The 218863-nt window shown below is 44.3% G+C and carries 208 protein-coding genes, 1 tRNA gene, 1 other RNA gene, 1 pseudogene, 1 riboswitch and 1 other annotated feature; of the genes and pseudogenes, 131 read left to right on the top strand and 80 right to left on the bottom strand.

The features are described 5' to 3' along the window. Positions 1-149 precede the first annotated feature (149 nt). Positions 150-234: transfer RNA gene (locus tag AB6E85_RS03155), tRNA-Tyr, on the bottom strand. A gap of 389 nt (positions 235-623) precedes the next feature. On the opposite strand from AB6E85_RS03155, the gene AB6E85_RS03150 reads away from it, so the two are divergent. After that, positions 624-1700: an efflux RND transporter periplasmic adaptor subunit gene (locus AB6E85_RS03150; protein WP_050644646.1), complete on the top strand. Its 1077-nt coding sequence runs from the start codon at positions 624-626 to the stop codon at positions 1698-1700. After that, complete coding sequence (gene vexH, locus AB6E85_RS03145; RefSeq protein ID WP_372077057.1) at positions 1700-4813, top strand: vibriobactin export RND transporter permease subunit VexH; 3114 nt, start codon at positions 1700-1702, stop codon at positions 4811-4813. The genes AB6E85_RS03150 and vexH overlap by 1 nt, the downstream gene beginning before the upstream one ends. Before the next feature lie 208 nt (positions 4814-5021). Here vexH and AB6E85_RS03140 read toward each other — a convergent pair whose 3' ends face one another. Beyond that, the gene (locus tag AB6E85_RS03140; protein WP_017094028.1) at positions 5022-5345 is read right to left on the bottom strand and encodes a DUF1244 domain-containing protein; all 324 of its coding nucleotides are present in this window, start codon (positions 5343-5345) and stop codon (positions 5022-5024) included. A 233-nt stretch (positions 5346-5578) separates the two neighbouring features. Here AB6E85_RS03140 and AB6E85_RS03135 point away from each other — a divergent pair, with 233 nt between their 5' ends. The 8 genes from AB6E85_RS03135 (at position 5579) to AB6E85_RS03100 (ending at position 11045) form a co-directional block, all read left to right on the top strand. Continuing rightward, positions 5579-6073 carry a hypothetical protein gene (locus AB6E85_RS03135; protein WP_372141412.1) on the top strand — a complete coding sequence of 165 codons (495 nt, stop codon included), beginning with the start codon at positions 5579-5581 and terminating at the stop codon, positions 6071-6073. A gap of 446 nt (positions 6074-6519) precedes the next feature. Further along, entirely contained in the window at positions 6520-7185 is a 666-nt protein-coding gene (locus tag AB6E85_RS03130) for a nucleoside-diphosphate sugar epimerase (protein ID WP_372141410.1), read from the top strand. Positions 7186-7246: 61 nt separating this feature from the next. After that, positions 7247-7753 carry a chalcone isomerase family protein gene (locus tag AB6E85_RS03125; protein WP_372141409.1) on the top strand — a complete coding sequence of 169 codons (507 nt, stop codon included), beginning with the start codon at positions 7247-7249 and terminating at the stop codon, positions 7751-7753. A gap of 79 nt (positions 7754-7832) precedes the next feature. Then, the gene (locus AB6E85_RS03120) at positions 7833-8330 is read left to right on the top strand and encodes a hypothetical protein (RefSeq protein ID WP_372141407.1); all 498 of its coding nucleotides are present in this window, start codon (positions 7833-7835) and stop codon (positions 8328-8330) included. A gap of 54 nt (positions 8331-8384) precedes the next feature. Further along, positions 8385-9251 (top strand): DUF302 domain-containing protein, encoded by an 867-nt coding sequence (locus AB6E85_RS03115; RefSeq protein ID WP_372141406.1) that lies wholly within the window; start codon positions 8385-8387, stop codon positions 9249-9251. A 368-nt stretch (positions 9252-9619) separates the two neighbouring features. Further along, positions 9620-10123, top strand: a complete 504-nt coding sequence (locus tag AB6E85_RS03110) for a hypothetical protein (RefSeq protein WP_372141404.1) — start codon at positions 9620-9622, stop codon at positions 10121-10123. Between the two features lie 16 nt (positions 10124-10139). After that, a complete protein-coding gene (locus AB6E85_RS03105; RefSeq protein WP_050644638.1) occupies positions 10140-10688 on the top strand; it encodes a DUF3332 family protein in 549 nt (182 codons plus the stop codon). Positions 10689-10772: 84 nt separating this feature from the next. Continuing rightward, positions 10773-11045: a hypothetical protein gene (locus tag AB6E85_RS03100; RefSeq protein WP_048616802.1), complete on the top strand. Its 273-nt coding sequence runs from the start codon at positions 10773-10775 to the stop codon at positions 11043-11045. Positions 11046-11143: 98 nt separating this feature from the next. On the opposite strand, the gene AB6E85_RS03095 is transcribed toward AB6E85_RS03100, so the two are convergent. Continuing rightward, positions 11144-12211, bottom strand: coding sequence for a PLP-dependent cysteine synthase family protein (locus tag AB6E85_RS03095; protein ID WP_019820402.1), 1068 nt, complete (start codon positions 12209-12211; stop codon positions 11144-11146). A 129-nt stretch (positions 12212-12340) separates the two neighbouring features. On the opposite strand from AB6E85_RS03095, the gene AB6E85_RS03090 reads away from it, so the two are divergent. Together AB6E85_RS03090 and AB6E85_RS03085 are read left to right on the top strand one after the other, a co-directional pair. Next, a complete protein-coding gene (locus AB6E85_RS03090) occupies positions 12341-12814 on the top strand; it encodes an Lrp/AsnC family transcriptional regulator (protein WP_017062025.1) in 474 nt (157 codons plus the stop codon). Positions 12815-12903: 89 nt separating this feature from the next. Beyond that, positions 12904-13569: a hypothetical protein gene (locus AB6E85_RS03085; protein WP_372141402.1), complete on the top strand. Its 666-nt coding sequence runs from the start codon at positions 12904-12906 to the stop codon at positions 13567-13569. Positions 13570-13701: 132 nt separating this feature from the next. On the opposite strand, the gene tesB is transcribed toward AB6E85_RS03085, so the two are convergent. Next, positions 13702-14562: an acyl-CoA thioesterase II gene (gene tesB / locus AB6E85_RS03080; RefSeq protein WP_372141400.1), complete on the bottom strand. Its 861-nt coding sequence runs from the start codon at positions 14560-14562 to the stop codon at positions 13702-13704. 168 nt (positions 14563-14730) lie between these two features. Between tesB and AB6E85_RS03075 the strand changes: the two genes are divergently transcribed. Continuing rightward, positions 14731-15171 carry a YbaY family lipoprotein gene (locus AB6E85_RS03075; RefSeq protein WP_048609270.1) on the top strand — a complete coding sequence of 147 codons (441 nt, stop codon included), beginning with the start codon at positions 14731-14733 and terminating at the stop codon, positions 15169-15171. Positions 15172-15246: 75 nt separating this feature from the next. Here the strand turns inward: AB6E85_RS03075 and AB6E85_RS03070 are convergent, their stop codons facing one another. Continuing rightward, entirely contained in the window at positions 15247-15549 is a 303-nt protein-coding gene (locus AB6E85_RS03070; protein ID WP_050622134.1) for an MGMT family protein, read from the bottom strand. Between the two features lie 214 nt (positions 15550-15763). Here AB6E85_RS03070 and AB6E85_RS03065 point away from each other — a divergent pair, with 214 nt between their 5' ends. Together AB6E85_RS03065 and ffs are read left to right on the top strand one after the other, a co-directional pair. Then, complete coding sequence (locus AB6E85_RS03065; RefSeq protein ID WP_017098799.1) at positions 15764-16507, top strand: hypothetical protein; 744 nt, start codon at positions 15764-15766, stop codon at positions 16505-16507. Between the two features lie 196 nt (positions 16508-16703). Then, positions 16704-16800, top strand: an RNA gene (gene ffs, locus AB6E85_RS03060) — signal recognition particle sRNA small type. Between the two features lie 103 nt (positions 16801-16903). Here the strand turns inward: ffs and AB6E85_RS03055 are convergent. Then, positions 16904-17665, bottom strand: a complete 762-nt coding sequence (locus AB6E85_RS03055) for a transporter substrate-binding domain-containing protein (protein WP_372141398.1) — start codon at positions 17663-17665, stop codon at positions 16904-16906. Positions 17666-17952: 287 nt separating this feature from the next. Between AB6E85_RS03055 and AB6E85_RS03050 the strand changes: the two genes are divergently transcribed. The 5 genes and pseudogenes from AB6E85_RS03050 to AB6E85_RS03030 all read left to right on the top strand — a co-directional run. After that, on the top strand, positions 17953-19002 hold the full coding sequence (locus tag AB6E85_RS03050; RefSeq protein ID WP_372077123.1) for an HlyD family secretion protein: 1050 nt from the start codon (positions 17953-17955) through the stop codon (positions 19000-19002). Between the two features lie 72 nt (positions 19003-19074). Then, complete coding sequence (locus AB6E85_RS03045) at positions 19075-20088, top strand: DUF2955 domain-containing protein (RefSeq protein WP_372141397.1); 1014 nt, start codon at positions 19075-19077, stop codon at positions 20086-20088. Further along, entirely contained in the window at positions 20051-20518 is a 468-nt protein-coding gene (locus AB6E85_RS03040; protein WP_017062227.1) for a MarR family winged helix-turn-helix transcriptional regulator, read from the top strand. Before AB6E85_RS03045 ends, AB6E85_RS03040 begins: the two co-directional genes overlap by 38 nt. Before the next feature lie 52 nt (positions 20519-20570). Beyond that, on the top strand, positions 20571-20864 hold the full coding sequence (locus AB6E85_RS03035; RefSeq protein ID WP_372141395.1) for a hypothetical protein: 294 nt from the start codon (positions 20571-20573) through the stop codon (positions 20862-20864). A gap of 33 nt (positions 20865-20897) precedes the next feature. Further along, positions 20898-21110: pseudogene (locus AB6E85_RS03030) on the top strand (lipocalin family protein); the annotation flags it as partial. Between the two features lie 64 nt (positions 21111-21174). On the opposite strand, the gene AB6E85_RS03025 reads toward AB6E85_RS03030, so the two are convergent. Then, the gene (locus AB6E85_RS03025; RefSeq protein WP_372104578.1) at positions 21175-21513 is read right to left on the bottom strand and encodes a hypothetical protein; all 339 of its coding nucleotides are present in this window, start codon (positions 21511-21513) and stop codon (positions 21175-21177) included. A gap of 236 nt (positions 21514-21749) precedes the next feature. On the opposite strand from AB6E85_RS03025, the gene AB6E85_RS03020 reads away from it, so the two are divergent. From AB6E85_RS03020 to AB6E85_RS03000, 5 genes are all read left to right on the top strand, one after another. Then, positions 21750-22583 (top strand): AraC family transcriptional regulator, encoded by an 834-nt coding sequence (locus tag AB6E85_RS03020; protein WP_372141393.1) that lies wholly within the window; start codon positions 21750-21752, stop codon positions 22581-22583. A gap of 104 nt (positions 22584-22687) precedes the next feature. Beyond that, positions 22688-23416, top strand: a complete 729-nt coding sequence (locus AB6E85_RS03015) for an AzlC family ABC transporter permease (protein WP_050650323.1) — start codon at positions 22688-22690, stop codon at positions 23414-23416. 2 nt (positions 23417-23418) lie between these two features. Beyond that, positions 23419-23748 (top strand): AzlD domain-containing protein, encoded by a 330-nt coding sequence (locus AB6E85_RS03010; RefSeq protein WP_029235401.1) that lies wholly within the window; start codon positions 23419-23421, stop codon positions 23746-23748. A 62-nt stretch (positions 23749-23810) separates the two neighbouring features. Next, positions 23811-24116 (top strand): NIPSNAP family protein, encoded by a 306-nt coding sequence (locus AB6E85_RS03005; protein ID WP_017070270.1) that lies wholly within the window; start codon positions 23811-23813, stop codon positions 24114-24116. Between the two features lie 81 nt (positions 24117-24197). Beyond that, a complete protein-coding gene (locus tag AB6E85_RS03000; protein ID WP_372141391.1) occupies positions 24198-24971 on the top strand; it encodes a viroplasmin family protein in 774 nt (257 codons plus the stop codon). 185 nt (positions 24972-25156) lie between these two features. On the opposite strand, the gene AB6E85_RS02995 is transcribed toward AB6E85_RS03000, so the two are convergent. After that, positions 25157-26305 carry a glycosyltransferase family 4 protein gene (locus tag AB6E85_RS02995; protein WP_372141388.1) on the bottom strand — a complete coding sequence of 383 codons (1149 nt, stop codon included), beginning with the start codon at positions 26303-26305 and terminating at the stop codon, positions 25157-25159. 316 nt (positions 26306-26621) lie between these two features. Between AB6E85_RS02995 and AB6E85_RS02990 the strand changes: the two genes are divergently transcribed. The 6 genes from AB6E85_RS02990 (at position 26622) to AB6E85_RS02965 (ending at position 31480) form a co-directional block, all read left to right on the top strand. After that, positions 26622-27548 carry a glycosyltransferase family 2 protein gene (locus tag AB6E85_RS02990; protein ID WP_372141387.1) on the top strand — a complete coding sequence of 309 codons (927 nt, stop codon included), beginning with the start codon at positions 26622-26624 and terminating at the stop codon, positions 27546-27548. A gap of 16 nt (positions 27549-27564) precedes the next feature. Then, positions 27565-29001 (top strand): lipopolysaccharide biosynthesis protein, encoded by a 1437-nt coding sequence (locus AB6E85_RS02985; protein ID WP_372141386.1) that lies wholly within the window; start codon positions 27565-27567, stop codon positions 28999-29001. 135 nt (positions 29002-29136) lie between these two features. Beyond that, positions 29137-29469 (top strand): hypothetical protein, encoded by a 333-nt coding sequence (locus AB6E85_RS02980; RefSeq protein ID WP_372141384.1) that lies wholly within the window; start codon positions 29137-29139, stop codon positions 29467-29469. A 108-nt stretch (positions 29470-29577) separates the two neighbouring features. Then, a complete protein-coding gene (locus AB6E85_RS02975; protein ID WP_280590936.1) occupies positions 29578-30192 on the top strand; it encodes a LysE family translocator in 615 nt (204 codons plus the stop codon). 37 nt (positions 30193-30229) lie between these two features. Continuing rightward, entirely contained in the window at positions 30230-31006 is a 777-nt protein-coding gene (locus tag AB6E85_RS02970) for a phosphotransferase family protein (protein WP_372141383.1), read from the top strand. Positions 31007-31045: 39 nt separating this feature from the next. Next, positions 31046-31480 carry a GNAT family N-acetyltransferase gene (locus AB6E85_RS02965; RefSeq protein WP_372141382.1) on the top strand — a complete coding sequence of 145 codons (435 nt, stop codon included), beginning with the start codon at positions 31046-31048 and terminating at the stop codon, positions 31478-31480. 42 nt (positions 31481-31522) lie between these two features. On the opposite strand, the gene AB6E85_RS02960 is transcribed toward AB6E85_RS02965, so the two are convergent. The 4 genes from AB6E85_RS02960 to AB6E85_RS02945 form a co-directional block, all read right to left on the bottom strand. Next, on the bottom strand, positions 31523-31990 hold the full coding sequence (locus AB6E85_RS02960) for a DUF3429 domain-containing protein (protein ID WP_372141381.1): 468 nt from the start codon (positions 31988-31990) through the stop codon (positions 31523-31525). Continuing rightward, on the bottom strand, positions 31987-32532 hold the full coding sequence (locus tag AB6E85_RS02955; RefSeq protein WP_372141380.1) for a glutathione peroxidase: 546 nt from the start codon (positions 32530-32532) through the stop codon (positions 31987-31989). Before AB6E85_RS02955 ends, AB6E85_RS02960 begins: the two co-directional genes overlap by 4 nt. 104 nt (positions 32533-32636) lie before the next feature. Further along, positions 32637-33956 (bottom strand): ABC1 kinase family protein, encoded by a 1320-nt coding sequence (locus AB6E85_RS02950; RefSeq protein WP_372141378.1) that lies wholly within the window; start codon positions 33954-33956, stop codon positions 32637-32639. A gap of 221 nt (positions 33957-34177) precedes the next feature. Then, a complete protein-coding gene (locus AB6E85_RS02945) occupies positions 34178-34564 on the bottom strand; it encodes a thiol-disulfide oxidoreductase DCC family protein (RefSeq protein ID WP_048609289.1) in 387 nt (128 codons plus the stop codon). A gap of 386 nt (positions 34565-34950) precedes the next feature. Here AB6E85_RS02945 and AB6E85_RS02940 point away from each other — a divergent pair, with 386 nt between their 5' ends. Further along, positions 34951-36741: a hypothetical protein gene (locus AB6E85_RS02940; protein WP_372141377.1), complete on the top strand. Its 1791-nt coding sequence runs from the start codon at positions 34951-34953 to the stop codon at positions 36739-36741. Positions 36742-36839: 98 nt separating this feature from the next. On the opposite strand, the gene AB6E85_RS02935 is transcribed toward AB6E85_RS02940, so the two are convergent. Further along, positions 36840-38183 (bottom strand): sigma-54 interaction domain-containing protein, encoded by a 1344-nt coding sequence (locus tag AB6E85_RS02935; protein ID WP_372141375.1) that lies wholly within the window; start codon positions 38181-38183, stop codon positions 36840-36842. A gap of 286 nt (positions 38184-38469) precedes the next feature. On the opposite strand from AB6E85_RS02935, the gene AB6E85_RS02930 reads away from it, so the two are divergent. The 4 genes from AB6E85_RS02930 (at position 38470) to AB6E85_RS02915 (ending at position 42423) form a co-directional block, all read left to right on the top strand. Further along, entirely contained in the window at positions 38470-39027 is a 558-nt protein-coding gene (locus AB6E85_RS02930) for a DUF1439 domain-containing protein (protein WP_060982921.1), read from the top strand. Positions 39028-39253: 226 nt separating this feature from the next. Beyond that, entirely contained in the window at positions 39254-40816 is a 1563-nt protein-coding gene (locus AB6E85_RS02925) for a glutamate synthase-related protein (protein ID WP_372141374.1), read from the top strand. A gap of 274 nt (positions 40817-41090) precedes the next feature. After that, entirely contained in the window at positions 41091-41882 is a 792-nt protein-coding gene (locus AB6E85_RS02920) for an arylamine N-acetyltransferase (protein ID WP_372141372.1), read from the top strand. A 19-nt stretch (positions 41883-41901) separates the two neighbouring features. After that, entirely contained in the window at positions 41902-42423 is a 522-nt protein-coding gene (locus AB6E85_RS02915) for an NADPH-dependent FMN reductase (RefSeq protein WP_017071824.1), read from the top strand. A 102-nt stretch (positions 42424-42525) separates the two neighbouring features. Here AB6E85_RS02915 and AB6E85_RS02910 read toward each other — a convergent pair whose 3' ends face one another. Then, entirely contained in the window at positions 42526-43338 is an 813-nt protein-coding gene (locus tag AB6E85_RS02910) for an enoyl-CoA hydratase/isomerase family protein (protein ID WP_372141370.1), read from the bottom strand. 130 nt (positions 43339-43468) lie between these two features. Between AB6E85_RS02910 and AB6E85_RS02905 the strand changes: the two genes are divergently transcribed. Together AB6E85_RS02905 and soxR are read left to right on the top strand one after the other, a co-directional pair. After that, positions 43469-44428: a LysR family transcriptional regulator gene (locus AB6E85_RS02905; protein WP_372141368.1), complete on the top strand. Its 960-nt coding sequence runs from the start codon at positions 43469-43471 to the stop codon at positions 44426-44428. Positions 44429-44580: 152 nt separating this feature from the next. Then, positions 44581-45021 carry a redox-sensitive transcriptional activator SoxR gene (gene soxR / locus AB6E85_RS02900; RefSeq protein ID WP_048609296.1) on the top strand — a complete coding sequence of 147 codons (441 nt, stop codon included), beginning with the start codon at positions 44581-44583 and terminating at the stop codon, positions 45019-45021. A 17-nt stretch (positions 45022-45038) separates the two neighbouring features. Here the strand turns inward: soxR and AB6E85_RS02895 are convergent, their stop codons facing one another. Next, positions 45039-45803: a carbohydrate deacetylase gene (locus tag AB6E85_RS02895; protein ID WP_372141543.1), complete on the bottom strand. Its 765-nt coding sequence runs from the start codon at positions 45801-45803 to the stop codon at positions 45039-45041. A gap of 131 nt (positions 45804-45934) precedes the next feature. Next, positions 45935-47263: a 6-phospho-beta-glucosidase gene (locus AB6E85_RS02890; protein ID WP_372141366.1), complete on the bottom strand. Its 1329-nt coding sequence runs from the start codon at positions 47261-47263 to the stop codon at positions 45935-45937. A gap of 104 nt (positions 47264-47367) precedes the next feature. Here AB6E85_RS02890 and AB6E85_RS02885 point away from each other — a divergent pair, with 104 nt between their 5' ends. The 3 genes from AB6E85_RS02885 to AB6E85_RS02875 all read left to right on the top strand — a co-directional run bounded on the left by AB6E85_RS02885 (position 47368) and on the right by AB6E85_RS02875 (position 49281). Continuing rightward, positions 47368-48252: a LysR substrate-binding domain-containing protein gene (locus AB6E85_RS02885; protein WP_372141365.1), complete on the top strand. Its 885-nt coding sequence runs from the start codon at positions 47368-47370 to the stop codon at positions 48250-48252. A gap of 76 nt (positions 48253-48328) precedes the next feature. Beyond that, positions 48329-48709: a VOC family protein gene (locus AB6E85_RS02880; RefSeq protein WP_004736381.1), complete on the top strand. Its 381-nt coding sequence runs from the start codon at positions 48329-48331 to the stop codon at positions 48707-48709. A 170-nt stretch (positions 48710-48879) separates the two neighbouring features. Continuing rightward, the gene (locus tag AB6E85_RS02875; RefSeq protein WP_048616730.1) at positions 48880-49281 is read left to right on the top strand and encodes a globin; all 402 of its coding nucleotides are present in this window, start codon (positions 48880-48882) and stop codon (positions 49279-49281) included. A 62-nt stretch (positions 49282-49343) separates the two neighbouring features. Here the strand turns inward: AB6E85_RS02875 and AB6E85_RS02870 are convergent, their stop codons facing one another. Next, entirely contained in the window at positions 49344-49904 is a 561-nt protein-coding gene (locus AB6E85_RS02870) for a hypothetical protein (RefSeq protein ID WP_372141364.1), read from the bottom strand. Positions 49905-50268: 364 nt separating this feature from the next. After that, positions 50269-51039, bottom strand: coding sequence for a DUF481 domain-containing protein (locus AB6E85_RS02865; protein WP_059021066.1), 771 nt, complete (start codon positions 51037-51039; stop codon positions 50269-50271). A 139-nt stretch (positions 51040-51178) separates the two neighbouring features. Here AB6E85_RS02865 and AB6E85_RS02860 point away from each other — a divergent pair, with 139 nt between their 5' ends. After that, positions 51179-51568, top strand: a complete 390-nt coding sequence (locus tag AB6E85_RS02860; protein ID WP_059021064.1) for a DUF4345 domain-containing protein — start codon at positions 51179-51181, stop codon at positions 51566-51568. 9 nt (positions 51569-51577) lie between these two features. Then, positions 51578-53080 carry an arylsulfatase gene (locus AB6E85_RS02855; protein WP_372141363.1) on the top strand — a complete coding sequence of 501 codons (1503 nt, stop codon included), beginning with the start codon at positions 51578-51580 and terminating at the stop codon, positions 53078-53080. Between the two features lie 67 nt (positions 53081-53147). Here AB6E85_RS02855 and AB6E85_RS02850 read toward each other — a convergent pair whose 3' ends face one another. The 4 genes from AB6E85_RS02850 to AB6E85_RS02835 form a co-directional block, all read right to left on the bottom strand. After that, positions 53148-54173: a LacI family DNA-binding transcriptional regulator gene (locus AB6E85_RS02850; protein ID WP_048609306.1), complete on the bottom strand. Its 1026-nt coding sequence runs from the start codon at positions 54171-54173 to the stop codon at positions 53148-53150. A 250-nt stretch (positions 54174-54423) separates the two neighbouring features. Further along, entirely contained in the window at positions 54424-55500 is a 1077-nt protein-coding gene (locus tag AB6E85_RS02845) for a porin (RefSeq protein WP_050646350.1), read from the bottom strand. Between the two features lie 248 nt (positions 55501-55748). Continuing rightward, a complete protein-coding gene (locus AB6E85_RS02840; protein ID WP_017065254.1) occupies positions 55749-56765 on the bottom strand; it encodes a nuclear transport factor 2 family protein in 1017 nt (338 codons plus the stop codon). Positions 56766-56890: 125 nt separating this feature from the next. Continuing rightward, positions 56891-58195, bottom strand: coding sequence for an MFS transporter (locus AB6E85_RS02835; protein WP_048614680.1), 1305 nt, complete (start codon positions 58193-58195; stop codon positions 56891-56893). A gap of 348 nt (positions 58196-58543) precedes the next feature. On the opposite strand from AB6E85_RS02835, the gene AB6E85_RS02830 reads away from it, so the two are divergent. Further along, on the top strand, positions 58544-60085 hold the full coding sequence (locus AB6E85_RS02830; RefSeq protein WP_193840723.1) for a sodium:solute symporter family transporter: 1542 nt from the start codon (positions 58544-58546) through the stop codon (positions 60083-60085). A 26-nt stretch (positions 60086-60111) separates the two neighbouring features. Further along, positions 60112-61482: an L-serine ammonia-lyase gene (locus tag AB6E85_RS02825; protein ID WP_372141361.1), complete on the top strand. Its 1371-nt coding sequence runs from the start codon at positions 60112-60114 to the stop codon at positions 61480-61482. Positions 61483-61581: 99 nt separating this feature from the next. On the opposite strand, the gene AB6E85_RS02820 is transcribed toward AB6E85_RS02825, so the two are convergent. Then, positions 61582-62067: an Lrp/AsnC family transcriptional regulator gene (locus AB6E85_RS02820; protein ID WP_372141360.1), complete on the bottom strand. Its 486-nt coding sequence runs from the start codon at positions 62065-62067 to the stop codon at positions 61582-61584. 122 nt (positions 62068-62189) lie between these two features. On the opposite strand from AB6E85_RS02820, the gene AB6E85_RS02815 reads away from it, so the two are divergent. Continuing rightward, complete coding sequence (locus tag AB6E85_RS02815) at positions 62190-62789, top strand: LysE family translocator (RefSeq protein ID WP_016798109.1); 600 nt, start codon at positions 62190-62192, stop codon at positions 62787-62789. A gap of 144 nt (positions 62790-62933) precedes the next feature. Here AB6E85_RS02815 and ahpF read toward each other — a convergent pair whose 3' ends face one another. Beyond that, positions 62934-64526: an alkyl hydroperoxide reductase subunit F gene (gene ahpF / locus AB6E85_RS02810; RefSeq protein WP_372141359.1), complete on the bottom strand. Its 1593-nt coding sequence runs from the start codon at positions 64524-64526 to the stop codon at positions 62934-62936. 198 nt (positions 64527-64724) lie between these two features. After that, positions 64725-65282 (bottom strand): alkyl hydroperoxide reductase subunit C, encoded by a 558-nt coding sequence (ahpC, locus tag AB6E85_RS02805; RefSeq protein WP_016798107.1) that lies wholly within the window; start codon positions 65280-65282, stop codon positions 64725-64727. 477 nt (positions 65283-65759) lie between these two features. On the opposite strand from ahpC, the gene AB6E85_RS02800 reads away from it, so the two are divergent. Then, positions 65760-66251 carry a VOC family protein gene (locus AB6E85_RS02800; RefSeq protein ID WP_016798106.1) on the top strand — a complete coding sequence of 164 codons (492 nt, stop codon included), beginning with the start codon at positions 65760-65762 and terminating at the stop codon, positions 66249-66251. Between the two features lie 142 nt (positions 66252-66393). Here the strand turns inward: AB6E85_RS02800 and AB6E85_RS02795 are convergent, their stop codons facing one another. Together AB6E85_RS02795 and AB6E85_RS02790 are read right to left on the bottom strand one after the other, a co-directional pair. Further along, a complete protein-coding gene (locus AB6E85_RS02795) occupies positions 66394-67068 on the bottom strand; it encodes a fibrobacter succinogenes major paralogous domain-containing protein (protein WP_372141358.1) in 675 nt (224 codons plus the stop codon). A 171-nt stretch (positions 67069-67239) separates the two neighbouring features. Continuing rightward, entirely contained in the window at positions 67240-68130 is an 891-nt protein-coding gene (locus tag AB6E85_RS02790) for an AraC family transcriptional regulator N-terminal domain-containing protein (protein WP_372141357.1), read from the bottom strand. A gap of 231 nt (positions 68131-68361) precedes the next feature. Between AB6E85_RS02790 and AB6E85_RS02785 the strand changes: the two genes are divergently transcribed. The 5 genes from AB6E85_RS02785 (at position 68362) to AB6E85_RS02765 (ending at position 73857) form a co-directional block, all read left to right on the top strand. Beyond that, positions 68362-69231, top strand: a complete 870-nt coding sequence (locus tag AB6E85_RS02785) for a patatin-like phospholipase family protein (protein WP_372141356.1) — start codon at positions 68362-68364, stop codon at positions 69229-69231. Positions 69232-69529: 298 nt separating this feature from the next. Beyond that, positions 69530-70906 (top strand): uracil-xanthine permease family protein, encoded by a 1377-nt coding sequence (locus AB6E85_RS02780; RefSeq protein WP_372141355.1) that lies wholly within the window; start codon positions 69530-69532, stop codon positions 70904-70906. Positions 70907-71151: 245 nt separating this feature from the next. Continuing rightward, positions 71152-71643, top strand: a complete 492-nt coding sequence (locus AB6E85_RS02775; protein ID WP_048609315.1) for a VOC family protein — start codon at positions 71152-71154, stop codon at positions 71641-71643. 332 nt (positions 71644-71975) lie between these two features. Continuing rightward, positions 71976-72401: a septal ring lytic transglycosylase RlpA family protein gene (locus AB6E85_RS02770; protein WP_157367145.1), complete on the top strand. Its 426-nt coding sequence runs from the start codon at positions 71976-71978 to the stop codon at positions 72399-72401. Between the two features lie 442 nt (positions 72402-72843). After that, positions 72844-73857, top strand: a complete 1014-nt coding sequence (locus AB6E85_RS02765) for a manganese-dependent inorganic pyrophosphatase (RefSeq protein ID WP_050652328.1) — start codon at positions 72844-72846, stop codon at positions 73855-73857. Positions 73858-73974: 117 nt separating this feature from the next. Here the strand turns inward: AB6E85_RS02765 and AB6E85_RS02760 are convergent, their stop codons facing one another. Together AB6E85_RS02760 and AB6E85_RS02755 are read right to left on the bottom strand one after the other, a co-directional pair. After that, positions 73975-74841 (bottom strand): hypothetical protein, encoded by an 867-nt coding sequence (locus AB6E85_RS02760; protein WP_372141353.1) that lies wholly within the window; start codon positions 74839-74841, stop codon positions 73975-73977. Between the two features lie 643 nt (positions 74842-75484). Next, positions 75485-76381, bottom strand: a complete 897-nt coding sequence (locus AB6E85_RS02755) for a LysR family transcriptional regulator (protein WP_372141542.1) — start codon at positions 76379-76381, stop codon at positions 75485-75487. 99 nt (positions 76382-76480) lie between these two features. On the opposite strand from AB6E85_RS02755, the gene AB6E85_RS02750 reads away from it, so the two are divergent. Then, positions 76481-77365 (top strand): SMP-30/gluconolactonase/LRE family protein, encoded by an 885-nt coding sequence (locus AB6E85_RS02750; RefSeq protein WP_059021035.1) that lies wholly within the window; start codon positions 76481-76483, stop codon positions 77363-77365. A 230-nt stretch (positions 77366-77595) separates the two neighbouring features. On the opposite strand, the gene AB6E85_RS02745 is transcribed toward AB6E85_RS02750, so the two are convergent. After that, on the bottom strand, positions 77596-78840 hold the full coding sequence (locus tag AB6E85_RS02745; RefSeq protein WP_372141352.1) for a dipeptidase: 1245 nt from the start codon (positions 78838-78840) through the stop codon (positions 77596-77598). A 144-nt stretch (positions 78841-78984) separates the two neighbouring features. Between AB6E85_RS02745 and AB6E85_RS02740 the strand changes: the two genes are divergently transcribed. Next, positions 78985-80007 carry a helix-turn-helix domain-containing protein gene (locus AB6E85_RS02740; RefSeq protein WP_372141351.1) on the top strand — a complete coding sequence of 341 codons (1023 nt, stop codon included), beginning with the start codon at positions 78985-78987 and terminating at the stop codon, positions 80005-80007. Between the two features lie 212 nt (positions 80008-80219). Here the strand turns inward: AB6E85_RS02740 and AB6E85_RS02735 are convergent, their stop codons facing one another. From AB6E85_RS02735 to AB6E85_RS02715, 5 genes are all read right to left on the bottom strand, one after another. Then, positions 80220-81113, bottom strand: coding sequence for a DMT family transporter (locus AB6E85_RS02735; RefSeq protein WP_372141350.1), 894 nt, complete (start codon positions 81111-81113; stop codon positions 80220-80222). Positions 81114-81249: 136 nt separating this feature from the next. Continuing rightward, positions 81250-82269: a helix-turn-helix domain-containing protein gene (locus AB6E85_RS02730; protein ID WP_372141348.1), complete on the bottom strand. Its 1020-nt coding sequence runs from the start codon at positions 82267-82269 to the stop codon at positions 81250-81252. 104 nt (positions 82270-82373) lie between these two features. Next, positions 82374-83372 carry a DUF2860 family protein gene (locus AB6E85_RS02725; RefSeq protein ID WP_372141347.1) on the bottom strand — a complete coding sequence of 333 codons (999 nt, stop codon included), beginning with the start codon at positions 83370-83372 and terminating at the stop codon, positions 82374-82376. A gap of 43 nt (positions 83373-83415) precedes the next feature. After that, positions 83416-84987 carry an amidase gene (locus AB6E85_RS02720; RefSeq protein ID WP_372141346.1) on the bottom strand — a complete coding sequence of 524 codons (1572 nt, stop codon included), beginning with the start codon at positions 84985-84987 and terminating at the stop codon, positions 83416-83418. Positions 84988-85173: 186 nt separating this feature from the next. Then, positions 85174-86418 (bottom strand): lipase family alpha/beta hydrolase, encoded by a 1245-nt coding sequence (locus AB6E85_RS02715; protein WP_372141344.1) that lies wholly within the window; start codon positions 86416-86418, stop codon positions 85174-85176. A gap of 834 nt (positions 86419-87252) precedes the next feature. Between AB6E85_RS02715 and AB6E85_RS02710 the strand changes: the two genes are divergently transcribed. From AB6E85_RS02710 to AB6E85_RS02700, 3 genes are read left to right on the top strand one after another with little or no spacing between them, the layout of a single operon-like run. Next, a complete protein-coding gene (locus AB6E85_RS02710) occupies positions 87253-89349 on the top strand; it encodes a protein-disulfide reductase DsbD family protein (RefSeq protein WP_372141342.1) in 2097 nt (698 codons plus the stop codon). Continuing rightward, the gene (locus tag AB6E85_RS02705) at positions 89346-89873 is read left to right on the top strand and encodes a protein disulfide oxidoreductase (RefSeq protein WP_052879829.1); all 528 of its coding nucleotides are present in this window, start codon (positions 89346-89348) and stop codon (positions 89871-89873) included. The genes AB6E85_RS02710 and AB6E85_RS02705 overlap by 4 nt, the downstream gene beginning before the upstream one ends. Before the next feature lie 10 nt (positions 89874-89883). Continuing rightward, positions 89884-90609, top strand: a complete 726-nt coding sequence (locus AB6E85_RS02700) for a DsbA family protein (RefSeq protein ID WP_048614638.1) — start codon at positions 89884-89886, stop codon at positions 90607-90609. A gap of 658 nt (positions 90610-91267) precedes the next feature. Here the strand turns inward: AB6E85_RS02700 and AB6E85_RS02695 are convergent. Further along, entirely contained in the window at positions 91268-92530 is a 1263-nt protein-coding gene (locus tag AB6E85_RS02695) for an amidohydrolase family protein (RefSeq protein ID WP_372141340.1), read from the bottom strand. A gap of 267 nt (positions 92531-92797) precedes the next feature. Between AB6E85_RS02695 and AB6E85_RS02690 the strand changes: the two genes are divergently transcribed. After that, positions 92798-93286 (top strand): hypothetical protein, encoded by a 489-nt coding sequence (locus AB6E85_RS02690; protein ID WP_172380128.1) that lies wholly within the window; start codon positions 92798-92800, stop codon positions 93284-93286. 99 nt (positions 93287-93385) lie between these two features. Here AB6E85_RS02690 and AB6E85_RS02685 read toward each other — a convergent pair whose 3' ends face one another. Both AB6E85_RS02685 and AB6E85_RS02680 read right to left on the bottom strand, forming a co-directional pair. After that, on the bottom strand, positions 93386-95134 hold the full coding sequence (locus AB6E85_RS02685; RefSeq protein ID WP_372141338.1) for an amidohydrolase: 1749 nt from the start codon (positions 95132-95134) through the stop codon (positions 93386-93388). A gap of 125 nt (positions 95135-95259) precedes the next feature. Continuing rightward, complete coding sequence (locus AB6E85_RS02680; RefSeq protein ID WP_017086128.1) at positions 95260-95436, bottom strand: hypothetical protein; 177 nt, start codon at positions 95434-95436, stop codon at positions 95260-95262. A 154-nt stretch (positions 95437-95590) separates the two neighbouring features. Here AB6E85_RS02680 and AB6E85_RS02675 point away from each other — a divergent pair, with 154 nt between their 5' ends. The 3 genes from AB6E85_RS02675 to AB6E85_RS02665 all read left to right on the top strand — a co-directional run bounded on the left by AB6E85_RS02675 (position 95591) and on the right by AB6E85_RS02665 (position 97756). Then, positions 95591-96451: an AraC family transcriptional regulator gene (locus tag AB6E85_RS02675; protein WP_050646903.1), complete on the top strand. Its 861-nt coding sequence runs from the start codon at positions 95591-95593 to the stop codon at positions 96449-96451. 150 nt (positions 96452-96601) lie between these two features. Beyond that, entirely contained in the window at positions 96602-97120 is a 519-nt protein-coding gene (locus tag AB6E85_RS02670; RefSeq protein WP_050622051.1) for a lipocalin family protein, read from the top strand. Positions 97121-97228: 108 nt separating this feature from the next. Next, complete coding sequence (locus tag AB6E85_RS02665; RefSeq protein ID WP_050622050.1) at positions 97229-97756, top strand: cytochrome b; 528 nt, start codon at positions 97229-97231, stop codon at positions 97754-97756. A gap of 88 nt (positions 97757-97844) precedes the next feature. Here the strand turns inward: AB6E85_RS02665 and AB6E85_RS02660 are convergent, their stop codons facing one another. Then, the gene (locus AB6E85_RS02660; protein ID WP_050622049.1) at positions 97845-98219 is read right to left on the bottom strand and encodes a hypothetical protein; all 375 of its coding nucleotides are present in this window, start codon (positions 98217-98219) and stop codon (positions 97845-97847) included. 97 nt (positions 98220-98316) lie between these two features. Continuing rightward, positions 98317-98622 (bottom strand): monooxygenase, encoded by a 306-nt coding sequence (locus AB6E85_RS02655; protein ID WP_048609337.1) that lies wholly within the window; start codon positions 98620-98622, stop codon positions 98317-98319. A 175-nt stretch (positions 98623-98797) separates the two neighbouring features. Between AB6E85_RS02655 and AB6E85_RS02650 the strand changes: the two genes are divergently transcribed. Then, positions 98798-99709, top strand: coding sequence for a LysR family transcriptional regulator (locus tag AB6E85_RS02650; protein WP_372141336.1), 912 nt, complete (start codon positions 98798-98800; stop codon positions 99707-99709). A gap of 17 nt (positions 99710-99726) precedes the next feature. Here the strand turns inward: AB6E85_RS02650 and AB6E85_RS02645 are convergent, their stop codons facing one another. Further along, positions 99727-100341 (bottom strand): TetR/AcrR family transcriptional regulator, encoded by a 615-nt coding sequence (locus AB6E85_RS02645; protein WP_372141334.1) that lies wholly within the window; start codon positions 100339-100341, stop codon positions 99727-99729. Positions 100342-100541: 200 nt separating this feature from the next. Here AB6E85_RS02645 and AB6E85_RS02640 point away from each other — a divergent pair, with 200 nt between their 5' ends. The 7 genes from AB6E85_RS02640 to cyoE all read left to right on the top strand — a co-directional run bounded on the left by AB6E85_RS02640 (position 100542) and on the right by cyoE (position 110301). Next, a complete protein-coding gene (locus AB6E85_RS02640; protein WP_372141333.1) occupies positions 100542-101657 on the top strand; it encodes an efflux RND transporter periplasmic adaptor subunit in 1116 nt (371 codons plus the stop codon). 8 nt (positions 101658-101665) lie between these two features. Then, entirely contained in the window at positions 101666-104764 is a 3099-nt protein-coding gene (locus AB6E85_RS02635; protein ID WP_372141331.1) for an efflux RND transporter permease subunit, read from the top strand. Positions 104765-105518: 754 nt separating this feature from the next. After that, positions 105519-106415 (top strand): ubiquinol oxidase subunit II, encoded by an 897-nt coding sequence (gene cyoA / locus AB6E85_RS02630; RefSeq protein ID WP_081090247.1) that lies wholly within the window; start codon positions 105519-105521, stop codon positions 106413-106415. 5 nt (positions 106416-106420) lie between these two features. Beyond that, positions 106421-108502 (top strand): cytochrome o ubiquinol oxidase subunit I, encoded by a 2082-nt coding sequence (gene cyoB, locus AB6E85_RS02625; RefSeq protein WP_372141329.1) that lies wholly within the window; start codon positions 106421-106423, stop codon positions 108500-108502. After that, positions 108492-109109 (top strand): cytochrome o ubiquinol oxidase subunit III, encoded by a 618-nt coding sequence (gene cyoC / locus AB6E85_RS02620; protein WP_016786087.1) that lies wholly within the window; start codon positions 108492-108494, stop codon positions 109107-109109. Before cyoB ends, cyoC begins: the two co-directional genes overlap by 11 nt. Beyond that, positions 109109-109420 (top strand): cytochrome o ubiquinol oxidase subunit IV, encoded by a 312-nt coding sequence (cyoD, locus tag AB6E85_RS02615; protein WP_016786088.1) that lies wholly within the window; start codon positions 109109-109111, stop codon positions 109418-109420. The genes cyoC and cyoD overlap by 1 nt, the downstream gene beginning before the upstream one ends. 8 nt (positions 109421-109428) lie before the next feature. Continuing rightward, positions 109429-110301: a heme o synthase gene (cyoE, locus tag AB6E85_RS02610; protein WP_372141328.1), complete on the top strand. Its 873-nt coding sequence runs from the start codon at positions 109429-109431 to the stop codon at positions 110299-110301. A 96-nt stretch (positions 110302-110397) separates the two neighbouring features. Here cyoE and AB6E85_RS02605 read toward each other — a convergent pair whose 3' ends face one another. The 5 genes from AB6E85_RS02605 to AB6E85_RS02585 all read right to left on the bottom strand — a co-directional run bounded on the left by AB6E85_RS02605 (position 110398) and on the right by AB6E85_RS02585 (position 117234). Further along, positions 110398-110886 carry a hypothetical protein gene (locus tag AB6E85_RS02605; protein ID WP_372141326.1) on the bottom strand — a complete coding sequence of 163 codons (489 nt, stop codon included), beginning with the start codon at positions 110884-110886 and terminating at the stop codon, positions 110398-110400. Positions 110887-111090: 204 nt separating this feature from the next. Next, positions 111091-113067 carry an alkyl sulfatase dimerization domain-containing protein gene (locus AB6E85_RS02600; RefSeq protein ID WP_372141325.1) on the bottom strand — a complete coding sequence of 659 codons (1977 nt, stop codon included), beginning with the start codon at positions 113065-113067 and terminating at the stop codon, positions 111091-111093. Positions 113068-113396: 329 nt separating this feature from the next. Continuing rightward, on the bottom strand, positions 113397-114386 hold the full coding sequence (locus AB6E85_RS02595) for an efflux RND transporter periplasmic adaptor subunit (protein WP_048614593.1): 990 nt from the start codon (positions 114384-114386) through the stop codon (positions 113397-113399). Continuing rightward, positions 114386-114997 carry a magnesium transporter gene (locus AB6E85_RS02590; RefSeq protein ID WP_372141323.1) on the bottom strand — a complete coding sequence of 204 codons (612 nt, stop codon included), beginning with the start codon at positions 114995-114997 and terminating at the stop codon, positions 114386-114388. The genes AB6E85_RS02595 and AB6E85_RS02590 overlap by 1 nt, the downstream gene beginning before the upstream one ends. Before the next feature lie 1001 nt (positions 114998-115998). Then, a complete protein-coding gene (locus AB6E85_RS02585; protein ID WP_372141322.1) occupies positions 115999-117234 on the bottom strand; it encodes an OmpP1/FadL family transporter in 1236 nt (411 codons plus the stop codon). Positions 117235-117368: 134 nt separating this feature from the next. On the opposite strand from AB6E85_RS02585, the gene AB6E85_RS02580 reads away from it, so the two are divergent. The 4 genes from AB6E85_RS02580 to AB6E85_RS02565 all read left to right on the top strand — a co-directional run bounded on the left by AB6E85_RS02580 (position 117369) and on the right by AB6E85_RS02565 (position 121008). Continuing rightward, positions 117369-118304 (top strand): LysR family transcriptional regulator, encoded by a 936-nt coding sequence (locus AB6E85_RS02580; protein ID WP_372141321.1) that lies wholly within the window; start codon positions 117369-117371, stop codon positions 118302-118304. Positions 118305-118541: 237 nt separating this feature from the next. Continuing rightward, positions 118542-118919 carry a lactoylglutathione lyase gene (gene gloA, locus AB6E85_RS02575; protein WP_004736293.1) on the top strand — a complete coding sequence of 126 codons (378 nt, stop codon included), beginning with the start codon at positions 118542-118544 and terminating at the stop codon, positions 118917-118919. Between the two features lie 14 nt (positions 118920-118933). Continuing rightward, a complete protein-coding gene (locus tag AB6E85_RS02570; protein ID WP_372141319.1) occupies positions 118934-120031 on the top strand; it encodes an alkene reductase in 1098 nt (365 codons plus the stop codon). 110 nt (positions 120032-120141) lie between these two features. Next, a complete protein-coding gene (locus AB6E85_RS02565; RefSeq protein ID WP_372141317.1) occupies positions 120142-121008 on the top strand; it encodes a DMT family transporter in 867 nt (288 codons plus the stop codon). Between the two features lie 135 nt (positions 121009-121143). Here AB6E85_RS02565 and AB6E85_RS02560 read toward each other — a convergent pair whose 3' ends face one another. Further along, positions 121144-121572, bottom strand: a complete 429-nt coding sequence (locus AB6E85_RS02560) for a MarR family winged helix-turn-helix transcriptional regulator (RefSeq protein ID WP_050622032.1) — start codon at positions 121570-121572, stop codon at positions 121144-121146. A gap of 16 nt (positions 121573-121588) precedes the next feature. Continuing rightward, positions 121589-122233, bottom strand: a complete 645-nt coding sequence (locus AB6E85_RS02555) for a cytochrome b/b6 domain-containing protein (RefSeq protein ID WP_372141316.1) — start codon at positions 122231-122233, stop codon at positions 121589-121591. Positions 122234-122441: 208 nt separating this feature from the next. On the opposite strand from AB6E85_RS02555, the gene AB6E85_RS02550 reads away from it, so the two are divergent. After that, on the top strand, positions 122442-122879 hold the full coding sequence (locus AB6E85_RS02550; RefSeq protein WP_372141314.1) for a cytochrome c: 438 nt from the start codon (positions 122442-122444) through the stop codon (positions 122877-122879). A 130-nt stretch (positions 122880-123009) separates the two neighbouring features. Here the strand turns inward: AB6E85_RS02550 and AB6E85_RS02545 are convergent, their stop codons facing one another. From AB6E85_RS02545 to AB6E85_RS02530, 4 genes are all read right to left on the bottom strand, one after another. Then, positions 123010-123504, bottom strand: a complete 495-nt coding sequence (locus AB6E85_RS02545; RefSeq protein WP_086712231.1) for a peptidylprolyl isomerase — start codon at positions 123502-123504, stop codon at positions 123010-123012. A 227-nt stretch (positions 123505-123731) separates the two neighbouring features. Beyond that, positions 123732-124331: a thiol:disulfide interchange protein DsbA/DsbL gene (locus AB6E85_RS02540; protein WP_372141313.1), complete on the bottom strand. Its 600-nt coding sequence runs from the start codon at positions 124329-124331 to the stop codon at positions 123732-123734. A gap of 87 nt (positions 124332-124418) precedes the next feature. After that, entirely contained in the window at positions 124419-124751 is a 333-nt protein-coding gene (locus AB6E85_RS02535) for a hypothetical protein (RefSeq protein WP_372141311.1), read from the bottom strand. 152 nt (positions 124752-124903) lie between these two features. Further along, the gene (locus tag AB6E85_RS02530) at positions 124904-125512 is read right to left on the bottom strand and encodes a TetR/AcrR family transcriptional regulator (protein ID WP_372141309.1); all 609 of its coding nucleotides are present in this window, start codon (positions 125510-125512) and stop codon (positions 124904-124906) included. 167 nt (positions 125513-125679) lie between these two features. Between AB6E85_RS02530 and AB6E85_RS02525 the strand changes: the two genes are divergently transcribed. Continuing rightward, entirely contained in the window at positions 125680-126666 is a 987-nt protein-coding gene (locus AB6E85_RS02525; protein ID WP_372141307.1) for a glycosyl transferase family protein, read from the top strand. Between the two features lie 98 nt (positions 126667-126764). On the opposite strand, the gene AB6E85_RS02520 is transcribed toward AB6E85_RS02525, so the two are convergent. Then, the gene (locus AB6E85_RS02520) at positions 126765-127061 is read right to left on the bottom strand and encodes a hypothetical protein (protein ID WP_050622140.1); all 297 of its coding nucleotides are present in this window, start codon (positions 127059-127061) and stop codon (positions 126765-126767) included. A 178-nt stretch (positions 127062-127239) separates the two neighbouring features. Then, positions 127240-127473 (bottom strand): hypothetical protein, encoded by a 234-nt coding sequence (locus AB6E85_RS02515; protein WP_017060212.1) that lies wholly within the window; start codon positions 127471-127473, stop codon positions 127240-127242. Positions 127474-127776: 303 nt separating this feature from the next. On the opposite strand from AB6E85_RS02515, the gene AB6E85_RS02510 reads away from it, so the two are divergent. The 4 genes from AB6E85_RS02510 to udp all read left to right on the top strand — a co-directional run bounded on the left by AB6E85_RS02510 (position 127777) and on the right by udp (position 133411). Then, complete coding sequence (locus tag AB6E85_RS02510) at positions 127777-128193, top strand: CBS domain-containing protein (protein ID WP_017060213.1); 417 nt, start codon at positions 127777-127779, stop codon at positions 128191-128193. A gap of 203 nt (positions 128194-128396) precedes the next feature. Continuing rightward, on the top strand, positions 128397-129860 hold the full coding sequence (locus AB6E85_RS02505) for an MATE family efflux transporter (RefSeq protein WP_372141306.1): 1464 nt from the start codon (positions 128397-128399) through the stop codon (positions 129858-129860). 152 nt (positions 129861-130012) lie between these two features. Beyond that, a complete protein-coding gene (locus tag AB6E85_RS02500; protein WP_372141304.1) occupies positions 130013-132370 on the top strand; it encodes a zinc/cadmium/mercury/lead-transporting ATPase in 2358 nt (785 codons plus the stop codon). A gap of 282 nt (positions 132371-132652) precedes the next feature. Further along, entirely contained in the window at positions 132653-133411 is a 759-nt protein-coding gene (gene udp, locus AB6E85_RS02495; protein WP_017632176.1) for a uridine phosphorylase, read from the top strand. A gap of 225 nt (positions 133412-133636) precedes the next feature. On the opposite strand, the gene AB6E85_RS02490 is transcribed toward udp, so the two are convergent. Together AB6E85_RS02490 and AB6E85_RS02485 are read right to left on the bottom strand one after the other, a co-directional pair. Next, complete coding sequence (locus tag AB6E85_RS02490) at positions 133637-134803, bottom strand: DUF1887 family protein (RefSeq protein ID WP_017065293.1); 1167 nt, start codon at positions 134801-134803, stop codon at positions 133637-133639. Between the two features lie 197 nt (positions 134804-135000). Then, complete coding sequence (locus AB6E85_RS02485; RefSeq protein ID WP_372141302.1) at positions 135001-136992, bottom strand: methyl-accepting chemotaxis protein; 1992 nt, start codon at positions 136990-136992, stop codon at positions 135001-135003. 277 nt (positions 136993-137269) lie between these two features. Between AB6E85_RS02485 and hinT the strand changes: the two genes are divergently transcribed. The 7 genes from hinT to AB6E85_RS02450 all read left to right on the top strand — a co-directional run bounded on the left by hinT (position 137270) and on the right by AB6E85_RS02450 (position 143826). After that, the gene (hinT, locus tag AB6E85_RS02480; RefSeq protein WP_017065295.1) at positions 137270-137620 is read left to right on the top strand and encodes a purine nucleoside phosphoramidase; all 351 of its coding nucleotides are present in this window, start codon (positions 137270-137272) and stop codon (positions 137618-137620) included. A 277-nt stretch (positions 137621-137897) separates the two neighbouring features. Further along, positions 137898-139289 (top strand): COG3014 family protein, encoded by a 1392-nt coding sequence (locus AB6E85_RS02475; protein ID WP_372141300.1) that lies wholly within the window; start codon positions 137898-137900, stop codon positions 139287-139289. Further along, positions 139289-139672, top strand: coding sequence for a YcfL family protein (locus AB6E85_RS02470; protein WP_017060222.1), 384 nt, complete (start codon positions 139289-139291; stop codon positions 139670-139672). The genes AB6E85_RS02475 and AB6E85_RS02470 overlap by 1 nt, the downstream gene beginning before the upstream one ends. An 86-nt stretch (positions 139673-139758) precedes the next feature. Next, entirely contained in the window at positions 139759-140349 is a 591-nt protein-coding gene (gene lpoB, locus AB6E85_RS02465) for a penicillin-binding protein activator LpoB (protein WP_017060223.1), read from the top strand. 172 nt (positions 140350-140521) lie between these two features. Continuing rightward, positions 140522-141376 (top strand): phosphotransferase, encoded by an 855-nt coding sequence (locus tag AB6E85_RS02460; protein WP_372141299.1) that lies wholly within the window; start codon positions 140522-140524, stop codon positions 141374-141376. A gap of 108 nt (positions 141377-141484) precedes the next feature. After that, a complete protein-coding gene (gene ycfP, locus AB6E85_RS02455; protein ID WP_372133357.1) occupies positions 141485-142024 on the top strand; it encodes an alpha/beta hydrolase YcfP in 540 nt (179 codons plus the stop codon). A gap of 512 nt (positions 142025-142536) precedes the next feature. After that, positions 142537-143826: an NAD(P)/FAD-dependent oxidoreductase gene (locus tag AB6E85_RS02450; RefSeq protein WP_009847154.1), complete on the top strand. Its 1290-nt coding sequence runs from the start codon at positions 142537-142539 to the stop codon at positions 143824-143826. Positions 143827-143936: 110 nt separating this feature from the next. Here AB6E85_RS02450 and AB6E85_RS02445 read toward each other — a convergent pair whose 3' ends face one another. The 4 genes from AB6E85_RS02445 to AB6E85_RS02430 all read right to left on the bottom strand — a co-directional run bounded on the left by AB6E85_RS02445 (position 143937) and on the right by AB6E85_RS02430 (position 149488). Continuing rightward, positions 143937-144482: a GNAT family N-acetyltransferase gene (locus AB6E85_RS02445; RefSeq protein WP_372141296.1), complete on the bottom strand. Its 546-nt coding sequence runs from the start codon at positions 144480-144482 to the stop codon at positions 143937-143939. Positions 144483-144619: 137 nt separating this feature from the next. Then, positions 144620-145387 carry a peptidoglycan binding protein CsiV gene (locus AB6E85_RS02440; protein ID WP_017065298.1) on the bottom strand — a complete coding sequence of 256 codons (768 nt, stop codon included), beginning with the start codon at positions 145385-145387 and terminating at the stop codon, positions 144620-144622. 63 nt (positions 145388-145450) lie between these two features. Next, the gene (gene mfd / locus AB6E85_RS02435; protein WP_372141295.1) at positions 145451-148912 is read right to left on the bottom strand and encodes a transcription-repair coupling factor; all 3462 of its coding nucleotides are present in this window, start codon (positions 148910-148912) and stop codon (positions 145451-145453) included. A 6-nt stretch (positions 148913-148918) separates the two neighbouring features. Further along, positions 148919-149488: a hypothetical protein gene (locus tag AB6E85_RS02430; RefSeq protein ID WP_048616608.1), complete on the bottom strand. Its 570-nt coding sequence runs from the start codon at positions 149486-149488 to the stop codon at positions 148919-148921. Between the two features lie 227 nt (positions 149489-149715). Here AB6E85_RS02430 and lolC point away from each other — a divergent pair, with 227 nt between their 5' ends. The 3 genes from lolC to lolE are packed head-to-tail and all read left to right on the top strand — an operon-like array spanning position 149716 to position 152854. Further along, positions 149716-150924, top strand: a complete 1209-nt coding sequence (lolC, locus tag AB6E85_RS02425; protein WP_102429154.1) for a lipoprotein-releasing ABC transporter permease subunit LolC — start codon at positions 149716-149718, stop codon at positions 150922-150924. Next, a complete protein-coding gene (gene lolD, locus AB6E85_RS02420; protein ID WP_048614550.1) occupies positions 150917-151609 on the top strand; it encodes a lipoprotein-releasing ABC transporter ATP-binding protein LolD in 693 nt (230 codons plus the stop codon). Before lolC ends, lolD begins: the two co-directional genes overlap by 8 nt. Beyond that, positions 151610-152854 carry a lipoprotein-releasing ABC transporter permease subunit LolE gene (lolE, locus tag AB6E85_RS02415; protein WP_017072111.1) on the top strand — a complete coding sequence of 415 codons (1245 nt, stop codon included), beginning with the start codon at positions 151610-151612 and terminating at the stop codon, positions 152852-152854. Positions 152855-153060: 206 nt separating this feature from the next. Here the strand turns inward: lolE and AB6E85_RS02410 are convergent, their stop codons facing one another. Then, entirely contained in the window at positions 153061-153573 is a 513-nt protein-coding gene (locus tag AB6E85_RS02410) for a DUF2062 domain-containing protein (RefSeq protein WP_017060232.1), read from the bottom strand. A gap of 17 nt (positions 153574-153590) precedes the next feature. Between AB6E85_RS02410 and AB6E85_RS02405 the strand changes: the two genes are divergently transcribed. The 11 genes from AB6E85_RS02405 (at position 153591) to pyrF (ending at position 165189) form a co-directional block, all read left to right on the top strand. Continuing rightward, positions 153591-155915, top strand: a complete 2325-nt coding sequence (locus tag AB6E85_RS02405) for a DNA internalization-related competence protein ComEC/Rec2 (protein ID WP_372141293.1) — start codon at positions 153591-153593, stop codon at positions 155913-155915. A gap of 31 nt (positions 155916-155946) precedes the next feature. Then, the gene (gene msbA, locus AB6E85_RS02400) at positions 155947-157695 is read left to right on the top strand and encodes a lipid A ABC transporter ATP-binding protein/permease MsbA (protein WP_065584348.1); all 1749 of its coding nucleotides are present in this window, start codon (positions 155947-155949) and stop codon (positions 157693-157695) included. A gap of 14 nt (positions 157696-157709) precedes the next feature. Continuing rightward, the gene (lpxK, locus tag AB6E85_RS02395) at positions 157710-158717 is read left to right on the top strand and encodes a tetraacyldisaccharide 4'-kinase (RefSeq protein WP_372141291.1); all 1008 of its coding nucleotides are present in this window, start codon (positions 157710-157712) and stop codon (positions 158715-158717) included. Then, complete coding sequence (locus tag AB6E85_RS02390) at positions 158698-158877, top strand: Trm112 family protein (protein ID WP_004736429.1); 180 nt, start codon at positions 158698-158700, stop codon at positions 158875-158877. Before lpxK ends, AB6E85_RS02390 begins: the two co-directional genes overlap by 20 nt. After that, on the top strand, positions 158877-159623 hold the full coding sequence (gene kdsB, locus AB6E85_RS02385; RefSeq protein WP_086970374.1) for a 3-deoxy-manno-octulosonate cytidylyltransferase: 747 nt from the start codon (positions 158877-158879) through the stop codon (positions 159621-159623). Before AB6E85_RS02390 ends, kdsB begins: the two co-directional genes overlap by 1 nt. A 292-nt stretch (positions 159624-159915) precedes the next feature. Continuing rightward, complete coding sequence (gene cmk / locus AB6E85_RS02380) at positions 159916-160596, top strand: (d)CMP kinase (protein ID WP_017060237.1); 681 nt, start codon at positions 159916-159918, stop codon at positions 160594-160596. Positions 160597-160702: 106 nt separating this feature from the next. Further along, entirely contained in the window at positions 160703-162373 is a 1671-nt protein-coding gene (rpsA, locus tag AB6E85_RS02375; RefSeq protein ID WP_010439921.1) for a 30S ribosomal protein S1, read from the top strand. Between the two features lie 121 nt (positions 162374-162494). Next, positions 162495-162779: an integration host factor subunit beta gene (ihfB, locus tag AB6E85_RS02370; RefSeq protein ID WP_017060238.1), complete on the top strand. Its 285-nt coding sequence runs from the start codon at positions 162495-162497 to the stop codon at positions 162777-162779. Between the two features lie 129 nt (positions 162780-162908). Further along, entirely contained in the window at positions 162909-163181 is a 273-nt protein-coding gene (locus AB6E85_RS02365) for a LapA family protein (protein WP_017066774.1), read from the top strand. Positions 163182-163193: 12 nt separating this feature from the next. Continuing rightward, entirely contained in the window at positions 163194-164369 is a 1176-nt protein-coding gene (gene lapB / locus AB6E85_RS02360) for a lipopolysaccharide assembly protein LapB (protein WP_372141288.1), read from the top strand. Between the two features lie 124 nt (positions 164370-164493). Beyond that, the gene (pyrF, locus tag AB6E85_RS02355; RefSeq protein ID WP_017078954.1) at positions 164494-165189 is read left to right on the top strand and encodes an orotidine-5'-phosphate decarboxylase; all 696 of its coding nucleotides are present in this window, start codon (positions 164494-164496) and stop codon (positions 165187-165189) included. A gap of 104 nt (positions 165190-165293) precedes the next feature. On the opposite strand, the gene miaE is transcribed toward pyrF, so the two are convergent. Together miaE and AB6E85_RS02345 are read right to left on the bottom strand one after the other, a co-directional pair. Further along, positions 165294-166049, bottom strand: a complete 756-nt coding sequence (miaE, locus tag AB6E85_RS02350; protein ID WP_008224293.1) for a tRNA isopentenyl-2-thiomethyl-A-37 hydroxylase MiaE — start codon at positions 166047-166049, stop codon at positions 165294-165296. Between the two features lie 143 nt (positions 166050-166192). Next, positions 166193-166957 carry a DNA repair protein gene (locus AB6E85_RS02345; RefSeq protein ID WP_372141286.1) on the bottom strand — a complete coding sequence of 255 codons (765 nt, stop codon included), beginning with the start codon at positions 166955-166957 and terminating at the stop codon, positions 166193-166195. A gap of 322 nt (positions 166958-167279) precedes the next feature. On the opposite strand from AB6E85_RS02345, the gene cysB reads away from it, so the two are divergent. After that, positions 167280-168254 carry an HTH-type transcriptional regulator CysB gene (gene cysB, locus AB6E85_RS02340; protein WP_017060244.1) on the top strand — a complete coding sequence of 325 codons (975 nt, stop codon included), beginning with the start codon at positions 167280-167282 and terminating at the stop codon, positions 168252-168254. A 140-nt stretch (positions 168255-168394) separates the two neighbouring features. Further along, complete coding sequence (locus AB6E85_RS02335) at positions 168395-169597, top strand: methyltransferase (protein ID WP_372141285.1); 1203 nt, start codon at positions 168395-168397, stop codon at positions 169595-169597. 154 nt (positions 169598-169751) lie between these two features. Here the strand turns inward: AB6E85_RS02335 and ald are convergent, their stop codons facing one another. Further along, positions 169752-170876 carry an alanine dehydrogenase gene (gene ald, locus AB6E85_RS02330; RefSeq protein WP_372141284.1) on the bottom strand — a complete coding sequence of 375 codons (1125 nt, stop codon included), beginning with the start codon at positions 170874-170876 and terminating at the stop codon, positions 169752-169754. Positions 170877-171032: 156 nt separating this feature from the next. Here ald and lrp point away from each other — a divergent pair, with 156 nt between their 5' ends. The 5 genes from lrp (at position 171033) to serS (ending at position 178403) form a co-directional block, all read left to right on the top strand. Continuing rightward, positions 171033-171527, top strand: a complete 495-nt coding sequence (gene lrp / locus AB6E85_RS02325) for a leucine-responsive transcriptional regulator Lrp (RefSeq protein ID WP_004734558.1) — start codon at positions 171033-171035, stop codon at positions 171525-171527. 163 nt (positions 171528-171690) lie between these two features. Next, complete coding sequence (locus AB6E85_RS02320; protein ID WP_372141282.1) at positions 171691-174861, top strand: DNA translocase FtsK 4TM domain-containing protein; 3171 nt, start codon at positions 171691-171693, stop codon at positions 174859-174861. 75 nt (positions 174862-174936) lie between these two features. Further along, the gene (gene lolA / locus AB6E85_RS02315; RefSeq protein WP_017060248.1) at positions 174937-175533 is read left to right on the top strand and encodes an outer membrane lipoprotein chaperone LolA; all 597 of its coding nucleotides are present in this window, start codon (positions 174937-174939) and stop codon (positions 175531-175533) included. Positions 175534-175603: 70 nt separating this feature from the next. After that, the gene (locus AB6E85_RS02310; protein ID WP_372141281.1) at positions 175604-176953 is read left to right on the top strand and encodes a replication-associated recombination protein A; all 1350 of its coding nucleotides are present in this window, start codon (positions 175604-175606) and stop codon (positions 176951-176953) included. A 142-nt stretch (positions 176954-177095) separates the two neighbouring features. Then, positions 177096-178403: a serine--tRNA ligase gene (gene serS, locus AB6E85_RS02305; RefSeq protein ID WP_010439959.1), complete on the top strand. Its 1308-nt coding sequence runs from the start codon at positions 177096-177098 to the stop codon at positions 178401-178403. A gap of 125 nt (positions 178404-178528) precedes the next feature. On the opposite strand, the gene AB6E85_RS02300 is transcribed toward serS, so the two are convergent. Beyond that, the gene (locus AB6E85_RS02300) at positions 178529-180175 is read right to left on the bottom strand and encodes a response regulator (RefSeq protein WP_372141279.1); all 1647 of its coding nucleotides are present in this window, start codon (positions 180173-180175) and stop codon (positions 178529-178531) included. Positions 180176-180634: 459 nt separating this feature from the next. Further along, a complete protein-coding gene (gene bioA / locus AB6E85_RS02295) occupies positions 180635-181918 on the bottom strand; it encodes an adenosylmethionine--8-amino-7-oxononanoate transaminase (protein ID WP_372141277.1) in 1284 nt (427 codons plus the stop codon). Between the two features lie 159 nt (positions 181919-182077). Here bioA and bioB point away from each other — a divergent pair, with 159 nt between their 5' ends. Genes bioB through bioD form a run of 4 tightly spaced genes read left to right on the top strand, consistent with a single transcriptional unit; the run spans position 182078 to position 185812 of the window. Next, a complete protein-coding gene (gene bioB, locus AB6E85_RS02290) occupies positions 182078-183130 on the top strand; it encodes a biotin synthase BioB (RefSeq protein WP_016792500.1) in 1053 nt (350 codons plus the stop codon). Continuing rightward, positions 183117-184328, top strand: a complete 1212-nt coding sequence (bioF, locus tag AB6E85_RS02285) for an 8-amino-7-oxononanoate synthase (protein WP_372141275.1) — start codon at positions 183117-183119, stop codon at positions 184326-184328. Before bioB ends, bioF begins: the two co-directional genes overlap by 14 nt. Further along, entirely contained in the window at positions 184329-185132 is an 804-nt protein-coding gene (bioC, locus tag AB6E85_RS02280; protein ID WP_248368307.1) for a malonyl-ACP O-methyltransferase BioC, read from the top strand. After that, the gene (gene bioD, locus AB6E85_RS02275; protein ID WP_048617718.1) at positions 185129-185812 is read left to right on the top strand and encodes a dethiobiotin synthase; all 684 of its coding nucleotides are present in this window, start codon (positions 185129-185131) and stop codon (positions 185810-185812) included. The genes bioC and bioD overlap by 4 nt, the downstream gene beginning before the upstream one ends. Positions 185813-185926: 114 nt before the next feature. Here bioD and AB6E85_RS02270 read toward each other — a convergent pair whose 3' ends face one another. Beyond that, complete coding sequence (locus tag AB6E85_RS02270; RefSeq protein ID WP_017078977.1) at positions 185927-186094, bottom strand: hypothetical protein; 168 nt, start codon at positions 186092-186094, stop codon at positions 185927-185929. A 276-nt stretch (positions 186095-186370) separates the two neighbouring features. On the opposite strand from AB6E85_RS02270, the gene htpX reads away from it, so the two are divergent. After that, entirely contained in the window at positions 186371-187234 is an 864-nt protein-coding gene (gene htpX / locus AB6E85_RS02265) for a protease HtpX (RefSeq protein ID WP_048617716.1), read from the top strand. A 266-nt stretch (positions 187235-187500) separates the two neighbouring features. On the opposite strand, the gene purB is transcribed toward htpX, so the two are convergent. From purB to mnmA, 3 genes are all read right to left on the bottom strand, one after another. Further along, the gene (purB, locus tag AB6E85_RS02260; protein WP_019822492.1) at positions 187501-188871 is read right to left on the bottom strand and encodes an adenylosuccinate lyase; all 1371 of its coding nucleotides are present in this window, start codon (positions 188869-188871) and stop codon (positions 187501-187503) included. Positions 188872-189014: 143 nt separating this feature from the next. Next, positions 189015-189632, bottom strand: a complete 618-nt coding sequence (gene hflD, locus AB6E85_RS02255) for a high frequency lysogenization protein HflD (protein WP_019822494.1) — start codon at positions 189630-189632, stop codon at positions 189015-189017. Positions 189633-189675: 43 nt separating this feature from the next. Next, positions 189676-190812, bottom strand: coding sequence for a tRNA 2-thiouridine(34) synthase MnmA (gene mnmA / locus AB6E85_RS02250; protein WP_048609389.1), 1137 nt, complete (start codon positions 190810-190812; stop codon positions 189676-189678). 204 nt (positions 190813-191016) lie between these two features. Here mnmA and AB6E85_RS02245 point away from each other — a divergent pair, with 204 nt between their 5' ends. Together AB6E85_RS02245 and AB6E85_RS02240 are read left to right on the top strand one after the other, a co-directional pair. Continuing rightward, positions 191017-191286: a hypothetical protein gene (locus tag AB6E85_RS02245; protein ID WP_010439986.1), complete on the top strand. Its 270-nt coding sequence runs from the start codon at positions 191017-191019 to the stop codon at positions 191284-191286. A 102-nt stretch (positions 191287-191388) separates the two neighbouring features. Further along, on the top strand, positions 191389-192693 hold the full coding sequence (locus tag AB6E85_RS02240) for an inosine/guanosine kinase (RefSeq protein WP_017060261.1): 1305 nt from the start codon (positions 191389-191391) through the stop codon (positions 192691-192693). A 188-nt stretch (positions 192694-192881) separates the two neighbouring features. Here the strand turns inward: AB6E85_RS02240 and AB6E85_RS02235 are convergent, their stop codons facing one another. Next, positions 192882-193292, bottom strand: a complete 411-nt coding sequence (locus AB6E85_RS02235; RefSeq protein ID WP_017060262.1) for an H-NS family nucleoid-associated regulatory protein — start codon at positions 193290-193292, stop codon at positions 192882-192884. Between the two features lie 364 nt (positions 193293-193656). After that, positions 193657-193834, top strand: a riboswitch (Lysine riboswitch). Between the two features lie 112 nt (positions 193835-193946). Between AB6E85_RS02235 and AB6E85_RS02230 the strand changes: the two genes are divergently transcribed. The 9 genes from AB6E85_RS02230 (at position 193947) to hisIE (ending at position 203193) form a co-directional block, all read left to right on the top strand. After that, the gene (locus tag AB6E85_RS02230; RefSeq protein WP_048609390.1) at positions 193947-195539 is read left to right on the top strand and encodes a Na+/H+ antiporter NhaC family protein; all 1593 of its coding nucleotides are present in this window, start codon (positions 193947-193949) and stop codon (positions 195537-195539) included. A gap of 190 nt (positions 195540-195729) precedes the next feature. After that, positions 195730-195865, top strand: a sequence feature (His leader region). Positions 195866-195918: 53 nt separating this feature from the next. Next, positions 195919-196815, top strand: a complete 897-nt coding sequence (gene hisG, locus AB6E85_RS02225) for an ATP phosphoribosyltransferase (RefSeq protein WP_029223418.1) — start codon at positions 195919-195921, stop codon at positions 196813-196815. Next, entirely contained in the window at positions 196815-198116 is a 1302-nt protein-coding gene (hisD, locus tag AB6E85_RS02220) for a histidinol dehydrogenase (RefSeq protein WP_048617710.1), read from the top strand. Before hisG ends, hisD begins: the two co-directional genes overlap by 1 nt. Positions 198117-198125: 9 nt before the next feature. Continuing rightward, a complete protein-coding gene (gene hisC / locus AB6E85_RS02215) occupies positions 198126-199166 on the top strand; it encodes a histidinol-phosphate transaminase (RefSeq protein ID WP_372141271.1) in 1041 nt (346 codons plus the stop codon). A gap of 131 nt (positions 199167-199297) precedes the next feature. Then, positions 199298-200386: a bifunctional histidinol-phosphatase/imidazoleglycerol-phosphate dehydratase HisB gene (gene hisB / locus AB6E85_RS02210; RefSeq protein WP_048609394.1), complete on the top strand. Its 1089-nt coding sequence runs from the start codon at positions 199298-199300 to the stop codon at positions 200384-200386. Between the two features lie 9 nt (positions 200387-200395). Beyond that, a complete protein-coding gene (gene hisH, locus AB6E85_RS02205; protein WP_048609395.1) occupies positions 200396-201010 on the top strand; it encodes an imidazole glycerol phosphate synthase subunit HisH in 615 nt (204 codons plus the stop codon). A gap of 43 nt (positions 201011-201053) precedes the next feature. Beyond that, a complete protein-coding gene (hisA, locus tag AB6E85_RS02200) occupies positions 201054-201791 on the top strand; it encodes a 1-(5-phosphoribosyl)-5-[(5-phosphoribosylamino)methylideneamino]imidazole-4-carboxamide isomerase (protein ID WP_012604374.1) in 738 nt (245 codons plus the stop codon). Next, positions 201773-202546 carry an imidazole glycerol phosphate synthase subunit HisF gene (gene hisF / locus AB6E85_RS02195; RefSeq protein WP_017060270.1) on the top strand — a complete coding sequence of 258 codons (774 nt, stop codon included), beginning with the start codon at positions 201773-201775 and terminating at the stop codon, positions 202544-202546. The genes hisA and hisF overlap by 19 nt, the downstream gene beginning before the upstream one ends. Beyond that, positions 202543-203193 carry a bifunctional phosphoribosyl-AMP cyclohydrolase/phosphoribosyl-ATP diphosphatase HisIE gene (gene hisIE / locus AB6E85_RS02190; RefSeq protein ID WP_372141268.1) on the top strand — a complete coding sequence of 217 codons (651 nt, stop codon included), beginning with the start codon at positions 202543-202545 and terminating at the stop codon, positions 203191-203193. The genes hisF and hisIE overlap by 4 nt, the downstream gene beginning before the upstream one ends. Before the next feature lie 204 nt (positions 203194-203397). Here the strand turns inward: hisIE and AB6E85_RS02185 are convergent, their stop codons facing one another. From AB6E85_RS02185 to AB6E85_RS02170, 4 genes are all read right to left on the bottom strand, one after another. Continuing rightward, the gene (locus tag AB6E85_RS02185) at positions 203398-203910 is read right to left on the bottom strand and encodes a YchJ family protein (RefSeq protein WP_372141266.1); all 513 of its coding nucleotides are present in this window, start codon (positions 203908-203910) and stop codon (positions 203398-203400) included. 127 nt (positions 203911-204037) lie between these two features. Beyond that, positions 204038-205255 (bottom strand): EAL and HDOD domain-containing protein, encoded by a 1218-nt coding sequence (locus AB6E85_RS02180; protein ID WP_372141264.1) that lies wholly within the window; start codon positions 205253-205255, stop codon positions 204038-204040. A gap of 111 nt (positions 205256-205366) precedes the next feature. After that, entirely contained in the window at positions 205367-206113 is a 747-nt protein-coding gene (gene lpxH, locus AB6E85_RS02175; RefSeq protein WP_122082428.1) for a UDP-2,3-diacylglucosamine diphosphatase, read from the bottom strand. Between the two features lie 84 nt (positions 206114-206197). Continuing rightward, positions 206198-206692 (bottom strand): peptidylprolyl isomerase, encoded by a 495-nt coding sequence (locus AB6E85_RS02170; protein ID WP_017060275.1) that lies wholly within the window; start codon positions 206690-206692, stop codon positions 206198-206200. 352 nt (positions 206693-207044) lie between these two features. On the opposite strand from AB6E85_RS02170, the gene cysS reads away from it, so the two are divergent. Together cysS and AB6E85_RS02160 are read left to right on the top strand one after the other, a co-directional pair. Further along, positions 207045-208430 (top strand): cysteine--tRNA ligase, encoded by a 1386-nt coding sequence (cysS, locus tag AB6E85_RS02165; protein ID WP_017060276.1) that lies wholly within the window; start codon positions 207045-207047, stop codon positions 208428-208430. Positions 208431-208528: 98 nt separating this feature from the next. Then, entirely contained in the window at positions 208529-209107 is a 579-nt protein-coding gene (locus tag AB6E85_RS02160; RefSeq protein ID WP_372141262.1) for a thymidine kinase, read from the top strand. 127 nt (positions 209108-209234) lie between these two features. Here AB6E85_RS02160 and AB6E85_RS02155 read toward each other — a convergent pair whose 3' ends face one another. From AB6E85_RS02155 to AB6E85_RS02145, 3 genes are all read right to left on the bottom strand, one after another. Continuing rightward, entirely contained in the window at positions 209235-209915 is a 681-nt protein-coding gene (locus tag AB6E85_RS02155; RefSeq protein ID WP_372141260.1) for a YdcF family protein, read from the bottom strand. Continuing rightward, positions 209908-210762 (bottom strand): NAD(P)H-binding protein, encoded by an 855-nt coding sequence (locus tag AB6E85_RS02150; RefSeq protein WP_050621865.1) that lies wholly within the window; start codon positions 210760-210762, stop codon positions 209908-209910. Before AB6E85_RS02150 ends, AB6E85_RS02155 begins: the two co-directional genes overlap by 8 nt. Positions 210763-210877: 115 nt before the next feature. Continuing rightward, complete coding sequence (locus AB6E85_RS02145; RefSeq protein ID WP_017060280.1) at positions 210878-211108, bottom strand: TIGR02647 family protein; 231 nt, start codon at positions 211106-211108, stop codon at positions 210878-210880. Between the two features lie 257 nt (positions 211109-211365). Between AB6E85_RS02145 and AB6E85_RS02140 the strand changes: the two genes are divergently transcribed. Further along, positions 211366-212673, top strand: coding sequence for an ATPase (locus AB6E85_RS02140; protein WP_081228765.1), 1308 nt, complete (start codon positions 211366-211368; stop codon positions 212671-212673). 362 nt (positions 212674-213035) lie between these two features. After that, a complete protein-coding gene (gene focA, locus AB6E85_RS02135; RefSeq protein WP_050621867.1) occupies positions 213036-213878 on the top strand; it encodes a formate transporter FocA in 843 nt (280 codons plus the stop codon). A 563-nt stretch (positions 213879-214441) separates the two neighbouring features. Here the strand turns inward: focA and AB6E85_RS02130 are convergent. Then, entirely contained in the window at positions 214442-214684 is a 243-nt protein-coding gene (locus tag AB6E85_RS02130) for a helix-turn-helix domain-containing protein (protein WP_372141257.1), read from the bottom strand. 99 nt (positions 214685-214783) lie between these two features. Between AB6E85_RS02130 and AB6E85_RS02125 the strand changes: the two genes are divergently transcribed. Then, positions 214784-215185 carry a hypothetical protein gene (locus AB6E85_RS02125; protein ID WP_372141255.1) on the top strand — a complete coding sequence of 134 codons (402 nt, stop codon included), beginning with the start codon at positions 214784-214786 and terminating at the stop codon, positions 215183-215185. A gap of 114 nt (positions 215186-215299) precedes the next feature. Here the strand turns inward: AB6E85_RS02125 and AB6E85_RS02120 are convergent, their stop codons facing one another. Next, entirely contained in the window at positions 215300-215920 is a 621-nt protein-coding gene (locus tag AB6E85_RS02120) for an AcfA family outer membrane beta-barrel protein (RefSeq protein ID WP_372141253.1), read from the bottom strand. Positions 215921-216191: 271 nt separating this feature from the next. Here AB6E85_RS02120 and AB6E85_RS02115 point away from each other — a divergent pair, with 271 nt between their 5' ends. The 3 genes from AB6E85_RS02115 (at position 216192) to AB6E85_RS02105 (ending at position 218723) form a co-directional block, all read left to right on the top strand. After that, a complete protein-coding gene (locus AB6E85_RS02115; protein WP_372141251.1) occupies positions 216192-216557 on the top strand; it encodes a YgiW/YdeI family stress tolerance OB fold protein in 366 nt (121 codons plus the stop codon). 477 nt (positions 216558-217034) lie between these two features. Further along, a complete protein-coding gene (locus AB6E85_RS02110) occupies positions 217035-218495 on the top strand; it encodes a hypothetical protein (RefSeq protein WP_372141249.1) in 1461 nt (486 codons plus the stop codon). 75 nt (positions 218496-218570) lie between these two features. Then, positions 218571-218723 carry a hypothetical protein gene (locus tag AB6E85_RS02105; RefSeq protein ID WP_372141247.1) on the top strand — a complete coding sequence of 51 codons (153 nt, stop codon included), beginning with the start codon at positions 218571-218573 and terminating at the stop codon, positions 218721-218723. Positions 218724-218863: the final 140 nt, after the last annotated feature.

The raw sequence follows: 218863 nt of genomic DNA, 5'->3' as shown, positions 1-218863 counted from the left end.
GCCGGCAGATTTACAGTCTGCTCCCTTTGGCCACTCGGGAACCCCTCCAGGGTGTATCTTACTCTTCACAAAGTAAGCCTAAATTGATGTTTCCCATAAGCCCATCAACTAGGTTGTTCTCTTAACTCTTAAAAGAGGCAAGAAGAATATGGTGGAGGGAGACGGATTCGAACCATCGAAGGCGGAGCCGGCAGATTTACAGTCTGCTCCCTTTGGCCACTCGGGAACCCCTCCAGGGTGTTTTTTCCTAACTCATAATGGATAGGCTAAAGAGATGTTTTTCCCAACGCATCTCTCAAGTGCGGAGCGCATCATAGCAAACACGCTAAACGTGTAAAGGGTTTTTCTTATGGTTTTGTGTTAAATGCTGCCTTTTTGGGCAAAGATGGCGAAAAGTACGCATATTGCTCGTGAAGTGAACATCTGTACTAAGGTTTACATACTGAGGGGTAACACCTTGAGGTGATTGGCTTTCTGTATTGTGTTCAATGTGTCTAAAGCGTGATGAAACGTAAATGGAATTTAATCTAGATTTACACTTCTTGACGTTACAGTATTCATTAGTTGATAGAATACGGTTAATTTCATTTATAGATAATAAATCTTACTTGCAGACCATTATTATGAAGCATAAATCTGTTTTAACCCTGCTTAGCTTGTCTATTCTTATGGCGTCTCCAGCCGTACTTGCTAAGCGTATGGGCCCTAGCACTGTCACTGTTGTTACTGAGCAGGTTGATATTCACCAAGTTAGCCAATCTCTTTCGTTGGTCGGTAAGTTAGAAGCCGAGCAATCAGTAATGATCACTTCTGAAGTGGCTGGCAGAGTGGACTCTATCAACATTAAAGCCAATCAAGATGTCACTAAAGGGCAGATGTTGGTTCAGCTTGATGACGACAAAGCGAAAGCGGCGGTTGCAGAAGCGCAAGCTTATCTAAAAGACGAGCAACGTAAGCTAGCGGAATTTCAACGCCTAGTGAAACGTAACGCGATCACGCAAACTGAAATTGATGCTCAGAAAACGAACGTAGAGATCGCCAATGCTCGTTTAGCTGCTGCAAATGCCAATCTGAAAGATCTTCACATCAGCGCGCCATTCTCGGGCACTGTTGGTTTTATCGACTTTAGCCGCGGTAAAATGGTTACAGCCGGTACTGAACTCGTGACCCTAGACGACCTATCGGTAATGCAATTAGATTTGCAGATCCCGGAGCGCTACCTTTCTAAACTGTCTAAAGGTATGAAAGTAACGGCTCGCACCAGCGCATGGGGCGACACTCAGTTCACTGGTACTGTAGTAGGCATTGATTCTCGTATTAACGCTGAAACCTTGAACCTTCGAGTTCGAATCCACTTCGATAACAATAATGATTATCTAAAGCCAGGCATGTTGGTGGCAGCGGATATGGACTTCCCACCAGTGGAAGCGCCAATCATTCCAGTTCAAGCGCTTGAGTATTCAGGTACGAAGCGTTTCGTTTATGTTATCGACGAAGATAATAAAGCAACTCGCACTGAAGTTTTCCTTGGGGCTCGTATTGATAACGAAGTCGTGATCGACAAAGGCATCGAAATTGGCCAGAAGATCGTGGTGCAAGGTATCGTGAACATGCGTGACGGCGTCTTGGTTCAAGAGCTTGCCGTTAATCGCCCAGCTGATGCAGCAAGTGATAAAAAAGCACAAGAAGGCGCTAACTAATGTTGTTATCTGATGTTTCTGTAAAGAGACCAGTAGCGGCCGTCGTATTGAGCCTACTATTGGTTGTGTTTGGTATTGTCTCTTTCAATAAGCTCGCGGTTCGTGAGATGCCAGATATTGAAAGCCCGGTAGTATCGATCAGTACTCGTTATGAGGGTGCGTCTGCCACCATCATTGAAAGCCAAATAACCTCCAATCTTGAAGACCAGTTATCCGGCATCAGTGGTATCGATGAGATCGAATCCACAACGCGTAACGGTATGTCGCGTATCACGATTACTTTTGAGCTCGGTTACGACCTCAATACCGGTGTGAGTGATGTTCGTGATGCGGTAGCTCGAGCGCAGCGTTCATTGCCAGATGAAGCCGACGACCCTATTGTTTACAAGAACAATGGTAGTGGTGAAGCTTCGGTTTACATCAACTTAAGTTCTACAGAGATGGACCGAACGCAGTTAACCGACTACACCGAACGTGTGTTGATTGACCGCTTTAGTTTGATTTCTGGCGTGAGCTCAGTGGATATCTCAGGTGGCTTGTACAAAGTAATGTACGTCAAGCTGAAACCTGCGCAGATGGCGGGTCGTGGCGTGACTACCTCGGACATCACATCTGCGTTGAACAGTGAGAACATTGAAAGCCCTGGTGGTGAAGTACGTAACGATGCGATTGTGATGTCGGTTCGTACTGCTCGTTCTTACACTGAAGCGGAAGACTTCGAATACCTAGTCGTTAAACGTGCCTCTGATAACACACCTATCTACTTGAAAGACGTAGCGGATGTTTACATTGGCGCAGAAAACGAGAACTCGACCTTTAAGAGTGACGGCGTTGTTAACGTAAGTATGGGTATTGTGCCTCAGTCAGATGCGAACCCACTTGAGGTGGCTGACTTAGTTCATAAAGAAGTCGAAGCAATTCAAAAGTTCTTGCCAGATGGTACTCGTTTAGCTGTCGATTATGACTCAACAGTCTTTATCGACCGCTCAATCTCAGAGGTATACAGCACACTCTTTATCACGGGTGGCTTGGTTATCCTTGTGCTTTACATCTTTATTGGTCAAGCACGTGCAACACTTATTCCAGCGGTAACCGTACCTGTATCTCTGATCTCGTCGTTTATTGCCGCGTACTACTTCGGTTTCTCTATTAACCTGATTACCTTGATGGCACTTATCCTGTCGATTGGTTTGGTGGTCGATGATGCGATCGTGGTGGTTGAGAACATTTTCCACCATATTGAACGTGGTGAGTCACCGCTGCTTGCTGCCTATAAAGGTACTCGTGAAGTAGGCTTCGCGGTAATCGCAACAACGCTTGTATTGGTAATGGTATTCCTGCCAATCTCGTTCATGGACGGCATGGTTGGTCTGTTGTTTACCGAGTTCTCTGTATTGCTTGCTATGTCGGTGATCTTCTCGTCGTTAGTCGCATTAACGTTAACGCCAGTGTTAAGCAGTAAAATCCTAAAAGCGAACGTTAAACCAAACCGTTTCAATTTGTTTGTCGAGCGCGTATTTGGCAAACTTGAATCTGGATACCGATCGGTATTGCGCCGTGCTCTAAACTGGCGTTGGGCGGCTCCAATCATCATTATCGCGTGTATGGGCGGTAGTTATGGCTTGATGCAACAAGTGCCGTCGCAACTGACGCCACAAGAAGACCGTGGTGTTATCTTTGCGTTTGTTCGTGGTGCCGATGCAACCAGTTACAACCGTATGTCTGCCAACATGGACATCGTTGAAGAGCGCTTAATGCCCTTGCTTGGTCAAGGCTTCTTGAAGTCATTCAGTATTCAATCACCAGCGTTTGGTGGTAATGCGGGCGACCAAACGGGCTTCGTAATCATGATCCTAGAAGATTGGGATGAGCGTGACGTTACCGCACAAGAAGCGTTGAACGAAGTTCGTAAATCGTTGAACGGCATTCCAGATGTGCGTGTATTCCCGTTCATGCCGGGCTTCAAAGGTGGTTCAAGTGAGCCTGTTCAATTCGTACTTGGCGGTTCTGATTACTCTGAACTGCAGAAGTGGGCAGAGATCTTAAAGCAAGCCGCTGAAGACTCTCCAATGATGGAAGGCGCGGACATCGATTACTCTGAGAAGACACCAGAGCTATTGGTAACCGTAGATAAGCAGCGTGCAGCAGAGCTAGGTGTTAGCGTTTCAGACATCTCAGATACGTTAGAAATCATGCTTGGCGGTCGCAGTGAAACGACCTTCGTTGACCGTGGTGAAGAGTACGACGTGTACCTGCGTGGTGATGAAAACAGCTTCAACAACGCGAACGACCTAAGCCAAATCTACATGCGAACCCAGTCTGGTGAGCTGGTTACACTCGATACGCTGACGCACATTGAAGAAGTGGCTTCATCGATTCGTTTGTCGCACTACAACAAGCAGAAATCGGTGACCATCAAGGCGAACCTAATGGAAGGTTACACGCTAGGTGACGCGCTCGATTTCCTTGATGAACAAGCGATTGAACAGCTACCCGGTGATATTTCAGTGAGCTACTCTGGCGAGTCAAAAGACTTCAAAGAGAACCAATCAAGTATCCTAGTGGTATTTGCGCTAGCGATGCTGGTCGCATACTTGGTACTGGCCGCGCAGTTTGAAAGCTTCATTAACCCGCTGGTGGTGATGTTCACCGTACCTATGGGTATCTTTGGTGGCTTCTTAGGCTTGGTGCTGATGAGTCAAGGGCTCAACGTCTACAGCCAGATTGGTATGATCATGTTGATCGGTATGGTAACCAAAAACGGTATCTTGATCGTTGAGTTTGCTAACCAACTTCGTGACCGTGGTATCGAGTTTGAAAAGGCGATCATTGATGCTTCGGCTCGACGCTTACGTCCAATCATGATGACGGCATTCACGACACTAGCCGGTGCAATCCCATTGATTACTTCAACGGGCGCAGGCTATGAAAGCCGAGTGGCTGTGGGTACGGTTATCTTCTTCGGTATGGGCTTTGCGACACTGGTCACTCTGTTCGTTATCCCTGCGATGTACCGACTGATTTCTGGCTCAACACGCTCTCCGGGTCACGTGGAAGCGGAGCTTAATAAAGAGCTTAGCCATGACAACGTGGGAAGAACCTCTCACGGTTAGTTGGTAAAACCAAGGGCTAGACTCTAGAAAGTTGTTATAGCCCTTAAGTTTAAAGCTTGATAAAGAAAGCCCAGTAACTGGTGTCCAACTATTGGAGGCAGTTACTGGGCTTTTTGTTTGCTAAATATTGATGATTGAAAGTAGGAATGCGTTCAATCGAAAATAAAACTTCGCTCAGGATACGAACTCTTATTTGGTGTTCAATTTCTTAACTCTTTTTCGCTTGGCGAGCTTCAAACGCGGCCAATTGTTCAGGCGTCGCTTTCGGTTGATGGTTAGCTTTCCATTCATCGTAAGTCATACCATAAACACGTTCACGTGCATCGTCTAAATCTAAATCGACTCCCATCAATTCAGCTTCTGCTGCATACCATTTGCTAAAGCAATTTCGGCAAAAGCCAGCCAAGATCATTAGGTCGATGTTTTGCACGTCTTTATTGTTGTCTAGATGAGATAATAGGCGACGAAATGAAGCGGCATCTAGCTTGTCTTGTTCTTCTTGAGTTAGTTGCTTGTATTTGAATTCAGCCAAAACTCTTTCCTTTTCAAGTTAATGATTATCCTTAATTAGAGTCTACACGGCTGCGAGATTGACGCCAATACTCATTCACTGGTTTGAGTATGTACCCCTCAGATTTCTAGGTCCTTATAGGATAATAAAATTACAACTAGACCGGTCGGTCTGTGTTGTGTATTATTCATTCAACACTTCAAATTAGACAATCAGACCATTGAAGCAGAAAACCGGAGAGAGGAGATCAAAGCATGACATTAGCATTTGAAACATACTTGGCTATTGGTTTATCGATGGCGCTGTTAAGCCTTTGGAAAACCTATTCAGGTCCTGCCATTGCCGCGTTTCTATCTTACTCCTACCCAGAAATGCTGTTGTTTAATTTAATCCCAGCGATGATTGCTGCGTATGCAGGTTGGAAAATTGCTCCCGTCTATTCAACTTTATTTAAGAAACAAAAAGGCGCTGTCTTTAAACCAAAACTCAGAAAATTCATGAAAAAATGGAATCAATACGGTCAACTTTCGATGGCTATTTTGGCTCCTGTCTTAGTCGGAATTCCGAGTTATACCTTTGTTTCGAAACGATTGAATCAAAGTGGCGTGAAAACATTTGGCATGCTGATATTGTCTATTTTAGGCTGGAGTAGCTTGGCTTATAGCTGTTTTGCGTTCCTAGATGTTGGTCAGTATGTGGCGATAGAGAACATTATTCCCGAGTCTGTTCTTGAGAATATTCAGCAATAAATAGATTAATTTACACAACTTGCAGTGCGCGAAACGGAGACTAACTCCTAACACGTAAAGTGTTCATGTTGTTTCGTCGCCATTGGCGATTTGAAAGCTTGTCCCCTTAGATATCCTCATTGAGCTCTCGCTCGGTTTTAAGTACCAAACACTTCAACGACTCATTTAATGACCAAGTCATCGATATCTATACTGATACTTAAATCGGCTCTTACCGGTTCTTGGAGTATCAGTAACGGTCTCCCCAAAACTTGTCGAGCGTACGCGTTTTAACCCCTCACTAATCAGATCTATATTCCAGAGCCCAATGCGTTTCATCTTCGAATATGTAAACCGATCAGTCTAATTCTGACAAAGTTGACAATATTCTAACTAGACCGGTCGGTTTGTTGTGTTTATTATGTATACAACGTCGAGACGACATAACTTTAAACGGTGAATTTCATATGAATAGATCAATCATTATTGCTGGTTCGAGTGGCTTAGTTGGACGAGAAACGCTGAGTACTTTATTAGGCAGTCAGAATATCAGTACTGTTTACGCACTGTCTCGACGTGAACTCAATACGCAGCATCAGAAATTGAAGCAGATAATTGACAGTAATCTAAGTGTTCCTGCAATCCATTTAGATTCAGATCTTCCGAACGTTGGGATTATCGCTTTAGGTAGCACGATTAAAAAATCGGGTACCAAAGATAAACTTCGTGCAATTGATGTTGACCTAGTCGTGTCGACCGCAGCAAACATGAAAGATCTTGGCGTGAAACACTTAATCGTCGTGTCATGTCTTGGAGCTGATAGTAAAGCTCGCTCGCATTACCTTCGCTGCAAAGGGGAGATGGAAAATGACGTTGAATTACTTGATTTTGAGAAAACGACTTTCCTACATCCGGGCCCGTTGGCGGGGGATCGACAGGAGAAGAGAACTGACGAAAAGTTACTTCAAGGTGCTCTTAAGGTACTTAAGCCGATGATGATCGGCAGAATGAAAAAATACCGACCAATTCAAGCATCGAATATTGCAAACAGCATTTTGGTTCATTTGACATTTCCGAGCTCAAGAAAGGTGGAGAGATTAGATTCTCTCGACATGATGAAGCTAGCGTCTTAGCCCGATCTCGGCATTAGCGAGTACCTGCGATGTTTAAATCTGAATGTAGGAAGAGATACCAATGAGATACAAAGTAACATTTTTGTTGATGACTCTTGTGATGGCCGGGGAAGCGTTCAGTCACGAGCTAAAAAACGAGCCTTCGCATGCGCAATTTGAATCGTGGGCATACGATGATTATCGAATGGTCGCAGAAAATACTCGCACATTATGGTTTGTCGACTATTACGATATTAGACACTTGAAAAGCAAAGAAGGTGATAGCGCACTTCTATTGACGTTTACGCCTGAGAAGTTAACACAAGAAAAAGTCACAACAGCCACTATTGAGGCGCTGGAAGAGTCGAACCCAGGCATCAATATGAAAGACTCAAATATCCAAAAACTAGTGGATAGCCTATCCATGCCGCTGATTAAAGACGATGTGATTGCCATTATCTACAGAGGGGAAACGATGCAGATTCAATATAACAATGACGTTGTGTATCAGGCTAAAGCATCTTCAAAACAGAGTGTTGCTTTAAGGAATATCTGGCTAGGCGAGACCCCTGTTGATGATTTGCTATAACAGCCAACTAAAGTGGGGCAAGTTCCTCATGATAATGGTGTTAACTTTGCCATCGTTCGTTGCTATGAGTGGAGAAAATATGATGATGAGAATTGAGAAAGCTGAGTACAGAGAGTTTGCGAAGGGACTTAAGTATGAGTTGGTATTTCGAAACTTAGGTAAACAGGTATTTTCTGAACTCAAACATAACCCGCCAGGCAGTATGACAGCAAACAGCTTGGACTTGCTCAGTAAAATGGAGCAACACAATACCATTGTGATGAACCCTGTCCGCAAACAACATGGCGTTGATAGCACTATTCATTGTAAAGATAAGTTCTTTGCTAAAACAGTGACGTTGTCTTTGAAAGTGATGCCATATTTAGGGGCGAGATATTTAGAGGGCAGCGCAGAGCGATTTGTTCATCAGCTCAAGGATATTCAAGCATCCAGCCCAGCCGGTTATGAAAAAGAAATGACTTATATGGTAGAGCATGAAAAAGCGCTGTATGGGTACTTAGTCCATTTGAATGATGGTGACCTAAAGCGCGCCCATTCGGTCCTTGAAGACTTTGTTTCCGAACATAATATTCAATAGATTTGATTGTTTCGTTTTGTCTTCAATCATTTTCAAACACTAAAGAGGTTATCTATGAAAAAACTGTCTTTAATTGCTTTGTTTGTTCTGCCCATTCTAGGTTGTGAAACGACCGTTGATCAGAGCGCTCATCAATCTCAACTAAATGCCGTTGATGGGAGTGTGCTCATTGTTGATCGAAACGCTGAAGATAAAGGTTTAGATAAAGTATTAACTATCGACCATTCTCGATTAGCTGGACAGGCAAATGAATATTTAGCGCCAAGTCGAGTGGACTTTTATACCGACGATAAGTTGAATACCCAGTTGCTCAAAGACAGTTTACAAGTAGGGCTCGATTTACCATTTCGTATTTTGAATTATGTTGAAAATGGTGAGCAAAAAGTAATTTATACCGATGCTCAGTTTATTCAAAAGCGACACGGAATAATGGATAACGAAGCCCTTGAGCAGTACGCAGAAAAAACGGCATCGCTAACTAATGGGCTAGATAACATTGCTCCAGTTCAGAGCGAAGGCTTAACAAAGAACTACGGCATTGAAACATTAGTATCAGAGTATGATTTTGAAACGACACTGAACAATATTAAACGAGATGTTCTTGCTCAAGGTGACACGGTTTGGTTTATGAACTGGGACTTTAAGGCTAGAGCAGAAGCGATTGGTGAGTCACTACCTAATGCGACCCTGCTCGTTTTTGGTGGGCCAGCGCCAGGTGCAAAAGCAATGACCGATTTCCCAAGTATTGGATTGGATGCTTTTGGCCAAAAAGTATTAGTGACTGAAGAAAACGGTCAAGTGACGGTTGCTTACAATAATATTGTCGACATGTCTGAAATCCATTATCAGGACAATGCAATTTCTCATAAGGTCATTAACTTTCGATTGGGTAAAACTCTCGGCGGTGCGGTAGAAAAATAATTTATCGCCTTACGATTTATATCGATAATTAACATCTAATTAATTCACATTAATAAAAAGCCATGTTTTTAAAATTATGGTGTGGCTTTTTATTACCTAAAAACAACGGCTAATTTAATAGCCTAATTTTAACACTGCCATTTGGCATTGAAATTTAACCATTGGAATATCATGAAAACACAACTTTTAACATTATCTTCTTTATTTGTTATTTCTTTTCTAGTGTAGTATCTGCGAACGATACAACGAATTCAGAAAATGTAGAACAAGAGGTACAAGCTGAAAATAATTATCACAATCAAGATATCAGAAATGTTCAGAGTAGTATTAAAGCTGGATACGATACACAAGAGTTTGAACGATATGACGTGAATATAATAGGCGTTGAAGCTACCTACGGTATTAATGATAAAGCTAGCATCGGTTTAAGCTACGATACTCTTGATATTGACTTTGGTAATGATAAATTAAATGACCATTATGATAGAGAAGATGTCATTACACTATCTGGCCAATACAATATTTCAAATAACATTGTTATTGATGGTGAGTGGAATATCTCTGGAGACTACGACAATCTTACCGTCGGTGGTAACTACGTCGCTGATGCTGGCTTTGGTGCATGGAACGTGGGTGCCAACTATTCAACTGGTGATGTGAGCGACGGCTTTGACCTAGAAGCGGGCGTTTTGGTGCCATTTGGTAACATGTATTACCGCGGTGATTTTACTTACTTCTTGGATTCTGATGTCGACACTGTGTTTGAAAATGCGCTGGGTTGGACTAACGGCAATGTTGATGTGAATGCATCCGTAACTATGTATGAATTTGACGATACCTCTGTTGGTATTGAATTCGGTTACTATTTCTAAGTCGTAGGTAGATGAAATGAAAATCTTCAGTAAAAAGAGTTCGATCAAGCTTGCGGGTATCCTGTTACTTGCCCCAATTCTTAGCGGTTGTGTCGGTAGCAATTTCACGACAAAAAAGTTAATGGAATTCAACATAAAGGTTGTTGATAACCGCTATGCACGTGGCGGTGTTAACTTCTTATTGGTACCCGTTTATGGCTTTACAACATTGGCAGATTACTTCGTTGTTAACTCAATCGAGTTCTGGACGGGGTCAAACCCTTTCGACGGCACTCCGCATATCTTTGATAGTAAAGTCGAGACAATGATTGATATTAATGGCGATCTTGATCCTTCACTACGTGATGCACCGATTGATCCTCTGACGTACCACAACATTGAAGACAGCCACATAAGAACCATTGACGAAAATACTATTGAGATGGAAGTGACTTATGTTGACGGCACTTCTTCAACCGTAACCGGCGTGAAGGAAGGTGCAAACGTTAAGTACTTTGTTGATGGTGAGTTTGTCTCTGAAACCTCTGTAGAGGCGTTATCAGAAGCATTTGAAGTGAGCTCATAATCATCCATTGTTAAAGTGAACTTTATTGTTCGCCTATTATTTCTAAATATTTACGATTAATAATCAAGCTTTCAGGATATTAATATGAATCAATTTGGCGTGACTGGTTTTATTGTGAAAAGTAGCCTTACTAAAAAGAATATTCAACCTGTCGATGATATGTCTTATCCGGGGTGTAGCTTTTTAGTGCAAACAGATAACTTTCTAGTGTCATGTTGTTCATTAGATAAATATATTGATAATGCGTTTGAAACTCTGTTTAACACAAAAGGCAAAGTTAAACTGGAAGGGTTTTTGTTTGTAGATACTTATAGTGATAATGCATCTTTGTCTGTAGTGACAAAAATAACACAGTAGTAGCGATTAATAAGCGTCTTAATAGGGGCTTGTTATAAAGAAAAAGGACGAAGTTAACTTCGTCCTTTTTGTTATTGTAAACTTGTTAGTTAATGTACTTAAGCCAACTCACCCGTTTGCGAGAAAGCTTCTAGCTTCGCTGCATAAGGTTGTAGGTCTCCGATATTCAGATTTACCCACTCGTCATTGAAGTAAGTATCTAGGTAACGCTCACCGCTGTCACATAGCAAAGTCACAATAGAACCTGTTTCGCCACGTGCTTTCATCTCACTGGCCAACTGAAGCACACCGTACATGTTAGTCCCGGTTGATGCGCCAACCTTACGACCAAGAATGTCAGATAACCAATGTGTCGTTGCGATACTTGCTGCGTCTGGGATTTTACGCATTTCGTCAACCACACCAGGAATGAAGCTTGGTTCTGCTCGTGGGCGACCAATGCCTTCAATCTTGCTGAATGTACTACCTTTCACGTTCGCATTGCCTGTTTGGAAGTATTCGTGGAATACAGAGTTCTCAGGGTCCACAACACAAAGCTTGGTTTCATGCTGTTGGTAGCGAATGAAACGGCCAATCGTCGCTGAAGTACCGCCAGTACCTGGGCTCATTACTACCCAAGCTGGAACTGGGTGATCTTCCATCTGCATTTGATTGAAAATCGAGTTCGCGATGTTGTTGTTACCACGCCAGTCGGTTGCGCGCTCAGCGTAAGTAAATTGATCCATGTAGTGACCATTCAACTCTTCTGCTAAACGGCGAGACTCATCGTAAATTTCATCTGAGCGGTCAACAAGATGCGCTTGGCCGCCGTAGAATTCAATCTGCTCAATCTTCTTCTTCGCTGTGCATTTTGGCATTACCGCAATAAACGGCAGGCCAAGTAGGCGAGCAAAGTACGCTTCAGATACCGCAGTGCTACCCGATGAAGATTCAATGATTGTTGTTTCTGGGCCAACCCAACCGTTACAGATAGCGTATAAGAAGAGAGAACGCGCTAAACGGTGCTTTAAAGAGCCTGTAGGGTGTGTGCTTTCATCTTTAAGGTAAACATCAATGCCTTCGATACTTGGTAGATCGAGCTTGATAAGGTGCGTATCCGCTGAGCGTTGGTAGTCCGCTTCAATTTTACGAATCGCGTTGTTAATCCATTGATGGTCAGTGCACATAAGCGTTCTCCTGATCGAGTGTAGGAATTCTTTGTAATTGGTATGGTTCTAATTTATCCATAATCGGAGAGAAAAACTTTGCCATATTTGCTTTGTTTTGCTTAAATTGTAGAAAATTATTCTCTTTAAATGCGATTTGGTGAAAGTGTGATAGATGCCGTAGATAAAAAAATATTAGGGTTACTGCAAGAAGACAGCACCCTGTCATTGAACGATATTTCTGAAGCGGTCAATCTCACTACAACGCCTTGTTGGAAAAGGCTTAAGCGCCTCGAAGAGAACGGTATTATTGAGAAAAGAGTCGCACTGCTGAACCCGGAAAAACTGGATCTTTCCTTTACCGCGTTCGTATTAGTGAAAACCAGTGATCATTCTCATGAGTGGTATGGTCGTTTTGTGAATACTGTGTCGGAATTTCCAGAAGTGATGGAGTTCTATCGCATGGCTGGCGAATATGATTATATGATGAAGGTTCAGGTTAAAGATATGAAGTGCTTTGATGATTTCTATAAGCGCTTGGTGAATAGCATTGATGGTATTTCTAATGTGACCTCGACGTTTGCGATGGAACCATTGAAGTACACGACAGCATTGCCGCTTTAAGCTACGCCTAGTTACGCATTAACAATCGTCTGAGTTTAACTATCGTCTCAGTTTAGATCTCGCCTCTGCGATAAAGAAAAGGATTATTCATGTTTGCAAAAGTATCTACCGCTATCCAGCTAGTATTGGCGGTCGCCATTTTTTACTTGGGTTACACCATTTACTCATTGACCAATAAAGTCGGTGAAATCGTTGATACTTACCCGCAGGTTATCGAAGACATATCGGGCCTCACCAAAGGGCTCAAAGTAGAAGAGCTTTTAGCGCTTGCTGAACATGTCAGCGATCTTGCTCCTCAGGTGTTAAACACTGTCGAAGAAGTTAGAAAGACGATCGATGATGTGAATCAAACCGTGGCCTCGGTCGACAACAAAATCCCTGCGATATTAGATGAAGTCAAAAATGTTCGAACGGAAGTCGAGCAGGTAAGAACCGATGTTATTCCACCAACATTAACGGAATTAAAGAGATACCGCGTAGACGTAATGCCACCAATGCTCGCTGAAAGTAAGTCTTACCGCGAACAGACTATTCCTGTCATCGTCACTGAATCTGAAATGCTACGAGCGGAAGTCCCAGGTATTTTGGCACAAGCTAATTTGTTAGCGGATAAGAGTAAAGAGCTCGCTCAGGGAGCCGCAGAGGGCGCGGTGAAAGGCGTAGTGTTATCGCCATTTAACCTACTGCGAGACGCAGGTGATGGCATTAAAACGCGAGTTCAAGGCGAGTTTGACCCAACGTTAGAAGTTGAGTAGGTTTTATTGATTTTTGCGTGACGGGTTTTCTTAAGCGTCATTAAAGAAAGAGGCTAGGTATAAACCTAGCCTCTTTTTGTTTGTGCGTATTTGGGGCTTATAAGAAGCGTTTATCCGCTATTTATTTGAGCGCTATTTAGTAAAACGCATCACACCTTCTTGTACTGCTGTCGCTACCAGTTCACCTTTCTGGTTGAAGATCTCGCCTCTAACTAGGCCGCGAGTGTTCGCTGCCGTTGGGCTTTCAATCGCATAAAGCAGCCATTCATCCATCTTGAATGGGCGATGGAACCAGATTGAATGGTCAATCGTCGCCACTTGAAAATTTGGCGTCATGATAGAGACTTCATGTGGGTGAAGCGCCGTAACCAAGAATCCCCAGTCCGATGCGTAAGCAAGCAGGTATTGGTGAATCAATTGGTTGTCTGGCATCGCGCCATTTGATCTTACCCAAAGATACTGTTTCGCTTCCGTCTTCTTAGGTTTCAGTGGGTTTACTACCGTCACCGGACGCATCTCAATCGGCTTTTCGCCACAGAAGGTTTTGCGCAGTTTCTCTGGTAAGAATTCCGCAATGTGGCTCGCTAATTCAGTTTCTGAGGCAAAGTTCTCTGGTCCCGGAATATCAGGCATTGAAATCTGGTGCTCAAACCCTGGCGCATCGCCATGATAAGAAGCCGTGAGATAGAAAATAGGGCGACCATTTTGAATCGCTTTCACACGGCGCGTGCTAAAGCTGCGTCCATCTCTTAGGTTCTCAACATCGTAAATAATTGGCTTTTCAGGATCGCCGGGAAACAGAAAATAACTGTGGAACGAGTGAACGCTACGGTCGTCTTGAACGGTATAACGAGCAGCAGAAAGCGCTTGTCCCAATACCTGACCGCCGTATACCTGTGGTAGGCCTAGGTTCTCACTTTGCCCACGGAATAAACCTTCTTCCAGTTTTTCTAGCTGAAGTAAACTTAGTAATTCTTGTAAAGGTTGACTCATCGCCAGCATTCCTCTTCGTAAAATGGGTGTCAGATTATGGTGTTAATCATTTAGCTTAGTCAGATATCTGTCAATAAATCATAGGGTTTCAAGACAGAATATGAAAGCTCTCTTATAATTGGTCAGTAGATTTGCCGAGTCCGGCAAACATGTTGAGAGAAATTGAATATGAAAAAGGCTCTAATTCTTATTACGTCTTTAGTATCGTTTGGCCTACTTGTTGGTTGCCAAGCAACATCAGAAACGAACGCTTCTCAAGAAGTGGTTGCAGAGAACACTCAAGTGATTTCAGGAACAGTGAGCTACCGTGAAAGAATTGCATTGCCAGAGAATGCAGTAGTTACCGTTACGCTAGAAGATATCTCACTGGCTGACGCACCATCGACGGTTATCGCAACTCAAGAGTTCACCACAGACGGTAAGCAAGTACCGTTCGCATTCGAGTTAAGCTACGACAACGACAAAATTAAAGCTAACCACCGTTACAACATGCGCGCATCGATTCATGTTGACGGCAAACTGCGTTTCACTACTGACACGATTAAGTCAGTAATTACTGATGTAGAAAATACACAGCAAGCAGACCTACGTTTGGTTGGTGTTCGTTAATCAGAAATCGATGCCACTGTTAAGGCATCTTGAGTGGTTTAACTTAGCCAGTTGAATTAGCGATTAGTGGCAGCTCTAGGGCTGCCATTTGTATATTCTGAGTTTAACTTTTCCTGCGTCACTCACCTCAATCCCTTCTTTAACCAAATGCTGCTTTTGTCGGTCGAACGAATCACCCTTTAAAGAGATTTCACCCTTGCTGTTTATTACTCGATACCAAGGCAGTTTGCTACCTTCTGGCAGGTTACCCAGCGCTTTACCAACATGGCGCGCATAGCCCGGAAATCCTGAAAAACGTGCTATGTCTCCATAAGTTGTTACTTTCCCATATGGAATTTGGTGAATCACAGCAAAGATTTGGCTCAAAAATTGGTCCATACTAAATGTTCCTAGTTCATAAATACCAATCACAGTAAATAAGTGTTCAAAAATAGCGCAGGGAAAAAGCTTGAGAGCAAGGCAGATTTTTTTGATAAGTAGTCATTCTCCAATCAAAAAATCTAACGAGGTTATCGAGTTTTTTAACAAGCTAGGGTGACCAGTTAATTACTACGATTGGTATGGTACCACGGATCGGTAGAAGGAGAGGGCTATGGTATTTACAACGTTTCAGTTCTTGATCACCACATTATTAGCGGTTGTTTGCGCGAGAGCAATCAGTTTAAGTGAGGGAGATATCCCGGTGCTTGCAATGGTAATTCCTGCTTTATGGATTTTACCGCAGGGGGGCATAGCAGGATTAGCTTTGCTTGTTTCCATGACCACTTATGGTCTAACCCTTCCTTTGCAGCCCATCACGCTGTCTGTCAGTGCGTGGGTACTGTTCCCGCTATTGATGGTGGTCTTCTCAAGACGCAGTAGTTTGTCGGTCGTGATTATTTCCGGCTTAATTGTGACTACTTTGCAGGTCGGGATCATGGTCACGCAATCAGCAGGCAAGCTTGAAGGCGTCCCGTGGGTTACCACACTTCAAACCTTATCAATCATCGTGATTTGGTGGGCGGCAAATCACCTTAAGCCAGCCAGCCGACACAGCTGGTGGTCATTAGGTTTAATACTTCCGTTATGGATAGCCGATTTACCTTATGCCGCTTTAGTTGCCTTGTGTTTAACGGGCATCATGGCATCGATGGAAACGCTGACGCGCTTGAAAACCTTCCGCTGGAATAAACTACTGTGTTGGACACTGCCAACGGTCGGTTTTGCGGCTCTGGTGATTACTCCAAGCATCGAAGTACCAAGCCCAGTCTTTGTGGTGTGGTTGTGTCTATTAGGTACCGCGTGGATGACAGACTACATCATTCGCACAGAAGATAACGAAGACATCGATATCTAGTACTCCAGCAATCCAAACCTTCCAAATACAGGTAAATGGTGAATTTACCTGCGATTTTCTAGTGGTTTGAATAAAGGATAAGCACTTAGACCGCAATTGTTCAAAAATAGGGTGGAAGGGCTTGCAATGGTTGCTGTGATGCTTAATAATCCAATCACTCTTTGAGGCAAGCCTCATAGAAAACGAATCTATGGGGGCCTGGTCCTCCCGCAACAATAGCTCGTGAACTCGGTCAGGCCTGGAAGGGAGCAGCCGCAGCGAGTGACTTGTGTGCCGGGATGTGGCTGGGTTCCCACCCCTTAAAAAAGCCGCTCTTTATGAGCGGCTTTTTGCTATCTGAAGCTTTCTAAAGTGAACAACAGTTCGCAATTAGTTTAGTCCACACTGCATACCAAACTATTCGTAAATGCTGTATGAAAAGTATTTACTCGCAATTTTTTGGTGCTGGCCATTGTCGATCAGCTTTTGTATTCCGCTATCGATAAGATCTTTTAATTCGTCATCTTGTTTTCTAACAGCTACACCAATACCGCGCCCAAACCATTTTTCTTCTGTAAATTTAGGACCCGTAAAGTGGTAGTCCTTACCTTGCTCCGTTTCAAGAAAGCCTGCGTTGAGCCCCATTGAACCACCAAACACGCTATCTAGGCGCCCGTTGAGTAAATCGGTAAAGGCTTCGTCGAATGATCCATAACGCTTGATATCTACATTTGGGTAGATCTCGGAAAGGTATTTATCACCAATGGTAGCGCGCTGAACTCCAATTGTTAGTTCATTTAAGCTGCCGTCATCCATATTGATTTCACGCCCTTTTTCCATGACAAAACGAGTGGGAACTTTAGCGTAAGGCATCGTGAAGTTAACTTTCTTTTCACGTTCTTCGGTAATTGTCATAGCCGCTATAATTGCATCGTTTTTACGGCTTAAAAGCGAAGGGATAATCCCGTCCCAGTCAGTTTTTGAGATGATACATTTTACTTCTAATTCGACACACAAGGCGTTGGCTAAATCGACTTCAAACCCCTCTAATTCACCATCTTGCGTTGTCCAGCTGAATGGTGGGTATGCTCCTTCCACCGTAAATCGGATTTGCTTCCAATCTTTTGCGTAAGTAAATACTGAGAAAACACTGACGAATACAACAAATATCCACTTCATTTTTATTTCCTTATAGTTTTAATGGATAAGTATGGTTAATCAAATGTTAAAGAATATCAATGTTAATGCATATCATTGTGAGCAAAGGCATTAGATAACTTCTGGAACTCTTGCTTCCCAAACTAATTACACGACTTTTTCTTATCTAAATTTCTATTTATATCTTTCATAAACAGTAGCTTGCTGTACTTCTCGCAAGATCTTTAAGATCCGCACCTTTGATTTATGTTGCATCTGAAACAAAAGTCAATACAATGAGTGCATTATTTTGTTGTAGGTGAAACATTATGGCTAATAAAGCGTATCAATGGATGCTCTATCTAACACTTGGCACCAGTGCCTTGTTTGCTCTTTTCTTGGTGGCAAGTGACAACCTTGCGCCGTTCACAACTCAAGCTCAATTGCACATTCCAACCAGCCGTATTGCTGCAGAAGTGTCGGCGCCAGTGGTGGAGTTGGCTGTTAAGAATGGTCAGGATGTAAAAAAAGGGGACGTGCTAGTTCGCTTAGATCCAACTCGTTTTGAATTGGCGTTAACTCAGGCTGAAGCGGCTTTGGTTGAAGCAGAGCAAAGCTATGAAGCAAACAAGCAGCACTTGCATGGTGCAGAAGCGACGTTACGTCAGCGCCAACACGAAGCTGTGAATGCCGAGAGAAAATTGAAGCGTAACCAGCAATTGATTTCGAGAAAGCTTGTTAGCCAAGAAACGCTAGACGATAGCCGAGCGGACACGATTGTAAGACAGCAAGCCGTCGAAGCTGCGCAAGCCGATATTGAGCAGATAAAAGCTGAGCTTGCGAAAAGCAGCGACAACGGTGCTTTGGCCGTTGCTCGAACTCGCGTTGAACTGGCGCAATTGGATTTGGACAAAACGAAAATCGTCGCGCCTGTTGATGGCGTAATCAGCAATCTCAACCTTAACTCAGGAACCTATGTTGGCGCTGGCAGCCCCGTTTTGTTTTTGGTTGATCGCCAGCATGCTTGGATTAACGCAGACTTCAACGAAAAGGGCAGTGCAAATCTGACTGCGGGAACAACCGTTCGTTTGGTGTTTGATGCAATGCCTGGTGAGGTGTTTGAGGGAAATATTCAAGGTCGTGAACTGGCTATCTATGATGCGAGCAGCGACAACAGCGGCCTCGCGAAAGTCGTGAATGATGATCGCTGGATTCGAGACCAACAAAAAGTGCGTACACAAGTAACGCTGCCGTCACTTGATCACTCATTGTTCTCAGGCTCTAAAGTGAGCGTGATGGTGGTGCCTGAAGCGACGTTTTGGGATGTGATCGGAAGTGCATGGATGGAAGTACTAGCTCGCATTCGTTACCTAGTTTAACTGTGCTCTTCAATCATCGACTAACTGACTACCCACTAACGAAATATCGATTTACGACCTAAGAGGCAGATTATGAATAACGAAGTTCGAGGCCCGATTAACTGGTCTGAAGTAGCTTGGATCAGCGCTATCGTGTCTTTGGGTATGTTGGCTCAACTTTGGCTACAGCTAGGTGTTGCGGCGTACCTCGCTCTTTATCCGGTAATGGCGGCGACCAAGATTAACGACTACTCAGTGAGAGGTATGCTCAAAGCGTTTCTCCCTATCTTGGGTGTCGCTTGTGTGGCTCTGCTTGTCGATCAGTTATTTGCTTCACACCCGACAGTGGTTTGGGGGATCAGTTTATGGGTATTTGATTTAGCAAGAAGGTGGGCCGACACGCCTGCCAAACTTGGGAAAATCTACATCCCATTGCTCAATTGGTTTTTGGTGATTGTGTTTGCACAACATGGCCCAATGCCGATGACGGACTGGGTTCGCGATATAGCAGTGAGCATGGTGACGACCATGGTTGTGGTGAGATTTGTGATGCTGTTCTTAAAGCCGCCCAAAGCGATGCCGCCGCTGCCAATGCAAAGTGTTCCTGTAACGTACCAGCAGCGAGTGATATATGTGGTCATGCTTGGCGTTGGTTTAGCATTTTTGATGATGGTCGATTTGATTGCCGCGACGTTCTGCATGATGCCTGTGATTATTGCGGCTGCGCAAAGTGAACGCATGAACTATCAAATGGTGGTGAAAAACTGTTTACAAGCCCACGTTGGTGGTTGTGCATTGGCGTTGGTCTTCGTCACCTTGTTAGCGGGGCAACACTCCTATAATTGGGTGTATATCATTGGACTCACAAGCTTGGTGACCATGATAGCAATTTGGATCAGCGGTAGTCGTGGTGGCGTGCGAGGTATGCATACTGAAGCGATGTTAGGAACTATGCTACCATTGCAACTCTATGTTTCAGCAACCGATCTTGGTTTGCAAGATACCTACTTTCGTGCAGAGTTAATGTCCATCGTGTTGGCATTATTAGTGGTCTGCCAAGGAATTATATATGGAAAATCAACCAGCATTATCCATCACCGGAATTGATGCACTCGACAGCAATCCTATGTTCTTAATGGGCTTTGCTTACAAACAGTTTCGAGCTCAAGTCACCGCTGAGATGGGCACCACTTCAGGCATTTCTCTAGAGATGTTTGGTGCGCTTCGAGTGTTAGATAAGCATGGCAAAATAACTCAGCAAGAGTTAACCAATTACTTGCTTCGAAATCGCTCTGTGACCAAGCGTTTGGTTGATAACGCGATTAAGCTGAACCTTATTGAGGCCAGCAAGAGTGAAACGAACAAAAAGGTAAAACTTCTTTCTTTAACGGAAGAGGGCAAGAAGCTTGCCGAATATTGTGAGCCTATGGTCGATAGTATCAGCGAGCAGTTTCAGAGTGCGTTGAGTGAAGACGAATCCAAGCAGTTACAGACCTTGTTGGCTAAGCTTGTAAAAACAGACCAATTCGTCGACTGATTATGCGATCGAAGATGTGGGTCTAATAACAATCGAATAAAGAGTAAGTGACATGACATACAAAATATTAGCGATGCTAATGATTAAGCTGTTGTTTACGTTTCGTGGCAGTAAACCCACGTCTAAAATCCCCGCCTCTGACTTTGATGCCGAACGCTTCGCTGGTACATGGTATTCCGCTTGTTATATCCCGCATCCATTGCAATCAAAGCTCGGTTCTTTGTCGTTTAGCTTTTTATTTGAATCTGACGGTAATCTTAAGCTGACAACTCGGGGTTACAACGCGAAAAAGAATGAGTGGAAGACCAAAGAACAAGCCGCAACATTTAAGGGCTCTCAAACCTAAGCGTGGTTTTCAGTCGAAGCGAATAGCCCTTATGAGCAGCAGAGAAAGGTGATTTTCTTGGATGAAGATTACACTCAGGCTTTGTTGGTGGGTCCTACCAAAAATACCTTACAGATCTTGTATCGCACTGCAGAGTTCACCAAACAAGACTTAGACTCGCTGCTCGAACGGGCACAGAGCATGGGTTTTAAAACCAGTAAGCTAGTTCGTGTGTCACAACATATCAATGATGTGTCTGAACAATAGAGTAAGTTCGGCTAGTCCTGACTAGGTAGCTCGGCTAATAAGCAAACAACATTGCTAACCCGTCTTAATTCGCTGGCAACACCACTGCCGACGCTTCTTCGTCTGAATCTTCTTTGTCTTCTACTTGGTCAGTAACCCAATCAATTGTCTTTGTTAGATAAAGTTTGTTGGTTTCGGTGTCACACCAACTCTTGGATAACCCTCTTCGATTGAATTCACTGCCAATTGCTGCGAGAGTCTGGTTGCTTGAGCGCCCGTAATACAAGGTGTCGCACAGTTGCAGGTTCGACATGGATTGTGGGTATGTGTTAACCGACGAGGAGTTCATGCTCAGTGCTTTTGATTGGTTATGAGTACATCCTGTTAGGCTCAGGAAAAAGAAAAGGATTAGCGTATTTTTCATGGTGTATCAGGTCTATTGCCGATGATTTGAAGACAGTATTGGCGTGTATGATTAAATTATTGTCAATTTTTTGCCAACTAGTTATAGACCAAGACTTTCCTCCCAATTAGAGAGCGTTATTAAGCCAACGACAAAAACAGTATTAACAAACAAAAGCGCAATTTTGTACAAAAGCTGAAAGAGACTATAGAGTAGACTGATAAGTCGCTCGATAATCAACAGGCTTGGGAATTGTTATGGAGAACAAGAAACGCTCTAAAGAAAAGGCCGAATATAAGATAACCGAAGAGCTCGGCGGCCTTGAAATTCTTAATGCTGAATACGAAAAGCAGAACTTCTCGCGCCACAGCCACGAGGGCTACACGCTGGGAGTCATCGAGCAGGGCGCTCAGCGTTTCTATCGAACGGGCGGACATCATATTGCACCACAAAATGCGATTATTCTGGTCAATGCCGACGAAGTTCATAGCGGTCACTCTGCTACTGAAGGCGGTTGGGCGTATCGAGCCATGTATCCACTCCCTGAGCAACTTGTCAAGATCACTCAAGAGCTTAACCTACCCAATTACGGCGCGCCTTACTTTCCAAGAGCGGTTGTTGAAGATCCTGAACTCGCTAATCAATTGAGGCTGGTCTTCAACACGATTGATGAATCCGACAATCGCCTGTTAAGAGAGACCTTGATGTACGGGATGTTGGTTAAGCTGATTAGCCGACATGGAAAATCGCCGCTTAACCCTCAACTCGATGGGAAAACTCAGCGCCAGCTTGTCTTGGTTAAAGAGTTCTTAGATGACTTTCCACAAGCCGATGTGTCCCTAGAAGAGCTATCTAAGTTAGCGGCATTAAGTCCGTTTCACTTGGTACGTTCTTTTCAAAAAGAGTTTGGTCTTCCGCCACATGCGTATCAGATCCAATCTCGGCTAAGGCTTTCTCGTAAGTTATTGAAACAAGGACATACTATTTCTGATACCGCGCAAGAGTGTGGCTTCCACGATCAAAGCCATTTTCATCGACACTTCAAAAAAGCCAATGGCTACACGCCGGGGCAATACATCAAAATGCTCTAAATCGGACGCATTAATTCGTTCGCGAAATCGAGCAAGTTTGTACAATCGAACCGACGCCACTCTTCTTACATTGAATAGCCAATGTGAAGAGAGAAAAGAATGATATGGATAGCGAAACAATGGATAGACGAACACAGTTATGGAAAGGCGTTTTAGCGGGAATGCCTTTGAGTATTGCGGTAATTCCTTGGGGAATTCTTGCGGGCTCATATGCGATAGATGCTGGATTGAGCCAGCTTCAAGCGCAAGCGATGTCGGCTATTTTGTTTGCTGGCTCAGCGCAACTTGTCGCTGCGGGTATGTTCAAAGCGGGTATTGGTTTAGGCACCATGTTGTTGACCACACTGTTCATCACTTCAAGGCACTTTCTGTATAGCGTATCGATGCGTGACAAAATCAGCCATCTTCCTACGCGTTGGCGTCTATTACTCGGATTTTGGCTCACCGATGAGCTGTTCGCGATTTGTAGTGGGCAGTCTCAGCAAGAGTTTAATCGTTGGTATGCTGCGGGTGTAGGTGGTGGTTTTTACCTTGTTTGGAATATTGCGAGCTTCGTTGGCATTGTCGCGGGAAGCCAAATTCCTTCGCTTAATGAAATTGGGCTCGACTTCGCGGTCGCAGCAACCTTTATCGCCTTGGTGTTCCCATTAATCCGAACTCTACCCGTCGTGGTGTGTGTGGTTGTTTCACTGGTCACTTCGGTTGCCATGTCGGTTAACAATATTGAGGGCGGGCTAATGATTGCAGCGATTGCCGGTATGTTAGCGGGCTTTTTCAGTGAATCGTTCCAAGAGCGAAACAACGGTAACAAGACAATCGTGGAGGGGAAATAGAGATGATTTGGTTAACGATATTCCTCATGACTGCGATTGTTTTCTTTAGTCGGTATCTGTTTCTTGAGCCTGCAATCCCGCTTCGACTCAATCAAACCGCAAGGCGCCTATTACGCTATTCAAGCCCCGCGGTGCTGACTGCGATTTGGGGGCCGATTGTATTTGCTCCTGAACAAACATTTTGGCCAAGCCTTGAAAACCCATACTTGATAGGCGCGGTGGTCACAGGTCTGTTGATTTGGAAAACAGGCAATGTGCTGCTAACGATTGGCGTCAGCATGGCGGTGTTTTTGTTCTATAACCTTGTCGCGGTTGATTACCTTTTCTCGTGAGCTTCAACTTCAATGTCAACTTAGGCTTTGTGTTTCTCCTATTATTTAAGGGCTGTATAAATATGATTACTTGTTATGTTCGATATGTGATTGATCCTAAAAAGGTAAATGAGTTTGAGGCATACGCAAAAATGTGGATTCCTCTGGTCGCTAAATTCGGGGGCCAACACAATGGTTATTTTTTACCGTCGGAAGGGGCGAACAATATTGCCTTGGCGCTGTTTACCTTTGAAAGTTTGGCTGCCTATGAGGAGTATCGGATTAAATCGCTGAACGATGCTGAGTGTATTAAAGCGTTTGAATTTGCAGACGAAGTTGATTGCATCGTGAGTTATGAACGCAGCTTTTTTAGACCTGTTTTAGAGTGATAGACCTTGCAACGTATAGCGTGGTGGCATCTAATGTACTGATTCACTGTTTGTGTGTTTAGGTTTTGGTAAGGAGTTAGTTTGGCTAAGAAATATTATGTGGTTTGGAAAGGTCGCACACCGGGTATTTTTACCACTTGGAATGAGTGTAAATCCCAAGTCGATGGCTTCGCTGGTGCGAGATATAAATCGTTTCCAACACTAGACGAGGCTGAGTCTGCTTTCGGTGGTAAAACGTCGTCTGCGTTAGGTTCTACTGCGACAAAGCCAAGCTCTGCGGGTAAGGCGACGAAAGCTAAGGTGCCGCCTCTTTCGGAGCAGCAAATCACAGATATGCCTTTTGATATCAAGATCTTTACCGATGGTGCGTGTGAACCAAACCCTGGTGAAGCGGGGACGGGTTTAGCGGTATACCAAAACAACCAATTAACCGAATTGTGGTATGGCTTGTATCAACCTGTTGGAACCAATAATACCGCTGAGTTACATGGCCTTAAACAGGCGTTTTTGCTCGCAAAAGAGAAGCTAAACGCGGGTCTGTCTGTAGCGATTTATTGTGACTCTAAGTACTCAATTGATTGTATTACTAAGTGGGCAACGGGTTGGGAGAAAAAGGGCTGGACTAAGTCGGGCGGCGAGATCAAAAACCTCGATATTATTAAGCCTGCGTATGCGCTCTATCAAGAGCTGGCTTCAAAAATTACCATCTACCATGTGAACGGACACGTTGGTATTGAAGGTAACGAATTGGCCGATAGAATGTCGATTGTGGCTATTTCATCGAAAGAGCAACAACTCGCTCAATATCGTGACATCGACGATATTGAGTCTATTTTGGCACTGCGAGCAGGCTAGTTAGACTTCTTAATGAAAAGCTACTGAAAGCATAAGTCGCGATCATTGGGCAGTGCTAAGTTGAGCGTTACATTTCAAATTGATGTAGCGCTCTTTTGTTTTTGTGGTGCTCCGTTTTCTTATGGTGCTTAGTCGTTCTTGTGAGGCGTAGCAGTCCTTGCGATACTTACTGCCTGAGTTAATCCTTATTGAGCTGGGTTCTCTATCCAACGAGATAATTGCTGAGCTTGTTTGATCGAATTAAAACTGTCTTTCACTCTCTCACGAGCCTTTAAACCCATCGATGCTTTATCGTTACTGCTTAGCTGCGCGAAACGCTCAATCGCTTCTCTTAATTCCTCTACGTTCTTTTCGCTCACCACAAAACCTGTCTCTGGTGAGACGATCTCTTTGCATCCCATAATGTTGGTGGTAATGACGGGTGTTCCCACGGCCATCGCTTCTTTTAAAACCAGTGGCCCTGTATCCACACACCCGGTTTCGGAAAAACAGAAGGGCGCGATTAGGCTGTCATAGTTCGATAGTTTCTCTTTCACCCATTCATGAGGCTTAGCGCCAAGAAAGGTCACGTTTCGAGTGAGCCCTTGCTCTTTGACCTGCAATTTTAATTGTTGCTCTAAATCACCCGTACCGATGATATCGAGATGAATGTCGAGAGGTTCGGCAATCGGCGCCAATGCATCAATAAGATGGTGGATACCTTTTTGCTCCACTAATCGGCCAAGGAAAACAAAGCGAAGTTGCTTAGTTTCGGTTTTTGGGTTGAGTTGGAATTGTTTGGTATTAACTCCGCAGTGCAAGAGTTTAATGTTTCCTTTCGCCATGGTGTTGAAGTCAGCAAGCATGTCTTTACACACTGCAACCACAAAATCACTCGATGAAATTTTATGTTCAATGTCATAAGCGAACTCGTAAACATCATGACCGTGAGCAACGAACGAACAAGTGATATTCAGCAGTTTTGCCGCGACGATGGCGTGAGCAGTGGTGTGCTGACAGAAATGCGCATGTACGTGTTCGACGTCGTTTTCCGCGAGTTGCAGCGCTAATTTAAACCCATAAGCGAACAGTGACTTTTTGGGCATGCTGGTTTGCTTAGAAATAAATGAGACAGCCTTGATAAACCCTATCCAGTTAATGCTAGCGACTTTACCCTTCCGAACACTTTTACCTATTTCGACAATATCGTAGTCGAACTGTTTTTCACTGTTTTCAATTTTGAACGTCATTACACAAACATCGTGCCCACACGCTTTCACAGAGTCGACTTCTGTTTGAATGAAGGTCTCACTGAGTACTGGGTAGGTTGGCGCCACAAATGCTACTTTCTTCATTCCTTACTCCTCAAATCCATATGACTAAAGCTATCAAGCCAAGGTAATAACCAATAAAGCAAGATACGAACCAAGATCGAATCGTAGCTTTGGAGGGCTTTCTGATTGTTTTTCGAAGGTTACCCCTTAAGAGGTGGCTCGTTTTCTCAAATTGATAATCAAATTGGAGTTGCAGTTTTTTTGAACACCTGTGTTTGGTCGTCATTTTGAGAATGGACGCGTAGGTGGCTGATCTAGATGTGATTTCATAGCAAGACACTCTCGGCATAGAACATGCAACGTCAGCCATATAACGTATAAATCTGAGGGCGTCATTATGGCTAAAGTAAGTGTTGTTATTCCTACCTACAATTGTTTGGATTACCTGCCGAAAGCGATTGGCAGTGTACTAAAGCAGACTCATCAAGATGTTGAGCTGATTGTCATTGACGATAACAGCAACGATGGAACGTCGACGTATCTTGCTTCTATAGACGATGAACGCATTATTACGTTGTCCACATTGGGTGTTGGTGCGCCTCAAGCGAGAAACCTAGGGATTGAAAAGGCGACCGGTGAATACATCGCTTTTTTAGACGCGGACGACTTCTGGTTTCCAGAAAAAATTGAGCGCCAACTCGAATTTCATCAACGTTACCCTGAGCTTGCGATGAGCTTTACTAACTACGAACACCTGACTGAAGATTACCAAGTGATAGTCGATTGCTTTAGTTACTGGTCGCAGTTTCAAGATCAAGACGAGCTGTTCATCAATATCGAAAACCCGTTGGAGTTCATCATTGAAAACAATGTGATTGGAACGTCGACGGTCATGGTAAAAGCGGATGTGTTTTCTCAAACAGACAGTTTCAATGCTGACATCAAGTATGGGGAAGATTGGGAACTGTGGCTTCGAATGAGTGAAAACCATCAGATTGGTGTGTTGAACTCGGTGCAGGTTGGCTACTTGATGAGAGCGAGCTCTGTTACCCAAACTGAAAGTCTTAAATTGAGAAATTTGCAGTCTATAGAGACTATTCTTCAACATTATCAAAATGACAGTCAACGATGGAATCTACCCACTTCCAGCTTCAAAATCGCAAAGGCGAGAATACTGGAAGGCTACGCTGACTATTATCGAGGATTGCATCAGAACCGACGGGCCATCTCTTTTAGCATCCGCTCGTTAGTTTTGGCTCCGCAAAAAAGAACCTTACGACATCTTCTTGGAGACTGTAAGAGTTTCCTAATGCCTGCATTGTAAGGAATAGGTGTCTGCTATGGGGTCACTAAAACAGTCTGCCTATTACGCCATTGGCATTGTGATGATGAAAGGGATATCGCTCGTGATGATCCCCTATATCACCCATAAGATGACGTTGGTTGAATATGGTTCTTTAGAAGCTATTGTCTTACTGGCTGACATCGGGACGATCTTATTTAGTTTTGGCATTGTTGAGGCCATGTACCGGTATGTGGGCGTCGCTGAGGGGGAAGAAAAGAGAAAGCTTGTCTCGAACTGTTTCACGTTGAGTGTTTTAGTGTGTGTGCTTGGAGGGGCTTTAATTGCTCTTAGTATGCCGTTGTTGTTGCTGATGCTTCCCGTCGAGTTCCAACCCTATCAGATCCTACTTCTGTTAATACCGACCATGTTAGATGGTGCGATTTCTATCCCGCTGACATTGATGAGAATGAATGCGATGGCTAAGCGCTTTTGCATGCTCAATGTAATGAAGGCGAGTGTGCAAGCTGCTATGACGTTTGTACTGCTTGAAGCAGGTTATGGCATTGATGGTGTACTCATATCTGCGGCTGTTTCGAGTGTGTTGTTGATGCTGTGTTTACTGCGTTACCAATGGCAGGAGATGGGCTCATTTGGCAGCCTCAAATACTCCGTTAAGATCCTAAAATTTGGATTGCCCACGTTAGTTGGTGGCGCTTCAATATATATGATTACAGGACTAGACCGCTGGGTGATGGCAAGCTTTGTTGGTGTTGAAGAACTTGCGATTTATGCGGTCAGTGGCAAATTTGCGTTGCTTCTTGGTTTGCTACTGCAGCCTTATGCTCTGTGGTGGTTTCCAAATCGAGTGGCCATGTTGCAACAACCTGATGGTAAGAAAGAGTGTGCGGACAGAGCGCTAGTCGGCGTTAATCTGGCCATTGTATTGGGGTGTTTGATGATCCTCACGGTACCTGGTTTTATTACTTTGATTTTGCCAAGCAGTTATCAGTATGCAGGTACGATTGTCGTAGCACTCTTGGCGATCGGTGTGATTAAGAATGCAGGGGATTACCTTAACCTTGGCTGTTTCAGCGGTCACTCAAGCCAATCGCAAATGTGGATACAAGGCGGGTGTGCGATTCTAGCTGCGATTGGCTATTTTGTTGTGACACCGATTTATGGAGTGTGGGGCGTTGTGATGGTGCTTTGCGGTACTTACGCCGTGAGACTGTCACTGCTCTATATCGTGAGCCAAAAGATGGAGTATTTACCTTACGATCATCGTAAATGGATGGCAGCGCTGAGTATCTCCATACTTGCCATTATTTGTGATCGAGTTCTTGGCTTGGCGCTGGTTGATGTTCATGATTTTGTTTTAGGCAGTTTTGTGGCGATAGTGACGTTAGTGGCCTTCATTCGATACTCTGTTATCCCAGTTCCACAGGCGCTGCTCAATAAGTTGATGTTAGGCAAGCATTCACATGTGAGTTGAATTCGTGTCATCCAAAGTAACAAGGGGGAATTGGCACTCAGAGCTATAATTACTCGCGATAATAAAACACTGTTCATAATGACTCTGATTAGATAGTATTTATAAATTCAGTGAATACTAACGATGGAAAGATATATGAATAAGTGGATGCTGCTCCTTTCTCTGTTTTCAGCTGCCTCATACAGCGCCTCTGATTTTTCAAGTGAGGGTATTACTGCTCCCGACTTCAATTCACCGGATTTCAAGCCGCCTGAAGTTTCTCAGCAGGAACAACACAATATCGTTTGTGAAAGCGTCGTTTGTAATTCAACATCTGCACGTCAGCCCGTTCCTGTTGTTGGTGAAGTGCCTGATAGAGAGCCTAATCAAACCATCGAAACCCTTGCGAGTGCCATTTACATAGTGGGTGAAATGGGGATTGCAGAAAACTTAGCGACACCAGAGTACGAGAAGTTTTTTGAGAATTAGTTGAAAGGGTACGGCAGTAGGATTGGTACTGGTTTTAATAGCTGCTATAAAGGTCATATTTCATTCAATGATACGACAACCTTGGCATATTTAAACTAGGAAATACCAATGGAAATCTGGAAGTTACTGCTGTTCATCCCAGCTTGTTTTGCGCTCAACATGACTCCGGGTCCAAACAATTTGTTATCAATGAACAACGCCCGTTGTTACGGATTTCAGGCCGCCTTTGTCGCAGGCCTAGGAAGAATCCTCGCTTTTTCTGGCATGATTGCTTTGGCTGCATCTGGCTTAGCGGTTGTGCTTTACACCTCTGAAACGTTGTTTTTCCTTATCAAGCTATTTGGCGCGATGTACCTGTTATGGATCGCGTTCAACCTATGGCGCTCACAAGCCAGCCCGGTCGCGGATATCGAGCGAAATAAGAACTGGTTTGGTCTGGTTAAGCAAGAGTTTGCACTCGCTGCCGGCAATCCAAAAGCGATACTCATTTTTACTGCATTCCTCCCTCAATTTGTCGATGTTTCAGCAAACGTAAATGCTCAATTCTTTGTTTTAGGAAGCACGTTTCTTGTATTAGAAATGCTTGCGATTTCTATCTATGCGGCCTTTGGTTTATATCTACGAAATTGGTTTTCAAAACCTCAAATGGCCAAGCGCTTCAATAAAGCATGTTCTGTGTTTCTTGCCTTATCTGGTGCGAATTTGTTGGTGAGCCGTCAGTAGGGTTCGTTCTGTTGTTTACACGGATAGAAGGAATGCGATGAGTAATCAAGACCTTTCACAAATGGGCGCTGCGCAGGTTTCTTTAACTCAGCGTAATGACATTCCTTGTATACATAAACAAAGGGCTGGCGAGGTTGAAGTCGCTTTTTACCAACACGCAGCGCAGCATCTTGATGGAGTGAATACGCCTCGACTTCTTGCGGCCGATGGTTGTGAGCTTTTTCTCGAATACATTCCTAATTCGGTTTGTCTTACTGAGCTACAAACGACAAGTGATGTATTTCAGCAGCTCGCGAGTATTCATCGTTCTCGATATCGACCAACATTCGAAGTTAAGCGCCATCAATGGAGTTTAGATGACACCACATCGGCTTTATCTTCCCTACAGTTGCCTCAAGTTACGCAAGACAGTCTTAAGTACATTCAATCGCAGAGTGATGCTCTTTTTAATCATGACACGTTAATTTCGGGTGACTCCAATGAAGGAAATTGGGGAAGAAGAGATAACGGTCAACTCGTGTTATTTGATTGGGAGAGGTTTGGCTTTGGTAGCCCCGTGATAGACTTGGCGCCACTCGTCTTTCAAATGGGTACTCTGAAAGATTATGAGCTGATTGTTGAACAGTATCTTTGCCATAACACCCTGATTCCGCGTGAAGAATTAATAAAGCAATTGATCATCGCTAAAAGCTGGATCGTAATAGAAGTCACGAATATATTAGTCGGTCGTAACAACCCACAAGCTTCCAAGTACATCAATTGGTTTGGAGAGCAATTGCCAACTTGGTTGGCTTCAGTTGAAGGTCAGTTGTAGCTGAATCGCGGTTGTAGGTATTCTATTTAAGGTCGATGTATGAATGTTGTTTGTGCGGAAAAACAAGAACTGGCTGATATCTACCAGCTTGAACATGCTTTGTTTGGCGATCACGCCTATCCGTTGTTTTTCTTTCGTCAGGCATTTGATTGCTGGGGGAAGGGCTTGTTGGTGGCGAAACAGGATTCGCAGGTTGCGGGCTACGTGTTAATGACGCCAGCCGACAAACAACGAGAGTATTGGGTTTTGTCACTGGCTGTTGATACCGCTTACCGAGGCATGGGAATTGGCCGTTCATTGATGCAGCAGGCGATAGAAACATTGCCACAAGATTCCAAGCTGTTGCTTACTGTTGATCCAAATAACAACTCGGCTTGTGAGCTGTACTTGTCGATGGGGTTCGTCACCATCAAAGAAGAGAGCAATTATTTCGGTGACGATGAGCCTCGTTTGGTCATGCAGCTCATCGTCTAGTTCCCGTTTCATTGTGTCTATTTAGATGCAGGCATCACGCGCTTAGGTCAACATCACGATACCGTGCATCAACACCACGCTCGAGGTTAATCGGGTTCGCATATCAAAATAGCCATCGGGGCCTTCACTTTGGTTGTCTTCTCTCATGAACCTTTCCGCTCGCCAAACCGCAATGTAGCCAATGATAAGAATGAGAGTGGTGAGAAACTCTTGCTGCTCACCGAGTAGCACCGCTAGCCAAGCTGCCAACACAATAACATTGCTTAGAATCAGAGCCTTGTTGCTGTATTGGCTTTCGAAGTTCTCTATCCCATTGCCCCACAAAATGCCCGACAAAAAGCTCAAGATAGCCACGCTGTAGGTGATGAAGAGTGTTTCTCCGCTCAAGCTAAAGACTTGGCTGTCGGTGAGTGATAACAGTAGGCCGAATAAAAAGGGGATTAAACCCATATAACCGAGCTTGGCCATGGTGTTGCGTGTTTGAGTTGTCTCCAAGTAATCTGACCTCATAACTGCTGCTCTATTGCATTTTTGAGGGTACTACTGGTTGGCGATGTAGAACTCGGGAAGGTTGCAATCACTTTGCCTTCTTTGCTGACCAAGAACTTGTAGAAATTCCATTTTGGTTTGATACCGGCTTGTTGTTGGATTTCGGCAAAGACTGGGTTTGCGTCTGGCCCAGAGAGTGAAGCGCGCGCCATCATCGGAAAGGTCACACCATAATCTAGGTAGCAGATTTTAGCGGATTGCTCCTCACTTCCTCTGTCTTGGCGAAAATCATTACTTGGGAAACCAACAACCGTGAACCCTTCATCTTTATACGTTTGGTGAAGCTGCTCAAGTTGTTCGAACTGAGGTGTGAAACCGCATTGGCTTGCCGTATTCACGATTAATAAAGTCTTGCCTTGAAACTCGTCACACAGCTCAATTTCTTCGTTTGAATTTAACAGCCTTTGTTTGCCGTTGAGTATCTCAGGGCAGCTTGCTGAAAAAGCGAATGAACTTGTTAGGCTCGCGATTAGGGCGGTGGAGCACAGCAGTGAATGTTTCATAAGTCTGACTCATTTTAGTTGGCGTAACTGTTATTACTGTTCAGCGACTTGAAATGATCACTTTAAAGACTAGAATCGCTTAAGTATCAGCTATCGCTTAAGTGTCAATTGTCGCTTAGCAAATAGGGTTCCACCAAGCGCCTGATATTGACCTTGGCTCCAAGACGAGATGCCAGCAGGTACATGCCTCCGATCTTTCGGTGGAGGAATAGGGCATCGGCTGGTGGTGTGTGCCAATACTCTTGCTCCATGCTGAGTATGGTTCCTGCTTCACGAAGCCTTTGTGCTAAACCACTGGCTTTGAAGTCGTAATCTTCATCGACAAGCATGGGTTCACACGCCATAGTCACTAAGTTAAGAATCGCTTGGCGCTGGTCTGGGAAGATGGTCTCGCTAAAAAATCCAATTTGCTCTAGGGCTTTGTTTAACCCCTGCTCATCATGATTGACTACAGATGTGAAAGCCATGCGATAACCATCACTGAAGCGGTCGCTGTATTCACGGGTGGCACCGAAATCCAATAAGCCAATCTGTCGTGTTTGTTCCACATACAAGTAATTGGCGAAGTTGGGATCGGTTTGCACCATCTTGAAGTCAAACAGTTCTTTGAACATTAACTCGAGCAAGCTGTGCATCACAAAATCTCGAGTACTTTGATCATAACCTTCAATTTGCTCTATCGAGATGCCCTCAATGAAGTCCATGGCGAGCACCGATTCTGATGAGATTTGCGTATGAATCTTAGGTACGACGAAGTGAGAGTGCTCTTTTAATGCATTGTGATAACGAGTCGCATAGTCAGCCTCGCGAGCATAGTCGGCTTCATCATGTAGTTGTTTTTTTGCCTCTTCTAACAAGCCTTTGTAATCGACTGACTTGGGAATCAACCCAACAATATTGAGCAATGTACCAACGTTATCCACATCACTGTCGATACTTTTTCGAATGCCAGGGTATTGGACTTTGACGGCGAGTTTGTCTCCCGCATCGCTATAGGCTTGGTGAACCTGACCTATAGATGCGCTGGCAATAGGTTTAAAGTTGAAGGAAAGGAATTCGGCTTTCCAATGGCTCCCTAGCGCGCTTTCTAACACTTGGTTGAGCTGCTTTGTTGGCAGAGGATCTGCGTCTGAGCGCAGGCGAGAAAGAATGTCGGCTAATTCAGGTTCTAAGACATCGCCTGCATCCATTGATAGCATCTGCCCCAGTTTCATTGCTGCACCGCGCAGGTGTGCAAGTTGATCGGTTAGACGAGCAATGTTTTGTGGCGTTAGCAGTAAGTCTTTTGCTTTAGGCCTGTTGCCTTGTGCTATTTGCTTGGTACCTTCCGTTAGCACATTACCCGCGACCCTTGTTGCCAGCGAGGCAAACTTACTGAATCTAGAAATTCGATGAGTGGGAAGGTTTCTCTCTTTTGCCGACATAAAGGTTCTCTCTGGGAATCAAGGTTCACTACAAAGTTCTATTAATCATTACCCAACCGAATGTTTTGTTGTGGTAACTTGTCTCGCGAGACAGTAAACAGAATTTAAAGGACAAAACATGAAGTTTATTTGGTTAAAAGTCGCGGTTACCGTTTTCGTTTTTGCCGCACTGTTTGGTGTGGTGTATTACAAAGTCGCAAGTGGTATGTCTTAACCAAGCGCTATTTTGTGCAGCTGTTACCATCGCAGCGCGACTTTCCGGTTAACCAGAACGAGACTTTATATCGGTTCTTGGCAAATCGTAAATAACACCAATCTGCCACTGGCTTGAATATCGCCCAACGTAAAGGGGCGTATAGCCAGCCTTTTCCTACTAAGCGCCACGCTTGGTAGGTCACGTCTAAACCTAGCAGCAGTTTTCCATTCTCATCCAGTGCATGCAAAATGGTGTTGGCTGCGTCGGCATCAATCTGAGGGTAGTCTGAAAAGGCTTCACTGTAGATATCGATGGTTTGAATCTTATTCTCGGTATCGTGCTTGGCAAGTGCCGCCATCTCTTTTGCGCACAATGGACATGTCCCATCGTAGAATATCGTAAGTTGTGTCATCGTCTGTTCACCTATCATTTCACGATCTGAACCTCCCGTTACCCGTCAATTCAACCGCTTGTTATTCAATAATCTAGCAATGGCTACGTGATTGTACCTTTTAAAGATCACTCTCCTCGTATCAAAGCTCTAAAGATGTCTGACTTAGACACTTTGTTCATCCTTCCAAGTCCTTGATTGTTTGGTCAAATCTCTGGTCTATGGACAAATGATAACAAAGCGTCCAATAAAGGTGTTCCGTCAATATATAAACATCAATCAAATCAATTAGTTGAACTTGGCTTGGAATATGCTCTATCGAACCTACGAATTGCTAAAGGATTTTCTCCAATTTGGGCAAGGCAGAAAACCCTAAAAGCATAAGTATGAACAAATGGAGAGAGAACATGAAGGTTATAAATTATTTACTTAGTGTGCTTTTGTTGTTTAGTAGCCCCCAATTGGCGTGGGCTACTGTTGATGTGATGGAACTTGATGGTAATGCGACCAGTAATAATAGTGGTATTGATTGGGACGATGTAAATGATCCCAACAGCATGGTTGGGATTGCAGAGTTTTTCGAAAAAGACCGTAACGGTATCGACCAAATCTTTTGGAAAGGTGGATCAAAAGATGATTCCGACATTACAAATTGGGCGTTCCGTACGGCGTCACCACAACCGAAAGATGACTTTACTAATGCGTATGCCGCTGCCTTTGAAAGCGAAGGCGATTTACTGATTTACTTTGGTGCAGACCGATATGCGAATAATGGTGATATGTACATTGGATTCTGGTTCCTACAAGACCAAGTAGGGTTACCGGATGGACAAACCAAAGGCGACTTTGTTGGGCAGCATGTCAATGGAGACATCCTTGTGTTGATTTCATTCCCACAAGCCAGTGGTGGTAATCCGTATATAGAAGTGTTGCAGTGGGATTTAAATAATGGTGATGTCACCGACAACATGACCAGACTGTTCCAGACGGCTGGAGACCCTAAATCGAATGATTTCGTTGGTGCAAGATGTGGCAGTGGCGCAGTCGGTGTCGATAAGATATGTGCGATTTCCAATGATGACTCTATCGGGGCAATACCGCTACCGAATGTACAAGGTTGGGAATACCTCGCGAAAACGGGTGAAACAACCTCTATTCCGACAGAGAGCTTTGTTGAAGGACGTCTGAATTTATCTGCGTTGTTGAACGATGAGTTTGGTATTGAAGATATTCCATGTTTCAGTAGCTTCTTAGTTGAGTCACGAGCTTCTCGTTCGATTGATGCATCTTTGGCTGACTTCGTTGTCGGTTCATTCAGTTTATGTAGCATCAGCATAGCGGCAACTTGTAACACAACCAGCTTTACGGTTGATGGCATGTTTAACATCGATTACACCGTGATGGTAACCAATACTGGTCCAGGTTCGTTAGGCACCAACGGTGATTACGAAGTGGCCTTTTTATCGGAGTCACCAATCTTAGGCGCGCTTCCAGTGGTTGGTAATGGTGATGAAGTGTGGAGTGTCGGTGAGTCATTCTCATTCATGGGTAATTACTTGTCTGTAAATAATGGTGCTGTCGGTGTCATAGATGGTTCGGTGGATCTTGATGGGCTTATCGTGAATGCTCAAGCGCCAGTGGCCTACAATTGTCCACCAATAGACTTGAGCCCGATGGTTGAGATTTCTAAGGTGTGTAATAGCTTCTTAGAGGTTGATGGCGGTCAAGTTGTGCTCAAGAAAACCTATGATGTTGAAATATGTAATACCGGTGATATCCCATTGGCCATTGAATCGCTGGTGGATTCTAAGGATGACTCTTTGAGCCGTTCTGATTTACCTACTGAAGTAGTCAACAGCAGTTATTACCTCGACTTTGCTTTACCTTGTGATGATCTTGAGGATGTGACTACATGTGGTGCTGGCAATATGTGTAGTGCATTAAGTGCCGACCCTGAGCTGTTTGCTTGTAAAACGGGTGAAGGAGAGTGGATACCGAACTTTGGTGATGCGATTGGTCAAGTGTGTACACAAGTAAGTAAAACTTATGCACCAAATGTGTTACCAACCGGAACTGCAGGGATGCTATCTAATCAAGTGACAGCAACGTTTGACTCGCTGTTCTTGCAAGAAGCATTTATGGAAACATCCAACATTGCAACCTGTGATGTTTGTCCATTTACTGTTCCTGAGCCATAAGTACTTTCATTAATTGAGTACGACTAAACTCTAAAGCAGCCTAATTCGTTAGGCTGCTTTATTAGTTATTTAGTTATTTAGCTAGCTAGTTAGGCGACTTAAATTGCTATCTGATGTTTTTTGATCAGCTTGTACAAGGTTGTCCGAGAAATAGACAACGCTTTAGCAGATTGGGAAATATTGTAGTGGTGTTGCTGAATCACTCGACGAACATTTTTTGAAGAAAGTCGAGTGCCACTCTCAGTATCGGGCGAAGCGTCTTTTAATTGAATCCCCATATGACGAGTAGAGAGGGCGCTTGAATTAGAAAGAACAATCGCCCTTTTTATGCAGTTGAATAACTCTCTAACATTGCCCGGCCAATGGTACTGTTTCATTTGCTCAAGGGTGTCACTAGGCAGTTTGGTTTTGGATGCGTAATTGTGCTTCAGTTCAAATCGAACCAAATCTTCAATGTCTTCTTTGTGATCATTGAGTGGTACTAGGTCTAATGGAAGTACATTGATGCGATGAAAGAGATCCTTTCGAAATTTACCCGCAGCAACGGCTTGTTCGATATTGACGTTGGTGGCGAAAATTACACGGCAATCTACGGGCAATTGGTTGTTACTGCCTAATCGTTCTATCGAGCTATTTTCAAGAAAGTGGAGCAGGTAAGTTTGCAGCGAAAGTTCAAGGTCGCCGATCTCATCCAAAAATAGTGTGCCACCATTCGCTCTTTCCACGTGTCCGACGTAGCGTTTGTTTGCACCCGTGAACGAGCCTTTTTCAAAGCCAAATAACTCTGAGTGAATCAGGGATTGTGGAATTGCGCCACAATTTACAGCGATGAAAGGTTTTTGACTGCGGGCTGAGGCCTCATGTATTAAACGCGCACATAGGCTTTTTCCAGTTCCGGTTTCCCCTTGAATCAGCACTGGAAAATCGTTGTTAGCGATCTTGGCTATCTTCTTTTTAAGTTGTTGGATGGTTCTGGATTGCCCTACCAATTGACATTCATGGCACGAGGCAGACTTAGGTTTAGTTTGCTTGGTGTCGACCATGCCATACGCATGGCCTAAATTTCGACAAAGCCATTCTGTATCAATAGGGAGGTGGTAATAATCCCAAAAGGTTTGCTTAATGAGCGATAAGTTGCGGCTTGGTGGTTGGTTGCAGATAGCGATTGCTTTTAAATTTGGAGAGTGAACCTTTAACGCTGATATTTGCTCACACTGTTTGTCGATTGAGGATGATGTTAGACAGGAAACGACAATTGGTGCGCAGCAGTGACTGCGGGAATTGAGAAAGTGAATGGCCTGTTCGGTGGTTTCTGCAATTTGAGCTGCCCAATTATGGAGACGCAGTTCTTCTACCCACTGTTTATGATGCAGGCATGCGGTGTTGCATAATAGAATCACGGAACGAGTTGTTGGCTCAGGTGATACTCTTTTTGATGGCATTGTGCTCACTCTTCATGTTTCGACTCCATGATGAAACCTTCAGTAAGCCCCCTAAATATCCATAAGCTTAGAAGCAAAATTCAATTAATTCGAGCACACAAATCTGATGGCGTTTGGCTGACAAGTGTCATTATCTCAAGCGGGAAAGCTAATCTGGTGCTTTACTTACTGATATTTATGCTTATTAATTAAAGGTATTCACGAATATCGTGTTTTTACTGTTTTGTTTATTGATGATCACACAGTAAACTCCGCGCTAATCACTAACGATAAAGAGCTGATATTGATGATAATTAACGTAGCAAAAAAGTTCATTTTGGCAGCTTCTGCGCTGGTGCTAGGTGGTTGTGTTAGCTACAGCGTTACTGAACAAGAAATGACGAACTACCTGCAAGATTCGGTGATGTTAGAACAAGAAGTCGGTGTGCAAAACGTTATGTATGCGCAAGTGGCGGTTGATGACTTAGCGGTGCAAATTGGTCGAGCTGATGCCGAGCGTGTGTCTGTTTTAGCGAATACCAATGCAAAGGTTCAAGTGTTTAACATGCCAAACATGGGGCTAGATCTGGATATCGAATTCAGCGCGATTCCTGAATACGACAAAGAGAGTGGTGAGGTCTACTTAAAGTCTCTGCGTCTAGAGCGCTTTGAGGAAAAGGGAAAGCAGCTTTCTCCTGAAATAGAGAAGCTACTTAAGCCTGCCGTTTCTATGATTGGCTTTGCTTTGTCCCAGTCACCGGTTTACAAATTGGACAGCAATAAGGTTCAAGAGTCATTGATCAAGTCATCGGAACCTAATCTAGTGATTAAAGACAACAAGCTGGTCATCGAGTTATTTGATTAACCCTTCCCGTTTAGCTTGGACTCAGATTTAAAACACAATGGCTGCCGATTTGGTGGCCATTTTTGTTTGTGTTGAACAAGCAATACTTCTGTTTTTAGGCTGTCTATTATGCTTGTTTTCTATGGTTCATTTATTGAATTCGCCGCGTATCTCACCTTTACTTTACTCTTATGAGCAAGTCATCGCTTCAGTCATCAAATCATAAGAAAGAAAAGGTGAACGAACTATGAAGAATCCAGTAATAGCGGATAACAAACCCGTTAAGGTCGAGCTAACCGAAGGCGAGGAGTATTACTTCTGTACCTGTGGCAAATCGAAAAACCAACCGTTCTGTGATGGTTCTCATGCCGGAACGGGCTTCAAACCAAAGAGTTTCGTGGCCGAGGAAACCGGCGACGCTTACCTGTGCCGCTGTAAGTATTCGAACAATCTCCCTTTTTGTGATGGCACTCATAAACAGTTTACGGCTGAGCAAGTGGGTCAAGAAGGCCCCGATGTTCATATCCAAGCGGCAACGCCCGATCTCTCACCTGCGGCTTCTGCAACCAAAGAAGAGCCCACGGTCGAATTCATTCATCAATTAGCACGAGATGGCTTATCCAAAGTGGGTCACCATGGGCCAATGACTTCAATGGGCGTCCCAAGATATCTATTACCTCACTGGGATGATATTCAAGTGATGGTTGCACAAATGGCGACCAAACCGTTATTGGAAAACGTGCCCGTCGGTACTGAGCTTATTATTGGGCCAAAAGCGAAAAAGCCGCTTAAATTGAACATCTCTTTATTTGTGTCTGATATGAGTTTTGGTTCGTTATCTGAAGAAGCGAAAATTTCTTTAGCGACAGGCGCGGAGCTTGCGGGAACGGGAATTTGCTCGGGTGAGGGCGGAATGTTACCCGAAGAGCAAGCGGCCAATTCTCGTTACTTTTATGAATTAGCCAGCGCACAATTTGGTTACGATGAATCTAAGCTCAAAAATGTCCAAGCCTTCCATTTTAAAGGTGGGCAGGGTGCTAAAACCGGAACAGGCGGTCACCTACCGGGGGCGAAGAACATTGGCAAGATAGCAGAGGTGCGTGGCATTGAAGCGGGTACCGCCGCGATTTCTCCACCCACCTTTGTTGATCTAAAAACCGTCGAGGATTTCAAAAATTTTGCCGAACGAGTTCGAGAAGTGACAGGCGGGATCCCAATTGGCTTTAAGTTGAGTGCCAATCATATTGAAGAGGATATTCAGTTCGCATTGGATGCCAGTGCCGATTACATCATTTTGGATGGTCGAGGCGGTGGTACTGGGGCGGCGCCAGAAATGTTCCGTGACCATATTAGTGTGCCGACCATTCCAGCGCTTGCTCGTGCCAGAGCCTATCTAGACAAGCAAGGCGTAAGTGACAGAGTCACCTTAATCATTACTGGTGGGCTTCGTGTTCCAATGGACTTCGTAAAAGCGATGGCGCTTGGCGCTGATGGCGTCGCTATCTCGAACAGTGCCATGCAGTCGATAGGTTGTGTTGCTGCTCGAATGTGCAACACCAATAATTGCCCGGCGGGTATCGCGACTCAAAAAGCCGATTTACGCCAACGGTTAAATGTTGAGAAGGCATCGAATCAATTGAAGAACTTCTTCGAAGCCTCGACTGAATTGATGCAAGTGATGGCGAGAGCGTGTGGTCATGATCATTTGAATCAGTTTAATCCTCACGATTTGGCAACATGGAATCGCGAAATGGCCGAGCTATCCGGAGTCGCATACTCTGGTGTCAGTCCATTAAACCAACTTAAGTAAATAGTATTTCGATAAAGCACACTCACTGTATTTTGGGTGTGCTTATTTTTGCCTGTGCAATGCCAATCTATGTTTAACCTTTCGTAATTAACTGCTTTATAGTTATTTTTAAATTATTTCCTATATTTTTAAAATATCGCTTTACCTAAAGTTAACTTGAGGTTTTATCATCATCCCCAATCTAAAAACATAAACAATCACCTTGTCATTTTTGAACGTTGTTAGCTTGGAAGACGTCAGTCATTAGGTGATGAAAACAAATCAGGGGTTAGGTATGGAACAGCGTCAAATCAACGAATATTTTTCAAGAATTGGTTTATCTCAACCAAGCGTTACCACAATCGAAAACCTAATAGCGATCCATAAGCATCAACACCGAACCATTCCGTTCGAGAATTTTGATGTGGTTCAGGGGCTGCCTATTCAACTGTCTCAAGAGGCATTGCATGAAAAGCTGGTGGTTAATCAGCGAGGGGGTTATTGCCAAGAACTTAATGGGTTGTTGCTGAATGTGTTAACTCATATGGGCTTTGAAGCGAGAGCCTTGCTTGGTCGAGTACACCTACCAGGAGAGCCTACAGGGCGTAGCCATCGAGTGACATTGGTGACGATTGAAGGCAAACAGTGGCTGGTGGATGCGGGCTTTGGCACCTTTACCCCTCGTGCTCCATTGCTGATTGAAACCAATATTGAGCAGTCTAATGACTTACAAACTTTTCGTTTTATCGAAGATGAACGATATGGCTTCTTACTGCAGATAAAGCAGGGTGAAGAGTGGATGAACGTCTACAGCCTAGACATGACGTATGTGGGTGCCAACGACTTAGAGTCGAGCAACTTCTTCACTTCAAACAGTCCGAAATCCATTTTTACATCAAACTGTATTGCGGCACTGCCGATTGAAGGTGGGATTGTCACTTTGCTTAATCAGAAAATTAAAATTAGCAAAAATGGCTCAACAGAGGAGTGGCTACTTGAAGACGAGCCTACGTACCTTGCTGCATTACAAACGTACTTTGGTTTAGCGCCAAATGTGCCTTTTCAAACTTTAGAGAAATGTTTCTAACCAAATTCGAGGATCAACAATGAAAGTATTAGCGATTGGCGCAACCAACAGTAAAGCATCGATTAACCAACAATTGGCAGCGTACACCGCAAGCTTAGTTGAGGGCGCGCAAGTAGAGGTGCTCGATCTTAATGATTTCGAAATGCCTATTTATAGTGAAGATAGAGAAAAAGAGTCTGGCGTTCATCAACACGCACAGCGCTTTTTCAGCAAGATTGGCGAAGCAGATGCTGTGGTCATCTCTTTTGCAGAGTACAACGGTTCATACACCGCAGCCTTTAAGAATGTGTTTGATTGGACATCACGAATCGACATGAAAGTGTATCAAGGCAAACCTGTTGTGATGCTCTCCACATCACCAGGCCCAGGCGGCGCAAGCTCTGTGTTGTCGTCTGCGGTAAATTCGGCACCTTACTTTGATGCTGATGTGAAGGGCTCGATGTCAGTGCCGAGTTTCTACGACAACTTTAATGTAGAAACGGGTGAGATCATCAATGCTGAAATGGCCGAGAGCCTGAAATCGATCATGAGTCAGATCTAGCTGCTTTAGTGAGTGAGATAATTACTACATCGGTGCGCAGATAAATAAATAGTTAGATACATAAATGGCCATCAAGCGATGGCCATTTAATTGCGTCATTGTCTATTGTGATAACTCTGCTGCGGTGTCAACGAAGATACCTTGAATGTCTTTCGCTTCACGCTCAGTTTGACCACCGTGTTTTAGAAACGCACCGATAATTGCTGCGGTTTTTTGCTCTTTTGCGCGCTCTAAGAAGTAACGCAGTTCTAGTTCAGCGCCCGCTTGCTCATCTTTGATTGAGGCTGCGATGATCTCTTTGTACATCACGATATCACGTACTTCTAATTGACTGATCACACCGAGTGTCGCTGCTAAGAAATCCTCTATCTCAGCCTTCGGTACGAACTGCGTAATGATGTTACGGTCTTCTGCTTGCTGAGCCGTAAAATCGTTGCCAAGCAGCAAAGCTTGCAGCGCTTTGTTTTTGCCCATGCGTCTTGCAAATTGCACTGCGCCTTGGCCACCCGTTGGGATGTTTACATGAATTTCTGGTTGTGCGAACGCCGAGTTTTCAGTGCCATAAGCAAGGTCACACGCCATCACAAATTCATTACCGCCCCCACGAGCTACGCCATCAACCACGGCGACAGAGACTTGTTTCATCGCTTTCATGTTCTCAATCATGTGGTTGAATTCAATCGAACCGGCTTGTCCACCCTGTGTACCGTTGATCACATTGAGATCTAGGTGAGCCAGAAAGAAGCTCTCATGTAATGATTTAAAGACCACAACCTTAGTATCACGATCATCTTTCAATGAAAGTACAAAGGCATTGATCTCGTTGATCAAGTCGAAAGTCAGCACGTTCACTGGTGGGTTGTTGATTGATACCGTTGCGATGCCATTTTGGTTAGTCACAGATAGTAGTGTCATGGGGTGTTCCTCTATTAGGTCGGGACTGAATGCTGCCTCCGTTATGTGCAGCTACTATAGATTTGTAATAAGATGAGAAAAATAGTCATATTGGCACTTAATTGGTGCTTTAAATGCAACAAAGGGCGTTATGGATATATCGAGTCGTTTATTATTGTTACTTGAAGTGGTTGAGCTGGGTTCGTTTGTCAAAGTGGCGGAGCAAAGAAACGTCGACCGTTCCGTTATCTCTAAACAGATCAGCCGTCTTGAAGAAGAGCTGGATGTTCGGTTACTCAATCGCACCACTCGTTCGTTATCTCTGACAGCTGCAGGTAATGAGATGGTCAATCAAGCGCATCAGCTTCGTGCACTGTTGAACGATACTCGACGCTTGGCGCAAAACTATCATGCAGAGCCTCTAGGGTTATTAAGAATCACCAGCTCGACCATGTTCGGTCGACAATATGTTCAGCAGGCGATTGCGGTTTTCCAGAAGCAGTATCCAGATGTTGATTTTGAATTGAGACTCGAAGATCGAATCGTCGATATGGTTAAAGAAGGGTTTGATATTGGTTTCCGTATTGGTAAGCCCAAAAACTCCAGCCTAATCAGCCGTAAGATAGCCAGAAGTCGATTGTTGATTGTTGCTTCACCTGAGTTCATTGCTCAGCATGGCGAGATCAACACCATCGAAAAACTCGAGTCATTACCTGCGACTATTTATGCCGCTCCGGGTTTGTTGATCGATAAGTTTTCTTATGTCGATCAAGAGGGGCAAGCGCAGCATTTTCAGCTTAATGCCGCTTATAAAGTGAATGACGTTGAGATGATTTCCAAGAGCGCGCTAACCGGCAGTACTCTCGCGGTCGTCACGGCGCAGATGATTGAAGATGAAGTGCTCAGTGGGGAGTTGGTGCCTATAATGACTCACTTAAACTTGGATGACTTTGGCACTTTCTATGCGGTGTACCCACATCGAGATGCACCCATAAAAACCAAGCTCTTCATTGATACATTGAAAACCATTGTCGGTGAAGATAAACCCGTGTGGGAGCAAGGCATCCCCGGGTTTGACGACATGTATGGTAATCAGCGAACAAAATCATAGCCAGGATAATCAATGTGTTAGGCTTCTTTGTTGCGCGTATTTTGTAACCTAGCCCAAACCTAAATTTGAACACAAAATTCAAGTTAAAGTGAACTCTATTATACTAGTCATTATCAGGACGAAACGGCTATTCAAACAGGAAGAGAAAGATCATGAGAAACATCGTATACCTCAGCATTGGTCAGCTGTCAGAGCGTAGTGGCGTGGCTCCTTCGGCCCTACGTTTTTACGAAACCAAGGGGTTGATTGCTTCGATTCGTACTAACGGAAATCAGCGCCGTTATCAGTCGGCGATGTTGAGACGAATTGCGTTGATCCAAGTCGCGCAGTCGATAGGCTTCACGCTGGAAGAGATCACCGAAGAATTATCGACACTGCCGATGAACCATACCGCGACTAAGCGAGATTGGGAGCGCGTTGCTAAGAAGTGGCAGGGGCAACTCGATAGCAAAATGGCGCAGATTAAATCGCTACAAGAGAACTTAACAGGCTGTATCGGCTGTGGATGTTTGAGTATGCAGAAATGCCACTTGTTGAACCCTGAAGATATTCTGCATGACCAAGGGCAGGGCGCACAACGGATCGTTGAGTAGCCCAGAATTAATGTATCTTATCTGAGCTCGTTGAATCCAATGCACTCAATCTGATGGTCAGCTAGCCACTGTTTTAGCTCTGGGCTAGTGAGAAGCTGATGCTCTTCGACGCGTTTATCACTGTAGCTTGATAGGGACTTAAGCTGTTCACTTGCCACTGATGAAGGGTGGCACATTAACTCAAGTACACCGTCAGGCATCATAGCTTGGTAGCTCAGTAATAAATCTTGCAGGCCATTCCGTGATACGCCTTCGTCAAAGAAACGCATGTCGAAAGCATCTGGCGTTGGCACTCGCAGTGCATCTTGGCCACTCAAGATGTTATCGATTCGCCTAACTGGCAGACCAATGCGATTCACTGTGCGGGTAAACGCTGCTTTTAGAGGTTTAAATACACCACCAAAGTGATGACTGTCGATATGGTTAATCTCCAAACCGGCATCGAGGGCGGCTTGATATTGCGCGTTGAGCTCGAGCATCACCTCACCTTCATTCACATCTGATTTATCGAACAGAGTAACGTTGCTCAAGAAGTGCCCGTGCTCGTCGACTAAGCTCGGAATTAACTCTGGTGACGTCAATGGTTTGCCTGCGGTGACTGTAAAGTGCAAGCCAACTTCAGGGACTAAATCTTGATGATAGAGATCAATCGCGTGCTGTGTACCCGGTTGATTCATCATGATGGTGGTCGACTTAACCAAACCCGCCTTAAAGCATTCGACGATGCCGTGGTTCACGCTTTCAGTGAGGCCGAAATCATCGGCGTTGAGTATCAATTTCATCATGACCTCTTATTAAAATATTTGGATTCAATATCTTGAATGAGCTCTGCTGTCACTGAGCTCATTAGCTGTTATCACTGAGCTTATTAGCTGCTATCACCGAGCTTATTAGCGGCTAACAAAATGCCACATTAAGCGAGTCGATGAGCGAACGCAGGCATGAAGTCTAAGTTCTCGCGAATGGTTTCTTGTAAAGCCTCGTCGATATGCGAACCACTATCGACGATAGGGTTTAAGATCAGAGCACGTTTTGCTGTTGCGATGTCACCTGTCATCGCCGCTTTAACGGTCAAGGTTTCAAACTCTTTCATCTGCTGAATCAAGCGCAGCGTGTCGCTTTCAAAAGGTTCAACGCTCAGTGGCAGGATTGCACTGCTGGTGATTACCGAACTTACTTCTACCGCACAGTCATCGGGTAATCCTTGAATCGCACCATTGTTGCGAGTGTTGACGTGCATGATAGAACGTTTGTTGTTGTGGATACTGCTCATGAGCTCACAGGCCGCTTCAGAGTAATAAGCACCGCCTCGTTCTTCTAATAATTTAGGTTTGGTATCGAGCATGGGATCTTTGTAGATCTCCAATAACTGTTGTTCAACCTTGGCAACTAAGTCTGCGCGATTGGTGCTGTTTTCAGACGCAGTAAATTCTTTGTCTAAGATGTCTCTGGATTGGTAGTAGTAACGTAGGTAAGCACAAGGAACGATGTTCAGAGAACGAATCAGTTCTGCGTCCCACTCAAAGGGAGGGATGTTCTTTGGCATCATTTGATCGTTACCACCAAGGAGTTGCTTGATGAGTTCTCCCAACTTGTCTTCACCTTTATGAAGCACCTTACGAGCCCACACTAGGTGATTTAATCCTGCGATCTGCATCGTGATATCTTTACGTTCTGCACCGAGCATTTTCGCCGCGCCTAGCTCCATGTTGACGGGAACGTTACATAGACCAACGGTTTTAATGGTTGAGTGCTTAATCAGTGCTTCCGTTACCATGCCCGATGGGTTGGTGAAGTTGAGTAACCACGCATTCGGACACAGTTCTTCCATCTCTTTCGCTATCTCGAGTGCAATCGGAATGGTTCGGCAAGCATTAGAGAAGCCACCCAAGCCATTGGTCTCTTGGCCGATCATGCGATATTTCAGAGCAATCCTTTCGTCACGTAATCTGGCTTCCATTCTTCCTGCGCGAAATTGTGAGCAGACAAAATCCGCGTCTTTCAGGGCTGATTTTCGATCCGTGGTTAGGTGAACATTAATCTCACAGCCTGCTTTGTTTATCATTCGCTTGGTGAGCGCCGCGATTATCTCTGCTTTTTCCATGCCTTCTTCAATATCGACCAACCACAGATCAGAAATAGGTAATTCGTGATGGCGCTTGAGCAGTCCTTCAACGAGCTCTGGGGTGTAACTTGAGCCACCACCAATCACGGTTACGTTGAGTTTTCGATTCTGTTGCATACTGCTCACCATTTAATGCTGTAGATTACTTGGTTTAATTTATATGATGGTCACATACACCGACAAACCAGTTATGACGACTTATGAATTAGTGGGGTTAATGCATGGGGTTGTTCGAAAATCGCCAACAAACGCTGTCACTGCTGCACACCTTTAGTGTTGCGGCTAAACATTTAAGCTTTACGCTTGCCGCCGATGAGCTCTTCTTAACTCAGGGAGGGGTCAGCCATCGCATTAAAAAACTCGAACAACAACTGAAGTTCAATCTGTTTGTGCGCAAGACAAGAAAGCTCGAACTGACGCCAGAAGGTCAGCGCGTGTTATCCATGTTGAACGTCTCGTTCGAGTCTATCTTTTCCGAACTCATGGATATTCAAACGGGTGAGCTAAGTGGGGAGCTGTACATCGCGACATCGCCTTATTTTGCTTCATCATGGTTGATGCCGCGCCTCCCAGAATTCAGACGCTTGTATCCGAATCTAAGCATCAAACTGCAAACCAAACAGAGCCAGTCAGACTTCCAGTTTGAACCTTATGACGTGGCAATTTTCTATAGCGAAGGCCATTACCCAAACCATTTTAGCGAGCGATTATTCAGTGGAGTAAGAACCCCTGTGTGTAGCCCTGAATATGCGAAACGCTTCAAACTAGACCAAGGCATTCAACACTTAGACGATGTTCGTTTCATTCATAGTGGTGATATCACTGCGTGGCAACGTTGGTTGTATGAAGCTCAAATTGATACCAACTGCGCACTTCAGTGTGACTATTACAGTGATAACCGCTTGGCGATGGATGCGGCGATATTATCGATGGGGCTAGCACTAGGGCGGTTAGAATTTATGACACCGCAGATTGAACAAGGCTTGTTGGTCGCGCCTCTTATGAGTATTGAGTCGGGTAAAGGGTATGACTTAGTGTGCCCGAAAGGCATGGAGCAACGAACTAAGTTTCAGGTGTTTGCTCAATGGGTTAAGCAACAGTTGTGACAGAATAGCGTGCCTAGACAAACACGAATTATAGGTCTAGTTTAGGTGGTTCTTTCAATAAAAGAAGAGGTTAGTTATGTTCAGCCATGTTTTTCTCGGTACCGAAGATATTGAACGCGCGAAGGCTTTTTATGACCCAATCATGAAGGTGCTGGGTTATAGCGAAGGCTCTGTTGATCCCAAAGGGCGCTGTGTTTACGTTAGCCAAACGGGTGTGTTGGGTTTAACGAAGCCGATTGATGGTCAGCCTGCGACTCACGGCAATGGCATGACGGTGGGTTTTCTTGCCTCTTCTCCTGAAGTTGTAGATGAGTGGCATCGGATTGGCGTCGAGAATGGCGGTACCAGTATTGAAAACGGTCCCGGAGCGAGAGGTTCTGATGAGCGTCGTTTGTACATGGCTTATTTGCGAGATCCTGATGGAAACAAGATCTGTGCAACTCACTTTATGCCATAGTTCGCTTTATGTCATAGTATACGTTATGCCACAGTTCGCCTTATGTCATCGTTCATTTTATGCCACAGTGGCGTATACTTAGACCATATTGATGGTTCGGAGTTGGCGAAGTCGCGGCTCTGAACTTGTTAGCTTCTCGAAGACTCAAAATTTTGCAAAGGACTGGCTAGATGAAACCGAATGAACTGTTTTATGAAAGCTTTGAGCGCTGCCGGATTGACCAAGAATTTCTCGAAACGTTTTTGGCGGATTTTTGCGAGCATAATCCAAGGTTTTCAGAACGTTTTGAAAAGATAGGGTTAGAGCAACAAACCAAGATGCTTAAAGCCTCGATCATTCTTATCTATAACTCTGCGGGTCTACCGAGCGTACGAAACTCGGTGAAGAAGCTTGGGAAGCGACATAAAGATTTAGGAATGGATATCTCTGAGCAAGAGCTCAACGAGTGGTTCAATTCGTTACTCAATACAGTTAAAAAATACGACCCTCACTACGATGAAAGCGTTGAACAAGCATGGACAGAAACGCTCGAAGCCGGCTTAACTATCATGAAGAAAGAGTGCGTAGTCTGAACCAAAATGTGTAACGAAGTAAGCCTCGTCTAACGAGAGGCTTACTCATTTTTTCTACTCAATTAAAAGGTAAAGCCTGCTTGGATACTTAGTACCGACTCAGTGGTATACCAACCAGAACTTCCTCCGAACTCATACCAATCAAATCCAGCTCGAGTCACAAACTTGGAGTGGCCGAAAACTGGTTTTAGTGACTTGTATTCTGCGCCGATACCGTAAGTTAAGCCAAGATCACCATGCGACCCTTTGTGGACTTCATTATTATCGCTAGATAGGAACACCAATTTGGTATCTGAGTGTGCGTAAAAAGCGCCCGCCTTACCATAAACAGCGAAGTTTTCGCTGAAGCTGTGCTTATACATAGGTGTTAATGAAAGCATTAAAGAATCGAACTCTTGCTCTGTTTTAAGATCCTTTTCATCAGTGCTAATAACAAGCAACGTTGATTCAACATACCAGTTGCTTTGCATGACTTGGCTACCAAATGTGAACTGGCCACCGACATCGCCATCATCCATCCCGAAACCACCCAATGCGTACATTTCATTTGATGCAAAAGCTGAAGTTGATGCGATGCCGGTAACTGAGGCAATCGTAAGAGCCGTTAAGATTAATTTTTTCATTGTTTTCACTCTGGTTTGTAAATTTCGGGAGAGGATTCTAGCGATATTTTCAAAATAAAAAACACTGTTCGAATGGGGCGGGAACGATTAAATGAAGATTAAATATCTCAAGATATAAACCTGTATTTCCATGATCTAAAATTACAATTTTTTAGATAGGTTAAATGAACGATGTTCAGGTGTTACTTGATGATTTTATGGGTTTTCTTTGAGGAAGGGCGGTGTATGTTTCACGAAGAAAAACTTCTGGCGACGAGGTTATCGCCAGAGATCAGAATCATTTGAGGATTACGTTTTAATAGACATTAAATCCAAGTAATCAACGTTGGGTTGGCCTAGCTTCTAACACGTTACGATAATTGGATTAAAAGTGAGCAGCCCAACCAATCAGGAACCCTTGCGATGCGGTATCGTATTCAAAGGTACCCTTGTTTTCGTAATCAACCCAGGTCGATTTGTAGGCAACATTTAAGTCAGACCAACTGTTTATCTGGTATCGCACGCCAGTTAACAGAGATGAGGTAAAGTTTGTGTCACTACCAAGCCCTGCATCAATGGTTGCGTGAAACTTCCAATCCTTATTGAGCTGCGTTATCCATCTCACACCTACTTGGTAATCAACCCAATCTTCATCGAGTGATCGGTCTGCACTTAGATTGCCACCTGAACCGTAAAGCTTGGCATCAATGTCGTTATCCCACCAACGAAGCCCAAACAGATAATCAATCGTGCCAAAATCGTACTGGTAGCGCTTAAACCCCTTCACATCTAAAACACCTTGTCGGATATCAAGGTTGCCCCTCAATACCTCTAGGTTGCTACCTAACACTGAGTTTGTTTTTCCGCTTAACTTCATGAAGCTGTAGTCAATGTAATAGCCCCACTGATTGTCATAGATACCCTCTAAACGCACCATTGCGGTCATATCAAGATGATCCATGATGAATGCAGGATCAACATCGACATCTGCTGACAAGCCACCAATGGTGCTGTCTCCGCGGATATTGAGTGCAAGCGCGTAAATTTCGAAGCTATGTTGCCACTTTTTTGTGTCCGCTTGTTCACTTGCTTCCTGAGCATTTACGGTTGAACTGGCAGCCAATGCTGATGCGAGTAGGTAACGCCATTTAGCCATATTGATATCCTTATCTTCGATGTGAAATAGCACAAATGTGAATGTGTGTTTTAACTATTCATTTCTCATATATGCAACTTGTATATTGCTGATTGTAGACTATGTTTTTTGAAAAGAGCCAAATTAAAAGAGTAAGGATATGAAGCCACAAAGCGTTTTTTTGATCGTCGCTGTTTTGGGTTTAACACCGATTGCGTTGTCGTACGGTTATGCCCCCGTTGTCTCCCTTGATTATCTTTTCGGAATTGATGCTAGCCCTATCAATGTCACTCATATCTTTCGTGCCGTGATGGGGTTGTACTTAGCGTTGGCTCTGTTTTGGATAGCAGGGGCGTTACTAAAGAAATACCGACTACCAGCACTCTACAGTTTGGTGGTCTTCATGTTGGGTTTGGCTGCTGGCCGAGTCATTAGCTTGTTGATAGATGGCATGCCTCACGGGCTACTTGTCGTCTATTTATTATTGGAGCTTGGCTTTGGTTTGGTAGGAATAAAAATGGTTCACAAAGAGCAATCTGAAACAGTATAAGGACATTCTATGAAAAGGATTTTCCACCTTGTTGTGATGAGTGTGTTGAGTAGCTTTTCGCTATCGGCATGGTCAGCACAAGAGCAACCGAATATTTTTGTTATCTTCACGGATGATATTGGGATCTCAAACCTGAGTGCTTATCACAATGGTGTGATGAGTAGTGAAACACCAAACATCGATAGTATTGCTGAAAAGGGCATGCTCCTGACTGATTATTACGCTCAACCTTCTTGTACGGCTGGTCGTTCTGCATTCTTAACGGGTCAACTTCCTGTGCGAACAGGCATGCACTCAGTCGGGTTGCCAGGTGGCCCTGTTGGTTTAACTGCTGACACACCAACGCTTCCTGAAATCCTTAAAACCATGGGTTATGTTACGGGTCAATTTGGTAAAAACCACCTTGGTGACCGAGATGAATTCCTACCGACGATGCACGGTTTTGATGAGTATTGGGGGTGGTTGTATCACTTGAATGCAATGGAATACACAGAAGATCCAGATTGGCCAAAAGATGGCTCTTTGGATGCATTTGCACCTCGTAATGTTATTTACGCAAGATCAGACGGTAAAGGTGGTCAAACGATCGAAGATGATGGTGCATTGTCGATCGAGCGTATGCGTACACTCGACGATGAAGTAAATAAACACGCAATCAACTTCATTGAAAGGGCGGTTGAAGCGGATAAGCCCTTCTTCACTTGGTACTGTCCATCACGTGGTCACGTTTGGACGCACCTTTCACCTGAGTACGAAGCGATGCTCGGCCAAAACGGTTGGGGGCTCCAAGAAGTGGTCATGAAAGATCTTGATGATCACGTCGGTGAGATGATGGCGAAGATGGAAGAACTCGGTATTGCTGACAACACCATCATCATTTTCACTGCCGATAACGGCCCAGAGATCATGACTTGGCCAGATGGCGGTATGACACCTTATCACGGTGAGAAAGGCACAACTTGGGAAGGTGGCGTAAGAGCCCCTGCACTGGTTAGCTGGCCGGGTAAAATCCCAGCGGGTACTGTAGGCAATGGCATCTTTGATGGTATGGATTGGTTACCCACTCTTGTCGCTGCGGCTGGTGGTCCAACGGATCTAAAAGACAAACTGCTGAAAGGTCACGATGGCTTTAAAGCGCACCTTGATGGCTACAACCAAGTGGATATGCTGACTGAGAAAGGCGAATCAAACCGTAAAGAGATCTACTACTACGAACGAGATCAGCTGCAAGCGGTTCGTGTTGGTGATTGGAAGGCGCACTTCATCGTGCAAAATCACGGTTGGAGTGGTCCTAAAGAAGCGTTAAATGCACCATTACTGTTTAACTTACGTCGTGACCCATACGAGAGAGCGGCGGAAGAGTCGGGCATGTACTTGAAGTGGATGGGGCAAAAAATGTGGGCATTTGGTCCTGCACAAGCTGCAGTCCAACAACATCTAGCAACCTTCCAAGAGTGGCCTCCAGTGACGCCTGATTCTCCGGCAGAGAAGACCGGGGGTGTAGGTAACTAGTTGAATATCATAAAAATCCCGCTCACACTGAGCGGGATTTTTATTTGAATGCGTCTTAACGTTGGTTCTATTTTAGTGTCGTGTTTCGTTCAATGAACTTCACTGGCACCATTAGCTTAACCAAGCTCGTGTCTTGCTCTTGAATCTGGCTAACGACAATTTTCACTGATTCACGTGCAAGGCGTCTGAAATCTTGCTTGAAGGTAGTAAGTTGGTAGTTCAACCATTGAGTCTGTGGGATATCATCAAAACCAATCACTTGAAGATCTTCTGGAATACGCAGGTTGAATTCTAAGCGCGCCACATCCATTACCGCCATCGCGAGGTTATCTGTCGCACAGAAAATCGCTTGAGGATGTGTGGGTTCTGAAAACAGAGTCCGAATGGTATCTAAAGCATCAAGGTAGTCATAGTCAGCTTCAATAACACGAGCTTGCTTGCCCGTGAGATCTTCGAATTCTGAGCAAAAGCCCGATTCACGCTCACCGTTGGTGTAGGTTGGTACGTTACCTGTCAGGTAAACCGCTGACTTTGTTCCTACGCTATGTAAATGCTGAGCGGCGACTTGGCCTGCGGCGTAGTTGTCGCTCACTACATGGCTACTTTTCGTCCCTTCAACAACACGTGCAAACTGAACGATAGGGATGTCGAACTCTTCACACTCTTCATAAAGCGACTTATTAAAGGTCGCGGAAGCAGCAATTACGCCATCAACTCTGTATTGGAAGATATTAGGAATCGAGTGGTTGTCGTTTCCATCAACTTGCCAAGGAATCAATACCGCAGAGTAACCCTGTTTTTGTAGCTCGGTAGAGATAAGCTGCAGAGTTTTCATGTGGATAGGGTAGTCGGCATCTGGGAAAACTAAGCCAATCAATTTGGACTCATTTGTCGTCAGACTGCGGGCAAAGGCATTAGGACGATAATTCAACGACTTTGCTGCATCGAACACTTTCTGCTTGGTCTTTTCAGACACTGAACTGCCCGGGACAAATACACGAGATACAGTTGATTGAGAAACGCCAGCAAGTTTAGCGACATCTTTAGAGGTGACGGTTGGCTTTGACGCCGTGGAGTGTTTTGGAGAGCTCATAGACCATACTTTTGAACCAAATTAACTGCGCACAGAGTAACATATTTAGGTACGTACTCATAAAGTAATACCAAGGAATGATATGAAAAATAAGGAATAATGATTATTTTGAATTTGATGTTGGGTATAACCCATTCTCTGTATTGGGAAAACAGTAGGATTACAGAGGTAGTGACAAAAAAGCTCTGCGTAAGAGCAGAGCTTTAGATTTCGAATTTACCCATAAAATGAGCAACATGCCGCTACATCGTTAGAAGTAGTAACGGATACCTGCAGCGAATTGGTCATCGCTATTTTCGTAATGGTTACCAACAGACTTGTCGTTACCATTATCAAACTGGTATTCCGTCCAAACTAAGAACTTATTCTTCTTAAAGTGGTACTCAAGGCCAGGAATAATAAGCTGGCGCTCGTAGCCGTTTGCGTTGTCGTCGGTATCCGTTAAGTAGTTCACGTTAAAGGTTGGACGCAGACCGTTTTCAAAGTGGTAGTAAGTGAAGAATTCCGCACCACGGTGGTCGTAGAATTCAGCTTGGCTGGTGGTTTCCCAGTTTGAACCTTGGCTGTAGGTGAAACCAACGAATAGACCGTCATTGGTATAGTTAACACCTAATAGACCAATGCGTTGTGTATCACCATCTTTGATATTTTTAACGCCCGCATCGACATCATCAAACTCATTCTGGTGGTAAGCTAAACCAATCGTTAGGCCATCCATAACAGTGTACAGCGTTGATGCGCCCATACCGTTTTTCAGCGTTGCTGTTAAGCCGTCAGCTAGACCAACATCTTCGCGAGTGGTTTGGTAAGTGAAGCCGTATTTCCAGTTGTCGCTAATGCTGTTGCGGTAAGTAATCGAGTTCTCGGCACGACCTGTACCTGACGCAATACCCCAGTCAGATAGGTTGTAGTAACCAGAACCACGCGAACCGAACACTCTACCCATATCGGTAAACCAAGCCACATCGTAGAAGGTAGACCATTGCTTCGTACCTGCTGCGATCTTGCCGTATTTGTCGTGCTCTACGCCTGCGTATAGAAGTCGGTCGTAAATATTGTCGCCGTTAGCACCTGAGTTATAACCCCATTCAGCATGGCCAAAGCCAGTCCAGCCGTTATCGAGTCCCATTTGACCTTTCAGGCCGAAACGAGAGCTACCGCTGTTCCACTCACCATTGTGGTCGCCGCCCTTATCTTGGTAACGAACGTCGAAACGACCGTCTAAAGTAAGGCTATCGCCCGCGTCATTGGTAAAAGTGTGTGCAGCAAAAGCAGAACCTGAGGTAAGTGCTGTCAGGATCACTGCTGAAAGAATCGACTTTTTCATTGTAATTCTCTTTATTCAGGCCGTAGAAAGCCACCGTGCTTTCAAGCCCGTTATATTGGTAATGGTTTGGCAGGGTGTACCCCATCCATGAGGTACTAGTAGATTCAGTTATTAGTGGAGCAATAATGAATTGGTTGGAGCACTTACTGGGAGCGAGAAGGGTCCCCCAGTAAGCGTGGCAACCTAAATCAGATGTCTATTTAGGTTGCCACTATTGCGTTTCAATCTTTTGGATTAAAGCGTATCGATTACAGCGTTGGGTTCATGATGCTTGAAGTGCGTTCGAACACATCTAGACCTTGCTGCTGTAGCCAGTAAGGAAGGTCGATAAGAACCCAGTTCTCAGACAGTTTGTCACCGTCACGGTAGTAAACGTCAACTACTTGCATGTTTGCACGTACTTCACCGCCAGTCATACCTAGGAAGCCACCTGTTGGTGTGTTTGATAGGTTTGGCCAACCGAAGAAACAAGAGAAGTTACCTTCAGCGAAACGACAAACGTGGCCGTTGAACTTCTTGTCTTTCAGATTGTTACGGAAAGGAAGTTGGTGCTGTTGTTGGTAGCGAGGAATTGTGTAAGACGCGCCGATACCACATGGGCCGTACCAAATCATGTCTTTTGACCAGCTCTTCGCTAGTACTTCTGGTGGGCAACCCATCGCGCCGCTGTCGTTAAGAGCAGACAGGTCATCAACCATTTTGTTTACTAGAGCAAGTGTCGCAACACCTTCTTCTGGAGCCGCGTCTTCGAATAGCAGACCATCGTGGTTACGTGGGCCAGGGTATACGAAGTGCTTACCTGTTGATGGTGGAAGTGGGTAGCAACCCGCTTGATCCATCATGCCTAGAAGGTCTAGGAACAGGCCTGTCTTAGTGATTTTACCATCAACAACACAGTTAAATTCTGCGTAGCGAACGTTCATGATCTTGCCAGTAGGGCGCATGCCTAGGTATTCAGCGTCGAATAGACCCATGAAGTGACCCATGCTCATTACCCAAATCTCATCTGGGTTAACTTCGTTGTTACCACCGATGAAGATGTCTTGACGACGCTGCATGCGAGTCATTGACTTCATCATTGGTGCCCAGAATACGTCAGCAGCTGCTTGTGCGCCTTCTTGCTCACGGAATGGGTAAACACCGCGCCACAAGTAATCTTCAGAAGTGTGTGCTTTTAAAACTTCAGCAACGTTCTCGTGAGTTGCGTTTTCCATTGCATCGAAGTATTCACGAACAATGCGTTTAGCTTCTTGATATTTAGACATAATAATTTCTCTTTGTGTTGTCGAGTCAACATTCGGAACAGGACTCGATTTGGATTTTGTTACCGGCTGACTTATCAGCCGGCTTTAAATTTTTCGTATTTGAACTTCAGCGTATGAGTTTCGAATTAAGCTTTTGCTGCTTCTGATTTTTTGCTCTTATCGAAGACGCCACCTTTAAGAGTTTCAGGCAGTGTTAGCCATAGTAGACCGGCGATAATCCATACGATTGGTGAGCCCCACATTGCTGTTTGTAGGTCGGTACGCTCTTGGATGAAGATAAGAACCATTGGTGCCCACATGCCGATAATACGACCGCCATGGAATAAAGCTGCACCATAGCTACGCAAGCGTGCTGGGAACAATTCAGAGAAGTAACCGCCCCATACTGCAGAAGCAGACAGGCCGAAGTTGTAGATAAGACCTAGAAGAGCCAGCATGTTTAGGCCGCCAATCATCATGTCGCCAGGTGCGACAAAGAAGATAGAAACCATGATACCTGCGAGGATGAAGCCGAACGCGTTGATCTTACGACCGTACTTATCTGCTGCCCATCCCCAGAACCAAGCACCGAAGAGTGAACCAAATGCTGAGATAGAGAAGATCAAACCGATGGTTGCACCATCAAACATACGAACATCTTTCAGGTAGGTAGTTACAAAGCCACCGAAGAATTGGAATCCGTAGAAGTTAAGGCCAGAAAGAAGTAAACAAGTAATCGTAATTTTGCGGTAAGGCTTGCTTAACATCTCACCCCAAGAACCTTTTTTAGCTTCGGTTACTTCCCCAGCTGCATTGGTTGTTGTTTGTTGATCTTCTTCACCGTAGGCGATCACTGTTTTGTCGCTTGGTAATACAAAGATCATTAACGCTGCTGCTACAAGCGGTGGAATACCACCTACCCACATTAGGCTCTGCCAAGGTGCATCAACACTTGTAATGAAGGCTGCGTAAGCGCCCATTGCCACTAAAGCAACAGAGAACATTGAAGAAGCAAAAGCAGTCAACTTACCGCGAACCGTTGGTGTAAATAGGCCAATCATCAAAGATACAGCTACAGTGAAGTAACCACCTAAAGACAGTCCAATGATGAAACGCATTGCGGCCCAAGTGGCGTAGTCGGTAAACATCATGTTGATGATGGTTGCACCACCGTTTAGTGCCGTAATTGCTACTAATGTGGACTTCTTGCCGAACTTGGTTGCGAACCATGCACAGCTCAGTGCACCAATCAGAGCACCAACAGACTGCCAAGTGTAGAACTGAGCGGTATCAGAAAGGCTAATACCAGCATATTCTTCCACAATGTATGGGCGTACGTAGTCAATAATTACAAAGTTATAACAATAAAAAAAGTAACCCACTAGAATTGCTAGATATGCGGCTACCCTTTGAATCATAGGAACTTCGCTCATGTGTTTTTTAATGGTCATGACCGATAAACCTTTATTTTATATAGGGTGGTTTTGGTTTTAATTATTGTGTGTTGATTATTTAGTTTCATCACACCGTCTTCATTTCGGGAGAGATAATAGAATTTTTGTGGTTATTAGATCCGTGATCAAAGTCAATTTTAAAATGAGTGCGTACCCATTTTGTGTATTTTGGTGATCTGGATCTCATTTGATCGCGTTTTTGTGCTTTGTGGGGCGATTTGAGCGTTTAATCGTCGTTCTTAGTGATAATAGTCACACTTACTGTGGGTTTTTGAAGGAAAATATCCATTTATGAGTACTATTGGCGGCGAATGATTTGCGACATACAATAAACGGAATCTAAAAATGGTTACGTACTCAAGTTTTGTGGTTATTGCTCTTTATGTGCTAACTACATTGTTTATCAGCTACTTAGTTAATAGGCGCTATAGCGTCGGTGGCGACTTTTCGACTGGTGGAAAACAGTTTGGTTGGTTTACGGCAGGTGTGTCGATTCTTGCAACCTACATCAGCGCAATGACGTTCGTTGGTATGCCGGGCTGGGTTTATAGCTCGGGTATGGAAGCGATGAGCGTACATTTGAACTATCCAATAGTGATCTTTTTCACTGTGCTTTTTTTTGTTCCGGTGTTTTACAAGCTCGGCCTAACCTCGATTTACGAATACCTAGAGCACCGCTTTGGCGTTGTTGCTCGCACGATCAATTCCATCGTGTTCATTGTGGTTCAGTGTATTTCGGCAGGGGTCATTTTGTATGCGGTTGCTCTGATCTTAGTGCAAGTGCTGCCAGTGAGTATCTCTGAGGCGATCATCTACATCAGCGTATTTACTGCGTTGTATACCTATGCGGGGGGTATTTCGACTGTAATCTGGACTGACATGCTTCAGTCAGCAGTGTTGATTATCGGCAGCATTGCGATCTTTGTTTTATTGCTGATGAAAATCGATGCGGGCGAGGTGTTGTCTCCTGAACATTTGAATATCATCAACCTCGATTTTGACTTAGGCGTCGATACCACATTGTGGGCAGGCGTAGTGGCTGTGAGCTTCTTGCACCTGAGTGTGTATGGTACTAACCAACTGATTATTCAGAGAACGTTGGCGACTAAGTGCGTTAAAACAGCGCAAAAGTCGATGTTGCTTTGTGGTTACGGCGCATTCTTTGTTTATCTGTTCTTTGCTGTGATGGGGGTGCTGTTAAGTGTCTTTTATCAAGACAGCAGTTTTGAAAACAGCAACGAAGTGATTCTCGATTTTGTGTTTAACCATACCAATCCAATCATTGTTGGATTGGTGATCTCAGCACTTTCGGCTGCGGCAATGTCGACATTGGATTCCACCTATAACTCAATGGCGACGGTCGCAACGTTCGATTTCTATAAGCGCTTTTTCCGCAAGCAAGCTTCTGACGCGCACTATGAATCGGTTGCTAGAAAAATGAGCCTTGTTGCTGCAGCGTCGGTTGTTGTGCCTGCATTACTGGCTGTTTCTAATGAATCAGTGCTTAAAACGATTGCGAGCCTAACCTCTATTTTTGTCGGTATTCGCCTTGGCTCTTTCATCTTGGGTTTGTTCTTCAAACAAGCAAACGAGAAAGGGGTAATTGCGGGCAGTATTGGCAGTGTGGCCGTCGTATTCATTGCCAAATACAGCGGAATAGCTTGGCCTTGGTTTGCCTTGATTGGCACTGTGGTTTTCTTAGTGTTAGGTGTTGTTGTGAGCCGCTTCTGGGGAGAGGTAACCGAGCAACAAAATGAATTTATAGCCAAGCAAAAGCATTTGTTTGCAAAGCCTACCGCGAGTCATTACGGCTTGTTGGTGTTCGCTGTTGTGACGATTGCTGCTTGTACTGTTATCCCTGATTGGCTTTATGCCGCTCTTTCTTAATTGACCGATTTTTTACTGGTATATCTATGTTATCGATCTTTGATATCTACAAAATTGGTGTGGGGCCATCGAGCTCTCACACCAACGGCCCAATGATTGCGGGTTTCCATTTCACACAATTAATCGCTGATAAAATCGCTGAAGTGACGCGTGTTCAGGTGGATTTATACGGTTCTTTGTCATTGACTGGCATAGGTCACCACACCGACAGAGCAACAATATTGGGGCTACTCGGCAATAAACCAGACACCATCAAAATCACCAGCGCAAACCAAGCAATGCGTCATGCCGTAGACAGTGGTGAGATGGATCTAGCGGGTACCAAGCACATTGCATTCAACTACCAAACCGACATGTTGTTCCACAAAGACAACCTGCCTCTGCATGAAAATGGCATGATGATTACTGCGTTCGACCAGAGTGGCAACGTGATTGTCGATGAAACTTATTATTCAATTGGCGGCGGTTTTATCGCAACCGCTGATGAACTGCAAAATGATACTCAAACCCAAGCAGTAGAAGTCCCTTTCCCGTTCAAAAACGCCGATGAAATGCTGCAACAAGCCGATAATAGCGGGATGAGCCTCGGTGGCATGATTCTAAAAAATGAAGCGGAGTTTGAAGGCTCCGACATTATTTCAGAGAAAGCGGATCAAATATGGCGAGTGATGAGTCGTTGTATGGAACGCGGCTTTGAAACCGAAGGCATTCTTGATGGTGGTTTGAACGTGACTCGTCGTGCGCCTAATTTGCTTAAGAAGCTCGAAGCAAATGCGGCGGTTGAAAACGACCCAATGGAAATCATGGATTGGATTAACTTGTTTGCGTTTGCGGTTAGCGAAGAAAATGCGGCTGGTGGCCAAGTGGTAACATCACCAACCAATGGTGCAGCGGGCGTTATTCCTGCCGTATTGATGTATTACCATCGCTTCATTAAAGAGTTGGATACCAAGCAGTTAAAAGACTTCTTAGCGGTATCGGGCGTGATTGGTATTCTATACAAAACCAACGCTTCAATCTCTGGTGCGGAAGTTGGGTGCCAAGGTGAAGTAGGGGTGTCGTCTTCTATGGCGGCGGCTGGTTTAACGGCACTACGCGGTGGCAGCAATGAGCAGATCTGTATTGCGGCAGAAATCGCAATGGAACACTCTTTGGGTATGACTTGTGACCCAATTGGCGGCTTGGTTCAAGTGCCGTGTATTGAGCGAAATGCGATGGGCGCGATGAAAGCCATCAACGCATCACGCATGGCTTTGAAGCGTAACAGTAAATCTTTGATTTCGTTAGATAAGGTCATTGCGACCATGTATCAAACGGGTAAAGACATGAACAAGAAATATCGTGAAACGTCACTCGGTGGTTTAGCCTTGATCCATCTTGCTCACCCTTGTGAATAACTAAGCCAGTTAGCCCAGTAAATAATAACGTTAAGCCCAGAGCTCTAGATTTCAGACATCTATCGCGGCTGGGCTTTTTGTTTGATGTGTTTTAGGGAGCTAATCTGAAAGCGGCAATCGATAGCTGTTTTTTAACTCTTTTACTGAGATGTTCGACTGAATCGCACTCACGCCTTTCACTCGTCTGATCGAGCTTATACGTTCAAAGTACTCTTCCAAATCTTTCGCCAACACTTGCACCATATAATCGGCGCCGCCTGCAATGCAGTGACACATTGGAATCCAATCGGTTACCGCGACAAACTCTTCAAACGGTTCTGTGTTTTCAACTTCATGATTACCTAGGGTGACAAGAGTAAAACCTGCAACATGTAAGCCGAGTTTCTTGCGGTTTAGCTTAGCGGCATAGCCATCAATATAGCCCGTCTCCTCCATTCGTTTCCAACGGCGCCAGCATGGGGTTTCGCTGAGATTCACCTTCTCTGCGAGCTTGCTGTTACTCATGCGTCCGTCTTGTTGAATATGTTCTAAGATGGCGATATCGGTGTCATCTAACACTTCTTTGGTGGATTCTTTCTGTTTCATGGTTTTTTTAGAAAAGTCTTGCTCAAATTTGGATTAATATTAGCCTATATAGCAATTTAATTCCTAGTCGAATCTGTAAACTCTCCCCCTATAAATACTTTACTTATTAGGAGTGAGAGGAAATGAGCTCTCAATTAATGCTGGCGTTCTTGCTATTTTCAACATCAATTGCAATTACCCCTGGGGCAGGCAATATCGCATTACTTGGGATTTCAAGTCGTTATGGATTTGCTGCGACTTTACCTTTTATCTCTGGGAACGCTGTTGGCATCATCATCGTACTGGCGGGTTCTAGTGTCGGTTTGGTGAGCCTATTTACCCTTTACCCAGAGCTATACAACATTTTGAAATACGCGGGTGCGGCTTATTTGCTGTTCATGGCATGGTCGATTGCGAATATGCAAATCGAAGAAAGCACTACCGACAATCGTTCAGGTTTCATGTCTGGTGTGTTGGTGCAGGTGTTAAACCCTAAAGGTTGGATAGCGTCATTAACCGTGTTTTCACAGTTCATTACTCCGAACGCAGATTACTTGATTCAAGTCGTGACCATTATCGCGGGTATGGTGATTACCGGTGTACCGTGTATGTTGGTATGGGCGTATTGCGGCACCATGCTTAAAAAGTTGCTGCAATCACCAAAGCAGATGATGTTTGTGAACCGTTGCTTGGGCGGAAGCTTAGCGATGGTGGTTGCCTTCATGCTTTATCAACCGGCATAAATCACAAAGAAAAAAACCACTCCTAAATCCATAGGAGTGGCGTCTAAATGTCGACTAAGTCGTTAACAGTAAAGAATTAAGTTAACAAATATTAAGGAACTTGAGTTAAAAGCTTTTAAGACTAGAAGCTTTTAAGTGTAAAGGTTAAGCGGTTTTAGCCTCTTTAACTGGAGCTGAGTTACGGATTAGGTGGTCAAATGCACCTAAGCTTGCTTTCGCACCTTCACCCATCGCAATGATGATCTGTTTGTAAGGTACGGTTGTTACGTCACCCGCTGCGAATACACCTTTCATTGATGTTGCGCCATGAGCGTTAATTTCAATTTCACCGCGTGGTGAGAGCTCAACTTTCGAACCCTTCAACCATTCGCTATTTGGCATCAGGCCGATTTGAACAAAGATACCTGCGAGTTCGATCTGTTTAAGTTCATCGGTGTTGCGATCTTTGTATTCCAGACCGGTTACACGGTTGCCATCACCAATCACTTGCGTTGTTTGTGCCATCTTGATGATTTCGATGTTTGGTGTTGCGTTTGCTTTGTCGATAAGCACTTGGTCGGCACGCAGTGTGTCTGCAAATTCAAGTACGGTTACGTGTTCAACGATACCCGCTAAATCAATTGCCGCTTCGATGCCTGAGTTACCGCCACCGATAACTGCTGTTTTCTTACCTTTGAACAATGGACCATCACAGTGTGGGCAGTAAGCGACGCCTTTATTGCGGTACTCTTGCTCACCCGGAACGTTCATTTCACGCCAGCGAGCACCGGTACTTGTGATAACCGTGCGAGCTCGTAGTGTTGCGCCGCTCTCTAGCTCAACGTGGATGTAGCCGTCTTCTGTGTCTTCTGCTGCAATGATGTTTGCAGCGCGCTGCTCAGTCATCACTTCAACACCGTACTCTTTTACATGCTCTTCAAGGCTTGCCACTAACTTAGGGCCGGTGGTCGCTTTCACTGAGATAAAGTTCTCAATCGCCATGGTATCCATCACTTGGCCACCGAATCGATCAGCAACCACACCTGTGCGAATGCCTTTACGTGCAGCATAAATTGCCGCTGAAGAACCTGCAGGGCCGCCGCCGACAACCAATACATCAAAGGGTGCTTGTTGGTTTAGGTTTGCTGCTTTCTTTTGTGCTGCGCCTGAATCAACCTTGTTCAGGATCTCTGCCAGTGACATACGGCCTTGACCAAATAGCTCACCATTAACGAACACGCTTGGCACTGCCATGATGTCGCGAGACTTCACTTCGTCTTGGAATGCTGAGCCATCAATCATCGTTGTCTTAACCAGAGGGTTAATCGCCGACATCATGTTGAATGCCTGAACCACTTCTGGACAGTTTTGGCATGAGAGTGAGATGAAAATCTCTACATTAAGTTCTTGATCGAGTTCTTTAATTTGTTCGATTACGTCCGCTTCAAGCTTGATAGGGTGACCACCACTATGAAGCAGTGCTAGAACCAGTGACGTAAATTCGTGACCCATTGGCAAACCGGCAAAACCGATCGCGGTGCCTTTCTTTTGGTTCACTACCTGCATGATTGGGCTACGCGTGCTTGCGCTATCATCGCGAGTCACTTCAATTTTGTCGGTCAAAGACGCGATGTCATTCGCCAGATCTTGAAGTTTGTTCGCGGTGTCGCTGCCATCTAGGCTAAGGACTAACTGAACATTGGTTTTTAGGTTTTCTAGGTATGCTTTTAGCTGCTGCTTCATTGCTTGATCTAACATAATCGTGCCTGCTCTTAAATTCTGTGTCTTGGTATTGACCAATACCTTCTTGCTGAAAAAGGAAAATAAAAAGGGGGCGCAAGTCGGCAAATATTGTGGTGTTGATGTTTTGAAAGGGTGGCGCGCGACTGCCCTTTAGGAGGGGGGCCGAAGCGCGCCTGTAGAACCGTTTAGCTATTCTTGTTAGCTAGGCTTAGATTAAATCTTGCCTACTAGGTCTAGAGATGGAGCTAGAGTCTCTTCGCCTTCTTTCCATTTAGCTGGGCAAACTTCACCTGGGTTAGCGGCTACGTATTGTGCTGCTTTAACCTTGCGTAGTAGGTCTTCTGCGTCACGGCCGATGCCTTCAGCTGTGATTTCCATTGCTTGGATGACGCCTTCAGGGTCGATTAGGAACGTTGCACGGTCTGCAAGGCCTTGGCCTTCACGCATAACGTTGAAGTTATTTGTGATGTTGCCCGTTTGGTCGCCTACCATGAAGTATTCGATAGTGCCGATTTTGTCAGAAGTATCGTGCCATGCTTTGTGAGAGAAGTGAGTGTCAGTTGATACTGAGTAAACTTCTACGCCACGAGATTGAAGCTCTGCGTATTTGTCTTGTAGGTCAACTAGCTCAGTTGGACATACAAATGTGAAGTCTGCTGGGTAGAAGAAGAATACAGCCCACTTGCCTTTAACGTCTTGCTCAGTGATTTCTACGAATTCGCCGTTTTTGAATGCTGTTGCGTTGAATGGTTTGATTTCTGTGTTGATCATGATTTGACTCTCTTTCTAATTTGTAGTGTTTAACGCTATCCCGCGTCGATGTAGATATATTGCATTGCCACCGAAAATTAGTGAAATCGGACATTTCTATAGATTCAATAGGCGAATCCTATCTTCAAAAGGAAAAGACTATCGGTAAAAGCTATCAACAAAAACGATTAACAAAAGCCATCAAACATCAGCAATCCCCAATTTGAGTAGCTATGCTCTTTAGGTTGTTCTCTATATTGGGCTTATCTCTATTGGTGTGCGTATCTATGTGTCTATGTAGGTAAGGGTAGATATGGTCTCTTTACGTGAGTTGAGTTGAGTTGTTATACCAAACTGTAAATAACAAAATATTATCATTAATATAAATTATGATAATTTCAGTTAATTAACGCATGTACCTATACTCTCTTCATCGAAACGAAACACCGAAGCTAGTCTTCGAAAAGCACAGAATTTAAAACGAATTTGGAGCAAGTTATGAAAATGAATCACGTAGGCATCATGGTTGGTGACATGGACCAAGCAGTCGAGTTTTACACGAAAGCGCTAGGTCTAAGAATCGTAATGAACAACACTAAAGTGATGGAAGAGCGCGAATCAGCAATCGGCCGTATGTGTATTGCTGTGTTCGGTGAAGGCTTTAAAGGCTTCAACATTGCTCACCTAGTAACATCTGATGGTATCGGTGTTGAGCTGTTCGAAATGAAAGAGCGCCAAGAGCGTCACGAAGTTGATTTCTCTCGTCTAGGTATCTTCCATTTCTGCCTACAGCTTCCAAAAGAGCAGTTTCACTCAGCGATTAAACGTGTTGAAGAATTTGGCGGTAAGGTTCGTATGGACATCATGCGTTACCACCCAGAAGACGAGTTGAAGCAAGCACAAATGGTTTACCTAGAAGACCCGTTTGGCAACCTATTCGAGTTCTACTCTCACTCATACGAAGATACCTACGCGACTGATTACGAGTAATCGCGTTACTACCTTCTATAAGGTAGAAAAGCCGAAACACCCCTAAAGAGGATTGGTAGAGATACCAATCCTTTTTTGTTTGTGCTTTTTGGGGAAGGGGAGATGTGCTGTTGGCAGGGACCACAGCAGCCACAATGACGGGTTATTGGTCTTCGATTTTTACGCATCGAACCGAGAACATATAGTCTTTTGAACTTGTTGCTCTGCGTATTTCACCTTTATGCGTATTCCACCAAGCGTAAGCAAGTGTTCGGATAATCCCTTTTTTGTCGGATGCGCTGCTCGCAGTCCAAAACTCGGTGTAAGCACCTTCAGTGATATACCAACCATTCCATTTTACGCCTGCAGGTCTAGCAAAGAAGTTCTGTTTATTGACAGTAGATGGGTCGACTTTGGAAAATAGCCCGTCTGCTTGGGCTTCTTTGAGCTGCAAACCTAACTTTTGCTCACCCCCACGCCAACCGTTTTGGTGTACTTCTTCCTCATACATACCGATGGCCAGCTCAAACTTTTTCCAATCCTCATCGGTGGCCACTCGCCAGCCGACTGGGCAAAGGTTTCGTTGATCTGAAACATCATGCCAATTGTATAAGCGTCCGTATTTTAATAGGTTTTCTTGATCATCTTTTGGGATCGCACCAGATCTTACCGGGCTACCATCTTGGAACTGAGTGCTTCTCAGGCTTTCCGCTAACCAAACCTGTTCACCGATAGTAACGGTGCGATAAGTGTTGCCTTCCGCGTCTTGAACCGTATCCGTCAGTTGGTATAACTCTTTGTTGATGTCGTTAGCCGATGATGTGGCAGCAATAACCATACTGACTCCTATAGATGAAATTAGCTTTTTCATGATGAATAACCCGTCGTAATCTTATGGGGTTACTTTAACTCTCATGTTGAGCTGAAAATAGGCGATATGCTCTCTAAAACATGCCTATTTATCTCATTTAGTATGGCGGAGAGATCTAATAGTCAGTTTGTTTTATTGCTATGCGATGTTTTCAATCAGCTGTTTTGATTGGCTCCACTGCTTAGGTGACTGGCCATACACACGCTTAAACTCACGACTAAATTGAGAAGAGCTGACGTACCCTACTGCCATCGCCGCTTCATTGACATTCTTACCCGCAGCTATTTTCATCGCCGCATTATTCAAGCGCATCGACTTCATAAATTGGATCGGTGACATTCGGGTCGCTTGTTTGAATTTTCGGTGGAATACCGCTCGGCTCATCCCGACATGCGATGCGAGCTCATCAATCGTGACGTTCTTTGTCAGGTTCAACGATAAATACTCAATTGAGCGAGCAATTTCATTGCCAATGCCAAATGCGCCTCGCACTGAAAGACCCGCCTCACCTTGTAAGACAGCGTAATAGAGCTCTCTTAAACGACTCTCGCCGAGAATGGCCGTTCCTGCTTTATCGTCTCCTAGCTGAATGAGTCGAAGTAGAGCATCAGAAAAAGTGTCGTCCCAATTGGCGAGTGATAACCCTTGAGGTTGTGAGCTACCTTTAGGGACCTTAACTGCGCCGCTGACACTCTCCATTGCGATGGCTAATTCGGTCATCACTTTGGTATCGAGTGAGATAGCTACCCCTAACAATGGATTTTCAGGTGTCGCTGCTGGCGTACCCGCCTCAACAGGCATGGAGACTGAGCAGCACAGGTACTGACTGCTGTCATAGATGTACTTATCGCCATCGAGTATGGCTTCTTTACTGCCGCTTAAAATCACGATTAGCGTTGGTTCATAGACGGCGGGAGCACATGGAATAGCTTGAGTTACCTTAAATAGGCGAACTCCCTTGATTCCCGTTTCGATCATGCCATCTTCCGTTATACGACTTTCCACTAGCTGCTTAATTTTCTGCTTCATCAATCTACACCGTAAATTCGACTTGATACAAATAGGCATGTTTTTGAGATTAATTCGCCTATTTATGAATCTCTGTGAGAGTTATAGTAACTTCAGACAACAATACTACCGCTGATAGGTGCATGCAAACTGCTTTCGTGCTTTATCAAAAGCTCAATCTGGGTCTGGTCGTTATAACGATAAGGCTTGGTGGAGATAAGTGGTTTTAAAATAAAGAGTTGGAAAAAGAACATGTTAAAAAGCTTCATTCTCATATTGGTTACGCTGTCTTTGATAGCCTGCTCAACACCTAATGTTTATAACGATCTCAATGCAATACCTTCTACGGAAACGGGTGAGCATGAACTCGGTATTGCGTTTGGCGGTGGTGGCGTTCGTGGGTTTATGCACCTAGGCGTGATCAAAGCCTTGGCAGAGGAGGGCATTGCCCCTGATGTGGTGAGCGGCACCTCTGCGGGTTCGATTGCTGCGACTCTATATGCTTCAGGACTGAGTTATGAAGAGATGGAACTCGCGATAGAGAAAGTTGGCATGTCTGACATCGCCGATTTTGTCTTTTCTTCAAAAGGCTTGGTGAATGGCAAGAACTTGTCAGAATGGATAAACAGCCAAGTGACGTATGATGACCTGTCTGATATGCCAATGCCTGTCGCGCTTACCGCGACCAATCTGACATCGAGAGAGACCGTTATTATTCGTTCGGGTAACCCGGGGCATGCTGTTCAAACCTCATCAACCATTCCCGGCGCATTTGTACCCGTTGAAAACCAAGGTGATATCTTAGTTGATGGCGGTATTTTTAGTGTTGTGCCTGTTTACGCGGCTAAAGATCTCGGTGCTAAAAAGGTGATAGCCGTTGATATCTATTGTCACAATCAAATCACGCCAGAAGTCTCGGCGAGCAAGATTACGCTTGCGGCTTTTCGCATGCAAAGCTGTCGTCTGTCTGAGCAAGAGCTAAACAGTGCCGATGTGGTCATTAGACTGGACTATGAACCGAATGGAAGTGCGGCTTTTAATGAAAAAGAACAAGCGATACAAGCGGGTTATCTAGCTGCAAAAGAGGCGATGCCTGAGATAAAGGCGATGCTCTCCATCTAGCGGCGGAGATATTGCTGAAACACTGTTTGGCTCAAACTCTGGTTAACTGAGATTTAAACGTTTAGAAAGGATTGGTAGAGATACCAATCCTTTTATGTGTTTGTGGGACTTAATTTAGGAACATCGGATAAAACATCTGTTGCACTAAAACAAGCCGACAATGTTGCTCTTTAGTGCAGCATATCCTTGATGGAAAACTTAACTGATTGATAAATATAATGTTAAACCATTGGCATATATGTTGCTCTATTGTCTTTATGTAAATTGTATACAATAAAAAATACATAAAGGAAGTCACATGGAACAGAACAGTGAATTGATCTACGGGTTGGACGATCGACCATCAGTCAAAGCAGCCAGTTACGCGGCGCTGCAGCATGTATTAGCCAGTTTTGTTGGCATTATCACCCCCACGCTTATTATCGGTGGCGTTTTAGGGTTGGGTGAACACATCCCTTATTTGATCAGCATGGCATTGATGGTGTCTGGGGTCGGTACCTTCATCCAAGCTAGAAAAATAGGGCCAGTTGGCGCAGGGATGATCTGTGTTCAAGGTACCAGCTTTGCATTCTTAGGTTCAGTACTAGGGGCGGGTTTTCTTGTGAAAGCGAATGGAGGCGGCCCGGATGAAATGCTCGCCACCATTTTCGGTGTCTGCTTCTTTGGTGCATTTGTCGAAATCGTCCTATCGCGCTTTATCGAAAAACTCAAAGTAGTGATCACGCCCGTTGTGACCGGCATCGTTATCACCACGATCGGTGTCTCTTTGATTAAAGTCGGCGTCACTGATATCGCTGGTGGTGTTGGCGCAGAAGATTTTGGTTCTGGAAGCAATTTGATGTTGGGTGCGATTGTACTCGGAACCATAGTGGCACTTAACCTAAGCAACAACACCATGGTAAGGCTGTCGTCGATTTTAGTTGGGTTGGTAGTTGGCTGGGGCGTGGCCATTTTGATGGGCAAAGCGTCTATGGTTTCTTTTGCTTCTCAACCGCTATTGAGTATTCCTGTCCCATTTAAATATGGCTTCGCTTTTGATTGGCAAGCCTTCCTGCCTATCGCTTTTATTTACTTGATTACTGTTATTGAAACCACGGGCGACCTTACCGCCAACAGTATGTTTTCAGGGCAGCCGGTTAAAGGGTCTAAATATCTCAATCGACTCAAGGCTGGCGTGCTGGGTGACGGCGTGAACTCACTTATCGCCGCGGTATTTAATACTTTTCCGAACACGACTTTCAGCCAGAACAACGGTGTGATCCATTTTACGGGGATCGCGAGTCGCTACATCGGCTACTTCATTGCCGCGATTCTTTTTCTGTTAGGGCTATTTCCTATCTTAGGTGCAGTATTAATGACGATTCCAAAGCCAGTCTTGGGCGGGGCGACATTAGTGATGTTCGGCACGGTTGCCGCGGCAGGCATCAAAATCATCGCCAATGAAAAACTGGATCGCCGCAGAATCATGACGATAGCCATCTCACTAGGCTTAGGGCTTGGTGTCATGCTAGTGCCGGATTTATTGAAAGAAGCACCGAAGCTAGTGCAAAGTATATTTGGATCACCTGTAACCATGTCTGGTATTGCCGCGCTTGTGATTACCGGGTTGATGTCTTTGGTGCCTGAAACAAAAGCCAAGCCGATTTCGAACGTCGTACATACCAGTAAAGCATAACGGGCTTCTTCGTGCTGAACTAAGGATGTTTAACTAGAGCCACATGACATATGTGGCTCTCAACTTTAACTTATTGTGTGACGTGTTGGCATCTCACTTAACTTGGTAAATAACATAAAATTATCATTAATATAAATTATGATAATTTCAGTTAATCAGCGTATCTCCATATACTCTCTTCATCGAAACGGAAGACCGAAGCAGTCTTCGAAAAATACAGAATTAAAGAGAATTTGGAGAAAGTTATGAAAATGAATCACGTAGGTATCATGGTTGGCGACATGGACAAAGCAGTCGAGTTTTACACGAAAGCTTTAGGTCTAAGAGTCGTAATGAACAACACCAAAGTGATGGAAGAGCGCGAATCAGCAATCGGCCGCATGTGTATCGCTGTGTTCGGTGAAGGCTTTAAAGGCTTCAACATTGCTCACCTAGTAACATCTGATGGCATCGGTGTTGAGCTGTTCGAAATGAAAGAGCGCCAAGAGCGTCACGAAGTTGATTTCTCTCGTCTAGGTATCTTCCACTTCTGTCTGCAGCTTCCAAAAGAGCAGTTTCATTCAGCGATTAAGCGTGTTGAAGAGTTTGGCGGTAAGGTTCGTATGGACATCATGCGTTACCACCCAGAAGACGAACTAAAACAAGCACAAATGGTTTACCTAGAAGACCCGTTTGGCAACCTATTCGAATTCTACTCTCACACATACGAAGATACGTACGCGACTGACTACGAGTAATAGCGTTACTACCTTCCATAAGGTAGAAGAACCGAAACACCCCCTTAAGAGGATTGGTAGAGATACCAATCCTTTTTTGTTTGTGTGCTTTTTAAGTGCTCCATCATGTGGGGTGGTTAATAAACAAACAGATTTAAGGCGTTGTTAAAGTTGACGTTTTGAAGATAAAACCTTTCATGAATATGACTGAATCGAGCGTGCTTCATGAAAATATTACGGAATTACACTGGGATAGCCTTCGCTGAGAACTCACAATACTCAGCTTAATACTGCTGAACCGCACTACAATGAAAATAGATAAACATTACATGAAGAAGATCTACTCAAATAGCATGAAAAAACTAAACCTTATCTTTGCCGCTTTTCTTATTACTTTGCTTGCCGGATGCTCGTCACATGCGGCCGTCGATACTTCAAAAACAAAGGGCTATGCCAATTCACATGCGCTTGTGGGAGTGGCTTCTTGGTATGGCGATAAATTCCACGGAAAACTGACAGCAAGTGGTGAAACGTATAATAAAAACGCTTATACAGCCGCTCACAAAACCTTGCCATTTGGGACTATCGTAAGAGTGACCAATACAGCTAATAACAAGTCAGTCGATGTGAAAATTAACGATAGAGGCCCCTACGTAAAAGGCCGAGTGATTGACCTTTCGCACAAAGCATTTTCTCAAATTGGTGACGTCAAGAAAGGCGTAGCAACAGTCAAAATTGAGATCATTGATGACAGCAACACCTTTCGATACAAACACTAGAATCCCCTCCTAACCTCCCCTTGGTTTACATCTCCGACTCCTTACTAGTAGTGGGAAAGGGGAGGAACAGAACCTCGAACTCGATGATTGAATGTCACATTTATGCCTACTCAATAAGGCTGCTTTGTAGCCTTTTTTGTGCCTTTCGATAATCCATTTTTAATAAGATTATCTTATTTCTAATATGTGGGTTGATGATGTTATGTGGTCAATAAATCAGTGTCTTAGCTTTCTTATCATTAGGGTTCATTGAAATTCATTGTGAAATAATGAAAAGCTAACCTAATCCAAGTTGAGTTTTGGTGTGATTAACAGTGAAAGCCTAGGGGAAATTACATTTTGTTACTCACTGAAGTAAATCTGAAATATCGCTGACACGGTTCTGAAATTTTTGGTGTTTAGCTTATGGGATTCTATATCGAATTCAAATAAGGAAATACCCGTGAAGCTAACCCCTGTCGTTGCAGCCGTAATTATGTCTTTCAGTTCAGCAAGTTTTGCTTTTAGCTTGCAACAAGCTGCTAATGAAAACAGTGAAGATCTCGTATGGACAGGGCACCTAAGCCCAGATAGCGACACGGTAATGTCTGCGATGCTCGCGGCTCATATCTATGGCGGTACAGCGACAGTACCAGAGCCGATTAATCCAGAATCCACCTTCATCTTGAACTACTGTAATGCAGAATCGCCACGCGTAGAGACAGATTACTCTTCATACCGAGTGGGGCTGGTAGACTTCAACCAAGTCACTCAGCTAGCGCCAACTATCGACCAAGCATCGATTGTTGCTGTGGTTGATCATCACGCAATTGGTGGCTCACCGATTAACACACCACAAATTGTCGAGATGGATATTCGAGGTTGGGGATCGGCTGCGACAATTTTGGCTGACAACGCTGAAAAGCTTGATGTGACCTTACCTAAGCACCTTGCTTGTGTCGGCTTAGGCGCGATTCTCTCTGATACTGTGGTATTCCAATCAGCAACTACAACAGATCATGATCGTGAATACGCAGAGAAACTGGCAAAAGTTGCAGGTATTTCAGACATCGAAGACTTCGGTCAACAAATGTTGATTGCTAAGTCGGATCTCAGCCATCTTTCTTCTGAAACCATTCTGACTCTGGACTACAAGAACTTTAAGTACGGTGGCAAACAGGTGGGCATCGGTGTGGCTGAAACGCTAACGGCTCAACAACTGATTGATCGTAAAGACGAGCTTTTGGCTGCGATGAAGTCTTATAAAGAAGAGAACGGCTTAGATCATCTGTTCTTCTCCATCACTGACACTAAGAACAAAGAAGCAAACTTACTGTGGGTGGATGAAAGCGACTACCAAGTTATCAAATCAGCTTTCAACGCTGAACCAATAAGCGATATGTTAACTCTGGAAGGCGTTACTTCACGCAAGCGTCAGATTGGCCCTGCAGTTCAAAAGGCAATTGAAAGTTTGTAGATAGTAAGAGCTGCTACTTTATAAATAAGTAGTGAAGGGATTGGTAGAGATACCAATCCCTTTTGTTTTAGGTGAGTTGTAAATTTTCAATTTTAAGATCATCGTTGTACTTGCTGTTTATCCTAATATTTTATTACTTCTTTCAATTCCATTTTGATAATCAAAGGCATTTTCGCTATTTTTGTAACCTTCTAATCTTTTATTAAGAAGAGCAAAATTAAACCCATTTTGATCATTTGATGTAATATCCTCGGTTATTGGATTCATACTTTTAGAGTAATGCAAATTTTCTAAATCATTTCGTTGGCTATAAAGAACAGGGAGGAAGTTCTCAAATACGCCTACTTCAATAGTATTATGAGTAATCCATGCTTTCCAGAAATCAGGGGTAAGGCCTCCAACAATTTTATTATTAATTGCTTTTGCTAAGAAATTTCGCTTACTAGTACCAGCAACTACCTCATAATGATAATGCACACCGATGAGCTTGCCATTTTCATATACATCCGTGTAGCATATTCTTAAGAATACCAGCTTACCAAGCAATGGTATTTCCCTTCCCATTCCCCAACCGTCATTTTCACAATAGAAAATTTTTAGTTTATTATTAACAGGGTATTTAAATCCATATTTATTGTATTGCATGGCTTCTTTAATATGAATCTTTCCTCCAGCTACTGCCGTATTGTTTACGCCTAGCTTGCCACTCATTTGAACAGCGATGTGATCAGAAGGATGCCACAGCAGATATGCAGGCACTTTTACTCCCTCATATCCTTTGATATCTTCTAAAGTTACGCTCAGGTTTGCAAAATTCTTAAACCACCAAGCGATCATTTCAGATGTCACCCCTCGTAATAATGAGTGCTCTAAAACAACACAGATTTGGCCTGATTTGTTAACAGTCTGTCCCCAATGAACTGATGAAGTCGGTTTTAATTTCCATCCAAATTTTCGTTCTTTTGGCATAATTAATTTTTGCATAGTCACTATCCTTTAATATCTTCCAGACTTAATAAATATCTCTATATTTATCTAATCGAACTTGAAAGGTGCAGTTGGTTATTTCTATTATACTAAAATTGATATTCAATATTAACTAAAAAAATTAATCATGTAATAGGATTCGACTAATTACTGTTGTGTATACGGTGTGTCTTAGTACCTCAATAAGACATTCAAAATAACTGTGTCATGACTGGTGATATGTTCGTATAACTTTTCTAAGGGGAATGCTTAACAACACGAACACTCAGGTAAGTTGTGCGATGCAGCTTGCGTGATAGAGTTACAGATTATAATGGGGAAAATCCGTGCCAGCCAAAAAAATCACCTCATAACCTCCCCGTAATCCGTATCTTCGATCCATTATGATTCGTGGAAAAGGGAGGAACTGAATACCGATAGCGGCATGTGCATTTACACGTTCAGCGTCAAAGAAGGTTCTCCCCCTCGTTCGTCAGTCTGCAGTGGTTGATGAACTCAACTTGAGGGGGAGTTAGAGGGGGAGGGTGTTTCAAAATAGGCGAACACACGGCAGCCTATCAGCTATTGAAAGCAGTGTGATTGCGTCTGATATGAATGGAACGCACATACGTTCCAATTGAAAGATTCGGCGTTCTAAGACTCACAACGTATATGCGTTATTCGATTCCAACCACTCTTTTACCGCTCGGTTAAAAGTAACCAACTTCTGCGGTGTTACCCTTCTTTGAGCATAGATGAGGCTTAGCTTCTGGGCTTTTATCGACCATTCTGGGAACACGTGAATAAGCTCACCTTGTTTGAGCTGCTCTTCAACTTGATAGAATGGCAAGCTGGCGACACCTATCCCTTGCATCGCTAACTCTAAAATTGAACTGTAGGTATTCGAGCTAACGCTTCCAGTTACTTCAACATGGTAGGTTTGCTCACCATTGATCAACTCCAGCTGATTCCAGCGTTCATTTTGACTGTTAAGAATGAAGCTGCATTTATGGATGTCTTTAGTGGTGGCGAGTGGGTTAGTCGATGCGTAATCCGCACTACAAACGAGAACATTGCGGATATGCCCAAGATCGTTGGCAATCACATCATTAGGCAGCTCATCGTAGGCTCTAAAAGCAATGTCAAAGTCGCCAGACTCTATCTTCTTTTTCATCGGCCCAAAGTCGAGAATCAAATCCACTTTTGGGTATTCTCGCTTGAAGGTAGGGATGATGTGACGACAAAGCGCACGCCCAAACTCTATCGGCGCGGTAATTTTCAAATCGCCTGCGACTTCCTGAGTCATGTCTAAGACACGCATTTCCGCTTCGGTTGCTAAGAGTTGAATTTGCTTCGCTTTTGAATACAACTCTTCACCCACTTCCGTGAGGCTGATAGAACGAGTCGTTCTGTGAAACAGCTTAGAATTCAATGTTTCTTCGAGTCGTTGTACATGCCGAGACACCAAACCTTTTGACACATCCAATACTTCAGCGGCCTTGGTGAAGCTTTGCTCTTCGGCGACAGTCAAGAAGGTCTGCATATAAATTAAATTCATCATTAACACCATTTAGTAAACAGTGAAGTCATTTTGTACTGTTTTTCTCACTCCTTCAAGAAACTAAGATTCAAAACGTAAACAGAAAGGAGAAGAACAATGAATAAATTACTACTTATTACCGCTGCAATGGCTGCCTCTATGAATGTTTCAGCTGCCTCTGTTGTAGAAAGCAACCCAACATTGGTTGGAGACTCATTCGGCTTTGTTGAAGGCCCAACATGGGATGTGGAACATCAACGTTTCTTGTTTAGCGATATCCCAAATAACACAACCTATTCTTACGATCTTAACGGCAAGTTGAGCGTGTTTGATGACAATTCTGGCTATGCCAATGGTCTCGATATTGATGCCAAAGGCAACCTGTGGGCTGCCCGCCATGATAGAAAGCTGTCGTACCGTCAGGGCAACGGAGAGAAAGTGATTGTCGCTGCGACGTACAACGGCAAGCTGCTCAATAGCCCGAACGATTTAACCGTTAACAGCGACGGCAGCGTGTGGTTTACCGATCCTCCGTTTGGTATCCAAGGTTACGGCCCAGCAAAGGCAGAACCAGAGCAACCGGTTAATGGCGTTTATCGTTACCTAGATGGTGATCTAAAGTTGATCACTGGAGAGTTCAAGCTACCAAACGGCATCGCTTTTTCTTCTGATGAATCTTCTTTATACGTTGCCGACACATCTGATGGCTGGGTATACCGATTTGATGTTGATGGAGAGTCACTCAGCAATAAGACGCAGTTTGCCCAGGTGAAGGCGGAGTCTGGCTCTGAACCTATGGTTGATGGCGTTGCTGTTGATGCCGATGACAACCTATTTGTTGCAGCGCACGGTGGCGTGGGTGTGTTCGATAAAGACGGTAAGCAAATAGACTTCATTGCTATCGATGCGGGCCATATCAGCAATCTAGAAATTGGCGGGAAACAGCAAGATTTACTGATGGTAACGGCATACAACAAAGTGTTGGTGTTCAAGCTTAAGTAACGCTTAACACAAGCGAAAACAAAAAGGGACGGGTAGAAATACCGGTCCCTTTTCTAGTTTGAATAAGTCGAAAGTGGGTTAGCTCAATACGCAGTAATGATGCTGCCGACGATTAAGACTTAGGCTGATTGGCTTCTATATCTAGGGCCGTTTGATTTGGCCTGCTGAAGTACTTCTTCCATTTTATTGGCATCAAATCAGCTTTCAAAACTGAACTAACAAGTGGCGACTTACCAATTGGCTTGATAAACACGCATTAGGTTTTCACCTAAGAAGCCTTTGATATCATCTTCAGACCAATCGTATTTATCTTCCAGTACTCGAGCGACTCCCCAAATATCGCCTCCACCTGCATTCTGGGTCGGTGCGCCAAAACCTTTCTCTGGTGGGTATGTGTCTACAACACCAATGAAGGCTTTTAAGAAGTCACCATACATGTGTGAATAGTCAGAGCCATAACAGCTATGTTCTCGTCCGACTAACTCACCCACATACTGTACATGTTCCGCAATGTCACTCATGGTGGCTGTACCTTCTGCATTTAAGAACAGTCCTACGCCATTAGTACAGGCCACACCATCGCTGGCTGCAATAGCTCTAATTGCGTCATCCGATAAGTTACGGCCTGTGTCATATAAGCCTTTGGCATTTGAATGAGAGGCAATAACAGGCTTTGTTGAAATTTTTGCAGCGTCGATACATGCTTGATCCGATGAATGAGAGCAATCAAGAACGACGCCTTGTTCGTTTGCATACTTAACAAACTTGGATCCTAAATCAGAAACACCAAGATTTTGATCACTTTGACCGCCACCAGCGAGTGCGTTGTCATTATTGTAAGTAAAATTCATGACCATAATTCCATTATCACGTGACCATTCGACTTTACTCATGTCATCGATAATATAATCGGCGCCTTGTGTGTTATAGATGATGGACATTTTGCCATCCTGTTTGGCTTTGCGGATTGCCTCTACACTGTCAGCCTTAACCAAACCTAATTTTTTTGACTCTGCGTCTGTTTTATCTAGTGTCGTTTGGAAGGATTCATCATTAACACCTTCAAATGCCCACACGGTTGTAGACATAACATCGATTTGATTGTCTCTGTTTTTCGCTACGGCTTGTGCATATTTTTCCTCTTTAATGCCTTGAATACCTACGCCAGATGGCATCAAAGAGTTAATCACAATCGCATCTTTATATTTTGCTTTTATCGCGGCATCTTGCTTGCGTTCTTCATCAGTTCTTCCTGCGTCAAAAAATGCGGCAATATATGCAGCACGTTTGTCTATCTCAGCTTGAGATTTATCGCGAGGGCTCCACAGTTTCGACTTCACATCAACGTCAGAGACAAAACCTGCATCCGTATTCCATCCACCTTCAACATGCTCGTGAGAATGACCAATATCATGAGCTAACGCTGATGATGAAAGAAGTGCAGTAATTAAAATGACTAAGTTTTTATGCTTCATTTTGCCCCCTAGGGTGTGATTTCACAATTCGATGATGATTCTGTCATTGTGAAAGTTTATATGCTTACTTCGTTGTGAATAAGAATATGCTGTCTTACACTCAAAAACATACCATTTTGGGACAGCAAGATTAGATTGAAAACTATGAGCAAGAATAAACAATATCTATCTTTAGTGGAGTATTCACAATTTAGTACCTTTCTCGAAGCGTTAGAAATGACACATTGGGATATTTACGCCATGTTAGATAAAGCACTGTTTCCAAAAAGCTTTAATTTACATGAAGGCGATGGAGTGATACTTACAGAGAGGGTCTACTCTGTCTTTAACTTATTAGAAGAACAGTTGACTGAGGCAAAACTGGTTCAGTTTCTCAGTGTTGTAGCGCAAAAAAATGCGGAAAAAATCCTGCAAGCCTTGCCACTTGACGATATTTCCAACGTTGAGGGGGTTGTAACCTGTTTCATCAATGAGACTTTCCGCAGTGCACCCGATAGCCAATTTTCATTGATAAATACATTGGGAAACAAATGGTTAGTGCGTCATACGCTCCCTCACAATGAAAACTTATCAATCATTGAATGTTACCTCTTGAAGTTGTTTCAGGAACTTATAAGCGCAACGACGCAAGTAGTTTGGCAACCCAAACGAATATTTCTGCAATCTCCCCATAATCAAGAGAAGACACATAAACGTTGTAAGAAACTTTTTAATAACAATGGATTGCAACTAATAAGTGAACGTGGCGTGACTGGCATTGAATTACCAGAGGATACTCTAAAAACCAATATCAACGTCTATCACCCTCGATACGCATTTACACAAACAGAAGCTGATCTAGGTAAGAATATGCGAACTATTTCGGCGGCATTACGTTACGTGTTACCCCATTACTTATCAGGAGGAAGACCAAGTTTGGATTTTTCGGCTGAGATTTGTGGGTTACATAGTCGGACATTAAAGAGACGTCTACGTAAAGAAGGGGTTACTTATACGGCGTTATTGGATGAGATTATAATAAGCTTAGCCAAAGATGCATTATTACATTCAGACCAGAACATTACTGACATAAGCATTAGTCTTGGATACGACCACCCAAACCATTTCAGTCGTATGTTTAAACGCTTAACAGGGTTAAGCCCTAGGCACTATCGCAATTCGCATTGACACACTTACTCGTCTTGAAACTTAGAAACTCTATTTTATGTTTTGATAGAAATAGTCTGTCGGAAAATTGATAAAGGGGCGAAGACTCTGAGTTAAGTAACGCCTGACATAAACGAAACCAAAAAGGGACGGGTAGAAATACCGGTCCCTTTTCTCATTTGAATATGTCGAAAGTGGGTTAGCTCGATGCGCAGCAATGATGCTGCTGGCAATTAAGGCTTAGGCTGATTGGTTTCTATATCTAGCGCCGTTTGATTGGGCCTGCTGAAGTACTTCGTCCATTTTATTGGCATCATAGGAATGACGATCAGGCTAATACCGACAAGGGTCAGCATGTCAGGAATCTCGTCAAACCACATCACGCCAAATAGGGTCACAAACACCAACCCCGAGTATTCTGCGAGCGCAATTTGGTTTGCTGGCGCTTTTTTATAAGCCACCACCACAAGGGCATGATACCCAAGAACGAAAAGGTTGATTGCCATAATCCACCCAACATGACGCCATTCAATCGCCGCCCATGCAGGCAGAGCAAGAGCCAACGCCAGAGGCAGAGTCATTACATTGGTCCAAAATAGTGTCGAGATAATGTGTTGTTCTGCGTGAAGACGTTTGATCAAGATATTGCCGACACCCATCGCGAGCGCACTGCCTAACCCTGCAATAGCGGCCCAGTGAAATTGCTCTGGACGCAACACGATTAACACACCCACGAAACCAATCAATGTCGCCACCACTTTTGATGATGTCGGCTTCTCTTTCAATAAAACAATAGAAAGTGGGAGCATAAGAATAGGCCCAACATAGAACATCGCGTTTGCGGTCGCCAAGGTGAGGTGTGTGATGGCAATCATTGCGCAGCCGCTGCCTACTAGGATGAATTGAGCCCGCAAGAAATTGATGCGACAACCACCTTGCATGCGCGTCTCTTTGGGTAGCTTTAGCCAAAAAGGGAGCAGCAACATCACGCTCAATAGCTGGCGGATAAACACATATTGGAACGTGGGCACTTCACCGTTCAGCACTTTGAGTGAGACGTCTGAAAAGGAGGCGAGCAGGTTGGCGAATACTAAGAGCAAAATCGCGTGGTTGGTGGCTTTGGTCATACAGAAACGGCGCTACATATTTGTCATACAATTATGGGCGCACATAATACATGAGAATCGAAAATATGTAAGAACAAAAAACCAAGTAAGAACAATGTCGTTCGATGCTTAGTGATATGGGGTGCGAGATCTGCTATTACGACCTGAGTTCAGTAGGAGAGTGCCCAGTCCAGTTTTTGAATGCTCGACTGAATGCGCTTGAGTCTGAAAAGCCAAGTTCGTGAGCTACATAGGTAATATTGCCGTCGTTCTGATTCAGTAGCGTCATGCTCAGCTCAAGTCGGTATTTATCGAACAAACGACGAAAACTCACACCTTGTTGTTTAAGTTTACGATTCAGGGTTCGAGGGCTGATGTGAAGATTGTTCGCCACGCTATCTAGGTTGGTGTCTTTCACCTCGAGCACCTTGAACGTTTCATTCACTTTGTAGATTAGGTTAGTTTTTAATGTTTTTTCCATCTGTTGATCGGCGATTCGTACTAACTCTGCATGAAAGTCAGCTTGGAATTGGCGAGGTTTTGCCTGGACAAGATCGTTAGGAAATAGGAGGTAGCGGGCGGGGAAGCCCTCCTTCATTTTAACATTAAAGACACGCTCATAGATGCTCAAGAACTCATCACCGATGGTGTTCTTGTGGATGTGAATGGCGAGCTTTTGATTCGGCGCATTAAGGTACCTGCGAACGAGCTTGATCATAATACTGAAATAGAGCCCCAAGCTGATGTGTGTCATCAGTGTAGTTTCGTCAATGTACTCGGGTGTGACGCCCCAAAGCTCGACTTCACCATTTTCTGTTTCACGGCTAAATATTTTCAGTAGCGGATGTATATGAATGGAATATCGACTCAGCAGTTGGCAAAAGCTGGCGAGATCTGGCGCGGTGAGCATGGCCATAACCGGCGCGCCCATTTCAAGCTCATCGAAGTAGCGAGCAGATTCATCAAACAGGTCGATCAGTTCATGATCAAAGCGTTGGTAGATATTGGTGATGGCGGTTTGAAGCTGATAAGCCGAGATCGATTCGGCGGAGCAAAGTTGTTTATAGACCTCTGCTCCCGACCAGATATCGCTGCTGTCTCCAATTCTAGCCTGAATAGCAGAATCTAAAGTTTTAAACCAAAAAATGGGCAATTGAGTACTAAAACTTTCCACCATAACTCCCTGTTATTACTGGCGATTGAAGAGTGTTCTTCTCGGTAATATGTCCAAATTAAAGGATTTGTTTGCGGGTTACAAGCAATGAAAATCTCAGTTCAACCTTAGAATTTGTAATCAACACCGACTGAAACCACATATTGTGATGATTGGTAATACTCAATATTTGAATTCGTTGTCTTCGCGCCGAGTAGTGACACCAAAGACCAGTTTCTAGCATCAAAGATATTGGCGTATTCATAAGCAACGAAGGCGCCAAAGTCTTTGTCTTCGCGTGTCTTATTAAAGATTGGGTTCTCTTTGTCATAGCTGCGTGTTGCTGCATTGAGTGTTAAAGCAAGACCATGATTTCCGTATCTTTTCGCTAGGTTGATTTCCGCGCCAAGGCTCAAGAACGACAGTGCGTCACCCTCAGAGTCTGAAGAGAAAACATTCATTGAAGGCGTGAGAATGCCTGACCCATCTTTTAAGAAGTACTGGTAACCAGACTTGAGATAAAAGTACTTTCGCTCTCGAATCATCAGTGCGCGTTCTTCTTCGGTTAACCCAAGCCCTTTTAGGCCGGTGTTTTCTTTCTTAACGTCTGACTCACCAGAAGCAACATCGAGATTGAAGTTTGAACCCATTATTCTTGAAAGCTGCATTCGAACCACAGTGCCAGTGAGGTCGGTTTCTTTCCTATTTGAGTCAACAGCATAAGGGTCATCCCATACTTCGCCTGATATCAGAGTCGGCAAGATAGAAAAATCGACCACCATGCCGCTTTCCACTTGCTGTCTATATCCAATTTCAAATGCCAGAGTACCAGTGATGATGTCGTCTCTTGAGGTACCTAAGAAAAACTGTTTGTGATTCAAAGCGCCAAAGGTGTATTGCACCGAACCCAAAACCGCGACCATTCCCTCGGCTTCCGTGTTACCCGACGACATTAAATCGGCTTGAGATTGATGGTTGCTTTGACCAACATCGAGGTTACTTGAGTTTGCGGTGAAGCCAGTTAGGAAGGTCATGTTGCCACTGAAGCCTTCACTTGGTGCTAGAGCTGCGAATGAGTGTGGCGCAAGCGTCAGACTTGCCAAGAATAGGAAAATAATATGTTTCATCAATAGACTCGTACTTAAATGATTTTCTAAATTGAATCGCTTGTTAAAGCGCAATCGGGGCTTTTCTGTTTGCCCAAGGCTTGGCGTGTTCTAGTTGATAGGCCAATTCAAATAACAGGCGGTCGTTGCCTCTCGCTGCGGAAAAGTGGCTACCAACAGGAAGGTTCTGTTTGTTCCAATACAAGGGAACCGACATCGCCGGATTGCCTGCCACGTTTTCGATTGGCGTGTAGGACATTAATTTCTCTGAACGTGCCCATATCTCTTTGCCGGAGTGCGCTTTCTGGTCGAAATATTCGATGTCCAAAGGAACATGGTTTGCACAAGGGGTGAGCCATATATCGATGTTTTTAAAGAACTCTCGGTTATGACTGGTTGCGAAGTTTCGGCATCGCTCTTGAGAGTCGATATACAAGCTAGGAGTGGCTTTTAAGCGTGCTTGCATCGTACGAGCTAAATAGACGACGTTGTCGCTCACTTTGTCTGGCATCGATTCTAGCGGCATCCCTAAGCGGTCGAATTGCTCAGCAAAGCTTGCCATCTTGTTGCCAAATACGCCCATGTAGTTACGCATGAACACATCGCCATTTTGGATTGGTTGTTCAACTTCGATAACGATATGCCCAAGGCTTTCGAGCAAAGAGACCGTAGAACGAATGGCTGCGAGCGTATCTTCATCAGGAAGCCTGCCGTGGATATCTTTGAGGGTGACGCCAATCTTTATCTGACGGTTAAGAGAAGCATTAACCATTCCTATTGGGGTTCGAGGAAAAGGCGTCTCAAAGTTATTTTTTGTATGATGCTCTGTGACTGAAACTGCCAAAGCAGCGTCACGAACGGTTCTCGACATAAACGATTGATGGGTAAAACCTTCGTTTGTTGAGCCGTCAGTTAGCCCTGAGATCAAAGATTCTCGACTTGGTTTAAAGCCAAAAATACCAGTTGCTGAAGCAGGCATGCGAGAAGAACCGCCGCCATCAGTAGAGTGCACTAAGGGTACATAGCCAGCTGCAATCGCCGCTGCGCCACCGCCAGTTGATGAGTGAACACCTCGGCTTAGATCCCATGGGTTGCGCGTCGCGCCATAAAGGGAGTTCTGGGTGCAGCCTAGTGTCATCATCTCAGGGATGTTCGTCATGCCAATGGCGTTCAGCCCTGCATTTTGAGTCGCTCGAATAAACCAAGAGGTCGCTTTGGGTTTTCTGCCTTGGTTTAGCTTCGAACCCAGGGTGCATTCAAGCCCAACAACATCAACACAATCTTTTACCAAGAAAGGCACGCCAGCAAAGGGTGAGTTCGGGTTAAATGAGTTTGCACGCTCTAGCGCTAAGTCAAAGCACTCAGAAACAACCGCATTAACCTGATCATTGGTCTGGCGAATTTTATAGATGGCTTCTTGCACGAATTCTTTTGGCGAGGCTTTTTTGTCTCTTATCAGATTCGCCATCTCAGTCGCATCCAGTGGCGAGTCAACGGTTTGGTGATCTGAAGGCAAATTTGTTGGCGAAGTTGGTGTTGCATTCGCTAAGGTCGGCAGAGAGATAGCCGCAGCAGAAACTGCACCTTTCCCCATAACTTTGAAAAAATCTCTGCGTTTTAATTCATTGATAGTCATCGTTTCTATCCCAAGTTAGAAAGTCACTATCCTTGTTTCGAAACCTAGCTCGCTAGGCTTAGCGTCACTCCATGTGCTGATTTATGGGACTAGAATAAAGATTGGCGTGTTGGCTTGCAGTGCAAATACCGCCATTGTTCATACCATTCACGCCAACTGGTTTGTCGGGTTATGTATAGGGAGGGGTTATTGCTCTGCTGCTAGCCAAAAGCTCGACAGGTCTTCAAACAGATCATCATTATCTAAAATACTGACATGATTTTCGTTGTAACCACGAATTTGGTCGGCGTTCAATTGAGCGGGGCGTGATAACTGGCTTGATAAATTGATGACGCCATCGTTACTGTTGGTATTAAACAGATCACCCGAGTTATAACCAAAGGCTAAAAAGTGGGGAATGTGGATTTGATTGTTTTCAACAAATAAGTCGCTAATAAATTGGCCGTCTGGGTTTAAGTCAACCCAAGCAGGCATTACCACGGGAGAGTATTCCACCCCTTGCTTAGCTGACTCGACACCACCAAACGGCGAAGAGATGGTGGTTACGCTGCTAATAAAATCACATAACTGCCCAATGCGACACTGACGAATACTGTTAGTCACGATCAAGCCACCCATACTGTGGGCAACAACATGCAACTGTTGGATCTTATATTCAGTCACAACTGTATGGAATAGGTTATTTAAGCCTTTCGAATTCAAAGACAGAGACAGACCTGAAGGGTAGTTAAACACCCATATTTGGTATTTAGATTGGTCCACTTTTTCAATGAGAGGGGCGAAATCTAAAGCCGTTGAATTGATTCCATGTACGAATAGGATTGGGATTTTATTTGGGTCATATTCAGATAGAAAATAGAGCCCAGCATTATCTTCAAGTAAGAAGGTCAGCGGCTGCCACATGCCAAGCTTTGCATTTCTTTTCTCAAAGGGAGAATCTGTTAAATTCACCACGGTGCCTATATCGACGAGGTCTAACTCTATTTTTAATAGTGAGGACAATGAACGATCAACAAACGCTCTTGGGGCATCACTCTCATTAATGACAAGTGATACTTCGATTGTCGATTTGTCTTGGTGGTCGCGCAGGTTAACCACACTGAATGCTTCATCAGCTTGTAGGGTTAGGTCTTGATTCTTATCTTCAAAGACGAGTAGGTAATGGATGTTATTTGATACATGTAAGTGAATACTGTCGCTGTCTATAATGCCATCGTAGCCATCCACTTCGCTTTTATTGATGTCTTTGATTTGTTCAATCACCACGGCAGAGCCGGAGGCCGGTTGACTTAAGGTGATGGTGTACTGATTGGTTATGGAGTCGATAGCTTGTATCTCATTAGATAGGTTTCTAAAGTTACTGCACCCTGATAGCACTGAACTGAGTAACAGCACTGTACTGAGTAAGCGTGCAGTCAGTAATCGTTTCATTCCAATCTCATCCCCATATCAACAAGCTTCGTCCTTCAATCAACAAATCTTATACATAAACAAACAGCATGAATTTAATACTAGCAAGAAAACAGAGAGTTAGGTCATACGTGTTCTTGATCATGTCCTGTTTTGATTCGAGTTTATTTATTCCATGCAGCTCGACAGCGCTATGGCTGATGCCGATGTGCTATAGAGATTGTCTTTTCGATACTGATTGTTGGTATACGATTTTTGCCATTCTCAATCGCTTTGATTCATGAAAATTATCGACCGTGCGAAAAAAATTGAACTTTATTATTTTAGTTAAGTCGTATTGCTACGTTTACCATCACCAGACATCTGCAGTTTAGATATGATCTCAAGTCGAAACACACATCAGCTAACTCGTAGCGCACTATTATTAGTGGGTTGGGTTATCTGTTTCTGTCTCGCCAGTAATATGAGTTTTATCCAAGGTTGCAAAGTAAACTATGAAAATAGTGATTCTGCGATTTCTAATGTCCTGCAGGTAAACAAGATTGATGATGGTGGCGGTTTTATCAAGGGTGCATCTCAATCTCAAGACGACCAATCCGTCCACAAATGTGAGTTATCAGAACACCTGATAAATTTTGATCACCACCAAGTCAATGATCAAGCTATATTCACGTACTTCATACTCGTTGTAGTCGTATTGTGGCTGCTAAGTACTGTTCCGTATTTCCCTCCATTCACTGAGCCAATCCTTCACAAGGGTAGGCGCATCCATCTCAAGGTCTGTGTCTTTAAAGAATGAGAATAAGAGCGTTTAACTAACACTCATATTATTCATTTTTTAAGGAAAAATTAGACATGCCTAAAAGCAAAATGTCATTGCACTTTGTTGTGCTTTGGCTATTCGTTGCGCTGTGTTCAACATTCACTGTGAACGCAAGTGCGAGCGAATCGATGACTCCTGTTACAACGGGTTGGATGCAAGACAAGTTACATCCGTATGTAGAAACGCGTTTTGTCATGACAGGACAAATTAATAAAGAAGATAAAACCGCGGCGGGTTATCTGGAAGTGAACCTTTCTGATGAATGGAAAACTTACTGGAGAAGTCCTGGTGAAGGAGGTATTGCGCCCAAAATCAAATGGGCCGACTCTAAGAACGTTTCGCAACTGCAATGGTTTTGGAAGTTTCCCCAACGCTTCAATTTGCTCGGCATAGATACGCTAGGTTACAAGCACAACATCATCTTCCCGATGAATCTTCATATTGATGATATGAACAAACCTGTTGAGCTTAATGCTGTGCTGACGATGTCTTCATGCACCACCATATGTATTCTCACGGATTTTGATATCAACTTGGTGTTTAACCCAAGTGAGATGACCGTGGATAACGACGCGATGCTTGTCTACGCCAAAGCAATGAGTGAAGTGCCGAAAGATTCACCGCTTGTAGAAGGTACATCTACGATTTGGGATGCTCGCAAGTCGCAACTTCAAGTTATTGCTACACATCAAATTGGCTGGACTGCACCCGATGTAATCGTGGATGGTGATTCAGATGAAATGCAAGATGCCGACTTTGGTATTCCTCACATTGAAATTGAAGGTAACCAAGTCATTGCGACTTACGATGTAAGTAGCTGGATGGGCACACCCGATCTTAACAACCAGCACATCCGTGTAAGCATCAAAGACAAAGACTTCATCACAGAATATCCAACCACTGTTACCAATGGCATTGTGGGCAACAGCTCTATGATAAGTATGGTGCTTTTAGCGCTATTAGGTGGGTTGATTCTCAATATCATGCCCTGTGTATTCCCTGTGCTTGGAATGAAACTGAGTGGGGTTATTTCTGCTCAAGGCATGGCAAGAAAACAAGTTAGGTTCCAATTCCTTGCATCTGCAAGTGGCATCCTCGCATCCTTCTGGTTAATAGCCACTTTCTTGGCTGTGTTAAAAGTTTCAGGCAGCGTTATCGGTTGGGGAATTCAGTTTCAAAACGGTTGGTTTATCGGTGGGATGTTTATCGTCACCGCTCTGTTCAGCGCCAATATGTTAGGGCTTTTCGAGATCCGTCTTTCATCGAATGCAAATACATGGATGGCAACCAAGGGCGACAGTAGCTACGTCGGACACTTTACTCAAGGTATGTTCGCAACGCTATTGGCTACGCCATGCTCTGCTCCATTTCTTGGAACAGCCGTCGCCTTTGCTCTCGCCACTACTATCCTGACGATGTTTGGTATTTTCACAGCTCTTGCCGTTGGTATGGCGCTTCCATGGATTCTCGTTGCTGCATTCCCATCGATAGCTTTGGCGTTGCCTAAACCCGGGGCATGGATGAACCGTGTTAAATACCTGTTCGGCGGAATGATGCTAATCACTAGCGTTTGGCTCTTTAGCTTGCTTCGACCTCATGTCCCTCAATTGTGGTTATACGCAATATTGGCAGTCAGTGTTTGCCTATTACTTGTCAGGTTGGTTCAAGTGCATGGAATCAAGACTGCGGGTGCTGTTGCCTTGTTGTTGTTGAGTGTTATCTCTGCCTCGTTATTTGTCGAGAAAGCAACATCTAAAATGCTGCCACCAGAACCTGAGTGGGAAGCGTTGTCTACCGAAGTCATTGATGAACATGTTGCTAATGGCCAAGTGGTTTTTGTTGATGTCACTGCTGATTGGTGTGTGACTTGTAAAGCAAACAAGATCGGGGTTCTCTTACAAGATCCTGTTTACAGCGCATTGACTGAAGGTGATGTAGTGCCGATGGAGGGGGATTGGACTATACCGAGTGATAGCGTCACGTCATACCTACAAGATCACAACCGGTTCGGTGTTCCGTTCAATATGGTTTATGGCCCTAATGCTCCAGAAGGTATTGAGCTTCCTGTCATCTTAACCAGTGATGCGGTGATGGAAGCCATTGAGAAGGCAAGAGGTGATGACGAATGATTAGAACAAAATCTAAGGCAAAACCTCAGACTAAAAAGCAGAAGTTGAGATCGGCATTACTGTATACCTTGTTCGCGGCGGTCGTGGTCTTTGGTGTTGATTATTGGCGTACAAAAGACGTTCCAATGCAGAACGTTCCGCCAATGGTCGGAGTGTCGTTATCCGGTAAACCGATAGATGTAATAGAGATGAGTAAGAAAGAGCCGGTATTAGTTTATTTTTGGACGACATGGTGCGTCGCCTGCAAATTTGTGACGCCAGTGGTTGATTGGTTTTCATCAAGCTATCCCGTCGTTGGTGTATCACTGACTTCGGGTAAAGATGAAAGAGTTCAACGCTATATGAATGCTAAAGGGTATAGCTACGACAACATTAATGACACTCAAGGTAAAATTGCACGCGATTGGGGAATCTCCTTAACGCCAACACTCATTGTTATTAATGATGGAAAAGTAACAAGTGTTACTTCAGGAATTACTACGCCAATAGGTATCGCAGCCCGACTTTGGTTAGCTAAGTATTAATGGGAAAAATATGAAATTCATAACAAAAAGCATCATCACACTATTAGTTACACTGGCTTTCTCTCCTGTCACTTACGCAATGACAAAACAAGAAAAGATTGCCGAGATAACGCAAATGTTAGAAACGAATGAAGGTATTATCGATTCGGTTCATGACAGTCTGGCTGCTTACATAGATCAACAAAGTAGTTTCGATAAAACGTTGGCTGAGAGCCATGACTTTATTTATAACAACCCACACCACCCTTGGTATGGTTCCGAACATCCAAAACTGACGATCGTAAACATGACTGATTTTAGTTGCCCGTGGTGTAAAAAGTTAGATCCTGTTCTTCGGAAAATAGCGGATGAGTTTCCTAATGACATCAAGGTAATAAATATTTACATCCCTCTAAAGGAGAGAGATTCACCACTGAACTCAGCAACCTTTGGACTCAATGTCTGGAACAATGACAAAGAAAAATACAAAGCAGTTGAAGAGATGTTGATCAGTAAGCCTGGCATTCACAACGTTCGTTCGATAATGAAAGTAGCGAAGAAGAATAAAGCCACCGATTACGTTTCTTCAGACAGTGAAATAGCGATTGAAGTTGCTGAAAACTATAATTTGTTTACTAGGCTGGGTGTTCGAGGTACACCAGCGATGCTCATTGATGGAACATTGCTCCCCGGTTACTTGCCATACGAAAAACTATATCCAATAGTAAAGGCTAAGCTAGAAGAGAAAAGTAAATAGAATAAATTTACGATAACTTAATTATTATTTCTGATGGATAAAAAGCCCTATTGATTAGGGCTTTTTCTTATTTGTTTATTAATTTGCAGAAGTAGTTTGCAAATTAATAAACAATGTATAACGCAGCTAGTCCAAATATGCCTAGAAAACTGAGAACACCACATGTCGAGTACAACAACAGTCTCATTGTTAATTCCTGATTACAAAAAATGATTAATAGTATTTACTTTTCTAAATTGTCTTATGTGCAATTTAAGGGCGTGGGGTTGACAAAGTTATATTAAAATAGCACCTCCAGATAAATTATCACTTAACATTTAGTTAGAGCTATCTATGCTGAAATAATTCCATTTTCTCTGTGTTTTTTTAGAAATAATCAGAGGCTTTTTATACTGCATTTTTACAGTTTGATATTCTATTTTTAATTTTTATATGGTTGTTAATACGTAAATGTAAATTAATTCATCGAGTGGAAAATAACTCGTAGCATGGCGGTGAATTTATATGTTTTATTGAGTGAATTGGATATCTAAGATTTTCAATGGAAGGTGAGATCAGTTTTAGGCGATCCAAAAAAAGCAAACAACCAAGTTGGTCATCTCGGTTATTTGCTTTAGATTTGTTGTTTTTATGGTGAATGGACAGGTGTTTTTCGAGGTTAAAGCGTGTTTTTATACACTTTGCCGTCTTTCATGATCAGCTTTTGTGTCTCTGTGTTTGCCACACAAGCAACACTTTCCAGTGGGTTGCCATCGATGATCAATAGGTCGGCATAAGCACCTTCAACCACTTGACCAAGTTTGCCTTCTTGGTATGGGTGTTGGTAAGTCGACATCTCGAACAGGCGTCCACAGTTTGATGTCGCCATGCGAAGTGCGGTGATGGTATCGAATACTTGCTCAATCGCACCAAGTTCATTCAATTGGGTCGCATGAACGTTGGTTTCACCCACACAGTCAGTTCCAAAAGCAATGTTCTGAATGTCGTATTTCTTAATCAGTTCTGCCGATTTGAACATGGCTTTACCTACGCGTTCTGTCTTGCGGTATGTCTCCTCATTCGGCAGCGGGATCTTGCGCTCTGCAATCAATGAAGAGGTAAAGTAAGAAGGAATCACCCAAATGCCTTTTTCTTTAATGATCTCGGCAATGTCGTCGTCCATGATGGTGGCGTGTTCGAAAGACATCACGCCCGCCTCAGCTGCTCGGCGCATCGCATCTGAAGTGTGGATGTGCGCAGCAACATAAGTGCCGTAATCGGAAGCAGCATCGACCGCGGCTTTCATCTCTTCAGATGTGAATTGCAATGTGTCTAGTGGGTCGAAGGTTGAAGAAGCGCCACCACCCGCCATGATCTTGATTTGAGAAGCGCCCATGAATAACTGTTCGCGAACCGCTTTTAAGACTTCTGAACGACCATCTGCCACTTTCATTGCGCCAAGCTTCATCATTGGTGAATCTTCATGCCCGTTAGCTAAACGCTCTTGTGCTTGGTTTTGACGGTAATCAGAGTGACCACAGGTTTGCGAGATAGCCGCCATTGAAGGAAGAATACGTGGGCCAGTGGCATAGCCGTTGTCGATACTGTTTTTAAGGCCAAGCGTATTACCCGCCACATCGCGAATGGTAGTAAAGCCGCGCATTAACATCTCTTCAGAAATCTTTGCTGAGCGAATCGCCACTTCTTCACGCGTCATGGTATCAATCATATTGAAAGGTGCAGATAGCGTGATATGAACGTGCGCATCAATCAAACCTGGCATTACCGTGCCACCTTGAGCATCAATCGTTTCATCGGCAATCGTTGGGTCAATCTCTCCAATCTGAGTGATCAAGTTATCTTCGATGAGGATCGATACGTTCTCGATTAAGTTGTTATCAACACCGTTAAATACGTTCGCGTTAGTGATTAGCTTTTTCATAGTCTGCACCTTTTGGAAATGAGTGTGTGTCGCTGATGGGGTCATCATATGGGGCGCAGCATTTGAAGAATGGCCATTTGGTGACAGTGATGAATTGGGTGTGTTTTTGCTATTGCTATAAGAGAGGCAAGGGGGATTTCTGTCGAATCATCAATTTGAGAAATGAATGTTGGCTGTGTCATGAAATGGTAAGTTTTGCTTCGATTCGAACGCTAAGATGTATTTCAAATCAAGGCGACTTATCAAATTAGATTAGAGAGAGACAGAATGACTAAATCAGACAAAGTTTACGGGTTCAACACACCACAACGTCTATTCGTAGGTTACACGTTAGCCGTGCTGGTGGACTTAGTAGTGCTTAACTTTTTCGATGAGTACTGGGACTTTGTCAACATTGAATCTTTCACTATCTCTTTGATAGCGGCGTTGTTGCTGCAGTTATTGTTGAAGCTCTCTATTGGTTTAGAGCACAAAATTGCCGAGCACTTCAAAAGCAAGCCGGGCACCGCACCTAAGGTTTACCGAGCAATCACCACTTATATCATCTTGGTGGGCTCAAAATTCGTGATGCTAGAAGCGATTAACCTCCTGTTCGGAGATAAAGTGAGCTTCACAGGCCCTTGGGGTGGCGTGGTTGCTTTCTTCGCAGTGGTATTTACGATTCTGGTTGCTGAAGTGATTGTATCGAAGATCTACTTTGCTCTGGATGACAAACAAGATTCAAATGTGAAAGCGCTTAAAGAGACCAGCGCGTAACAGAACTAAAATACCTATGTGAATAACAGACGAGCCAGCTGATTAAGCTGGCTCGTTTTCGTTTGAGTTGCGATAACCAATTCGATACGCAAATTGGCTCTATTTTTCGTAAACCACATCCCCGCGTAACACCGTCATCAACACCTGAGTCTTAGCGATTTGTCTTGCTGACACTGTGGTGATGTCTCGGTCGAGAATGGCGAAGTCAGCGGATTTTCCTACCTCAATAGAACCTGTTACATCTTCAATTCCAATACTTTTGGCTGCATTAAGCGTGTAAGCATCAATCGCGGTGTAGATATCGGTTAGGCCTGTTTTACCCATAATCAAACTGTTCGCGATGCCGACTAAAGGATTGATGTCGTGTACGTTCCAATCACTGCTTAATGTGATATTCGCGTCGGTCTTGAGTATTGCGTCGAGGTTCATCATGGCTTTAGCACGGCGAGCACCAAGGAAAGCTTCGGCCCATTGGTGTTGATGCCTTGCAACGTAATCAGAGCCGACTTGGAAATCTGCGGTCACGTCTAGTTGGCGAAAGCGTGGCACATCTTCATCATTGATTAATTCGACATGGGTTAGGGTGTAGGGTTTGGTTGAACCTTGTTTGCGAATACTTTCTATTGCATCAAGCGATTCACGAACCGCTCCATCACCAATGGCATGAATATGGGCGCTAAACCCGATTTTCTCGAGCGCAGTTAACCACTCTTTCATTTGTTCTGGCGGAATATAGTTCAAGCCATTAGGAGATTGGGGCAGATAAGTATCTAAGTAGGGCGCGAGCGTTTTGGCGGTGCCATTGATAAAGATGCCATCACTGTACATTTTCACCTGATCGACAAGTAACAGACGGCTTTTATCGTCGGAATGCATTTTCTCAAAGACTTCTAATTGAGAAGGTATTGCCATCGATGGGTATACCCAAGGACGCAGCGACACGCGCGCCGTTAAGTCTTGATTTTGCTCGGCCTCTAGCCAAACGTCATACCAACCTCGTTTCCAATACATGCGACCGTCGCCAATGGTGGTGATGCCGTGGACTGCCGCTTCCTCAAGTCCGAACATTAACCCTTGGTAGCTTTGCTCAAACAGGTCGCTTTGGCTATTCCAAGCCATCTCCATCACTTGATCGCCAGCATTGTCTAATAAGATGCCATTGAGTTTGCCGCTGTCTTGGTCTTTTAAATAAGCGCCGCCTTGTGGGTCCGGAGATTGTTGGCTGATTCGAGCGATTTTTAGTGCTTTTGAGTTGACCCACATCGAGTGTGAAGTCTGCTCCATAAGCACCACGGGGCGATTAGGGAAGACACTGTCGATGATCTCTAGTGGCGTGTAGTCAGAGTCGCTATCGAGCGTCGCTTCCAAAGAAAAACCATAGCCCATAAGCCAACCTCTGCCATCGGTATCAGCATTGATTTTACAGGCTTCTAAGTAAGGGATTTGCTCTTCTAATGTTGCTTCAGAGTCGAGTTCACAATTGCCACCCAGCTCTGAGGCGGCTTCAAACACATGGTTATGGTTGTCAATGAATCCCGGCAAGACAAAGGCATTGCCTAGATCAATGACATCAGTGCTTTGCCCTTGAAAAGTTTGCGCCTGTGATTGGTTACCAATGAAGATGATCTTGCCTTTGTGGGTAACGATAGAGTCCGACTCGCGATGCCCGTATATATCAGCATTGATAAAAATTTGGTCAGCACTTTGGCTTTTAACGGCTGTTTGCGCTTGAACTGCTGTTTGCGCTTGGACAACGGTGTTGGCTTGTGCAAGCACCGGCGCTACGGCGGTAAAGCTTGTGAGTAATGCTATCCATGCAGTGCGTGACAGAGTGAGCTTGTTATTCATTATTATGTCTTCCATGTTCCACTGTTTAATAAGTATAGAAAGCGAGTGGCAAGTGTGAAACTCTACATGAATGACAAATAAAAACCGCTATTAATCAATAAATTGTGGTTTGAATAAGCCTTTCATCACGACTCTTGTCTTAGGCTCTTACGCAGATCTTTCTTATATTCGTCATAAGAGTTATAGCCATAGAATTTCCAGGTGTGATCACCTTTAATATTGTGGCTGTAGGTGATCTCGCCGATCCACTGCTGACGTGTGGCGAGAATCATATCGCGAATTTTTAATAATAAAGTGTCCATAGTTGCTCTCCTGTTTAAGTTCACTTGCAGTATATTTATCGGAGACGAAGAGAAGAGTACCCTCAGCGCAATGTTCAATACTTTTCAGTCAATGTGCTGATTTGGGTGGTTTGTTACGTATACTTTCAATATTAAAAGGTCATTGAGTATCGTAATGAAAGGTTACTTGGAAAAAGTGCCACAACGAGTTGGCATGTCTTGGCGCTATAAGAAAATTGTCGAGAACAGTAAAAGCTATGGTTGGCACCGACATGAAGAGTATGAGATAGCGATTCATCGTCACTTTACTGGTCATGGTTTTATTGGGCATCACCAAAGCGATGTGTTCCATAATCATATGATTTTGGTTGGGCCGGACTTGCCTCATGCTATTTATTCGGACGACAGTACGGATGACCAACGAGTATGTGAAACGCATGTGATTTGGTTTCGTAAAGACTGGATAGAGCCATTGATAGCCAGTTGTCGAGAGCTTGAACCTTTGCGTGCACTGCTGGAAGGCTCAAAGAAAGGATTGCAGTTCTCTCCTAGTTCGGCAGAGAAGGCGACTGAATTGTTAGACAGGGTGATGGAGAAACCACCACACCAACAATTACTCACCTTATTCTCGTTGTTTTCGGTATTACTTGATGACCAAGAGGTGGTGCAGTTAATTAACCCGATTTTTAAGGACAATGAAGGTGATGAGATCAGCGATAAGCTAGATAAGGTCGAAGCCTTCTTAATGAATCACTTTATTCAAGATATCTCGATTAACGATTTAGCCAGTCACCTATACATCAGTGAGAGCAGTGTTAGGCGTTTATTTCAAAAGCACTATAAAGAGAGCTTCAGTCAACGGCTTAAAAAGATCCGATTGAATGTTGCGTGCGACTTGCTGATTAATACCTCATTGCCTGTCAGTTTGATCTTGGAGAAAGTGGGATACGACAACCAAGCCAACTTCAATCGTCAGTTTAAATCCTATAAACAGGTGACGCCGACTCAATATCGAATAGCAATGAAACGTCATTGATTCATTCGCAGACTAAACGATTCACATAAGATTCTGAATAAATTACAGTTAAGTGAACTATAAAAATGGATTTAACGTATTACCAGGGATGTAAGTTTATGTTTTCACGAGACTTACTCGCATTACTAATAAAAACAAGTCGAGGTTAGGATGAAAAAAATATTATTGCTGCTTAGCGTGATCTTATTGGGTGGTTGTGTCGGCATGCCCGAAACCGTTAAGCCCGTTCAACAGTTCGAGTTGGATCGATATTTAGGGAAATGGTACGAAGTGGCTCGTTTGGATCACTCGTTTGAGCGTGGCTTAGACAACATCAGTGCTGAGTATAGTCTGCGTGATGATGGCGGCGTGAAGGTGATTAACCGAGGCTATTCGGCGGAAGAGGGGGAGTGGAACGAAGCAGAAGGCAAAGCGTATTTTGTTGAAGGCAGCGAACAAGGCTATTTGAAAGTGTCTTTCTTTGGCCCTTTCTACGGTGCTTATGTAGTGTTTGAATTGGACAAAGAGGACTACCAATACGCGTTTGTTTCTGGCCCAGATACCGATTACTTATGGCTGCTTTCAAGAACACCCGAAGTTGCGCCAGAGGTGATGGAGAAGTTCAAAAGCATGTCTAAAGAGCGTGGCTTCAACACTGACGAGTTGATTTTTGTCGAGCACACAAAGTAACGATTTTGGGCTTCTTTTGGTCTTTACCTAACTTTACTTATTTACCCTATGAAGTGTAATGATATTAGGCGAAAATAGCGTCATTATTAGAGACATAAATTGGTCATCATGAGTAAATCGTTATCGAAAAAGACTGTTATTTTCCATTGGCTTACCGGTATTTTGTTCCTTGTCGTGTTTGTTATTGGACTTCAATTTGAAGGCATGCCGCGAGGCCCCGAAAAAGGCGAGTTAATGGGGCTGCACAAATCGTTGGGTTTGATTGTTTTAGTTGTCGCACTTTCACGCTTGGTATGGCGTTTTAAAGAGGGCGCAATTGAGAGTGTTGCCGTATTGACGAGAGCACAAGAAATCGCAGCGAAAAGCATTCACCATTTCTTGTTGTTAGTGACGTTGGCGATGCCAATTTCTGGAGCTGTGATGAGTGTTGCAGGTGGACGTGCATTAGACGTGTTTGGGTTCGAGCTTATCGCTGCTGGTGAAAAAACCGAATGGTTACAGTCTGCGGCTTCTTTCGTTCATGTAAATTCAGTGAACTTGATCATGGTGGCACTTGCTCTGCATGTATTAGGCGCATTGAAGCATCAGTTTGTCGATAAAGATGGCACGCTAAGTCGTATGCTTGGTCGCTCATAGCCTGACGTTAAAGTTAACGATTTAATACGAAAACACTCGGTCTATACCGAGTGTTTTTTTGTTTGTGCTATCTGAACTCATTGGTTAGTTAAGCTTGCTTGCGAACCTGCAACACGCTCAGTATTGATAGAAACAGGAAGAACGCCGGATCACTCCAGCCGAAGCCAACAAATATTCCTGTAAACGCCGCATACAATGTGATGATGGCGCCAAGCATATTTGTAACCACCAATCCTTGGATGAGCTTTTTAGCGGACACGCCAGGTTCAATGTCTCTAAGCAGCCAGCTTATTGCAGCGATACCACCCAAAAATATACTGGTGTGTTGAGAGAGAAAGTAAGCGTACTTATCATTGATCTCTACGCCGTACATTGGCCACATAACGGTGGGTAGGAAAAACAGCGCGAAGGCAAACCCTGCGTAAATGATGCCGTGTAAGCTCAAGAATATTTTGTTGTTCATTGTGTCGATCTCTTTTTCAACTTGGTGATATCGCTAATCTGTCTCTTTGCTCAATACAGGAGTGAGTGAATGAGTGAATGAGCGAATGAGCGATGCGTTAAGCGTTGATTGGGCCTTTATTAATGGTAGTTAATGGCTGATTGACGTCAAAAATCACACCACGTACTTCCTGTACACCCATCTCTTTTAAGCGAGCAGCATGCATCGCTAGATAGGTTTCAGCACTCAGCTGATCTTCAAATAAGTAGACGCCGCCCCCCAGTTTTTCTGCTTCGTTCTCTGTCCAGATTTTCCAGATCATGCCCGGTTCGTTGTTAATCGACTTTGCTAGGTCAACGAGTGCGTTTGACATCTCTTCACCGAAAGGGCCTGAAAATTCAAAATCAACTTGTAGTAGTTTCATGGTGTTTCTCCGTTTAATAAATTCTGTTTAGCAAATTCCGTTTAAAAAATTCCATTAACAAATAGGTGTTCAAGACAAACAAGCCATTCTCGTTTGTTGTTGAAACTCATATTACCTGTAAAAAACAGACAGAAAAGTTCATAATATTGCCATTAACTGTCAGGATTTTAGACCGATGAGATTAAAGACCACCCTAGACCAATGGCAAACGCTTTACGAAATTGACCGCGCAGGCAGCATTCAGGCGGCGGCCGTGCAATTGAATAAGAGCCATACCACGCTGATTTATGCTTTGAGAAAATTGGAGGATCAATTGGGTGTGTCTTTGGTGCAAGTTGAAGGTCGCAGAGCGGTGCTGTCGGAAGATGGCAAATCACTGTTGCGCCGTGCAAGCAGCATGTTGGAACAGGCGAGAGAGTTGGAACTTATCAGTGAACAGCTGGCGAAAGGCGTCGAGTCTGAAATCGTGGTCGCCGTGGATCATTTGTGTTGTCTTGAACGTCTATACAAACCGATGGCGCAATTTATGGCGGAGAACAGCACAACATCGATTCAGGTGATGGAAACGTCGTTGTCAAAGACGACGGAAATGGTCACTCAAGAGCTCGCTGATGTTGCCATCATCAATCTGCCTGTCACCAATCATTCTGCTGAGGCTTTTGGCTTTACTATGATGGAGCCTGTTGTTGCGAGTTCACATCCGTTAGCTAGTGCTGCTTCTGTGTCGTTGAATCAATTGTCGTTTTTGCCACAAATTGTGGTGAGGGATTTAGGTGCACGATCCAGTCAAGGCGCTAAAAGCCAAGGCAACAAACAGGATGTGGGGTGGTTGAAGTCGAGTCAGCGCATTACGGTAGATAATTTCGACCATGCGTTTGGTGCGGTAGAGCAGGGTGTGGGTTACTGCCGATTACCAAAGCACATTGTGGAAAGTCGAGGTGGGAACAAGCTGACGGTGCTCAATGTCGAAAATGGCAGTGGGTATCACGTTCCGCTGCATCTGACTCTGCCAAAAGGGGCCAAGACAGGCCCAGCCGCAAAACGTTTCTATGAACTGCTTCTTGAGTCAGCTTCTATGGCTGGCTAACGGTTAAATATTTAAGACTAACGAGGCTGATTGCCGTTTAAGAACAGCGCGACACACTCTTTGGTGTAGAGAAGCCTTTCTTGCTCAGACTCACCGCTTTCGTGTCCGAAGAATCCCCAATACGCCGACTTACCATGGAACATCAGCAGTAGCTGTCTTGCTGCAATGATCGGCGAGCTTGATGTTGATAAGATCAAATCACCCGAGTCCACTTTGCTTTGTAGATAATCGGCGAGCAAAAGGGTGGTTTTTTGCGGTCCTGTTTCTAGGTAGATCGAAGCGATCTCTGGGTGCGTGTTGGATTGGCTCACCGCATTTTGAAAGGTCTGTCTAGACTGCTCATCAAGTAACAAATCTTGAAACTTCACACCAAACTTCACCAATTCTTCTTCCAAAGTGGCATTCATGTCAAAAGCAGAAGGGCTGAGTTCACGCTCGGCACACTTGGTTTGCATGCAGGTTTCGAAAAGTTCGTCTTTGTTTTTAAAGTGAGAGTAGACCGTTTGCTTGGAAACGTTCGCTGCTTTGGCTATCTGATCCATATTGATCTTGAAGCCATGTTCAGAGAAAAGCTGGCTTGCTGCGGTTAAGATCTGCGATCTCTTCTGTTCACTCTTGATGATTTTAGTCACGTGCTGTTTCTCATTGCTTGGTACTTGGTGTTGCTCAGTTCAATGCATTTCGTTCTGCGTTAAGCATTATGCTTTTTGTGATGGTTTTATCAATCATTAACGATGAAACTTATTTTTAACACAATCAAACTAGACAGTCTAGTTTGGTTTGGTTAGTCTAAAAAAAGAATAGGATTGAGTACCGCATAGGAACAGGAAGTATGTATAAATTGATGAAAGGAAGTGCGGTGGCGTTGTCTCTATCGGCTTTTCTTGTTGGATGTGGCGAAAAGGAACAAGCCCAAGATTCGGTTGATTCAACCAATCAAACGGCTTCGAGCGTCCAAACCATTTTAACTGTAGAAACGATGGCCTTAGCGCTGTCTTCCTCTTATGCAGTGCAGCGTGAATATGTTGGTGTGGTTAAGGCAGGTCAGCAAGCTAATTTAGGTTTCGAGCTGGCAGGTAAAGTGAATGAGATTCTGGTTGATGTCGGTGACATAGTAACCGAAGGTCAACCCCTTATTCGATTAGACACTCAACTGTTACAGACTGAATCGAGCCAGCTAAAAGCGCAAGCAGAAGAAGTGAAAGCTCAACTGAGCCTTGTTGCGGCGAACCTAAAACGTCAACGTTCATTGAAAGCGAAAGGCTTCAGTGCCGAAGCGGAGATTGATTCACTAACCAGTGAGCAACGCGTATTGCAGGCGAACTTGCTGCGTATTGATGCCTCGGTAAAAGGCAATCAATTGAAGTTGGTGAAATCGACAGTTCGTGCGCCATATTCAGGGACCATCGCAACCCGCTATGTCTCGCTTGGAGATGTAGTGAATGTAGGGAATCCAACTCTTACACTGCTTGCCTCTGAAGGGAAAGAGGCCTTCATCGGTATCCCTGCCCATCAAATGAAAAAGGTTACTTCACTTTCCGCACCAAGTATTCGCGTCGGGCGAGATGAATTCGCTGTGAGCCTGTTGAATCCGGGCGCAATGGTCGACACACAGTCTCGCAGTGTCGGTTTGCGTTATCTTTTTCCTGAACAATCGTCGGTATTAGAAGGGCAACTTGCCTATCTGAAATTTGACGAACAGATTGACGACCAAGGCTACTGGGTGCCATTAACGGGTTTGATTGACGGCCTACGCGGTGTGTGGAACATCTTTGTGATTGGTGAAGACAACAAAGTTGAGCGCCGAAGTGTTCAAGTGTTGTTTGCCAACAATCAACAAGCGTACGTGAGTGGTGCGATTGAAGATGGTGAGCAGGTTATTGCGAGTGGTTTACATCGCTTGGTTCCGGGCCAAACCGTGAAGCCAGTAAGCACTGCTGCTGAATAGGGAATAGTATGAAAATCATAGAGACTATTTCCAATACTCGACTGCTCATCTTGATGACGGCGCTACTGATGGTGAGTGGTATTTCTGCGTTCATGACACTGCCTCGTGCAGAAGACCCAGTAATCATCAACCGTTATGCAAACATCACAACCAGCTTTCCCGGTGCCAGTGCCGAACGTGTAGAAACCTTGGTCACTGAGGTGATTGAGAACAAACTGCGTGAGCTGAGTGAAGTTAAACTGGTGAGCTCAACCTCTAGGCCGAGCGTATCGATTGTCACGCTAGAACTTAATGACACCATCACCGAGCCAGAACCCGTCTGGTCCCAAGCTCGCGACAAGTTATCTGACATCGAATCCATTTTGCCTGCGGGCTCTCAATCTCCCGATCTCGATAGCGACCATACCTATGCTTTCACGACCATCGCATCTCTAACTTGGTCTGGTGCAGGCGAGCCTGACAGATTAACTCTGGGCCGTTATGCCAAAGAGCTCGCCAAGCGGTTACGAACCTTGTCGGGTACCGAATTCGTTGATGAATACGGGATGCCGCAAGAAGAGATTCAAATCAGTTTGCGTACGGCCGATGCTGCGGCGTTAGGGCGATCAAGTGCCAATATCGCTGAGTCGCTAGAAGGGGCAGACGCCAAGAATTCTGCGGGTGAATTGGTCAGTGCCTATTCCCGTTTTGGTTTGGAAATTGAATCTGAACTGGATTCCATTGAACGTATCAAGCAAGTCCCAATCGCTACCGACAGCAATGGTCACATCATTCGCATGGAAGATATTGCGTCTGTGAAACGTGGTGAGAAAACCCCACAAGACCAAATTGCGATTATTGACGGCGAGCCGGGGGTGATTGTCGCGGCAAGAATGCACCCTGATCTGCGAGTCGATAACTGGACGTCGAGAGCCAATGCTCTGATTGGCAAATTTGAGCAAGAGTTACCAAGTAACGTTAAGGTGACAGTGCTCTTTAATCAGCAAGGTTATACCGAGACTCGCTTAGACGATTTAGGCAAAAGCTTGATGATCGGTTTCGGTCTGATCTTGATTGTTCTGTTTGTCACTTTAGGCGTACGTGCCGCGATCTTAGTCGCCATTTCTCTGCCGTTAACTTCATTACTGACCCTGTCGATCATGAAAATGACCGGTGTGCCGATTAACCAAATGTCGGTGACGGGCCTAATTGTGGCGCTCGGGATCATGGTCGATAACGCGGTGGTAATGGTCGACACCATTCAAGCGTATCGTTTAAAAGGACAACAACGAGCTGAAGCAACCATGAACGCATTGAAGCATTTATGGGTGCCGTTATTAGGCTCAACCTTAACTACCGTGTTGGCGTTTGCCCCGATTATCTTGATGCCGGGTGCATCGGGTGAGTTCGTCGGTGGTATTGCGATTACCGTTTCTTTCTCATTGATCGGTTCTTACATTATCTCGCACACCTTAATTGCGGGCTTGGCGACCAAGCTACTGCCGAAACAACTCAGTGATGTAGACAAGAAAGGGCAGCACCATTGGTACATGACGGGTTTGAGAATCCCGGCTTTGACGCGCTGGTTCTCGTCTTCTGTCCGCTTTGGCGTAACGCATCCAATCATCACGATTGCTTTGGTGCTGTTGGTTCCGTTTACTGGCTACTGGAGTATGTCTCAGCTGACTGAGCAATTCTTCCCGCCATCAGACCGAGACATGTTTGAGATTCAGGTTTACATGCCACCTCAAGCGAGCATTTACGCCACCAAAAACACCTCTGAAAAAATAGACGACATCATTCATCGTTACCCCGAAGTGGAGCGTATCGATTGGCTGGTGGGCGCAAACTTCCCATCCTTCTATTACAACCTACAAGCAAGGCAAAACAACGCGCCATACTTCTCGCAAGCGATGGTGAAAACAGAGAACTTTGACCAAGCCAATGCGCTGATTCCTGAGCTGCAAAAGGTGTTGGATGAAGAGGTTCCGGAAGCACAAATCTTGGTACGTAAGCTCAACCAAGGGCCTCCATTTACTGCGCCCGTTGAACTGCGAGTTTACGGTGAAAACCTCGATACCCTAAAAGCGATTGGTGAAGATGTTCGTCTAATTTTGGCAGGTGTTCCTCATGTCACGCACACAAGGGAAACGCTGCAACCGGGTACGCCTAAGGTGTGGTTGAAAGTCGATGAAGACACCGCAAAGCTGAATGGTATTTCATTGAACCAGTTTGCTGGCATGTTGCAAACCACGCTGACAGGTCGTGAAAGTGGCTCTGTGATTGAGGGGAGTGAGTCGGTGCCAATCCGTGTTCGTGTTGCGGATGATGCGCGTGAAAACTTGGCTCACCTGAGTAATATTCGTTTGCCGATAAGCTCTGATGTCTATTCTACGGGTATCAATGTGTCTACCTTAGCTGAGCTTGAACTGACCACAAGTCGTGGTGCGATTACGCGTAGAAATGGGCAACGTGTGAATACCATTGAGGGTTATATTGAAGCGGGAGTCTTGCCTCAAACCGTGCTCAATGAATTCCAAAAACGCCTAGAAAGCTATCAGATGCCATCGGGCTATACGATTGGTTTTGGTGGTGAATCTGCTGAACGAGATAATTCAGTCAACAGCCTGATCTCGAACGTCGCAGTCGTGGTGGTATTGATGGTGTTGGTGGTGGTGATGTCGTTTAACTCGTTCCGAATGAGCAGCATCATCTTCATGGTAGCAGGATTGGCGGGTGGGCTAGGGTTGTTGTCGGTGTGGATTTTCGGTTATCCGTTTGGCTTTACGGTGATTATCGCGATGCTCGGGATTGCAGGCTTAGCGATTAACGCGGCCATTGTGATTCTGACCGAATTGAAACTCGATAAAGAGGCTTCCTCCGGGAATGTCGATGCAGTCGTTGAGGCCGTTATGTCGTGTACTCGACATATCAGTTCAACCACGATCACAACCGTGGGCGGTTTTATGCCATTGATCATTGCTGGCGGTGGTTTCTGGCCTCCGTTTGCGGTCGCGATTGTGGGCGGTACCGTGTTAACCACGCTTATCTCGTTCTACTTTGTGCCGGTGGTTTATCACTTGATGACTCGAAATCAGCGAAAAACCATCGCGACTCAAGCTGCGTAACTGTCTTTCAATTTAACTGCTCTTCAATTGCCCATAATCGAGCCGTATCTGGCTCGATTATGGTGTTGTTATTCTCGATAAATTCATCCCAATTCCTACCATTCTGTTGTTCTTTTCACCGCTATTACGCCCTCAATTAGTCAAATTATCCTTTCTGTTAGCCACAATATTCTTTCTGTTAGTCATTATATTCTTTCAATTCGTCACATTAGTGCATCGATGAATGCTTGGTTATCTTGCTGGTGAATGAGTGGGTGTTTTGAATAATCTAACCAGTGAATACCTTGTAAATGGTATGTGAATTCACAATCTTGACGGGCGTCACACTTCTATTTATTCGCTCTTTCTAATGTACCTTGAACTTGCCCTGAGCTGTGGTGACGCGTGAGTGTTTATCTGCTTTTTCTAAATCCCTTGTCAGCACTGGTCTCACCCATGTAGCACGCTGCTGGTGTGTGTCTTAATCGTCTTCTACTTCTTAGTTTTCGCATCCATAAATGGAAGGTTAGTTTCCAAGTTTGTTTGGTGAGCTTTCAAATTCAACTCTTCATAATGCGCCAAATGTAACAATGTATTTCAAAGTGTAACAATTAAGTCATGTTTTCTGTGTGGTTTTAACCCAGCAGTAACGGGCTCTATTGCATTGCTTTTTGAGATGCGGCGTTTCACATGCTCAACACATAAATATTCTAATGATCATGACAACCAGTACTTAGGCGTTCGTTCTGAGGCTGGATAACCATCGAGAAAGTTAATGGAAGCTTCAAGATATAAACGCATTTTATCGAGGACAAATTTGTCGAAGATTGGTTTGCTGGGAACCATTCTGATGCTCGAAGGATGTAACTCCGCATTGCTCGACCCAAAAGGTAGCGTTGGCGTTCAGGAAAAAGAGCTGATTATCACGGCTCTGTTGCTGATGTTGATTGTCGTCATCCCAGTAATTCTGATGACCATCTACTTTGCTTACCGATACCGCGAAAGCAATACCACGGAAGAGTATGCACCAGACTGGGCACACTCGACCAAAATTGAAATAGTGGTATGGACAATTCCAATCATCATTATTGCGATTCTAGCCACCATCACTTGGCGAACAACTCACGAACTGGAGCCATCTAAGCCTCTGGAAAGTGACGTTAAACCCATGGTGATCGAAGTGGTCTCTCTGGACTGGAAATGGCTGTTCATCTATCCGGAGCAAAACATTGCGACGGTTAACTATGTTGCGTTCCCGAAAGATGTTCCGGTGACGTTTAAGCTGACTTCAGACAACATCATGAACGCGTTCTTTATCCCGCGTCTTGGTTCGCAGATCTACGCGATGCCGGGAATGGTGACTAAGTTGAATTTGATTGCAAACCACGAAGGCGACTTCAAAGGTTTTGCTTCGAACTACAGTGGCAAAGGGTTCTCTCAGATGAAATTCACCGCATCGGCCATGCCTGATCAAGTGGCGTTTTTAAACTGGGTAGAGAAAGTGAAAGCAAGTCCTGATCGTATTGAAGATTGGGAGCAGTTCCGTTCATTGGCCGCGCCAAGTGTGGCTGAACCTGTGACGCTGTTTTCTAGTATCCCACCATTTTTATTCACTGATGTCGTGACCCAGCACCCTGGTTCAATGAACTGTCTGCCGGAAACCCAAGGATAATCGTCATGTTTGGAAGATTAACTCTAGACTCAATTCCCTACCACGAACCCATTATTTTGGTCACCTTAACCATGATCGCTTTGGTGGGTGCTTTAGTGGTGTACGCGGTCACTAAAGTCGGTAAGTGGCAATACCTCTGGAATGAATGGTTTACATCTGTAGACCACAAAAAACTGGGCTTCATGTACATTGCGGTTGCGATGGTGATGTTAGTTCGTGGCTTTGCCGATGCGGTCATGATGCGCAGTCAGCAATTGCTTTCTGCAGCTGGTGAGACGGGCTATTTACCGCCACATCACTATGACCAGATCTTCACGGCTCACGGCGTGATCATGATTTTCTTCGTCGCGATGCCATTGGTTATAGGCTTGATGAACATCATCGTGCCGCTGCAAATTGGTGCTCGTGATGTTGCATTCCCTTATCTGAATAACTTGAGCTTCTGGCTGTTTGTGGTGGGTATTATCCTAACCAACATGTCGCTTGGCTTAGGTGAGTTTGGCCGTACGGGTTGGTTGGCGTACCCGCCGCTGTCTGGCATTGAGGCGAGCCCGGGAGTCGGGGTCGATTATTGGATATGGGCGCTGCAAATATCCGGTGTGGGTACCACGTTAACGGGTGTGAACTTCTTCGCGACTATTCTACGCATGCGTACTCCATCTATGCCAATGATGAAGATGCCAGTGTTCACTTGGGCATCTCTGTGTGCCAACATCCTGATCATCATCTCTTTCCCAATCCTAACGGTCACCATCGCGTTACTGACTTTGGATAGATACATCGGCACGCACTTCTTCACCAATGACCTTGGTGGCAACGTGATGATGTATGTGAACTTGATTTGGGCATGGGGACACCCTGAGGTGTACATCCTAATCTTGCCTATCTTCGGTGTGTTCTCTGAAGTGACTGCAACCTTCTCTCGCAAAAAACTGTTTGGTTATACCTCGCTGGTATGGGCGACGGTGGCGATCACGATTTTAGCGTTTGTGGTTTGGTTGCATCACTTCTTCACCATGGGTTCTGGCGCCAATGTGAATGCCTTCTTTGGCATCGCTACCATGATTATCTCTATCCCAACCGGGGTTAAGATCTTCAACTGGCTATTCACCATGTACAAAGGTCGTATCCGCTTTACCACACCAATGATGTGGACAGTCGGATTCCTAATCACCTTTACCGTTGGTGGTATGACGGGTGTATTAATGGCAGTTCCGGGCGCAGATTTCATTCTGCATAACTCGGTATTCTTGATTGCGCATTTCCACAACGTAATCATCGGTGGCGTGGTCTTCGGCTGTTTTGCTGCAATTGGTTACTGGTTCCCGAAAGCGACCGGTTTCACTCTGAACGAGCTTTGGGGCAAACGCGCGTTCTACTGCTGGATCATCGGTTTCTTGATGGCGTTCTTGCCACTTTACGCACTTGGTTTTATGGGCATGACGCGTCGTTTGAGCCAAGACATCAACCCTGAGTTCTTCCCTCTACTGGCGGTTGCGGCTGCAGGTACGGGTGTGATTGCGATGGGTGTTGTTTGTCAGTTCGTGCAGATTTACGTGAGTGTTCGTGACCGCGACCAAAACCGAGATCTAACGGGTGACCCGTGGGGCGGACGCACATTCGAATGGGCAACGTCTTCACCACCGCCGTTCTACAACTTCGCAAAACTGCCTAAGGGCGATGAGATCGATTCGTTCTGGTATCAAAAGCAAAGTGGTGAGTTTGATCCAACTCAGGAAGAAGAATACGAACGTATTCACATGCCGAAGAACACACCGACAGGCATTTATGTGTCTGCATGGGCGTTGGCATTTGGCTTCGCAATGATTTGGTACATCTGGTGGCTAGCGGCGGCAAGCCTAGTGGGCATCGTGGTGACGTGTATTCAACACAGCTACAACGACGATGTGGACTATTACGTGGAAGTTGAAGAGATCAAAGCGATTGAAGCAGCTCGACGTGCACAGCTTGAAGAAGCGAAGAAACAGTCAGTGAAAGGCGACAACTCTGGTCGTGGTAACAGCGCTGACGGTGACAGTGATAACAACAAAAATAAAGATGATTTGGAGACGACGTATGCAAGCTAATACTCCGTCACACACTTATGATCTTGCACACTCGCATGATCATCACCACGAAGCTGCCGGCAATAAATTGTTTGGCTTCTGGGTTTACTTGATGAGTGACTGTGTCCTGTTTGCCACGCTTTTCGCGACGTATGCCGTGCTTGAGAGTGGATCAATTGCAGGGCCGACAGGTAAAGACATCTTTGAACTGCCATTTGTGTTTGTCGAAACAATGATGCTGCTGTTCAGTAGTATCACCTTTGGCTTTGGCATGATTGCAATGAAGCGTAAAGATGTTTTAGGACTGAAGCGATGGATCAAAGTGACTTTCGTATTGGGCTTAGCCTTTATCTGTATGGAAGTGTATGAGTTCCACCACTTGATTGCAGAAGGTTATGGTCCTCAAGAGAGTGCGTTCCTTTCAGCGTTCTTTACCTTGGTTGGTACACACGGTTTGCACGTAACGTTCGGTCTTATCTGGATGGCGGTGGCGTATCACCAGCTTTCAACCAAAGGCTTGAACGACAACATGTCGATGCGTTTCCAGTGCTTGAGCTTGTTCTGGCACTTCCTTGATATTGTTTGGATTTGTGTATTTACCATCGTGTACTTAATGGGGGTGATGTAATGGAACAGCATCTAGACAGCGGTGCAACGGATTATGTGAAAGGCTTTATTGCGTCACTGATTCTCACCATTATTCCGTTCTACATCGTGTGGGCACATGCGCTACCAAGCACGGAAACTTATGTGATCTTGTTCGGCTGTGCGCTGGTGCAAATCTTTGTGCACTTTAAGTACTTCTTGCACATGGAAGCGAAATCTTCCGATGGGCGTTGGAACTTGGTGTCACTGATGTTTACCGCCATTGTTGTATTGATTCTTATCGCTGGCTCGGTATGGATCATCTACAACATGAACGTCAACATGAAGTTGTAGGCTAGGGTATGCTGAAAAGATATCTGTCTATCACCAAACCGGGCATCATTTTCGGCAACCTGATTTCTGTTGCGGCGGGGTTCTTCCTCGCCGCAAAAACAGAACCAGCCAATGCGATGTTGTTACTGACAACATTAGCGGGTGTGGGACTTGTGATTGCATCAGGTTGTGTGGTGAATAACATCTTTGATCGAGACATCGACCAAAAGATGAAGCGCACACAAAATCGAGAATTGGTTCAGGGCAACATCAATACAGACGTCGCGTTTGTCTATGCCTTGGTTTTACTGCTCTCAGGTACAGCGCTTCTGTTTCAGTTCGCTAATCCGATCTCTGCGGTCATGGTGTTGCTTGGCTATGTGTTTTACGTCTTTTTCTACACCATGTGGTACAAGCGAACATCGGTTTACGGCACTTTAGTCGGCAGTATTTCGGGAGCGGTTCCGCCATTGGTGGGTTACTTGGCGGTGACTAATTACATCAGCCTTGAAGCGGTATTGTTGTTTGTGATGTTCTGCTTATGGCAAATGCCACACTCGTACGCGATCGCGATGTTCCGTATACAAGATTATCGAGATGCATGCATTCCTGTGTTACCGGTGAAAGAGGGCGTCGACAAAGCACATCAACACATGAAAGCCTATGTGGTAGCGTTTGGCGCAGTCTCGTTGGCGCTGTTCCTACTCGGGGAAGCTGGCTATGAATACCTCGCGGTGTCGGCAGCAGTTTGCTTTATGTGGACCAAAGTGACATTCCGTAAGGTCGATTGCCTCAACTACATCCAGTGGTCAAAGACCGTCTTCAAGGTCTCTCTGCTGGTGGTAATGAGCATCAGTGGCGTGCTGGGACTGGAGTTGATTCCGTTCCCTACGCTTTTTTGACTTAAGTTTGTCGTTGAACCCTCAATGTTCTGAAGTCCGAGGGTTTGACGACCTTTTATCTGTTCCGCTTTATTTTATCTGTTCTGCTTTAAGCTATTACCCTTCAAAAATATCACCAAGCCAATCTTCAAGCTGTTCTCGTTTATCTTGTGGGCCGTTGATGATCACTAAGCCGTTTAGTGTCGCGTGATCCCAAGAGATGGTGCCCGTTGCTAGCGCATCGAACACATCGAGTTCCGTAATCAGTAATAGATCTTCCTCGGTAGGCAAAGTATCTCTGCCTGACACATCGACACCCTTCTCAAACTTCACTTGGCTGTAATGACCTTTAATCGCTTCGAATAAGTTGAACTCAATTTTGCTTGGGTGGGGTTTCGCAAGCGCGGCTTTGATGGCAAAGACTCGAAAGTGATCCGGCTTATTGAGGTTGTTGAATTCATCGTCTTGTCTGGCTGTGATGATGTTGCCAAACACCTCGAGCGAACCTGGCTCTGTCACTAAACTAAATCCGGTATCTTGGTGAAGACCACAGGCAAACGTGAGTGAAGAGGTGAGTGAAAGAATCAAAGCAAATCGTTTTAACATAATGGTTATCGAGACCTATAACAGGATTAAGAATCTGACGACAAAAAAGGGACCACAAAGGGTCCCTGTATTTGTTTGTCATCCATGTGAAGCGGTCAGCTAATCGGACTGTTAGCTATTTAGCGAGATTGTTTGCTAAGTAGCTTTCGTCAAAGAGCCATCGTCGAAGATCTATCGCCAAAGAGTGACCGTTCGAGCTCGCTATTAGCGAACAATGAGCATGATCTCTTCTGGAGTCATTGGCTTATCGAAGTAGCTCATGAATTGACCGAAGCCTTTGATGTCGCCATTCGAGAACGTGAATGCACCAGACTGTAGGTTGGTACCAATCACTTGTTGAGCGTTTGGACCTGCAATCAAGATTTGGTTCAATACTGCACGAGTGGTGTCGATTTGAACGTCTGCGCCTTTCACTGCTTCTTCGTGTAACTGAGCAATACCGTTGCGAATTTCGATAGTGAATGCTTCGTTCGTATCAGAGAAGTTGTAAGTTAGCATCATGTTCACGTCTAACGAGTTTTCTGCGATAAGTGTTGAAGTCATCATGTCGAAGATCTGCTTGCTTGGTAGCGCAGTAAGAACGTCAACAGAAGCGAAGCTGATCATGTTAGAGAAGTCACGTTTGTTCTCTAGTTCTGCCGCCGCGTTAAGCGCCCAGTTACGCCAGTTGATGTTCACTTGGTCTGCAGCCCATGCTTTGTAAGCTTGTGCTTTCATCTCACGAGCTTCCATATCTTGCTTGTTTACCGTGATTGGGTAAGAAAGAATTTCTGCTCCAAATGTGTAGTTCTCAGCCTTAATTGCTGCTTGTGCAGTAGTAAGGATGTTGTCACGACCGCCCATGATCTCTACGAATGCTTTAGCGCGTTGCTCGTAAGCCATTGGCTCTAGCTGCCATGGATCCGCTTCGAAGAAACCGTTGTAACCTACGTAAATCTGGCGCACGGCGTGCGCAACGGTACCGTAGTGCTCACCTAACCAAGGGTGCTCAGCAAGGTGCTTAGGAAGTTTAACCACTTCAACTAGCTCGTCTGGCGTCATACCTTTGTTCATGTAACGGATTGTTTGGTCATGCGTGTATTGAATCGCATCACGGTAGGCCGTTAATACGTCAGATACCGCTTCTTTACCTTCAACAGGACGACCGTGAGAGTTAATCATGATCTCAGTGTCGAACTTACGCATTACGTCGATGCCCTTGAACCACATTGATGGGTCACGGAATTTAGTACCACGGATGGTGTGAAGGTTAGGGAAGTTTTCGCCTTGAAGTACTTCAGCCGCGTGCAGGATTTTTTGCTCTGGGAAGTAAACCACTAACTCATCTTTAGTTTCAGATGGCACGTTCTCGATGTGCATCTTAACGCCAGCAATTTCGATTTCGATGTGGCTTTGGCTTGGTACAAGCAGGTTTGGTTCAATGAACGAGATAGCACCTTGCATGAAACGTGGACCAAGGCCGTCGTTTACTGTGCCGTGCTCACCTTCTTCTACGTGCTTAGCACCTGTGTAAGAAGTACGGTGACCAAATAGAGTACCTAGGTTTGAAGACCAGTTAGCCACTGCTGCGGTTAGGCCTTCTTCAGCGATGATTTTTACTTCGCCTGATGCTACTTCTTCATCAGTCACCCATGCACGCACACCAGAGATGTGGTCGATGTGGTTGTGAGAATAGATGATGGCTTTAACCGGCTTGTCTGTGATTTGACGGAACTGTTCTTTAACCGATTGAGCCATTTCTACCGACTCGCCTGGATCAACAATGATGATGCCGTCCGTACCTTCGATCATGACAGGAGTGTCTAGACCGAAGCCGTAACCAAGATAAATATTGTCATCCACTTTGATGATTGCTTGGTCCATTTTACGACCGTGCTTGGTGAGAATTGGATGAACGTGATCAGATTCTTCTGTGTAAGCCAGAGAGTCGCCCGTTTTCGATACAACTTGGATGCGCTCGCCTTTGCCCCAGAATAGGTTTGACTTGTGTTCGAAAAGAACCTCACTCTTGTAGCGAGCATCAAGATCAATGTTTTGGTATTGCGCAGCATTTGCTGTCTGAAGTTCTTGGCCTACTTTCGATGTCGCTTCTACAGTTGGCGTTGCAGATGCAAAACCAGAAGCAAATAGAGCGCTCGCGATAGCAACAGGAAGCGCCATTTTTTTGAGTGTATTAGTCATGGTAGTGACCTTATATTTGGATACAGGAATTGGATTTCTTGAGCCAAATGATAGAGGTGGGGGAGGTCGCTATCTACGCGCTAATAATATTTCAATATATCGTTTTTTCGATGATTTATTTGATCAACGATTGTATTGGCGATTAATTTTGATCTAAATCAATTAGTAAATGAGCTTGCAACAGATACAAAAATGCCCTGAAATTCAGGGCATTTGTTTTACAATTAGTCGCTAGTTCATGAGTGGCTGTTATACGAGTGAATAACAGTCACATCATTGAATGCTTAATTGCTTACCAAGAGCTAATCGTTTACTAAGAGCTTAATTGTTTACCAAGCACCTAAGTATGACTTGTAAGATTGTAGGCGAACCGTTGCTGCGCCGATTACATCGATGAAGCCCCAGAACGGATGCGGCTTCTCAGCCGAGATCCAAGCCGCGCCAGTTGAACCAATAGGGATGTTGTAACCTTCTGGTTCTATGATCTCAAGCACGATAGTACGACCTAAACCATTGCCGTTTCTTACCACGTGTTGACCGACGCTTTGTGGCCCCTGAAGTGGAGAAATACTCGACTCACCGGTACCGGCATTAAAGCTGTGTACTTTTGCTCGGAACACGTGGCCTGGGTATGCATCAACGAAGAACTCAGCGAAGTCTCCAACTTGGACATAGTTGTAAGTTTGGTCTGAAATACGCATCTCAAGGAATTTTTTGCTGGTGTTGTAGAGGTGCATGTTACCCATAACAGAACCTTCAGCAATATTCACTATCGAAACCTGACCGTCAAACTCCGCTCTAATGGTCTTTTTCTCTTGCGCCCAATTTACTTTTTGTAAATCGGCTTTTAACGACACAAGTTCAGCATGCAGCACTCGAAGATCAGAGTCGTACTTTTCTACGTCACGCATATTGAAGATTTCAGGTGACGTTTCAGCACGCTCTAAGTCGCGATTCATTTGCTTGATCTCTTCTTCTTTCTGAACAATTGAAGATTCGATCTTTGCTTTATCTGCGGCAGAGTCGATGTCGACGAGTGTGTAAATTACGTCGCCTTCTTTAACCATTTGGTTGTGCTCAACAAGTACTTGGTCGATCTGTTGGCCAAAGATTGGTGACATCACCGCGTGTGGTGCTTTCACTGTGGTTGAGTTGGTTAAATCAACGGGTGCCCACAAGCGAGAGATTACTGCTAATACCGCAAGAATCGTTACGCCGCCAATGGCAGCCCATGTGTAGTTCTTGAAGTTCTTCTTAAGTGCGCCTGTCGCAAATAGCGACCATACAATTAGGATGTATGGGATCATCATCTCTTTCATTATGCGACCTCTTTTTCTGTAGCGGATGGTGTTGTTGGAGTCTTTTCTTCTGAAGCCTGTTCTTTTGAAGATTGCTCTACTGCAGACGGCTCTGTTACCGCTTGTTCAGGTGATACTTGGACTGTGGCAGTCTCTGTATTGGTCGTATCTTGTTTAGGCTGAACACCACGGCGAATCACATCACTCAGTGATTGACCAATATGTTTCCAGTTCGCCAATGCGATAACCAAAGCGATAACCCAGAATGTTTTGCTGATGAAGAGTCCGCAAAGTGACAGTGCAAACACGATCTGAACGTGAGCGCTTTTGTGCTCTTTTGCTTTATGCACACCCAGTTCATGCAACTGCCACATGCCGTAAACACCGGCTAATACCACAGCAATGGTCACTGAGAACAAGTAACCAGAGAAGGACTCCATCTGGAAGAAGTTCATCATCATTTCATTGGGATGATTGTTGAATTGAGACATGTCGATGTCTTTAGAATGGATTGTGCCTAATGGTGCAAGAGCCCATGCTCCAGCAAACATCACCGCCATAAACAGGCAGAATTTAATCAAGACCATCACAACGGCCCAGATTTTCTGGAAAACGATTTTAATAAAGTTCATATCTCAACCTACATCAATAAGAAGAGAGAATTTGCAGCCTAGAAGTCTAACTTTTAATGACATCTTAAAAAGTAGATGTCTATTATGTGGGTAGATTAGTACGCATAATAAACAAAAGTAATAGATGGTATTTAAAGTGATACTACTCAATCCAGACAACCGATTCTCGGTATCAAGAAGCGAATATGCTTCCTTACAAACCAATTCTTATTGTTAGCCTGAAACGCAGGTTGAATGACGATGCACTGTCGAACGAAATATTAGGCTCGTTCTTTTCGCTATTGTCTTCTTTACGTGTAATACCTCGTCTGTCGAGGGGATCTTCCATGGCAATTGACATAGTGTTGTAAAACATTTGTCAGCATTCTGTTTGGGCTAAGAATTGATTTGTTAGCAGGATAATAGGAAGAGTTTTGAGCAGTATCTACCCAGAATTACGATTTGATAATATCGTAATTACGATGAGTCACTATTACTCTAAATCGGTAGATTGAATTATTTGCTAGCGCTCAAATTCGGCTTTAAAACATCGTTAGTTAATTTGGTTTGGATCAATGAAATGACTAATAAAAGCATCAATAAGCAATTTGGCGGAATTCATATTTTTACACGCTTCTTACAATAAAGGGAGTAATAGAAGCGAATGATGGATGACATATAACTGATAATAGGTTTTTTGAGCACTGGGAAAATACGTTTCTGCTTACGGTTGAGTGCTGGATTCGAATTATTGTAGCTTTAATTCCTCAAATGTATATCTCAATGTCGCTGAACACTGTGTCATGATAAACGAGACAATATCGTATTGTTTATGTTCTATTGAATAGGTAACCTAACCCAATCAAATGCGATGTTGAATGGGGATGAAACATTGCAGTTGAAGAACAGATAGAGAAAGACCTAGCGGATAGCTAAGCCTTGATGTAGTGCACGAGTGAAGCCATGAATCAGGCACTGTGCGTTACTCATAGATAATCGACGAAAAGGTCGAGACTGATGCTTTACAGGAAGCGATAGTTCGCTTGCATTCCAAAGAAGTGCGCGCTGTTGTCATAAGCGCCTTGAACATTGATAACTTGCCTATTTGAGTAATTCAACGCGGGCTCGTCCAGATCGATGTAATCGTAGTAAGCGCGCAACTCCCAGTTCTTATTGAGCGCATAGGTAGCACCTGCGCCAATACGTTTGGTTTCGCCTACAGGGAGATCCATATATTGATGAGTTGCGTCATCTTGAGGGGAAGTTTCGTAGCTGATGCCTGTTTCTAGTCGCAAGGTTGGGGTGATTTGATAATGAGTACCTATGGCTAGGTTCCACACATCGTCAAAGTTACGGTCGACAACTTTTACTGAGTTATCATTGATGTCTAGTGTGAGGTCAGTCCAAGTTGATAGGTCATACCAAGTCATACTCCACAGCATGTCCCATTGGTCATTGACGGCGTGCACACCGCTAATTTGGATGTGTTGAGGCATGATAAAGTCGAGTCCAACATCACGTTTGGTATCGCTAGCCGAATGTTGAAGATCACCCTCACCGTAATGAGCAAGTTCAGAGCGGTAGATAAAGCCAAAACGGTGTTGTTCGTTCGGTTGGTAAAAGGCGCTAAGAGAGTAGCCAACCGTGAAATCATCCGCGTCTGCTTTGAATAAGTGTTCAGATCCAATGTTGCCAGTGCCGATAAAAGGATTCAACTCGCCGTTCGCAGTAAGGTATTCCGCATTGACTGAGGCACCCAATGAGAACTGCTCATTCACTTTGTAAGATATCGAAGGCATCAGTTGAACAGTCATGAATTCAACATTCTTTAATAAACGCTGTCCAGAAAAGTTATCACCATAATCGATCCCCGAACCACCTTGAGAAGCCAAAGCAAAACCAGCGTGAAATTTGTCGTTTATAGGGGCAACAAAGTAGAAGCTTCCCACCGGAGCCCAACCACCAGCATCAATGTTATTGTCAAAACGCTCTGTTGGGTTTGTGTCTGAATAGTTGATGTCTGTGTAGAGGCCGGCCAGATTGACGGTGAGTTCAGGATTTTCTAGCTGAGACATAGCGGCAGGGTTAGTCCATGCGGTTAACGCACTTTCAGCTAACGCTGCCGACCCCGCGCCTGCGGTACTGGCGTTGAGAGAACCAAGTTCAGGAAGAAGGTGAGCCGCAGCCTGTGCTGGGTTTGAAAGCATCGCGTTACTCGTCATCATCGCAATAGTGATGGCAAGGTAGTGTTTTTTCATGGGGAAGCCTATTAAGAAACTAATTACGCGGGATGTTAGTGTCTCAATTTGGGACTTTAAACGAGGGATTCTTATTTCATTCTATCGTTTTTACGATAGCATGGTGCTCATGGTCGCCTAACGAGTAATGATATATGAGCAACGACATCCCCAACTTCAATCTACTTGCCGTGTTTTCTGCGGTGATGGAGCAGGGCAGTTTAAGCAAAGCTGCGGATCAACTCAGTACCAACCAATCGACCATCAGCACCGCGTTAGCTCGTCTAAAGAAAGAGATTGGCCAAGAGCTTTTTGTTCGCAAAGGAAGAGGTGTTGCGCCTACGTCTTATGCACAAAGCTTGTATGAACAAATTAAAGCGCCGATCAATGAACTCAATGGCGTCTTTCAGTCGATGGCTAATTTTGATGAGCAATCCTCTGAGCGTAAGTTTGTGATCTCTGCGCCTGAGCACTTACAGTGGGTGCTGCTCAATAGTTTCGCGGCGCTTCCCAATCAAAACTTGTCGCTGGAAGTCTTTGATCAGCCAGACAGTGATGAGCGCATTTACGAAGATCTTTTGACTCAAGAGTTCGATGCGATGATCGATATTGTGGTGCCTGAACACCCAAGCATCGTCAGTGAAACACTTTATGAAGGCGAGTTTGTGATCGTGTGTCGAGCTGATCACCCGCGAATTCAAGGTGAAATCAGCGAAGCTCAGTTCCTAAGTGAAAAGCACGCCGTATTAGACAGAACACGACGCAAAGTTCGTAGTTTGAATCACTACACTTCTTTGGATCTGTCCCAGCGTGAAATCGTGTTCCATGGACGCTCGCTGTTCAGTAATATCTTGCTGTGTAGCCAATCCGATTACATCACTGTGGTGCCTTTATCTATGGCCGTGCAGTTCCAAGAAAAGTTAAGTTTGCAGCTGTTCAAGCCACCCTTTGAATATCAGCCGATGTCTCACTACCTGATTTGGTTGAAGAAGCAGAACAGCGACCCCGCTCATAAATGGTTCAGAGAACAAGTCATCAGTACATCAGACTCAATGTCGAAGGCGCTTAAAGATAGGCGGTTGCGATTTTAATTGAGAGTCTAAATCTAAGGGGGAGCATTGGCTTCCCTTTTTTGTGTCTTTTAGTTGGTACTAGTCAATATGTTAATAACAAAAAATTATTAAAATGAGAATATTTAATAATTTCACTGATTTGTGTGTGTTCAGTAATATACCTAGCAACAGAGAAGTAGGTGGCCTCAAGGTCAACTTCAACGAACACTACTTAGCTTCTGAACGAGGCTGAGATTAAAGTATCAAGGGCGAAATATGAAATTCCTACACACAATGATCCGAGTTACTGATTTAGACAAATCTATCGAGTTCTACACCAAGGTATTGGGAATGAAGGAACTTGAACGCCATGAAAACAAAGACTACCGCTACACATTGGTTTTTGTTGGCTACGAGCAAGGCGGCACGACTATCGAGCTAACATACAACTGGGATACGAATGAGTACGAGATGGGCAGCGCGTTTGGTCATCTGGCATTGGGTGTAGACGATATTTACGCAGCATGCGACAAGATCAAATCGCTAGGTGGCAACGTCACTCGCGAAGCGGGTCCAGTGAAAGGCGGTTCAACTCATATCGCTTTCATTACTGACCCAGACGGCTACCAAATCGAACTGATTCAACTAGGTTAATCGAGGATATAACAATGACAAACGCACTATTTCAACCAATTCAACTTGGTAATATCGAGCTTAAAAACCGTATTGTTATGCCACCGATGACGCGTTCTCGCGCAACGCAACCTGGTAATTCAGCAAACGACATGATGGCGGCTTACTACGCTCAACGTGCTTCTGCAGGTTTGATTATTGCGGAAGGCACACAAATTTCACCTATGGGCCAAGGCTATGCTTGGACTCCAGGTATCTATTCTGACGAGCAGATTGCGGGTTGGAAAAAAGTGACTGATGCCGTACATGAAAAAGAAGGCGTTATCTTCGCTCAACTTTGGCATGTAGGCCGTGTAACACAACCAGACAACATTGGTGGTGAACAACCAATTTCGTCTTCTGCACTTAAAGCAGAAAACGTAAAAGTATTCATCGATAACGGCACTGATGAACCGGGCTTTGTTGACGTGGTTGAACCTCGTGAGATGACGAAAGAAGACATCAAAGAGGTGATTGAACAGTATCGCCAAGCGGCTTTGAATGCTGTTGAAGCGGGCTTTGATGGTATCGAACTTCACGCCGCGAATGGTTACTTAATCAACCAATTCATCGATTCTGAAGCAAACAACCGCACTGACGAATACGGTGGTTCAATTGAAAACCGTTTACGCTTCCTAGGCGAAGTGGTTGAAGCTATGGTTGAAGCGATTGGTGCTGACCGTGTTGGTGTACGCCTTGCTCCATTCACATCGTTGAATGGTACGGTTGACGCTACACCAGTAGAGACTTACACAGCAGCGGCAGCACTACTTAACCTTTACAAAATTGTTTACCTGCACATTGCAGAAGTTGATTGGGACGATGCACCTGAAACGCCAAAAGCGTTCAAAGCGGCAGTTCGTGAAGCTTATGATGGTGTCCTTATTTATGCGGGTAAATATGATAGCGAGCGTGGCGAAAAGGCCGTTGCTGAAGGCGTAACTGACATGGTTGGCTTTGGTCGTCCATTCGTTGCGAACCCAGATTTACCAGCTCGTATTCAAAATGGTTACCCACTTGCGGCGCACGATCCAAACACATTGTTCGGTGGTGCTGAAAAAGGTTTAACGGATTACCCTGAATACGCAGGCTAAAAACAGCTGTTTGAAGCAGAGTATTGAGATAGTATCTTGATCCTGTTGAATGTTTATAAAAAGTAACCTTGCAGAGTCGGGTTGCTTTTTTTGTTATTGGACCAAGTAAAATGATGAATGTGAAAGCGATACGCGGAGAGCTTTACCTTCTATTTGCCACCCTGCTAGCTGGGGTGGGATGGATTGCATCTAAGCTGGTGGTATTAGAAATGCCTGGGCCAGTGTTCATTGGTGTGCGATTCCTCGTCGCGAGTCTTATTCTTCTGCCATTTTGTATTCACCATATTCGTAAGCTTTCGCTTAAGCAGATTCTGTCTCTTTGCGGCGTGGGTTTGTTGTTGTCTGCCTCATTGCAGGTATGGGTGTTTGCGGTTTCAGTGACGGAAAGCTTGTCGGAAGGGGCATTCATCATGAGCTTAGCCATGATCATTGCACCGTTTGTGTCTTGGATTTTGTTTCGAGTTAAGCCTAATCGTGCGTTTTGGATGTCTTTCCCGATCGCGATTATTGGCATGCTACTGCTGACTTTGGGCAATGGTTGGCATGTTGAGCAGAGTCAGATTTACTTCTTACTAGCATCGATGTTGTTGTCCGTTCACTTTGTGATGAACAAGCGTGTGATTACTAATATCAAGCCTATCGCATCAATCTGTGTGCAACTATTTGTGGTGGGTGTGAGTGGTTTAGCCTTTGCTTCTATGACTGCTCAGCCGGAGTTCGAAATCACCAAAACCTTAGTCTTCTGGTTTATTGTCTCTGCGGTGATCGCAACGTCTATTCGTTACTTGCTGCAAACGGTCGGTCAGCACTCCGTGAACATGGAAGTGGCGGCATTGATCATGATTCTTGAGCCTGTGTGGACGCTGCTGTTAAGTGTGAGTGTGCTTGGTGAAAGTGTTGAGATTCAGAAGCTGCTCGGTGGGGCGGTGATCATTGCTTCACTGTTTTGCTATATCAAGTGGTCGAGACGAAAATAAAACACTCGGCGCAAGGCCGAGTGTGGATTGTTTTTCAATACACGTTCAGAGTGTAATAATTTCTAAGCACTAAGCACTAAGCACTAAGCACTAAGCACTAAGCACTAAGCTAGGTAAGCAGTGAACGCGGTAAGATCAGATTGCCGCGACTACTTTCTGAAGTAGCTTGAGCATTTGTTGCTGTTCTTCAGCATCTAACTCGTTCATCAACTCTTTGTTTAAACGAACTGGGATAGGAACGAGTTGTTCTTCAAGTGCTTTGCCTTTTTCCGTTAAGTAAATTCGGAAAGAGCGGCGACTGTTTGGATCGGCTCTGCGTTCGACCAGTTCAAGCTTTTCTAACTTGTCTAATGTGCGTGTCGTTGTTGAATTCTCGACTTTGGATTTCGCAGCAATATCACGCTGAGTCACACCTTCTTCTTCCCAAAGACACATCATGGTTGGCCATAGAGCAATGCTTAAGCCATGTTCCTTCAATTCTGTGTCGAAATCTTTGGTCGACTTATTGGCGATCACATTGATCATCCAACCAAAGCTTTTTTGTCTATCAAACTCTTCTGGCATCTTTCGCTACCTAATTTTACTGTGATATTACAACTATTGTCATCGTAACTAATACCGATGCAATTAGCACCAACAACGCTTTCCTATTTGATGAAAAAGCCAATTGACTGCTATTTCTGAAATAATCCGTTGACGCTGAATGGTTTTGTTTGCCTGTGATCATGGCAAGAACCAGCGGTTTTGAACGCAGTTTGTAGATGATAATAGCCACCAAATGCAGTACGACAAAGACCACTAACATGCGAGCGGCAATGCCATGTACTGTGTATAACACATCGAATATTGCATCAGTAATCACGAGTTCCGAGCCTGGAATCGCATCAAAGAAACCAGCAATCACAAGCCCTGTCATACATTGGATAAACAGAGTCGTGATCATTCCTATCACCATCCACGCACCCAACGGATTATGTCCCGGTGTTGGGCGAGCCTTTCCACGCAAGTAATTCCATGCCGATTTCGGGGAGCTAATGAATTGAGAAAAACGACTGGTATCACTGCCGACGATTCCCCAAACCAAGCGCCATAAAATCAGACTGAACAGTGCGAGGCCTAAGTAAACATGGGGGCCTTGTCCGTTAAATCCTGATGCAGCAAGACCAATAAAGAGTGCGGCTTGAAGCCAGTGATAAAGTCGAGTTGGTAGATCCCAGATTTTCATAACGCTTTTCCTGTTTGCGAATTTGCTTGGTGGGAATAATTTACACAACAATAGTTGCATGAGCAACTATTGTTGTGTAAATTAAATGCATCTCTTCGATTACGGTTGAATTATCAAGCCGTAATTCACTAAGAAACCAATCAGTAATTAACGAAGAAATCACTCAATCAATTAACCACTCAATCAATTAATCACTAGGAATGACACTATGAAAAAATTCACTATCGCTTTAATCATCACACTACCAACGATTGCTCTGCCTATGAACTCTGCAGCCGCAGCGGATGTTGTAAATAATCGTCAACAGGCTTTTAGCTCTATTGAAGAGGTCAGTAAACAAGTCGATTCAGAATTGAATAACAGTGACGTGGATTGGCTGAAGGTGGGCGAGTTAAGTGAAATGTTGGTGGAACATGGTGATGTCTTGAACGCGAGTTTTGCTGAAGCTGACACAGGAGGTAAGGCCAAGAAGGAGATTTGGAGCAAGCCTGAGAAATTTAACCAACTGATGTTACAGATGAACCAAGGCTTTGCAGAGCTGTATCAAGCGAGTGTTGAACAAGACTTGTCGAGTGCAGAGCAAGGGTTAAATTCTGCGAATAAGACCTGCAAAGGGTGTCACCGTACTTATCGTTCTCGTTGGTAACGATTTTAACAACGAGCTTTGAATACAGGTGGTAAAGTCGAACCCTTACCACCATAGTCCTATCGCACAGCCTTCTTTTCTTTGTGCTATCAATTCGAATGCACTAGGGGCGGGAAAGGACGTGAATGAATTACTCGTTGATGGTGACTTTAGTAATCACAATATCTTCGCAAGGCACATCTTCGTGTCCCCAACGAATGGTTGTTGGTGCGACAGCGATTTTGTTTACCACATCCATACCTGCTGAAACCTTGCCAAATACCGCGTAACCCCAGCCAGCATTGGTTGTTGAGGTGTGATCTAGGAAATCGTTGTCATCAAGGTTGATGAAGAACTGCGCCGTTGCAGAATGTGGTGCATCAGTACGTGCCATCGCCACAGAGCCAATTACGTTCTTTAGGCCTCGGTTTGCTTCATTAACGATAGGTGCACGTGTTGGTTTTTCTGTCATGTCGATGGTGTGACCACCACCTTGAATCATGAAGCCTTCAATAACGCGGTGAAATGTAGTGCCTTCGTAGAAACCGTCTTGGCAGTATTTAAGGAAGTTTTTCGACGTTACTGGTGCTTTTTCAAGGTTCAGTTCAATTTCAATGTCGCCAAAGTTAGTGGTCAGAATGATCATAAAGGTGCCCAATTTTTGAGTGCTAATATTTTGAGTACTACAGAGTAGTAGATGACTTAATAGGGTGCAGTATATGAAAAATTGTGGAGGATGCCAGTTAACTATCAACCCTAAGTCTACGGGTTCTTAAGTTTATTCACAGGGTGTGGTGAGTTTTGAGCGCGCATAAATAAAAAACCAGCGATGAAATCACTGGCTTTGATATACCTAAAAAAGGCGAATCATTACTAAAGAGTCAGTAGGTAATTCACTAGTTGGTTGTACTCTTCATAGCTTTTGATTTGATCCGGTTTCACGATGTATTTGTTGTTGACCAATACACCTGGAACACCGGTTAGCGTGCTTGCATCAAACTGTTTATCAAAACGTTTCTGCATAGAGTTAACCGCAAAGCCGTTGTAAGCCGCATCAAACTTCTTAGCATCTACGCCGCTATCAATGAAGACTTGACGCAGTTCAGCTTCGTTTTTTGGTGTCTGTTTCATTTCATGAATTTTAGAGAACATTGCCGGAATCATGCTCTCTTCAGCATCAAGTGCAATCATGGTTGCGTACGCTTTTGCCATTGGTACTGCCATATCGTTACCCATGAATGCGACGTGCACTTTTTGGAAGCTTGCCGTTTCCGGTAAGTCTTCTTTTAGGTACTTAATCACCCCTTCAAACTTGTAACAGTGCGGGCAGTAAAAAGAGAAAAATTCGGTAACGACAGGCTTGTCTGCTTTTGCTACATCAAGGATCTTGTAGTGAGTACCTTCTTCAAATTGAGCTGCGTTCACTGAAGCGCTCAAGATCAGAGCAGCAAAAAGGCTAAATAGTTTTTTCATGTGTTATTTCCTAAATTCGGATGTCATTAAGTACAGCAAATGCGCTGTTTTATTGTGGTGGCAAGTATTGCCTATCGGGACAAACGATTAAAAAATAGGGGGGCGGTATGGTGCTTGAGGTGCAACAATCGCTTTATGCGAAGGTTCTTTTTCGATCAAAGCCAGAGACCCAATTTGAGTATCGAAGGACTCCGACACAATCAACGGTGGCATTTTTAGCAAACAGACCGAACCACAGCAGTGGTGCTCAATATTAGGTTGTGCATTTGAATAAGGTGTTGAGATGCTACTTGAGGGCATTGATAGGCTTTGAGATGCCACGACATTGTTACTCGCAATGCTATCCACACTGATGGTGGCCATTAACATAGTGAATAGCATAAAAGCGTGTACCCAAATTTTGCTTATCAACTTTGGCATGAAATCTCGGTCTTTGTATCCGAACTGATGTTGGTATGAATTAAACTTTGCAGCGAGTAAAACAGATCAAGCGCAAAACGAGCAAATGATACATCACTCGTTTGTGTATCTCTAATCAAAACCCAACAAAACTTATCAGAGCTCAACTTTTATTAAGCCTGATATTGTCTTAGAAACATCTCTACACTGGAGCTAATGATGACTTGTTTGTGCTGCGTATCTGGAGAAGGCACATGACCAATGATTTGCGGCCAAAAAGCGAACGACTTAATGAGTGAAATGAATTGAGTTGAAGCAAACAGAGGGTCGAGTTCGACTAAGCGACCATCGGCCTGCGCAGCTTTTATCCAAGTCATCAGCCCACTCTCTGCTTGAGAGTATTTCTCCATTGCTTGGCTCGCGAGTTCCGCATTGTGGAAGTATTCAGAGAAAAGCACGCGTGATAAATCGATAAAACCTTCAGACTCTAAAAGCTCTAGTTCTTGATTCGCGATTGATGCGAGTTGTTGTTCAAGAGGCAGCTCAGCTTGATAAGGGAATTGCGTCGCGGCCAGAGTTTTGCTCCAAATGCTGTCTAGAATCTCATCTAAAAGCAGCTCTTTGCTGGCAAAGTGATTGTATACGGTGCGCTTTGATACTTCCGCGCGGCTCGATATTTTGTCCATGCTGGTGGCCTTGTAGCCGTGTTCAGTAAACTCTGCGATAGCAGCGGCAACGATCGATTCACGTTTTCTTTGGCTCAGCGTTTTTTTTACAGTCATCGGGATACTACTCAATATGTCGCGGTTAGCATTGCATACGCTAACTTTACACCAGTAAGTTTACTTTTAGAACACCAATCCGCGTATTGGTAATTCGGTCGATAGTAACTGAATCGCTTTGCAATGCACTGTGGGTATCATAGAATCAAAAGTGTATTCGAATTTTATTGATATCAACGGAAGAGAATAAACAATCAATGAGTAGTATTTTAGAGTGTATTCGTACAGTTGGACGAGGAGAAAGAGGGCGTAAGCCTTTATCGTTCGAACAAGCCTACCGCATCATGGATGAGTATTTAAGCGGAGAAGTCGGCGACGACCAAATGGCTATGCTACTGATGCTGATTCGTGTGCAGAATGAAACCAATGAGGAGATCGCTGGCTTTGTAAAAGCGTTTCAATCTCGAGTGCCAGATTTAGGCGCTGATATTGATTGGCCGTGTTATGCAGGTAAGCGTAACGATAACGCCAGTGGTAAACCTTGGAACTTGCTGGCAGCAAAAATCCTCGCTGACAGTGGTTATAAAGTCTTAATGCATGGCTACATGGACAAACCGAGCGGTAGGACACACGTTGAAAGCCATTTGCAAGATGTTGGTGTGCAAAGTGCAGAAAACCCTGAACATGCTAAGTCGATTCTTGAACAAGACGGCATTGCTTATTTACCGCTAGCTAACTTTGCGCCCGAAGCACAAACCATGATTGGTTGGAAACACCGCTACGGTCTGAGAACACCAATTAACACGGTAGTTCGAGCATTGAATCCTGGTGGTGGCCGTTTAGGTCTGCGTGGCAGTTTCCATCCTGGCTTTCCACAACTTCATGCGGAAGTTGAGCATGTTATCGGAAATAAATCCCACTCGGTGATTTCATTCAAAGGGATGAACGGTGAGTCGGAATATAATCCTAAAGTTAGCCAAACGGTATGGATGAGCTCTCCTGACAAAGTCGAATCGTTCTACTGGGAAGAGATGATGAACCTAGAGCTGCCACTTCCTAGTCAATGTGTACTTGGTACATCGGCTGAAGAGATGGCGCTAATGGCGAATACCGTTGTCGACAGCATGACAGCTATTCTCTTTGCAGAAACGCACGATAAAACTAAGGCATACCAGAAAGCGGTGCGCCTGTGGCATGAGTATTGTGCGCGTTAGATGGTGGTTTGTAATCAATGAGAGAAGGTCAGCGAGCGCTGGCCTTTTTTATACTTGATTTCTAGTAAGGGCTTTTCGTGAATGCCCAAACAATAGCACTACTTCACTCGCATCAAGCGATGCATTTTGTCTTCGAACTGAATCTCAATCACCTGTGAGATTTTCATTTTATCAACACGATCAAGCATTCTCGCTTGGTAATCACGTTTTTTCATCCACTCTAGCGGTTCTTTAAATCCATCTTCATTAATCACAAACGACTGATCGGTAATAGAGTCTTCAAAGATATGAACCACCCAAATGCGTGATTGGAAATCCAGTAACTCGCTAAAGTAGCTTTTTAACTTAGATAAGGAGTTCGTTAGATACGTTTTAGGTGAGGTTTGAGAAGACATAGTAAGCCGTATTGGGACAATGAAAATCGGCAAGGGCGCCGTCTGATCATTATAGCCTTTACCCGTTAGGCTTGTCAGGTCGAATTCGGCAGCCATTCACGGCTATTGCGCTTGCTAATGCTTTGCTATTGCTACTATGGCTGCCAGTTAGAGATTAACCAAATCAGTGTCGGATTCACTATTTAACGAATAGGCCGAAGTCGATCTCTTGTTCTCTTTGATATTTCACCAGCTTCACTTTTAGGTCGTGTTTTGCTGCTAAATCAATGGCTAAGCATGACATGCGTTTTATCTCATCAACGCAGCTTGATATAAGCGGTTTTTCTTGATTATCAATAGTGGCGATGAGTGTGTTTTCTGTGCCGTCGTTACCTGCGTAAATATACGCGTACATGTTGTTGTCGTGTTGCATAAACTTCCTAAATCGGGATTTCTAATTATTAGTGCGGTGAAGATTACAGGGTTTATTTACGCAGGCTAGCTCGGCTAAGTAAGGTTAAGCAAGGGAAAGTAAGGCTTTGTAAGGGCTCTTTTTTTTCTTTTTTCTGGTGTTCGAAAACGTGCTCAACCCTTTGTTTGTCTCACTTTTTTGTCTTGTTAGGTTTTGCCTATCAATAAAATTGTTGAAATCCATTTAGTAAAATCAAGATTTTAGACAACAATTAACTTAACAAGATAGAAAAATATATGACGCAAAGTATTTAGGGAGAACGCAATGCATTCTATTAAAGTGAAAGATTACATGACGCAGCAGGTTGTGACATTTACTCCTGATATGCCGTTAAGTCTAGCGTTAGACAAAGTGATGCGTAGCCACCATATGGGTGGGCCCGTAATCGATGATAACGAACAAGTGATTGGCTTCCTTTCAGAGCAGGATTTACTCGAGAAACTTGTGAAGGTCAGTTACTTCTGCCAAGACACACACCTTGTGGGTGACTGTATGTACCAAGAAGTGCTGTCGGTGTCACCTGACTTATCCATTATTGAATTGGCGGACATGATGCAGGTTGGAAAACCTAAAGCATACCCTGTGATCGATAATCGAAAACTGGTGGGTATTATCACCAGAACTGATGTTTTGAGAGCAATTGGCAAGAACTTGGAAGAATGCTTCAAACATCAGGTATAGTAGCGTGTTAAGAACGATTATTTTTCTCAATACCCTCAATTGAAAAAAGGCGCACCAGCGCCTTTTTTCTGTATAGCGCTTTTCTTGGTCGATCCTTTCTTTTTGGATCCCTAGCCTGTTGAACAGTTGAACAGTTGAACAGTTGAACAGTTGAACAGCTGATTAGGCTTTAGCTCTTGGGTATTCCAACTTTTGGAGGTTTCATGTCAAATCAAACGGCAAAGTTTGTTGAAGGTTCAACGATGCGCCACATATTGGTGATGTCGGGGGCTGGCTCTGTCGGTTTGATGGCGTTATTTGTGGTCGATTTACTCGACATGCTGTTTATCAGTATGCTCGGACAGGTTGAATTGGCTGCTGCGGTAGGCTTTGCTGGTACGCTGACTTTCTTTTCTACTTCCGTTTCTATCGGTACTTCCATTGCCATGGGCGCATTAGTGTCCAAAGCCATCGGCTCCAAGAATCAAGAGCACGCTCGAAACCTAAGCACCAGTATCATGCTGACTGCGTTTGTTATCAGTTCAACCATAACTGCAATCATGTTCGCTTATATTCCAGAGCTGCTAGCCGCGATAGGCGCCAAAGGCATTGCAGCCGAGCGCGCTCAAGCTTACCTACAGATTTTGCTACCAAGTGGTCCATTTTTGGCGTTAGCGATGGCAGCAGGTGCGGGCTTAAGAGCGGCAGGTGATGCTAAGCGTTCGATGTGGGCAACTTTGTCTGGCGGCATTGTTAACGCGATTCTCGATCCTCTGTTTATTTTTGGTTTTGGTTGGAACATCGAAGGGGCGGCTATCGCTTCGGTTGTCGCTCGTTTCTCGGTGCTATTCTTTTCGCTTTATCCTCTTATTCGCAGCCATCAGCTGGTGGCCCCGCCTTCTTTTGTGCAATGGCGTCTTAATATTCGACCAATATTGGCGATTGCGCTGCCTGCGATTATCACCAATACCGCTACACCTATCGGTAACGCGATTGTGACAACGGGTATCGCGCAATATGGTGAGGATTTTGTCGCGGGCTTTGCCGTTATAGGTCGTCTGACGCCAGTTTGTTTTGCGGTTATCTTTGCCTTGTCTGGCGCTGTGGGGCCAATCATTGGTCAGAACTTTGGTGCTGAACGTATGGACCGAGTGAAAGAAACACTCAACAACTCATTATTGGTTACTACGGCATACACCATTGCCGTTTGTATCTTGTTGTACTTCGTTCAAGGTTATGTCATTCAAGGCTTTAGCTTACAAGGTGATGCAGCAATCATTGTGGCGGCTTTCTGTACCTATGTGGCGTTAACCTTCACCTTTAACGGCGCACTATTTGTTGCCAACACGTCTTTCAATAACCTAGGTAAACCGCTTTACTCGACAGCATTGAATTTGGGTAAAGCGACACTGGGTACTCTGCCGTTCGTCTATCTAGGTTCGCAATGGTATGGCGCTTTGGGTGTTCTCTATGGTCAAGCTTTGGGTAATGTTCTATTCGGGATTTTAGGTATCTTGGTGCTTCGACATCATATCGCTGAACTGATGCAAGGATCTCAAGTTGATCCAGTGGAAGATGATGTGTCGATTGTCAGCTTGAACACTCAGCCATTCTGTTCACACGATGCGGTGCTTATTGATGATGTATCCGCTAACCGTGAAGAGTGTGCGGAGCTTAAATCTCACTAAGCCATCGGCGCTGGCATAATATTTTTGTTTTCTTGAAAACTTCTTCTTGACCTTGGAGTAACCTCCAAGGTTTATACTTTTGATGAACTTAAGGTTCTGTTGCTCTAAGTTAGCAACAACCTCAAGGCTTTTGAGTATTAAGGAGATACATTATGTGCGCAAAACATGCAGCGTGCCGCTCAGCAAAAGTGGACGTTCAACCTCAAGCGGCAGGAGCAAGTTGCTCTAGCCCTAAAATTTCAAGCATCACAGCAGCAGGTACTTCATCTGGTTGTTGTAGCTCTTCTGCTACTTCGTCATCGTCTGGAGATGATTGTTGTAGTTCGTCGGACAGTGGAGAAGAAGACAGTCAGTCCTCAACTTTATCTCACGACGCCCAATTTTCGAAAAGTTGGCTGGTTGCCGGAATGGACTGCCCAGCTTGTGCAAGAAAAATAGAAAACGCGATTAGCAATATTGACGGTGTTATTCAAGCGAAGGTTCTCTTTGCTACCGAAAAGCTGGTCGTGAAATTCGATAATCAAAGCCTTGCCGACACCATTGAACAGGTCTCTATCAAAACGGGTTTCCCTCTTACGGAAGTCGGTTCAAAGAAAGAAAAACAACAACCGGAGACTTTTTGGCAAGCTCATATCCAACCTAATTTACAGATTATCGCGATTGCAGCAGCAATGCTGTTTGCTGCGCTTCTGAAAAGTACCTCTCCTCAATTAAGCGAAGGCTTGTTTACGGTAACTTGTCTGCTTGGTTTATATCCGGTGGCGAAGAAAGCGGTTCAGCTGGCGCGTTCAGGCACCCCGTTTGCTATTGAAACCTTAATGAGTGTTGCCGCGCTGGGTGCTTTGTACCTTGGTGAAACTGCGGAAGCGGCGATGGTTCTATTGTTGTTCTTGATTGGTGAGCGCTTAGAAGCGTTTGCTTCATCTCGAGCAAGAAGTGGCGTTCAAGCGCTAATGGCATTGGTACCAGAAAACGCAACCAAGATCATCAACGGCGAACGTGTAGAAGTTGCCGTCAGTGAACTGGTTCCCGGTGATGTGATTGAAGTGGCTGCGGGCTCTCGTTTACCTGCTGACGGCCAATTGATTACAGACGCGGCAAGCTTTGATGAAAGTGCGTTAACCGGTGAATCTGTTCCTGTTGAACACATCAAAGGCAATAGCATCATGGCTGGCGCTGTGGTGGTCGATAAAGTGGTTCGTATCACCATCACTTCAAAACAGGGTGAGAACGCGATCGACCGTATTCTTCATCTGATTGAAGAAGCAGAGTCACGTAAAGCACCACTAGAGCGATTCCTCGATAAGTTCAGCCGTTGGTACACACCGTTAATGATGGTAGTGGCTTTGTTGGTCATCATCACGCCACCATTGTTGTTTGCGCAGCCATGGGAAACATGGGTATACCGTGGCCTAGCGCTATTGTTGATTGCTTGTCCGTGTGCCTTGGTTATCTCGACTCCTGCAGCAATTACCTCTGGCTTAGCAGCGGCGGCGAAACGTGGCGCGCTCATTAAAGGCGGCGCAGCGCTAGAGCAGCTTGGTAAAATCCAAACCATCGCCTTCGATAAGACAGGCACACTGACCGAAGGTAAGCCTCAGGTTACGGATATTCAACCTCTATCGGGTTGGCAACAAGATGCGATGCTGCGTGTAGTTGGGGCTATTGAAGTTGGCTCTACTCACCCGTTGGCGCAGTCACTTGTCGCTAAAGTAAAAGATCTGAATATTGAGATTCCTGAATCACACAACAAGAAAACATTGATTGGTAGTGGTGTTGAAGGTGATGTTGATGGTGTTAAGTATCAGGTTCTGTCGCCGTCTAAAGTGACGTTCGATCTTGGTCTCGATGTGGTTTTTCAGGTAGAAGCATTAGAAGGCGAGGGCAAGACGGTTGTGGTTGCTCTCGAGGTTAAAGATCAAGAAGAGTTAACAGAGCAAACTACGACTGTGATTGGTCTGATTGCTTGGCAAGATACGTTACGCAGTGACGCTAAGCTTGCGATTGAACGACTTAATGACTTAGGTATTCAATCTATCATGCTGACCGGCGATAACCCGCGAAGTGCAGCAGCGATCAGTAGCAAGATTGGTATGCAGTACAAGGCAAGCCTATTGCCAAGCGACAAGGTATCTTACGTTGAGGAGTTATCTCAACAGTCGCACGTGGCGATGGTCGGTGATGGCATTAACGATGCACCAGCAATGAAAACGGCGAATGTCGGTATTGCAATGGGTGGTGGTACGGATGTCGCTTTAGAAACGGCTGATTCAGCACTGACTCATAACCGTTTAACTGAGCTGCCAGCGATGATTGAACTGTCGCAAGCGACCATGAATAACATCCGTCAAAACGTAGCCCTTGCGCTTGGTTTGAAGGGCGTATTCTTGGTGACAAGCTTGTTAGGTATTACCGGTCTGTGGGTTGCAGTTTTAGCGGATAGTGGTGCAACTGCATTGGTGACATTGAACGCATTGCGTCTGCTTCGATTCAAATCTAAAGCGGACTAAATCGAGTTCACCGACATAGAGCATTCTTAATATAAAAGCGCCTTTAGCGGTAATACGTTAAAGGCGCTTTTTGTCTCATTAGTATGCAACACAGGCGTGCGGATTGCTTATTTTTGTGATGCCAATCGGTTTTTTGTGAAACTTGAATTCTTGTTGCGATCATTCATGTGACATGTGTCACTTCATTTTGTAATGAGCTTGGTTAGAGTGTGTTCGTACCCCACGAATTTACTATGAGCTTAAATAAGGGTAAAAAGCCCAATAAGCCAAAAGGAGCGAACTATGTCTCAAGCTGTTTTCCACTTAGGTGTTACTGAAGCAGATCTTAACGGTGCTACTCTTGCGATCATCCCTGGTGATCCTGCTCGGGTGCAAAAAATTGCAGAAGAGATGGAGAACCCAGTATTCCTTGCTAGTCACCGTGAATACACGCTTTACCGCGCAGAGCTAGACGGCAAGCCAGTTGTTGTATGTTCAACAGGTATTGGTGGTCCATCGACTTCTATCGCAGTTGAAGAGCTTGCTCAACTTGGTGTTCGCACTTTCCTACGTGTTGGTACGACTGGTGCTATCCAACCTCACGTAAACGTGGGTGATATGATTGTTTCTACAGGTTCTGTTCGTCTAGACGGCGCTAGCCTGCACTTTGCTCCAATGGAGTTCCCAGCAGTTGCTGACTTCGAAGTGGCAACAGCAATGAAAGCGGCAGTTGAAGAATCAGGCGCAGCAGTTCACATGGGCGTAACGGCTTCAAGTGATACTTTCTACCCAGGTCAAGAGCGTTACGACACGTTCTCTGGTCGCGTTGTTAAGCGTTTCCAAGGTTCTATGCAAGAATGGCAAGACATGGGCGTTCTAAACTTCGAGATGGAATCTGCAACACTACTAACAATGTGTGCAAGTTCTGGTCTGAAAGCAGGTTGTGTTGCTGGTGTAATTATCAACCGTACTCAAAAAGAGACGCCTGATCACGACACTCTAAAAGTAACGGAAGCACGTTCAATCAAAGTGGTGGTAGAAGCTGCTCGTAAAATGCTTTAAGTCTTAAAGTGCTCTGAGTTTTAGAGAGCATTAAGTCTTCAAGTGACATTAAATTTTGAAAATGGCCGCATCGAATGATGCGGCCATTTTTTATGTGCTCTTTGAGTGATAGAGATAAAGTAGACAAGAAAAGCATCAGATACAAAAAAGGCGAGTGACTTAATGGTCATTCGCCTTTTTAATAATCTGCTTAAGAGCATTGAGCTCTCATGAGTTTATTTGCTTTTAGTACTCTAGATCTTCACTGCCACCCGCAGCTGTAAACCATGCCGTTAGGTGTGTTTTAAGATCTTTCAATTCGTCAGGGCCAATCAGTGCAAGGCCAAGATCTTCTGCTCGTGTGATGTCGTTATGGCGAAGCGGGCGGAAGCTGACCAACATTGCACGCGCTTGTAGGCCACCTAGTAGGTCTCTCAGCGATTCCAGTTTGTACAAGGTGTCATCACCATCGTCACGCATGCCCTTGGTCTTACATTCGATGATGTGCAGCTTATTGTTCACCACAGACGCAACATCAAGCTCGTTTCGCACTTCACGCTCACCAAGTTGACGGTATACCTGAACATTCAACGAACGGTCTTGGATAGTCGGCATGTCATCTTGGATTTGTTTCACTGTGCTGTGAACCAGAGTTTCTAACCATTCACCGTTTGAGAAGCGGCGCGCGTCTTCGTTGGCAAAGGTCAAAATACCGTTGTCGTAAGTCGCAATCTTAGCTTCAACCAAATCGCTCAGAAGCATGTTCAGTTCACGGTAGCCTTGTTGCTTCTCAGATAGTCCAACATCAAGTTTCTGTTCTTTACGACAGGTCGTTGCTAGGTAGTTCAATGTCGCAAGGCCAGGGCCTAATTCGAGTGCGTTACTTGCCCAACGTTCACCCAGTTCATAAAGTTTCTGATCCAGTTGCGGAGACAACTGCACGTCGCTGAATTCCCCACGAGCACCAAATACCGTTAGGTAGTCGTCGATAGTAATGCGGTCTTGAACTTGTGCGTCTTCTTTGCCATTCGGGTACAACCAGCAAAGCTTGTCACTGTTTGGTTCCACCACGAAGATTGGCCAGTGGTAAGTACGGAATACTTCGTACACAGAAAGTAGGCGGTGACGAAGGCCACAACTTGCGTTGAGCTTCACTTCTTGACCGCGTGCTTTGAGGTCTTCGGCAAGGGTTTGGATAGATTCTTTAATGACGGACGTATTTACGATGGTCGGAATTTCGAAAAACTCACTCGTAATGTCGCGCTTATGCAAAACGCTGTCTAAACGTTTGTACATACTGACTTGATTCTTGTCGCCGATAAACACGATGTGGGTGCTGACCGTTCGGTTATCAAGTAAAGGGGTGAGCAAGCGAATGGGGTCTTGATCGATAATGCCAACATGAACAGCCATATAAATTCCTTAATAGCGGCTCGCTCATAAAGGTGAAAGAAAAAACGGGAAGCAGCAAGCCTTAATAATCATATAATGACAAAGCTCATAAAAAACAAGGGCAACCCTTGATAAAAGTTGCCCTAGCTCAATTAGTTACCACTATTGGGTATGAAGTCTCAACAATCTCACTAAATATCTATCGATTCTTCATTTATCTATAGTTTGAATTGATGTACTAAATCACCTTGCTGATTTGCCAGAATCGTTAGGTTTTGGCTGGCTTCTGCAATTGATGACATCGCTTGGTAACTCTTATCTGCGATGTGGTTGATGTCTTCGATATTACGCGCGATATCGCCAGACGTTTCACTCTGCTCTGCGGCTGCTTGAGAGATATGTGTGCTCATGTGGCTGATCTCTAGAATCAATGCTTGGATCTCTTCCATCGCACTGTTTGCACTTGAAGCTTGTTGGACTGACATATCCATGTCGCTCATACAACTTTCAATCACGTTACTTGCTGTTTTCGAGCTTGATTGCAGGTTGCTGATCATGGTTTCGATTTCTGACGTTGATTGAGTGGTCTTTTGCGCTAGCACTCGTACTTCATCGGCAACAACTGCAAAACCACGACCTTGTTCGCCAGCACGCGCTGCTTCGATTGCCGCATTAAGTGCAAGTAGGTTGGTCTGTTCAGCAATGCCACGAATAACGTCAAGGATTGAACCAATCTGACTACTCATTTGTTGTAGCTCGCCCACAGCACCCACAGACTCAGTAAGGCGAACCTCAAGCTGATTGATAGTGCTAATGTTGGTGTTCATGATCTGACGACCAGACTCAGAAGCCGATTCTACTTGTTGAACCATGGTGAGTGAGCTTTGCGCGCTGTTTGCCACTTCTTGTACAGAATGAGACATCTCTGTCATTGCGGTCGCGACAGTTGCCGTTTGTTCACGTTGGCTGTTCAGCTGAGCTTGCGTTTCAGAAGAAGTCTTTTGGTTTACGCTTGCTGTCTTGGTTAAGTCATCTGAAGCATCATTCAGCTTCACAAGGATATTGTGCAAGTTGTCCGCCAAGGTGTTGATGTGGCGACTCACACGGCTGAATTCGTTGTCGTAGCGAATATCGATACGTTGAGTCATATCGCCTTCGGTTAGACCTTCTAATGTACCGAGGATGCGAGTTAATGGCTCTCTTACGCTATGTGCAATGTGGTAACCAATTGCAGCAGCGAACACTGTCACAACAATGCCAATTGCAATCGCGTTGAATAGGCCCTTATCGTAAATGCTGCTCGCGTCTGCCAGAGAAGCGTTAAGTTGCTCTTCGGCTGTCACGTTAAATGAATCTAATACCGCCATTGCTTGGTCAACTTCTACGGCTAGGTTGGCGATGTTCACGTACAGCGCTTGCTTGGCTTGTAGGTAGTTGTTGTGTTTGTCTAGTACGCCACCTTTCTGACCAACGTCTTTGGTGAACTTCTGAACCGACTCATCGAAGACATTTTTAAGTGCTGGTAGTTGTGTTGATAGGCCGCGATAAGCGTAGTTAAGATGAGTAACGGCCTTTTTGTTTTGGTTAACGGCTTTCTGAACGAAGGCAACATCAGAGCTAGCAAGGGCATCAGAGGTAATAACTTCTGCGTCTTGCAGTTTGATGAAGTAGCTCTTTGCCATCACTTTTACAGAGATGCTTTTTTGATCGGCAACGTACTCTTTCATGCCAACGGTTAATTCTGAATGTAAGCGTTGGAAGTCACGAGAGGCTTTTTGCACTTGTTCTTGCGCTTCGAACATCGCAACGTAGTTGTTCATCGCTTCGTCAGCTTCGGCGAAGTAGCGTTCTTCCATTGCTCTTAATTGTGCGATGCGTTCAACAAGTGAAGCATTGTTTTGGCTTGCCGCTTCTAAACTACCGAGAACTTCTGAAAACGAGTTTTGTGATGCAGCAAATTCTGTACGCATTGCAGACATGCGTTCAGCGTTTTGTGTGGTTAAGAAATCTTTGAATGACTTATCAGCAGAAAGCAATTGAACACTTGTTTGATTTGAAAGCGCGACAAGTGGCAATGAGGTTTCTGAGACACTCTCAAAATTGCTGTGTATCTGATTCATGCTGTTCATCATGATGGTTATCGTGACTGCGAACATGATGATGATCAGTGCGAAACCAGCGTACATACGCTTGATCACAGATCCCTTCATGGCTTTCTCCCTAAATAAAAATGCAGACCTAATGTCAGGTCAAAGTAAAACTAACAAAATTGTCAGCATTCTATTGAGCTCGGCTTACGCGTTTTATGACGCATACGTCAAAAATAACGCTCAGTTATAACCAACATGCCATTCTTGAGAGCTAAGGCTCGTTTTCTTTGATTTGAACGGTGTTTTTTATTATGCTTTAAAGCAGATTTATTGTGGTTTGATGCGGCATAGCGCATACTCAAAGCATTAAAAAATAAATGTTTTATCGGAGAGAAACATGGCTGAAGAAACCATTTTTACTAAGATCATCAACAAAGAAATCCCAGCAGATCTACTATACCAAGACGATTTAGTAACCGCATTTCGCGATATTAACCCTCGTGCGCCAAGCCATATCCTAATCATCCCAAACAAGCTGATTCCTACAACCAACGATGTTGAAGTCGAAGATGAAGCGATGATGGGGCGAATGTTTACCGTTGCTCGCAAGTTAGCAAAAGAAGAAGGTATCGCAGAAGATGGCTATCGTCTTATCGTGAACTGTAACTCTCACGGTGGCCAAGAGGTTTATCATATTCACATGCACTTGGTTGGCGGCCGTCCACTTGGCCCCCTATTAATGAGCTAATAAAAAGCTAACGAGTTAATGAAAGCTAATGAGCTAGTTTAAACGCGCTCATTAGTGGGTTAACACAAGTAGTTAGTTGGAAAATTTGTAGTTTGTATGCCAACTTTAAGTTCTATCTGTTATCTGAATGTCGGCATCGCTTAGGCAGAGGCTATATCAGTAGGGTTTCAACTGGCTTGAGATCCTTTTTACAACACGTTTCGTTTTGATAATGAGACCATTAAAGGTCAGCAGACCCTAATAAAGTTGGCATTTTAAACATGCACGGAGACGATAAGTGAAGCAACAGTTTAGATTCGCTTCCATTGCCCTGTTATCGGCGTTGACCGTAGGTTGTGCGAGTATGTCTGCAGGAAGCCTGTTCAGTCATTACAGCGCACAAAACAAAGCGATCTACCAAGCCGTTAAATCTGGAGATTATTCAGAGGCCCAGCAAGAGCTACCAGATTACGCGGCAGGCGACATCCTTGATAACTTTGAAAGAGGCAGAATTAATCTGCTGGATCAAAAATACCCTGAGAGTAAGGCTTCGTTTGAAGTGGCTGATCAGGCGGTGACTGAGCAGCAACGCAAAGCCGTGATCTCAATCTCAGACAGTGCAACCAGTGTGGGTGCGTTGGCTGTGAATGACAATATTACCGAGTATGTGCCAGCCGATTATGAATTGGGCTTTCTTCATCTGTACCTCGGTTTAAATTACCTCAAGAAAAACGATTTAGAAGGTGCGGTGATCGAAATGCGTCGCGCCAACCAAGTTCAAGAACAAGCGAAGAAGCAACGAGAGGCTGAGTTAGAAAAAGCAGCCAGCGATGCGAAGAAGCAAGGCTTGTCTGCCAATGTGGGTAGTATCCTTGCCAATTACCCTGATGCGGGTAAAAAGCTGCAATCAGTACAGAATGCGTATCTGATGTTCTTGTCTGGTCTGCTTTATGAAGCGTCAAATGACTTAAACAGCGCCTACGTTGACTATCGTCGTGCTTTGGCTGTGATGCCAGAGAACCAAGAAATCATCGATAGAACCATGGCAACAGCTGCTCGTTTAGGGATGCGACAAGATTTAGCGACATTAGAAAAACGCTATAAGCAATCTTCTAAACTTAGTGCAGGTGAAGGGCGATTGATTGTTCTTCAAGAGCAGAGCGCTGTACAAGCTATGGACAGTTGGCGACTAGATTTACCTGTTTATGACAGTCGCGATCAGGGGGCAATATACTCTCTTGCGCTGCCATATTACCCAAGCCAAAACGTAGAGCGTTTTTCTGCCTTGCGAATCAGCGGTCAACCGTTACAAGAACACTTGATCACTGACGTAAACGCGATGGCGCAGAACGATTTATCGGAACGTATGACGAGTATTGTTATTCGCCAAGCGCTACGTGTAGTCGCGAAAGATCGCATTCGTAAAGAAGCAACCAAAGGCGATGATGTCGGTAATATTCTGTTCAACGTGTGGAACACACTAACAGAGCAACCAGACACTCGCAGTTGGCAATCATTACCTGCAGAGATTAAGAGCAGCACGTTTGTAGCAAACAGCGGTCAATATACGTTGGAAGCGGGCGCTAAAACGTACGACTTTGATATTCGAGAAGGGCAGACCACCTTGGTGTGGATTTCTCGACAAGGAAACAACGCAACAATGTGGCATAAACAGCTAGGGAGGCTGTAATGAAAAAGTGGTTAGTGAGCTTAGCAGCGGTTATGGCTCTGGCTGGTTGTGCTGATAATACAGCTGGCGTAAGGGTCGATAGTCTGACTCAGAACGTTTTCTTTGGTGACAAGGTATTGGGCAGCCGTTTACAGGTTGAAGATATTCGCACCGATCTGGTCGACGGTCATACGCGAGGAATCGTTCGTTTAAACAGTAACTATAAAGGCGATCAACATATCCTTTATCGTTTTTACTGGTACGACGATGCCGGGCTTGAGGTCAACCTAAAGCAAGGCCCTTGGAAGCAAGCGATTGTTCGTGGTTTTGAAAGTATTTCGCTGTCGGAAGTGTCGGTAAACCCGAAAGCGACTCAGTTCAGAGTCCAGTTCCGAGAGCAGTAAGTTAGATTAAACGAGTCTCATGATTCGTAATTACAAGAATTTAAGAGTGTGGGTAACCCCGCTCAGTGATAAGTTGAGGAAACAAAATGAAAAAGAGTGTCATTGCGCTACTAGGTTTAGCGGTTATTTTAGGCGGTTGTTCAAACAAGGTAAGCTACGGTGATGCACAAGCAGTAGAAACCACGACAATCGATTTCGGTTCAACTGACCTTCAAACGATTGCGGGTGAAATGGTCGATAGCATGATGGCGTCTGGTTCTGTGTCTTACATTACTCGTGAACAGCGTCCAATCGTGTTTGTAGAGCGAATCAAGAACAAAACAAGTGAGCACATCGATACTGAGTCAATCACTGACACTATCAGTACTAAGATGCTGAACTCTGGTAAGTTCCGTTTCGTTGATATGGACCGTGTAGAGTCTGTTCGTGACCAATTGAACTTCCAAAACAACGATGAGCTTGTAAATCAAAGTTCAGCGATTCAATTCGGTAAAATGGTTGGTGCTCAGTACATGCTGTACGGCAACTTATCAAGCATCGTTAAGAAAGCGGGTAGCGATGAAGACGTATACTACAAAATGACGATGCGTCTAATGGATCTTGAGTCTGGCTTGATTGAATGGGCTGACGAGACTGAAATCCGTAAGCAACAATCTAAGAGTCTACTAGGCCTTTAATTTCGCTTACTTGCCAACTATACGCGGCCAGTTTTGACAGCGTTTAGCTTGGTCACACGCCAATGCAGTGCATGATGTGCTGTTTATGAAGAGACACTGGCTTTTGGTCAGTGTCTTTTTTTAGGGAATGAAGACGTTTATAGGGCAGTTAAGACGTTTATAGGGAGTAAATATGGCAATTTTTTCTTGGTCAGAGGCTAAGCTTCTTGATACCAGTTTGAGTTCGCTTGATGGTTACTTTTCTGAGCCTCCAGTTAGAGCACAGACATTAACCGGCGGTTTGACCAATCGATGTTGGAAATTGGTTGATGCCGATGGCACTGCGTATGTTTGGCGGCCAACCACACCTATCACCAAAGCATTCTTCATCTCTCGTCATGAAGAGTACCAAGTGCTGTCTGCAATTAAGCGTCTTGGCATCGGGCCAAGCCCCATTGTGGTGAATGAGCAAGGCTTGTTGGTTGAATGGATTGCGGCTGAGACACTTTACGAAGATCTAGAACTTGATGACCTGTTGAAAACGCTGATCTCTGTTCACCTGGTTAATACTGCGCGATTACCACTGCAACCATTCAGTTTCACGGCGCGAGTCGACCATTACTGGCTGCAGCTTGATGCGATTCATAAGACCGAAGCCTGCACGCAGATTTATCAAGAGTGGCGCGTGGCTCCGAGTATTACCAATGTTGACCTGTCTTTGTGCCATTTTGACTTAGGTGGTTATAACTTAGTGAGAAACAGTGACGGCATTAAGATTATTGATTGGGAATACGCTGCGCTCGCAGACCCTAGGCTCGATTTAACATTAACCATTGCGGTTGCTGGCGTGCCAGTCACAGAAGCGGTTGAGAAGTACTGCCAGCTGCGAGGCATCCATGATGTTCAGCCGTGGCTTGACGGTGTTGAAGCATGGTTACCAAGAAGCCAAATGATGGCGATGCTGTGGTATTTACTTGCTCATCAGCTTTGGGGCGATGAAAGTTATCTGCGTGAAGCGGAGGCTCTGAGTCACACTTTATGTAGCTAGGATCACGTTTAGGAAGTGAAAAATATAATTTCTCAGCTGTTACCTTTAAAACCTTGTTTTTCGTGTTAGATTGATCAAAACGTACCAATATTCAACGGGGGAGGTACAATGATTATCTATCTACATGGCTTCGACTCAACAAGCCCGGGCAATCACGAAAAAATACTGCAGTTGCAATTCATTGATGATGACGTTCGTTTCATCAACTACAGTACTTTGCATCCAAAACACGATATGCAGCATCTGCTAAAAGAAGTGCATAAGGTGATAGAGCAATCCGATGATCCGCACCCCATTATTTGTGGTGTAGGTTTAGGTGGTTTTTGGTCTGAGCGTATTGGTTTCTTATGTGGGATTAAGCAGGTGGTGTTCAACCCAAATCTGCACCCTGAGAACAACATGGTAGGTCGAATTGACCGTCCAGAAGAGTACGAAGACATCGCAACTAAATGTGTTGCTCAGTACCGCATGAAAAACAAAGGACGCTGTTTAGTAGTGTTGTCTCGTGAAGATGAAATTCACGACAATACCAAAACAGCTGCCGCGCTAGAAGATTACTACGATGTAATCTGGGATGATAAAGAGAGTCATAAATTCAAAAAGATCTCTCAACATCTTCAAGCAATGAAAGCGTTCAAAAACGCTTAATCAATCCAGATGTTTTATAACAGCAGTGCTCAATGAGTGCTGCTTTTTCACATCTGAATCTTAGAGATTGGTATTGATAAAGTAGTTGTATATGTTTTATCGGTCGGTTTGTGCATTTATAGATCAGTTTGCGCAAACGTTAACTAATTAGTCGCGAATCCTCATTGAGGGTAGGGATTTTTTTGTTGCGGTCATCTTTTTGCTATATATAATGTTCCCAAGCAAAATATTTTGACAAATATCAAAAAAAATTGAGAGCGAGTGAAAAAACTTGCCCATAATTTGTGTTCTGCCTCTCAGGTAGTCACCTTTTTTATCCACGTGAGCAAAGCAACAAACCATTATTTGTTGTTTGTAACCCCTCTAACTACTCGGTGAGCTGTCGTTATTCTTTTTCGCGGTAATCCAATTTGTAACAGCCTTCGCATTCAAGGCCGAGTAGATACATAGAATTTATCGGTTGGAGTAATCGAGCCGAACCCCATTTATTCATTTTGTAGAGGATTGTCATTGTGACAAAAATTATCGTAGTAGGCGGCGGTGCTGGTGGTTTAGAGCTAGCAACTAAGCTAGGCCGCACTTTAGGTCGTAAGAAACGTGCCCAGATTACTCTGGTAGACCGTAAAGCAAGCCACCTATGGAAACCATTACTTCATGAAGTAGCAACTGGCTCATTAGATGAAGGTGTTGATGCACTAAGCTACCGTGCACACGCAAAAAACCATTACTTCGATTTCCAAATGGGCAGCCTGAACGACATCGATCGTGAGCGTAAAGTGATTGCACTAAGCGAGCTTACAGACGAGCACGGTGAACTGCTGATGCCAAGCCGTGAACTTGAATACGATATTCTTGTGATGGCGCTAGGCTCAACGTCAAACGACTTCAACACTCCGGGCGTTCGTGACAACTGTATTTTCCTTGATAGCCCAGAGCAAGCGCACCGTTTCCGTACAGAAATGAACAACCAGTTCTTAAAGCTTCATGCTAAGAACGGTCAAGGCACGGTAGACATCGCGATTGTTGGTGCTGGTGCAACAGGTGTAGAGCTTTCTGCAGAGCTACACAACGCAGTTAAAGAACTTCGTACTTACGGCTTCGGTGACCTAGATTCAAGCAAGCTGAACGTAAACCTAGTTGAAGCGGGTGAGCGTATTCTTCCAGCTCTACCTCCTCGTATTTCAAGTGCAGCACACTCTGAGCTAACCAAGCTTGGTGTGAACGTTCGTACGAATACGATGGTGACTCAGGCGGATTCTGACGGTCTAACAACCAAAGATGGTGACAAGATCCCAGCTCAAATCATGGTATGGGCAGCAGGTATCAAAGCACCAGATTTCATGAAAGATATCGGTGGTCTTGAAACCAACCGTATCAACCAGTTGGTTGTGAAGAACACGCTGCAAACAACACTGGATGACAACATCTTTGCAATCGGTGACTTGGCGCAATGTACACAAGCAGACGGTTCATTCGTTCCGCCACGTGCACAAGCGGCTCACCAAATGGCAAGCTGTGCATTCAGTAACATCATTGCTAAGTTGAACGGTCGAGACCTGAAAGACTACATCTACAAAGACAAAGGCTCGCTAGTTTCACTAAGCCGTTTCTCTACGGTAGGTAGCTTGATGGGTAACCTGACGAAAGGTTCGATGATGGTTGAAGGTCGTATTGCTCGTGTGGTGTACATCTCTTTGTACCGCATGCACCAGATGGCGCTTCACGGCTTAATCAAAACATCCCTGATGATGTTGGTTGGTCGTATTAACCGTGTACTTCGTCCAAATCTAAAGCTTCACTAATCAGGTAAGCCTTCAAGGTCATTACGCTGATAATAAAAAAGAGCTCTTCGGAGCTCTTTTTTGATCGTGTCGATTATGTGCTATCGCTAGTATTGAACTCATTTCTGCTGTTAAGACGTTGGAGGCAGCACAGAATAAACCACGCCATCTTTCGGCTTACCATTAAACAGAAATCGATTCTTGGCAATGGCTTCTCGCTCAGCACCACACTTCTCTATCAACTTTTGGCTAGGTAGGTTCTCGGTATCGCAGACAATCTCCAAACGCGTTAACTTGAGTTGCGCGAAACAAAATTCAAATAGGGCGAGCATCGCTTCTTTGGCGATTCCTCTCTTTTGAAAGTCATCACCCACCCAATAACCTAAACTCGCCATATTAAAGGTGTGGTAAAGCTCATTAATGGCAACCATACCGACTAACTTATCGCTTTTTCGTTCAAAGATACCAAAGCCAAACGCATCGGCTTTCACCCAGTTTAAGCGAGTCGCCAGAATAAACTTCTCGGCCTCGACGATAGAAAACTCGCAATGACACCAGTCGACCCATGGCAACAAGCTAGGGGAGGACTTAACCAGCTGAGAAAATTCTTGAGCATCTGAGGCCTCAATGATTTTAAGGCTAAGATTTTGTGTGTTGATCTGAAATTCAGGGCTCATAGAACGTACCAAGTAACGTGTAAGTACTGAGCAAAGAGAGTCAGTACAGAATAAAGATAGATAGCACTTAATAAAACGCCCTCACTAGGAGGGCGGATTGAATTATTTATATAATTATAGCCGAATCGGCAAGTAACTTACTGCGCTACACGTCTAACTTGAATCACCATTCCAAGAAGTGGGTGGTCAAGGTAGTGAGTTTCTGTACTACGCATACGACGTTTTTGGTCCATGCGGTAGCTCTTAAGGAACTCTTGGACTTCAACCGTCGGAGAAATCTCAGTTAGGTTGCCCACTTGGACGTTGCTTTCTGCGCCACTTACTGGTGAATCGAGTTCGATTTGCTGTTCTTGTAGAGTCACTTCACGAACGCTTGGCGCTTTTAAGTCCAAGGTCGTTTCAGCGTATAGGTAGTGCTGAACGTAGATTTGCAGCTTGCCGTCTAATTCGTAGAGTGGTTTATCAATGGTCTCTTCTTGGAACCCATCAGCGCTGCCTGCAGTGATTGCGCCTTTTTCAGAGCCATCAGCATTAAATTGTTTAGAGAAATCTTTACCTGCTTGAATGTGGAAAACAGGGGCAGAGCTCTTACCTTGGTCGCCTTGACGCCAAGCGGTATGCATCAGAACTTCAAAGCCAGCGTGTTTACGTAGCTTGTCTTTCTGAGGCGTTAACTTGTATTCCGAGTAAGGTAGCATTTGAACGCCTTTCTTTGCTCGGTATTGGGTATCTTGAAATGAACCAACGCGTTCAAGTGAAATCTTAGGCTGTGTATTTGGCCAAGATTCGTTCACCTTCTCTGCATCAACAGCGCGCTTAAAAATGATCACTTCTATATCAAATTGTCTCTGCGCCAAACTTGGCAGTGAGACGAACAATAGTAGCAGTGGGATCAGTCTTTTCATTTTTACTCCGTCTTCCAGCCGAATTACCGGCTGGATAATTTATATGTGCAAGTGGATTGGGTCTTATGCTGAAGGCAGCAAGTTTTGTCTGAATTCGCCCAATAAATCACTAACAAATTGAATTCGTTTCCGTCTGTCGACCAATGGTATCGTAAACTTGAACTTTGTTGGTCCTTCCATTGAAAACTTTTGCGGTTGAGATTGCAACAGTTTAACAAGGTAGGCCGGGTTTATGTCAGCATCCGGGTAGAATTCTAAGAATCCACCCTTATCGTGGGCTTCAATTTTCTTGGCTTTGATAGACGCTGCGGCTAATTTTAGCTCAGAAACTGACAACAAGTTCTTGGTTGCATCAGGCAGAAGGCCGAAGCGATCAATCAGCTCGACTTTCAACTCTGCCAATTCGTCGGTGTCACTCACACTCGCAATACGTTTGTATGTTGATAAACGCGTGTTGATGTCTGGAATATAGTCGTCTGGCAATAGTGCTGGCAAACGCATCTCAATTTCAGTTTGTTCACGCAATAGATCATCAAGCGAAGGCTCTCGACCTTCTTTCAACGCTTCAACCGCTTGTTCAAGCATCTCCATGTACAAGGTGAAACCAACCGACTGGATTTGACCACTCTGTTCATCACCCAACAGCTCACCCGCACCACGAATCTCTAAATCGTGAGTTGCTAGGGTAAAGCCTGCACCCAAGTCTTCGAGTGAAGCTATCGCATCCAATCGCTTGATCGCATCTTTGGTCATCGCTTTAGGGGGTGGCGTTAACAAGTAAGCATAAGCTTGGTGGTGCGAACGACCGACACGACCACGTAATTGGTGCAACTGTGCTAAACCAAGGTTATCGGCTCTGTCCATCAAGATGGTATTTGCCGTTGGTACGTCGATACCGGTTTCGATGATGGTTGTACACACCAACAAGTTAAAGCGCTGGTGGTAGAAGTCATTCATGATGCGTTCCAGTTCGCGCTCACGCATCTGGCCATGAGCCACAGTAACGCGTGCTTCTGGAATCAACTTCTGTAGTGACTCTGCTGTTTTCTCAATCGTGTCGACTTGGTTGTGCAGGAAGTAAACCTGACCACCACGCATGATTTCACGAAGTACCGCTTCTCTGACGATGGCATCATCACTCTCGCGAACGAAGGTTTTAATTGCCAAGCGTCGTGCGGGTGGTGTAGCGATGATCGAAAGGTCACGCATCCCACTCATTGCCATGTTCAGCGTTCGCGGGATTGGTGTCGCGGTAAGCGTAAGGATGTCGACATCCGCACGCATCGCTTTCACTTTCTCTTTCTGACGCACACCAAATCTGTGTTCTTCATCGACAACCAGCAGGCCGAGGTCTTTAAACTTAATATCACTCGAAAGTAGCTTGTGAGTCCCCACCAAGATATCGACCTTACCGTCGGCGACATCTTGCATGATCAACTTCTGCTCTTTAGCTGATTTGAATCGGGATAGAACCTCAACACGAATCGGCAAGTTAGCGAAACGGTCACGGAAGTTTTCGAAGTGTTGCTGTGCAAGTAGGGTGGTTGGAACTAATACCGCGACTTGTTTGCTGTTGTCGGTACAAACGAATGCTGCACGCATCGCGACTTCGGTTTTACCAAAGCCAACATCACCACACACCAAACGGTCCATGGCTTTTGCTTGACACATATCAGACATAACAGCATTGATGGCCATCGCTTGGTCATCGGTTTCTTCAAACGGGAAGCCTGATTTAAAAGTCGCGTATTGGCCGCGGTCGAGTACAAATTTGTAGCCAGGTTTTAGCTCACGCTTAGCGTAAACATCAAGTAGCTCTGCTGCAACGTCACGGACTTTCTCTGCGGCGCGTTTACGAGCTTTTTGCCACGCTTCGCCACCGAGTTTATGTAGAGGTGCTGAGTCTTCAGCGCCACCCGAGTAACGCCCGATTAAGTTCAAAGAAGCAACTGGCACGTAGAGCTTGGCATCGTTTTGATACTCAAGCGTTACATATTCGGTTTTCATGCCGCCGGCTTCGAGTGTTTGCAAGCCGATGTAGCGACCAATACCGTGGTCAATGTGCACAACAGGTTGACCCGGTTTAAGTTCGGCTAAGTGACGAATGACAGTATCGCTGTTAACGCTTTTCTTGTCTTTCTTACGGCGCTGAACAACGCGATCACCCAACAGGTCGCTTTCACAGATAAGGGCGATGTTTTGCTCTTCGTGGATAAAACCATGTTCCGCTGACCCTAGGATCAGGCTGAACTTATCTTTACCTTTAATCGCCGCATCGAGGTTTTCAACTTCGCTTGGACGAACTTTAATGCCTCGAAGTAATTCACTCAGAGCTTCACGGCGACCTTCAGACTCAACTGAAAAGACCACTTTTCCTTCGAAGGCTTCAGTGAACTTTCTTAGGTTTGCGAGTGGCTCTTTATTCTGATGCTGAACGCTGAGATCAGGAAGAGACACAACCGGAAGGTTGGTACGTCCAGCTTTCTCTTCAATTGAATCTAAGCTCAGATTGACTTGTGGCTTCTGCTTGAAGTGTGCGAACAGTTCGTCTTTCTTTAGCCACAGTTGTTCAGGTGTGAGCAGTGGTCGTAATGGGTCAACACCGCGCTGTTCGTATCGATGAGCAACGTCCGTTAGGAATGAATCTACTGCAGTCTCGACATCACCTAGAATCAGCAGTTGCGCTTCATCGGCAACGTAATCAAACAAGGTTTCAGTGTGATCAAAGAACAGCGGTTGCCAGTACTCGATACCAGCAGGCCACGTACCCTTAGAAACCTGCATATAAACCGATTCTGGTTCGCGGCGCGCATCAAACTGTTGGCGCCAACGAATACGGAAATCTTCAATCGCTGTTTCCGAGGTCGGGAATTCGTGAGCAGGCAGCAGGCGGATCTCAGAGATGTCTTCGATAGAACGCTGGTTTTCAGGATCGAAAGTACGAATAGTGTCGATTTCGTCGTCGAAAAAATCGATTCGATACGGGTCTTTACTGCCCATTGGGAACAGATCGAGAATAGAACCACGGCTAGCGTATTCACCCGGACCAAACACTTGATCAACGTAACGATAGCCAGACTTTTCAAGCTGCAGGCGCAGTTTTTCTAAAGAGTAGAGATCGCCTGTTTTCACCATTAAGGTGTGTTGTAGCAAAAAGTCTCGCGGTGACTGGCGTTGCAATAACGTGCTGATCGGAACGATCGTGATGCCATCTTTTAGTGTTGGCAGTGCATAAAGGCGAGCGATACGATCTGAGATGATCTCTTGGTGCGGCGAGAAACTATCGTATGGCAGTGTTTCCCAATCAGGGAATAATGCGACTTCATGTGCCGTAAACTGTTCAATTTCAGATTGAAGCTTAAGCGCCACTTGTGGGTCGGGTACAGCCAAGACGGTATGGCTGTTGTGTTGCTCTGCGAGTTTGGCAACGGCAAGAGCGAGAGACGAACCGACTAGGTTACCGATGTGCTTTTTGTCACCGGCACCTTTAAGTTTAGGTAGTGTAAATATGGATTTTTTGGTCATGTTAATTTACTTGTTATCTCGGTCTAGAGAGCGTTGACGCAAGAGTTTCTGTTGTTGATGAAGTGCCGCTTTAATTAGCAGGTCTTGGTCGGTATCGCGAAGATGAGCGTATTTAAATTTGATTTCGAAACCTGAGTCTTTCGCATCGCTAGCAAAGACTTCTGCGTAGCAATAAATGGCTGCAGCTGGGTGCTCTAGAAAAAGTTTGGCTTTTACTAAGCGACCCGGTTCGATGTTTGCTTTTGAAAAGCAGGAAAACTGACTCGCACCAAATGAATAGGTGTGAGTGCGAAATTTCTCATCATCTTGCTGCGATAACATAAAGCTCAACAAGAGGTTTAATTTTGAGTTTTGTGCATCCAATAAACTGGTGACATTCTTCAAGTCGCTGTTTTTCAATTCAGCTCGAGCACTGTCAGCTAACAGATCCAATTGGCTAAATTCACTTGCCACCACAAATGGTGCTGGGATCTCAGATTCGAATTGAATTTGAGAGGGTAAAGTGAAGCCGCTGTCCATTGGTTCAATATTAGCGGTAAGGCTATGGTGAACGGTGAAAAACTCTTGTTCTGTCATGCGTTAGTTCCTTGAAGTGATCTATTGATTATCGCTATGTGGCCGCAGTAATCAAGGTCAGTTAATTGAAAGTCTCAAATAGTTGTTTGAAATTTGGCAATTTGACAAGGTTCTGTTTTTCAAGCCTAACTAATTGAGTTAATTCACTCTATATTTTCAATTAACCCCTACACAGGAACAGCAATACCCGTTACATTAACCCGCATCCCCTTTAGATGGTTCAAAGTATGTTTCATCCTATTTCGTTGTTTGTTGGCCTACGCTATTTGAAAGGCCGTTCAGGTGATCGCTTTAGCCGTTTTGTTTCTTATATGTCGACGGCAGGTATCACCATTGGTGTGCTGTCTTTGGTTACTGTTTTATCGGTAATGAATGGATTCGAAGCGCAGTTAAAAGACCGAATTCTTGGTGTTCTTCCTCAAGCGGTGGTTTATGAGCAAGGTGGCACTACCTCTCTTTCTGCCCAAGCGCCTAACTTTGCAGAGCAAATTTCGCTTAATGGTCATGTTGAACCGATTGTTCGCAGTGAAGCTGTGATTCAGAGTCCGGCTCAGTTATCTGCGGGGCTATTAATCGGTATTGAACCAAATTCAGATGACCCTCTTCAGAACCACTTGATTGCGGGCAGATTGTCTTCACTTAAGGCGGGTCAATATCAGTTGTTCCTCGGTCATACTTTGGCGAGAAACTTGAAAGTGTCTATGGGTGACAAAGTTCGCCTGATGGTGACCAGCGCTAGCCAATACACCCCATTGGGTCGTATTCCAAGCCAACGAAATTTCACCGTTGCCGGTATTTTCAACACAGGTTCTGATATCGACGCTCAACTGATGGTGACAGACATCCAAGATGCAGGGCGTTTGATGCGTTATAAATCAGACACCATTTCAGGTTGGCGACTGTTTTTTGAAGACCCGTTTGAAGTGGCAGAGTTATCGACTCAGCCATTACCGGAAGGTTGGTTGTGGAGCGACTGGCGAGACCAACGTGGTGAGCTATTCCAAGCCGTTCGTATGGAAAAAAATATGATGGGCTTAATGCTGGGGCTTATCATCGGTGTTGCTGCTTTCAATATTATCTCGGCACTTATCATGGTGGTGATGGAGAAGCAGTCTGAAGTCGCGATTCTTAAGACCCAAGGCATGACCGATGGTCAAGTCATGGGGATCTTCATGGTTCAAGGCGCAAGTAGTGGCGTGATTGGTGCGCTCTCTGGTGGTGTGTTAGGCGTTGCCCTAGCGATGAACCTTAATACTATTTTAGAGGCGATGGGCGTTGCTCTATTCTCATTTGGTGGCCAGCTACCAATTCTGATTAACCCAATTCAAATCGCTGTTGTTGTGGTTCTGGCTATTGCACTTAGCCTGATTGCTACTGTATTCCCTTCTTATCGTGCATCGTCTGTGAAACCTGCTGAGGCCCTTCGTTATGAGTAATTTTCTTCAATGTAATGATATCCGTAAAACGTACCGTGAAGGCTCGTTAGATACTGAGGTGCTCAAGGGAGTCAGCTTTGAAATCGAAAAGGGTGAGCTAGTAGCAATCATCGGTACCTCTGGGTCGGGTAAAAGTACCTTACTACATATCTTAGGCGCATTAGACGATGCTTCTGCGGGCAGCGTAAGTTTTCTTGGTCAGGACTTAGCATCTTTGAGCTCGAATAAGCAGGCCAAGCTTCGCAACCAACATCTTGGCTTTGTCTATCAGTTCCATCATCTTCTATCTGACTTTTCAGCGTTAGAAAACGTGGCGATGCCGCTGTTGATTGGCGGCGAAAAGCCCGCTAAAGCAAAGCAAGAAGCGCAACGTCTGTTGGACAAAGTTGGATTGAGTCACCGCGTGGACCACCGACCTTCAGAGCTTTCTGGTGGTGAAAGGCAACGTGTGGCGATTGCTCGTGCATTGGTGAATAAGCCTGCGTTAGTGTTGGCGGATGAACCAACCGGTAACCTAGACCATAACACCGCACTGTCTATTTACGACTTAATGCGTGAACTGAACCGTGAATACGATACTGCCTTTTTGGTCGTGACTCACGATGGTGAACTTGCCGGTAAGATGGATCGCCAACTTCACATGCAAGATGGTTTACTGGTCAACGTAGAAAAAGAGGAGAGCTAAGTGTTTTCTTCTTTATCTCTATTGATAGGCGGCCGATTTAGCCGTGCGAAACAACGAGACAAGATGGTGTCGTTCATCTCTTTGTCCTCAACGATTGGTATCGCTGTTGGTGTCGCGGTGATCATTATCGGCTTATCTGCGATGAATGGCTTTGAGCGAGAGCTTCAATCACGAGTACTTTCTGTCATTCCTCACGGTGAGTTTGAAGGTGTGAATGAACCTGTGACTCGTTGGGAGCACGTGATTGAGGAGTCGGTTAAGCACGATAAAGTCGTTGCTGCAGCGCCTTACGTAAAAATTACTGCACTTGCTGAAAAGGGCAAAGAACTCAAAGCAATTGAAGTTCGCGGTGTTGATCCGCAGCTTGAACAACAGGTATCAAGCCTGTCGAGTTTTATCGATAAGCAAGCTTGGAGTGAGTTTAAGGCAGGGCAACAACAGATCATTTTGGGTTCTGGTGTAGCGAATGTGCTGGGTGCGAAAGTCGGTGATTATCTGACTTTAATGATTCCAACGGTAAACGGTTCTGTGAAGGTTCAGGCGCCAAAGCGTGTTCGAGTGAAAGTGGTCGGCTTGCTGACGCTTAATGGTCAGATAGATCACAGCTTGGCGCTAATCCCGATTGGTGATGCTCAGGTCTACGCAAACTTAGGTGAGGCGGTGACTGGGGTCTCTTTAAAAGTGACCGATGTACTGAACGCGAACTCTATTGTGCGTGAAGTGGGCAATCAACTTGATGTGTATGTGTATCTGCGTAGCTGGCAGCAGAAGTTTGGTTTCTTGTATCGAGATATCCAACTCGTTCGTACCATCATGTATCTGGTGATGGTACTGGTTATTGGTGTGGCTTGTTTCAATATTGTCTCGACGCTAATGATGGCAGTCAAAGACAGAGCATCAGAGATCGCGATTTTAAGAACTATGGGTGCATCAGATGGTCTTGTGAAGCGCATCTTTGTTTGGCAGGGCGTATTTTCAGGCGTGTTAGGCAGTTTAGTCGGGAGTGCGATAGGTGTGTTGGTGGCGCTTAATCTCACGACACTTATCAAAGGGCTTGAAAAGCTGGTCGATCATCAGTTCTTGTCCGGTGATATCTATTTTGTCGACTTCTTGCCATCACAACTTGATATGACGGATGTTGTTGTGGTTTCCGGCACTGCGATTGTGCTGAGTTTACTGGCGACATGGTATCCAGCATCACGAGCAGCGAAGTTAAACCCAGCCTCTGTGCTGAGTTCTAAATAGCATTCGCCTAAATAACAAGCCGTCAGTTTTTCAGTCGATACAAAAAAGGATCCCAGTGGGATCCTTTTTTATTGAATTCAATTCGTGTTCTTTACGACTTTCGTTACATACCAATCTTGCAGAGGTAAGTGGTTCATCCGATTTTAACTTGTGTGCGTTTTAAGTGCGCCGCAGACAAGGTTAGATTGAATAACAAGAAATGGCGTTTAGTGCCTTGCTTGTCGCTTCTTCCAACTTCTTACTACTGAGTAACGCCATAAACCGCGAATACCAAAGTAGCCAATCATTGCTGAAACCACACCACAAATCAGACAACCCAATAAGAACGGAGGCCCTATAGTGCTCATTTGCGCCAAGATGAAGTCCCAAGACAATTCGAAATGGAAGGCTTGAGGTGGCACATGCATAACAAACGCCCCGACTTTATAAGCAAAGTAGAAGAGAACAGGCATGGTAACCGGGTTACTGATCCAAACAAGTGCGACAGCTAAAGGCAGGTTAACGCCACATGCGACAGCAAGGCCTGCAGACATAATCATTTGACTTGGTAGAGGGACAAACGCCATGAATAACCCAACAGCAAACGCGCCAGCCGCAGAGCGACGATTAAGGCACCATAAGTTGGGGTTGTACAAAACATTGCCAAAAACTTTCAATGCTTTCTGACGCTTGATTAGATCATGGTCAGGCATAAATCGTTTGATAAACTTTCTTGGCATAGGAGGAAGCTACTCTCTTGTTTAACACTTGGTTCTTGATTTCATTTGCTGCGACAGTTGTGTCTGCCAGCTACTGGCCTGTGATGCCACATTGGGTTTGGGCACCATTGATGCTGTTGTTAGTGCTAGCATCAACAAAGTATAGCGTTTTCCGGAGTGCAAGAGGTCCAGTAACAGCATTGATACTAGTTATCTGCCTAGGGAATGCGATTGAAATACAAACGAGTCGCTTATTCCAATCAGGGCAGAATACTACCATAAATGCGTCGGTTGTTAGCCTTTTTAGTGAAAATAGCCATGGTTTTGAAAGCGTAATAGTAGCCAGATCAATTGGCGGCGAAAAATTAATCTTTCCCCAATTGATAAAATTGCGTTTGTTTACTCCTTTTAAGTTAACGCTTGGAGATGATGTCTATTTATCGGCCTCAATAAAGCCGGTATGGGGCAAACTCAATGAAGCCGGCTTTGACCTCGAAAAGTACTTGTTTAGTGCTGGCGTGGTTGCCAATGCAACTTACAGAGCAGAAACCAAATACCGAATTCACTCTAGCACTAACTTACGCTCCCGGTGGTTTGAAACCAGCCTTGAAAGGTTAAGTCTGCTGGCAAATCAAGACCTCATTATCGCTTTGAGTTTTGGATATCGCGACCTTATTCCCCCTCAGCGGTGGGGTATGCTTAAAAGCAGTGGCTTGATTCACTTGATGGCTATCTCGGGGCTGCATATTGGGATTGCCTTTGGTATTGGTTATCAGATTGGCAAGATATTCAGGCTACTTTCCCCTTCATTTCTTTGGTTACCTACAATATTCGGGCTCGGCTTGGCGTATTTCTATAGTTGGTTTGCTGGGTTCACGCTGCCAACCTTGAGAGCTTTAGTGATGTGCGTCATCGCCAGTTATTTCTTGTGGCGTGGGCAAAATATTAGTTTGCTCCGGTATGTTGCTTTAAGTCTATGCGTGGTTCTGCTGATTTGGCCGTTTTCAGCCTTGTCGAGCAGCTTTTGGTTGTCCTTTGGTGCATTGGGCGCTGTTCTCTATATCGCGTTGAGTATTCAGCGCTCAGCTTCTACATTTATCGACCGCGTACTCCAACTTATTAAGATTCAACTGATGCTGACATTCCTGATCGCGCCTTTCTCGATGCTGTTTTTCAAAGGAGTCAGTTTAGTCTCTGTTTTCTACAACTTGTTCCTTTTGCCTTGGGTATCGATGGTGACGATCCCGCTGTTGTTTCTGGCAATGTTTCTAAGCTTAATATCGGAGTCAGTGTCTGGCGTGGTTGGTATAACGGCGCTAGACAATGGCGTGGTTAGCCAGCTGTGGAAGTTGGTCGACTTGTCGCTTGATCCTCTCGTATTTAGTCTTCCTTTCTCTGAGCGATTTTGGATCCAAGTCGATAATCAGACGATTGCATTATCAGTATTCCTTATCTTGTTTTTGAGCTTTGTCAGTCGGTATTTCAAGCGAACATTATCGATATTAGTAACTGCAGTGTTTGTGCTGTGGTGGGAATTCAGCAAACCCCAGCAAGACAAACTAACTATTGATATCTTGGATGTTGGGCATGGGTTGTCTTTGGTCTTGGAAAAGAACAATCAGATTGTTGTTTATGATCTTGGCAATGCGTGGCCAGGAGGCTCGGTTGTTGAGTCTTTGTTGATTCCTACTTTGAATCAGCGGGGGATTTATGAATTAGAAGGCGTGATTGTGAGTCATTTCGATTCTGACCATGCTGGTGGTTATCCGGCGTTACTTGAGAACTATATGCCAAAGTGGATAAGAACCAGTCAGAACATTATTCAAGAACGCCAATCTATCACTCAAGCCTCGTCTAGTATTCAAACATGCACTATTGGAGAGGTTTGGAACTGGCAAGATGTTGTTTTTGAGGTGTTGTGGCCGCCTAAGCAAGTAAAGAGGGCGTATAACCCACATTCGTGTGTGGTCAGGATCTCAGATCATAGTGTTGATTTCTCAATGTTGCTCACTGGTGATATTGAACTGGTAAGTGAGTGGTTACTTGCTCGTGAAGGAGAACAGCTAAGGAGTGATGTCATGTTGGTTCCTCATCATGGTAGTGATTCGTCATCGATTAAGTCGTTTATTGAGGCTGTGTCTCCACAGCTAGCGATAGCTTCTCTTGCTAAAGGCAATCAGTGGGGAATGCCGAGTGAGTCTGTTATTGAACGCTATCAGGAAGCGGGGAGTACTTGGCTTGATACTGGAGAAAGCGGACAAATAACCATCACTCTTAGCAAAGAAGGTTGGCAATATCATGCGATTAGAGAACAACAAGGCGGGCAGTGGTATAGGCAGATGCTCCGTAAGGGAGTAGAATAGATAGATTATTGTGAGAAAATTAAGCGATTCTATGTCAACACAAACAGATGAAACTACCTGGGTCACATTTAAAAGACTTTGGACTTATATTCGACTATATAAGGCCGGCCTAGGTGTTGCGGTAATTGCGCTTATTATAAATGCCGTTTCTGATACCTATATGATTTCCTTACTAAAGCCGTTACTTGATGAAGGCTTTGGTAATGCTGAATCTGACTTTTTACGCACGCTTCCTATTATTATCTTTGCCATGATGTTTATTCGTGGTGTCAGTGGCTTTGTTTCAACCTATTGTTTGAGCTGGGTCTCTGGCAATGTGGTGATGGAAATTCGTCGTAAAATTTTCAGCCATTTCATGCACATGCCTGTTTCTTTCTTCGATAAAGAACAGACAGGCGCATTGCTATCTCGAATTACTTACGATTCAGAGCAAGTGTCTGCAGCAACCAGTAAGGCGTTAGTCAGTATTGTCCGTGAAGGTGCAAGTATTATTGGCTTGTTGACGCTGATGTTCTGGAATAGCTGGCAGTTGTCTTTAGTTCTATTTGCTGTCGCACCCGTTGTCGCTTGGGCTATTACCATAGTTTCTAAGCGATTCAGAAAGATCTCTAAAAATATGCAGACCAGTATGGGCCATGTGGCGTCGTCTGCAGAGCAAATGTTGAAAGGACATAAAGTAGTTCTAACTTATGGTGGTCAAGACATAGAGAAGCAACGTTTTGATCAAGTTAGTAACCAAATGCGCCAACAGAGTATGAAGTTAGTAACAGCACAAGCAGCCGCTAACCCAATAATTCAGATGATTGCGTCTGTTGCCGTTGTGACTGTGTTGATCTTAGCTAGCTTTGACTCTATTCGAGCTGAGTTAACCCCCGGCACATTTACTGTTATTTTCTCTGCGATGTTCGGCTTAATGCGCCCATTAAAAGCACTAACTAGTGTAACGTCTCAGTTCCAACGCGGTATGGCGGCGAGTACAACTCTATTTGGTTTGATGGATCTAGATACTGAGCAAAACAAAGGGACGTTGAAGCCTGAATCTGTAACGGGTGAAGTTGCAGTAAAAGATGTCACGTTTACTTATGAAGGAGCAGAGAAACCAGCACTTGATAAGGTCAGCTTCAATATACCGAAAGGTAAAACGGTTGCGCTTGTTGGGCGTTCTGGCTCGGGCAAGAGTACCATTGCCAACCTATTTACTCGTTTTTATGATGTAGACTCAGGTTCAATTGAGCTTGATGGCCACGACATTCGTGATTACGAATTGAGAAACCTGCGGGAGCATTTTGCTCTGGTATCTCAAAATGTGCACCTATTTAATGATACGGTCGCCAACAACATTGCTTACGCCGCACACGATGAATATTCCCGAGAGCAGATTGAACATGCAGCTAAACTTGCCCATGCGAGTGAATTTATCGAAAACATGGAAAACGGTATTGATACGGTTGTTGGCGAGAATGGTGGCAATCTATCAGGTGGTCAAAGACAGCGTATTGCTATTGCACGAGCGCTATTGAGAGATGCACCAGTTTTGATTCTTGATGAGGCAACGTCTGCACTGGATACCGAGTCAGAGAGAGCGATTCAATCTGCACTAGAAGAACTGCAGAAAGACAAAACAGTATTAGTTATCGCACACCGACTCTCTACCATCGAGCAAGCTGATGAAATTCTAGTGGTTGATGATGGTCATATTGTAGAAAGGGGCGCACATGCTGAGCTAATCGCACATGATGGTGCCTATGCACAATTACACCGAATTCAGTTCAGCGGATAAGATTAGGTCTTGTTGTGATCGAAAAGATTTGGTTTAACAATCACCCGTTGAAATATCTTCTCTGGCCGCTATTGTGGCCACTGAGTCTGCTGTTCAAAATGATCAGTAGTCAGCGTCGTGACGCTTATCTATCGGGGAAGAAAGAGACCTACCGCCCGCCTTTACCTGTTATTGTTGTGGGCAATATTACTGCTGGTGGAAATGGTAAAACACCGGTTGTGATTTGGTTAGTTGAGATGCTTCAGGCTCACCGCTTTAAACCCGGAGTCGTATCTCGTGGCTACGGTGCAAAAGCACCAAGCTATCCGTTGGTGTTGGATGAAAATACGCCAGCAGAGCATTCGGGTGATGAACCTCGCTTGATTCGGAAGCGAACTGGTGCGCCAGTTGCAGTCGACCCTGTGCGCGCTAACGCGGTGAAAGCATTGCTGAACAAAGGCGTTGATGTGATCATCACTGACGATGGCCTTCAGCATTACGCGCTTGAACGCGATATTGAATTTGCAGTTATCGACGGCGCAAGACGCTTTGGTAGCGAGAGCTTGATTCCTTTAGGTCCATTACGAGAGCCTTTATCTCGTTTAGATGAAGTCGACTTTTTGGTGAACAATGGAGGTAAAGCGCACGGGAGAGAGTTCTCGATGTCTTTGCTTCCAAGCCAAGCGGTTAACCTAAAGACTGGTCAGAAAAGGTCTGTGGCAGAATTACAGAAGCTGGTGGCTTTTGCCGGTATTGGCCACCCACCGCGCTTTTTTAAAACATTGGAAGATCTTGATGGTGATGTGGTCTTCACACAGGGCTTCGCCGACCATCAAGATTTTAATAAAGATGAACTTCATGCCTTAGCTAATAAAGGTATGAATCTGATTATGACAGAAAAAGACGCTGTAAAATGCGAAGAATATGCTCAAGATAACTGGTGGTATCTTCCAGTTTCTGCGCAGTTTGATGAAGATTCGCAACAGCAAATTTTAAAAAGAATAAAAGAGGTTATGGAATACTATGGATCACCGTCTACTTGAGATCGTTGCTTGCCCTGTATGTAAAGGTAAACTAACTTTTGACAAGGATAAGCAAGAGCTTGTTTGTAAAATTGATCGCCTTGCTTACCCAATTAAAGAGGGTATTCCTGTTCTTTTAGAACCTGAAGCTCGCACCGTTTCTATGGATGAGGGTAAGTAATGTCTTATACGGTTGTTATACCTGCAAGATACCAATCGAGCCGTTTACCAGGGAAGCCACTTGCTGACATTGGTGGAAAGCCGATGATTCAATGGGTATACGAACAGTCAATGAAAGCGGGTGCCGATAAAGTTATTATCGCTACCGACGACGCTCGAGTTGAAAAAGCGGCTAAAGCATTTGGCGCGACCGTTTGTATGACATCACCGAATCATGAGTCAGGCACTGAACGCCTAGCTGAAGTGATTGAAGTTATGAAGATTCCTGATGATCATATTATCGTGAATGTTCAAGGTGATGAGCCACTTATCCCACCTTCGATCATTAATCAGGTTGCCAACAATCTTGCTAACAGTACAGCTCCGATGGCAACGTTAGGTGTGGAAATCACTCATGCTGATGAAGTGTTTAACCCTAATGCCGTTAAAGTTGTAACCGATAAAGACGGTTACGCCTTGTATTTTAGCCGAGCAACCATCCCTTGGGATCGCGATGCTTACGCGAACAACGGTACTGCAGCGGAATCTCCTTTGCTTCGTCATATTGGTATTTATGCTTACCGAGCGGGTTTTATCAATACCTACATCAATTGGGAACCAAGCACTCTTGAACGTATTGAGTGCCTAGAGCAATTACGAGTACTTTGGTACGGTGAAAAAATCCACGTAGACGTTGCAGCGGAAGCGCCGGCTGCTGGTGTTGATACGCCTGAAGACCTAGAAGCGGTTCGAGCTATTATTGGCTAAGCTTCTTTGAGCGAGTTCTTGTTTGCTCTACAAAATGAAAAATGATGAGCCTTGCCTATTGCGAGGCTTTTTTCTATCTACCGAAAAATGCGCTATCGAAAAGCGCGTGTGTGTCTTATTGACCTAAGCAAACGGATATTGAGATAGTTGCATTGGTTTATGCATCATCAACACGGAATTATCTGAGATTTACCTCGCTCGAGTACCAATTTTTCTCTATAATATGCCGCCTATAAAGTAGTGGCGAATCGCTAGTACAGAATAAAACTTACGACAAAACGTGGAGTAAAAGATGCCTTCTCAAAGCCCAGTGATTACGGTTGATGGACCAAGTGGTGCAGGTAAAGGTACCCTGTGTATGTTGCTAGCTGATAAGCTAGGCTTTCATCTTCTAGACTCAGGCGCGATCTATCGCGTATTGGCTTTAGCGGCAATTCACCATGGTGTGGATACTGAATCAGAGGATGCTTTAGTACCGCTTGCTACACACTTAGACGTGCAGTTTATTGCTGAAGGCGACTTAGTTAAGGTTATCCTAGAAGGTGAAGATGTGTCTGGTGAACTTCGTAAAGAAGAGACAGGCATGGCGGCTTCAAAAGTTGCTGCTTTACCTCGCGTTCGCGAAGCACTGCTTCGTCGTCAACGTGCATTCAGCGCTGCGCCTGGTTTGGTTGCAGATGGTCGTGACATGGGAACGGTTGTGTTTCCTGAAGCTGAAGCGAAAATATTTTTAGATGCAAGTGCTGAAGAGCGTGCGAGTCGCCGCCTTAAACAGTTGCAACAGAAGGGGTTAGATGTTAAATTTGACGACCTTTTGAGCGAGATCCAAGAGCGAGACGACCGAGATCGTAATCGCCCAGTGGCGCCACTTCGCCCTGCAGAGGATGCTCTAGTGCTTGATTCCACCTCAATGAATATTGAGCAGGTAGTAGAAAAAGCACTACACTATATTGAATCGAAACTGGCTGGGTAATTTCGCCGAGCTAGTACGAACGTTGGTCGCAAGGATGATGACTGGCGAATTTATCAACCCCATGCGGTAGGATACCCATGGACGTTTAATTATTGAAGATTAAATAATGACTGAATCTTTTGCTCAACTCTTTGAAGAGTTTCTATCTGAAACTGAATTCCAACAAGGCAGCATCGTTAAAGGTACTGTAGTAGCTATCGAGAACGGTTTCGTTCTTGTAGACGCTGGTCTTAAGTCTGAATCTGCTATCCCTGCTGAACAATTCAAGAACGCTGCTGGCGAACTTGAAGTTGAAGTTGGTGCTGAAGTAGACGTAGCTCTAGACGCTGTTGAAGATGGTTTCGGTGAAACTCAACTTTCTCGTGAGAAAGCTAAGCGTCACGAAGCTTGGATCGTACTTGAGAAAGCTTGCGAAGAAGCTGAAACTGTTGTTGGTATCATCAACGGTAAAGTTAAAGGTGGTTTCACTGTTGAACTTAACGGTATCCGTGCTTTCCTTCCAGGTTCTCTAGTAGACGTACGTCCTATCCGTGACACTGCTCACCTAGAAAACAAAGAGCTAGAGTTCAAAGTAATCAAGCTAGACCAGAAGCGTAACAACGTTGTTGTTTCTCGTCGTGCTGTTATCGAATCTGAAAACAGTGTTGAGCGTGACGAACTTCTTGAAACTCTACAAGAAGGTACTGAAGTTAAAGGTATCGTTAAGAACCTTACTGACTACGGTGCATTCGTTGACCTTGGCGGTGTTGACGGTCTTCTACATATCACAGATATGGCTTGGAAGCGCGTTAAGCACCCATCAGAGATCGTTAACGTTGGTGACGAAATCCTAGTTAAAGTTCTTAAGTTCGATCGTGAGCGCACTCGTGTTTCACTAGGTCTTAAGCAACTAGGCGAAGATCCATGGGTAGCAATCGCTAAGCGTTACCCAGAAGGTCACAAGCTTTCTGGTCGTGTTACAAACCTAACTGACTACGGCTGCTTCGTTGAAATCGAAGAAGGCGTTGAAGGTCTAGTACACGTTTCTGAAATGGATTGGACTAACAAGAACATCCACCCTTCTAAAGTTGTTAATGTTGGCGACGAAGTTGAGGTTATGGTTCTTGATATCGACGAAGAACGTCGTCGTATCTCTCTAGGTCTGAAACAGTGTAAAGCTAACCCATGGCAGTCATTTGCAGAAATGCAAGCTAAGGGCGACAAAGTTACTGGTAAGATCAAGTCTATCACTGACTTTGGTATCTTCATCGGTCTAGAAGGCGGTATCGACGGTCTTGTACACCTATCTGACATTTCTTGGAACGCTGCCGGCGAAGAAGCTGTACGTGAATACAAGAAAGGCGACGAAATCTCTGCTGTTGTTCTAGCAGTAGATGCAGAGCGTGAGCGTATTTCTCTTGGCGTTAAGCAAATGGAAAACGACCCGTTCAACGCATACGTTGCTGACAACAAGAAAGGTGTTCTTGTAAACGGTACTGTTACTGCAGTTGACGCGAAAGGCGCTACTATCGAGCTAATCGAAGGCGTTGAAGGTTACATCCGCGCTTCTGAAGTTTCTCGCGACCGTATCGAAGATGCATCTCTAATCCTAAGCGTTGGCGACAGCGTTGAAGCGAAGTTCACTGGTGTAGACCGTAAGAACCGCGTAATCAACCTATCTATCAAAGCTAAAGATGAAGCTGATGAGCAAGAAGCAATGGCTTCACTGAACAAGTCTGAAGAAGGCGCGTTCGGTAACGCAATGGCAGACGCATTCAAAGCTGCTAAAGGCGAATAATAGCTTCTCATTAAGAGAATTATAGCTATCTAGCCAAGAAAGGAGCCGTAAGGCTCCTTTTTTTTTGCTTATTTTTCCGATAGGTCTATAATTTCTAAAAAGAAAACCAACGAGGGTAACTATGACTAAGTCTGAATTGATTGAAAGACTGTGCGCTGAGCAAACGCATCTTTCTGCAAAAGAAATTGAAGACGCTGTAAAAGACATTTTAGAGCATATGGCTTCAACACTAGAAAGTGGTGATCGAATCGAAATTCGCGGTTTTGGCAGCTTTTCTCTGCATTATCGTGAGCCTCGTGTTGGACGTAACCCAAAGACTGGTGACAAGGTAGAGTTAGAAGGTAAATACGTTCCTCACTTCAAACCAGGTAAAGAGCTGCGTGAACGAGTAAACTCAGGAATGTAGCCTACTTATCGGAATTAAGAAAAGCGGCATACTATAATGTATGCCGCTTTTTTATGACCATAATATGGTGGTCTGATTAGTAATTTTCCTGCATAATCGTACAGCTAACCAACCAATGAGTGATGAACTATGAAAATTATAAAAATAGTCGCCGTTATCGCACTTTTCCTAATTGCACTGGCTTTAGGCTCTCAAAACCAAACAACTGTGAATTTCAACTATCTGCTAGCGCAAGGTGACTTCCACCTCTCAAGTTTATTAGGTGTTGTATTCGTTTCAGGCTTCGCCCTTGCTTGGTTAGTCTTTGGTAATATGCACATGCGGTCTCAGCTAAAAATTCATCGCTTGAAGAAGCAACTCAATAAGCAATCAAAGCAGGTCGCTGCTGATACTAAAGCTTAAAGGCTATATTTGATGTTAGAGTTACTGTTCTTACTTTTGCCCATCGCAGCCGCTTATGGCTGGTATATGGGTAATCGTAATGCTCAGCAAGAAAAACAAAAGCAATCACACCAGATCTCCCGTCAATACGTGACGGGTTTGAACCTATTACTGTCAGATCAATCTGACAAAGCGGTTGATCACTTCATTGAGCTGCTTCAAGTAGACAATGAAACCATCGATACTCACTTGGCTTTGGGCAACTTGTTCCGCTCAAGAGGCGAAGTCGACCGCGCTATTCGTATTCACCAAAATCTCATCTCTCGTTCGGGGCTTACCCTCGATCAGAAAAATCTCGCACTGCAACAATTAGCTAAAGACTACATGGTCTCTGGCTTCCTTGATCGTGCCGAAAAAATCTTTGAACAACTTGTAGAAGAACCTGACCATAAAGAGGGCGCCTTACAGCAGTTGGTGGCTATTTACCAGCAGACCCGCGAGTGGAACAAGGCTATCCATTACGGAAATATTTTAGTTAAGCTCGGCAAGAAAAAAATGAAGATGCGTGCGACCGTTGCGCATTTCTGGTGTGAGCTTGCGATGCAAGAACAAGCCGATGGTAATCGTTCTAAAGCGCTTCAGCATTTTAAGAAGGCGCTTTCTGAAGATCCTAAATGTGTTCGCGCTAGTATCGCGCTAGGAAAGTTCCACTTAGCGAACGAAGATTACCAAAAGACAATTGATTGTCTTGAATCGGTACTTGAACAAGATATCGATTTTATCAGTGAGGTGTTGCCAACCCTTGCTGAGTGTTACCACAAGCTTGGACAAGAAGCTCAATTGGTTGAGTTCCTCAAAGTGTGTATTCAGAAGAAAGCCGGTGTATCTGCCGAACTGATGCTGGCGCAATTGGTTGCTCACCATGAAGATGTAGGCTCTGCTCAAGAGCTACTGACAAAGCAGCTTGTTAAAAATCCAACCATGAAAGGTTTTTATCGATTAATCGATTACCACCTAGCGGAAGCAGAAGAAGGCCGAGCAAAAGACAGCTTAACCACACTTCAATCTATGGTTGGTGAACAGCTTAAGGTTAAGCCTCATTACCGTTGTCGTCAGTGTGGTTTCTCAACACACTCAATGTATTGGCACTGCCCTTCATGTAAAGGGTGGGGGACGATCAAGCCTATTCGTGGGCTTGATGGTGAATAGATTTGTGGTCACTTTAAGACCAAATTATTAATTGCAGCTTTCGGGCTGCATTTTTATGACTGTTATTTATCACCTGCTTAGGTGATTAGAAGTTTTTAGAAAGTTAACTGCGTTAGGAGATGAAATGAACGACCAAAAAATCATTGTAGCCTTGGATTATGATAATCAAGCGGATGCGTTAGCCTTTGTCGATCGTATTGACCCAGCATCTTGCCGTCTAAAAGTGGGCAAAGAGATGTTTACCCTGTTTGGCCCTGAATTTGTTCGTGAATTACATAAGCGTGGTTTCTCAGTATTTTTAGACCTTAAATTCCACGACATCCCGAACACATGTTCAAAAGCAGTTCGTGCTGCCGCAGAACTGGGTGTTTGGATGGTGAACGTACACGCAAGTGGCGGTGAGCGTATGATGACGGCTTCTCGCGAAATCTTAGAACCTTACGGCAAAGACCGTCCACTGTTAATCGGTGTAACGGTACTCACCAGTATGGAGCAATCTGATTTAGCGGGTATCGGTCTGGATCTTGAACCACAACAACAAGTGATGCGCTTGGCTTCTCTAACGAAAAACTCTGGCTTAGACGGTGTTGTATGTTCTGCGCAAGAGGCTTCTTTGCTTAAAGGTGCACTTGGTCAGGAGTTCAAGCTAGTTACTCCAGGTATTCGTCCTGTCGGCGCTGATGTTGGTGACCAGAAGCGTATCATGACGCCTTCTAAAGCGATTGAATCCGGTTCAGACTACCTTGTTATTGGCCGTCCGATTACGCAAGCGATAGACCCTGCTGCTGTGCTTGCAGAGATCAACGGTACGTTAGCTTAAGTCTATATTTAGATTGAGATATAAATAAAGAAGGCCAGCAAATTGCTGGCCTTAATTTTTTTGTCTGGATTAGTCTAAACTGGACTGAGTGCTCAGTGTGGAGCCTAAACTGGAGCACCACTATGGAATTTGAAGTCGCTGTCATCTGAAGTGATAAGATCAGCTTCTACTTGAGCAAAATGCGCAATACGCTCTGAAATATCTTTCCCTGCGATCTGCTCTGCTAGCTCAAGATAGTCTTGGTAGTGGCGAGCTTCCGAGCGAAGTAGAGACACGTAAAACTTCTCCATGTCTTCTTCCAAGAAAGGAGCCAATTTAGCGAAGCGTTCACAAGAGCGAGCTTCAATAAACGCACCGATGATAAGCTTATCAACCAGAGCATCAGGCTCGTAAGTCTTAACTTGTTTGATCAAGCCTTTAGCGTAACGACCCGCCTCGATTGGCTGGTAAGTCACGCCTTTCTTCTCCATCAACTCCATGACTTGGTAGAAGTGATGCAGCTCTTCTTTGATCAGTAATACCATCTTATCGATCAGGTCAGCACCGTAATTACAGCCTTCTTTTGCGGTGATTTGCTTAGATACGTTGCTTTTACCACGCAGAGACTCTAAGTCTCCGATACGACGGTAGGCAAATTGTTCGTATGGCAAAATCCACTCATTCAGTTGCTTCGCGCTTTCTTTATCGACAGCGTACTTGCGAATAAGGAACAAAGCACTTTGTGCCGCCTTAAGTTCACACAGCATGTGATCGCGTAGAATGATGTGAAGGTTTTCAGGCTTTTTGGCTTCATCTATCCATGAATCTGGCGTTTCGGCTTTAAGAAAAGAGTGGATTGGAGCGAGTAATTCTTGATACATGGTCAGGGAAAGTTTGTTGATAATACGGTGATTTTATCACAGCTCAAGAGATCTCCCTATACAGAGAAAGGAAATTCAACAGCTACAAAAAAGGCCGCCTATTTAATGTAAATAAGGCGGCCTTTAAGTGTTGAGTTAGACTGTTACCATTTCTTCTTCTGACCGAAGAGGGCATCCATATCGTCTTCTCGCTCTTTAGATTCCATCTGCTGTAAATCTTGAGCGTTTTTGTCTTGGCGTTTCTGGTCAAGCTCGTCGAGCATCTGTTGAAGCTTTTCTTTGGCTTGATTAGAGTACGAGTCGTTCTTAGTCGCTAAAGCATCAATACCTTTGCGTAATAGCTGAATCGCTGTTCCCGGTTGTCCGCGAGAAATCGAATCGTTTGCACGTTTAATAACATTCTCAATGTTAATACGGATTTGAATCGTTTCTAGGCGAGCATTTTCAACCACATAAGCTTGAGTCTCGAAACGGCCTTTATTGTGCTCGTTACGTACTGTATCACGCAGGCGCTTAACTAACTTAAGCATCATGATCGCTTGCTTGTCACTACTTGGTACGCGGAAAGCGGTGCTTTCGCCACCTTTGTAGTTCTCTTTTAACTGAGTGATTTGTTGTTTTACACTTTCAATGCGTTGGGCAAGCTGCTTATTTTTTGGATCGAGTTGATACATGTTTTCTAATGCATCAAGAATTCGATTGTTTAAGCATACAAGAAGATCTTGGCTAAACGGCATGTGATGAGCGTTGCCAATCAGTTCTTCTGTACCGTCAATAATGGTTAGATAACGAGAAGCTTCCTGTTTCTTCGCTGTTTCTACCTTAACTTTATATTGAAGCATGATGTTGTAGCCTAAAACTAACACCAAAAGAACGGCTACTAAGGCGATTATTAAACCAATATTCATATGTTTGAGTCTGCTTATTATTTTCTATAGCTAACTGGAGAGGATACACGATTCCATTGTGTATCGGCACTCGTAAATTGCAATTTCTGATTATCTCTTGTTGAGCGAAATCGGCAATCAAAACTTACCAACTAATGTATGAGAATGAGGGTTGGGTTGCAAAGCGTTAGTGATGTTTTTGTTTGTTAAGCTAGAAAAACTCAATTTTCCTGTCATTTTTGTGTTCGAAGCGTTATAACTATTAATTATATTACACGCGACTAGAACGCTCTCTTTGCAAATAAGTTAGCACAGAAATGAGTAAAGGATTACGAGGTTAGATATGAAGTTACAGCAACTGAAGTACATTGTTGAGGTTGTAAACCATAACCTAAATGTTTCAGCTACAGCAGAGAGTTTGTACACATCTCAGCCTGGCATTAGTAAGCAAGTTAGATTACTTGAAGACGAACTAGGCATTCAGATTTTTGAGCGTAGCGGCAAGCATTTAACGCAGGTTACCCAAGCGGGTGAGGATATCATTCGTATCTCTCAAGAGATTTTGGCGCGCGTTGAAAGTATTAAAGCGGTAGCGGGTGAGCACACTCATCCAGAGATGGGTACATTGAATATTTCAACGACTCATACTCAAGCTCGTTATGCACTGCCTGATGTGATTAAAGGTTTCACGGCGCGCTATCCAAAAGTATCGCTTCACATGCACCAAGGCACGCCAAGCCAAATGTCAGAAGCCGTCGCTAAGGGTACAGCGAATTTTGCGATTGCAACGGAAGCGCTACACCTTTATCAAGATGCGATCATGCTGCCTTGCTACCACTGGAACCGTTCGATCGTCGTGACCAAAGATCACCCTCTGGCACAGAAGCGTAATATCACGATCGAAGATCTTGCGGCTTACTCTCTCGTGACTTATGTATTTGGTTTCACTGGCCGTTCTGAGCTTGATACCGCGTTCAACAAAGTAGGGTTAACACCGCGTGTTGTGTTTACCGCGACCGATGCAGACGTAATCAAAACCTATGTTCGTATGGGCATTGGTGTTGGTGTTATCGCAAGCATGGCGATTGACCACGAGCAAGATACTGATTTGGTTGCGATTGATGCGAGCCATCTATTTGGTGCGAGCACAACCAGCATTGGCTTTAGAAAAGGCACCTTCCTGCGCTCTTACATGTTTGACTTTATGGAGCGTTTTGCACCGCATCTGACTCGCCCTGTGGTTGAGCAAGCTATTTCTTTGAAATCGAATGAAGAGATCGAAGAGATGTTTAAAGATATCGAGCTGCCAGTTCGTTAATCTCATCGTGTAAATCTAGATTCTTATTCGGCCTGTATTTGCAGGCCGTTTTTCTTTTGGGTTTTTAGCTTTCGTTTTCTTTATCGAGCCTTTCCATTTCGACCTCTTACCCCTACAATCCACGCATCATAGGGGGAAGCATGCATTCACGATTTAAAATACTCGATTCATTTTTGCTAGAGCACCAGATTTACTGGCGTTCAGAGCCTTTTCACCTATGCCAAACTCAACAGCAGCCGTGGAAAGAGGTCAATCGTCCACTCGTTGATTGGTTAGAAAGCTTAGATAATGAAAGCATTCAAACCTTAAAAGAGCAGCCTCAGCTTTTGGTTGAGGAACTGACTCGTTTCCTACCTGAATTAGATACTGCTACCCAAAACATCCAGTTCGATAACACAGCTTTGGTTGGTTTAGACCTCCCACGTGGTACTGCTGATGGTATTCCTGGCCGAAAGCTACATCAAATTGTCGCGATGGGTGAGGCTGTATTAGAGCATCACCATGGAAAAGAGTGGCTCGAGTGGTGTTCGGGTAAAGGCTTTCTTGGTCGAATCCTATCTCAGCAATCGGATCAAAAAGTCACTAGCTTTGAATGGCAGCAATCGTTATGCGAAAGCGGACAAAAGATTGCGGATGACCAGAAGTTAGAGATGCACTTTGTTCAAGGTGATGCGTTTTCTGAAAGTGCTGATGACGTGTTTAACTCAAACCAACATGCCGTAGCCCTCCATGCTTGCGGCGATCTTCATGTTGAGCTAGTTAAAAAGTCAGTATCACATGGACTACCCGCGGTCACTATTTCCCCTTGTTGTTATCATCTTATTCGAGACGAAGCGTATCAAGCTATGTCTTCTATCGCTAAAAGCTCTGCATTAACGTTAAGTAAGAGCGAATTAAGAATTCCGCTTCAAGAAACCGTCACTGGTGGTGAAAGAGTAAAAAGACATCGTCAACTAGAGATGAGCTATCGTCTAGGCTTCAGCCAGTTACTTAAGGCTGAACTTAACATTGACGAATACATTCCTGTACCGAGCATCAAAAAATCAGAGTTAGCTGAGGGTTTTGAATCTTTCTGCCGCTGGGCATCTGAAGTGAAAGAGATGTCGTTGGGTTCAGATATTGATTTTGACTCTTATTTTGTTCAAGGCGAAGTGCTTTTCTGGGAAATGGAAAAGCTGAGTTTGGTTCAACAAGTCTTTAGACGACCTTTAGAGATATGGCTAGCTTTAGATCGCGCTATCTATCTGCAAGAACAAGGTTATGAAGCTTCGATTGAAGAGTTCTGCGAACGCAGTATTACGCCAAGAAATCTATTGATTCACGGGGTTAAAATCGAGCGCTAGTGGTAAACAGTCTATTCGTGTTTTTTTCCCCCTAAATCCAGTAATGCAAAAAAGCCAGCGCGACATTATGTCGTACTGGCTTTTTGTTTAATGTGTATGAGTTAACTGAACGCTTCAACGAGAAGATTATTGCGTTCAGTCAATCATTACATCATTAGTTAAACATTGCGATTGCTTCTGCTGGGTCTATGTATTCAAGGTCAAAGCTCTCTGCAACTTCTTTACAAGTTACTTTACCGTGAATAACGTTTAGACCTTCTAGGAAGCCTTCATCAGATAGAAGTGCTTCGCGGTAGCCTTTGTTCGCTAGCTTAACAATGTAAGGAAGTGTTGCATTGTTTAGTGCGTAAGTTGAAGTGCGAGCAACAGCGCCAGGCATGTTTGCAACACAGTAGTGAACTACGTCATCAACAATGTAAGTTGGGTCTGCGTGAGTGGTTGCGTGAGAAGTCTCGAAACAACCGCCTTGGTCGATTGCAACGTCAACAACTGCTGAACCTGGCTTCATCTTAGCGATGTGCTCTTTTGTAACCAGTTTTGGCGCTGCTGCACCAGGGATTAGTACTGCACCAATCACTAGGTCTGCTTCTAGAACATGCTTCTCAATAGCGTCTTCAGTAGAATAAACCACTTTTGCGCGACCTTGGAATTCTTCATCAAGACGACGCAGTGTATCCACGTTACGGTCAAGAATTGTAACATCAGCGCGAAGGCCTACAGCCATACGTGCTGCGTTAGCACCTACAACACCGCCACCAACAACAACAACTTTTGCTGGTTCAACACCAGGAACGCCACCAAGAAGAAGACCACAACCACCGTTAGATTTCTCTAATGTTTGTGCACCTGCTTGAATAGACATACGACCAGCTACTTCAGACATTGGTGCTAATAGTGGCAAGCGACCCATATTATCTGTTACAGTCTCATAGGCTACGCAGACAGCTTTGCTCTTGATAAGCTCTTCAGTTTGTGGAAAATCTGGTGCAAGGTGTAAATAGGTAAATAATATTTGCCCTTCGCGAAGCATAGCTCGCTCGACAGCTTGAGGTTCTTTAACCTTTACAATCATCTCTGCTTTCGCGAAAACGTCAGCAGCAGTAGGAAGAATGGATGCGCCTACAGCGATGTAATCATCGTCTGAAAAACCGATACCAGTACCGGCATTGGTTTCTACAAAAACTTGGTGGCCGTGTGAGATTAGTTCTCTCACGCTAGCTGGGGTCATACCAACGCGGTATTCGTGGTTCTTGATTTCCTTAGGTACGCCAATGATCATCCTGACTCCTCATTTTATTTTGGTTGTTTTATCTATGTGTAGGGTAATTCTGTCGAATTAATATCTAGTATAGATAGGTTCAGATAAAATTTGATACTGAATATTAAAAAGTTGTAGTATATTTTTTTGCAAGGAAGTAATAAGGTGGAATAAAAAATGGCAGACAATTATAAGAAGCCGTCCAAGGAACTAGATCGTATTGACCGCAACATTCTTAATGAGTTGCAAAAAGACGGTCGTATCTCAAACGTTGAACTCTCAAAACGAGTAGGACTTTCTCCAACTCCATGTCTTGAACGTGTTCGTCGTTTAGAACGTCAAGGTTACATTACTGGGTACACAGCGTTGCTGAACCCACAGTACCTTGATGCTTCACTTTTAGTGTTTGTTGAAATTACGTTGAACCGTGGTGCGCCAGATGTGTTCGAACAATTCAACACCGCTGTGCAGAAACTGGATGACATCCAAGAGTGTCATTTAGTGTCGGGTGATTTTGACTATCTTCTAAAAACACGTGTATCTGATATGGGTGCTTACCGTAAGCTACTGGGTGATACGTTACTTCGTCTACCGGGCGTAAACGACACTCGAACTTACGTAGTAATGGAAGAAGTGAAACAAACCAATCAACTTGTGATTAAAACTCGTTAGTCACAATTGGTGAAATGAAAGAAAGCGGACATTTGTTCCGCTTTCTTGCTTTCTGGAATTGGGTTTTTCTGTTTGATATGGTTAAATCAACAGTAGTTTCATTGAAACGAGCGGCTTTGGCCGCTCGAGATGTTTTTATTCCGTTTAATTATTAAGTTGGTTTATGTTCAAGCAGAGCAGTAATAAAGTAGAAACAATCATTAAAACGAGCGAAGAGCCTCAGTCTCCTCGTTTGAGTGGTTCTCAACGTCTCAAAGAGTGCAGTCTGATTCTCGGTGTTCTCTTCTCTATTCTACTTGCCGTTGCGTTATTAACTTTTAGTCCTGCAGACCCATCATGGTCGCAAACGGCGTGGGGTGGTGACATTCAAAATGCGGGTGGCTACCTAGGTGCTTGGTTGGCGGATACGCTTTTCTTCGTATTTGGCTCTTTGGCTTACCCTCTGCCTATCTTAGTGACGGTTGCTGCGTGGGTTTTGTTCCGCAAACGTAATGAAGACGAGCAGATCGACTTCATGCTGTGGGGCACTCGCTTGCTTGGCCTGACTATCCTAATTCTTACGAGCTGTGGTCTCGCGGATATCAACTTTGACGACATCTGGTACTTTTCATCCGGTGGCGTGGTAGGTGACGTTTTAACAAGCCTTGCACTTCCAACGTTGAATGTTCTTGGTAGTACGCTGGTTCTTCTTTTCTTATGGGGTGCTGGTTTCACTCTATTAACCGGTATCTCTTGGCTAAGCATTGTGGAATGGTTGGGTGAATGTGCCATCAAATTTTTCACGTCTGCTGTTAATAAGGCTCGTGGACAAGACCAAGAGCTGCTTGAGCCTCAATTAAGAGAATCAGCAGACCGCGATTTAATCGAAGAACGTCATCAGCAGCATCAAGAGCCAACTTACCGCGATGTTCCTGCTATAGAAGGCAACAAAGAATCAACAGAACATGACCCGCTAGATCCTGCGATGAGTTTTTCTGCGACCAATGATTCTTCAGACGTGGCGACAAATGCGCGAGACAATGCTGCATCGCCGAAGCGTCATTACAATATTCATATGCCTGTCGAAGCTACAGCGAAGCAAGATGTTCCTGTTCATGAAGAACCTCAGGTTCAGCCTCAAGCGGTAATTGAGTCAGAGCAACCGATCCCTGCAGCAGCTGTTTACCAAGCGCCAGAAGAGCCGTTAGAAGAAGGCATTGAGCGCTCGAAGCAGCTAAATGCAACAATAGAGCAGCTAGAAAATGCGGCCATGTATGAAGATGACCTAGCAGAACAAGATCAGCTCGACGCGCATGATTCTCAGGTTGCTTACCAACAATACATGCAGAACGAACAACCAGAAGTTAGCCCTGCTCATGCTGACCTTGAAAGTGCTGAACCAGAATTAGATAGCTCACCACAAGTAAATGGCGAATTCGGTGCTGAAGATGTTCAACCTGAATCTCTATACGTTTCACCTATGGGCGAACCAGAAGCAACCGTGGAAGACGATTTCTCTGCACAACCTTCACCGTTTGATGTGACGGAAGAGCAAAGCTACCAACAGGGTTCAGATTTTGAGTCTGAGCAGACTGAAGCTGAATTAGCTGGCGCAGCATTAACCGAAGAACAGTTTGAACCTTTCTCTTATCAAGAAGAACATTCAGAGCCGGAACAGCCAACAGCACAAAGCCTAGAGCCAGCTGTTGATCTTCCTTGGGAAGAAGTAACGGAAGAAGAATCTGCGCATCAAGATCAAGATGTCGCTGCATTCCAAAGCATTGTTTCTGAAGCACAAGCGAATATGGCAGCGACGCAGAATCCGTTCTTGGTTCAACAAGGTGTTAATTTACCGAAGCCTGCTGAGCCATTACCAACACTTGAATTGTTATTCCACCCTGAAAAGCGTGAAACCTTTATTGACCGTGACGCACTAGAGGCAATTGCTCGTCTTGTTGAATCTAAGCTAGCGGACTACAAGATCAAAGCAGACGTTGTCGACATTTTCCCAGGTCCAGTAATCACTCGATTCGAGCTCGATCTGGCTCCGGGCGTGAAAGTAAGCCGTATTTCTGGCCTTTCTATGGACTTAGCGCGTTCACTCTCTGCATTGGCAGTACGTGTCGTAGAAGTGATTCCGGGTAAACCTTATGTTGGCTTAGAGCTGCCGAACATGAGTCGCCAAACGGTATTCTTCTCAGATGTGGTTGCTAGCCCTCAGTTCCAAGAAGCGAAATCGCCAACGACAGTGGTTCTGGGACAAGACATCGCTGGTGAAGCGGTCATTGCTGATCTATCGAAAATGCCTCACGTTCTGGTTGCGGGTACAACCGGTTCTGGTAAGTCGGTAGGTGTGAACGTAATGATTCTGAGTATGCTTTACAAAGCATCACCGGAAGATGTTAGATTCATCATGATCGACCCGAAAATGCTTGAGCTATCGGTTTATGAAGGCATCCCTCATCTATTGTCTGAAGTGGTAACCGACATGAAAGATGCGTCGAACGCCCTTCGTTGGTGTGTTGGCGAGATGGAACGTCGTTATAAGCTGATGTCAGCGTTAGGCGTTCGTAATATTAAAGGTTACAACGATAAGCTTAAGATGGCTGCGGAAGCGGGTCACCCAATTCACGATCCACTGTGGAAGCCGGGCGACAGCATGGATCCTGAAGCACCATTGCTTGAGAAGCTACCTTACATCGTGGTTATCGTTGATGAATTTGCTGACCTAATTATGGTGGTCGGTAAGAAGGTTGAAGAATTGATTGCGCGTTTGGCACAAAAAGCACGTGCGGCGGGTGTTCACTTGATTCTAGCGACACAACGTCCATCAGTGGATGTTATTACTGGCCTTATCAAAGCGAACATTCCAACCCGTGTTGCCTTTACGGTATCAACCAAAACGGATTCACGAACTATCCTTGACCAAGGTGGTGCGGAATCACTATTGGGCATGGGTGATATGCTTTACTTGCCACCGGGTTCTAGCCATACAACTCGTGTTCACGGTGCCTTCGCATCTGATGACGATGTACACGCAGTTGTGAATAACTGGAAAGCGCGTGGTAAGCCAAACTATATTGATGAGATCACCAACGGCGAACAAACCCCAGAAACCTTGCTTCCGGGTGAGAAGATGGAAGGTGATGAAGAGGTCGATCCTCTGTTTGATCAGGTGGTAGAACACGTTGTTCATTCACGTCGTGGCTCAGTTTCAGGCGTACAACGTCGATTCAAGATTGGCTACAACCGTGCTGCACGTATTGTCGAGCAACTCGAAGCTCAAGGTATTGTGAGTGCTCCAGGCCATAACGGTAACCGAGAAGTCTTGGCACCAGCGCCACCAAAAGATTAGTTCCACTAGGAACTCATACCCATTAAGTCGGTCAAATCGAAAATATGACCGACTTATGTTCTAACAGGATTATTGATGAAAAAAGTATTCGCACTTTTATTTATGAGCTTCTCAGTGTTTGCTTCTCCGAAAGAAGAGTTGAGTAGCCGTTTGGCATTAAACGCAGGCTTCAGCGCTGACTTTAAACAAGTCGTGACCAGTCCTGATGGTGATGTGGTTATGGAAGGTGAGGGCACGGTTGAGATTGCACGCCCAAGCTTGTTCCGCTGGGAAACGACTTTCCCTGATGAAAACTTGTTGGTATCTGATGGCCAAAGCTTGTGGTACTACAGCCCGTTCATTGAGCAAGTGAGCATCTACTGGCAAGAGCAAGCGACTTCACAAACACCTTTTGTCCTACTTACACGTAACCAAGAAAGCGATTGGGATAACTATAATGTGGCGCAAACGGGTAACCAATTTACGCTAACGCCAACCGCTGTCGATTCTAATCAGGGCGACTTCCAGATTAATATCACCGAAAAGGGCATTGTTCAGGGCTTTAATGTGATTGAACAAGACGGTCAAAAAGGTGAGTTTACCTTTAGCAATGTTGACTTGGGTAAACCTGCAGCAGACCGCTTTACTTTTGTGGCACCGGAAGGTGTCGAGGTCGACGACCAAAGAAACTGATCTAAATAAGCAGATCGTTTGGTAGTACGTCGATAGGCATCAATGCCATCAACGAATCAAGAGATTGCAATTGAGTAATTACAGCTTAGATTTTGCGGGGGACGAAGATTTTCGTCCCCTTGCTGCTCGTATGAGACCGGAAACTGTCGAACAGTACATCGGTCAGCAGCATATATTAGGCCCAGGTAAACCACTTCGCAGAGCATTGGAAGCGGGCCATATCCACTCGATGATTTTGTGGGGGCCTCCGGGCACCGGTAAAACGACGTTAGCCGAAGTAGCAGCAAACTATGCCAATGCTGAAGTGGAACGCGTATCGGCGGTAACCTCGGGCGTAAAAGACATCCGTATTGCGATTGAAAAAGCACGTGAAAACAAGCAAGCAGGGCGCAGAACGATCCTGTTTGTGGACGAAGTCCATCGCTTTAACAAAAGTCAGCAAGATGCTTTTCTGCCTCATATCGAAGATGGCACCGTGACCTTTATTGGTGCGACGACAGAAAACCCTTCTTTTGAATTGAACAACGCTTTGTTGTCACGTGCGCGTGTCTACAAACTGACGTCCCTGAATACAGATGACATTTCTCTCGTTATTCGCCAAGCGATTGAAGACAAGCAACGCGGGTTAGGTGATGTGCCTGCTGATTTTGCTGATAATGTTTTAGATCGCCTTGCAGAACTGGTTAACGGTGACGCACGTATGTCGCTTAACTACCTTGAACTGCTGTATGACATGGCAGAAGATAACGATAGAGGCGAGAAAGCGATAACCTTGCAGTTGTTGGCTGAAGTGGCTGGTGAGAAAGTCGCTCGTTTCGATAATAAGGGCGATATTTGGTACGACTTAATATCTGCGGTTCATAAGTCTATTCGTGGCTCAACCCCTGATGCGGCCTTGTACTGGTCTGCGCGAATGATTGCGGCGGGTTGTGACCCTTTGTATATCGTAAGGCGCTTGCTTGCGATTGCTTCTGAAGATATCGGTAACGCTGACCCTCGTGCAATGCAGGTGGCGATGTCGGCGTGGGATTGTTTCACTCGCATTGGCCCAGCCGAAGGGGAGCGTGCGATTGCTCAGGCGGTAGTTTATCTTGCGTGTGCGCCAAAGAGTAACGCCGTTTACACCGCGTGGAAGCAAGCTCTAACAGATGCTCACAATCTTCCTGAATATGAAGTGCCGCATCATTTACGAAATGCACCGACAACTTTGATGAAGGACATGGGCTACGGGCAAGAATACCGTTATGCTCATGACGAACCAGGAGCCTACGCGGCGGGTGAAAAGTACCTGCCTCCTGAAATGGGAGAGAAGCAATACTATTTCCCAACAAAACGAGGCTTAGAGACCAAAATTGGCGAGAAGCTAGATTATCTGGCGGATTTGGACGCAAAAAGCCCACAAAAACGCTATGAAAAGTAGTCTTTTTTGGATATCGTTACCTAGTCATAAAATTTCAATTAAATCGTTATAAATTGGTCGAAATAGCACCAGTTTTAGGGGTTTAGCAGTGATTCAGTAGCAAACTACTGAATATTCAAATAACTAAAGCATAGGATTAGCAATGCTGGATTCTAAATTACTTCGAGCTGAGCTGGATGAAACAGCGGCAAAATTAGCACGTCGAGGCTTCACCCTTGATGTAGAGACAATTCGTGAACTTGAAGAAAAACGTAAGTCCCTTCAGATGAAAACTGAAGAGCTACAAGCGTTACGTAACTCTCGATCGAAGTCCATTGGTCAAGCGAAAGCAAAAGGCGACCATGAAGAAGCTGAGCGTATCCTTGCAGAAGTAGGCAACTTAGGCGCAGAACTAGACCAAGCTAAAGTAGCATTGGCTGACCTTCAATCTGAGCTAGAAACGATCACAATGTCTATTCCCAACCTACCTGATGCAGAAGTGCCTGATGGTAAAGATGAAGACGATAACGTAGAAGTTTCTCGTTGGGGTCAACCTAAGACTTACGACTTTGAAGTGAAAGATCACGTCGATCTTGGCGAAATGTCTGGCGGTCTTGATTTTGCTAGCGCAGTTAAAATCTCGGGTTCTCGTTTCATCGTGATGAAAGGCAAATTTGCACGCCTACACCGTGCTATTGCTCAGTTCATGCTGGACCTTCACACTGATGAGCACGGCTACACAGAAATGTACGTACCGTACCTAGTGAACCACGATAGCCTTTACGGTACTGGTCAACTTCCTAAGTTCGGCGAAGACTTGTTCCACACAAGCCCGCTAACTGAGCAAGTAAGTGACGTACCTCTTAAGACTCTATCGCTTATCCCTACTGCGGAAGTACCGGTAACGAACATGGTTCGTGACACGATTACTGATGAAGCTGAATTGCCACTTAAGATGACAGCTCACACGCCATGTTTCCGTTCTGAAGCGGGTTCTTACGGTCGTGACACTCGTGGTCTTATCCGTATGCACCAATTCGACAAAGTTGAATTAGTACAAATCACTAAGCCAGAAGACTCAATGGCAGCGCTTGAAGAGCTAACTGGTCACGCTGAGAAAGTACTTCAACTTCTAGAGCTTCCTTACCGTAAAGTGATTCTATGTACAGGTGACATGGGCTTCGGTTCTGCGAAAACTTACGACTTAGAAGTATGGGTTCCAGCACAAGAGACTTACCGTGAGATTTCTTCTTGTTCAAACATGTGGGATTTCCAAGCGCGTCGTATGCAAGCTCGTTTCCGTCGTAAAGGCGAGAAGAAACCTGAACTTGTACACACACTAAACGGTTCTGGTCTTGCTGTTGGTCGTACTATGGTTGCTATCCTTGAGAACAACCAAGAAGCTGACGGCCGTATTGCTATCCCAGCAGTACTTCAGCCATACATGGGCGGCGTAACGCACATCGGTTAATGCCAATTTAGGTTAATGAAATTTAGATTAACCTGACTTGCCAAAATATTTAAAAGGCTTTGCTGTAATGGCAAAGCCTTTTTTGTATCTGGAACTTACCCAAGTAGAAGCTGTATAAAGAGAAGCTACATAAAAGAGAAACTCGCCTTGGTTGCTTCGTCTGCTTGCTTGCAAGCTAGCAACGCCTTTCGATAGTAATTTTGATAATTGTTTTGGGTCAGTTCATCAAGCGTATAAAGTTGAGTGACCACTGCATCACACTTCTGAATAATCGTTAAAACCTGTTTCGCGCCCATTGCGTCAGGCCAAATAACAGACAGCAGTTTGACGATGTTCATGCATACGTTTTTGATCATCGGGCATCGCTTGTGAATCTCTAAATAAGCGACCAATACCTGTTTATAGTCCGACGAAGCCTGCTTAATGCTGACGTTGCTCTGTTTGAGCCATTCCATCTTTTCTGCGTTACGGCGTTTCATCTCACTGCACATGGTCATTTGGCTAGAAACAACGGTTTCGTTCGCCGTTTGGATGATCAACATGCCACAACGACTTTCTGCGACTTTAAACTCATTCTCACAACTCATTCTGTCTAACAACCAAGTGTGATGATAGATGACCGGGAATGCATTAAAGCTATTTCTGTCATGCAGTGCAGTCAAAATAGTCACCGCTTTTTGGTACTGTTTTGACTCCATTGCTATGTGTGCTGCGATAAGCGCTAAATCCGTTTGAAGACCTGCTCTTGCGTCTGTAGGGATCTTCGAAACTAGATAGTTTACTTGGTCGAGTGTCGCTTTATTGTTGCTCTCACCAGATGCACAATAGAGCAAAAATCGAATATGGTTGAGCTTCATATAGAGGTTATCTCGAAAGGTATCTCTATTGATCTGCACATAGTTCTGATAGTGAGCTAACGCTGCCTTGGTATCATTCACTGAGAGGCACAGGTTTGCGATTGCCAGTTCCCTTTCTGAGTTACCCGGTGTGAGTTCACTTGCCAATTTAAAATGGGCAATCGCAGCAGGAACTTTATTACTGATAAGGTTCACTTGAGCTGCTTGATCTCGATACAAGGTGCTGGTGGGTGCTGAATCAATCAAGCTTTCGATCATTTGTTGTGCTTCATTGATCTGACCTAAATTCGCAAGGCTGTTTGCTAGACCCGCTTGAGCCCAATCAAAACTGCCTTCATCAAGCGCCTTCTCATATACGTTCTTTGCTTCTTCGTAAAGCTTGAGCTTTGACAAAAAGCTTCCGCGAAATTGCTGGATGGTCGTAAAATATTCAGAATGAAAGGCGATCAGCTCTTCGCAGAACTCAAGTCCCGCTTCATAGTCATTTTCTCGTTCGGCCTTATAGATTTTTTGTAGAACCAGCTTCTTTTTTAAAGAGCTTGTAATACGTTGCTTTAAGGTTTCACGATTGAATGGTTTTAATAAATAATTATCTGGTCGAAGCTCTAAAATAGGGCGGATCGATAAAGCGGAATTCTCACCGGTAACTAGAATAAATATTCCATCGTCTTTCAATCTATTCGATTGTTTAAGCTCTTCAAACAGCTGCTTGCCATTGATGGTGTTACCAAAGTTGTAGTCACAGATAATCACATCAAACGTCGTCTCGCTTGTTATCGTCATAGCGATGCGAGGGGATTTAGCAATTGAAATCATTCGCTCTGAAAAGCCGATATGAATCAACATATTGCGGATGGTTGATAGCACGATCGATGAGTCATCAACGATAAGTGCATTGAGTTGGTCTAATTTCATGTTTACTTTAAATTATTTACTGACGTGAATTCCGCAGCTATTACGGTCTGCGTTGCTGTCTTGCACGATCGACAAAACAGAGAACTCTGTTTCTACCAAGTTGATACAAGCTTTCGTTACTATTTATTATCTAAGTACAGTCGAATTGAATTAGCTGATTGGATTCTAGAATGAATCGAATGAGGAAGATCATCATAATATCCGACAAAAAATGGCTTGTATTTTAAGCGGCTATTGACCCGATAGGTAACACTCTTTTGCTAATTCTTTTTATGGAGAGGATTAAATTTATTTGTGAGATTCTTCAGGGTGGAATCATAGATAAAATATCAGTTTGAGATGTTCTTATTGGTTTTCTGATTATTTGCCTTGTGACTAAGCCACCTTTAGCACTCTAAAGGCGGCGTTTCGGATTATATACTTATAAATTTTCGGAATTTCTATTTGGCTTTATTTATATCAATTTGACTTGAAGCAAGCAGATTGTTGCAGAGCTTTATCAATTGCAGAGACCAGTTGCTCGATATGCGCAGGCTCGCTGATAAATGGAGGCATCATATAAATCAATTTACCAAACGGACGGATCCAAACACCTTGCTCTACAAAGTGAGCTTGGATGGTTTCCATATCGACAGGTGTGTGGGTTTCAACGACGCCAATCGCGCCCAACCAACGAACGTCTTTGACAAGTTCATGCTCTCGCAGCGGTGGTAGCAACTCAGAGAAAAGCTGCTCAATCTGCTGAGTCTGATTTTTCCAATGGCCTTGCTCGATGATGGATAAACTTGCCGCGCCGACTGCGCAAGCCAATGGGTTACCCATAAAGGTTGGCCCGTGCATAAAGCAGCCCGCTTCACCGCCACATACCGTGTCAGCAACTTCTTTACTCGCAAGTGTCGCTGACAATGTCATATAGCCACCAGTTAAAGCTTTGCCTACGCATAAGATGTCCGGTTGAACATCGGCATGCTCACAAGCGAACAGTTTCCCTGTGCGGCCAAATCCGGTCGCAATCTCATCCAAGATCAGCAATACATTGAATTCATCACACAGTAAGCGAACCTGTTTTAGGAACTCAGGGTGGTAGATGCGCATGCCGCCAGCCCCTTGAACGATTGGCTCTAAGATCACCGCTGCGACTTCTTGATGGTGTGCTGCCAGCTTTTCTCGAAAGCTGTTGATGTCGTTCGCATCCCATTGTTCCCAAAAGCCTGTTTTAGGTGAATCTGCGAAAATGTGTTCCGGCAAAAAACCTTTGTAGAGGCTGTGCATTGAGTTGTCAGGGTCGGTCACTGACATCGCCGCAAAGGTATCACCGTGGTAACCATCTCTTAGTGTGAGGAACTTTGAACGAGGTTGTCCTTTAGCGTGCCAATATTGCAGTGCCATTTTGAGGCTAACTTCTACGGCTACTGAACCTGAATCGGCCAAAAATACATGCTCAAGATTACTTGGCGCGAGATTCAAAAGCTTCTTACATAGATCGATAGCGGGCTGATGGGTGATACCACCAAACATAACGTGTGAAACCTTATCGATTTGACTGTGAGCTGCAGCGTTTAGCTCTGGATGATTGTAGCCGTGGATGGTTGACCACCAAGATGACATACCATCAATAATTCGTTTTCCGCCTTCTAATTCTAGGTAAACACCGTCTGCGTTGGTGACTGGATAGCAGGTCAGAGGTGTTAACGTTGATGTGTAGGGATGCCAGATATGCTGGCGATCAAAGGCGAGATCCATAGTAACTTCCATTCTTGGTGTGATTAAAAAATAACCAGATGTAAACTTTTGATATTATCAATGTGTTGACAGTCTAAAGCTTGTCGGTAGACTAGCCAAGCATAAATGCAATCTCTATTGATAGAGATGAAACATCAAATAATAAAAAAGGATCGACACGTGGAAGTTCGTCATGACTGGACAGTTGCTGAAGTAACAGCGCTGCTTGAAAAACCGTTTATGGATTTAATGTTTGAAGCTCAAGTGGTTCATAGACAGTACCAAGAGCACAACCACGTGCAGGTGAGTACGCTTCTATCGATTAAGACCGGTGCTTGTCCTGAAGACTGTAAGTACTGCCCTCAAAGTGCTCACTACCGAACGGATGTCGACAAAGAACGCCTAATGGAAGTAGAGCGTGTTTTGGATGCGGCGCAAAAAGCCAAGAACGCAGGCTCGACTCGTTTCTGTATGGGCGCGGCATGGAAAAACCCGAAAGAACGCGATATGCCTCACCTGACTGATATGATCAAAGGTGTGAAAGGCATGGGTCTAGAAACGTGTATGACGCTAGGTATGTTAACGCCAGATCAAGCCGGCGAGCTAGCGGATGCAGGTTTGGATTACTACAACCATAACCTTGATACGTCTCCTGAGTTTTACGGCAGCATCATCACTACTCGTACGTACCAAGATCGTTTAGATACGTTATCTCACGTACGTGATGCCGGTATGAAGATCTGCTCTGGTGGCATTATTGGTATGGGCGAAAGTACCAATGACCGTGCAGGTTTGCTGGTAGAGCTAGCGAACCTTCCTGTACACCCTGAGAGTGTGCCAATCAATATGCTCGTAAAAGTGAAAGGCACACCGATGGAAAACGTCGATGATGTTGAATCTTTTGACTTCATTAAGTTGATTGCGATTGCTCGTATTATGATGCCAATGTCTGCGGTTCGTCTATCTGCAGGTCGCGAGAATATGAATGAACAGATGCAAGCGATGTGCTTCATGGCTGGCGCGAACTCTATCTTCTACGGTTGTAAGTTACTGACTACGCCAAACCCAGATGAAGACACGGATATGCAGCTGTTTAAGAAGTTAGGTATCAACAGCCAACAAGTGGCTCAGAAGCCTGATGAAATTCAAGAAAACGAACTGTTAGATCAAGTGGTGGAGCGCGTTGCTGCTCGTCCAACGAAAGATGACATGTTCTACGATGCCACTGTTTAAATCTCGTATCAAAGATGCCCTTGTTCAACGCCGTGAACAGGGGCTAACTCGTCAACTCAAGGTGCTTGAAAACAGTAATAGCCCTTTGCTTAATTGCGAAGGTTCTCGCTTTATTAATTTTTCGAGTAATGATTACCTAGGCTTGGCGAACGACCCTGAATTGGTAGAGGCGTGGCAAGCGGGGCTTTCTCAGTATGGTGCCGGCAGTGCGGCATCGCCATTGGTCACGGGTTTTAGTCCTGCTCATCTAAATTTAGAGGCTCAGCTGTGTGAATGGCTTGGCTTTGAACGAGCCATACTCTTTAGTTCTGGTTTCAGCGCTAATCAAGCTTTGTTGTTTTCTCTGCTCGAAAAAGACGACTCTCTGTTGCAAGACAAACTTAACCACGCCTCTTTAATGGAAGCGGGGATGCTTTCACCTGCAACCATGAAACGCTTTAAGCACAACGACACGCAGCATCTAGAGTCTCTATTAAGCCAATCTCCACAATCCTTGGTCGTGACTGAGGGCGTTTTCAGCATGGATGGCGATCAAGCGCCTCTCAGCCAGATCTTTAACCTGACTCATCAATACGACAGTTGGTTGGTGGTTGATGATGCCCACGGTATCGGCGTATTAGGTGATAAAGGGGCTGGGAGTTGCAGTGCAGCACAAATAACGCCCGATATTCTAGTCGTCACTTTTGGTAAAGCATTTGGCCTGTCTGGCGCTGCTGTTTTATGTTCGTCAGAAGTCGGTGACTATTTAACTCAGTTTGCTCGTCATCATGTTTACTCTACGGCAATGCCACCCTCACAAGCGGTGGCTTTGTCTCATGCCTGTCAGATGATTCAAACTCAAGAGTGGCGCCGAGAAAAGCTGGCGGAGTTAGGGGCTCTCTATGCAGAGCAGATGAGCGGCTTGAAAGGCTTTGTGGATACTCAGACTCCGATTAAGCCATTTGTGATAGGTGAAGCTCAGGCGGCATTATCTATAGCTGAAGAGTTAAAGCAAAACCAAGTTTGGGTGACCGCAATAAGGCCGCCAACCGTTCCTGCTGGAACTGCTCGATTACGAATCACGTTAACAGCTAACCATAGCCAAAAACAGATTCTCCAGTTAACCAGGTCGTTGCATCAAGCCATTGAACGAAACATTGGCTCAGGCATTAAATCGCCTATCCATCCAAGCTTTGAATCAAATAAAGAGGCTCAGTAAATGTCACAAGAAGCAGTAGTGCATAATTACGTTGGCCAAGATAAGAGTGCGATTGCCGAAGCCTTTGGTAAAGCGGCAACAACCTATGACAAACACGCTGAATTTCAACGCGATGTTGGCCACCGATTACTGGATAAATTACCCAGCGATCTGTCAGGCTTTAAGGTGCTGGATCTAGGTTGTGGTACTGGCTATTTCTCAGAGCAACTTATAAAACGAGGCGCCGAAGTGGTTTGCGCTGACCTTTCTGTTGGAATGTTAGCAACAGCAGAGAAGCGTTGTGGTGCATCTGTCTCTTTATATCAACAAGCCGATGCTGAACAATTGCCATTTGAAGATGGGTGTTTTGACATCGTTTTCTCTAGCCTTGCGTTGCAATGGTGTGACGATTTGTCGTCGCCTTTGAGAGAGATGAAGCGTGTTACAGCGGCTGGTGGGCGTGTTATTTTCTCAACTTTGCTTGATGGGTCACTGTTTGAGTTGAAAAAGTCATGGTCAAAAATTGACGCACATCAACACGTTAACCATTTTATTACAATCAATCAGGTAAAAATTGCGTTAGCGCAATCTAGCTGTACGGTTCATCAACTAGACTTGCCCACCATCACCGTTTGGTACGACACTGCGTTTGAATTGATGCGCGACCTTAAAGGCATCGGCGCTAATCACGTAAGTGGTCGCTCACAGGGTTTAACAAGTCGCAGCATGTTGCAGCTTGTTGAACGGGAATATCGAGAGTTTAAAAACCATCAAGGTTTCTTGCCAGCAACATATCAAGTTTGTTTAGGGGTTATTCAATTATGATTGATGCATTATTTATTGCAGGTACGGATACCGAAGTGGGAAAAACTGTGGTTTCAAAAGCGATTCTTCAAGCTTTGGCCGCACAAGATTTATCGACAATTGGTTATAAGCCAGTTGCTGCAGGGTGTGAGAAATACCCTGAAGGTTTACGTAATAGCGATGCTCTGCATCTTCAAGAAGCGGCGACGCAAGATATTGCTTACGAAGACGTAAACCCGTATGCACTATTGTTACCGTCATCGCCTCACATCGCTGCAAAGCATGACGGTGTGGTGATTGATGAAGCCGTATTATCTGCAAAGCTGGAAGAGCACAAGCAAAACTCTGACATCGTGTTAGTTGAAGGTGCTGGTGGTTGGCGTGTACCGGTTTCAGATGATGAATATTTGTCTAGCTGGGTTAAGAAAGAGCAGCTGCCAGTAGTACTTACTGTAGGTATTAAACTTGGTTGTTTGAGCCATGCTCTACTAACGGCAGAAGCGATTCGTGCTGATGGATTAAACCTAGTAGGTTGGGTCGCAAACCGTATCAATCCAGGTACTGAGCACTACGCAGATATTATTGCGATGCTTGAAGATAAGCTAGGTGCGCCAAAGTTAGGTGAAATCCCTTACGTACCGAAAGCGAAGTCTAAGAACATTGGTAAGTACATTGATGTGCAGCCTTTGCTTGCGCTTTAATTACTACGTTATGTACTAAACAAGAAAAGGGCTGCGATTGCAGCCCTTTTGCTATTTTAAGCCTTTAGATCTCGAGTTGATAAACAACCGGTCTTTTAATAAACAAGCTTAGAATTAATGTTCTTTCGTCAGTCCCATTAAAGCTTGCTGAGTTTCTGTGATTTTTGTCTGTGCCGTTTGCGGTGTTAGGATTCCAATCTGCTTTTTCGCTTCTTCTTCAGTAATCCCTAGGTGACAGCACAGTAAATCGATAGCCATTTGAGTGTTAGTACCTTCAACCATGATCCTTCCCTTTTTGTACATGGACTAGCCAATAAATCATCTAAAGTCACTGTAAACGGATTGTTATATCGACACCATACGACTTAGGTCTAATAGAATGGATTTAATTCGGATATGGTCTCGTAATCAAATGTTGCAATTTAATGCTTAACCTTGTTTTCTTAATCTAAGACTATATGTATAAGTAAGTATAAGTCTCAAGGTTGGAATCTATTGCTGTCTGCCTTGTCTATAACAATAAGTTTTATAAAAACAGCTTTCATGCGGAGATAAGTAATGAAGCGAGTAATGTTGTTCCTTGCAACCAACCTAGCGGTTGTATTGGTACTAAGTGTTGTTCTTAATATTGTATACGCAGTTACAGGTATGCAACCCGGTAGCCTCTCAGGCTTATTGGTGATGGCTGCGGTATTTGGTTTTGGCGGCTCATTCATTTCATTAATGATGTCGAAGAAAATGGCGCTACGCTCTGTAGGCGGCATGGTCATTGAAAGCCCACGTAACGAAACAGAACATTGGTTGATGGAGACGGTAAGCCGTCAATCTCAACAAGTTGGTATTGGTATGCCAACAGTGGCGATCTACGATTCGCCAGACATCAACGCATTTGCAACGGGCGCTAAGCGTGATGATTCATTGGTCGCAGTATCAACGGGTCTTCTGCACAGTATGACGCGTGACGAAGCTGAAGCGGTATTAGCTCACGAAGTTAGCCACATCGCGAATGGTGACATGGTGACCATGACTCTAATGCAAGGTGTTGTGAACACGTTCGTTATCTTCCTGTCTCGTTTCATCGCCAACATTGTTGCGTCGAATGACAACGAAGAAGAGGGTGGCAGCAACATGATGGTGTACTTCGGTGTATCTATGGTGCTGGAACTGGTATTTGGTTTCCTAGCGAGCTTCATTACCATGTGGTACAGCCGCCATCGTGAGTTCCATGCTGATGCAGGTGCAGCGCACTTGGTAGGTAAAGAGAAGATGATTGCAGCGCTAGAGCGTCTAAAGGTGAGCCACGAGCCACAACTAGAAGGTTCTATGATGGCGTTTGGTATCAACGGTAAGAAGTCTCTAACTGAGCTTCTAATGAGCCACCCGCCGCTAGATAAGCGTATTGCTTCTCTACGTAACATGTAATCTCTAATACAAGCTGCTGTCGTTAAGCGGCAATGTGTATTCTAAAGGCTTCCTTCGGGAGGCCTTTTTTGTACTTGCTGCTTAAGAAAAGGAACGGATGTCTGTCTAATGCGGTTTGCAGTATTTGAATGGGGGAGGCTAGTTGGAAGAAGTCAGGCTAGATTGACGACGGTTGTTTTACTTAGGGACTACTGTTCGAAACATTTGTTCTACACAACAAAAAGGCTTCCACGTGGGAAGCCTTTGTTTATTCGTTTGTTCGAATCTTACAGCTTGTCAGTCAGCTCGATTGCTTGACCGATGTAGTTCGCTGGTGTCATCTCTTTCAGGCGAACTTTCTCGTCTGCAGGGATTTCAAGACCGTCGATGAATGCACGCATGCCTTCGCCATCTACACGCTTACCACGAGTTAGCTCTTTTAGCTTCTCGTATGGTTTCTCGATACCGTAACGACGCATTACTGTTTGTACTGGTTCAGCCAGTACTTCCCAGTTCTTGTCTAGTTCAGCAAGTAGCGCTTCACGGTTAACTTCTAGCTTGCTAATACCTTTCAGAGTTGAAGTGTATGCAATGATTGCGTAGCCAACACCAACACCTAGGTTACGAAGAACCGTAGAGTCAGTTAGGTCACGTTGCCAGCGAGAAACTGGAAGTTTTTGTGCAAGGTGGCTAAATACTGCGTTAGCTAGACCAAGGTTGCCTTCAGAGTTTTCGAAGTCAATTGGGTTAACTTTATGCGGCATTGTAGAAGAACCGATTTCGCCAGCAATAGTCTTCTGCTTGAAGTGACCAAGAGCGATGTAGCCCCAAACGTCACGGTCGAAGTCTAGAAGGATCGTGTTGAAACGAGCAACAGCGTCGAATAGCTCAGCGATGTAATCGTGAGGTTCGATTTGAGTTGTGTACGGGTTCCAAGTTACGCCAAGAGATTCAGTGATGAACTCTTCGCTGAATTGGTGCCATTCAACTTCAGGGTATGCAGAAAGGTGAGCGTTGTAGTTACCTACAGCACCGTTGATTTTCGCTAGGATCTCAACGCTTTCGATTTGCTTGAATTGACGTTCCATACGGTACGCAACGTTAGCCATCTCTTTACCCATAGTAGAAGGAGAAGCTGGCTGACCGTGTGTACGAGAAAGAAGAGGAATATCACGGTACTCGTTCGCAAGAGCTTTGATAGCATCGATTACGTTGCGAATCTCTGGAAGAATCACTGTGTCACGAGCTTCTTTAAGCATAAGCGCGTGAGATGTGTTGTTGATGTCTTCAGAAGTACATGCAAAGTGAATGAATTCGTTAACTGCGTGAAGCTCAGGAACGCCAGCAACTTTCTCTTTCAAGAAGTATTCAACCGCTTTAACGTCGTGGTTTGTCGTGCGCTCAATCTCTTTGATACGCAGAGCGTCTTCTTCGCTGAAGTTAGCGGCTAGTTCATCAAGAAACTGGTTAGCTTCTGCACTGAACGCTGGTACTTCTTTGATTGCATCAGTTGCTGCAAGCTTTTGTAACCAACGAATTTCAACGATAGAGCGGTACTTTAGTAGTCCAAACTCACTAAAGATGCTGCGTAATGCAATAGTCTTACTTCCGTAACGGCCGTCTACTGGTGAAACAGCAGTCAATGCTGACAGTTCCATGGTGTTCTCCTGAATTGAGTTTTCTAAATTTTGAGAGGTTTATACCAGTAACAATCTCAATTGTCACGCACATTGCGCAATCGTTTGCGTGAGAGTTGTGTTGATACAAAAAACAAGCTCGCGACGAGGCGCGAGCTAATAAATTACATTCGAGCTAGTAGGATTTGAGCCTGCTCGATCATCTTCTTGCGACCGAAGATAAGATGGCGGCGTTTACCACCAACCTGGCGCCAAAGAACAGCGCTTCGAATTCCTGACAGAAGGAGTGCACGAACCTTGTGCTGGCTCGATGTCTGTTGAAGTACCGCTGGTGTGCCAGATACCTGAATACGTGGGCCAATAGGGCTCACAACATCAAGGTAGATGCTCGCTAGGTTGCTGATCATTTGCTCGTCAAACAGATCAAAATGCTCAGTTTGGCGTTCTGCAGTTTGAATGCGATCGCCAAGCTGAGACATAGAGTCGTTACGAGAAGATAGCTTACGCTCAAGAGCCATCAAGCTGATGATGTAGCGCGTAATATCGCTACCAGCTGGAGTACTATCGATACCTTTTACTAAGCACTCAAGGCCAAGCTTTAGGTTCGCTTCACGTCCAAATACGCCCACGGTGTTCGCCGGGTTGGTATTTAAAATAGCATTGAGTGAAGCTTCGAAGGCATCTTTATCACAATGGCCGTCTTTCGCTACTTGTTGAACCAAAGCCACAGCTTGGCAAATTCCGGCGAAAGCAATAGTACGGTCATAAAGTGTATTAGCCACGTAGTAACTCCTAGTTGTCTTCTATCGTTTGTCGTTTGATTAGTTAGATGCGTTTTTCGATGATTCCGCCACCAAGACAAACGTCGTCTAGGTAGAACACTGCCGATTGACCTGGGGTCACAGCAATCTGTGGTTCATCAAAAATAACCTTAATGTTCTCATCATCAATTGGGATGATTGTACAAGGAATATCGGTTTGACGGTAACGTGTTTTTACCGTGCATGTCATAACTTCAGTAATTGGTGTGCGATTTACCCAGTGAAGCTGAGAAGCGATCAAACCTTCTGATTTTAGAAGAGGGTGATCTTTACCTTGTACTGCGATCAGAACATTACGCTTCAGATCTTTTTCACCAACAAACCATGGTTCTTCGTTACCGCCGCCACCTTTAGTGCCGCCAATATGAAGGCCTTTACGCTGACCTAGCGTGTGGTACATCAAACCTTGGTGTTGACCAATCACTTGGCCTTCAGGTGTTTCAATGTTACCCGGTTGTGCTGGTAGGTATTTGCCTAGGAACTCAGTGAACTTGCGCTCGCCGATAAAGCAGATGCCTGTTGAATCTTTCTTCTTCGCTGTGATCAAGTCTTGCTCTTCAGCAATACGTCGCACTTCTGGCTTCTCTAATTCACCGACAGGGAATAGGCTGCGTGCCACTTGATCTGAGCTTAGCGTATATAGGAAATAGCTTTGGTCTTTGTTGCTGTCTAGACCGCGTAGCATTTCTGGTTTTACGCCAGCATCAAGCTCTTCTTGAGTTGGGAAAGTACGACGAACGTAGTGACCCATCGCAATGTAGTCTGCGTCTAGCACTTCATCCGCAAACTCTAAGAATGCTTTGAATTTGATTTCTTTGTTACAAAGGATATCTGGGTTAGGTGTACGACCTGCCTTGTACTCTTCAAGGAAGTATTCGAATACGTTATCCCAGTATTCTGCAGCAAAGTTGATAGTGTGAAGGTGGATACCTAGTTTGTCACATACCGCTTGAGCATCAGCAAGATCTTCAGCTGCCGTGCAGTATTCTTCGTTATCGTCTTCTTCCCAGTTTTTCATGAAAAGGCCTTCTACCTGATAGCCTTGTTGCTGAAGAAGATACGCCGATACTGACGAATCTACACCGCCGGACATACCGACAATTACTTTCTTTTCGCTGTTTCCAGAGCTGATATCTGACATGTCTAAACACCGTTACTATTACTTGGTCGCAGATTCTAACAGAAAGAGAAACGCCGTGACAGATCCGAGACCGGAATCACAGTTTCATTTGCACAAATAGTGCGCTGACTTTGTTAGAGAATCGCATGAGAGCGAGGTGAGTCGCTAGGATGTCAGAAGTATATGTGGCATAGTCGCTCGAAATCCAAGACCTGAGATAAAAAAATGTCTGAACAAAATGAATTTATGCAAGAAGAAGAGCTGATTGAGATCATCGAGAATCAGCTTGAAGATGGCGAACCAGTGAAAGTGAAAGAGACGTTGATGCGTTTAATGATGACTGGTACTCCACGTGAAGAAGCAATTGCGGCTATGGCATGTGCACTGGCAATTGAAGTATTTGACGTTATGAAAAACGGCGCGGAGTTCAATCAAAAACGTTACGCAGAGCATTTGGGCATGCTGCCTGATTTAAGCTTTATGGAAGGCGAATAAAAAAAACCTTCAGCAAACGTTTGCTATAGTTTGAAAGATTGCCGCGTTAAATATAGCGCGGTAGAATCCGCCACCTATTTCCCCTTGACTTAGACTAGCCCTATGAAATTCCCTGGACAACGTAAATCAAAGCACTACTTTCCGGTTCACGCTCGTGATCCTCTAGTGAGCCAAGCTCAAAGTAGTAAAAGAATGTCACGCACTCATATTATCGGTATTGACCAAACATTGGTTGATATTGAAGCAAAGGTGAGTTCTGAACTTATTGAGAAGTATGGTTTGAGCAAGGGACATTCACTGGTTATTGGCGACGCAGCCGCTGAATCTTTATATCAAGAATTAAAAGAGCAGTGCCTGATTACCAATGAATACGCTGGTGGCACAATTGGTAACACATTACACAACTATTCAGTGCTAGCGGATGACCGTTCAACACTGCTAGGTGTAATGAGCCAAGATATTAAGATTGGTAGTTACGGTTATCGCTATTTATGTAATACATCAAGCAGAATGGATCTGAACCATTTACAAGGGGTAGATGGCGCAATTGGTCGCTGCTTTGCATTAATTACAGAAGATGGTGAACGTACTTTCGCAATTAGCGAAGGACAAATGAACCAATTAAAACCAGAAAGCATTCCTGAAAAAATCTTCAAAAGTGCTTCTGCTTTAGTTTTAACGGCTTATTTAGTTCGTTGTAAGCCAGGCGACCCGATGCCTGAAGCAACAATGAAAGCGATCGAATACGCGAAGAAATACGATGTGCCGGTAGTTCTGACACTAGGTACTAAGTTCGTTATTCAAGATGATCCAGAATTCTGGAAAGATTTCCTTGAGCAACACGTAACGGTTGTTGCAATGAATGAAGACGAAGCTGAAGCGTTAACGGGTGAAAGCGATCCACTGGCTGCATCAGATAAAGCGCTAGACTGGGTAGACCTTGTTCTATGTACTGCGGGACCTGTTGGCCTATTTATGGCTGGTTATACAGAAGATGCAGCTAAGCGTGAAACGTCACTGCCTTTACTTCCAGGTTCAATTGCGGAATTCAACCGTTTTGAATTTAGCCGTCCTGCGCATAAAGATTTATGTGAAAACCCAACTAAAGTGTATTCGCACATTGCGCCATACATGGGTGGACCAGAAAAGATCAAAAATACCAATGGTGCAGGTGATGCTGCGTTATCAGCTTTATTACATGATATGGCTGCTAATAAGTACCACAAAGAAAACGTGCCAAACTCAAGTAAACATCAACATTCATTCTTGACGTACTCTTCGTTCTCACAAGTTTGTAAATATTCTAACCGTGCTAGCTATGAAGTGTTGGTTCAACACTCTCCACGTTTATCTCGTGGCCTGCCTGAAAGAGAAGATAGCCTAGAAGAAGCGTACTGGGAAAGATAAGTTACTTTCTTTAATCAGTAGTACTATCAGTTGGTTTCTAATACTGATAGTACAAATATAAAAAAGGCTCCGAAAGGAGCCTTTTTTGTTTCTGAATATATTGAAGTCGTAAATAATACTTTGGTCGACTTAAATATTAATTCTATTGCTTAGCGTGTAATTGATTACACACTAAGTAAACTAAATGTTTAGATAGCAAACTCTTCTAGAGATTTACCAGCATCTAGCTGTTCTTGGATAGCTGAAGGCGTACGGCCTTGACCTGTCCAAGTCTTCTCGTCGCCGTTTGCGTCTACGTATTTGTATTTCGCTGGGCGAGGAGCGCGTTTAGCTTTTGTTGTTTTAGATTTTGCTTCACCAGAAAGTGCAGCAATAAGATCGGCAACATCAATTCCGTCTTTTGCAATTTGTTCAGCAATAGCAGAAAGCTTAGCTTCTTGCTCTGCTTTAGCAGCACGCTCTTCAGCTTCAGACTCTTGACGCTCTTGTACAACAATAGTCAGCTTGTCTAGCGCTTCTTCAAGTTGCTCAAGAGTTAATTCACGTGAGAACGCACGAAGGCTGCGGATATTTAATAGAGTTTTTGTTAATTCAGACATGATATTTTCCATCAAGGTAAACTAAATAATCTTCCTAATAATAAACAGAGCCTAGGAATAAAACAAATAGTATTTCTTCTATTACATATTTAAATATAAAAGTGAGATGAATAGTTGAAAATTCAGAGCTGTATTTCTATTGAATTTATAATAATTATTAAGAATATCTTAAAAAGTGATATGTGACAGGTGGAGTAGTCAACTTATGTAGACTATTCTTCTATTGATTAGTTCATTAACAAAAAGCTATTTTTCTCGGAATGATATGTTGCATTGTTGCTCTTGATGAGTACAATTGCGGCTACCTGATGCGAGGTATTGGTTAATTTGTTGTTAAACTCTGGTTTACACGGTTAATAATGTTATCGCACGTAGAGGTGCAATTATAAAAAGTAACTTCCGTTGGGGTGATGCCAATGAACGGGAATGAAAGGTGTAATTGCCGAAGTAAATTGTATATCTAAGCAATTTGCTGGGGTTGTGCTCAATAGGTACAACACTGCCATAGTCTTAATTTTAAACTATGGAGCGCTACTGTAGGGTTGGGTGAAGTGTTCACTTCCCTTTCGCTTAGTTCAACATGAGCTTGGTCAGCCGTATCAAGTTTGTCTGCAGTAGATCTCTAGCCAAATAAAAAACTGGTTTTTGAAGATCATGAATTTAATAGATTTTGCAACATCACCTTTATCTTTGCTTCCGCCCCTTGTGGCTTTGAGTCTTGCTATTGTTACCCGCCGTGTATTGGTTTCTTTGGGTGTCGGTATCATCATGGGTGCGATTCTACTTGCTGATTACTCAGTAGGTAACGCAGCTAGTTACGTGTTTACTAAAGCATCTGGTGTTTTCATCGAAGATGGTGGCATCAACACTTGGAACATGAGCATCATTGCATTCCTAATAATTCTTGGAATGACAACGGCATTATTAACACTGTCTGGCGGTACTCGCGCATTCGCGGAGTGGGCACAGTCTCGCGTTAAGAGCAAACGTGGTTCAAAACTACTTGCTGCTTTCTTAGGTGTATTCATCTTTGTAGATGACTACTTTAACAGCCTAGCAGTTGGTGCTATCTCTCGCCCTGTAACAGACCGTTTCTACGTATCTCGCGCTAAGCTTGCTTATATCCTAGATTCAACGGCTGCGCCTATGTGTGTGATCATGCCTGCTTCTAGCTGGGGTGCTTACATCATCACTATCATTGGTGGCATCTTAGTAACACACGGTGTGACAGAGTATTCTGCACTGGGTGCATACGTTCGTCTTATCCCAATGAACTTCTACGCTGTATTCGCACTATTAATGGTGTTTGCAGTGGCATGGTTCGGTCTAGACGTTGGTAAGATGCGTGAGCATGAAATCGAAGCATCTCAAGGCCGTGGCTTTGAAGGCGACAATGACCAAAAGCAAGCTCACGATCTAAACGAAGAGCTAGATATCGAAGAGAGCGAAAACGGTTCAGTTTCTGATCTGGTTATGCCAATCGTATCGCTAATCGTAGCGACGGTTGCCGCGATGCTTTACACCGGTGGCCAAGCGCTTACTGCTGATGGTCAAGCATTTAATCTTCTAGGTGCGTTTGAAAACACGGATGTAGGCAAGTCACTTGTTTACGGTGGCGTTATCGGCTTAATCGTAGCTCTAGCAACTGTATTCAAACAGAAGCTGTCTATGGCAGACATCGCAAGAACGATGTGGATTGGTGCAAGCTCTATGTTTGGCGCTATCCTAATTCTTGTGTTCGCTTGGACTATCGGTTCTGTAATCGGCGACATGAAAACAGGTTCTTACCTATCGTCTCTAGTAACGGGCAGCATTGATTACCACTGGCTACCTGTTATCTTGTTCCTTCTTGCTGGCATTATGGCTTTCTCGACAGGTACATCTTGGGGTACGTTCGGTATCATGCTACCTATCGCGGGCGACATGGCTGCGGCATCTGACATCGCGCTAATTCTGCCGATGCTAAGTGCGGTTCTAGCAGGTGCTGTATTTGGTGACCACTGTTCTCCAATCTCAGACACAACGATTCTGTCTTCTACTGGTGCTCGTTGTAACCACATTGACCACGTATCGACTCAGCTTCCATACGCGTTGTCTGTGGCGTTCGTATCGTGCATTGGTTTCATTACCCTAGGTATGACATCTTCAATTGGCATCGCATTTGGCGCAGCGTCTCTAACGTTTGTTGCTGTATGTTTTGCATTGGCTTACTTCTCTCGCTGCAAAATGGCGACGTGCAAAAGCTAAAACTGAAAGCTAATCAGTAAACTATCAGGGAGGCATTAGCCTCCCTTTTTTGTGCTTGTTAATTTAATTTTAAGTTTCGTGAAAAAAGTTCGAATAAATGGTTGAAAAAGGATCTCAGCTTAGTTAGTGTGGAGATAAGAAAGCAAACAACTGAAGAGCTTATAAGTATGCGTAAATTAGTAATGAACATTCATCACCATCATCACCCTATCTAGTCTTTCGGGGAGATTTACGTATACCCGGGAGCAAGAATTCTCCCGGAGGTTAAGTCAAAGAATTTAGATTTAAACCCTCGGGATGACAAAGTCTTCCGAGGGTTTTTTAGTTTTAGCGCTTTTAAATAATCAATAAATTCAAATATTTGCACAGGGATACAGCAATGCAGACACAACGCCTAAGAATCGCAATTCAAAAGAAAGGTCGCTTAAGTAAAGAGTGCCAAGACCTACTTAAAAAATGTGGTGTTAAATTTAACATCATGGGTGAGCGCCTAGTTGTTCATTCACTAAATATGCCAATCGACTTGTTATTAGTTCGTGATGATGACATCCCAGGTCTTATCATGGATGGAGTGGTTGACCTTGGTTTCATCGGTGAAAATGAACTGGAAGAAGTTCGCCTAGACCGTGTTGCTCTAAAAGAGCCATCAGAGTTTCGCACACTACGTCGTTTAGACTTCGGTGGTTGCCGCCTTTCAATCGCTATTAATAAAGACGAAGAATACAACGGCCCACAAGACTTAGCGGGCAAACGTATTGCGACAACTTACCCACAACTACTGAAAGCCTACATGGATGAGCAGGGTGTTGAATTCAGCACTTGTATGCTAACAGGCTCGGTTGAAGTTGCTCCTCGCGCAGGTCTAGCAGACGCTATCGCAGATTTAGTTTCTACAGGCGCAACGCTAGAAGCAAACGGCCTAAAAGAAGCAGAAGCTATCTTCCAATCTAAAGCAACACTGATTCAACGTGTTGGTGAGTTCGACGCAGATAAAACCGCATTGATTGAAAAACTACTGACTCGTATGCAGGGTGTTCAACAAGCGAAAGAGTCGAAGTACATCATGCTTCACGCGCCAACATCTCAGCTAGAGCAAATCAAAGCATTACTTCCTGGTGCTGAAGATCCAACGGTTCTTCCACTATCAACAGACAAAGACAAAGTTGCCGTTCACCTAGTAAGTACAGAGAACTTGTTCTGGGAAACAATGGAACAGCTGAAAGAGTTGGGTGCAAGCTCGATTCTAGTATTACCAATCGAAAAAATGATGGGGTAGTGACGATGAGAACCGTTGTTTGGCAATCTTTAAGTGAATCACAGCAAGACTCGGTATTAGAGCGTCCAGCTATTACTGAAGGTGCAAACATCACAGCGACTGTTTCTGATGTTATTGCAAAAGTACGAAATGAAGGCGATGCCGCGCTTAGAGAGCTGACTGCAAAGTTTGATGGTGTGACTCCAGAATCTATCCGAGTCAGTTCGGGTGAGATCGAAGAGGCGTGTGCTCGTCTAACACCAGAGATGAAGCAAGCGTTAGAGCAAGCTTATAGCAATATTGCTAAGTTCCACGAAGCTCAAAAGCCGCAGCCAATTAAGGTTGAGACACAGCCTGGTGTTGTGTGTGAGCAAGTGACGCGCGCGATTAATACTGTTGGCCTTTATATTCCAGGTGGCAGTGCGCCACTACCGTCAACGGTTCTTATGTTAGGTGTTCCTGCTCAAATCGCAGGTTGTCGTAAGGTTGTGCTTTGTTCACCTCCGCCAATCGCTGATGAAATCTTGTATGTCGCTAAGCTTTGTAAGATCGACGAGGTTTACAACGTTGGTGGTGGTCAAGCGGTGGCTGCAATGGCTTACGGGACCGAGAGTGTGGCTAAAGTAGATAAGATCTTCGGCCCGGGTAACGCATACGTTACGGAAGCGAAACGCCAAGTAAGCAATGACTTCCGCGGTGCGGCGATTGATATGCCAGCTGGCCCGTCTGAAGTGTTAGTGATTGCCGATGAAACTGCCGATGCAGACTTTATTGCAGCGGATTTGTTGAGCCAAGCGGAGCACGGTCCAGATTCTCAGGTTGTTCTGGTAACACCATCTCCAGTGGTTGCAGACCAAGTAACAGAAGCGGTTCAGAAGCAATTGAAAGAGCTGTCTCGTGCGAACATCGCTCAGCAAGCATTGGCTTCAAGCTTAATCATCATTGCTGAATCGCTCACTCAAGCGATTGCGATTTCGAATTTCTACGGCCCTGAGCACTTGATCGTTCAAACCAAGAATCCACGTGAATTGCTGCCATTGTTAGACAATGCAGGTTCAATCTTCCTGGGTGACTGGTCTCCAGAATCTGCAGGTGACTACGCATCAGGCACAAACCACGTTCTTCCGACTTACGGTTATACCAAGACGTATTCAAGCCTAGGTTTGGCTGATTTCTCTAAGCGAATGACGGTTCAAGAGCTAACGGCTGATGGTTTGAAAGGCCTAGCGCCAACAGTAGTAACAATGGCGGAAGCCGAAGGCTTGGATGCACACAAACGCGCTGTGACCATCCGAGTTGAAAAGTTAAATAAAGCTAAATAAGGGTAGGGCATGGAAAAGTTAGCAAGAAAACAAGTTCAGGCTCTAACACCTTACTTGTCTGCAAGACGCATTGGTGGCAGCGGAGATGTATGGTTGAACGCCAACGAATCTCCGTTTGATAACGAGTACAATCTGAACTTGTCTCGTCTTAACCGTTACAGCGAGTGTCAGCCAAAAGAGCTGATTGACGCTTACGCTCAATACGCAGGCGTGAAATCAGAGCAAACTCTGACAACGCGTGGTGCTGACGAAGGCATTGAATTACTGATTCGTGCTTTCTGTGAGCCGAACGAAGACGCTATTCTTTACTGCCCACCTACTTACGGTATGTACGCAATCAGTGCAGAGACGATTGGTGTTGAGCGTAAAGTTGTGCCTCTGACGCCTGAATGGCAATTGGATCTTCCAGCTATTGAAGCTCAACTCGACAACGTAAAAGTGGTGTTTGTTTGTAGCCCAAATAACCCAACCGGTAATTTGGTTGATCGTAAAGACATCATCAAGCTGCTTGAAATGACACAAGACAAAGCGATTGTGGTGATGGATGAAGCGTATATCGATTTTTGTCCAGAAGCGTCAACCGTTGATTTGCTTGAGCAATATCCAAACCTAGCGATTCTGCGCACCTTGTCGAAGGCCTTTGCTTTGGCGGGCTTACGTTGTGGCTTTACGCTAGCGAATAAAGAGCTTATCGATGTACTGTTGAAAGTGATTGCGCCTTATCCAGTGCCAATCCCTGTTGCTGATATTGCCGTTCAAGCACTTTCAGAGCAAGGACTCGCGCGAGCTAAGTTCCAAGTTCTGGATTTAAGTGCTAACCGAGCGTATTTGCAAGCGGGCCTATTAGGCATGCCTCAAGTGACGGTATTTGATGGTTGGGGTAACTACCTTCTGGTGAAATTCCCGAACGGCGATGAGTTGTTTAAAGCGGCTTGGGATACGGGCATCATCTTACGTAATTCACCAATTGAAGACTGTGTTCGTATTAGTATTGGTAACCGCGAAGAGTGCGAAAAGACACTTGGATTCATTCGTAACTTTTATCAGTAACGAAAGGCTTACCAGTAATAACATTTGCCAGTTTGATTTGATTAATCGCAGGCTGGCAAGTGAAACCAATATTTTGGGTTAGCGTTTGATTTTAGCTAGGCCACCAGATTTAAAATTAAAAGGAAGTTCAAGTGAGTAAACAACAGAAAATACTTTTTATAGACCGTGACGGCACCTTAATTGTTGAGCCGCCAGTTGACTTTCAAGTAGACCGTTTAGACAAGCTAAAATTCGAACCGCTAGTGATTCCTAGCCTGCTTGCTTTGCAAGATGCTGGCTACCGCTTAGTGATGGTCACTAACCAAGATGGCCTAGGTACCGATAGCTACCCACAAGAAGATTTCGATGCACCACACAATATGATGATGGAGTTCTTCGAATCTCAAGGCGTTAAGTTTGACGACGTGCTTATTTGCCCTCACTTTGACGAAGACAACTGCTCTTGCCGTAAGCCTAAACTGGGTATGGTTAAAGAGTACCTACAAGGCGGTAAAGTCGATTTCCAACACTCTGTTGTGATTGGCGACCGAATGACGGATCTTCAACTGGCTGAGAATATGGCTATCCGTGGTATTCAATATGGCCCGGATGCGGAAACTGAAGGCACGCTTAACTGGCCACAAATCGTTAAAGATCTGACGGTTAATGCGCGTATTGCTGAAGTAGTTCGTACTACTAAAGAAACAGATATCAAGGTTGCAGTAAACCTTGATGAAACCGGTGGCAATAAGATCGATACCGGCATGGGTTTCTTCGATCACATGCTTGACCAAATCGCGACACACGGTGGTTTCCAAATGAACCTGACTGTGAAAGGCGATCTGCACATTGATGATCACCACACAGTCGAAGATACCGCTCTCGCTTTAGGCCAAGCATTGAAAGATGCATTAGGCGACAAACGTGGTATTGGCCGTTTTGGTTTTAGCCTGCCAATGGATGAGTGTTTGGCTCAGTGTGCGCTAGACCTTTCTGGTCGTCCATACCTGAAGTTCGATGCTAAGTTCAGCCGTGAGCAAGTGGGTGATCTTTCAACCGAGATGGTGGTTCACTTCTTCCGCTCTCTAACCGATACATTGGCTTGTACGCTACACCTTTCTTCTGATGGCAATAATGATCACCACATCATTGAGAGCCTGTTCAAAGCGTTTGGCCGTACTCTTCGCCAAGCAATCAAAGTTGAAGGTAACGAGTTGCCAAGCAGCAAAGGCGTTCTGTAAGGGATCGGTATGAAAGAGCAAAAAGTTGTTATCATTGATACTGGTTGTGCCAACGTTTCATCGGTGAAGTTTGCGATTGAACGTCTGGGCTACGCAGTTGAAATTTCAAAAGAACCAGAAGTGGTTCTTGCTGCCGACAAGCTATTCCTACCCGGTGTAGGTACAGCAAGTGAGGCAATGAAGAACCTGCAAGAGCGTGACCTTGTTACCCTTGTGAAGCAAGTAGAGAAGCCTCTGCTAGGTATCTGTTTAGGTATGCAGCTGTTAGGCAAACTGTCTCAAGAGAAAGGCCAAAAGGCTGACGAGTTAGTTGAATGCCTAGGTTTGTGTGATGGCGAAGTTCGTTTACTTCAAACGGGCGACTTACCATTACCACACATGGGTTGGAACACCGTAACGGCAACACCTAATCACCCGCTATTTAAAGACATTGAAGAAGGCGAATACTTCTACTTTGTTCATAGCTTCGCAATGCCAGTGGGCGACTACACGATCGCACAATGTGATTACGGTAATCCGTTCACTGCGGCGGTTCAAAGTGGTAATTATTATGGTGTTCAATTCCACCCAGAGCGCTCTTCAAAAGCAGGCTCTAAGCTGATTCAGAACTTCTTGGAATTGTAATAAGGATTAGGCAGCGGCTAACGTTGCCATATAAGGAATGTAAATGATTATTCCCGCGTTAGATTTAATTGAAGGCCAAGTAGTTCGCTTATTCCAAGGAGACTACGGGCAAGTAACAGAATACAAAGTAGACCCAGCAGAGCAGTTTAATCTGTATCACCAAGCTGGTGCTGGTTGGCTACACCTTGTTGACTTAACGGGTGCAAAAGACACAACGGCTCGTCAGTTAGACTTGATTGCTAAGCTCCTTGCTAGCACGCCTGCGAACATCCAGATTGGTGGTGGCGTGCGTAACGAACAAGATGTCGTTGATCTGCTAGAAGCTGGCGCACAGCGCGTTGTGGTTGGTTCTACAGCCGTTAAGCAACCTGAGTTGGTGAAAGGTTGGATGGAGAAGTACGGCGCGGAAAAAATCGTGCTGGCTCTAGACATCAACATTGACGAAAGCGGCACACGTAAAGTGGCGATTTCAGGTTGGCAAGAAGATTCAGGCGTGACCATTGAAGCGCTGATTGAAGACTACCTCACAGTTGGTCTTAAACACGTGCTGTGTACCGATATTTCACGCGATGGCACGCTAGAAGGATCAAACGTAGAGCTTTACGTTGATCTTTGTAAGCAGTACCCACAAGTGCAATTTCAATCATCGGGCGGCATTGGCAGCCTAGCTGATATCGAAGCGCTAAAAGGCAGCGGTGTTGCGGGTGTGATTGTGGGTCGTGCTCTACTTGATGGCAAGTTTACCGCAGAGGAGGCATTTGCATGTTGGCAAAGCGAATAATCCCTTGTTTGGATGTCCGTGATGGACAAGTGGTTAAGGGCGTTCAGTTCCGTAACCACGAAATTATTGGCGACATCGTTCCGCTAGCACAACGCTATGCAGAAGAGGGCGCTGATGAATTGGTATTTTATGACATCACCGCATCAAGTGATGGCCGTGTGGTCGATAAAAGCTGGGTGAAACGCGTAGCTGAAGTGATCGATATTCCTTTCTGTGTCGCTGGTGGTATTAAATCAGCAGAAGATGCAGCGCGCATTCTTGAGTTTGGTGCGGATAAAGTATCAATCAACTCGCCTGCATTGGCTAACCCACAGCTGATCACTGACCTTGCTGATAAGTTTGGTGTGCAGTGTATCGTTGTCGGCATCGATTCATACTTCGATAAAGAAACCGGTAAATATCAGGTTTACCAGTTCACTGGTGATGAAGCGCGTACGAAAGCAACCAAATGGGAAACCAAAGATTGGGTGCAGGAAGTACAGAAGCGTGGCGCAGGTGAGATTGTGTTAAACATGATGAACCAAGATGGCGTTCGTAACGGCTATGATATCGATCAGTTAAACATGGTGCGTGAAGTGTGTAATGTGCCATTGATTGCCTCTGGTGGCGCTGGTGCGATGGAGCACTTTGCTGAAGCCTATAAGAAGACCAATGTGGACGGAGCGCTAGCAGCTTCGGTATTCCACAAGCAAGTCATCAATATTGGTGAACTTAAACAATATTTAAAACAACAAGATGTAGAGGTGCGACTATGAGTTTTGAAACCGCAAGCTTATCAAAAACAGAAGTAGGCGCATTGTCAGAGCGTATTAACTGGGAAAAAGTCGATGGCTTAGTGCCAGCTATTGTGCAAGATTACCAATCGAGCCAAGTGTTAATGATGGGATACATGAACCCAGCAGCACTTGAGAAAACCGCTGAAACAGGCAATGTGACGTTTTTCTCTCGCACCAAAGAGCGTCTTTGGACGAAAGGTGAAACGTCGGGCAACGTATTGCAACTGCAAAACATCGCCTTGGACTGTGACAGCGATACCTTACTGGTTAAAGTTAATCCCATTGGCCCAACGTGCCACACAGGTACAACAACGTGTTGGGATGGAGACAAGCAAGAAGAGTCTCAGATGGTGTGGCTTCATCAGCTTGAGCAGCTACTGGCTGCCCGCAAGGACGCAGACCCTGAGTCTTCTTATACTGCCAGTCTATATGCCCGTGGCACCAAGCGTATTTCGCAAAAAGTGGGCGAAGAAGGCGTTGAAGTCGCGCTTGCGGCGACGTCGGGCGATAAGGCGGAATTAGTGTGTGAATCAGCAGATTTGATTTACCATTTGATGGTTCTTCTTCAAGACCAAGGCTTATCGATGAACGATGTGGTCAACAAGCTAAAAGAGCGTCATAAGTAAGCTCTGTTTAGATTAATCGAACCACGTGACAGATAGATAAAAGCCCCGTAAACAACCATGTTTACGGGGCTTTTAGTTTTCAGAGCCTCAGAGCTTTAAAGCCATAAGTTTTCTTACCTTTTTATCCCTGACTCTTCGTCATTCCGGAGAGCCTAAGCGACATCAGGAATCTCTTCTCTTAATCTAATCTCTTAGTCGTGCGTGTTACCCGCAGCACTTTTTATATTTCTTCCCACTACCACAAATACATGGGTCATTACGGCCGATCTTGAAGCTTTCAACCGTTTGGTTTAAGCGAGGATCGATTTCTGGCTGTGTAGTTTTTTCTTGCTCTGGGAACTCACCGTCGATATAGAACCATAGGCCGTTTTCACGAACGAAACGCGAGCGCTCTTGCATACAGTATTGTGTGCTGTCTTCATTAAAGTAAGCTTTAAATTCAACAAAGCCTTCGTCTTGGTGTGAACCTGCCGCAGTATCGATGACCTCTAACCCTGCCCAATCACTGTCGATAGATTCGGCGATGCCTTCTCTTTGTGCTTCTGCATTGCAGCTAGGGTGGTAGGTCGCAACAACATAGTCAACCAAACCCAACACGTGCGCCGAATAACGAGAGCGCATCAACTGCTCAGGTGTTTCAACGGTACTGTGGTTAAGGTGCGCTGATTCACAGCACTGTTGGTAAGTATTATTGCTACCGCATGGGCATAAAGACATCGTCAGATCCTGTAAAAATGGCCTCTATTAAGAGGCCATAAATGAATGCGTGGGAGTTTACCAAGAAACGATCGCTCACCAAAGTTTAGTTTCTATTGAAATTATCAAAGTGTTAGCGCGAAGTTTACTATTTCAAAGCTGGAGACAATAACTCTTGAGCCCAAGTCGTCGCTTCGTCATAAGCTTGACCAAGTTGAGCTTCACTCAGTTTGAGAAGCTGGCGAATACGAGTCGCTTCATCCCAACGAGCTTGTTCATAAGCAACCACCATCGCCAACACAGCACCTAACACGCCTTTACGTTGAATTAAGGCTTGTTTGATCTCTACGTCGATCGGCACTGAATCGAGTACTTGTTTCAATGGTTGGTCAAAGAGTGAGTCCAATAGAGAGAACATACCGGTCAAAAAGGCTTGTCCAGGCTCAACCTTAACATTCATCTTCTCGACTAAGAGTTCACATTGACGTGCGCGTATTACCGCCAAACCATAGAGAGAGTCCGGCTTATCTTCTTTCGCAGAGGCGATAGCCACAAGTGAGACGAATTTACGCAGCTTCTGTTCACCAAGGTAAATAAGCGCTTGGCGGAATGAACGAATTGTGGTCGCAGAGCCACCCGCAGAGTTTACGTAGGTAAGTAGCTTATACGACATGGTCACATCGAGCGTAATCAAACGCTCGACTTCACCAAAGTCGATAGGGTCGTGCGCAATCTCTTTTAACAGCTGAACGGTTGTCAGGAATGCCGGGTTGAGCGCACGCGTTTGGATCATCTCTGGCTTGCTAAAGAAATAACCTTGAAAGTAGGTGAAGCCTGCTTTTTTCGCTTCTTGGTATTCTTCGTATGTCTCCACTTTCTCAGCAAGGAACTTGATATCTAGTCCTTTGAGAGAGTTCATAAACATCGCTGCTTTGGCAATTGGCGTCAAACGGATATCGAACTTGATAATCGAAACGTAGGGTAAGAAACGCTTCCACGCTTTACTTGGCACAAAGTCATCCAATGCGATGGTATAACCCGCATCGTAGATAGCTTTAATGGCTTCAAGTAACTCGTCTGTTGGTTCGCAGTCTTCAAGAACCTCGACTACGAGGCTCTCTTTTGGAAATAGGGTAGGGACCAAGTTAATCAGGCTTGCATAAGGAAAGTTCACGAACCCCAACTTATCACCCAGCGTATTATAGTGAGTTGATAAAAAGTGGTCGGAAAGCAAACGGCTAGTAGCGAGCTCCGGCTCTACTTCAGGGAAAGTGTTCTTAGGACCATCCCTGAATAGCAACTCGTAACCTATGGTTTTCTTATCTGTATCGAGTATTGGTTGACGCGCTACGTATGAATATTTCAACTTGGTACTGTGTTCGGTTTATTTCTGATAGAGAGATAATAGCTAATTCAGTGGAAATTACCATACACAATCTAAGAAAGTCTGACCGACAATAATAATCAAAGTGAAAGTTTAAGACTGATGTTGAAAGCTATTGCTAAACTCTCGATTCTGTAGTTCAAAACTTTGCGGAGTGAACACCAGCACGGAACCTTGCGTATACCAATCGCCAAGTACGATACGGGTTTTAGTGCAATTATTAGCATTAAAGGTGTGGATGTCTGGACGGTGAGTGTGGCCGTGGATCATTAGATCAACGTTGTTTCGTTCCATCACATCTTCGACTTCTTGTTGTGTCACATCCATGATGTCGAGAGATTTAGTCTGCTTGTCATCTTTGATGTCAGATTGAACCTTCGAGACGATCTTCTTCTTGATGAAAAATGGAATTCTGTTGAAGACCCATTGCAGCCATGGTTGATGTACTTTTTCTCTGAAGGCGAGATACTTTACATCTTCGGTACATAGGGTATCACCATGCAACACAACTGCTTTTTGGCCGTAGATATCGATTGTTGATACTTCGTCTAGTAGTTTCACGCCCGTTTGCTTAGCAAATTTTTTGCCGACAAGGAAATCACGGTTACCTTGAGTGAAGTAGCAAGGTACGCCTGTTTTCACCAAGTCAATAAACGCTTGGCGAATAGAGGTCGCGAACTCACTTTTGTCGTCGTCACCAATCCAGAATTCGAAAAGGTCACCCAATACGTATAGTGCATCCGCTTCTACCGCTTCATTCTTCATGAAGGTTAGGAAGCAATCAGTGATGTCTTGTCGTGACGGAGCAAGATGAAGGTCTGATATAAAATATGTTTTCATAGGTCTAAAAAAAGGGAGCGATTCGCTCCCTGTATCCTGATTTTATCGGCTCATCAATTATTAATACTAATCGAAAACGATGGATTAAGCTTCGATTGTAGTACCAGTGATGATCACTTCTTCTAGAGGTACGTCTTGGTGCATACCCATAGAACCAGTGCTAACACCTTTAATCTTGTTTACGATGTCCATGCCTTCAACAACTTCTGCGAATACACAGTAGCCCCAACCGTCTAGGCTTTCGCTACGGAAGTTTAGGAAAGAGTTGTCGTTAACGTTGATGAAGAACTGAGAGCTCGCTGAATGCGGTTCCATAGTACGAGCCATTGCTAGCGTACCAACTTTGTTTGCAAGACCGTTGTTTGCTTCGTTCTTGATCGTTGCACGAGTCGCTTTTTCTTTAAGGCCAGAAGTCATGCCGCCGCCTTGAATCATGAAACCATCGATAACACGGTGGAATAGTGTGTTGTCGTAGAAACCGTCACGGCAATACTGTAGAAAGTTTGCGCTTGTTTCTGGTGCTTTTTCTTCGTTAAGTTGAACTTTGATGTCACCAAAATTTGTGTGAAGGATGATCATGATTGTTACCTTACTGTCTTTTTAATATGAAGTTCGAATTCTAGCGCATGTTGGCAGACTTTCAAATCACCAAATCATTAACTTAACTCGGATGTTTGAGGTAATACCAATCGTAGTAAATAACTGGCCATCCTAGCTTGTTAAAACACTTGATAACGTCGTTAGAAATTTTGAATGTAGAATAACTACTTATCGAAAATTTCTTCCTTGTTCTCAAGCATTTTTTCTGCGCTATTTATGACCATCTACTTACTGTGATTGGTATAATTCCTGCTTTTAGGGATTACCTATTAAGGTATGACTTGTTATACTGCGAGCTTATTTTGATTAATCCATAAAATAGATAGAGATCATGCTGAAGATATATAACACGCTCACAAGACAGAAAGAGGAATTCAAACCAATTACAGCTGGCAAAGTCGGCATGTATGTCTGTGGGGTAACCATATACGATCTCTGTCACATTGGTCATGGTCGTACGTTCGTTTCTTTCGACGTAGTAACTCGCTACCTTCGTTACCTTGGTTACGATTTAAACTTCGTTCGTAACATCACTGATATCGATGACAAAATCATCAAGCGCGCTAACGAAAACGGTGAGTCTTGTGACTCTCTGACTGAGCGTTTAATCGGTGAGATGCACGCTGACTTTGATGCATTGAACATGAAGCGTCCAGATGTTGAGCCTCGTGCGACAGAATACATCACTGAGATCATTGAGCTTGTTGAAAAGCTGATTGAACGTGGTTTCGCATACGTTGCAAGCAACGGCGACGTGATGTTTGAAGTAAAGAAATTCGACGAATACGGTAAGCTTTCAAAGCAAGATCTTGATCAGCTTCAAGCGGGTGCTCGCGTTGATGTTGAATCTGCAAAACGTAGCCCATTAGACTTCGTTCTTTGGAAGATGTCTAAACCAGGTGAACCTACATGGGAATCGCCATGGGGCCCGGGTCGTCCAGGTTGGCACATCGAATGTTCAGCAATGAACTCGTCTATTCTTGGTAACCACTTCGATATCCACGGTGGTGGTTCAGATCTGCAGTTCCCTCACCACGAAAACGAAATCGCACAGTCTTGCTGCGCGCACGGCACTCAGTATGTAAATACTTGGATGCACAGTGGTATGGTGATGGTAGACAAAGAAAAGATGTCTAAATCACTGGGTAACTTCTTCACTATCCGTGACGTGCTAGCACATTACGATGCTGAAACGGTACGTTACTTCCTAATGTCTGGTCACTACCGTAGCCAGCTAAACTACAGCGAAGATAACCTAAACCAAGCTCGCGCATCACTAGAGCGTCTATACACGTCACTTCGTGGCCTCGACCTTACAGCCGCTCCTGCCGGTGGCGAAGAGTACGTGACTCGATTCTCTACAGCGATGAACGATGATTTCAACACACCTGAAGCTTATTCAGTACTGTTTGAAATGGCTCGTGAAATCAACCGTATCAAGCCTGAAAGCATTGAAAAAGCAAGCGGACTTGGTGCATTGATGCGTGAACTAGCAGACATCATCGGTATTCTTCACCAAGAGCCAGAAGCCTTCCTACAAGGTGATGCGGCAGGTAACGACGACGAAGTGGCTGAAATCGAAGCGTTGATCAAACTGCGTAACGACTCTCGTGCTTCAAAGGATTGGGCAAATGCCGACCTTGCACGTGATAAGCTAAACGAGTTGGGTATTGTTCTGGAAGATGGCCCAGAAGGTACGACTTGGCGTCGTAAGTAAATCTTATAAAAAGGGCTGATTTTCAGCCCTTTTTTCTAGCACGAATTTTCTATTTTCACCTTTTCTATCTTCAACTTTTAATTAACAGGAATATTTCTGTGGCTCAGATGTATTTTTATTACTCGGCAATGAATGCGGGTAAATCAACAACGCTTCTTCAATCTTCATTCAACTACCAAGAACGTGGCATGACGCCAGTGATCTTTACGGCAGCGTTGGACGATCGCTATGGTATCGGTAAAGTGAGCTCACGAATTGGTCTTCAATCTGAAGCTCAGCTGTTTAAAAACGACACCAATATGTTTGACGCGATACAAAAACTCAATGAAGAAGAAAAGCGTCATTGTGTTTTGATCGATGAATGTCAGTTCTTGTCGAAAGAGCAGGTTTACCAACTAACAGAAGTAGTAGATAAGCTGAACATTCCTGTACTTTGTTACGGTTTGCGTACTGACTTCTTGGGTGAACTGTTTGAAGGTAGTCGCTACTTATTATCTTGGGCAGACAAACTTGTTGAGTTGAAAACAATTTGTCACTGTGGCCGTAAAGCGAACATGGTAATTCGTACCGACGAGCACGGTGTGGCGATTGCTGAGGGCGACCAAGTGGCTATTGGCGGTAACGACAAATACGTTTCTGTTTGCCGTCTGCACTACAAAGAAGCGTTGGGTAAATAAGCCGATCTATTTGCTAACGCGAAAGAACGAAAAACGGTGACCAAGTGTCACCGTTTTTGTTTATTGGGCCTGTGTTTTGCTTTCTTCCAAGCCGAGCTTTTATTTTATTCGAAGTCGATCTTTTGACTTATTCGAAACCGAGCTTCTTCAATGCTTGATAGGCGTGGTCAACGTCGTCAGGGATCGGCATCTCAATCTGAAAGCCTTTCGCTGGGTAGATTTTGATTCGCTCATAGTCAGCAATTAATGCGCCTAACACCATGTCTAACGGTAGCTCTTCGTTAAAGTAATCATCCCAAGTTTGCCATCGTGACGTCACGGTAATCTCGGAAGTTTCGTCAGGCCACTGTTTACTGAAGGTGGCGTAGGTACGTTTCTCCATGAAGGGCTTCTGAACTAAGGTTAACCTCTTCGGCGATAACCTTTTTTCTGTCAGCAACTCATGAGTGAATCGCACATTTTCCCCGGTATTTGTCGCGTGTTTCTCTATGATAATGTCAGAGTCAGGCACACCACAATCTCGTGCGATAGAAGCGAATGTTTCTGCTTCTGAGCGTTCAAAATTCCCTTCGGTAAAGCACCCTTCGGTAAAGCGTCCCACACCGCCAGAAAAAACGATGTAAGGCGCGATCTGTTGGTGATAAAGCTCGGCTGCATATTCCGCGACGCGAGTATCGTTGCTACACAATACAAAGATACAGTCGGAAGGCGTAACCTTGTGACCCATAGACATAAAGTTCCAAAGGGTGTCAACTGAGCGATGCAGTTTTATGTTGGGATCTTTGTTAGCTATAGATTGTTCAGTCATGAAGTGCGTCCAGTGTGGATTCGAATTTAAATGAATAACCTAAGTCGAGAATCTTCTTCGAAGAGATTAACTTGTCTGGGGTATCAACAACAGCGGGCAGAGGCTCACTACTGTTGGCGCTTTTCAGTGCCGCGGCATAAAACTCCGCCTTACTGACTGTATTTGGTGTGGTCACGTTAACTACTTCATTGTGCAGTTGACTGATAGCGAAATCGACAGCACCAATCGCGTCATCAAGGTGTAGCATGTTGGCTGGAGCTTGGGTACTGACTTGTTTTAACTTGCTTGCAAAGCGTGAAGGGTGACGGCTTGGGCCTATTAAGCCACTAAAGCGAAGAATGGTGTAGTCGATACCTGAATCAATCACTGACTGTTCAGCTTGCAGCATGATTCGCGCGTTATCGGAAAATAAAGACGCTTGCTCGTTATCTGATGTCGAAAGAGGGAGTGATGCATCCAGCTCGTTCAACACACCCGGCTTAGTTGGGTATACCGTAGTTGAACTGACCATAATGAGCTTTTTAATGTTGGCCTTTTGGCATGCATTGGTGAGTTGCTGCCAATAGTCGGCATACTCTTGTCCTGCTCCTTTTCTAAAGCCAGGAGGGAAGCTGCCAATCACAATTTCAGTGTTGTTTTCGAGTAACAGCGAATAGAGTCGCCCGATAGTCTGTTGTGGATCGGATGAATCAAAGCTAAACACTTCACATGGAATTTGTTCGCTACCAATGGCGTCTGCTCCCGCTTGGGTCGTTTTCGTGACCACCACTCGGTTACCATGTTTTTCTAAATGTTCAGATAAAGGTGCACCTACCCATCCTGCACCGACAATAAATATAGAAGCCATGTGTTCCTCACAACTGCAAATGACGAATTTACAATAAGCCTAACAAAGCTTTGCCCAAAAATGAAAAAAACTCCACGGCCGAAGCAAGTGGAGTTTTTACTAGAACAATGGAGCTTTAGTTTAGTACGCGAAGAAGCTTGTCTGCGCGCTCTGCCATCTCGATACCTTCATCAGTTAGATAACCGCCGTCTGGCTGAGTACAAAGGTTTTTTTCGAATAGGCGCTTAACAGCGTCTTGAGTTTCTTGAGCAGCCTCTTGATGAACTTTAATTCCAGTAGCAGCACTACTTACATCAAATTGAAGAAGGAGGTTTAAATCAGCAATATGTTCAGCGTTGTACTTCATAATTAACCTATATATTCATAACGTTCTCTACCTTCACCTTAGTGCGCATTCTCGGCTCAGGCAATAGCAAATAAAGAGAATTGATAAGTGATACCAAATTGATTGATTAATCATCGAGTGATGAGTTTATTTTGGTTATATTGGGTGATTTACACCCACTTAAATCATCAATGATGTTTATTGCTAAGTGGTTGTAATATATTGTGACTAGAAATAATTTGCATTGAGCGAATATTGTATAAAAAGGATATGCATAAGTGAGAGCGAACAAAGTAGCATTAATGATCAGTATGCTATTTGCTATCTCAGGTTGTCAAAGCACACCCTCAGAGCAGACAGACGCGAACCAAACCACAAACAACAATAATGAATCTACAATAGAGGTCCGTTCATTTCAGTCTGTCCAAAGCGTTTACTCCGAATGGGAAGTTAAGCTTGAAGACCATGCTCAATTGTCTCTCTATGCACCAGAGAATTACAATGAACTATTAGACGCATGGGATGATGCTGAAAGCATTTATGCGGACTTACTGAAAGACGAAACTCGGATAACCAAGAGTTACTCCATTTTTTCGAGCCTAACTTACGCTGAAGCCTTTGATGAAAAAATCGCTTTGATCAAATCAAACTATGACTCGATCTTAGTGCTAAAGAAGAAGGCTGACCGAGTACTCGCTGATTCGATTGTCCAAATGGATTACCTGAAGTTCTTGGGCGCAGATACCATGTTTACCTCGAGCTACAAACGTTTGTATTCGGAATACAGCGAGTTGTTCGAGTATGTGCTGGTCGATGAGCTTGAAGACGCTCAAGAAGCGCAGGTGGAATTTCTTAATAATGCTCGCTTACTAGAAGTGAAAGTGGCGCATAAGAAATACATCGAACCTTTGAAGAACGAATTAGAGTTCTTGGAAGATGAAGATTTTGATGACGTTGCTCCGCTTACCTTTGCTAAGGCAGCATCTCAAATTGCGTTGGCTGAAAGCCAAGTGAAAGCTAGCCCTCGTGAAAAGTCGATCATTGAAGACGCGGTTCACGCTGCAGAATTTGAATTGAACCACGTGCGCAGTGTTGCTCATGAAGTCAAAGTGCTGGCGAGCGTAAAAGGCGACCAGTTCGAACAGTCGGTTTTGAATGCCGAGAACCAGCTACTGAGCATTTCACAAATCGTTAATGATGAAGATTACCGTGATGTTGGTTTACGTCAGCAATCACAGAAGATAGTAGCGAGTGTTAAGGCGTTAAAAAGCTCTGATATGACAGGGCTTTTAAAGTCAGAGATTGAAACTTTGACTGAGCAATTGGCTAAGCTGGAGTCTGAAAACCAGAAGCAAGCGCAGCAACTGTCTGAAGCAACCAAGCACAGTGAGTTGCTCGGTGAGCAGATTACCAAGAGTGATGCTCACATTAAAAGCTTAGAAGAGTTAGTGGATAGTTTGAAAAGCTTAGGTGGCAAAGTTGCCAACGAAAGTGACTCTGGTGTGATGTCCCCGGCTGTTGAATCTACTCTAGAGGATTCAACCCTAGAACAATCATCAGAAGAAGTGATTGAACCTTCGGTTTAGCATCACTAATTTCTTTATTTGTGATTGAGTTAAAAGCGCCTTAGGGCGCTTTTTTACGTTCTGTTGATCTATGTCAAAATCTAGAAATAAAAGCGCTCTGTGAGCCATTTTAGTGTACGTTATTCTTTTGGTTTTAACGTAACTTGTTGATATTTATAGGTGTGTTATTTTCTATGCTGATAACTAATCATTCAGCAGAGTTTTCTTTTTACTACTAAAGTCGTATGAATTTGGAATAACTCGGACTATTTGCTTTCAACAAGGCTGTTAGAGCTATTTTGTGCCTAAAATAGCTCTTGAATTCAGAAATGAAAGAGAGGATTATCGCGCTCCCGACGACATGTTTCAAAATGTAAATCATCATGAATCTAAACCAATTTGACTCATTATTACCGCCACAAATGGCTGAGCGCGCTGCAGATATTGGCGTAGGTAAAGCAACAAAAGATCCAATCAAATCTTTTCTCTTAGCGATTTCCGCTGGCATACACATCGGTATTGCGTTTGTGTTCTACACCATCGTAACGACTGGTGCTGGTGATTTGCCTTGGGGTATTACTCGCCTATTAGGTGGCCTTGCATTTAGCTTGGGCTTAATTCTCGTTGTTGTTACCGGTGGTGAGCTATTTACCAGTTCGGTGCTGACTCTGGTTGCTCGTGCAAGTGGCAAGATTAGTTGGCGCACGCTCGTTAAGAACTGGGCTACAGTTTATGTAGGTAACTTGATTGGCGCATTGCTGCTGGTGGCTTGTATGTTACTGACCAAACAGTACATGTTCGACCACGGTCAAGTGGGTTTGAATGCAATGGCGATCTCCCAACATAAGATGCACCACGATTTTATCCAAGCTATCGCGCTCGGCATCATGTGTAATGTATTGGTTTGTATCGCGGTATGGATGACGTTTAGTGGACGCACACTGACTGACAAAATTGCGGTAATGATTTTACCTGTAGCGATGTTCGTATCGGCTGGTTTTGAGCACTGTATTGCGAACATGTTCCAAGTGCCTTTAGCTATCGGCATCAAAACATTTGCTCCAGCTGAATTTTGGACAATGACAGGCGCTAACCCAGCGGACTATGTTGATCTGAACATGATGGACTTTTTAATGAACAACTTGCTGCCCGTTACCATCGGTAACATCATTGGCGGCGGTATCTTTGTTGGCATGTGGTACTGGTTGATCTACCTACGTGACTAATAAAGGTGGCGCTATCGACAAAGATGGCGTGACTAGCTCAGTTGACGAGATGAGTTAAAGCGCAGTGAAAACACTGAACTGACTTATGACATTTACAAGACGGTCTGCATTGCAGGCCGTTTTTTATTTGTGGAAAACCTACTTCTTCATCTCTCTAATGATCATCTGAGTACGCAACAGCGCTGATCACCATGTGTGTATATGTCTTTGAAATCACCCAAAGATCAAAGGCGATGATCTTTCCTTGGGTCGAAATGGACAAAAAAGGATCTATATTGATTTGGTTATCCACAGTTTCTGTGGTCGGGAGGAGGAGCGCGGTTTTTAATATCAATGACTTACATAAAGGTAAGGCAAGCGTGTGTGACAAACTGTGTAGCAATTTGTGTTACGTTAACGTCAAGCTCCTTGGCTTGTCAAATGGCAAGTTAAACAATGCACTTTGATTTGAAAATTAAACGAATATAAATACGAAGGTAGAGCGACTACGATGTTTCGCTAGTAACTAGACTCGTAACGCACAAAGGCCGAACCTCTTAAATTGAGGTTCGGCCTTTTATTTTTTATTTCAAACGACATTGCAAATCTGGCACATCAAACAATTCTATAACAGATGTATCCAATATTGAGGCAAATAGGACGACCTCGCTGTCTGTGATTAAGCGTACACCGCTTTCCACTTTAGCAATGGTTTCTCTACTAATCTCAAATTCCTGTAATTGACATTGAGTTGCTAACTTAGATTGCGTCCATCCTTTTGAATTCCTGATAACACGAATATTTGTACCAACAATGTTATTTCTCATATCACTATTAACCTGTGTTCTTCTTGCAGAACAAAAGGCTAACGGTTAGAGTTGTTTTTTGTGTTCCGCTTGCGGAACAAATTGAAATTTGAGGGATATATGAAAGTTAAATCGTTAATGCTTTGCTTTGCGCTAGCGTCACCATCAATACACGCACTTGAGTTCACCACCAATGCTACGGAAGAAGACTATCAAATGGCAGGAATGTACCTAACGTTGCTAGATACGTATGCTAATAATCCGATGTTCTGTCAGTCTTACCCAACACCGAATACCAACAAAGCACTCAAGGAGCTTAGGTCACTTGAGTCTAGTATGAACCCTTGGTATGAAACGGAGTTTAATCAAGGGGTGGCAGCGGGTATGGCTGCAATTGAGCATGAGAAGACGCTAATCAATGGTTCTATGACTAGAGCGCAATGTGATGCGTCAGATAAATCAACGGGTGACGGTTGGAGTCAGATAGTGACCGCATGGAAAAGGGTGTACTTTGTGCGATAGAATTTAGTTTTAAGGGGGCATTCAAGGGTGCCCCCCTTTCTTACTCTCCCACTTCTCTAGTTATTAGTTTTCACGCGTCCAAAGAAAAGGGAATGAAAATGCACGATGAACCAACTAAAACTCGTAAGCCATTTTAAAACTTAATGACGCTAAGCTAGCATAATCATCAATTTGGTATTTAACTTCGGTGCCTAAACTGATTTGAGGGGTAACAAAATAATTTAAAGATGTGCTCACTACTCCCCCCCATAAGTTGTTATCGTCACTCTTTCCTTGATACTCAATGACTTCCTCATTACCAATAAAATGTCTCTCTCTTGTTTTTGTATATGAAGCGTGAGAGTCATACATTGTATAAGAAACACCGGCACCCACATTTAACTTCCAGTTTTGATTAGAGTACACCGTATAAATCGGCATGATAGACAGTTGTTTTGCGCTGGCTTTAGCATCCCAGTCTTCTTCATATTCATATTGTGAATCAAATGATTCCACCTCAATCGAGTCATCGACTTCATACTCTCTATACCCTAGCTCCAAAGCCCAGTGCTCATTGAACTTATACCCAACAAAGCCCCCAATAATACCCTCATCTATCTTCGGTTTTAGCACTCTATCTTTAACAACCGGTTGGTAGTCATGCTCTACACTCCCAACTCCATATTCAAAACCTAAATATGGATTAGCAAAAGCAGCGCTTGGTAACAATATAGCTATTAGTACAATTTTTTTCATTTTTAACCTCTTAGTTCAAAGGTTGCATTTTAATGAACCTTTTATGAACCTTTCATGAACCATTGAAATTAAATAGTAAAAACAATCACTAATAACAAACTAGAAATCTAGGTAGATATATAAAACGTATAGATTTTGCACTAGGTAGAGGTAAGCTCACGCATCGCTTATTAGTGAACGGAAGATGAATAATAAATTCAAACCTCATTCAATGTGACTTTGTCATAGTTAATACATCAAAACGAAATCAACCCTCAACTAGGTCAAAACAATGAAAAAAACAATCCTTACTTCAGTACTTCTTCTTTCTTCTGGTTTTGCGATGGCAAACCCTCAAAACGCAGTTATAGGAGGTGGCTTCAATGGCCCTGTTGCACAAATGGCCACAACCGTAGCGCAAGCTCTAGAAGCTCGTGATGACTCAATGGTTCAATTAACAGGTAATGTTACTCATTTTTTAGGTGACGATGCATATATGTTCAGTGATGGAACGAACAATATTGTCATCGAGGTCGATAGTGATAAATGGATGGGCGTTACAGTGACACCAAAAGAAAAAGTTATGATAATTGGTGAAGTAGACAAAGATTGGTCTGAGGTGAAAGTTGATGTAGACCGTATTCAACTAGCTATTTAAGTCTAGCTAGGAGGTTCAAGCAACGATATTCACAAAGGCTTGTGCAGTTTTTAAGTAATTAAGGAAAATTAGCCATAACTTCATGGATAATTTGAACAGCTGCTCCTATTGATTCGGTGTTGTCTTAACGCTCTCGACCTTATAGTTTAAGGGCTAATCTCAAGTGATATTAGCCCTTTTTATATCTAAAAAGCATATAAAACACATTGTTTATAACTCTGTTTTTCGATGTTATAATGGTCATAATCTTACGATATAAATACCTATAGAGTTGTTAGAGGTGCTTTCCTAGTACCAAATACGGGGTTGTCGCTCACTGATTTTCAGAGACGTGAGCACCTCTAACAATTTTTATAAACCGACTGCAAATCGGTCTTTTCAAAACTCCTGTATTTTCAAATACCCAAATTTTAAAAAGATTTTCTAATCACCCTTATCTGGTGATGGTTTTTGCACGTCTAAAGAAAAGGAAATCAAATGAAAAACAAGTTATATATCCATGAGCACCCACCAGGCTCAGGAAAGACTTTCGCAATGACTAATCTGATTAAGAAATCAGATTGTAGGGTGGTTTTTGCTGTACCGACTTTGAAACTAGTTTATGAGATTAAAGCACTTCTTGGTGATTGCTTAGTAGTGACAAGCGAGACACCACCTAGAGGGCAATCAGTTAGTGAATTCTTATTTCACAACAAAGACTATATTGACGAGACGCGGGTTATCTTAACAACCCATTCCACACTATTACGATATGCAGATTCATTTGGCGAGCGAACACTTATCATTGATGAACTACCATTAGAGATTTTACAGTTCAAATCAATCTGGACAAGCGTGGCAGACGCGAGTTGGCTAGATGTGATAATGAGTAGTCGTGAACAAGTAGAAAAGCGATTAGGCGAGCACAAGCAAGGTTCTAGCGAACTGTCAGACGATAAGGCTCAATTACTGGAGGCAACCCTATCGTCAGGTTTTGCAATCGACTATAGCAGGGGGAAGGAGAAAGTGGGTTACCACTACGCACACTATACAGACCCAAAGAAATTCGAGAGCTTCTTACAAATTCATTTGATGGCAGCTACTGTCAAAGACACGATTCCATACTTATATTTTACCAATCTATGCGGATATGAGGCAGGTACGTCATGTGATGATGAATTTTTAGTGCGTGGCAACCAAATGGATAATAAGGTAACTATCTATCCACTTGCAATCTATCGTGATTCAGAGCGTGATTTCATTAGTAGAGAGGTGCTAGAAAAGCACTTCGATACAATGGTGAACACAGTTAAAGAAAGTGTTGATGATGAGATAATTACCATTACCAACAAAGAGCGTCAGAAAGCACTTGTACAACCCCTAGAGCTTATCCCGACCAAAGCACATGGTCTTAACGCATACAAAAACAAAACAACAGCGGCCGTGATTTATAGCGCGAATCCGAATCCTTATCAAATCCCATTCATGGAGAAATGCAGTCAAGCGCTAGGATTTGATAAGCACTATCTAACAGACGCATACGTGAATCAGAACGTGTTAGACGTTGTATACCAAGCGGTGACACGTACCTGTATCAGAGTTCCAGACGATACGCGAGAGTGTACGTTCTTTGTTCCAGACATGAGAGCGGCAGAATTCCTAATGGGTAGACTACCAAATGCGACTATAGACGCATCTAAAGCGATTCAATTAATCGATGAGACAGGAGCACCAGTCGGCAATACAAATGGTAAAGGCAATAAGGGTAAAGGTTGTCCCGTGATTAAAGCATTAGGCGGATGTAGAAAGAAAGCAGGACGATTGGTTAAGAAATTCGAGAAAGCTAACGGGTTCTCTCCAAACGCGGATGAACCCAAGCACATGTTGAGGTTAAAGAAAGCATTGGCAATGGGACGTGTTCCTAAAGACTTCAACTTCGAGGTGAACACCCCCGCTTAACGTCCAAACTCGTCTATAAGCGGTAACGAAAAAGTGTCCCTGACCAATCCTATATAGTACTTATAAGGGTTGATTATGGACACTTTCTGGTATGCAGTATTAGCGCTGGCGCGCACTCAATCGCTCGTTCCTCGCTCAATCGTCACCACGTTTAAAAAGACTTCATTCAATGAGATTAACACTGCGTCGCAAAGCGACAGAGGGAACGAGGGACGAGTGACCGACTAATCACATACCAACGTAATGGTTTGTGGCATTTCAATTTTCAAATATAGAGTTTCTTATAGAAAGGACTTTAAGTTTGAAAAGTAACGGTGACGACGCAGTCGGCACAACCGCGTAGCGGTAAATCACATTGATATGCTTAT

Origin of the sequence: Vibrio sp. 10N.247.311.51, from assembly GCF_041467855.1 — a bacterium.
GTDB classification, from domain to species: domain Bacteria; phylum Pseudomonadota; class Gammaproteobacteria; order Enterobacterales; family Vibrionaceae; genus Vibrio; species Vibrio coralliirubri.
This window is presented reverse-complemented; position numbering and strand designations above follow the sequence as displayed.

What these genes read in the sequence shown, in the direction of transcription:
- AB6E85_RS03150 (WP_050644646.1), top strand. Translation starts at nt 624, where the DNA reads ATGAAGCATAAATCTGTTTTAACCCTGCTTAGCTTGTCTATTCTTATG.
- vexH (WP_372077057.1), top strand. Translation starts at nt 1,700, where the DNA reads ATGTTGTTATCTGATGTTTCTGTAAAGAGACCAGTAGCGGCCGTCGTA.
- AB6E85_RS03135 (WP_372141412.1), top strand. Translation starts at nt 5,579, where the DNA reads ATGACATTAGCATTTGAAACATACTTGGCTATTGGTTTATCGATGGCG.
- AB6E85_RS03130 (WP_372141410.1), top strand. Translation starts at nt 6,520, where the DNA reads ATGAATAGATCAATCATTATTGCTGGTTCGAGTGGCTTAGTTGGACGA.
- AB6E85_RS03125 (WP_372141409.1), top strand. Translation starts at nt 7,247, where the DNA reads ATGAGATACAAAGTAACATTTTTGTTGATGACTCTTGTGATGGCCGGG.
- AB6E85_RS03120 (WP_372141407.1), top strand. Translation starts at nt 7,833, where the DNA reads ATGATGATGAGAATTGAGAAAGCTGAGTACAGAGAGTTTGCGAAGGGA.
- AB6E85_RS03115 (WP_372141406.1), top strand. Translation starts at nt 8,385, where the DNA reads ATGAAAAAACTGTCTTTAATTGCTTTGTTTGTTCTGCCCATTCTAGGT.
- AB6E85_RS03105 (WP_050644638.1), top strand. Translation starts at nt 10,140, where the DNA reads ATGAAAATCTTCAGTAAAAAGAGTTCGATCAAGCTTGCGGGTATCCTG.
- AB6E85_RS03100 (WP_048616802.1), top strand. Translation starts at nt 10,773, where the DNA reads ATGAATCAATTTGGCGTGACTGGTTTTATTGTGAAAAGTAGCCTTACT.
- AB6E85_RS03095 (WP_019820402.1), bottom strand. Translation starts at nt 12,211, where the DNA reads ATGTGCACTGACCATCAATGGATTAACAACGCGATTCGTAAAATTGAA.
- AB6E85_RS03090 (WP_017062025.1), top strand. Translation starts at nt 12,341, where the DNA reads ATGCGATTTGGTGAAAGTGTGATAGATGCCGTAGATAAAAAAATATTA.
- AB6E85_RS03085 (WP_372141402.1), top strand. Translation starts at nt 12,904, where the DNA reads ATGTTTGCAAAAGTATCTACCGCTATCCAGCTAGTATTGGCGGTCGCC.
- tesB (WP_372141400.1), bottom strand. Translation starts at nt 14,562, where the DNA reads ATGAGTCAACCTTTACAAGAATTACTAAGTTTACTTCAGCTAGAAAAA.
- AB6E85_RS03075 (WP_048609270.1), top strand. Translation starts at nt 14,731, where the DNA reads ATGAAAAAGGCTCTAATTCTTATTACGTCTTTAGTATCGTTTGGCCTA.
- AB6E85_RS03070 (WP_050622134.1), bottom strand. Translation starts at nt 15,549, where the DNA reads ATGGACCAATTTTTGAGCCAAATCTTTGCTGTGATTCACCAAATTCCA.
- AB6E85_RS03065 (WP_017098799.1), top strand. Translation starts at nt 15,764, where the DNA reads ATGGTATTTACAACGTTTCAGTTCTTGATCACCACATTATTAGCGGTT.
- AB6E85_RS03055 (WP_372141398.1), bottom strand. Translation starts at nt 17,665, where the DNA reads ATGAAGTGGATATTTGTTGTATTCGTCAGTGTTTTCTCAGTATTTACT.
- AB6E85_RS03050 (WP_372077123.1), top strand. Translation starts at nt 17,953, where the DNA reads ATGGCTAATAAAGCGTATCAATGGATGCTCTATCTAACACTTGGCACC.
- AB6E85_RS03045 (WP_372141397.1), top strand. Translation starts at nt 19,075, where the DNA reads ATGAATAACGAAGTTCGAGGCCCGATTAACTGGTCTGAAGTAGCTTGG.
- AB6E85_RS03040 (WP_017062227.1), top strand. Translation starts at nt 20,051, where the DNA reads ATGGAAAATCAACCAGCATTATCCATCACCGGAATTGATGCACTCGAC.
- AB6E85_RS03035 (WP_372141395.1), top strand. Translation starts at nt 20,571, where the DNA reads ATGACATACAAAATATTAGCGATGCTAATGATTAAGCTGTTGTTTACG.
- AB6E85_RS03025 (WP_372104578.1), bottom strand. Translation starts at nt 21,513, where the DNA reads ATGAAAAATACGCTAATCCTTTTCTTTTTCCTGAGCCTAACAGGATGT.
- AB6E85_RS03020 (WP_372141393.1), top strand. Translation starts at nt 21,750, where the DNA reads ATGGAGAACAAGAAACGCTCTAAAGAAAAGGCCGAATATAAGATAACC.
- AB6E85_RS03015 (WP_050650323.1), top strand. Translation starts at nt 22,688, where the DNA reads ATGGATAGCGAAACAATGGATAGACGAACACAGTTATGGAAAGGCGTT.
- AB6E85_RS03010 (WP_029235401.1), top strand. Translation starts at nt 23,419, where the DNA reads ATGATTTGGTTAACGATATTCCTCATGACTGCGATTGTTTTCTTTAGT.
- AB6E85_RS03005 (WP_017070270.1), top strand. Translation starts at nt 23,811, where the DNA reads ATGATTACTTGTTATGTTCGATATGTGATTGATCCTAAAAAGGTAAAT.
- AB6E85_RS02995 (WP_372141388.1), bottom strand. Translation starts at nt 26,305, where the DNA reads ATGAAGAAAGTAGCATTTGTGGCGCCAACCTACCCAGTACTCAGTGAG.
- AB6E85_RS02990 (WP_372141387.1), top strand. Translation starts at nt 26,622, where the DNA reads ATGGCTAAAGTAAGTGTTGTTATTCCTACCTACAATTGTTTGGATTAC.
- AB6E85_RS02985 (WP_372141386.1), top strand. Translation starts at nt 27,565, where the DNA reads ATGGGGTCACTAAAACAGTCTGCCTATTACGCCATTGGCATTGTGATG.
- AB6E85_RS02980 (WP_372141384.1), top strand. Translation starts at nt 29,137, where the DNA reads ATGAATAAGTGGATGCTGCTCCTTTCTCTGTTTTCAGCTGCCTCATAC.
- AB6E85_RS02975 (WP_280590936.1), top strand. Translation starts at nt 29,578, where the DNA reads ATGGAAATCTGGAAGTTACTGCTGTTCATCCCAGCTTGTTTTGCGCTC.
- AB6E85_RS02970 (WP_372141383.1), top strand. Translation starts at nt 30,230, where the DNA reads ATGAGTAATCAAGACCTTTCACAAATGGGCGCTGCGCAGGTTTCTTTA.
- AB6E85_RS02965 (WP_372141382.1), top strand. Translation starts at nt 31,046, where the DNA reads ATGAATGTTGTTTGTGCGGAAAAACAAGAACTGGCTGATATCTACCAG.
- AB6E85_RS02960 (WP_372141381.1), bottom strand. Translation starts at nt 31,990, where the DNA reads ATGAGGTCAGATTACTTGGAGACAACTCAAACACGCAACACCATGGCC.
- AB6E85_RS02955 (WP_372141380.1), bottom strand. Translation starts at nt 32,532, where the DNA reads ATGAAACATTCACTGCTGTGCTCCACCGCCCTAATCGCGAGCCTAACA.
- AB6E85_RS02950 (WP_372141378.1), bottom strand. Translation starts at nt 33,956, where the DNA reads ATGTCGGCAAAAGAGAGAAACCTTCCCACTCATCGAATTTCTAGATTC.
- AB6E85_RS02945 (WP_048609289.1), bottom strand. Translation starts at nt 34,564, where the DNA reads ATGACACAACTTACGATATTCTACGATGGGACATGTCCATTGTGCGCA.
- AB6E85_RS02940 (WP_372141377.1), top strand. Translation starts at nt 34,951, where the DNA reads ATGAAGGTTATAAATTATTTACTTAGTGTGCTTTTGTTGTTTAGTAGC.
- AB6E85_RS02935 (WP_372141375.1), bottom strand. Translation starts at nt 38,183, where the DNA reads ATGCCATCAAAAAGAGTATCACCTGAGCCAACAACTCGTTCCGTGATT.
- AB6E85_RS02930 (WP_060982921.1), top strand. Translation starts at nt 38,470, where the DNA reads ATGATAATTAACGTAGCAAAAAAGTTCATTTTGGCAGCTTCTGCGCTG.
- AB6E85_RS02925 (WP_372141374.1), top strand. Translation starts at nt 39,254, where the DNA reads ATGAAGAATCCAGTAATAGCGGATAACAAACCCGTTAAGGTCGAGCTA.
- AB6E85_RS02920 (WP_372141372.1), top strand. Translation starts at nt 41,091, where the DNA reads ATGGAACAGCGTCAAATCAACGAATATTTTTCAAGAATTGGTTTATCT.
- AB6E85_RS02915 (WP_017071824.1), top strand. Translation starts at nt 41,902, where the DNA reads ATGAAAGTATTAGCGATTGGCGCAACCAACAGTAAAGCATCGATTAAC.
- AB6E85_RS02910 (WP_372141370.1), bottom strand. Translation starts at nt 43,338, where the DNA reads ATGACACTACTATCTGTGACTAACCAAAATGGCATCGCAACGGTATCA.
- AB6E85_RS02905 (WP_372141368.1), top strand. Translation starts at nt 43,469, where the DNA reads ATGGATATATCGAGTCGTTTATTATTGTTACTTGAAGTGGTTGAGCTG.
- soxR (WP_048609296.1), top strand. Translation starts at nt 44,581, where the DNA reads ATGAGAAACATCGTATACCTCAGCATTGGTCAGCTGTCAGAGCGTAGT.
- AB6E85_RS02895 (WP_372141543.1), bottom strand. Translation starts at nt 45,803, where the DNA reads ATGAAATTGATACTCAACGCCGATGATTTCGGCCTCACTGAAAGCGTG.
- AB6E85_RS02890 (WP_372141366.1), bottom strand. Translation starts at nt 47,263, where the DNA reads ATGCAACAGAATCGAAAACTCAACGTAACCGTGATTGGTGGTGGCTCA.
- AB6E85_RS02885 (WP_372141365.1), top strand. Translation starts at nt 47,368, where the DNA reads ATGGGGTTGTTCGAAAATCGCCAACAAACGCTGTCACTGCTGCACACC.
- AB6E85_RS02880 (WP_004736381.1), top strand. Translation starts at nt 48,329, where the DNA reads ATGTTCAGCCATGTTTTTCTCGGTACCGAAGATATTGAACGCGCGAAG.
- AB6E85_RS02875 (WP_048616730.1), top strand. Translation starts at nt 48,880, where the DNA reads ATGAAACCGAATGAACTGTTTTATGAAAGCTTTGAGCGCTGCCGGATT.
- AB6E85_RS02870 (WP_372141364.1), bottom strand. Translation starts at nt 49,904, where the DNA reads ATGAAAAAATTAATCTTAACGGCTCTTACGATTGCCTCAGTTACCGGC.
- AB6E85_RS02865 (WP_059021066.1), bottom strand. Translation starts at nt 51,039, where the DNA reads ATGGCTAAATGGCGTTACCTACTCGCATCAGCATTGGCTGCCAGTTCA.
- AB6E85_RS02860 (WP_059021064.1), top strand. Translation starts at nt 51,179, where the DNA reads ATGAAGCCACAAAGCGTTTTTTTGATCGTCGCTGTTTTGGGTTTAACA.
- AB6E85_RS02855 (WP_372141363.1), top strand. Translation starts at nt 51,578, where the DNA reads ATGAAAAGGATTTTCCACCTTGTTGTGATGAGTGTGTTGAGTAGCTTT.
- AB6E85_RS02850 (WP_048609306.1), bottom strand. Translation starts at nt 54,173, where the DNA reads ATGAGCTCTCCAAAACACTCCACGGCGTCAAAGCCAACCGTCACCTCT.
- AB6E85_RS02845 (WP_050646350.1), bottom strand. Translation starts at nt 55,500, where the DNA reads ATGAAAAAGTCGATTCTTTCAGCAGTGATCCTGACAGCACTTACCTCA.
- AB6E85_RS02840 (WP_017065254.1), bottom strand. Translation starts at nt 56,765, where the DNA reads ATGTCTAAATATCAAGAAGCTAAACGCATTGTTCGTGAATACTTCGAT.
- AB6E85_RS02835 (WP_048614680.1), bottom strand. Translation starts at nt 58,195, where the DNA reads ATGACCATTAAAAAACACATGAGCGAAGTTCCTATGATTCAAAGGGTA.
- AB6E85_RS02830 (WP_193840723.1), top strand. Translation starts at nt 58,544, where the DNA reads ATGGTTACGTACTCAAGTTTTGTGGTTATTGCTCTTTATGTGCTAACT.
- AB6E85_RS02825 (WP_372141361.1), top strand. Translation starts at nt 60,112, where the DNA reads ATGTTATCGATCTTTGATATCTACAAAATTGGTGTGGGGCCATCGAGC.
- AB6E85_RS02820 (WP_372141360.1), bottom strand. Translation starts at nt 62,067, where the DNA reads ATGAAACAGAAAGAATCCACCAAAGAAGTGTTAGATGACACCGATATC.
- AB6E85_RS02815 (WP_016798109.1), top strand. Translation starts at nt 62,190, where the DNA reads ATGAGCTCTCAATTAATGCTGGCGTTCTTGCTATTTTCAACATCAATT.
- ahpF (WP_372141359.1), bottom strand. Translation starts at nt 64,526, where the DNA reads ATGTTAGATCAAGCAATGAAGCAGCAGCTAAAAGCATACCTAGAAAAC.
- ahpC (WP_016798107.1), bottom strand. Translation starts at nt 65,282, where the DNA reads ATGATCAACACAGAAATCAAACCATTCAACGCAACAGCATTCAAAAAC.
- AB6E85_RS02800 (WP_016798106.1), top strand. Translation starts at nt 65,760, where the DNA reads ATGAAAATGAATCACGTAGGCATCATGGTTGGTGACATGGACCAAGCA.
- AB6E85_RS02795 (WP_372141358.1), bottom strand. Translation starts at nt 67,068, where the DNA reads ATGGTTATTGCTGCCACATCATCGGCTAACGACATCAACAAAGAGTTA.
- AB6E85_RS02790 (WP_372141357.1), bottom strand. Translation starts at nt 68,130, where the DNA reads ATGAAGCAGAAAATTAAGCAGCTAGTGGAAAGTCGTATAACGGAAGAT.
- AB6E85_RS02785 (WP_372141356.1), top strand. Translation starts at nt 68,362, where the DNA reads ATGTTAAAAAGCTTCATTCTCATATTGGTTACGCTGTCTTTGATAGCC.
- AB6E85_RS02780 (WP_372141355.1), top strand. Translation starts at nt 69,530, where the DNA reads ATGGAACAGAACAGTGAATTGATCTACGGGTTGGACGATCGACCATCA.
- AB6E85_RS02775 (WP_048609315.1), top strand. Translation starts at nt 71,152, where the DNA reads ATGAAAATGAATCACGTAGGTATCATGGTTGGCGACATGGACAAAGCA.
- AB6E85_RS02770 (WP_157367145.1), top strand. Translation starts at nt 71,976, where the DNA reads ATGAAAAAACTAAACCTTATCTTTGCCGCTTTTCTTATTACTTTGCTT.
- AB6E85_RS02760 (WP_372141353.1), bottom strand. Translation starts at nt 74,841, where the DNA reads ATGCAAAAATTAATTATGCCAAAAGAACGAAAATTTGGATGGAAATTA.
- AB6E85_RS02755 (WP_372141542.1), bottom strand. Translation starts at nt 76,381, where the DNA reads ATGAATTTAATTTATATGCAGACCTTCTTGACTGTCGCCGAAGAGCAA.
- AB6E85_RS02750 (WP_059021035.1), top strand. Translation starts at nt 76,481, where the DNA reads ATGAATAAATTACTACTTATTACCGCTGCAATGGCTGCCTCTATGAAT.
- AB6E85_RS02745 (WP_372141352.1), bottom strand. Translation starts at nt 78,840, where the DNA reads ATGAAGCATAAAAACTTAGTCATTTTAATTACTGCACTTCTTTCATCA.
- AB6E85_RS02740 (WP_372141351.1), top strand. Translation starts at nt 78,985, where the DNA reads ATGAGCAAGAATAAACAATATCTATCTTTAGTGGAGTATTCACAATTT.
- AB6E85_RS02735 (WP_372141350.1), bottom strand. Translation starts at nt 81,113, where the DNA reads ATGACCAAAGCCACCAACCACGCGATTTTGCTCTTAGTATTCGCCAAC.
- AB6E85_RS02730 (WP_372141348.1), bottom strand. Translation starts at nt 82,269, where the DNA reads ATGGTGGAAAGTTTTAGTACTCAATTGCCCATTTTTTGGTTTAAAACT.
- AB6E85_RS02725 (WP_372141347.1), bottom strand. Translation starts at nt 83,372, where the DNA reads ATGAAACATATTATTTTCCTATTCTTGGCAAGTCTGACGCTTGCGCCA.
- AB6E85_RS02720 (WP_372141346.1), bottom strand. Translation starts at nt 84,987, where the DNA reads ATGACTATCAATGAATTAAAACGCAGAGATTTTTTCAAAGTTATGGGG.
- AB6E85_RS02715 (WP_372141344.1), bottom strand. Translation starts at nt 86,418, where the DNA reads ATGAAACGATTACTGACTGCACGCTTACTCAGTACAGTGCTGTTACTC.
- AB6E85_RS02710 (WP_372141342.1), top strand. Translation starts at nt 87,253, where the DNA reads ATGCCTAAAAGCAAAATGTCATTGCACTTTGTTGTGCTTTGGCTATTC.
- AB6E85_RS02705 (WP_052879829.1), top strand. Translation starts at nt 89,346, where the DNA reads ATGATTAGAACAAAATCTAAGGCAAAACCTCAGACTAAAAAGCAGAAG.
- AB6E85_RS02700 (WP_048614638.1), top strand. Translation starts at nt 89,884, where the DNA reads ATGAAATTCATAACAAAAAGCATCATCACACTATTAGTTACACTGGCT.
- AB6E85_RS02695 (WP_372141340.1), bottom strand. Translation starts at nt 92,530, where the DNA reads ATGAAAAAGCTAATCACTAACGCGAACGTATTTAACGGTGTTGATAAC.
- AB6E85_RS02690 (WP_172380128.1), top strand. Translation starts at nt 92,798, where the DNA reads ATGACTAAATCAGACAAAGTTTACGGGTTCAACACACCACAACGTCTA.
- AB6E85_RS02685 (WP_372141338.1), bottom strand. Translation starts at nt 95,134, where the DNA reads ATGAATAACAAGCTCACTCTGTCACGCACTGCATGGATAGCATTACTC.
- AB6E85_RS02680 (WP_017086128.1), bottom strand. Translation starts at nt 95,436, where the DNA reads ATGGACACTTTATTATTAAAAATTCGCGATATGATTCTCGCCACACGT.
- AB6E85_RS02675 (WP_050646903.1), top strand. Translation starts at nt 95,591, where the DNA reads ATGAAAGGTTACTTGGAAAAAGTGCCACAACGAGTTGGCATGTCTTGG.
- AB6E85_RS02670 (WP_050622051.1), top strand. Translation starts at nt 96,602, where the DNA reads ATGAAAAAAATATTATTGCTGCTTAGCGTGATCTTATTGGGTGGTTGT.
- AB6E85_RS02665 (WP_050622050.1), top strand. Translation starts at nt 97,229, where the DNA reads ATGAGTAAATCGTTATCGAAAAAGACTGTTATTTTCCATTGGCTTACC.
- AB6E85_RS02660 (WP_050622049.1), bottom strand. Translation starts at nt 98,219, where the DNA reads ATGAACAACAAAATATTCTTGAGCTTACACGGCATCATTTACGCAGGG.
- AB6E85_RS02655 (WP_048609337.1), bottom strand. Translation starts at nt 98,622, where the DNA reads ATGAAACTACTACAAGTTGATTTTGAATTTTCAGGCCCTTTCGGTGAA.
- AB6E85_RS02650 (WP_372141336.1), top strand. Translation starts at nt 98,798, where the DNA reads ATGAGATTAAAGACCACCCTAGACCAATGGCAAACGCTTTACGAAATT.
- AB6E85_RS02640 (WP_372141333.1), top strand. Translation starts at nt 100,542, where the DNA reads ATGTATAAATTGATGAAAGGAAGTGCGGTGGCGTTGTCTCTATCGGCT.
- AB6E85_RS02635 (WP_372141331.1), top strand. Translation starts at nt 101,666, where the DNA reads ATGAAAATCATAGAGACTATTTCCAATACTCGACTGCTCATCTTGATG.
- cyoA (WP_081090247.1), top strand. Translation starts at nt 105,519, where the DNA reads ATGGAAGCTTCAAGATATAAACGCATTTTATCGAGGACAAATTTGTCG.
- cyoB (WP_372141329.1), top strand. Translation starts at nt 106,421, where the DNA reads ATGTTTGGAAGATTAACTCTAGACTCAATTCCCTACCACGAACCCATT.
- cyoC (WP_016786087.1), top strand. Translation starts at nt 108,492, where the DNA reads ATGCAAGCTAATACTCCGTCACACACTTATGATCTTGCACACTCGCAT.
- cyoD (WP_016786088.1), top strand. Translation starts at nt 109,109, where the DNA reads ATGGAACAGCATCTAGACAGCGGTGCAACGGATTATGTGAAAGGCTTT.
- cyoE (WP_372141328.1), top strand. Translation starts at nt 109,429, where the DNA reads ATGCTGAAAAGATATCTGTCTATCACCAAACCGGGCATCATTTTCGGC.
- AB6E85_RS02605 (WP_372141326.1), bottom strand. Translation starts at nt 110,886, where the DNA reads ATGTTAAAACGATTTGCTTTGATTCTTTCACTCACCTCTTCACTCACG.
- AB6E85_RS02600 (WP_372141325.1), bottom strand. Translation starts at nt 113,067, where the DNA reads ATGACTAATACACTCAAAAAAATGGCGCTTCCTGTTGCTATCGCGAGC.
- AB6E85_RS02595 (WP_048614593.1), bottom strand. Translation starts at nt 114,386, where the DNA reads ATGAAAGAGATGATGATCCCATACATCCTAATTGTATGGTCGCTATTT.
- AB6E85_RS02590 (WP_372141323.1), bottom strand. Translation starts at nt 114,997, where the DNA reads ATGAACTTTATTAAAATCGTTTTCCAGAAAATCTGGGCCGTTGTGATG.
- AB6E85_RS02585 (WP_372141322.1), bottom strand. Translation starts at nt 117,234, where the DNA reads ATGAAAAAACACTACCTTGCCATCACTATTGCGATGATGACGAGTAAC.
- AB6E85_RS02580 (WP_372141321.1), top strand. Translation starts at nt 117,369, where the DNA reads ATGAGCAACGACATCCCCAACTTCAATCTACTTGCCGTGTTTTCTGCG.
- gloA (WP_004736293.1), top strand. Translation starts at nt 118,542, where the DNA reads ATGAAATTCCTACACACAATGATCCGAGTTACTGATTTAGACAAATCT.
- AB6E85_RS02570 (WP_372141319.1), top strand. Translation starts at nt 118,934, where the DNA reads ATGACAAACGCACTATTTCAACCAATTCAACTTGGTAATATCGAGCTT.
- AB6E85_RS02565 (WP_372141317.1), top strand. Translation starts at nt 120,142, where the DNA reads ATGATGAATGTGAAAGCGATACGCGGAGAGCTTTACCTTCTATTTGCC.
- AB6E85_RS02560 (WP_050622032.1), bottom strand. Translation starts at nt 121,572, where the DNA reads ATGCCAGAAGAGTTTGATAGACAAAAAAGCTTTGGTTGGATGATCAAT.
- AB6E85_RS02555 (WP_372141316.1), bottom strand. Translation starts at nt 122,233, where the DNA reads ATGAAAATCTGGGATCTACCAACTCGACTTTATCACTGGCTTCAAGCC.
- AB6E85_RS02550 (WP_372141314.1), top strand. Translation starts at nt 122,442, where the DNA reads ATGAAAAAATTCACTATCGCTTTAATCATCACACTACCAACGATTGCT.
- AB6E85_RS02545 (WP_086712231.1), bottom strand. Translation starts at nt 123,504, where the DNA reads ATGATCATTCTGACCACTAACTTTGGCGACATTGAAATTGAACTGAAC.
- AB6E85_RS02540 (WP_372141313.1), bottom strand. Translation starts at nt 124,331, where the DNA reads ATGAAAAAACTATTTAGCCTTTTTGCTGCTCTGATCTTGAGCGCTTCA.
- AB6E85_RS02535 (WP_372141311.1), bottom strand. Translation starts at nt 124,751, where the DNA reads ATGCCAAAGTTGATAAGCAAAATTTGGGTACACGCTTTTATGCTATTC.
- AB6E85_RS02530 (WP_372141309.1), bottom strand. Translation starts at nt 125,512, where the DNA reads ATGACTGTAAAAAAAACGCTGAGCCAAAGAAAACGTGAATCGATCGTT.
- AB6E85_RS02520 (WP_050622140.1), bottom strand. Translation starts at nt 127,061, where the DNA reads ATGTCTTCTCAAACCTCACCTAAAACGTATCTAACGAACTCCTTATCT.
- AB6E85_RS02515 (WP_017060212.1), bottom strand. Translation starts at nt 127,473, where the DNA reads ATGCAACACGACAACAACATGTACGCGTATATTTACGCAGGTAACGAC.
- AB6E85_RS02510 (WP_017060213.1), top strand. Translation starts at nt 127,777, where the DNA reads ATGCATTCTATTAAAGTGAAAGATTACATGACGCAGCAGGTTGTGACA.
- AB6E85_RS02505 (WP_372141306.1), top strand. Translation starts at nt 128,397, where the DNA reads ATGTCAAATCAAACGGCAAAGTTTGTTGAAGGTTCAACGATGCGCCAC.
- AB6E85_RS02500 (WP_372141304.1), top strand. Translation starts at nt 130,013, where the DNA reads ATGTGCGCAAAACATGCAGCGTGCCGCTCAGCAAAAGTGGACGTTCAA.
- udp (WP_017632176.1), top strand. Translation starts at nt 132,653, where the DNA reads ATGTCTCAAGCTGTTTTCCACTTAGGTGTTACTGAAGCAGATCTTAAC.
- AB6E85_RS02490 (WP_017065293.1), bottom strand. Translation starts at nt 134,803, where the DNA reads ATGGCTGTTCATGTTGGCATTATCGATCAAGACCCCATTCGCTTGCTC.
- AB6E85_RS02485 (WP_372141302.1), bottom strand. Translation starts at nt 136,992, where the DNA reads ATGAAGGGATCTGTGATCAAGCGTATGTACGCTGGTTTCGCACTGATC.
- hinT (WP_017065295.1), top strand. Translation starts at nt 137,270, where the DNA reads ATGGCTGAAGAAACCATTTTTACTAAGATCATCAACAAAGAAATCCCA.
- AB6E85_RS02470 (WP_017060222.1), top strand. Translation starts at nt 139,289, where the DNA reads ATGAAAAAGTGGTTAGTGAGCTTAGCAGCGGTTATGGCTCTGGCTGGT.
- lpoB (WP_017060223.1), top strand. Translation starts at nt 139,759, where the DNA reads ATGAAAAAGAGTGTCATTGCGCTACTAGGTTTAGCGGTTATTTTAGGC.
- AB6E85_RS02460 (WP_372141299.1), top strand. Translation starts at nt 140,522, where the DNA reads ATGGCAATTTTTTCTTGGTCAGAGGCTAAGCTTCTTGATACCAGTTTG.
- ycfP (WP_372133357.1), top strand. Translation starts at nt 141,485, where the DNA reads ATGATTATCTATCTACATGGCTTCGACTCAACAAGCCCGGGCAATCAC.
- AB6E85_RS02445 (WP_372141296.1), bottom strand. Translation starts at nt 144,482, where the DNA reads ATGAGCCCTGAATTTCAGATCAACACACAAAATCTTAGCCTTAAAATC.
- AB6E85_RS02440 (WP_017065298.1), bottom strand. Translation starts at nt 145,387, where the DNA reads ATGAAAAGACTGATCCCACTGCTACTATTGTTCGTCTCACTGCCAAGT.
- mfd (WP_372141295.1), bottom strand. Translation starts at nt 148,912, where the DNA reads ATGACCAAAAAATCCATATTTACACTACCTAAACTTAAAGGTGCCGGT.
- AB6E85_RS02430 (WP_048616608.1), bottom strand. Translation starts at nt 149,488, where the DNA reads ATGACAGAACAAGAGTTTTTCACCGTTCACCATAGCCTTACCGCTAAT.
- lolC (WP_102429154.1), top strand. Translation starts at nt 149,716, where the DNA reads ATGTTTCATCCTATTTCGTTGTTTGTTGGCCTACGCTATTTGAAAGGC.
- lolD (WP_048614550.1), top strand. Translation starts at nt 150,917, where the DNA reads ATGAGTAATTTTCTTCAATGTAATGATATCCGTAAAACGTACCGTGAA.
- AB6E85_RS02410 (WP_017060232.1), bottom strand. Translation starts at nt 153,573, where the DNA reads ATGCCAAGAAAGTTTATCAAACGATTTATGCCTGACCATGATCTAATC.
- msbA (WP_065584348.1), top strand. Translation starts at nt 155,947, where the DNA reads ATGTCAACACAAACAGATGAAACTACCTGGGTCACATTTAAAAGACTT.
- AB6E85_RS02390 (WP_004736429.1), top strand. Translation starts at nt 158,698, where the DNA reads ATGGATCACCGTCTACTTGAGATCGTTGCTTGCCCTGTATGTAAAGGT.
- kdsB (WP_086970374.1), top strand. Translation starts at nt 158,877, where the DNA reads ATGTCTTATACGGTTGTTATACCTGCAAGATACCAATCGAGCCGTTTA.
- cmk (WP_017060237.1), top strand. Translation starts at nt 159,916, where the DNA reads ATGCCTTCTCAAAGCCCAGTGATTACGGTTGATGGACCAAGTGGTGCA.
- rpsA (WP_010439921.1), top strand. Translation starts at nt 160,703, where the DNA reads ATGACTGAATCTTTTGCTCAACTCTTTGAAGAGTTTCTATCTGAAACT.
- ihfB (WP_017060238.1), top strand. Translation starts at nt 162,495, where the DNA reads ATGACTAAGTCTGAATTGATTGAAAGACTGTGCGCTGAGCAAACGCAT.
- AB6E85_RS02365 (WP_017066774.1), top strand. Translation starts at nt 162,909, where the DNA reads ATGAAAATTATAAAAATAGTCGCCGTTATCGCACTTTTCCTAATTGCA.
- lapB (WP_372141288.1), top strand. Translation starts at nt 163,194, where the DNA reads ATGTTAGAGTTACTGTTCTTACTTTTGCCCATCGCAGCCGCTTATGGC.
- pyrF (WP_017078954.1), top strand. Translation starts at nt 164,494, where the DNA reads ATGAACGACCAAAAAATCATTGTAGCCTTGGATTATGATAATCAAGCG.
- miaE (WP_008224293.1), bottom strand. Translation starts at nt 166,049, where the DNA reads ATGTATCAAGAATTACTCGCTCCAATCCACTCTTTTCTTAAAGCCGAA.
- AB6E85_RS02345 (WP_372141286.1), bottom strand. Translation starts at nt 166,957, where the DNA reads ATGAATATTGGTTTAATAATCGCCTTAGTAGCCGTTCTTTTGGTGTTA.
- cysB (WP_017060244.1), top strand. Translation starts at nt 167,280, where the DNA reads ATGAAGTTACAGCAACTGAAGTACATTGTTGAGGTTGTAAACCATAAC.
- AB6E85_RS02335 (WP_372141285.1), top strand. Translation starts at nt 168,395, where the DNA reads ATGCATTCACGATTTAAAATACTCGATTCATTTTTGCTAGAGCACCAG.
- ald (WP_372141284.1), bottom strand. Translation starts at nt 170,876, where the DNA reads ATGATCATTGGCGTACCTAAGGAAATCAAGAACCACGAATACCGCGTT.
- lrp (WP_004734558.1), top strand. Translation starts at nt 171,033, where the DNA reads ATGGCAGACAATTATAAGAAGCCGTCCAAGGAACTAGATCGTATTGAC.
- AB6E85_RS02320 (WP_372141282.1), top strand. Translation starts at nt 171,691, where the DNA reads ATGTTCAAGCAGAGCAGTAATAAAGTAGAAACAATCATTAAAACGAGC.
- lolA (WP_017060248.1), top strand. Translation starts at nt 174,937, where the DNA reads ATGAAAAAAGTATTCGCACTTTTATTTATGAGCTTCTCAGTGTTTGCT.
- serS (WP_010439959.1), top strand. Translation starts at nt 177,096, where the DNA reads ATGCTGGATTCTAAATTACTTCGAGCTGAGCTGGATGAAACAGCGGCA.
- AB6E85_RS02300 (WP_372141279.1), bottom strand. Translation starts at nt 180,175, where the DNA reads ATGAAATTAGACCAACTCAATGCACTTATCGTTGATGACTCATCGATC.
- bioA (WP_372141277.1), bottom strand. Translation starts at nt 181,918, where the DNA reads ATGGATCTCGCCTTTGATCGCCAGCATATCTGGCATCCCTACACATCA.
- bioF (WP_372141275.1), top strand. Translation starts at nt 183,117, where the DNA reads ATGCCACTGTTTAAATCTCGTATCAAAGATGCCCTTGTTCAACGCCGT.
- bioC (WP_248368307.1), top strand. Translation starts at nt 184,329, where the DNA reads ATGTCACAAGAAGCAGTAGTGCATAATTACGTTGGCCAAGATAAGAGT.
- bioD (WP_048617718.1), top strand. Translation starts at nt 185,129, where the DNA reads ATGATTGATGCATTATTTATTGCAGGTACGGATACCGAAGTGGGAAAA.
- AB6E85_RS02270 (WP_017078977.1), bottom strand. Translation starts at nt 186,094, where the DNA reads ATGGTTGAAGGTACTAACACTCAAATGGCTATCGATTTACTGTGCTGT.
- htpX (WP_048617716.1), top strand. Translation starts at nt 186,371, where the DNA reads ATGAAGCGAGTAATGTTGTTCCTTGCAACCAACCTAGCGGTTGTATTG.
- purB (WP_019822492.1), bottom strand. Translation starts at nt 188,871, where the DNA reads ATGGAACTGTCAGCATTGACTGCTGTTTCACCAGTAGACGGCCGTTAC.
- mnmA (WP_048609389.1), bottom strand. Translation starts at nt 190,812, where the DNA reads ATGTCAGATATCAGCTCTGGAAACAGCGAAAAGAAAGTAATTGTCGGT.
- AB6E85_RS02245 (WP_010439986.1), top strand. Translation starts at nt 191,017, where the DNA reads ATGTCTGAACAAAATGAATTTATGCAAGAAGAAGAGCTGATTGAGATC.
- AB6E85_RS02240 (WP_017060261.1), top strand. Translation starts at nt 191,389, where the DNA reads ATGAAATTCCCTGGACAACGTAAATCAAAGCACTACTTTCCGGTTCAC.
- AB6E85_RS02235 (WP_017060262.1), bottom strand. Translation starts at nt 193,292, where the DNA reads ATGTCTGAATTAACAAAAACTCTATTAAATATCCGCAGCCTTCGTGCG.
- AB6E85_RS02230 (WP_048609390.1), top strand. Translation starts at nt 193,947, where the DNA reads ATGAATTTAATAGATTTTGCAACATCACCTTTATCTTTGCTTCCGCCC.
- hisG (WP_029223418.1), top strand. Translation starts at nt 195,919, where the DNA reads ATGCAGACACAACGCCTAAGAATCGCAATTCAAAAGAAAGGTCGCTTA.
- hisC (WP_372141271.1), top strand. Translation starts at nt 198,126, where the DNA reads ATGGAAAAGTTAGCAAGAAAACAAGTTCAGGCTCTAACACCTTACTTG.
- hisH (WP_048609395.1), top strand. Translation starts at nt 200,396, where the DNA reads ATGAAAGAGCAAAAAGTTGTTATCATTGATACTGGTTGTGCCAACGTT.
- hisA (WP_012604374.1), top strand. Translation starts at nt 201,054, where the DNA reads ATGATTATTCCCGCGTTAGATTTAATTGAAGGCCAAGTAGTTCGCTTA.
- hisF (WP_017060270.1), top strand. Translation starts at nt 201,773, where the DNA reads ATGTTGGCAAAGCGAATAATCCCTTGTTTGGATGTCCGTGATGGACAA.
- hisIE (WP_372141268.1), top strand. Translation starts at nt 202,543, where the DNA reads ATGAGTTTTGAAACCGCAAGCTTATCAAAAACAGAAGTAGGCGCATTG.
- AB6E85_RS02185 (WP_372141266.1), bottom strand. Translation starts at nt 203,910, where the DNA reads ATGTCTTTATGCCCATGCGGTAGCAATAATACTTACCAACAGTGCTGT.
- lpxH (WP_122082428.1), bottom strand. Translation starts at nt 206,113, where the DNA reads ATGAAAACATATTTTATATCAGACCTTCATCTTGCTCCGTCACGACAA.
- AB6E85_RS02170 (WP_017060275.1), bottom strand. Translation starts at nt 206,692, where the DNA reads ATGATCATCCTTCACACAAATTTTGGTGACATCAAAGTTCAACTTAAC.
- cysS (WP_017060276.1), top strand. Translation starts at nt 207,045, where the DNA reads ATGCTGAAGATATATAACACGCTCACAAGACAGAAAGAGGAATTCAAA.
- AB6E85_RS02155 (WP_372141260.1), bottom strand. Translation starts at nt 209,915, where the DNA reads ATGACTGAACAATCTATAGCTAACAAAGATCCCAACATAAAACTGCAT.
- AB6E85_RS02150 (WP_050621865.1), bottom strand. Translation starts at nt 210,762, where the DNA reads ATGGCTTCTATATTTATTGTCGGTGCAGGATGGGTAGGTGCACCTTTA.
- AB6E85_RS02145 (WP_017060280.1), bottom strand. Translation starts at nt 211,108, where the DNA reads ATGAAGTACAACGCTGAACATATTGCTGATTTAAACCTCCTTCTTCAA.
- focA (WP_050621867.1), top strand. Translation starts at nt 213,036, where the DNA reads ATGAATCTAAACCAATTTGACTCATTATTACCGCCACAAATGGCTGAG.
- AB6E85_RS02130 (WP_372141257.1), bottom strand. Translation starts at nt 214,684, where the DNA reads ATGAGAAATAACATTGTTGGTACAAATATTCGTGTTATCAGGAATTCA.
- AB6E85_RS02125 (WP_372141255.1), top strand. Translation starts at nt 214,784, where the DNA reads ATGAAAGTTAAATCGTTAATGCTTTGCTTTGCGCTAGCGTCACCATCA.
- AB6E85_RS02120 (WP_372141253.1), bottom strand. Translation starts at nt 215,920, where the DNA reads ATGAAAAAAATTGTACTAATAGCTATATTGTTACCAAGCGCTGCTTTT.
- AB6E85_RS02115 (WP_372141251.1), top strand. Translation starts at nt 216,192, where the DNA reads ATGAAAAAAACAATCCTTACTTCAGTACTTCTTCTTTCTTCTGGTTTT.
- AB6E85_RS02110 (WP_372141249.1), top strand. Translation starts at nt 217,035, where the DNA reads ATGAAAAACAAGTTATATATCCATGAGCACCCACCAGGCTCAGGAAAG.
- AB6E85_RS02105 (WP_372141247.1), top strand. Translation starts at nt 218,571, where the DNA reads ATGGACACTTTCTGGTATGCAGTATTAGCGCTGGCGCGCACTCAATCG.